General features: G+C 41.6%; 187 protein-coding genes, 2 tRNA genes and 1 pseudogene (2 of these 190 cut by a window edge). 104 read left to right on the top strand and 86 right to left on the bottom strand.

Annotated elements, in window-relative coordinates; translation table 11 throughout:
- A protein-coding gene (galE, locus tag ACH3Z1_RS02640) for a UDP-glucose 4-epimerase GalE (RefSeq protein ID WP_490820288.1) crosses the window boundary here: on the top strand, positions 1-469 show its 3' end. The gene continues 575 nt to the left of window position 1, outside the view; the window shows 469 of its 1,044 coding nt (coding positions 576-1,044); its start codon lies off the left edge, out of view; it ends in the stop codon at positions 467-469.
- Between the two features lie 14 nt (positions 470-483).
- On the opposite strand, the gene ACH3Z1_RS02635 is transcribed toward galE, so the two are convergent.
- The 4 genes from ACH3Z1_RS02635 to prfA form a co-directional block, all read right to left on the bottom strand.
- On the bottom strand, positions 484-1,173 hold the full coding sequence (locus tag ACH3Z1_RS02635; RefSeq protein WP_490820287.1) for a hypothetical protein: 690 nt from the start codon (positions 1,171-1,173) through the stop codon (positions 484-486).
- Between the two features lie 114 nt (positions 1,174-1,287).
- The gene (locus tag ACH3Z1_RS02630; RefSeq protein ID WP_490820286.1) at positions 1,288-2,025 is read right to left on the bottom strand and encodes a hypothetical protein; all 738 of its coding nucleotides are present in this window, start codon (positions 2,023-2,025) and stop codon (positions 1,288-1,290) included.
- 10 nt (positions 2,026-2,035) lie between these two features.
- A complete protein-coding gene (locus tag ACH3Z1_RS02625; RefSeq protein WP_490820285.1) occupies positions 2,036-2,740 on the bottom strand; it encodes a hypothetical protein in 705 nt (234 codons plus the stop codon).
- A 74-nt stretch (positions 2,741-2,814) separates the two neighbouring features.
- Positions 2,815-3,876 (bottom strand): peptide chain release factor 1, encoded by a 1,062-nt coding sequence (gene prfA, locus ACH3Z1_RS02620; protein ID WP_490820284.1) that lies wholly within the window; start codon positions 3,874-3,876, stop codon positions 2,815-2,817.
- 174 nt (positions 3,877-4,050) lie between these two features.
- On the opposite strand from prfA, the gene ACH3Z1_RS02615 reads away from it, so the two are divergent.
- The 3 genes from ACH3Z1_RS02615 to ACH3Z1_RS02605 all read left to right on the top strand — a co-directional run bounded on the left by ACH3Z1_RS02615 (position 4,051) and on the right by ACH3Z1_RS02605 (position 7,345).
- Complete coding sequence (locus tag ACH3Z1_RS02615; RefSeq protein ID WP_490820283.1) at positions 4,051-5,610, top strand: N-acyl-D-amino-acid deacylase family protein; 1,560 nt, start codon at positions 4,051-4,053, stop codon at positions 5,608-5,610.
- Positions 5,611-5,714: 104 nt separating this feature from the next.
- Positions 5,715-6,893, top strand: coding sequence for a dipeptidase (locus ACH3Z1_RS02610; protein WP_490820281.1), 1,179 nt, complete (start codon positions 5,715-5,717; stop codon positions 6,891-6,893).
- A gap of 23 nt (positions 6,894-6,916) precedes the next feature.
- The gene (locus ACH3Z1_RS02605; protein WP_490820280.1) at positions 6,917-7,345 is read left to right on the top strand and encodes a hypothetical protein; all 429 of its coding nucleotides are present in this window, start codon (positions 6,917-6,919) and stop codon (positions 7,343-7,345) included.
- Positions 7,346-7,349: 4 nt separating this feature from the next.
- On the opposite strand, the gene ACH3Z1_RS02600 is transcribed toward ACH3Z1_RS02605, so the two are convergent.
- The 3 genes from ACH3Z1_RS02600 to ACH3Z1_RS02590 form a co-directional block, all read right to left on the bottom strand.
- On the bottom strand, positions 7,350-7,766 hold the full coding sequence (locus tag ACH3Z1_RS02600; protein ID WP_490820279.1) for a DUF1801 domain-containing protein: 417 nt from the start codon (positions 7,764-7,766) through the stop codon (positions 7,350-7,352).
- A 139-nt stretch (positions 7,767-7,905) separates the two neighbouring features.
- On the bottom strand, positions 7,906-9,126 hold the full coding sequence (locus ACH3Z1_RS02595; protein ID WP_490820277.1) for a porin: 1,221 nt from the start codon (positions 9,124-9,126) through the stop codon (positions 7,906-7,908).
- Positions 9,127-9,330: 204 nt separating this feature from the next.
- Positions 9,331-10,869, bottom strand: coding sequence for a serine hydrolase domain-containing protein (locus tag ACH3Z1_RS02590; RefSeq protein ID WP_490820276.1), 1,539 nt, complete (start codon positions 10,867-10,869; stop codon positions 9,331-9,333).
- Between the two features lie 98 nt (positions 10,870-10,967).
- Here ACH3Z1_RS02590 and ACH3Z1_RS02585 point away from each other — a divergent pair, with 98 nt between their 5' ends.
- A complete protein-coding gene (locus tag ACH3Z1_RS02585; protein ID WP_490820275.1) occupies positions 10,968-11,510 on the top strand; it encodes a cupin domain-containing protein in 543 nt (180 codons plus the stop codon).
- A gap of 78 nt (positions 11,511-11,588) precedes the next feature.
- On the top strand, positions 11,589-12,347 hold the full coding sequence (locus tag ACH3Z1_RS02580; protein WP_490820274.1) for an SIMPL domain-containing protein: 759 nt from the start codon (positions 11,589-11,591) through the stop codon (positions 12,345-12,347).
- 103 nt (positions 12,348-12,450) lie between these two features.
- On the opposite strand, the gene ACH3Z1_RS02575 is transcribed toward ACH3Z1_RS02580, so the two are convergent.
- The 3 genes from ACH3Z1_RS02575 to ACH3Z1_RS02565 all read right to left on the bottom strand — a co-directional run bounded on the left by ACH3Z1_RS02575 (position 12,451) and on the right by ACH3Z1_RS02565 (position 17,565).
- Positions 12,451-14,484: an alpha-ketoacid dehydrogenase subunit alpha/beta gene (locus ACH3Z1_RS02575; protein WP_490820273.1), complete on the bottom strand. Its 2,034-nt coding sequence runs from the start codon at positions 14,482-14,484 to the stop codon at positions 12,451-12,453.
- 107 nt (positions 14,485-14,591) lie between these two features.
- On the bottom strand, positions 14,592-15,359 hold the full coding sequence (locus ACH3Z1_RS02570) for a Bax inhibitor-1/YccA family protein (protein WP_490820272.1): 768 nt from the start codon (positions 15,357-15,359) through the stop codon (positions 14,592-14,594).
- Positions 15,360-15,411: 52 nt separating this feature from the next.
- Positions 15,412-17,565: a hypothetical protein gene (locus ACH3Z1_RS02565; RefSeq protein ID WP_490820271.1), complete on the bottom strand. Its 2,154-nt coding sequence runs from the start codon at positions 17,563-17,565 to the stop codon at positions 15,412-15,414.
- Between the two features lie 216 nt (positions 17,566-17,781).
- Here ACH3Z1_RS02565 and ACH3Z1_RS02560 point away from each other — a divergent pair, with 216 nt between their 5' ends.
- Together ACH3Z1_RS02560 and ACH3Z1_RS02555 are read left to right on the top strand one after the other, a co-directional pair.
- Positions 17,782-19,680 (top strand): 2-oxoacid:acceptor oxidoreductase subunit alpha, encoded by a 1,899-nt coding sequence (locus tag ACH3Z1_RS02560; RefSeq protein ID WP_490820270.1) that lies wholly within the window; start codon positions 17,782-17,784, stop codon positions 19,678-19,680.
- Positions 19,681-19,754: 74 nt separating this feature from the next.
- Positions 19,755-20,087: an MmcQ/YjbR family DNA-binding protein gene (locus ACH3Z1_RS02555; protein ID WP_490820269.1), complete on the top strand. Its 333-nt coding sequence runs from the start codon at positions 19,755-19,757 to the stop codon at positions 20,085-20,087.
- A gap of 85 nt (positions 20,088-20,172) precedes the next feature.
- On the opposite strand, the gene ACH3Z1_RS02550 is transcribed toward ACH3Z1_RS02555, so the two are convergent.
- From ACH3Z1_RS02550 to tig, 5 genes are all read right to left on the bottom strand, one after another.
- A complete protein-coding gene (locus ACH3Z1_RS02550) occupies positions 20,173-20,334 on the bottom strand; it encodes a hypothetical protein (protein ID WP_295201411.1) in 162 nt (53 codons plus the stop codon).
- A 180-nt stretch (positions 20,335-20,514) separates the two neighbouring features.
- Entirely contained in the window at positions 20,515-21,756 is a 1,242-nt protein-coding gene (gene clpX / locus ACH3Z1_RS02545; RefSeq protein WP_490820268.1) for an ATP-dependent Clp protease ATP-binding subunit ClpX, read from the bottom strand.
- 120 nt (positions 21,757-21,876) lie between these two features.
- Positions 21,877-22,509, bottom strand: a complete 633-nt coding sequence (locus tag ACH3Z1_RS02540) for a ClpP family protease (RefSeq protein ID WP_490820267.1) — start codon at positions 22,507-22,509, stop codon at positions 21,877-21,879.
- 98 nt (positions 22,510-22,607) lie between these two features.
- Positions 22,608-23,300 carry a ClpP family protease gene (locus ACH3Z1_RS02535; protein ID WP_490820266.1) on the bottom strand — a complete coding sequence of 231 codons (693 nt, stop codon included), beginning with the start codon at positions 23,298-23,300 and terminating at the stop codon, positions 22,608-22,610.
- A gap of 216 nt (positions 23,301-23,516) precedes the next feature.
- Positions 23,517-24,878 carry a trigger factor gene (tig, locus tag ACH3Z1_RS02530; protein ID WP_490820265.1) on the bottom strand — a complete coding sequence of 454 codons (1,362 nt, stop codon included), beginning with the start codon at positions 24,876-24,878 and terminating at the stop codon, positions 23,517-23,519.
- 137 nt (positions 24,879-25,015) lie between these two features.
- On the opposite strand from tig, the gene ACH3Z1_RS02525 reads away from it, so the two are divergent.
- The 4 genes from ACH3Z1_RS02525 (at position 25,016) to ACH3Z1_RS02510 (ending at position 28,922) form a co-directional block, all read left to right on the top strand.
- Positions 25,016-25,750, top strand: a complete 735-nt coding sequence (locus ACH3Z1_RS02525; RefSeq protein WP_490820264.1) for a sulfite exporter TauE/SafE family protein — start codon at positions 25,016-25,018, stop codon at positions 25,748-25,750.
- Positions 25,751-25,888: 138 nt separating this feature from the next.
- Positions 25,889-26,200 (top strand): hypothetical protein, encoded by a 312-nt coding sequence (locus ACH3Z1_RS02520; RefSeq protein WP_490820263.1) that lies wholly within the window; start codon positions 25,889-25,891, stop codon positions 26,198-26,200.
- Positions 26,201-26,470: 270 nt separating this feature from the next.
- On the top strand, positions 26,471-27,826 hold the full coding sequence (locus ACH3Z1_RS02515; protein WP_490820262.1) for a Gfo/Idh/MocA family protein: 1,356 nt from the start codon (positions 26,471-26,473) through the stop codon (positions 27,824-27,826).
- A 16-nt stretch (positions 27,827-27,842) separates the two neighbouring features.
- Positions 27,843-28,922, top strand: coding sequence for a phosphotransferase enzyme family protein (locus ACH3Z1_RS02510; RefSeq protein ID WP_490820261.1), 1,080 nt, complete (start codon positions 27,843-27,845; stop codon positions 28,920-28,922).
- A 42-nt stretch (positions 28,923-28,964) separates the two neighbouring features.
- Here the strand turns inward: ACH3Z1_RS02510 and ACH3Z1_RS02505 are convergent.
- The 4 genes from ACH3Z1_RS02505 to ACH3Z1_RS02490 all read right to left on the bottom strand — a co-directional run bounded on the left by ACH3Z1_RS02505 (position 28,965) and on the right by ACH3Z1_RS02490 (position 32,385).
- Positions 28,965-29,046: transfer RNA gene (locus tag ACH3Z1_RS02505), tRNA-Leu, on the bottom strand.
- A 66-nt stretch (positions 29,047-29,112) separates the two neighbouring features.
- Complete coding sequence (locus ACH3Z1_RS02500) at positions 29,113-30,348, bottom strand: serine hydrolase domain-containing protein (protein WP_490820260.1); 1,236 nt, start codon at positions 30,346-30,348, stop codon at positions 29,113-29,115.
- Positions 30,349-30,415: 67 nt separating this feature from the next.
- Positions 30,416-31,690 carry a DEAD/DEAH box helicase gene (locus ACH3Z1_RS02495; protein ID WP_490820259.1) on the bottom strand — a complete coding sequence of 425 codons (1,275 nt, stop codon included), beginning with the start codon at positions 31,688-31,690 and terminating at the stop codon, positions 30,416-30,418.
- Between the two features lie 218 nt (positions 31,691-31,908).
- Positions 31,909-32,385, bottom strand: a complete 477-nt coding sequence (locus tag ACH3Z1_RS02490; protein WP_490820258.1) for a GAF domain-containing protein — start codon at positions 32,383-32,385, stop codon at positions 31,909-31,911.
- 30 nt (positions 32,386-32,415) lie between these two features.
- Here ACH3Z1_RS02490 and ACH3Z1_RS02485 point away from each other — a divergent pair, with 30 nt between their 5' ends.
- Positions 32,416-33,567: a hypothetical protein gene (locus ACH3Z1_RS02485; protein ID WP_490820257.1), complete on the top strand. Its 1,152-nt coding sequence runs from the start codon at positions 32,416-32,418 to the stop codon at positions 33,565-33,567.
- A gap of 22 nt (positions 33,568-33,589) precedes the next feature.
- On the opposite strand, the gene ACH3Z1_RS02480 is transcribed toward ACH3Z1_RS02485, so the two are convergent.
- From ACH3Z1_RS02480 to arfB, 5 genes and pseudogenes are all read right to left on the bottom strand, one after another.
- Complete coding sequence (locus ACH3Z1_RS02480; RefSeq protein WP_490820256.1) at positions 33,590-33,913, bottom strand: MmcQ/YjbR family DNA-binding protein; 324 nt, start codon at positions 33,911-33,913, stop codon at positions 33,590-33,592.
- A 5-nt stretch (positions 33,914-33,918) separates the two neighbouring features.
- Entirely contained in the window at positions 33,919-35,424 is a 1,506-nt protein-coding gene (locus ACH3Z1_RS02475) for a lipopolysaccharide biosynthesis protein (protein WP_490820255.1), read from the bottom strand.
- Between the two features lie 161 nt (positions 35,425-35,585).
- Positions 35,586-36,659, bottom strand: a complete 1,074-nt coding sequence (locus ACH3Z1_RS02470) for a cytochrome-c peroxidase (RefSeq protein ID WP_490820254.1) — start codon at positions 36,657-36,659, stop codon at positions 35,586-35,588.
- Positions 36,656-37,354 (bottom strand): MbnP family protein, encoded by a 699-nt coding sequence (locus tag ACH3Z1_RS02465; protein WP_490820253.1) that lies wholly within the window; start codon positions 37,352-37,354, stop codon positions 36,656-36,658. The genes ACH3Z1_RS02470 and ACH3Z1_RS02465 overlap by 4 nt, the downstream gene beginning before the upstream one ends.
- Positions 37,355-37,357: 3 nt before the next feature.
- Positions 37,358-37,747, bottom strand: a pseudogene (gene arfB / locus ACH3Z1_RS02460) (alternative ribosome rescue aminoacyl-tRNA hydrolase ArfB); the annotation flags it as partial.
- Between the two features lie 57 nt (positions 37,748-37,804).
- On the opposite strand from arfB, the gene dtd reads away from it, so the two are divergent.
- The 3 genes from dtd to ACH3Z1_RS02445 are packed head-to-tail and all read left to right on the top strand — an operon-like array spanning position 37,805 to position 38,980.
- The gene (dtd, locus tag ACH3Z1_RS02455) at positions 37,805-38,257 is read left to right on the top strand and encodes a D-aminoacyl-tRNA deacylase (RefSeq protein WP_490820252.1); all 453 of its coding nucleotides are present in this window, start codon (positions 37,805-37,807) and stop codon (positions 38,255-38,257) included.
- Positions 38,254-38,685, top strand: coding sequence for a group III truncated hemoglobin (locus ACH3Z1_RS02450; protein WP_490820251.1), 432 nt, complete (start codon positions 38,254-38,256; stop codon positions 38,683-38,685). The genes dtd and ACH3Z1_RS02450 overlap by 4 nt, the downstream gene beginning before the upstream one ends.
- The gene (locus tag ACH3Z1_RS02445) at positions 38,654-38,980 is read left to right on the top strand and encodes a nucleotide pyrophosphohydrolase (RefSeq protein ID WP_490820250.1); all 327 of its coding nucleotides are present in this window, start codon (positions 38,654-38,656) and stop codon (positions 38,978-38,980) included. Before ACH3Z1_RS02450 ends, ACH3Z1_RS02445 begins: the two co-directional genes overlap by 32 nt.
- A gap of 106 nt (positions 38,981-39,086) precedes the next feature.
- Here the strand turns inward: ACH3Z1_RS02445 and ACH3Z1_RS02440 are convergent, their stop codons facing one another.
- Positions 39,087-40,481: an aminopeptidase P N-terminal domain-containing protein gene (locus tag ACH3Z1_RS02440; protein WP_490820249.1), complete on the bottom strand. Its 1,395-nt coding sequence runs from the start codon at positions 40,479-40,481 to the stop codon at positions 39,087-39,089.
- Positions 40,482-40,726: 245 nt separating this feature from the next.
- Between ACH3Z1_RS02440 and ACH3Z1_RS02435 the strand changes: the two genes are divergently transcribed.
- A complete protein-coding gene (locus tag ACH3Z1_RS02435) occupies positions 40,727-42,190 on the top strand; it encodes a glycine--tRNA ligase (RefSeq protein ID WP_490820248.1) in 1,464 nt (487 codons plus the stop codon).
- An 86-nt stretch (positions 42,191-42,276) separates the two neighbouring features.
- Here the strand turns inward: ACH3Z1_RS02435 and ACH3Z1_RS02430 are convergent, their stop codons facing one another.
- Positions 42,277-43,005 carry a ferredoxin--NADP reductase gene (locus ACH3Z1_RS02430; protein WP_490820247.1) on the bottom strand — a complete coding sequence of 243 codons (729 nt, stop codon included), beginning with the start codon at positions 43,003-43,005 and terminating at the stop codon, positions 42,277-42,279.
- Between the two features lie 210 nt (positions 43,006-43,215).
- Entirely contained in the window at positions 43,216-45,789 is a 2,574-nt protein-coding gene (locus tag ACH3Z1_RS02425) for a zinc-dependent metalloprotease (protein ID WP_490820246.1), read from the bottom strand.
- Between the two features lie 342 nt (positions 45,790-46,131).
- On the opposite strand from ACH3Z1_RS02425, the gene ACH3Z1_RS02420 reads away from it, so the two are divergent.
- From ACH3Z1_RS02420 to ACH3Z1_RS02375, 10 genes are all read left to right on the top strand, one after another.
- Positions 46,132-46,998, top strand: a complete 867-nt coding sequence (locus tag ACH3Z1_RS02420; protein WP_490820245.1) for a MotA/TolQ/ExbB proton channel family protein — start codon at positions 46,132-46,134, stop codon at positions 46,996-46,998.
- A gap of 69 nt (positions 46,999-47,067) precedes the next feature.
- Entirely contained in the window at positions 47,068-47,715 is a 648-nt protein-coding gene (locus ACH3Z1_RS02415) for an ExbD/TolR family protein (protein ID WP_490820244.1), read from the top strand.
- Between the two features lie 56 nt (positions 47,716-47,771).
- Positions 47,772-48,323, top strand: a complete 552-nt coding sequence (locus ACH3Z1_RS02410; RefSeq protein WP_490820243.1) for an ExbD/TolR family protein — start codon at positions 47,772-47,774, stop codon at positions 48,321-48,323.
- Positions 48,324-48,380: 57 nt separating this feature from the next.
- Positions 48,381-49,214: an energy transducer TonB gene (locus tag ACH3Z1_RS02405; RefSeq protein WP_490820242.1), complete on the top strand. Its 834-nt coding sequence runs from the start codon at positions 48,381-48,383 to the stop codon at positions 49,212-49,214.
- 253 nt (positions 49,215-49,467) lie between these two features.
- On the top strand, positions 49,468-50,295 hold the full coding sequence (locus ACH3Z1_RS02400) for an energy transducer TonB (protein ID WP_490820241.1): 828 nt from the start codon (positions 49,468-49,470) through the stop codon (positions 50,293-50,295).
- A 109-nt stretch (positions 50,296-50,404) separates the two neighbouring features.
- Positions 50,405-51,787 (top strand): tRNA uridine-5-carboxymethylaminomethyl(34) synthesis GTPase MnmE, encoded by a 1,383-nt coding sequence (gene mnmE / locus ACH3Z1_RS02395; RefSeq protein WP_490820240.1) that lies wholly within the window; start codon positions 50,405-50,407, stop codon positions 51,785-51,787.
- A gap of 107 nt (positions 51,788-51,894) precedes the next feature.
- On the top strand, positions 51,895-53,037 hold the full coding sequence (locus tag ACH3Z1_RS02390; RefSeq protein ID WP_490820239.1) for a glycoside hydrolase family 43 protein: 1,143 nt from the start codon (positions 51,895-51,897) through the stop codon (positions 53,035-53,037).
- A gap of 311 nt (positions 53,038-53,348) precedes the next feature.
- Complete coding sequence (locus ACH3Z1_RS02385; protein ID WP_490820238.1) at positions 53,349-54,407, top strand: sensor histidine kinase; 1,059 nt, start codon at positions 53,349-53,351, stop codon at positions 54,405-54,407.
- Entirely contained in the window at positions 54,404-55,126 is a 723-nt protein-coding gene (locus tag ACH3Z1_RS02380) for a LytR/AlgR family response regulator transcription factor (RefSeq protein WP_490820237.1), read from the top strand. Before ACH3Z1_RS02385 ends, ACH3Z1_RS02380 begins: the two co-directional genes overlap by 4 nt.
- A gap of 47 nt (positions 55,127-55,173) precedes the next feature.
- Positions 55,174-56,886, top strand: coding sequence for a CocE/NonD family hydrolase (locus tag ACH3Z1_RS02375; RefSeq protein ID WP_490820236.1), 1,713 nt, complete (start codon positions 55,174-55,176; stop codon positions 56,884-56,886).
- Positions 56,887-56,930: 44 nt separating this feature from the next.
- On the opposite strand, the gene ACH3Z1_RS02370 is transcribed toward ACH3Z1_RS02375, so the two are convergent.
- From ACH3Z1_RS02370 to ACH3Z1_RS02350, 5 genes are all read right to left on the bottom strand, one after another.
- On the bottom strand, positions 56,931-58,376 hold the full coding sequence (locus ACH3Z1_RS02370; protein WP_490820235.1) for an RtcB family protein: 1,446 nt from the start codon (positions 58,374-58,376) through the stop codon (positions 56,931-56,933).
- A gap of 109 nt (positions 58,377-58,485) precedes the next feature.
- Positions 58,486-59,583, bottom strand: a complete 1,098-nt coding sequence (locus ACH3Z1_RS02365; RefSeq protein WP_490820234.1) for a slipin family protein — start codon at positions 59,581-59,583, stop codon at positions 58,486-58,488.
- Between the two features lie 315 nt (positions 59,584-59,898).
- A tRNA-OTHER gene (locus ACH3Z1_RS02360) sits at positions 59,899-59,960 on the bottom strand.
- 207 nt (positions 59,961-60,167) lie between these two features.
- A complete protein-coding gene (locus ACH3Z1_RS02355) occupies positions 60,168-60,908 on the bottom strand; it encodes an AAA family ATPase (RefSeq protein WP_490820233.1) in 741 nt (246 codons plus the stop codon).
- Positions 60,909-60,976: 68 nt separating this feature from the next.
- Positions 60,977-61,324, bottom strand: a complete 348-nt coding sequence (locus ACH3Z1_RS02350) for a hypothetical protein (RefSeq protein WP_490820232.1) — start codon at positions 61,322-61,324, stop codon at positions 60,977-60,979.
- 859 nt (positions 61,325-62,183) lie between these two features.
- On the opposite strand from ACH3Z1_RS02350, the gene ACH3Z1_RS02345 reads away from it, so the two are divergent.
- Genes ACH3Z1_RS02345 through ACH3Z1_RS02330 form a run of 4 tightly spaced genes read left to right on the top strand, consistent with a single transcriptional unit; the run spans position 62,184 to position 65,282 of the window.
- Entirely contained in the window at positions 62,184-62,753 is a 570-nt protein-coding gene (locus ACH3Z1_RS02345) for an RNA polymerase sigma factor (protein ID WP_490820231.1), read from the top strand.
- Positions 62,750-63,559, top strand: coding sequence for a HEAT repeat domain-containing protein (locus tag ACH3Z1_RS02340; protein ID WP_490820230.1), 810 nt, complete (start codon positions 62,750-62,752; stop codon positions 63,557-63,559). The genes ACH3Z1_RS02345 and ACH3Z1_RS02340 overlap by 4 nt, the downstream gene beginning before the upstream one ends.
- Positions 63,560-63,584: 25 nt before the next feature.
- On the top strand, positions 63,585-64,448 hold the full coding sequence (locus tag ACH3Z1_RS02335) for a DUF4097 family beta strand repeat-containing protein (RefSeq protein ID WP_490820229.1): 864 nt from the start codon (positions 63,585-63,587) through the stop codon (positions 64,446-64,448).
- A gap of 9 nt (positions 64,449-64,457) precedes the next feature.
- Positions 64,458-65,282 carry a DUF4097 family beta strand repeat-containing protein gene (locus ACH3Z1_RS02330; protein WP_490820228.1) on the top strand — a complete coding sequence of 275 codons (825 nt, stop codon included), beginning with the start codon at positions 64,458-64,460 and terminating at the stop codon, positions 65,280-65,282.
- Between the two features lie 183 nt (positions 65,283-65,465).
- Here ACH3Z1_RS02330 and ACH3Z1_RS02325 read toward each other — a convergent pair whose 3' ends face one another.
- The 6 genes from ACH3Z1_RS02325 to ACH3Z1_RS02300 all read right to left on the bottom strand — a co-directional run bounded on the left by ACH3Z1_RS02325 (position 65,466) and on the right by ACH3Z1_RS02300 (position 69,349).
- Positions 65,466-66,872, bottom strand: a complete 1,407-nt coding sequence (locus ACH3Z1_RS02325; protein WP_490820227.1) for an OmpA family protein — start codon at positions 66,870-66,872, stop codon at positions 65,466-65,468.
- A 213-nt stretch (positions 66,873-67,085) separates the two neighbouring features.
- Positions 67,086-67,574 carry a hypothetical protein gene (locus ACH3Z1_RS02320; RefSeq protein WP_490820226.1) on the bottom strand — a complete coding sequence of 163 codons (489 nt, stop codon included), beginning with the start codon at positions 67,572-67,574 and terminating at the stop codon, positions 67,086-67,088.
- 165 nt (positions 67,575-67,739) lie between these two features.
- Positions 67,740-67,895: a lmo0937 family membrane protein gene (locus ACH3Z1_RS02315; protein WP_490820225.1), complete on the bottom strand. Its 156-nt coding sequence runs from the start codon at positions 67,893-67,895 to the stop codon at positions 67,740-67,742.
- A 117-nt stretch (positions 67,896-68,012) separates the two neighbouring features.
- Positions 68,013-68,231, bottom strand: a complete 219-nt coding sequence (locus ACH3Z1_RS02310) for a CsbD family protein (RefSeq protein WP_490820224.1) — start codon at positions 68,229-68,231, stop codon at positions 68,013-68,015.
- 107 nt (positions 68,232-68,338) lie between these two features.
- The gene (locus ACH3Z1_RS02305) at positions 68,339-68,692 is read right to left on the bottom strand and encodes a cupin domain-containing protein (protein WP_490820223.1); all 354 of its coding nucleotides are present in this window, start codon (positions 68,690-68,692) and stop codon (positions 68,339-68,341) included.
- Positions 68,693-68,788: 96 nt separating this feature from the next.
- Positions 68,789-69,349 (bottom strand): helix-turn-helix domain-containing protein, encoded by a 561-nt coding sequence (locus ACH3Z1_RS02300; protein ID WP_490820222.1) that lies wholly within the window; start codon positions 69,347-69,349, stop codon positions 68,789-68,791.
- Between the two features lie 162 nt (positions 69,350-69,511).
- Here ACH3Z1_RS02300 and ACH3Z1_RS02295 point away from each other — a divergent pair, with 162 nt between their 5' ends.
- Both ACH3Z1_RS02295 and ACH3Z1_RS02290 read left to right on the top strand, forming a co-directional pair.
- Positions 69,512-70,867 carry a 3-keto-disaccharide hydrolase gene (locus tag ACH3Z1_RS02295; RefSeq protein ID WP_490820221.1) on the top strand — a complete coding sequence of 452 codons (1,356 nt, stop codon included), beginning with the start codon at positions 69,512-69,514 and terminating at the stop codon, positions 70,865-70,867.
- A gap of 85 nt (positions 70,868-70,952) precedes the next feature.
- On the top strand, positions 70,953-72,305 hold the full coding sequence (locus tag ACH3Z1_RS02290; RefSeq protein WP_490820220.1) for a Gfo/Idh/MocA family protein: 1,353 nt from the start codon (positions 70,953-70,955) through the stop codon (positions 72,303-72,305).
- A 111-nt stretch (positions 72,306-72,416) separates the two neighbouring features.
- Here the strand turns inward: ACH3Z1_RS02290 and ACH3Z1_RS02285 are convergent, their stop codons facing one another.
- Positions 72,417-73,403, bottom strand: a complete 987-nt coding sequence (locus ACH3Z1_RS02285; protein ID WP_490820219.1) for a LacI family DNA-binding transcriptional regulator — start codon at positions 73,401-73,403, stop codon at positions 72,417-72,419.
- A 298-nt stretch (positions 73,404-73,701) separates the two neighbouring features.
- Between ACH3Z1_RS02285 and ACH3Z1_RS02280 the strand changes: the two genes are divergently transcribed.
- The 4 genes from ACH3Z1_RS02280 (at position 73,702) to ACH3Z1_RS02265 (ending at position 85,498) form a co-directional block, all read left to right on the top strand.
- Positions 73,702-76,764, top strand: coding sequence for a SusC/RagA family TonB-linked outer membrane protein (locus tag ACH3Z1_RS02280; RefSeq protein ID WP_490820218.1), 3,063 nt, complete (start codon positions 73,702-73,704; stop codon positions 76,762-76,764).
- A gap of 18 nt (positions 76,765-76,782) precedes the next feature.
- Positions 76,783-78,396 carry a RagB/SusD family nutrient uptake outer membrane protein gene (locus tag ACH3Z1_RS02275; protein WP_490820217.1) on the top strand — a complete coding sequence of 538 codons (1,614 nt, stop codon included), beginning with the start codon at positions 76,783-76,785 and terminating at the stop codon, positions 78,394-78,396.
- Between the two features lie 337 nt (positions 78,397-78,733).
- Positions 78,734-82,030, top strand: a complete 3,297-nt coding sequence (locus ACH3Z1_RS02270; RefSeq protein WP_490820216.1) for a VCBS repeat-containing protein — start codon at positions 78,734-78,736, stop codon at positions 82,028-82,030.
- Positions 82,031-82,156: 126 nt separating this feature from the next.
- On the top strand, positions 82,157-85,498 hold the full coding sequence (locus ACH3Z1_RS02265) for a VCBS repeat-containing protein (protein WP_490820215.1): 3,342 nt from the start codon (positions 82,157-82,159) through the stop codon (positions 85,496-85,498).
- Positions 85,499-85,608: 110 nt separating this feature from the next.
- Here ACH3Z1_RS02265 and ACH3Z1_RS02260 read toward each other — a convergent pair whose 3' ends face one another.
- The 3 genes from ACH3Z1_RS02260 to ACH3Z1_RS02250 all read right to left on the bottom strand — a co-directional run bounded on the left by ACH3Z1_RS02260 (position 85,609) and on the right by ACH3Z1_RS02250 (position 91,593).
- Positions 85,609-86,535, bottom strand: a complete 927-nt coding sequence (locus ACH3Z1_RS02260; RefSeq protein WP_490820214.1) for a hypothetical protein — start codon at positions 86,533-86,535, stop codon at positions 85,609-85,611.
- 184 nt (positions 86,536-86,719) lie between these two features.
- Complete coding sequence (locus ACH3Z1_RS02255; protein WP_490820213.1) at positions 86,720-88,039, bottom strand: vanadium-dependent haloperoxidase; 1,320 nt, start codon at positions 88,037-88,039, stop codon at positions 86,720-86,722.
- Between the two features lie 5 nt (positions 88,040-88,044).
- Positions 88,045-91,593 carry a VCBS repeat-containing protein gene (locus ACH3Z1_RS02250; protein ID WP_490820212.1) on the bottom strand — a complete coding sequence of 1,183 codons (3,549 nt, stop codon included), beginning with the start codon at positions 91,591-91,593 and terminating at the stop codon, positions 88,045-88,047.
- A gap of 53 nt (positions 91,594-91,646) precedes the next feature.
- On the opposite strand from ACH3Z1_RS02250, the gene ACH3Z1_RS02245 reads away from it, so the two are divergent.
- The 6 genes from ACH3Z1_RS02245 (at position 91,647) to ACH3Z1_RS02220 (ending at position 99,558) form a co-directional block, all read left to right on the top strand.
- Positions 91,647-93,680 (top strand): kojibiose hydrolase, encoded by a 2,034-nt coding sequence (locus ACH3Z1_RS02245; RefSeq protein WP_490820211.1) that lies wholly within the window; start codon positions 91,647-91,649, stop codon positions 93,678-93,680.
- 20 nt (positions 93,681-93,700) lie between these two features.
- A complete protein-coding gene (locus ACH3Z1_RS02240; RefSeq protein WP_490820210.1) occupies positions 93,701-94,255 on the top strand; it encodes a hypothetical protein in 555 nt (184 codons plus the stop codon).
- Between the two features lie 55 nt (positions 94,256-94,310).
- Entirely contained in the window at positions 94,311-95,636 is a 1,326-nt protein-coding gene (locus tag ACH3Z1_RS02235) for a vanadium-dependent haloperoxidase (RefSeq protein ID WP_490820209.1), read from the top strand.
- Positions 95,637-95,831: 195 nt separating this feature from the next.
- Positions 95,832-96,914 carry a hypothetical protein gene (locus ACH3Z1_RS02230; protein ID WP_490820208.1) on the top strand — a complete coding sequence of 361 codons (1,083 nt, stop codon included), beginning with the start codon at positions 95,832-95,834 and terminating at the stop codon, positions 96,912-96,914.
- A 129-nt stretch (positions 96,915-97,043) separates the two neighbouring features.
- A complete protein-coding gene (locus ACH3Z1_RS02225) occupies positions 97,044-98,009 on the top strand; it encodes a hypothetical protein (RefSeq protein WP_490820207.1) in 966 nt (321 codons plus the stop codon).
- A 4-nt stretch (positions 98,010-98,013) separates the two neighbouring features.
- Entirely contained in the window at positions 98,014-99,558 is a 1,545-nt protein-coding gene (locus tag ACH3Z1_RS02220) for a phosphatase PAP2 family protein (protein WP_490820206.1), read from the top strand.
- An 88-nt stretch (positions 99,559-99,646) separates the two neighbouring features.
- Here the strand turns inward: ACH3Z1_RS02220 and ACH3Z1_RS02215 are convergent, their stop codons facing one another.
- From ACH3Z1_RS02215 to ACH3Z1_RS02190, 6 genes are all read right to left on the bottom strand, one after another.
- A complete protein-coding gene (locus ACH3Z1_RS02215; RefSeq protein WP_490820205.1) occupies positions 99,647-101,599 on the bottom strand; it encodes an alpha-amylase family protein in 1,953 nt (650 codons plus the stop codon).
- A 95-nt stretch (positions 101,600-101,694) separates the two neighbouring features.
- Entirely contained in the window at positions 101,695-102,648 is a 954-nt protein-coding gene (locus ACH3Z1_RS02210; protein ID WP_490820204.1) for a carbohydrate kinase family protein, read from the bottom strand.
- A gap of 131 nt (positions 102,649-102,779) precedes the next feature.
- Entirely contained in the window at positions 102,780-104,132 is a 1,353-nt protein-coding gene (locus tag ACH3Z1_RS02205) for an MFS transporter (protein ID WP_490820203.1), read from the bottom strand.
- Positions 104,133-104,386: 254 nt separating this feature from the next.
- A complete protein-coding gene (locus tag ACH3Z1_RS02200) occupies positions 104,387-104,986 on the bottom strand; it encodes a VOC family protein (protein WP_490820202.1) in 600 nt (199 codons plus the stop codon).
- Between the two features lie 68 nt (positions 104,987-105,054).
- Positions 105,055-105,495: a VOC family protein gene (locus ACH3Z1_RS02195; protein WP_490820201.1), complete on the bottom strand. Its 441-nt coding sequence runs from the start codon at positions 105,493-105,495 to the stop codon at positions 105,055-105,057.
- A gap of 218 nt (positions 105,496-105,713) precedes the next feature.
- Positions 105,714-106,076 carry a VOC family protein gene (locus ACH3Z1_RS02190; protein WP_490820200.1) on the bottom strand — a complete coding sequence of 121 codons (363 nt, stop codon included), beginning with the start codon at positions 106,074-106,076 and terminating at the stop codon, positions 105,714-105,716.
- Between the two features lie 228 nt (positions 106,077-106,304).
- Between ACH3Z1_RS02190 and ACH3Z1_RS02185 the strand changes: the two genes are divergently transcribed.
- Positions 106,305-108,635 carry a S9 family peptidase gene (locus ACH3Z1_RS02185; RefSeq protein WP_490820199.1) on the top strand — a complete coding sequence of 777 codons (2,331 nt, stop codon included), beginning with the start codon at positions 106,305-106,307 and terminating at the stop codon, positions 108,633-108,635.
- A 229-nt stretch (positions 108,636-108,864) separates the two neighbouring features.
- A complete protein-coding gene (locus ACH3Z1_RS02180; protein WP_490820198.1) occupies positions 108,865-109,467 on the top strand; it encodes a transposase in 603 nt (200 codons plus the stop codon).
- A gap of 153 nt (positions 109,468-109,620) precedes the next feature.
- Here the strand turns inward: ACH3Z1_RS02180 and ACH3Z1_RS02175 are convergent, their stop codons facing one another.
- The 6 genes from ACH3Z1_RS02175 to ACH3Z1_RS02150 form a co-directional block, all read right to left on the bottom strand.
- Positions 109,621-110,226: a hypothetical protein gene (locus ACH3Z1_RS02175; protein ID WP_490820197.1), complete on the bottom strand. Its 606-nt coding sequence runs from the start codon at positions 110,224-110,226 to the stop codon at positions 109,621-109,623.
- A 97-nt stretch (positions 110,227-110,323) separates the two neighbouring features.
- Positions 110,324-110,605, bottom strand: a complete 282-nt coding sequence (locus tag ACH3Z1_RS02170) for an Imm27 family immunity protein (protein ID WP_490820196.1) — start codon at positions 110,603-110,605, stop codon at positions 110,324-110,326.
- A gap of 159 nt (positions 110,606-110,764) precedes the next feature.
- On the bottom strand, positions 110,765-111,229 hold the full coding sequence (locus tag ACH3Z1_RS02165) for a hypothetical protein (protein WP_490820195.1): 465 nt from the start codon (positions 111,227-111,229) through the stop codon (positions 110,765-110,767).
- Between the two features lie 475 nt (positions 111,230-111,704).
- Positions 111,705-114,653 (bottom strand): tetratricopeptide repeat protein, encoded by a 2,949-nt coding sequence (locus tag ACH3Z1_RS02160; protein WP_490820194.1) that lies wholly within the window; start codon positions 114,651-114,653, stop codon positions 111,705-111,707.
- Positions 114,654-114,912: 259 nt separating this feature from the next.
- Entirely contained in the window at positions 114,913-115,929 is a 1,017-nt protein-coding gene (locus ACH3Z1_RS02155) for a CHAT domain-containing protein (RefSeq protein WP_490820193.1), read from the bottom strand.
- Positions 115,930-116,731: 802 nt separating this feature from the next.
- On the bottom strand, positions 116,732-119,251 hold the full coding sequence (locus ACH3Z1_RS02150) for a cellulase N-terminal Ig-like domain-containing protein (RefSeq protein ID WP_490820192.1): 2,520 nt from the start codon (positions 119,249-119,251) through the stop codon (positions 116,732-116,734).
- Between the two features lie 977 nt (positions 119,252-120,228).
- Between ACH3Z1_RS02150 and ACH3Z1_RS02145 the strand changes: the two genes are divergently transcribed.
- The 4 genes from ACH3Z1_RS02145 (at position 120,229) to ACH3Z1_RS02130 (ending at position 128,131) form a co-directional block, all read left to right on the top strand.
- Positions 120,229-123,474 (top strand): SusC/RagA family TonB-linked outer membrane protein, encoded by a 3,246-nt coding sequence (locus ACH3Z1_RS02145; RefSeq protein WP_490820191.1) that lies wholly within the window; start codon positions 120,229-120,231, stop codon positions 123,472-123,474.
- 18 nt (positions 123,475-123,492) lie between these two features.
- Positions 123,493-125,301 carry a RagB/SusD family nutrient uptake outer membrane protein gene (locus ACH3Z1_RS02140; protein WP_490820190.1) on the top strand — a complete coding sequence of 603 codons (1,809 nt, stop codon included), beginning with the start codon at positions 123,493-123,495 and terminating at the stop codon, positions 125,299-125,301.
- 63 nt (positions 125,302-125,364) lie between these two features.
- Positions 125,365-126,321 (top strand): pectinesterase family protein, encoded by a 957-nt coding sequence (locus ACH3Z1_RS02135; protein ID WP_490820189.1) that lies wholly within the window; start codon positions 125,365-125,367, stop codon positions 126,319-126,321.
- A gap of 184 nt (positions 126,322-126,505) precedes the next feature.
- Positions 126,506-128,131 (top strand): glycoside hydrolase family 43 protein, encoded by a 1,626-nt coding sequence (locus tag ACH3Z1_RS02130; RefSeq protein ID WP_490820188.1) that lies wholly within the window; start codon positions 126,506-126,508, stop codon positions 128,129-128,131.
- A 119-nt stretch (positions 128,132-128,250) separates the two neighbouring features.
- On the opposite strand, the gene ACH3Z1_RS02125 is transcribed toward ACH3Z1_RS02130, so the two are convergent.
- On the bottom strand, positions 128,251-129,285 hold the full coding sequence (locus ACH3Z1_RS02125; protein ID WP_490820187.1) for a LacI family DNA-binding transcriptional regulator: 1,035 nt from the start codon (positions 129,283-129,285) through the stop codon (positions 128,251-128,253).
- Positions 129,286-129,797: 512 nt separating this feature from the next.
- On the opposite strand from ACH3Z1_RS02125, the gene ACH3Z1_RS02120 reads away from it, so the two are divergent.
- The 13 genes from ACH3Z1_RS02120 to ACH3Z1_RS02060 all read left to right on the top strand — a co-directional run bounded on the left by ACH3Z1_RS02120 (position 129,798) and on the right by ACH3Z1_RS02060 (position 147,886).
- Positions 129,798-132,134: a glycosyl hydrolase family 28 protein gene (locus ACH3Z1_RS02120; protein WP_490820186.1), complete on the top strand. Its 2,337-nt coding sequence runs from the start codon at positions 129,798-129,800 to the stop codon at positions 132,132-132,134.
- Positions 132,135-132,138: 4 nt separating this feature from the next.
- Entirely contained in the window at positions 132,139-134,052 is a 1,914-nt protein-coding gene (locus ACH3Z1_RS02115) for a DUF4350 domain-containing protein (RefSeq protein ID WP_490820185.1), read from the top strand.
- 1 nt (position 134,053) lies between these two features.
- On the top strand, positions 134,054-136,165 hold the full coding sequence (gene pelA, locus ACH3Z1_RS02110) for a pectate lyase (RefSeq protein WP_490820184.1): 2,112 nt from the start codon (positions 134,054-134,056) through the stop codon (positions 136,163-136,165).
- Between the two features lies 1 nt (position 136,166).
- Positions 136,167-137,699 carry a tagaturonate reductase gene (locus ACH3Z1_RS02105; protein WP_490820183.1) on the top strand — a complete coding sequence of 511 codons (1,533 nt, stop codon included), beginning with the start codon at positions 136,167-136,169 and terminating at the stop codon, positions 137,697-137,699.
- Positions 137,696-139,354 (top strand): UxaA family hydrolase, encoded by a 1,659-nt coding sequence (locus tag ACH3Z1_RS02100; protein WP_490820182.1) that lies wholly within the window; start codon positions 137,696-137,698, stop codon positions 139,352-139,354. The genes ACH3Z1_RS02105 and ACH3Z1_RS02100 overlap by 4 nt, the downstream gene beginning before the upstream one ends.
- A gap of 25 nt (positions 139,355-139,379) precedes the next feature.
- Positions 139,380-140,804 carry a glucuronate isomerase gene (uxaC, locus tag ACH3Z1_RS02095; RefSeq protein ID WP_490820181.1) on the top strand — a complete coding sequence of 475 codons (1,425 nt, stop codon included), beginning with the start codon at positions 139,380-139,382 and terminating at the stop codon, positions 140,802-140,804.
- Positions 140,805-140,916: 112 nt separating this feature from the next.
- The gene (locus ACH3Z1_RS02090) at positions 140,917-142,542 is read left to right on the top strand and encodes an NADP-dependent glyceraldehyde-3-phosphate dehydrogenase (protein WP_490820180.1); all 1,626 of its coding nucleotides are present in this window, start codon (positions 140,917-140,919) and stop codon (positions 142,540-142,542) included.
- Position 142,543: 1 nt separating this feature from the next.
- Positions 142,544-143,305 (top strand): SDR family NAD(P)-dependent oxidoreductase, encoded by a 762-nt coding sequence (locus ACH3Z1_RS02085; RefSeq protein ID WP_490820179.1) that lies wholly within the window; start codon positions 142,544-142,546, stop codon positions 143,303-143,305.
- 153 nt (positions 143,306-143,458) lie between these two features.
- A complete protein-coding gene (gene kduI, locus ACH3Z1_RS02080) occupies positions 143,459-144,289 on the top strand; it encodes a 5-dehydro-4-deoxy-D-glucuronate isomerase (RefSeq protein WP_490820178.1) in 831 nt (276 codons plus the stop codon).
- A 12-nt stretch (positions 144,290-144,301) separates the two neighbouring features.
- Complete coding sequence (locus tag ACH3Z1_RS02075; RefSeq protein ID WP_490820177.1) at positions 144,302-145,309, top strand: sugar kinase; 1,008 nt, start codon at positions 144,302-144,304, stop codon at positions 145,307-145,309.
- Entirely contained in the window at positions 145,302-145,961 is a 660-nt protein-coding gene (locus ACH3Z1_RS02070; RefSeq protein WP_490820176.1) for a bifunctional 4-hydroxy-2-oxoglutarate aldolase/2-dehydro-3-deoxy-phosphogluconate aldolase, read from the top strand. Before ACH3Z1_RS02075 ends, ACH3Z1_RS02070 begins: the two co-directional genes overlap by 8 nt.
- Positions 145,962-145,963: 2 nt before the next feature.
- Entirely contained in the window at positions 145,964-147,268 is a 1,305-nt protein-coding gene (locus ACH3Z1_RS02065; RefSeq protein WP_490820175.1) for an MFS transporter, read from the top strand.
- A 141-nt stretch (positions 147,269-147,409) separates the two neighbouring features.
- A complete protein-coding gene (locus ACH3Z1_RS02060) occupies positions 147,410-147,886 on the top strand; it encodes a YcxB family protein (protein WP_490820173.1) in 477 nt (158 codons plus the stop codon).
- 76 nt (positions 147,887-147,962) lie between these two features.
- Here ACH3Z1_RS02060 and ACH3Z1_RS02055 read toward each other — a convergent pair whose 3' ends face one another.
- Complete coding sequence (locus ACH3Z1_RS02055) at positions 147,963-148,391, bottom strand: GNAT family N-acetyltransferase (RefSeq protein WP_490820171.1); 429 nt, start codon at positions 148,389-148,391, stop codon at positions 147,963-147,965.
- Between the two features lie 299 nt (positions 148,392-148,690).
- Here ACH3Z1_RS02055 and ACH3Z1_RS02050 point away from each other — a divergent pair, with 299 nt between their 5' ends.
- The 3 genes from ACH3Z1_RS02050 (at position 148,691) to rnc (ending at position 150,990) form a co-directional block, all read left to right on the top strand.
- Positions 148,691-148,927: an acyl carrier protein gene (locus tag ACH3Z1_RS02050; protein ID WP_026751146.1), complete on the top strand. Its 237-nt coding sequence runs from the start codon at positions 148,691-148,693 to the stop codon at positions 148,925-148,927.
- A 91-nt stretch (positions 148,928-149,018) separates the two neighbouring features.
- Positions 149,019-150,272 (top strand): beta-ketoacyl-ACP synthase II, encoded by a 1,254-nt coding sequence (gene fabF / locus ACH3Z1_RS02045; RefSeq protein WP_490820170.1) that lies wholly within the window; start codon positions 149,019-149,021, stop codon positions 150,270-150,272.
- Positions 150,273-150,276: 4 nt separating this feature from the next.
- Positions 150,277-150,990, top strand: a complete 714-nt coding sequence (gene rnc / locus ACH3Z1_RS02040) for a ribonuclease III (RefSeq protein ID WP_490820169.1) — start codon at positions 150,277-150,279, stop codon at positions 150,988-150,990.
- Between the two features lie 93 nt (positions 150,991-151,083).
- Here rnc and mce read toward each other — a convergent pair whose 3' ends face one another.
- Positions 151,084-151,488, bottom strand: coding sequence for a methylmalonyl-CoA epimerase (gene mce, locus ACH3Z1_RS02035; protein WP_490820168.1), 405 nt, complete (start codon positions 151,486-151,488; stop codon positions 151,084-151,086).
- A gap of 125 nt (positions 151,489-151,613) precedes the next feature.
- On the opposite strand from mce, the gene ACH3Z1_RS02030 reads away from it, so the two are divergent.
- The 3 genes from ACH3Z1_RS02030 (at position 151,614) to ACH3Z1_RS02020 (ending at position 153,772) form a co-directional block, all read left to right on the top strand.
- Positions 151,614-152,831, top strand: coding sequence for an IscS subfamily cysteine desulfurase (locus ACH3Z1_RS02030; protein WP_490820167.1), 1,218 nt, complete (start codon positions 151,614-151,616; stop codon positions 152,829-152,831).
- 115 nt (positions 152,832-152,946) lie between these two features.
- The gene (gene iscU / locus ACH3Z1_RS02025) at positions 152,947-153,366 is read left to right on the top strand and encodes a Fe-S cluster assembly scaffold IscU (RefSeq protein WP_133473392.1); all 420 of its coding nucleotides are present in this window, start codon (positions 152,947-152,949) and stop codon (positions 153,364-153,366) included.
- A gap of 55 nt (positions 153,367-153,421) precedes the next feature.
- Positions 153,422-153,772 carry a HesB/IscA family protein gene (locus ACH3Z1_RS02020; protein WP_133473391.1) on the top strand — a complete coding sequence of 117 codons (351 nt, stop codon included), beginning with the start codon at positions 153,422-153,424 and terminating at the stop codon, positions 153,770-153,772.
- 119 nt (positions 153,773-153,891) lie between these two features.
- Here ACH3Z1_RS02020 and ACH3Z1_RS02015 read toward each other — a convergent pair whose 3' ends face one another.
- Positions 153,892-154,260, bottom strand: a complete 369-nt coding sequence (locus tag ACH3Z1_RS02015) for a hypothetical protein (protein ID WP_490820166.1) — start codon at positions 154,258-154,260, stop codon at positions 153,892-153,894.
- A 105-nt stretch (positions 154,261-154,365) separates the two neighbouring features.
- Here ACH3Z1_RS02015 and ACH3Z1_RS02010 point away from each other — a divergent pair, with 105 nt between their 5' ends.
- The 5 genes from ACH3Z1_RS02010 (at position 154,366) to ACH3Z1_RS01990 (ending at position 161,135) form a co-directional block, all read left to right on the top strand.
- The gene (locus tag ACH3Z1_RS02010) at positions 154,366-155,088 is read left to right on the top strand and encodes an ABC transporter permease subunit (RefSeq protein ID WP_490820165.1); all 723 of its coding nucleotides are present in this window, start codon (positions 154,366-154,368) and stop codon (positions 155,086-155,088) included.
- 3 nt (positions 155,089-155,091) lie between these two features.
- Positions 155,092-156,837, top strand: coding sequence for a gliding motility-associated ABC transporter substrate-binding protein GldG (gene gldG, locus ACH3Z1_RS02005; protein ID WP_490820164.1), 1,746 nt, complete (start codon positions 155,092-155,094; stop codon positions 156,835-156,837).
- Positions 156,838-156,885: 48 nt separating this feature from the next.
- Entirely contained in the window at positions 156,886-157,851 is a 966-nt protein-coding gene (locus ACH3Z1_RS02000; RefSeq protein ID WP_490820163.1) for a TerC/Alx family metal homeostasis membrane protein, read from the top strand.
- Between the two features lie 23 nt (positions 157,852-157,874).
- Positions 157,875-160,370, top strand: a complete 2,496-nt coding sequence (locus tag ACH3Z1_RS01995) for a bifunctional UDP-N-acetylmuramoyl-tripeptide:D-alanyl-D-alanine ligase/alanine racemase (protein WP_490820162.1) — start codon at positions 157,875-157,877, stop codon at positions 160,368-160,370.
- 87 nt (positions 160,371-160,457) lie between these two features.
- Positions 160,458-161,135: a lipoprotein signal peptidase gene (locus tag ACH3Z1_RS01990; protein ID WP_490820161.1), complete on the top strand. Its 678-nt coding sequence runs from the start codon at positions 160,458-160,460 to the stop codon at positions 161,133-161,135.
- 104 nt (positions 161,136-161,239) lie between these two features.
- Here the strand turns inward: ACH3Z1_RS01990 and ACH3Z1_RS01985 are convergent, their stop codons facing one another.
- The 11 genes from ACH3Z1_RS01985 to hemA form a co-directional block, all read right to left on the bottom strand.
- Complete coding sequence (locus tag ACH3Z1_RS01985) at positions 161,240-162,268, bottom strand: hypothetical protein (protein ID WP_490820160.1); 1,029 nt, start codon at positions 162,266-162,268, stop codon at positions 161,240-161,242.
- Positions 162,269-162,304: 36 nt separating this feature from the next.
- The gene (locus tag ACH3Z1_RS01980; RefSeq protein WP_490820159.1) at positions 162,305-163,300 is read right to left on the bottom strand and encodes a 2-hydroxyacid dehydrogenase; all 996 of its coding nucleotides are present in this window, start codon (positions 163,298-163,300) and stop codon (positions 162,305-162,307) included.
- Positions 163,301-163,344: 44 nt separating this feature from the next.
- Positions 163,345-163,704: a four helix bundle protein gene (locus ACH3Z1_RS01975; protein ID WP_490820158.1), complete on the bottom strand. Its 360-nt coding sequence runs from the start codon at positions 163,702-163,704 to the stop codon at positions 163,345-163,347.
- A gap of 129 nt (positions 163,705-163,833) precedes the next feature.
- A complete protein-coding gene (hemL, locus tag ACH3Z1_RS01970; protein WP_490820157.1) occupies positions 163,834-165,120 on the bottom strand; it encodes a glutamate-1-semialdehyde 2,1-aminomutase in 1,287 nt (428 codons plus the stop codon).
- Between the two features lie 35 nt (positions 165,121-165,155).
- Positions 165,156-165,506 carry a four helix bundle protein gene (locus ACH3Z1_RS01965; protein ID WP_490820156.1) on the bottom strand — a complete coding sequence of 117 codons (351 nt, stop codon included), beginning with the start codon at positions 165,504-165,506 and terminating at the stop codon, positions 165,156-165,158.
- An 80-nt stretch (positions 165,507-165,586) separates the two neighbouring features.
- Positions 165,587-166,570, bottom strand: coding sequence for a porphobilinogen synthase (hemB, locus tag ACH3Z1_RS01960; protein WP_490820155.1), 984 nt, complete (start codon positions 166,568-166,570; stop codon positions 165,587-165,589).
- A 72-nt stretch (positions 166,571-166,642) separates the two neighbouring features.
- On the bottom strand, positions 166,643-167,551 hold the full coding sequence (hemF, locus tag ACH3Z1_RS01955) for an oxygen-dependent coproporphyrinogen oxidase (RefSeq protein ID WP_490820154.1): 909 nt from the start codon (positions 167,549-167,551) through the stop codon (positions 166,643-166,645).
- A gap of 72 nt (positions 167,552-167,623) precedes the next feature.
- Positions 167,624-168,652 carry a uroporphyrinogen decarboxylase gene (gene hemE, locus ACH3Z1_RS01950; protein WP_490820153.1) on the bottom strand — a complete coding sequence of 343 codons (1,029 nt, stop codon included), beginning with the start codon at positions 168,650-168,652 and terminating at the stop codon, positions 167,624-167,626.
- An 80-nt stretch (positions 168,653-168,732) separates the two neighbouring features.
- Positions 168,733-169,437, bottom strand: a complete 705-nt coding sequence (locus ACH3Z1_RS01945) for a uroporphyrinogen-III synthase (protein ID WP_490820152.1) — start codon at positions 169,435-169,437, stop codon at positions 168,733-168,735.
- Positions 169,427-170,401, bottom strand: coding sequence for a hydroxymethylbilane synthase (gene hemC / locus ACH3Z1_RS01940; RefSeq protein WP_490820151.1), 975 nt, complete (start codon positions 170,399-170,401; stop codon positions 169,427-169,429). The genes ACH3Z1_RS01945 and hemC overlap by 11 nt, the downstream gene beginning before the upstream one ends.
- Positions 170,402-170,407: 6 nt before the next feature.
- On the bottom strand, positions 170,408-171,616 hold the full coding sequence (gene hemA, locus ACH3Z1_RS01935; RefSeq protein WP_490820150.1) for a glutamyl-tRNA reductase: 1,209 nt from the start codon (positions 171,614-171,616) through the stop codon (positions 170,408-170,410).
- Between the two features lie 246 nt (positions 171,617-171,862).
- On the opposite strand from hemA, the gene hemH reads away from it, so the two are divergent.
- From hemH to ACH3Z1_RS01915, 4 genes are all read left to right on the top strand, one after another.
- Positions 171,863-172,891 (top strand): ferrochelatase, encoded by a 1,029-nt coding sequence (gene hemH / locus ACH3Z1_RS01930; RefSeq protein ID WP_490820149.1) that lies wholly within the window; start codon positions 171,863-171,865, stop codon positions 172,889-172,891.
- A gap of 131 nt (positions 172,892-173,022) precedes the next feature.
- On the top strand, positions 173,023-173,568 hold the full coding sequence (locus ACH3Z1_RS01925) for a CopD family protein (RefSeq protein ID WP_490820148.1): 546 nt from the start codon (positions 173,023-173,025) through the stop codon (positions 173,566-173,568).
- A gap of 236 nt (positions 173,569-173,804) precedes the next feature.
- Entirely contained in the window at positions 173,805-177,158 is a 3,354-nt protein-coding gene (gene ileS, locus ACH3Z1_RS01920) for an isoleucine--tRNA ligase (RefSeq protein WP_490820147.1), read from the top strand.
- Between the two features lie 6 nt (positions 177,159-177,164).
- Positions 177,165-178,130 carry a TraR/DksA family transcriptional regulator gene (locus ACH3Z1_RS01915; protein ID WP_490820146.1) on the top strand — a complete coding sequence of 322 codons (966 nt, stop codon included), beginning with the start codon at positions 177,165-177,167 and terminating at the stop codon, positions 178,128-178,130.
- 125 nt (positions 178,131-178,255) lie between these two features.
- Here ACH3Z1_RS01915 and ACH3Z1_RS01910 read toward each other — a convergent pair whose 3' ends face one another.
- Positions 178,256-180,076 carry an ABC transporter ATP-binding protein gene (locus ACH3Z1_RS01910; protein ID WP_490820145.1) on the bottom strand — a complete coding sequence of 607 codons (1,821 nt, stop codon included), beginning with the start codon at positions 180,074-180,076 and terminating at the stop codon, positions 178,256-178,258.
- A 65-nt stretch (positions 180,077-180,141) separates the two neighbouring features.
- Here ACH3Z1_RS01910 and rbfA point away from each other — a divergent pair, with 65 nt between their 5' ends.
- Both rbfA and ACH3Z1_RS01900 read left to right on the top strand, forming a co-directional pair.
- Positions 180,142-180,513, top strand: a complete 372-nt coding sequence (rbfA, locus tag ACH3Z1_RS01905; protein ID WP_490820144.1) for a 30S ribosome-binding factor RbfA — start codon at positions 180,142-180,144, stop codon at positions 180,511-180,513.
- A 98-nt stretch (positions 180,514-180,611) separates the two neighbouring features.
- Positions 180,612-181,817 carry an FtsX-like permease family protein gene (locus ACH3Z1_RS01900; protein ID WP_490820143.1) on the top strand — a complete coding sequence of 402 codons (1,206 nt, stop codon included), beginning with the start codon at positions 180,612-180,614 and terminating at the stop codon, positions 181,815-181,817.
- A 154-nt stretch (positions 181,818-181,971) separates the two neighbouring features.
- On the opposite strand, the gene ACH3Z1_RS01895 is transcribed toward ACH3Z1_RS01900, so the two are convergent.
- Positions 181,972-182,814 (bottom strand): transketolase, encoded by an 843-nt coding sequence (locus ACH3Z1_RS01895; RefSeq protein WP_490820142.1) that lies wholly within the window; start codon positions 182,812-182,814, stop codon positions 181,972-181,974.
- 233 nt (positions 182,815-183,047) lie between these two features.
- Here ACH3Z1_RS01895 and frr point away from each other — a divergent pair, with 233 nt between their 5' ends.
- Positions 183,048-183,611: a ribosome recycling factor gene (gene frr, locus ACH3Z1_RS01890; protein WP_490820141.1), complete on the top strand. Its 564-nt coding sequence runs from the start codon at positions 183,048-183,050 to the stop codon at positions 183,609-183,611.
- A 135-nt stretch (positions 183,612-183,746) separates the two neighbouring features.
- Here frr and ACH3Z1_RS01885 read toward each other — a convergent pair whose 3' ends face one another.
- Positions 183,747-184,613, bottom strand: a complete 867-nt coding sequence (locus tag ACH3Z1_RS01885; RefSeq protein WP_490820140.1) for a DMT family transporter — start codon at positions 184,611-184,613, stop codon at positions 183,747-183,749.
- Positions 184,614-184,738: 125 nt separating this feature from the next.
- On the opposite strand from ACH3Z1_RS01885, the gene ACH3Z1_RS01880 reads away from it, so the two are divergent.
- The 3 genes from ACH3Z1_RS01880 to ACH3Z1_RS01870 all read left to right on the top strand — a co-directional run bounded on the left by ACH3Z1_RS01880 (position 184,739) and on the right by ACH3Z1_RS01870 (position 186,947).
- A complete protein-coding gene (locus ACH3Z1_RS01880) occupies positions 184,739-185,479 on the top strand; it encodes a PPK2 family polyphosphate kinase (RefSeq protein WP_490820139.1) in 741 nt (246 codons plus the stop codon).
- A 58-nt stretch (positions 185,480-185,537) separates the two neighbouring features.
- A complete protein-coding gene (gene mscL, locus ACH3Z1_RS01875) occupies positions 185,538-185,969 on the top strand; it encodes a large-conductance mechanosensitive channel protein MscL (RefSeq protein WP_490820138.1) in 432 nt (143 codons plus the stop codon).
- A 147-nt stretch (positions 185,970-186,116) separates the two neighbouring features.
- On the top strand, positions 186,117-186,947 hold the full coding sequence (locus ACH3Z1_RS01870) for a segregation and condensation protein A (protein ID WP_490820137.1): 831 nt from the start codon (positions 186,117-186,119) through the stop codon (positions 186,945-186,947).
- Here ACH3Z1_RS01870 and ACH3Z1_RS01865 read toward each other — a convergent pair.
- Both ACH3Z1_RS01865 and dxs read right to left on the bottom strand, forming a co-directional pair.
- On the bottom strand, positions 186,916-187,482 hold the full coding sequence (locus tag ACH3Z1_RS01865) for a murein L,D-transpeptidase catalytic domain-containing protein (protein ID WP_490820136.1): 567 nt from the start codon (positions 187,480-187,482) through the stop codon (positions 186,916-186,918). The two genes, ACH3Z1_RS01870 and ACH3Z1_RS01865, sit on opposite strands and share 32 nt — an antisense overlap.
- A gap of 108 nt (positions 187,483-187,590) precedes the next feature.
- On the bottom strand, positions 187,591-189,522 hold the full coding sequence (dxs, locus tag ACH3Z1_RS01860) for a 1-deoxy-D-xylulose-5-phosphate synthase (RefSeq protein WP_490820135.1): 1,932 nt from the start codon (positions 189,520-189,522) through the stop codon (positions 187,591-187,593).
- Positions 189,523-189,713: 191 nt separating this feature from the next.
- On the opposite strand from dxs, the gene ACH3Z1_RS01855 reads away from it, so the two are divergent.
- The 4 genes from ACH3Z1_RS01855 to ACH3Z1_RS01840 all read left to right on the top strand — a co-directional run bounded on the left by ACH3Z1_RS01855 (position 189,714) and on the right by ACH3Z1_RS01840 (position 193,938).
- Complete coding sequence (locus tag ACH3Z1_RS01855) at positions 189,714-190,769, top strand: sensor histidine kinase (protein WP_490820134.1); 1,056 nt, start codon at positions 189,714-189,716, stop codon at positions 190,767-190,769.
- Positions 190,770-190,790: 21 nt separating this feature from the next.
- On the top strand, positions 190,791-191,522 hold the full coding sequence (locus ACH3Z1_RS01850) for a LytR/AlgR family response regulator transcription factor (RefSeq protein ID WP_133473358.1): 732 nt from the start codon (positions 190,791-190,793) through the stop codon (positions 191,520-191,522).
- Between the two features lie 104 nt (positions 191,523-191,626).
- Positions 191,627-192,925: a M28 family metallopeptidase gene (locus ACH3Z1_RS01845; RefSeq protein WP_490820133.1), complete on the top strand. Its 1,299-nt coding sequence runs from the start codon at positions 191,627-191,629 to the stop codon at positions 192,923-192,925.
- Between the two features lie 236 nt (positions 192,926-193,161).
- Positions 193,162-193,938, top strand: coding sequence for a DUF1684 domain-containing protein (locus ACH3Z1_RS01840; RefSeq protein ID WP_490820132.1), 777 nt, complete (start codon positions 193,162-193,164; stop codon positions 193,936-193,938).
- A gap of 36 nt (positions 193,939-193,974) precedes the next feature.
- Here ACH3Z1_RS01840 and ACH3Z1_RS01835 read toward each other — a convergent pair whose 3' ends face one another.
- The 4 genes from ACH3Z1_RS01835 to ACH3Z1_RS01820 form a co-directional block, all read right to left on the bottom strand.
- Entirely contained in the window at positions 193,975-194,565 is a 591-nt protein-coding gene (locus ACH3Z1_RS01835) for a helix-turn-helix domain-containing protein (RefSeq protein WP_490820131.1), read from the bottom strand.
- On the bottom strand, positions 194,562-195,872 hold the full coding sequence (locus tag ACH3Z1_RS01830; RefSeq protein WP_490820130.1) for a PAS domain-containing sensor histidine kinase: 1,311 nt from the start codon (positions 195,870-195,872) through the stop codon (positions 194,562-194,564). Before ACH3Z1_RS01830 ends, ACH3Z1_RS01835 begins: the two co-directional genes overlap by 4 nt.
- 269 nt (positions 195,873-196,141) lie before the next feature.
- Positions 196,142-196,717 (bottom strand): pentapeptide repeat-containing protein, encoded by a 576-nt coding sequence (locus ACH3Z1_RS01825; RefSeq protein WP_490820129.1) that lies wholly within the window; start codon positions 196,715-196,717, stop codon positions 196,142-196,144.
- Positions 196,718-196,757: 40 nt separating this feature from the next.
- Positions 196,758-197,522, bottom strand: coding sequence for a phosphoglycerol geranylgeranyltransferase (locus ACH3Z1_RS01820; RefSeq protein ID WP_490820128.1), 765 nt, complete (start codon positions 197,520-197,522; stop codon positions 196,758-196,760).
- Positions 197,523-197,913: 391 nt separating this feature from the next.
- Between ACH3Z1_RS01820 and ACH3Z1_RS01815 the strand changes: the two genes are divergently transcribed.
- The 3 genes from ACH3Z1_RS01815 (at position 197,914) to ACH3Z1_RS01805 (ending at position 202,785) form a co-directional block, all read left to right on the top strand.
- Positions 197,914-201,288, top strand: a complete 3,375-nt coding sequence (locus ACH3Z1_RS01815; protein WP_490820127.1) for a vitamin B12-dependent ribonucleotide reductase — start codon at positions 197,914-197,916, stop codon at positions 201,286-201,288.
- A gap of 161 nt (positions 201,289-201,449) precedes the next feature.
- Positions 201,450-201,887 (top strand): DM13 domain-containing protein, encoded by a 438-nt coding sequence (locus tag ACH3Z1_RS01810; RefSeq protein WP_490820126.1) that lies wholly within the window; start codon positions 201,450-201,452, stop codon positions 201,885-201,887.
- Positions 201,871-202,785 carry a hypothetical protein gene (locus ACH3Z1_RS01805; RefSeq protein ID WP_490820125.1) on the top strand — a complete coding sequence of 305 codons (915 nt, stop codon included), beginning with the start codon at positions 201,871-201,873 and terminating at the stop codon, positions 202,783-202,785. The genes ACH3Z1_RS01810 and ACH3Z1_RS01805 overlap by 17 nt, the downstream gene beginning before the upstream one ends.
- Positions 202,786-202,813: 28 nt before the next feature.
- Here the strand turns inward: ACH3Z1_RS01805 and ACH3Z1_RS01800 are convergent, their stop codons facing one another.
- A complete protein-coding gene (locus ACH3Z1_RS01800) occupies positions 202,814-204,937 on the bottom strand; it encodes a heavy metal translocating P-type ATPase (RefSeq protein ID WP_490820124.1) in 2,124 nt (707 codons plus the stop codon).
- A gap of 307 nt (positions 204,938-205,244) precedes the next feature.
- On the opposite strand from ACH3Z1_RS01800, the gene tsaE reads away from it, so the two are divergent.
- Positions 205,245-205,667 carry a tRNA (adenosine(37)-N6)-threonylcarbamoyltransferase complex ATPase subunit type 1 TsaE gene (gene tsaE, locus ACH3Z1_RS01795; protein ID WP_490820123.1) on the top strand — a complete coding sequence of 141 codons (423 nt, stop codon included), beginning with the start codon at positions 205,245-205,247 and terminating at the stop codon, positions 205,665-205,667.
- 62 nt (positions 205,668-205,729) lie between these two features.
- Positions 205,730-206,944 carry an alanine dehydrogenase gene (locus ACH3Z1_RS01790; RefSeq protein WP_490820122.1) on the top strand — a complete coding sequence of 405 codons (1,215 nt, stop codon included), beginning with the start codon at positions 205,730-205,732 and terminating at the stop codon, positions 206,942-206,944.
- A gap of 3 nt (positions 206,945-206,947) precedes the next feature.
- On the opposite strand, the gene ACH3Z1_RS01785 is transcribed toward ACH3Z1_RS01790, so the two are convergent.
- Positions 206,948-207,385 carry a RidA family protein gene (locus ACH3Z1_RS01785; protein WP_490820121.1) on the bottom strand — a complete coding sequence of 146 codons (438 nt, stop codon included), beginning with the start codon at positions 207,383-207,385 and terminating at the stop codon, positions 206,948-206,950.
- A 145-nt stretch (positions 207,386-207,530) separates the two neighbouring features.
- On the bottom strand, positions 207,531-208,733 hold the full coding sequence (locus ACH3Z1_RS01780) for an anhydro-N-acetylmuramic acid kinase (RefSeq protein ID WP_490820120.1): 1,203 nt from the start codon (positions 208,731-208,733) through the stop codon (positions 207,531-207,533).
- A gap of 108 nt (positions 208,734-208,841) precedes the next feature.
- Here ACH3Z1_RS01780 and ACH3Z1_RS01775 point away from each other — a divergent pair, with 108 nt between their 5' ends.
- The 7 genes from ACH3Z1_RS01775 (at position 208,842) to ACH3Z1_RS01745 (ending at position 220,140) form a co-directional block, all read left to right on the top strand.
- Positions 208,842-209,585, top strand: coding sequence for a DeoR/GlpR family DNA-binding transcription regulator (locus ACH3Z1_RS01775; RefSeq protein WP_490820119.1), 744 nt, complete (start codon positions 208,842-208,844; stop codon positions 209,583-209,585).
- Positions 209,586-209,605: 20 nt separating this feature from the next.
- The gene (locus ACH3Z1_RS01770) at positions 209,606-212,722 is read left to right on the top strand and encodes a SusC/RagA family TonB-linked outer membrane protein (protein ID WP_490820118.1); all 3,117 of its coding nucleotides are present in this window, start codon (positions 209,606-209,608) and stop codon (positions 212,720-212,722) included.
- A gap of 18 nt (positions 212,723-212,740) precedes the next feature.
- Entirely contained in the window at positions 212,741-214,036 is a 1,296-nt protein-coding gene (locus ACH3Z1_RS01765) for a RagB/SusD family nutrient uptake outer membrane protein (protein ID WP_490820117.1), read from the top strand.
- Positions 214,037-214,169: 133 nt separating this feature from the next.
- Positions 214,170-217,583 (top strand): hybrid sensor histidine kinase/response regulator, encoded by a 3,414-nt coding sequence (locus ACH3Z1_RS01760; RefSeq protein WP_490820116.1) that lies wholly within the window; start codon positions 214,170-214,172, stop codon positions 217,581-217,583.
- 21 nt (positions 217,584-217,604) lie between these two features.
- Positions 217,605-218,438 (top strand): CheR family methyltransferase, encoded by an 834-nt coding sequence (locus ACH3Z1_RS01755; protein ID WP_490820115.1) that lies wholly within the window; start codon positions 217,605-217,607, stop codon positions 218,436-218,438.
- Between the two features lie 5 nt (positions 218,439-218,443).
- On the top strand, positions 218,444-219,013 hold the full coding sequence (locus ACH3Z1_RS01750; RefSeq protein ID WP_490820114.1) for a chemotaxis protein CheB: 570 nt from the start codon (positions 218,444-218,446) through the stop codon (positions 219,011-219,013).
- A gap of 17 nt (positions 219,014-219,030) precedes the next feature.
- On the top strand, positions 219,031-220,140 hold the full coding sequence (locus tag ACH3Z1_RS01745) for a sensor histidine kinase (protein ID WP_490820113.1): 1,110 nt from the start codon (positions 219,031-219,033) through the stop codon (positions 220,138-220,140).
- Positions 220,141-220,143: 3 nt separating this feature from the next.
- On the opposite strand, the gene ACH3Z1_RS01740 is transcribed toward ACH3Z1_RS01745, so the two are convergent.
- The 5 genes from ACH3Z1_RS01740 to ACH3Z1_RS01720 form a co-directional block, all read right to left on the bottom strand.
- Positions 220,144-220,761 carry an ABC transporter ATP-binding protein gene (locus tag ACH3Z1_RS01740; RefSeq protein WP_490820112.1) on the bottom strand — a complete coding sequence of 206 codons (618 nt, stop codon included), beginning with the start codon at positions 220,759-220,761 and terminating at the stop codon, positions 220,144-220,146.
- A gap of 30 nt (positions 220,762-220,791) precedes the next feature.
- Positions 220,792-221,589 (bottom strand): acyl-ACP--UDP-N-acetylglucosamine O-acyltransferase, encoded by a 798-nt coding sequence (gene lpxA / locus ACH3Z1_RS01735; RefSeq protein ID WP_295202326.1) that lies wholly within the window; start codon positions 221,587-221,589, stop codon positions 220,792-220,794.
- 40 nt (positions 221,590-221,629) lie between these two features.
- On the bottom strand, positions 221,630-223,075 hold the full coding sequence (locus ACH3Z1_RS01730; RefSeq protein ID WP_490820111.1) for a bifunctional UDP-3-O-[3-hydroxymyristoyl] N-acetylglucosamine deacetylase/3-hydroxyacyl-ACP dehydratase: 1,446 nt from the start codon (positions 223,073-223,075) through the stop codon (positions 221,630-221,632).
- 87 nt (positions 223,076-223,162) lie between these two features.
- Positions 223,163-224,218 carry a UDP-3-O-(3-hydroxymyristoyl)glucosamine N-acyltransferase gene (gene lpxD / locus ACH3Z1_RS01725; RefSeq protein WP_490820110.1) on the bottom strand — a complete coding sequence of 352 codons (1,056 nt, stop codon included), beginning with the start codon at positions 224,216-224,218 and terminating at the stop codon, positions 223,163-223,165.
- Positions 224,219-224,316: 98 nt separating this feature from the next.
- Positions 224,317-225,531, bottom strand: a complete 1,215-nt coding sequence (locus ACH3Z1_RS01720) for an HD domain-containing protein (protein ID WP_490820109.1) — start codon at positions 225,529-225,531, stop codon at positions 224,317-224,319.
- A 206-nt stretch (positions 225,532-225,737) separates the two neighbouring features.
- On the opposite strand from ACH3Z1_RS01720, the gene porX reads away from it, so the two are divergent.
- The 5 genes from porX to ACH3Z1_RS01695 form a co-directional block, all read left to right on the top strand.
- Entirely contained in the window at positions 225,738-227,297 is a 1,560-nt protein-coding gene (gene porX, locus ACH3Z1_RS01715; protein WP_490820108.1) for a T9SS response regulator signal transducer PorX, read from the top strand.
- A gap of 196 nt (positions 227,298-227,493) precedes the next feature.
- On the top strand, positions 227,494-227,766 hold the full coding sequence (locus ACH3Z1_RS01710; RefSeq protein WP_490820107.1) for a hypothetical protein: 273 nt from the start codon (positions 227,494-227,496) through the stop codon (positions 227,764-227,766).
- Positions 227,767-227,821: 55 nt separating this feature from the next.
- Positions 227,822-228,598 carry an MBL fold metallo-hydrolase gene (locus tag ACH3Z1_RS01705; RefSeq protein WP_490820106.1) on the top strand — a complete coding sequence of 259 codons (777 nt, stop codon included), beginning with the start codon at positions 227,822-227,824 and terminating at the stop codon, positions 228,596-228,598.
- Positions 228,599-228,645: 47 nt separating this feature from the next.
- Positions 228,646-229,503, top strand: coding sequence for a helix-hairpin-helix domain-containing protein (locus ACH3Z1_RS01700; RefSeq protein ID WP_490820105.1), 858 nt, complete (start codon positions 228,646-228,648; stop codon positions 229,501-229,503).
- Positions 229,504-229,654: 151 nt separating this feature from the next.
- Positions 229,655-230,686, top strand: partial view of an acyl-CoA dehydrogenase family protein gene (locus ACH3Z1_RS01695; protein WP_490820104.1) — the 5' portion only. The gene runs 111 nt beyond the window's last position; 1,032 of the gene's 1,143 nt are visible here — the first part of the coding sequence; its start codon is at positions 229,655-229,657; the stop codon falls past the right edge of the window.

Raw genomic sequence — 230,686 nt, 5'->3', positions numbered from 1 at the left:
CGAACTGCCTTTGGGTAAACCGCAAAACCTGGTTCCTGCTATCACGCAAACAGCTATTGGTAAGTTGCCGAAAATGATAGTGTATGGTAACGATTATGATACAAGAGACGGAAGCTGTATCCGCGATTATATTCATGTATCAGATATAGCACGTGCACATACCCTGGCATTGGAATATATGCGTTCGGGAAAAAACACATCGGCCTGCGAAGTGTTTAACCTGGGTACAGGTATTGGTATTACCGTACTTGAAGCCATACAAAGCTTTGAAAAAGTGAGCGGGGTGAAACTGAATTATGAAATTGGACCGAGAAGGCCTGGCGACATCAAAGCCATTTATGCCAACAACGAGAAAGCTATTCATCAACTTGGCTGGCAGATAAAATATGATATCACAGAAATGATGCGCACTGCCTGGGCTTGGGAACAAAAAATTAAACAGGAAGAACAAAGTGTACCGCACAATTAAACTGGTATACTGTACTATAATGTTTTAGCATACCTGAAAAGCTGAACCATATCGCTTTCTTTTTTGAGTTTGAGTTTTTCTTTCTTAATCAGTTCAGTCATTTTTGCCTCTTTCCCGGTAAATAAAACCGGTACTTCTTCGATTGTTTTAGGTAGCGTTTCTATCTGTGTTCCTCTGGCAATATAATAAAGCACCCGATCGCGATACGTTCTGACAAACCGCGCATTCGGATAAGGTTGTCTTTCACTGAAACTTACTTCTGTGTATTTCAGTAAGCTCACATTGCCCGAATCAAGTACTTCATAGAATGTATTACCATCCTGTTTGTTGATGGGCATGAAACCAGACCTGAATAACTTCGTACCATTGGGTGTAATGAGCTCGACTCTTTCTACCGGCTGGGCCACCACCATTTCATTGTTTTTCTCGTCCAGAAAAATGATTTCATTGGTGTGGAAGTTGATCTTTAATTGTAAACCATGGTAAGTATGTCCTTTGAGAATAGTAACAGAACCCGGGAAAAATTCTCTGGAGAAATATGGCGACCCTTCTTCATTATAATCTCCGCTGGGTTTTAATATCCGGCCATTTGCATCAACCATAAAGCGATCCATTTCTACTTTGGCGCCGGCAATATTGCCGCTTTGTGCAGTGAGATTCACCGCCAATAAAATAAATGCAACCAGCAGTAAGGCATTTCTCATGTGTGCATGTGCTTATGTGATGAAGAATACCGGTTAGTTGGCCTGTTATTACCATAAATAGCTGTCAACAGCACCGGATTGCTTACACTAACTTACAATTTTTGACAGACTCCTTTAGTTATTCTTTGCATTAACCTGTTTCAATAACTGGTTATAATACTGGAACAGCTTAATGACGTCTTCTTCTTTCTTGATTTTTATATTTTCCTTCCGGATAAAACTACTCATTTCAGCCTGGTGACTACCAAAAAAGTCCGACCATTCGTCTTCTTTTTTAGGAATGCGCACCAGACCCTGGGTGGAGGTCCAGGCATAATGACTTTCTTTCTTGGTGTAGGTACGCACAATATTGGGTGAATTATAGGTCTGTTTATCCTGGTACTGAACGGCAGTATATTTCAATAAAACGGCTGTACCGGAATCGAGTAACTGGTACACCGACATATCATTCTGTTTATCAATGGCAGGAAATCCACTTCTAAAAACATAGCTTTTCCCCTCATGCTGTAATTCAATGCGTTGAAATGGATTGGTCATCAGCATTTCCTGACCTTCTGAAGTTTTGAATATTATTTCACCTGTTAATTGATTGAACTTAATAGGGATGTTGCGATAGGTTTTACCATTTAACAACTGGATATTACATTTTACATAATCTGCTGAAAAATATGGGGAACCGTCTTCCTCGAAATTCCGTATCGACTTAAATGGTTTTCCATTGGCGTCATTCAGGAAATGAATATTTTCTTTTGCATGTCGCAACGGATCAATACGTTCAAAGTCCTGTGCTGATATATTGTTTTGTACAACTGCAAAACAAAAAACGGTCAGGAAAAAAAGATACTTTTTCATAATGCATTATTTAGGAAGTTTGTAATAAACGGTTATACCTGTTGACGATCTTTATGAGGTCGGCTTCTTTTTTCGTCTTCAACTTTTCTCTATAAATAGTGTCTGCCAGTTCCTTTTTTTTATCCTGTAGTAAACCTAATAAATCATTCTCTTCCCCCGTCACTTTTATCATGTCCTTACCGGGAATCCAGAGATAATAAGATGGTAATTGCCGATAGGCCCGGGTCATATCGTTACTGTTATAAGCTTTTGAATCTTTGAACCTGATCTCTACAAACTTCAGTAACAATATTTTACCGGAATCAAGCACCTGGTATAAAGATCTTTCGTTTTGTTTGTCGATCGCTCCAAAACCCGAACGAAAGACAACAGATTTCGACGGATCGTTGCAGCCGAGTTCCAATCTGGCAACTGGTTGTGAAAGGGCAAACGCTTTTCCTTCACCCGTAGTAAAGATGATTTTTTGCTGTTCAAGGTTAAGTTTCAGTTGTAATCCACCATAGGTTTTGCCATTCACTAATTGTACTGAACCACTGCAAAAACTGGTGTCAAAAAATGGAGAGCCGTCCATCAGGAATGGGAAATCAAAAGTCCAGGGTATTCCATAACCATCGTTGTATAAAACATTCGAATTAAAGGAATATGACCCAAGCTGTGCTTTTAACGGGAGAGTGGAAAAACCCAGCACTACGAATAGCAGTAATGATCTTATCATAACACAGTTTTACTGTATTAAATATAAGCATCATCTGTTAACAGGCACATTAAAACGGACCAGTGGCGGCCGGATTAGTTCTCCAGCATCTTCTCCGCATTTTCTGCAACCTGTAAAGCCTCAATAAATTCTTCTATTTCGCCATTGATGACGGCATCAAGGTTATAGGAGGTAAGACCAATGCGATGGTCTGTAACCCTTCCCTGTGGCCAGTTATAGGTTCTGATCTTCGCACTTCTGTCACCGGTACTAACCAGTGTTTTCCGGTGACGGGCAATTTCTTCTTCCTGTTTGCGTACCTGTTCTTCATACAGCTTGGTACGTAACATGGTCATGGCCTTTTCGCGGTTACCCAACTGAGAGCGTTCGGTCTGACAAACCACCACAACCCCTGTAGGAATATGGGTAAGAAATACTTTTGTTTCTACTTTGTTTACATTCTGTCCACCCGCACCACCGCTTCGGGCGGTTTCCATTTTTACATCACTTTCTTTCAGTTCAAAATCTACTTCTTCGGCTTCGGGCATTACCGCAACAGTGGCTGCAGAGGTATGTACACGACCCTGGGTTTCTGTATCGGGTACACGTTGTACACGATGAACGCCACTTTCGAATTTCAATGTACCATATACATCTTCACCGGTCACTTCAACCACTACCTCTTTATAACCCCCTACCGTGCCCTCGCTTTCACTTACTACGGCTGCTTTCCAGCCTTTTTTGGCACAGTATCGGAGGTACATACCTAAGAGATCGCCGGCAAATAAACTGGCTTCATCACCACCGGTACCAGCACGTATTTCAAGAATGGCATTTTTATCATCCTGCGGATCTTTGGGGATGAGTAGTTTAGTCAGTTCTTTCTCTAATGCTTCTTTCTTTGTTTCCAGTTCAGGCAATTCCATTTTTGCGAGTTCACGCATATCTTCATCACTACTGTTCTGGCTTTCTTTGGCAAAACGATAATCGGCCAGCACTCTGAGATAGGTCTCATAAGGCTGTACGATTTTCTCCAGTGAACGATATTCTTTACTAAAGGCACCAAACTTCTTTTGATCATTAATGATCTCAGGATTGGTTAATGCTACCCCTACCTGTTCAAACCTGGCTTTAATTGCTTCGAGCTTATCCAGCATATCCGCTTTTTTATTGGACTGCAAAATTACAGCATTCAGCCTGAGTTTTGGTGATCAAATCAGACATATGTTTAATGGATTGCTGTAAATCAGTCTGTTAAGATTCAGTATCTTTCAAATCATTTCACTGCTCCTGATGTAAGTCCGCAGCAGGGATGTATATAATATTTTATTATGCGTTTACTGATTATTGGAACTCTTTTTCTTTGTTTTTCTGCTTATGGTCAGCAGGCCGATATACTGATCAAAGGGGGTAAAATACTCGATGGAACAGGTAATTCCTGGTATTATGGCGATATAGCTATCAGCAAAGGCAGAATCATCAAAAAAGGAAACCTGACTGGCTGGACCGCTAACAAAGTAATTGATGCAAAGGGATTGATAGTGGCACCCGGTTTTATAGATGTGCATACCCATATTGAAGATGATGAGAAAAAGAACCCTGAGGCCAGTAATTTTATTTATGATGGCGTAACCACTGTTATTACGGGAAACTGTGGGTTATCTGATGCCGACATTGGCAAGTATTTACAAATGATCGATAGTCTGAAAACATCCGTTAATGTAGCAGCGCTTATTGGTCATAACAATGTTCGTAAAGCTGTGATGGGTTCGGTTAAAAGAGATCCTACCGAAGAAGAAATGCTGCAGATGGAAGCCATTGTGGAGAAAGCCATGAAAGATGGTGCAGTGGGTATGTCAACAGGGCTGATCTATATTCCGGGCACTTATTCAAAAACAGCAGAAGTGCTGCGACTTGCGAAAGTAGCTGCAAAATACCATGGAGTATATGCAAGTCATATGCGTGATGAAGGTGATAGTGTAACCTATGCAATTGAAGAAGCATTGCATATTGGAAGGGAAGCCGGATTACCTGTTCAGTTATCGCATTTTAAATTGAGTGGTCAGCAGAACTGGGGCAGAAGTAAGGAAACCATTCCCATGGTTATCAAAGCAAGACAGGAAGGATTGGATGTAACCATTGATCAATATCCTTATACTGCCTCAAGTACATCACTCAGTACCTTGCTGCCCGACTGGGTATTGGCAGATGGACGTGATTCTATTAAAGTCAGGCTTGCTAAACCCGCCATAAGAATGGAAGTTAAAAAGCATCTTTTAGAAAGACTGGCAAAAAGAGGATTACAGCATTTTAGTTTTCCGGTTGTTGCCTATTATGAAGCAGATACTTTGTTGAATGGAAAAAGTATTGAAGAAGTAAATAAGATCATGGGCCGCCCGTCCGACGCGGCGAATGAAGCTGAGACGATTGTACAGATGATGGAAAAAGGTGGCGCAGGAATGGTTTTTCATGGTATGAGTGAAGAGGATGTAAAATCGATTATGCAATACCCGTTTAATATGTTTGCATCTGATGCCAGCATCCGTATTTATAAACAGGGTAATCCGCATCCACGGGGTTATGGAACCAATGCAAGGATATTATCGAAATATGTACGGGAAGAGAAAATAATCTCACTGGAAGAAGCCATCAGAAGAATGACATCTCTACCCGCATCGAAATTTAAACTAGAAGGAAGAGGATTATTGGTAGAAAGCTATGCGGCAGATATTGTTGTGTTTGATGAACGGGAAGTAAAAGACCTGTCCAGTTTTGAAAAACCACACCAGTATTCAACCGGGTTTAAATATGTTTTAGTAAATGGAGAAATTACAGTGAGTGAAGGTGTTCATACAGGTGTTAGAGCCGGAGTAAGTATCAGAAAACAATGATCAGACGACACTCGATTTCTTTATGCTCATCATAGCTCCGGATTTAAACCCGGAGCTATGATGAATAGGAGGAAGGAGAAAGAGAATTGAAATAAAATCTCATTATGCATAAACTAAGGCTGTTATTCCTCTTTTTATTGCCTGCTATGCTGTCTGCACAGCCATATAAAAAACTGCACCAACGGGCTGTTGTTGTAGATACGCATAATGATTTCCCCAACCAGTCTATTGAAAAAGGAGTTGGTTTCGATCAACACCTGAAAGGCATTACGCATTCCGATCTGAAAAGAATGAAAGAAGGGGGTATTGATGTACAGGTTTTCTCCATCTGGTGCGATGGAACTTTTGGTGCAGGCAAAGGTTTTGCAAGGGCCAACAGACAGATTGATTCTGTCTACGCCTGGGCGAACCGTAATCCCTCTGCCATGATGATTACAAAAACGCCCGCCGATCTGAAAAAAGCAGTACGTAAAAAGAAACTGGCAGTGATGATGGGAGTAGAAGGTGGGCATATGATTGAAGATAGCCTGTCATACCTGGATCAGTTGTTTGAAAGAGGTGTACGATATATGACACTTACCTGGAACAACTCAACCAGTTGGGCAAGCTCTGCACAGGATGAAACAAGAAATACGGTACCGAACAGCAAGAAAGGATTAACTGTTTTGGGAGAACAGATTGTTAAGCGAATGAATGAACTGGGAATGATCGTTGATCTTTCTCATGTTGGGGAACAAACATTCCGGGATGCCATCAACATCAGCACCAAACCTGTTATTACTTCGCATAGTTGCGTGCACCAGTTGTGTCCTGTTTTCAGGAACCTGAAAGATGACCAGATAAAAGCCATCGCAAAAAATGGTGGAGTGATTCACCTGAATTTTTTCTCTGGTTTCCTGGACAGCACATTCAGCAAAAGAAATACCGCTTTTTTACTGGCACACAAACAGGAAAGAGATTCTTTGAAAGCCATTAATCCGGAGCCTTATTTTACCGAAGAATACCTGTTTGCCAAATATCCTGAAGAAGTAAAATCGTTACGCCCGCCACTCTCACTCTTACTTGATCACCTGGATTATATTGTTAAACTTGTAGGTGTTGATCATGTAGGATTGGGTTCTGATTTTGATGGCATCAGTTCTGCGCCACAACAACTGGATGATGTTACGGGCTTCCCACTGATTACAAAAGCCTTAATCGAAAAAGGTTATTCCAAAAAAGACATCAGAAAAATACTGGGTGATAATTTTCTCAGGGTCTTCCGGGCAAATAGTTCAAAATGAACAGACAATCGTATATTTAAAATATGAAGCACATAAAAAACCTGGTAGGTATAACCCTGTTTACCGCCTTAGTGGCCTGTAACAGCAGTGAAGGAGAAGGTAATGTACAACTCAATCAATCTGCACCGCCATTGCAGCCGGTCGCCACTTCAGCGCCGGCAGTTGCTGATACGAATAAGGTATCGACTATGCAACCCCAACAAACGGCAGTGGCATTAAATCCGCCACATGGACAGCCCGGGCATCGTTGCGATATCTCTGTGGGGGCGCCATTAAATTCGCCGGCCAATGCTGGTGGTCCTGCACCTGTTCAGTTACAGACACCAGCAACAAATGCACCTGTAATGCAACAGGCACCTGCCAATGGAGCTGCTGTAAAATTAAATCCACCGCATGGGCAGCCTGGTCATGATTGTACCATTGAAGTAGGAAAGCCTTTGCGTCAACAATAGTATATTACGGTTGCGTGTATTTTGACTTCATCTGCTCAAAAGAAATCTGAATCATCTCTTTTAAAACTGTTTGATCAATATCGGACAGTTTTTTTATGTACAAACAACCCATACCTGTTTTGTGCGGACCAAGTTTTTTCAACAAGTCTTCATGTTGAGGGAAGCCGGTCATGATATAAATACTGATATTTTGTTTGCGAGGTGCAAAACCAGTTAAAAACCAGGTGCCTTTTACGCCGCCTTTTTGCTGGTAATCATAACTTCCGAAGCCAATAATTGCCCCACCCCATACCTGTGGAGACAAACCTGTGACGGCTTTCATCATATCATGCAATAAAATGCAGTCTGATTTTTTGGGTTCGGGTTGTTCATGGATAAATGCAAGAACATCTTCATTACCCGGTTGTGTTTTAATAGCCATCGTAAGAGTTTTAGATAACTAAAGTTAAAGATTACATACTATGTAATTAAACTCCCTTTCTCCCTTTCTCTTTGTTATTTCCGTTGTGTATTTTCTGAGTTGTCCTATGCAAGACATTTTAAACAAAGAGAAGGGGAGTTTAAAAGTTAAACTGTGCCTGTAACCTAAGCAAACTGCCTTTTTGCAAATTATTCTGTAGTGCAAAATCCTCATACCTGCGGGATGAAATGGTGTACATCGCTACCAGTTCAAATTGCTTAACAGGTTGCCATTCCAGGCCAATCTCTACTTCTCTTACACGGTAACTCCGGGCATCGAGTTCATGTTTTTTACCACCATTGTAATATTGTCCGCGTACAAAAGGGATAAAGATTTGCTGTTTATTATTTTTAATCATATACGATAGCGTAACATATCCACCATGTAATGATTTTGTTTCAATGGAATCTGTTACAGTATTGTATTCAGGCCCTTTACCAATCGTATATTCTGCCTGTATGCCAAATGGCTTGGGGTACAAAACAAAAGTTCCCGCCACACGCTGGTCAAGGTAATTGCGGTCCTGTTTAATTTTAGCACCGGTACTGGTTTGTTCTCTTGTTACAACATATTTACCTGTATAAGCCTGGATACCGGGCTCAATAATCTGGTTGCCGATGGCCATAGGATAAGAAAAACGGGTAACCACATGTAACTGGTCATTCTGTTCGGGTCTGTTGGCTGTTTGACCATTGTAGGCGCCAAAAGCAAAAACGCCATAGTCACCAGAACCTTTTAAACCATCGCGAACAAGAGTGGAGAATAGTTCCCTTTGTTTAGTAGGGGCCCAATAGAAAAAAACACCCAGATCCCGTTCATTTGATACAGCACTGTTTAATGCATCGTTTCGGTCTAATGGAATCCTGTTCTGACTCGATTGCATGTTTTCAAACCCATAAGGCACTTTACTCTGACCGATCCTGAAGCGAAATTCATTTTTTGCATCCACGCCCACATCTACATACGCATCTCTTAATTGACCAAAATGTAATGCGGATGATGATGCTGAACTGGCAAAATCGGGTTGAATATAGAAATAGACCTGTTTACTGATTTGCCCAAATAATATGATGCGTGTACGACGTAAAAAGAAACCGCCATTTTTACCCCAGCTTCTGTCGCCCTGCTCATTACCCAGGTTGGGATTGGTTTCAAGCAGTCTGTTATAGCGTGCCTGTACATACCCTCTGATGGAAATGGTTTCAAACCATTTTTTTTCTGGCGCCGGTTTAGCATTGGTTTTGACACTGTCTTTTATGGTTTGTGCAAAACCAGAATGTAAAGCCAGTATCAGTAAAGCCGAAATCCATATTCGTGTCATGTAACATCTTTTGGACGCCGGCAAAATTATTCGTTAACTATTTAGTAATGATTTAGTAATCATTTGGTAATGATTTGATAACATTTGTGTTCTAATAATGGTGCAAGCTATGAGCTGTAAGCGTCGAGCCATGAGTTTTCGGGTGTTTTGCCCTTTAATTATATTCGAAATAATGCAAATATCTCATCGCTCACAGCGCGTAGCTCATAGTCCTAATCCCCTGATCCGGTACTCCTGTATTTTGGCTGGGTTCTCAGGGGTGAGTGTAAAGAAAAGCTGAATGCGGCCTTTCTCGCATTCAAGTATGCAGGTGCCTCTTAACTGGTTTTCGGGCATCATCTCTCCCTTGCGTACTATTTTACCAGCCGCATCAAATATTTTTCTTGCCTCCTCTTTTAAAGTGGCAATGGGGTAATCATCAAAAAAATTATCGGCAAACAGCGATGAACTGCCTGCATTATTCCAATCGGGTAATAATGCCAGTAAACGGGTTTGAGCGTCTTTCAGCAGATCTGAAGCCGGCAGGACCCTTGGCTTTAATCCGGCTCCCCTGATTAAAGTATCTAATACCTGAGCATTCATACCCGCTGTAGAAGCATAAGTAACGTTTGCAAAAAATACCACACCAATTCCATAATCGGGTGCCATAACCCAGTTGCTGCCAAAACCCGGAAGACCACCACTGTGTCCAACTGTGGTTCTGCCCTCACAGTCTTTTGACCATCTTAAGCCATAACCATAGGCGGTAACCATGGGACAGAGTCTGCCATCGGGATAGCGGTACTGTGAATTGAGCGAACTGAAACGTTGTGGCTGCTGCATTTCTCTGATGCTGCTTCTTTTTACAGGACCAGTTTCTGTTTCGTTGGAAGCCGGCCATGCATGCATGTGTAAAGCCATGTATTTGCTGAAAGAAGAAAGGGAAGTAATCATGCCACCCATGGCACCATAAATACCATCGTGCAGAAGGGGTTCATTTCTCCAGTTGTTATCCATCCAGCGATGACCTTTGGCGAGTGAAGTGGCTGGTACTTTACTGTATTCCCATTCGGATTCTGTCATGCCCAATGGTTTCCAGATATTTTCGGCAATGTACTGGCTGTAAGGTTTACCCGATGCTTTATGAATGATATAACCCAGCATAGCAAAGCCAAGATTGCTGTATTCGTATTGTAGGCCGGTAACATTCGAAAAGTTGAGCCCCTTTTTTATCAGTGCCAGTAATGCTTCTTCCGTATCTGCCAGTTGACGATCGCCCCAGGGATCATCCTGCGGAAAGCCACCGGAATGCGTTAACAAATCGCGGATGGTGAGGGTGGGTGCATCTTTGGTTAATTTTTGTGCTTTGAGTTCAGGAATATATTTTTCAACTGCATCATCTAACCTGAGTTTGCCCTCATCCCTCAGTTTTACAATGGCCATGGCCGTAAAACTTTTAGACATAGACGCAATACGGAATTGGGTATTGGCTGTAACCGGTCGCTTTGTACTTATTTCTGCATAACCTCCCATGCCTGAGTACACCAGCTTGCCATCGAGCACAATACCAAATGTGTAACCCGGGAAATGATTTTTTTCAGCGTGAGAACGATAGAGTTGTTCGATGATGGGGAAGAGGGGTTGTATTTTTTGCAGGCGGTTTGAGTCAACAAAAAAAGGGGGTTGCCATGATTGAGGTATTTGGGCAAAACAGGGCCCGCACAATAATTTTAACAACAGAAAATAAGGTAGTATCTTTTTCATATGTTGTAAATTGTATGGTGTATCGGTAATCAATGAAAGCCAGACTTTTTATGAATTACCTATTGTTCCTTCTATTTGTGAATGTAAACAATTTCTATATGGAAGAATCTGCAAAAATCATTGATATGACACCCCTTGGAATGAGGTTTACTGTTCTGCAAAATAGTGACTCAACGAATGGGAAATCACTGGATTTGCATTGGGAGCTCTCACCCGGTTGTAACATGAAAGATCCACTGCTTCATCAACATCCGAATGCGATTGAAACCTATGAAATACTTAGTGGAGAAATGGAATTCTTTATAAAAGATAAATGGATAAGAGCAGTAAAAGGGGAGAAAATAGCTGTACCTGCCGGGGTAACCCATGCTTTCAGAAATCCTACTGATACCATCGTAACCGTTTATAATACACATCAGCCCGCTTTGAAAATGGAAGCCTATTTCGATGATGTATGTAAAGTGCTGGATAAAGTAACCAATAACAGAACAAGACCGTTAAACATGAGTTTGAAGGCAAAATTATACCTGGGTGTTCTGATGAGTCAATACAGAAATGAAATCATTGCCATCAAACCACCAGATTTTGCAGTAAAGATTTTAGGCTTTCTCGGAAAATTGATGAATATTAGGTATGAATGACAGTTACAATGTCATCAATTATTTTTTGTACCATCTTTTACTTGATATGACAATCTTACCTATTATAAAAATAAAAAAATGAAATTCGAACCCTTTCTTAAGCCAGCCATTATTGGTCTTGCAGTGATCATTACTGCACTGATACTGGGTGGGGCTTTTAAAAACAGGAATGCTACCCAGGATTCTATTTCAGTAGTTGGATTGGGAACGCGGGATTTTGAGTCTGATGAAATTTCATGGACCGGCAGCTATAGTGCCCGCGCAAAACAGGCCAAAGATGCTTACAATATGATTAATGCCGACAGAGAGAAAGTAAAATCTTTTTTTCTGTCAAAAGGATTTCAGCCAACTGAATTCACTTTTGGAGGAGTTAGTTTTGAAAAATCTTACAGAACCATTACGATTGAACAAAACGGGGAAATAACAAAAAACGAACAGGTCTTTGATGGGTATATCGCTACACAAACTGTGGCATTCACCAGTCGTAAAAACCCGCAGTTGATGAAGAAAATTGAAGCAGTAGTTGATCAGACATCTGAACTGATTAACTCAGGTATTGAGTTTGAAGGGAGTCGCATACAATACACCTATTCGGATTTGCCCAGCCTCAAACATAACTTAATTGAAAAAGGATCCCAGGATGCCCGTGAAAGAGCAGAGAAAATTGTTACTACAGCCAAAGGAAAACTCGGAAAACTGAAAGATGCTTCCATGGGTGTTTTTCAAATCACAGGTAAAGGCTCCATAGAAGAAGATAGTTATGGCGGCAACCTTGATACATACAGCAAGTATAAAACTGCAAGAATAACAGTTAGACTTACTTATACGCTCGATTGATTTTTTACTATCTGGAAAGTAAAAAATCAACCCTTAATACAACCGGTTGATTCACTTCATCAGTTTATGACGACAACTAAAATTCTTTAGGCTTGATAAGTGCTTAATAATTGATCAGCTTTTGAATATATTCATCCAGCCTGTTCTTTGCCATAAAATTTTTCTCCAAATCGAGGTTAAAAGGAACCGGAGTATCTAGTGAGGCGCATCGCATTACCGGGGCATCTAATAATTCAAAACAATGTTCACTGATCCAGGCACTCACTTCACCACCAATACCGCCGGTTAATGTGTCTTCATGTAATATTAATACTTTACCGGTTGTTGCAACGGCTTCACGAATAGCGTCATCATCCAATGGTAATAATGTTCTGAGGTCGAGGATATGTAATGAAATATCCGGATGTTGTTCCTGATAAGTTAATGCCCAGTGAACACCAGCACCATAAGTAATCACAGTTATATCTGTACCCGCTTTGGTAACAACGGCTTTACCAATGGGTGTTTCATAATAGATATCGGGTACCATTCCACTTACACTTCTGTACAATGCTTTGTGCTCAAAAAATAGTACGGGGTTAGGGTCGTTGATAGCAGCAATCATCAAACCCTTTGCATCCTGCGGATTAGATGGATATACCACTTTCAGCCCCGGCACATGTGTAAACCAGGCTTCATTACTTTGTGAATGAAAGGGGCCCGCACCCACACCACCGCCTGTTGGCATACGAATCACTACATCCGCATTTTGTCCCCATCGGTAATGAATTTTCGCAAGGTTATTAACGATCTGGTTAAAACCCACACTCACAAAATCAGCAAACTGCATTTCCATCATGCTCTTAAAACCTTCAAGACTTAATCCCAGTGCAGTACCTACAATAGCACTTTCGCATAAAGGTGTATTACGAACGCGGTGTTTGCCAAACTGTTCTACAAAACCTTCGGTTATTTTGAAGGCGCCACCATATTCGGCAATATCCTGTCCCATGAGAATCAGGTGCTCATGTTGTTCCATGCTCTGGCGGAGGCCGTCTTGTAGGGCGTCGATGAAACGTTTTTCATGAATGGCAACCGGATTGCCGTCAATAGTCAATGGTGAATCGTGAATGGGCTCTTCAATATTCACCATTGCCCATTGACTATTGACCATGGTCTTCTTCGCATAAACATCTGCCAGTTCTTCTGCTGTATCCGGCACAATCGGTTCGGCTTCAAATGCAGCTTTGAGTTCTGTTTCTATGTATTCTTTGAATTCATGTCTGATATCTGCTACCTGCATTTCATTTAATGCGCCTTCTGCAACCAGAAACTGTTCATAATTTTTTACCGGATCTTTCTTACCCCATTCTTCAAATAATTCCTGTGGAACATATTTGGTGCCACTGGCTTCTTCATGACCTCTCATACGGAAGGTCATACATTCAATAAGATAGGGTTTCTGATTGTTGATACAGTAATCGCGTACACCGCGAATGGTATCGTATACTTCTAGAATATTATTACCATCAATGCGAATACCTTCCATACCATAACCCTTTGCTTTGTCTACCAGGCTTTCGCAACGGTATTGTTCGTTCACAGGTGTACTCAATCCGTAGCCATTGTTTTCAATCACAAAAATGACAGGTAGCTCCCAAACAGCAGCTACATTGAGTGCTTCATGAAAATCGCCCTCACTCGTTCCTCCATCACCTGAATAGGCAAGTGATACTTTGTTTTCCTGTTTGAGTTTATAAGCCAGTGCCACTCCATCGGCTAATGCCAGTTGTGGTCCGAGGTGAGAAATCATACCACAGATATAATGTGGTTTACTGCCAAAATGAAAACTGCGCTCACGGCCCTTACTGTACCCGTCTTTATTACCCTGCCATTGTTTGAATAATTTCTCCAGTCCCATCTGTCTCGTGGTAAACACACCAAGATTACGATGCAATGGCATTACCCATTCGTCTTTCTGCAAAGCGAGTGTACTTCCCACGGCAATGGCTTCCTGTCCAATACCGCTGAACCATTTACTGATTTTTCCCTGACGTAATAAAACCAGCATTTTTTCCTCAATCATCCGGGGTAGTAAAATGCTTCTGTAAATAAATACCAGTTCAGGATCAGTCAGCTTGGATCTGTCGAATTGCATGATAGAAATTTATTCAATGACTAAGATACTTGTATTGCAGTAATACCGGGAATAAAAAACCATCCGCTTTAGGCGAATGGTTTTTTCAAAAAGTAGCGGCGCTGGTATTAATCCCTGCTGCCGAGTTTGCTCAATAGTTTTAATATTTCAATATACAACCAGATGATGGTTACCATCAGTCCGAATGCACCATACCATTCCATGAATTTGGGTGCACCCATTTCTGAACCCTGTTCAATCATTTCGAAGTCGAGGATCAGGTTGAGTGCAGCGATGATGACGATGAACAGGCTGATACCAATGCTCAACCAGCTGCTGTCGTACATAAAGCTGATGTTCACGCCAAACAATCTTAATACCATCGTGATCAGGTAAAAAACAGCAATACCAACAGTAGCAGATATGATGATAGATTTAAAGCGTTGTGTTGGTTTAATGATCCTGAAATTGTATAACAGGAACATAGAGATGGCTACACCAAAAGTTAAGCCTACTGCCTGCATTACCAGACCAGGATATTGATCGGCAAATGCATCATTCAGGATGGCTGATATACCACCAATAAAGAATCCCTGTAAAATACCATAAGCAGGTGCGGCGTATTGTGCCCAGTTGGGTTTAAATGCAATGACAAGACCAGTGATTAAACCGCCGATAGCACCTACAATCATCAGGGTGGTCATCAGACCCTGGTTCAGTTGTTCAAATAAATACCAGGTATAGGAAGCTGAGCCAATTACCATCAGCATCAGAAAACCAAATTTATTGATGGTACCTCTAACACTCATCACTCCCTGAGCAGCAGCTTCGCTGTGCAGGCTTTTGTTGAACATCTTCTCTGTAAGGGTAGGGTTACCCGATTTGAATAAGGCCATGTTTTTATATTTTCTTGTTCAAATATACAATTTATAATGTTTATGGTTAGTCTTACTGTTTGTTAAACTGCACGAGTTTTCTGAACATACGTCCGTGAATGTCTAATCCCTCAATAATCAACTGATATCCGCGGGCTGATTCATTGGTATAAAATTCAATCAATTGATCATCACTGGGTTGCCCGAGATATATGCCTGAATTCCATAACCAAGTGGTACGATTATCAGTACTATTGGAGTGGTTGTTTATTAATGCATAATCTACTTTCCTGAAATTGAGTAAAGGGGAATATCCTTTGAGTGAAAAAAAGTTGGCAGCAGCAGGTATGTTTACACGTCTTTCGTCTGCTTTTTTCAGGTATATAAATACAGCACCAACCGGGAAACCGGTTTTTACATAGCGCATCAATGCAATTTCCTGTGTTTGTAAGGTCTCTACCTCTTCAACGGTAGCTCTTCTTTCATCAATAAATATATCGAGTTCCCACTGTGCAGTGTTAAATCCATAATAGGTTTTGGTTTTCAACCTGCCAGGTATGCCAAATGAGCCTCTTTCGAGAATAATGCCGGGAATTCTGGTGAGTATAAGATCGAGTGGTGAAGCCACTGTATTTGTTTTGGACATATCGAAAATACTGGTTCCGTCGTATCGAAACCTTTCGCTAACATATTTTTCAACCAAAGGAGGAAGTTTTATTTTACTGAATACGGTAACAGCAGCTAAAGTAGTGCCCGACTCACTGGCTGTAGTTTCACGCATGTATAGTTTACTGGTATCAATTAATTTTGTAAACCAGTGACGATAATCTGGAGACCGGTCGAATAATGTATCTCTTGCAACAGTATCTCTTATGAGGGAAACATCTTGTATGCGGCCCTTGCTGTTTGTGTAGGTATAATAAACCTTAGCATCACCAAAAAAAACAATGGAATCAACAGCAAATTTTCCCTCCTCATCAACTGGCGATTCAAGGAACAATTGTTTTCTGTCGTTCATTAACCAAATAGATAACCGCCCACCTCGTACAACTTCTTTTGTTTTAGATTGAAATACTGTTCCTGAAAGACGAATCAAATAAGGGTCATGTAAAGGTGCTTTGGTTTGAGAAAAACTTTTATAATGATAGAATGCCAATACTTCATTTAATTCTTCTTCATTGATCTGTGTTTGCATCAATTTTCCAAAAGGATAACCAAGCCCGGACAAATCTTCCAGAAAATTTCCCGGAATAAGCATATTGAAAAAAATGGGATCAGGAGTATGAACTGCTCTGTCTGCTTCAATTGCGGTAACAGAAACAGCATAAGTACGTGGCAATGTATCAGGGAAGCGAAGATGAAACCGATTTAAACTCCTTGGTTGCAAGGAAACGGAAAGAGTGTCTAAAGATACGGGCGATAGCAACTTCTCCGGTTCATGTATCAGCAGCCGACTGCCTATTAGTTCGCCCTGTTTGTTTTCCAGAATAAACTCATAAAAACCAGTACTCGATGAAGGCAGATTAAACAGTATTTCAAAATTTTTCTCTTTAGTAAGCGTATACTCTTTAAAAAAAGAAGGATTGTCCTGATGTTTAACCGATAATTGTATTTGTTCGGTATCAGCGGCTCTTTGTGTTGTACGTTTAATGACAAATCTGTAGCCACTGCTTTTTTTAATAATTTCCAATCCTATACCCATTGAGTCTGCTACTGGAAGGGGGATTGAATAATCTTTATCGGCATACCTGTAAAATACATCATACTGTTCGCCGGGTTTTGAAGTCAAAACAAATGAAGTGGTACCAGAATTTTTGGTTTGAAAAGCTATAATCTGATTGCCTAACCGATCTCTGATAGTTCCGGTTATGGCAACCGGCTTACCTTTTTCGGTAAGCGTTTTTACAAAAAAGCGTGTTGGTATATTTTCAGGGAACAGACCAGCTTCCGGCTTTACTGAACATATCAGGTGTTCATTCTTTTCCATATAATTTCCTAATTGCAAAAGATGCTTATAAATAAAGGGCTCGTCATATACAATGGTTTCAGGCGTAAATGCCCTGATCACATACCATGGGTTGCGTAAACTGTCTGGTATAACAAAATGACCCGTAGCCGTAGCCCCGATAACAGGAATTTTATTTTCAAGTATCCGGCGGCCGTCTATATCCTGTAATTGAACGTATAAGTTATGACTGGTAAAAGAGGGTCTATCTCCTTTTCTCAAAAAAGCCTTAAACCAGATAGTGTCACCCGGGGCGTATTTTTCCTGATTATACTGCAGGTGAATTCTTTCTTGTCCATAGATTAAGCTGGAAAACCCCAAAAGAAGACAAAAAGACAATATTCTAATCATCGCAAAAGTCGATTTATAATAAATTTAATAAATATAAATGGTTTGCATCATTAGGGTATTTCCCTTTCGAATTTCGCAAATCTGCTGATGGGCAGCTACAATATTGCTAACTTCGTTTTAAAGAATGTTTGGATGGAAAGAAAAGAAACGCTTCTACAAGATGTGGTGATCAAGTTTGCAGGTGACAGTGGTGATGGTATGCAATTGACGGGTCAGCAGTTCACCAATAATACAGCGTTGCTGGGTATTGATCTGGCTACATTTCCGGATTTTCCAGCTGAAATACGCGCTCCGATTGGTACTTTGCCCGGCGTGAGTGGGTTCCAGTTGCGCTTCTCCAGCGACCGGGTATTTACACCTGGTGATCTTTGTGATGTATTGGTGGCCATGAATGCAGCAGCACTCAAAGTAAACCTCAAGAGCATTAAACCCGGCGGGAAAATCATCGCCAATATTGATGGTTTTGATGCCAAAAACCTCCGTCTTGCTAATTATCCCGATGGAGTGAACCCACTGGAAGATGGGAGCCTTGACGGGTATGAACTGACGAAGGTGGATGTTACCAAACTTACCCGTGAAGCGCTGAAAGAGTTCACGGAACTCGGTACAAAAGAAAGGGATCGTGCGAAGAATATGTTTGTATTAGGACTTCTGTACTGGATGTACAATCGCAGTCTTGATAATACCATCGACTTCCTCAAAGAAAAATTCGGAAAAAAAGATGTGATCCTGCAGAGTAATATCAAGGTATTACAGGCTGGTTATCATTATGGCGATACTACTGAATCGTTTACCACACGCTATAAAGTAGAGAAGGCTAAAATGAATCCCGGTGTATACCGTAGTATCATGGGGAATCAGGCATTATCAATGGGTTTGATTGCTGCAAGTGATAAAAGCGGCCTACCTATTTTCTTGGGAACATACCCCATTACGCCTGCATCAGATATTCTGCATGAACTGAGTAAGCATAAAGCATTCGGTATCCGCACTTTCCAGGCAGAAGATGAAATTGCTGGCATTACCTCTGCTATTGGCGCCAGCTATGGAGGTTCGTTGGGTGTTACCACCACATCAGGCCCTGGTATGGCATTGAAAACAGAAGCCATGGGTTTGGCGGTAATGCTCGAAATACCCCTGCTCATCATTAATATTCAGCGTGGAGGACCCTCAACAGGCTTACCTACCAAGACAGAACAAAGTGATCTGTTACAGGCTTATTATGGAAGAAACGGCGAATGTCCAATGCCTGTTATTGCTTCTTCTACACCAAGCGATTGTTTTGATGTAGCTTATGAAGCCGTACGTATTGCTGTACAACATATGACACCTGTCATTTTACTGAGTGACGGTTATATTGCCAATGGTGCAGAGCCATGGAAATTTCCATCATCAGCCGATCTGCAACCGATAAAAGTGGAGTTTAAAAAAGGACTGGCTGAAGGGGAAGAAAAATTCATGCCTTATAAGCGCGATGAAAAACTGGTGCGTCCATGGGCAGTACCTGGTACCCCGGGACTTGAACATCGTATTGGTGGTCTTGAAAAACAGGATGTTACCGGTAATGTCAACTATGAACCTGAGAATCACCAGCACATGGTGAAAACGCGCCAGGCCAAAGTAGATAAAATTGCAGATTATATTCCCTTGCAAACACTGGACAACGGACCTGAAAAAGGTAAAGTATTGATACTGGGCTGGGGCTCTACTTATGGAGCCATTAAAAGTGCCGTTCATGAATTATTGGCAGAAGGCATTGAAGTGAGTCATGCACATATCCGTTACCTCAGACCATTCCCTAAGAATCTGGGAGAAATCATTGGTAATTTTGAACATGTACTCATTCCTGAAATCAATAACGGACAACTCATTAAAATTATCCGCGACCAATACCTGGTAGATGCCAAAGGATACAATAAAATCATGGGTATACCCATTACCAAAGGCGAGTTGATTACTGCGGTGAAGGAGCTGATAAAGAAATAGTTCAAAAATCAAAAGTCAAAATTCAAAGCAAGATCAGGTGTTGAATGTTGACTTTTTTATTTTGATTTGTCCTCATGCATATTGAAGATCTTCGTAACTACGTACTATCTCTTTCCGATGTGGAAGAAACCACTCCTTTCGGGCCAGACACGCTTGTGTATAAGATCAACGGAAAAATGTTTTTCCTGGTTGGGCTTGATTATGAAACCGTACAGTTTAATGTAAAATGTGATCCCGACAGAGCTGTAGAATTAAGAGAAGAATTCCCGCAATCGGTATTACCCGGTTATCACATGAATAAAAAACACTGGAATACCATTGTAGTAGATGGCATCTTATCAACCCGTCAGTTAAAAGAGATGATCGATCATTCCTATCAACTCGTAGGAAAAAAGAAAAAGCAATAAACTTCAGTGCTCTCCCTGTGCTTTCAGTGGCAAAATACAGTTGCCAATGAAAGCACAGAAAAACACAAAATGGTGTTACAATTTATTATTCCTCCTCTTTAGCGCCGGCAGAGAAAATCTGATCTACTGCCCCACCCAGCATCGGGAATTTTTCTTTTACAAAACCTGCAATGGTGGCCACTGCTTTCTGTGCCTGTTCGGGTGTAAGACCTGCTTCTGCAGTTAATCTTTGAATGAGTTCGTTCATGTTGCTTTGCGTGAATGGTGAATGGTCAATGGTCAATAGTGAGTAGTCAGTAGTCAGTCGGACTTTCGGACTTCTCTCCCGCAAATTAAATCCTCCTAACAAAAAAGCGATGAGAAGTTATTCCCATCGCCCGATTATTTCTTCCCTTTAATATTCCTTATTCCTCTGTTCCTCAGTTGTCTAGGCTACTTTGAGTGCACTCAGTTTGCTCTTGTTAAACATTTTCTCTGCATAGGTTTTTGTTACATGCAGTTGTTTGGCATCGGTACCAGGTAATTCAAACATGGCATCGGTAAGAATACTTTCGCAGATGCTGCGCAGACCACGGGCGCCCAGTTTGTATTCCAATGCTTTGGATACCATAAAGTCGAGTACTTCTTTGTCGATCACCAGTTCAATACCTTCCATTTCAAATAAACGGTTGTATTGTTTGATGAGTGAGTTTTTGGGTTCTGTCAGGATGCTTCTCAATGTTTCCTGGTCCAGCGGATTCAGGTGTGTTACAACTGGCAAACGGCCCAACAGTTCGGGTATAAGACCAAAGCTTTTCAGATCCTGTGCATTGATAAATTGTAGCAGGTTCTTACGCTGCATTTCCTGTTCCTCTTTATTTACACTGAAGCCAATAGCATTGGTGTTGACTCTTCTGGCGATTACTTTATCGATACCATCAAAAGCACCCCCACAGATAAAGAGAATATTTTTGGTATCAACCTTGATCATCTTTTGTTCCGGATGCTTTCTTCCGCCCTGGGGTGGTACCAATACTTCTGTTCCTTCGAGCATTTTCAGTAACCCCTGTTGTACGCCTTCTCCACTTACATCACGGGTGATGGAAGGGTTATCGCCTTTACGTGCAATTTTATCAAGTTCATCTACATATACAATACCACGTTCTGCTGCCGCCACATCGTAATTACAGTTTTGTAGTAAACGGGTAAGCATACTTTCAACATCTTCCCCCACATAACCTGCTTCTGTAAATACGGTAGCATCTACAATGGCAAATGGTACATTGAGTAAACGGGCGATGGTTTTTGCCAGCAGGGTTTTACCGGTACCGGTTTCACCCACCATGATGATATTGCTTTTTTCAATTTCAATATCATCGGGCTGCTGTTTCTGTGTTACCCGTTTAAAGTGATTATATACAGCTACTGATAACACCTTTTTGGCATCATCCTGTCCGATAACATATTCATCCAGGAATTTTTTGATTTCGGCGGGTTTGCGCACATTGAGTTTAAAACCTGAACCGCCATTGGCCGTATCCGATTTGCTGTTGAGTTCCTGAACAATAATCTCCTGTGCATGCTCTACACAATTCTCACAGATATGCCCTTCCTGTCCGGCGATCAGGATCTTCACCTCATCACGGTTTCTGCCGCAGAAAGAACAATGTAAATGATTCGCTTTTGCCATACAATGAATGTGTACTTAGCCTTTATAGACCAAGACACGAATTTTGATACTTATGTTGCAAAGTTAACCCCGTTCAGACTACCAAACGGGGCTTAAATCGGTAAAAATGGGTTGAACGGGCTATATTTTGGATAAAATACCGTCTACAATGCCATATTCAACAGCTTCTGTTGCATTCATCCAGTAATCGCGGTCAAAGTCTTTCATGATCTGTTCTACTGTTTTACCACAGTTTTCAGCCAGTATTCTGGCACCCAGTTCTTTGGTTTTACGGATCTGTTCAGCATGAATTTCAATATCGGCACTGGTAGCCTGAAAATAACCACCAATACTTGGCTGATGAATCATCACTTCAGCATGTGGGTAGATAAAACGTTTTCCTTTGGTTCCGGCACTCAGCAAAATTGATCCCATACTTGCAGCCAGTCCCATACAGATGGTGCTTACCGGACTTTGAATCATTTGAATGGTATCGTAAATCACCATACCGCTGGTTACTACACCACCCGGACTATTGATATAGAATTTGATTTCTTCACCGGGTTTATCTGCATCGAGCAATAAAAGTTTGCTTACCACATCGCGGGCAGATTTGTCTTCAACGGGTCCCCAGAGATAAACGGCTCTTTTTTCGAAGAACAGTTTCTCCATTTTCTTCAGCATGAAACCTGTCTGTTCCTGTTTATCATCTTTTGGTTCATTCTCTTCCTCATCTTCCATGAGATAGGGGTTGATGTATTTTGAGTGTATCATTTAATTTGAAAATTTGGAGATTTGAAAATTTGAAAATGTGTGGGCCTGTGGCCTTTCATTCTTGTATCCTGTCTCTTGTGCCTTGAATCTTTTTTCTCTTATTTCTTTTCCTTTCTCGGATTGGTTAACAGCACTTCATCTACAAGACCATACTCCTTGGCTTCCTGTGCGGTCATCCAGAAATCGCGGTCACTGTCTTTGGCAATGGTTTCCGTTTCTTTTCCTGTATGATAGGCCGTAATAGAATACAGTTCCTGTTTCAGTTTTTTAATTTCTCTTGCCGTGATTTCAATATCAGTTGCCTGTCCGCCAATGGCGCCACTGGGTTGGTGCATCATCACACGACTGTGTTTAAGGGCGGTTCTTTTTCCTTTCACACCCGCACATAATAAAATCTGACCCATACTGGCAGCCATACCTGTACAGATGGTGGCTACATCTGGACCAATAAACTGCATAGTATCGTAAATACCCAGACCTGCATATACACTGCCCCCCGGGCTATTAATATACATCTGGATATCGCGGGTTCTGTCGGTACTCTCAAGGAACAATAACTGAGCGGTTACAATATTGGCCACGTAGTCGTTGATACCTTCACCCAGGAAAATGATACGATCCATCATCAGACGGCTGAATACATCCATACTGGCTACATTCAGGGGTCTTTCTTCAATGATATAGGGAGTAAGGTTGGTTACATCCTGGTGGTGCTGATAATTGTGCAGGGTAGCACTGCTGATGCCCCTGTGTTTTATAGCATACTGCTCAAACTCTTTTCCAAAATTCATATGTTTCAATTTTCGCTTTGAAGATAAGTGATTTGCAATTTCACAGGTGAATCTATGTTCAAATACTGTGCAAAGGTCTTTTTACGACAACAAGACAGGAGGAAATGGAGGATGGCAGATGTCTGATGTCGGATTTGGCATAAAAAAGCCGGATGCATCGCATCCGGCCATATTTTAAATCAGACATCTGCCATCCGACATCCTCAAATTCTCCTCCTAGTGGTGGTGGTGATGCAGTTTTTCTGCAAATGCTTCTGCGCTGATGCTTTCATCTTTGGCTGTTACCTGGTTCTCCAGCAAAGCAAAGAGTTTCTCTGTGCTGATGCGGTGATAGCTATCTTCCACAAATTTCCTGTCCTGCATCATACGGTTTGTATAATCATCCACCCACTGCTGGTTATCGCCCAGAGCACCTAACTGACCGCCCATATAGCTAAACAGTTGTTGTTTGGCGAACTCACGGATATCATCAGGCGCTACTTCAATTTTGTTATCTGTAGCGAGTTTGCTGCTCACCAGTGTCCATTTTAACTGACTGGCAAAGCTGGGGTATTCTTTTTCTGCTTCTTCTGCAGATTTTGGTTTTTCACCACCGGTTTGTAACCAGCGTTTCAGGAAGCTCTCAGGAAAATCCATGCTGGTATGATCTACCAGATGATGATAAATCTGATCATGTATCTGGTTGCGTGATTGTTGCGCGTAATAATTTTCGATTTCTTTTTTTACTTCTGCACGGAAAGCTTCTTCAGTAGTAATTTCTGCATTAGGGTATACCGATGCAAAAAGTTCAGCATTCAGTTCTGCTTTTTCAACCAGTCCCACTTTGGTAATCAATAATTTGAAATAACGGCTACCATCTTCGGCAGTTAAACCCAAATCGGCAAGAATGGCTTCTTTTTCTTTGTCTTCAAATGCTTTGTCCAGTTGCAATACAACGGTATCGTCGTTTTTCTTTCCGATCAGTTTTTTACGGAATTTCTCTTCAAAATATTTTACCAGTAATGAATTATCCTTGCTGATACCGCCTTCTATTTCATTACCATCCTTATCGCTTTCAACAAATTTTACATTGAGCACATTGTCGTCACCGGTAACAGCTTCGGGTTCGGTCATCTTGCCATTACGTACCTGTAACCTTTCGATTTCCTGGTTGACCATTTCATCTGTTACATCAATCACATAACGGGTTACTTTGATTTTCTTGGTGTCGATATCGAAACTTGGTTTCAGACCGATTTCAAAGGCAAAACTTACATCAGCCGGGTTGTTCATATCCAGTGCACGGGCATCATTATCCAATGGCAGGGGCTGTGCAAAAATGTCGAGTTCTTCCTTGGTAAGGTAGCTATTCAGTTCTTTCTCGATGGTGCGTAATACCTCATCCGTAAAAACACTCTGGCCATACATTTTCTTCACCAGACCAGCAGGAACCATGCCTTTTCTGAAGCCTGGAATATTAGCGTTCTTGGCATATTTCTTCAGGCTGTCTTCAAAACCCGATAAATAATCTTCTTTATTCAGGGTAACGGTCAATTTGTCGGTCAGTAATCCAATGTTCTCTCTGGTAACGGTGGCCATGATGTATTTTTTATTGATATTTTATCTGTTCATCCTCAAACACTATCTTGGTAGCGTTCCCGGACTTTTTTGTAAATGGGCAGCAAAGGTAGGAGTTTAGTGCTTAAAATAAGTCGTTAAAACACAAATTAGCCGCCATGGCCAACGCTTTTTTCTTTTTATTGCTGGCGCTTCTCAGCGAGATCGTGGGTACGGTGGGGGGCTTTGGCTCATCGGTGTTTTTTGTGCCACTGGCTGGCTTTTTCTTTGATTTTAAGACCGTTCTGGGGCTAACGGGTTTGCTCCATGTTTTCAGCAATATCGCCAAACTGGTACTTTTCAGACAGCATATACAGTGGTCGCTGATCTGGAAAATAGGCATACCAAGCGTATTACTGGTGATGGCGGGCGCCTGGCTCAGTAACCAGGTAGAATTTGAGTATGCAGAATTATTACTGGGTCTGTTCTGTATTTTTTTCTCCGTTTTATTCCTGTGGAAGCCCGACCTGCGGTTGAAAGCTACCAATGGGAATGCGATAACCGGGGGTGGTGTTGCCGGATTCCTGGCGGGGTTTATTGGAACAGGCGGCGCCATCAGGGCCATTACATTGACTTCTTTTGCCCTCGAAAAAAATATATTTATTGCCACATCGGCCGCTATTGATTTTGGGGTCGATGTGAGCAGGTCGGTTATATATGTAAACCAGGGCTATGTAAAAGGTAATTTCTGGTGGTACCTGCCCGGACTTATTGTGATTGCTTTTATCGGATCCTATATAGGGAAAAAATTACTGAACAGTGTTTCTCAGGAATGGTTCCGGAAAATAGTACTCATTTTTATACTACTTACAGGCGCATTGATGGCCGGGAAAAGCATAGTAAAAATGTTCTGATTCCATGTTTTTCAACATCCCTTATTTTTTAATTAATTGATTTTCAATTCAGTTTTTAGATATGCTGTTAAGGCTGTGGGTTTTTGGTGTATTCAATGTTGACAAATACCGGTTTCTGAAAGCAACAGAAAATAACCCATGAAGTATCTTACAGGTATGGATAACACGTATCAAACCTTACAAACCTTATACAGGATCGTAAGAGAAGAAACTCATCCTGAGCAATACCTCTGCACACCCAGGGAAATGATCCTGCATTCTACTTTTGGATGGGAACTCATCCATAAACATTTGCTATCACTGGCACAGGAAGGGCTGGTGATTTTACAGCAACTGGATACACCACATTGTTACATTACACCCGAAGGCATTGAACTGGTTCGGTCAACCACTCCCGACGAAACCGAAAAAGAGGGAATGGGTTTGATGTTGAATGAAAAACTGGTGTAATCCTTTCAAATAACTGATTACATAGAAGCTTCACTGAACGCCGGGCAGTATTTGCGCCCTCACAATTATTATTATTGCATACTTGCCCGGATGACAGGTAGACGACCGGACTTTTTATGGCTGCATCGGGTAACAGGCCAGATTGATGTACTTTTTGCGCTAACGGTTGCACAGAATTTTATTGAACTGATGTATTAACTTGTTCCGTCTGCAGTTAATAAACACCTGATGTTCATTACCCAGACATTTTTATCAATAAGAAATCATCACATGAATCGTAAAACATTTATCACCTCTTCTGGCATGGCTGCAGCAGCTATTGCCATGGCTCCGGTGAACAGCTTGCTGGCTTCGGCAAACAAAGACAAAGTACGTATGGGTATTATAGGAGTTGGGCTACGGGGGCAGAACCACCTCGACCTTCTATTACGCCGCAGTGATGTTGATCTGGTAGCCATCTGCGATATTGACGAAAGAATGCTGGGCATGTCTAAAAAAATGATTGAAAAATCGCAGAAAAAAATGCCAGACATTTTTACCGGCAACCAGTATGCATGGAAAACCATGCTGGAAAAAACAAAACTGGATGCCATACTGATCGCCACACCATGGGAATGGCACAAAGAAATGATCATTACATCATTGGATACAGGTATTAAATATGTAGGTACAGAAGTAATGATTGGCATTACCCTCGAAGATCATTGGGAAGTGGTAAGAGCGGCCGAAAAAAATAAGGGACATGTAATGATGCTAGAGAATGTATGTTACAGAAGAGATGTGATGGCTGTATTGAACATGGTACGACAAGGCTTATTTGGCGAACTGATTCATTTGCAGGGAGGCTATCAACACGATTTACGCGAAGTGAAATTCAATAATGGTATCGATGCCTATGGAAAAGGATGTGAGTTTGGTGATAAGGGCTGGACAGAAGCCAGGTGGCGCACGCATCACAGTGTGTACAGAAACGGCGACCTGTATCCTACACATGGAATTGGTCCGATAGCACACTATATCAATATCAATCGCGGTAACAGGTTTGTGAGCCTCAATTCATTTGCGTCGAAAGCGAGAGGCCTGCATAAATATGTGGTGGATCATTGCGGCAAAGATCATCCCAATGCCAACATTGAATTTAAACTGGGCGATGTAGTAACCACTACACTGCAGTGTGCCAATGGCGAAACCATTTTATTACAGCATGATACCAATTTACCCAGACCCTATTCACTGGGTTTCAGGGTGCAGGGAACAGAAGGCATATGGATGGATGTAAACAAGAGTATCTACATAGAGAAAAAAGCAGCGAAAGCCCACCAGTGGGACACGGCAAAAGAATGGCTTGATAAATATGATCACCCATTGTGGGCAAGATGGAGCAAAGAAGCAGCAGGATCGGGTCATGGGGGAATGGATTTCTATGTGGTACATTCTTTTATTGAGTCGGTAAAACGTAATCTACCTACCGCAATGGATGTGTATGATGCCGCCGCCTGGAGTGCCATTACACCTTTAAGCGAACAGTCAATTGCCAATGGTAATTCAACCATTGCTTTCCCTGATTTTAGCGGTGGACAATGGATGTATCGGAAACCTGTATTTGCATTAACCGATGAGTATTAAGGTATCAGACATGTATATGCAACAAGCCATACCAACTGCTGTTGCTGATTCATTTGAACAGGTTAAAACGGCTGTACACATTGAAAAGATGGGTAACGGACTGATTAATTCCACCTGGAAGATTGCATGTATTGATTGTTCTTATATTCTTCAGAAAATTAATGACCAGGTGTTCAGGAATCCATTGATCATTGAACATAACCTGAAAAAAATTGCTGAACATATTGGTACACATTATCCTGCCTATGCGCTGCCATTACCTTTAAAAAACAGAGACGGAAATGAACTGCTGTATGTAGCAGGAGCCGGATATTTCAGGATCTTTCATTTTTTGGAAGGCTCTGTTTGTCATACAGTAGTGAATAATGCAAAACAGGCTTACGAAGCTGCCAGACAGTTTGCAGGGTTTGCCAGAAGACTCAATGCACTTGATACAAAGGAACTGGGACATCCGATAGAAGACTTTCACCATCTCTCATTGCGGTATCATCATTTTGAAACAGCAATAACCAATGCTGAGCCAGTGAGGCTTATGGCTGCAAAGGAACTGATTCATTTCCTGCAAGCAAATGCCGGTATTGTTAGTCAATATGACAACATGGTGAAATCCGGCAGCATGCTTCTTCGCCCCATGCACCATGATACCAAAATAAGTAATGTATTGTTTGATGAACAGGATCAGGGACTTGCTGTGATAGACCTTGATACGGTGATGCCCGGTTATTTCATCAGCGACCTGGGTGATATGATCAGAACGTTTACCTGTACAGCCAACGAAGAGGAAACTGATTTTAATAAGGTTACCATCCGTGAAGATCTTTTTGAAGCTATCGTGAATGGTTATCTCTCAGAAATGAAAGATATACTTACAGCATCAGAAAGAACTCTTTTGGTGTATGCGGGGGAGTTTATGATTTATATGCAATGTCTTCGTTTTGCTACCGACTACCTGGAAAACGACAGGTATTATGGCGCAAAGTATACTGATCATAATCTGAACAGGGCACTTAACCAGATGAAATTGTTAGAGGAGTTGATAAAAACGAAGCCGGTGCTGGAGAAGATTATTATCAATGCCTTTAAGCGTATCAAATAAAAAAGACCCAACTCATGGGTCCTTTTTATTTGCAATAATCAGTGCGGATGATAGGAATCGAACCTACATGGGTCACCCCGCTAGATCCTAAGTCTAGTGCGTCTGCCAGTTTCGCCACATCCGCTTATTGGTTTGGATCGGGTGGCAAAAGTAGGGGATTTACGTAGAAAATACGCGCTAATCCTACCCTTTATTTAACCGGTAGTGCTTCAATGATTTTGCCAATCACAGCATCCTGCGAACGGCTATCAATCCAGCGTATCACAGCAACCAGCTCATGTTCAGGATCAACATAAATCAGATTATTGCCGTTCCCAACATGTGTAAATGCGGTTTCAGGGGCGCTGGGTAAAAACTTTTTGCCAGTATTTAAAAACCAGTTCATGTAACCATAATCTGTTTTGGGAGCAGTGGGCGTTAAGGATTGTTTGATCCATGCTTCACTCAACAACTGCTGCCCATTCCATTTGCCACGGTTTAAAGTAAGCCATCCAAATCTCGCCATATCATATGCATTGATAAACATACCGCCACCCCAATGCCCACCACCACTTACCGATTGAACAGCTTGTCCATCCAGCACAATCCAGGCATTCCGGTAACCCGTCCAGCGCCAGGTATTCGAAGCACCAATGGGGTCCATGATATGTTGTTTGAGTGCCTGTGGTAATGGTTTACGCCATACACTGGTAGCTGCTAATGCCAGCACATTTACACGAACATCATTGTATTCATAAGAAGTGCCGGGTTTATTTCTCGCTCTGCTCATCCATTTGGAGGCATCAGGGTCTGGTCTGTCGGCCCAGTCGGGTTTACCCCAGAGTGTGCCTTCCCAGTCGCTGGTTTGTCGAAGGAGATCGTCCCAGGTAATGGTTTTGTTATGCGCTGTAGAAAAAGGAGAAAGCAATTGCGGTTGTCCAATTTCTTCAGCAGGTCTGTTCACCGGTTGTTGTGGCTGATATAATTCAATAGGCGGAACATATCTGGCTACAGTGTCTGTTACATTTGTAATTAAACCCTTGTCAACAGCAACGCCTACAATGGCGGATAAAAAACTTTTGGTAACACTATGCGTCATATCGCAACGATCGGGCTCACCCCATTGCGCTACGATATAGCCTTTGTAGATAATAATACCCGTAGCATCGCCACGATCGGCAAAGGGACCAATACCTTCTCCAAATGGTTCTTTGCCAAATGTGCGGTAATGATTGATCTCCATGCTGCGCGGATTTTTTGACTCACCCGCTTTTGCCAATGCAATGGCATCATTCAATATATTTTCTTTGATGTCCATGGAGGAAGCTGCACGCTGCTCCCATTTTCCCGCTGGAGGAAAATAAATGGCTGTTGATTTCTGTGCAAAAGAAAAACTGCAGGAGAATGCCAGCAGTAAAAATGCAAAAAAGCTATTTCGCTTATTCATGTTACTAAATTAGCGAAATAGCTTTTATCCCTGCATTCTTGTTACTTGAACCTTGAATGCTTATCTCTTAGTCTCTTCTTTGTCTTTGCTGACCATTGCCCGCATATCTTCTGCTGTCGCCTCCTCTGAAAGACCTGCGCTGTCCATTGTTACCCTGGCGGTTACCAGACTGGTTTTGTTTGGGAGCCGGTTTAAAGTTCGTCAGTGAAATATCACTCATCACATAAGGGTGGTCATTTACCTGTGGTACTGAAATACCAATCAGTTTCTGAATGTCTTTGAGGTATGCTTTTTCTTCTGCATCACAAAAGGAGATGGCAATACCTGATGCGCCTGCTCTGCCCGTTCTTCCGATGCGGTGAACATAGGTTTCAGGAATATTGGGTAATTCGTAATTGATAACATGCGATAGCTGTTCTACATCAATACCTCTGGCGGCAATATCAGTAGCAACCAGTACACGCAGGTTACCTGTTTTAAAATCGGTCAACGCACGCTGACGTGCATTCTGTGATTTATTACCATGAATGGCGGCAGCGCCGATACCAGCTTTATGCAAATCTTTCACCACTTTATCGGCACCATGTTTGGTACGCGTAAAAACCAGTATGGTTTCAATGTTCTTATCCTGTAATATGTGATTCAACAGCAGGCGTTTGTTTTGTTTCTCAACAAAATAAACCGACTGTTCAATTTTTTCTACCGTAGAAGAAACAGGTGTAACCTCCACTTTTACCGGATGATGTAAAATACTGTTGGCAAGTCCTGCAATTTCAGGCGGCATGGTGGCAGAAAAGAACAATGTTTGTCTTTTCGCCGGTAATTTGGCAATTACTTTTTTAACGTCATGAATAAAACCCATATCGAGCATACGATCGGCTTCATCCAATACAAATAATTGTAAATGTTGTAAGCTGATATAACCTTGCTGCATCAGATCAAGTAAACGACCTGGTGTGGCAATCAATACATCAACGCCTCTTTTCAGGGCCTGTGTTTGTGGTAACTGAGATACACCGCCAAAAATTACGGCATGTCTTATTTGTGTATGACGGCCATAAGCAGCAAAGCTTTCATCTATTTGAATAGCCAGTTCTCTTGTAGGCGTAAGCACAAGTGCTTTGATACCTGTTCCGAAATTTTTCTGTTGTGCCAATAATTGTAAAACAGGAATGGCAAAAGCAGCTGTTTTACCTGTACCTGTTTGCGCACAACCCAGTAAATCTTTTCCTTCTAATACTACAGGAATAGACTGTTGCTGGATGGGCGTAGGTGTAGTGTAACCTTCTGTCTGGAGCGCACGTAAAATGGGCTCGATCAGATTCAATGAATCAAATGTCAATGGAATAAAATTTTAATAAAACACAACTGAAATCGCTCAGTTGTTATATAACCTTCCTACTGTGGATGCTTATAGCTACCTGTTAAAAGACTGATGAACTTTGTCACGGAAGGAAATCGGTCGTGTAGAGAGAGTATATGAATGGTGCAAAGATAAGGAAAAAAGTTGAGACCTCCAATCCGGGCGTGAATGGTGAATGGTGAATGTCAATCATTTCATCATTCACCATTCACGAAAGCAACAATCTCCTCCAGATACCGTTGATCCACTTCATCAAACTGATCAAGCTCACTGGCATCTACATCTAAAACACCTACTACTGCTCCGTTTCGTATAATGGGAACAACGATTTCAGATTTCGACAAACTACTGCAGGCAATATGCCCCGGAAATTTCTCTACATCGGGTACAATCAGTGTTTTTGCTTCTGCCCAACTGGTACCGCATACGCCTCTTCCTTTTCTGATACGGGTACAGGCAACCGGCCCCTGGAAAGGTCCTAAAACCAGTTCATCATTTTTCACCCAATAAAAACCTACCCAGAACCAGCCAAACTGTTCTTTTAATGCTGCGGCTATATTAGCTAGATTGGCCACTAGGTCTGTTTCTCCTTCCAGTAAAGCTTTGATTTGAGGAATGAGTGATCTGTATTGTTCCTGCTTATCGCCTTGAATGATACTTAAGTCTTCTGCCATACCACAAAGATAAAAAACTTAAGTTTGGTAATGCTTCATCAGGGTTTACGTATTCAGAAAATAAAGAGCAACAAAGAGCTGAACAACTTTATACAATTGCCCGCGAAACTCTATAAAGATGATACTCGCTGGGTGCCGCCGTTATATGTGGATGAGTACCAGTTTCACGATCCACAAAAAAATCCTGCATTTACCTACGCAATCGTTGAAAGATGGATGGTGTATAAAAATGATGAGCCTGTGGGACGAATCATGGGTATTATTCACCACGAATATAATCGCATGCACCAGGAGAGGACAGCCAGGTTTTTCCAGATGGATTGTATTAATGATGCAGAAGTGGCATCAGTACTGATAAAAGCTGTAGAAGCATGGGCCTTGGAAAATAAAATGAATCAACTGATTGGTCCGTTTGGTTTCTCTGATAAAGATCCGCAGGGCTTTCAGATTGAAGGACTGGAACACCTGCCGGTGATTGCTACACCAGCACATCCTGCTTATATGCCATTACTATTAGAATCATTGGGCTATAGCAAGTATCTCGATTGTGTATCGTACCGCATACCGATACCCGATCAACTGCCGGCATTGTATGAACGTGTACTCAAGAGGATTGCACAAAACAAACAGGTGCATCTGCTGGAATTCAAAAGCAGAAAGCAATTGAAACCTTATGTATTACCTGTGTTTCAGCTTATCAATGAAACATACAGTTCATTGTTTGGTTTTGTTCCGATGTCGGATAGTGAAATAGATAAAATGGTGAAACAATACTTGCCGATACTTAATCCGGCTTTTGTAAAAGCGATGGTAGATGATCGGGGAACATTATTGTCTTTTGTGATTGCCATGCCCGATCTGAGTAAAGGATTACAAAAGGCAAAAGGAAAACTTTTTCCTTTTGGTATTTTATATATTCTATCGGCCGTGCGAAAGAGTAAACAACTCAATCTTTTACTGGGTGCCGTTAAAGAAGGCTATCGTGGGAAAGGGTTGGATGTTTATATGGCAATGGCATTGATTAAAACCGCTGCTGCAAAAGGCATGACACATATGGATAGTCACCTGATTCTTGAAACCAATCATACCATGCGTGCCGAATGCGAAAAACTTAATGGCGAACTATACAAGCGATTCAGGGTTTTTGTAAAACAACTCACCATAACCCAGCCCGGTATTTAAATCCCAGACAAAGAAATGAGGGTTAGCGTTTTTTACTAATGCCTGTATTTTCCCATGCCAGTTGTAATAATTCTTTTGCGAGCGTAGTGGTTACTTTTTTAAGATTAAAAACAGTGTAACCATTTTTGCCCCATGCACCCGATGCGGGAGAAAATATTTCGCCTGAAATTTGAAGGTAAACAGATTGTTGTTCGGGTGTTAGCTTAACGGTGGCCGCCAAAGTTTCCGGATGAAGCGAGGCGAATATTTTTTTATTCTTTTTGAAAGCTTGTCTATCGAAATGAGGAGACATATCCGTATCAGCCATTGATAAAGCGATTTCTTCAAATTTTTTGGCTGAAACCATAAATCTTATTTGATGTATTTACCAATCACAGGCATTTTCTGAAACTCTTTTCTTTCTACCAGTAAAATAAACCAGCCGAAGGCAGCCAGCAGCAATAAACCAAAAGCAGTACTTAACCATAGCTGTGGAAGAAAGTACACAAATAACTGGTGTATTAAATACAGGAGCGTAACAATAACCAGATAAGCAATCAGTTTTTTTGTGGCATAGGGAATGCGGTAATGTTTTTGTCCAAGCCGGTAACTAATGATCATCATAAATGCATAACAAACAAAAGTGGCCCAGGCACTGCCAGTGTATCCGAATAATGGGATCCACCAGATATTCAGCAATACTGTAATGACTGCACCTGCCAGTGTGATCCATGCACCTGTAAGGGTATTGTTAGTGAGCTTGTACCATACGCTCAGGTTATAATAAATACCCAGAAATACACTACCCATGGCCAGTATCGGAACAATCGAAATACCTTCTCCGTAGGAGGAAGCATTGGTACCGTAAGCTAGTTGCATAATGAGTGGAAGGTTCACCACAATGGCAAGCCACATGAACGCACAGACAATGACAAAAAATTTCATCACCCTTGCGTAAGTGCGCTGTGCATTTTCTTCTTTTGATTGGTTAAAGAAAAAAGGTTCTGCTCCCATCTTAAACACCTGTATAAAAATGGTGATCAGTACAGCGACTTTGTAATTGGCTCCAAAAATACCCAACTGACGTAATTCCTCCTCTCTCGGGAGATCTAATACCCTTGTGTATACCAACCTGCTAAGCATTTCATTAATCATTCCACCAAGCCCCACAATGATTAATGGATAGGAATATTTGATAACTGTTTTCCAGAGCGTAAAATCGAAGGAAAAACGGAAACCCCGGAATTCTTTAGTGAGCAATAACAAAGTGACGATGCTTGCAACCACATTGGCTATGATATAATAGCCAATACCTATAGATGGATCATAGAACGATAACCATATGCTTTCAGGATTTTCCCGGTATAGTTTGGGGCAGGTGCCAATAAAAAACAACACCAGCAAAACATTGACCACAATACCGAACGCTTTGATAAACGCATACAGGCGTGGCTTTCCTTCTTGTCTTAACTTGGCAAAAGGGATAACAGAAAGCGTATCAAAAAAAAGTATCCAAGCCATCCAACGTATATATTCAGGATGATCAGCAAAATCAATCAAGTCTGCAACTGCCTGTGCCTGCCATAATAAAAAACCTGTAAATAGAACCGTAGTGAGAATGCTGGAGGTTAAAAATGTATTGAACACTTTTGTTTTATCATGATCTTGTATAAACTTGAAATAGCTGGTTTCTAACCCATAGGTAAATAAAATATTCAAAAAAGGGATAGCTGCATAAATCTGTGTGATACCAGCAGTACTGCTGGGTTCATACCACCAGAATAAAAGAATGTTCAACGCATATCCCAAAAAACGAACGGCAACGGTAGGCACGCCATACCACAATGTTTGTCCTGCTAATTTTTTGATGCTGCTCAATGAAATATTTTTAGTCCGAAAGTCCGGAGACCGAAAGTCCGTAAGACAGGAAATGACAAGCAGTTTCCTGCTTTCGGACTTCCTGACTCCCGGTCTTTCGGACTCTCCCCGCAAACATCGTATTTCTTCTCTTTAAATTCAAGAATAGCCCGGAACATTCATTATTTATTATGAATATCTGCCGGGGCAGTGGTGCTGATACCTTTGCCCGGTGCCGCAAGGTTTGGGTTGTGCAGAAAACTACTGTCGGTAAGTGTATGGAGGAATGCGGTAAGCTGGCCGATCTCAAAATTGGACAAAGGAAGTCTGTTTCTTAATAAACTATCTGTTGCCGTACTTACCACCATGTTCTTTCTGTAATGTTCCATGATACTCAGTATGGAAAAGAAACGTCCATCATGACCATAAGGGAATGTACGAATTACGTTCCTGAGACTGGGTACACGGAATTTAAGCGAATCGTTGCGATCGTTGGTTATTTTCATTCTGCCCATATCTTTTAAAAAAGGATCAACCGGCATTCCAATATTCCTGTAACTGTAATCGGTGAAAAAAGGTTCTGTATGACAACTCACACATTTTCGTTGAAAAATTTCATAACCCAGTTTCTCTGGAAGAATAAAAGTATCGAGACCCGCTTTCACACGATCGTATTTGCTGTTACTACTGACGAACGTGAGCAGAAACTGGCTGATGGCTTTGGTCATACGTTGTGTATTGATCGTTTCATCACCAAAAGCTGCTTTGAACAGTTTCTTATATTCTTTTTCGGCCTGCAATTTTTTGATCACATTCGCTAAACTTTCTCCCATTTCATTTTCTGCGGTAATAGGAGCCAGCGGCTGAAGATCTAAATGATTAATACCACCATCCCACATAAATTCTTTTTGCCAGGCCAGGTTAAACAGGCCAGGTGCATTTCTTGTAGTAAGTGAATTGTTGAAACCATGACTCAGGTTATGATCATAGGTATTAAAGGCACCAAACTGCTGGTGACAGGTGCCGCATGAAATAGAACCATCTTTACTCAAACGTGTATCATAAAACAAGTGTCGCCCCAGTTCAATACCTTCTCTGGTGAGTGGGTTGGCTTTAAAATCATACAGAGGTTTTGGCCAGCCTTTTGGTACGAGGAAACGAACGGGACTGGGTTTGAAATAATTTCCCAGATGCATCCAGCCAGTACACAGAATACTTAACAACAAAAGAACTGCTATCGTTTTCTGGTACTTCATTGTTTTGACTGGATAGAAAACATTTTACTATAATTATCGGCAAAACGAACAGCCAGTGCTCCCGGACTATGGCAAACAGGTTCTTTTGCAATATTGATACCATTCAACCATTGAGCTGCATCAGCAATAATGGTAACGGCATCTGTAAATGCGGGTGACTGAAGTTGAATGAGCCGGGTTGTGTTATGATGCTTACGAAAACCTCCGATATGATAGGTAAACTGTTTACCTGCAATCATAGAACTGCTGGCTGTGCCTTCAAGCTTGGCCATGATATAACCACTATTCCATGTCCAGAACATGCCATGTAATGGATCGAGGGCACCTGTTTGTACACCCGATACATTGCGGATGCTGTCAACACCTAATAAAAATCGAATACCTGTATAACTGCCTTCCGGAACATTGAGTTGAATGATCGAACTTTTTTCGTCAGCAATATCAATCAGGTAATACTGGTTATCTGGAACAATGATTTTACCTGTTGAATGGGTGAGTTGAATATGAGAGATATAATATTTAAAACGATTGATCACCAGTGTATCAGTTGCGCTCAAGTAGCAGGTTTGTTCAGGCTGAAGTTTTTCGGTGTTAAACCGGTTATCGAACCGTATGGTAAGCCATTGCTTTTTTTGTGCAGTTGCCGAAAACAGCAGGCAAAAAAGCAGGGATATGAAAAGGGTTGTTTTTTTCACGGTTCAGCGATAATCGTTCTTGTTGATCTTCTTTCTTTGTTCCTTGTTACGTGTATGCTTTTTCTTTGACTCCAGTCTTTTCTCTTTCGCTGCTTTGCTGGGTTTTGTGGGCTTGCGTATTTTTCTTTTGATAAGTGAAGTGGTGATCAGTTGGGTGATTTTACGAATCACTTCTTCTTTGTTACCTAACTGAGATCTTTCAGACTGAGACTTGACCAATAAATAACCCTCATCGGTAATGCGGTTGCTCAATCTTTCTATAATCATGGCTTTCTGTTCTTCGGTAAAAAATACAGAATCGGCCACTTTCCAACGGCCTTCCACCATGGTTTCCACCTTGTTTACATTCTGCCCGCCCTTACCTCCGCTACGGGCGGTTTGAAACAATATCTCGGTTCTAATATCTATCTTCATTTCAAAATAAAGTTCGTACAAAAAGCGGAATCAATTATGAGAATTGTGATACAAAGAGTAAGTGAGGCAGCCGTTCGGGTTGATGGAAATATTACAGGCGGCATTGGAAAAGGCTTGCTCGTGCTGGTGGGTATTGAAGATGCCGATACAAAAGATGATATTGAATGGCTCAGTAACAAGATTGTCAATATCCGCATTTTTGATGATGCCGATGGGGTAATGAATTTATCAGTGAAAGACATAGATGGCGGAATCTTACTCGTGAGCCAGTTTACCCTGCATGCAAGTACGAAAAAAGGAAACAGACCATCTTATATCAAAGCATCCAAACCAGAAATCGCTGTTCCCATGTACGAAGCCATGATTACTCAATTATCACTCGACCTGGGTAAATCTGTTCAGACAGGCATTTTTGGTGCCGATATGAAAGTGAGTTTACTGAATGATGGCCCCGTAACCATTGTGATCGATTCAAAAAACAAAGAATGAAAGACATTGAAAGCAGGGAAGATATTGAACAACTGATGCGGGCTTTTTATGCCAAAGCCATTCCTGATGACATCATCGGACATTATTTTACAGAGGTTATTCATATGGATATCGAACAGCATCTGCCGGTGATCACCGATTTCTGGGAAACGGTCATATTTGGTGTAGCTAAGTATAAATCGAATGCCATTGCCGTTCACCAGCAACTGCATACAAAATCTGCTTTTACCGATCAGCATTTTGAAAGATGGGTAAGTTTATTTCAGTCAACAATCGATGCATTATTTTCAGGTGATAAAGCTGAGTTGGCTAAACAAAGAGCCGTATCCATAGCCACGGTAATGCGAATAAAAACCGTACATGGTTCATCACCCATTAATATAAAAACAACCAGTCATGACCATAGAACAGGCACAACAGCAGGTTGATCAGTGGATCAATACTACAGGCGTTCGTTACTTTAATGAGTTAACCAATCTTGGCATATTGATGGAAGAAGTAGGCGAACTCAGCAGGCTCATGGTACGGCAATACGGCGAACAATCTTTTAAAGAATCCGATAAAGGGAAGGAGCTGAGCGATGAAATGGCCGATGTATTATGGGTACTTATCTGTTTGGCCAATCAAACCGGTGTAAACCTGACGGAAGCGCTGGAGAAGAATTTTGAAAAGAAAAACCTGCGCGATAAAGACAGGCATAAGGAGAATGAGAAATTAATTTGAAAATTTGAAAATGTGCTAATTTGAGAATGCTGGTAAACAACCAGAGAAATAACAACGCAGTTGTTATCAATCCTTTATTTTCAAATTAGCACATTTTCAAATTGTTTTATTTATCAAATATGCTTTTCTGCTTCGCCATTTTCTCAATCTCCGCTACTGTGCGGGGAGAAGAGGCGGAGAGGTTACGATGACCGTCTTTGGTGATCAGGATATCGTCTTCAATACGAACACCAATGCTCCACCATTTTTTATCGCATTTACTTCCTGGTGGGATATAAATGCCGGGTTCTACGGTTAAGAAAACACCTTCCTGTAAAGTACGTGGTCCCATATCGTGCACATCCAATCCAAGATGGTGTGATGTACCGTGAGGGAAATACTGACGTGCTTCCTGATCATTGGCTGCAATACCCAGTTTAATGAGTCCACGATTGATGACACGACGTGCAGCTGCATCAACAGCACCAAATGCATTGCCGGGTTTACATGCTGCAAAACCAGAATCCTGCGCTTCGAGTACCAGCTCATAAATAATTTTTTGCTCCGGCGTAAATTTACCATTCACAGGAATGGTTCTGGTAACATCAGCTGTATAACCATGGTATTCTGCAGCGCAATCGCTCAGCAGTAAATCGCCATCTTTCATTAAGCGCAGATTAGTAACATAATGCAGTACGCAGGCATTTTCGGATGATCCGTTAATGCTGGGGTAGCCTGGATATTCAGAACCATTCTTTTTAAAATTATACTCCATAATAGCCTGTGCCTGGTATTCTGTCATACCAGGTTTAACGGCACGCATTACATCGTTATGGCCTTCGCAGCTCATAATGGTGGCTTTCTCCAGTAACTTAATTTCTTCGGGTTGTTTGATGCCACGTAATGACGACATAATCATGCGCGTAGTACGTTCTCCAAGTGGTTTTTTCAGGGCACTGATAGCACTGTCCACAATACCCGCCATGCGCGATAACTGGTCGCGATTGCTGTATTTAGAGAGAATATCTTCTCCTTTAAACATACTCAACACGGTATCTACTGAGCTAAAATCGAATGTAGTAGCAGTGAATTTATCGTTGGTGAATACGTTTTCAATTTTGTATTTATTCTTTACACCTTCTACGCCCAGAATTTTGCCCGTCCACATTTCCTGTTGTGGATTTCGGTTCTGTACAAAAATAAATTCAGTACCGGTAGCGCCCAGAATAGTCACGGGTTGTTTGAAAAGTAATAAGAGCGAATTGGGTTCTTCCAGACCAGTGAAATAATAAAAATTCTTGCTTTGTGCATATTGGTAGTCAACATCGTTGTTCCTAACCCTTACCTGTGAGGCAAAAAATACGCCTACGCTGTTATTGGGCATCATTTCCCTGAATGCGGCGCGACGACCTGCATGGAACTCCGGACTAAGATAATCGTTTGGATACTCTGTGGTTTGCTGGGCCAGTGTTATGGCCGGCATCAACAGACAAAGCAACCTGAAGCATGTTTTTCTGAGCATGTTGTAATTTTTTTGAGCGCAATAAAACTATAGGATTTAAGCGAGCCGGGCGAAAAAAAATGAGGAAAGGCCGGGAGAGAAGCTACAAGCCGCAAGCTGCAAGCTACAAGCTACAAGGGTTAGGTTACTGTGCTTGTAGCTTGCAGCTTGCGGCTTGTAACTTACGGCACTCATATTAACTTTTTTACACTGCTTGTAGCCTGCGGCTTGCAGCTTGAAGCTTAATCTCCTATTTTTGCCCCGTTATGAGCATACAACAAGACAATCGTTTCCAGGCTATTATATCGCATGCCAAAGAGTATGGATTTGTATTTCCGAGTAGTGAAATTTATGATGGGTTAAGCGCCGTATATGATTATGGTCCTTATGGCGCCGAGCTGAAAAAAAATATCAGGGATTACTGGTGGAAAAGCATGACGCAGATGCACGATAATATCGTTGGTATCGATGCGGCCATCTTTATGCACCCCACCACCTGGAAAGCAAGCGGTCACGTAGATAATTTCAGTGACCCGATGATAGATAATAAAGACAGCAAGAAAAGATACAGGGTAGATCATTTACTTGAAGCCAAAGCCGATCAGTTAAGAGAGAAAGGGGAGGATACTGCAGCAGATGCTTTAGTTGCAACGATGGAACAGTTACTGGCAGCGGAAGATTTCGCCGGACTGAAGCAATTAATGAACGATCATAAAATTGTGTGTAGTGTGAGTGGTACTGCCAACTGGACCGATATACGCCAGTTCAACCTCATGTTCTCTACACAGCTGGGTTCAGTAGCCGAAGATGCCGATACCATTTACCTGCGTCCGGAAACCGCACAGGGTATTTTTGTGAATTTTCTGAATGTACAGAAGACAGCGAGAATGAAAATACCTTTTGGTATTGCACAAACCGGTAAAGCATTTCGTAATGAAATTGTAGCACGTCAGTTTATCTTCCGTATGCGCGAATTTGAGCAGATGGAAATGCAGTTTTTTGTACGGCCGGGTACACAAATGGAATGGTATAATTTCTGGAAGCAGGAAAGACTGAAATGGCATACCAGTCTGGGTATTCCTGCAGAAAAATATCGTTACCATGATCACGTAAAGCTGGCGCATTATGCCGATGCGGCACTGGATATTGAATATGAATTTCCATTCGGATTTAAAGAAGTGGAAGGTATTCACAGCAGAACCGATTTCGATCTGAAAAGTCACCAGGAATACAGTAAGAAAAAACAGCAATATTTTGATGCCGATGTTGATCCAGCAACAGGTAAACCCTATGGCAATTATATTCCTTATGTAGTAGAAACATCGATCGGTCTGGATCGTATGTTCCTGCTGGTAATGAGTCATGCATATGAGGAAGAAACCATTACCAAAGAAGATGGTACAACAGATAGTCGTGTGGTGATGCGTATTCCGGCTAAAATTGCACCCAACAAACTGGCCATTCTTCCTTTGATGAAAAAAGATGGGTTACCGGAAATCGCCAAAGAATTGCTGGATGAATGTAAGCCGCATTTCAAATGTTTCTACGAAGAAAAAGATGCCATCGGTAAACGTTATCGCAGACAGGATGCTGTCGGAACGCCATTCTGTGTAACCATCGATCACCAAACCAAAGAAGACGGTACTGTAACCATCAGACATAGAGATAGTATGCTGCAGGAGAGAGTGCATATGAGTGAGGTGAGGAAAATTGTCATAGAGGCGTTGTAAACAGAAGAACAGAGGAACGGAGAAATTTCCAACGTTCAAGTATATATCGAAATTGAGCATTCGATGTTTCTCTGTTCTTCTGTTTCTTACCCATACAGCTCCAGATGAATATCTTTCTTCTCATACCCCATGGCAATGATGCGTTGTTTGGCTTCATCAATCATATTTTTCCAGCCACAGAGGAAAAAATGAGCGGGTCTTTTATTGATGCGGAGTAATTCTTCATATACGCCATGTACATAGCCGGTATAAGCACCATCGGGCACCGATTCTTCGCGGGAGAAAACGGGATGATAGTAAAAACCAGGCATTTCATTTTCCAGTTGCTTTAATTCAGGACCATATAAACAGTCGCCATGTTTACGGCAGCCAAAAATGATATGTATTTCCTGGTGCGGGAGTTTATGACGGTGAATATGATGCGCCATAGAACGGAATGGAGCAATGCCTGTTCCTGTACAAATAAGAAATAAGTCCTTTTCAATGATTTCCGGCAGGGTAAATACACCTTGCGGGCCGCGAAGGGTAAGTTCGCTGCCTACTTGTACTTCTTTGAATAAATAATTGGTGCCTGCTCCGTCTTCGAGTAATACAATGACCAGTTCAATAATATTGGTACCATCTGGTGCGGAAGCAATGGAATAACTACGCCAGCGTTTGTTCTTTTTTTCATGAATAGGTAAGTCAAGTGTAACAAACTGACCCGGTTTGAAATCGAAAGAAGCCAATTCCGGGATCTCGATCCAGAAACGACGGGTAGAATCGGTAGCGTCTTCAATCCTGATGACTTTTCCGGTGCGCCATGGTTCAAGCATAAGAATGGTTTTACACAATATAAGATAATTTGAAAATGTGGCAATTTGAAAATTTGGAAATGGCAGGCGAGAAACAACACAGTTGTTTCTCGCCGTTATTTATAAGCAATAGAACTGGAGGTGTTTTCAAATTTTCAAATTGCCACATTTTCAAATTATAAAAAAGGCGCAGTAAATGATTACTGCGCCTTTTAAGATGATAAATCCTCCTTATTTAGGATCTAATGCTCTTTTTATTTTTTCGGCAAGGTCCTGTAAATGGATCTTGCTCATTCTGTCGGCATTGGTAGCTGATGCAGCATTTACCTGGGCACGTAACTGGGTCAGTTGCGCGCGGGCAATACTGTATACATCACTACGGCTGTTGGCGCCAGATGCATATGGATTGGTAAATCCGCCACCAATGATAATAGTGGTAGCACCACTGCTTGAAGGTGGGTTGAGTATATTGTTCAGTTTCTCAACATAACTCTTCTGCAACATTCTGCGATAATTATCAATGGCTTTGTTTGATTTCAGTTCACTGAACAGGTCATTCTGCAGATCGTTGATCATTTCGAGTGCACTGTATGCTTTATCGGCACCGAAACGCTCTGTTGCATATTGCATACGGTTTAATCTGTCAACTGTCAATAAACTTCCTAATGCAGACTCCTGGGCAGCAGCTAAAGGATCGCTGGTGCCTGGTGGGTTGATTCTGTCCCAGATCTTTTTATCGATCAGCCATTTTGGTGTCTGGAAAACCTGACGGTTCATATAACCCAGTGCATCGCGCTGCATGGCTTTAGGAGTAGGCTCATATACAGGCTCATCCTGTTCTGCTACTTTAAAGGTTTCATATACGCCTCCGATATTACGTGATACATGCCCGAAATAACGACGGTACTGACCTAAAAGCTGTCCGTACATGGTAGCGATATTTTCATTCTGATCGCCTTCTTCTTTTGTCCACTCAATCAGGTTGGCAAGAATGCGCTGTAAGTTTTTTACACCATAATCACTGGCTTTAACCGCATTGTCGCTCAGGTCTTCACTCTGGCTTCTGGGATCAGTCTGGTTACCTGATTCATAAGTACCGAACCAGGTACGTGGATTGGCTTTCAAGGTTTCAGTTACCAGTTTGTTACTGTTCTTTTTCACTTCTTCTTCTGTTGCACCTGGAATATAGCCATAACCCCAACGCATAGCCCATGCATCATATTCTCCGATACGTGGATATAAACCTTCTTTGCTGATATTATCTTCAGGCTGTGCTACATAGTTAAAACGTGCATAGTCCATGATAGAAGCAGTATGTCCATTGGCTTCAACCCATGCTTTATCACGTAATTTATCTACCGGTGTTTTGCTGCTGCTTCCCATGTTGTGGCGCAGACCGAGGGTATGACCTACTTCATGTGAAGACACAAAACGGATCAGATCGCCCATCAGGTCATCATCAAACTTCATTTTGCGGGCACGTGGGTCTGTAGCTGCGGTTTGAATCATATACCAATCGTGTACCAGTTTCATCACATTATGGTACCAGCCGATATGGCTTTCGAGGATCTCCCCACTTCTGGGATCATGTACATTCGGACCGTATGCGTTCTCAGTAGGAGAAGCAAAATAACGTACCACAGAAAAACGTGCATCTTCGAGGCTCATGGTGGTATCGTTTTCTGGCCATTCTTTACCCATGATGGCATTTTTGAAACCAGCTTTCTCAAAAGCTTTCTGCCAGTCGTTGATACCGAGGATCAGGTGTTTTCTCCACTGTTTGGGCGTAGCAGGGTCGATATAATAGATAATTGGTTTCTTGGGTTCAACCAGTTCACCTCTTTTCCATTTCTCTGCATCTTCATCTTTGGGTTCGAGTCTCCAGCGAACAGCAAATTCTTTGTTTTCTACTTTTTGCTGATCGTCACCAAATAAAACGTAATCATCGGTAAAGAAACCAACGCGTTTGTCTGCAATCCTCGGTGTCATTGGCTTTTCGGGCAACAATAACATAGAGGTGTTCAGTTCAATGGTAACTGCACCAGCAGCATTGGCAGTAGGAATATTGGAACCACCACCACCACCAAGAACAATGGCGGCACCGCCACCACCTGCTGAGAAGGTTTTAACGGTTCTGATCTCTGTGTTAATAGGGTAGGAGCTGATACGTTGTATATAAGACCTGTCGGCAGCAATCGGACCAAGACCAAATGAACGTTTGATATTGGCATTGATGCTCACTACCTGATTGTCACCCTTAAAATAATCGGTAACATCCAGTACCACAGAGGTACTGTCTTTACCAAATGCAGCGATCGGGAAAGAAGCTGCAATGGCATTCAGGTTAGAATTGGTAACTGCTTTGTAGATATCTTCTTTAGGATCTGCTGCATTTACCAGGGTAATGGTACGCAGGAAGACATTGCTGTTAGGCCCTTTTTCAAAAGCAAGGGTTTGTTGGTTGGCAACCTCACCACCATAGGCACCACGACCGGCACCAGAAATAGCAGGTACTTTAATGTAACGTGTAACTGCAAGTATTTCACGTCCTAAGATATTATTAGCAATCTCAAAGTAGTATTTATCATCTACTTTGTGTACTGTAATCATACCTTTTTGTGATACTGCTTTATTGGTAATCACATCTCTGTAAGCTCTTGGGCCTGTACGAGGAGCTCCGCCGCCAAAGCCTGCCGGTAGATTGCCGATCTGGGGTGCGCCTGCCGGACGGGCAGTGGTATCCCTGGTTTGAGCAACCGACACAGTAGAGGCCAGCAATGCTGCTGCAATAAAATAATTTCTCATTGTTTCAGTTAAATGGTTTTGAATAATCGTTAAAGATAGGATCGTAAATTAATCAACAATTTTTTTTCTCGGAGTGTTGGATGAAAGGTAAAATCTTTAATTTGGGTCGGTGAAAAGATACAGGTGGTTTTAAGAAACCCCTTATCTTGCCCACTCCTGAAAGCGCAAAGCTTTGCGGCTTTTTGCCGAATCAAATTTGCCACTTTCAGGAAAATACCTATTTTGTAACCCCTTTCGGACTTTTGAAATAATGTTTGACCTGTGAATTACATTTTTCATTAGCATTGCGAGGATAATTTTTTAAATCAACTGTTATTTTAAAAAACAAAAATCAATCGAATCATGGCTGAGACAAAACCAACTGCAACAGCTGCAAAAAGCTCCACTTCTGTTCAACCTAAGAAGAGCAGTAATTTAGTTGCAACACTTGCCCCCATCTTCTGTATCCTGGGTGGTTATTTTATCTGGCGCGTAGTTTTAGGTAGTGCAAGCAATTTCACCAACCCAGATCTTGATGCAAGTCATTGGTTCTGGCCGGCACACCAGGGTCCTAAAGGTACTTTCACCAAAATGTATGAAGGTGGTATCGTAGTACCTATTCTTATCGGTGCATTCTTTATCGCTGTTACTTTCAGTATTGAAAGATTCCTGACTATTTCTAAAGCAACAGGAGCCGGTAATATTGCAGAGTTCATCCGTAAAGTACAGTTCCACCTCGCTAACAAAGATGTTGATAAAGCTTTGGCTGAGTGCGACAAGCAAAAAGGATCTGTAGGTAATGTAATGAAAGCAGGTCTGCGTAAGTATAAAGAAATGATCACCAATACTGAATTGGCTACGGAGCAAAAAGTATTGAATATTCAGAAAGAAATTGAAGAAGCAACTGCACTGGAACTGCCAATGCTCGAAAAGAACCTGGTATTCCTTTCAACCATCGCTTCGGTAGCAACCCTGTTGGGTCTGTTCGGTACCGTATTGGGTATGATCCGTTCATTCTCTAAACTCGGTGATGAAGGTGGTGGAGAAGCTGCACGTGAACTGTCTCAAGGTATCTCTGAGGCCCTGTACAATACTGCACTGGGTATCGGTACCTCTGCGATTGCGATCGTAATGTATAATATGTTTACCACTCGTATCGATGGTATTACTTATGGTATCGACGAGTCTGGATTCACTTTAACTCAAAGCTTTGCTGCTAACTACAAATAATCGTTGATTGTTTGTATGGAAAATGACAAGTTTTGAATCTTAATTAGTGAATGCTATAAATAAATAACAATGGGAAGAGCCAAATTACCTCGTAAAAGTACCAACATCGACATGACAGCCATGTGTGATGTGGCCTTTCTCCTGTTGTCGTTCTTTATCTTGACTACAAAGTTTAAACCGGCAGAAGCCATTGCTGTAACCACCCCTAATTCAGTGGCGGCAAAAGTGGCTCCGGATAAAGACATTGTAATGATTACGATCGACAAGGATGGCAAGGTATTTATTACGATGGATGAAGAACAAAAGAAAGAAGCGGTGTGTAATGCGTTGAATTCGCAACTGAACCTCACTATGGATGTTGCTGCATTCAAAAAAGCAGGTTTCTATGGTGCACCCTTCGGACAGATGGCCTCTTTTCTGGCATTACCTGAAGAGCAGCGTAAGGGCGATAAATTACCCGGTATTCCTGTACTCGACTCAACCGATAACCAAATGGTTACCTGGATGAGAGCAATTACTGATGCATACCAGGGTAGTAAAATGAACCTGCTGGTTAAAGGTGATAATGCTGCCAAATATCCGGCTTTTAAAGCCGTGATCGATGCTTTCAAGAAAACAGATCAACTGAAATTCCAGATGATCACCAATCCTGAAAGTGTTCCAACCGGCACCGAGCTCTGGAAAAAAACCATGGCCGGCGAGAAGAGAGACGAATAAATACTGTTAATCAGTAGTAGTAAACAAAATACTCACGAAAACTAAATTCTACCGTTATGGCAGAAATGGATACCTCGAGTAGCGGGGGCCACAAAAAGGGCCCCGGGGTCAAGAAAGGGAAGAAATTATCTACCCGTGTAGACCTGACGCCCATGGTGGACCTGGGCTTCCTGCTCATCACATTCTTTATCTTCACCACAACGATGAGTCAACCTACGGCTATGAAGCTCTTTTTACCAAAAGATGCCGATAAACCGGAGGATCAGAATAAGGCAAAAGAATCGGGTGTTATTACCCTTCTGTTAGGAAAAGACAATAATGTCTTCTACTATGAAGGTCAGCTGGCACCAGATGGTTCTAACTTCAAATCATCTAATTTCAAGGAAATTCGTACCGTACTGCTCGAGAAAAAAGCGCGTACCAACGAAAAAGACCTGGTAGTGATCCTGAAGCCTTCCTCTGAAAGTACTTATAGAAATGTGGTGGATATTCTGGATGAAATGACCATCAATGTGCTGAAGAAATATGCACTCGTGGATATTGCCCCTGTTGAAGAACAATTGGTAAAATTGTCTGAAGCTGCCGGTGGCGCTTCAGCATCAAATTAATTGGTTTTCGGTATGGAAAATACCACAAAATGAATCATACATTATAAAGACCTAACAATGGACGTAAATAAAATTTTAACCGCGGATATCCTCGATATCATTTTTGAGGGTAGAAACAAAGAGTACGGCGCGTACCAACTCCGCAGAACCTATAATAAGCGTATTACATACGCTATCGTAGGAACTGTGGCAGTGTGTCTGCTTTTCCTGGGAGGTTCATTGATTGCCAACTCATCTGACAAAGAAAAGACCCAGATCCTGGTACAGGATATGGAGCTTCAGGATGTTAAACAGGATGAGAAGAAGCCTGAACCACCTCCTCCGCCTCCACCACCCAAACAGGAGCCTCCTAAAGTGGAGATCACTAAATTCACCCCTCCCAAAATTGTGAAGGATGAAGAAGTGAAACCAGAAGAGGAAATCAAGGAAGTGGAGAAACTGGAAGATACCAAGATCGGTACCATCAACCAGGAAGGTATCAAAGATGAAGGTATCGTAGCTCCCCCCGTGGAAGTAAAAGGTACCGGTGTGGTAGAAGCCCCTAAACAGGAAGAAGATTACGATAAAGTATTTACAGTGGTACAAATCCCTGCGGAATTCCCCGGTGGTTTGCCTGCCTGGACCAAATACCTTGAACGTAACCTGAACAGAGACCTGCCTGTTGAAAATGGTGCACCTCCCGGCAAATACACGGTAATCGTATCATTCATCGTTGATAAAAACGGTGGTATCAGTGAAGTAAAAGCTGAGAACGATCCGGGTTATGGTACAAAAGATGAAGCGGTACGTGTAATTAAACGTGGCCCTAACTGGAAACCAGCCGTTCAGAACGGACGTCAGGTAATCTATCGTCACAAACAAAGTATCACATTCATGGTATCAGAAGAATAATTTCTTCGACCGATAAATTTAAAAAAGCCATCCCGCTTCATGCAGGATGGCTTTTTTAGTGAATAGGCATGGTGAATGATGAATCGTCAATGGTGAATAGATGTTTACGGATAAACATGACTGTTATAAGTGATAGTCAGTGTTTCATTTTCGATTTTTTTCAAAACTATCTTACATATTCACCATTGACGATTGACCATTCACGATCTTATGGAATTTCTTTCCACGCGTGTCTCATTAAAAATACATTGCTATGGAAAAGAAATTCAAACAGCGCAATGATATCTTAGAGATATTATTCGCCGACAGAAACAAAGACTATGGTGCTTATGAATTACGCGTTATGTATAACAAACGCATGAAGTATGCACTGTCTGGTATGTTTATTCTTTGTTTATTATTTACAGTAGGTTCTATTCTTGCCAACGCAAAGGGTAAAACAAAAACAATTGCTTATGTAGGTCCCGAAATCGAACTAAGTAAAGTAGATGAACCTCCTGTTGAAGAAGTAAAACCGCCTGAACCAAAACCAGAACAACCACCAATTGCACAAGAAGTTTTCACTCCACCTAAAATTGTACAGGAAGACCAGGTAGATGAAAAAGATGTTATGCTCAATGTAGAAGATTATGCCAATGTGAAAATCGGATTGGAGAAAGCAGAAGGGAAGGATTTTGATGATGTAGTGGCTCCACCAGCTGAATCAAGTACTGGTATAACAAAAGCCATCAGATCAAATACGGACGAACTTGAAAAGGATTTTATTCCGGTACAGATTTCTGCCGAATTTCCCGGTGGTATAAAAGAATGGCAAAGATTTTTGGAAAGAAACCTGAACAGTGAACTGCCAACAGAAAACGGAGCGCCGGTAGGTGTGTACACCGTAGTAGTAACTTTTATTGTAGACGTTGATGGCAAAGTGAGCGATGTAAAAGCAGAAAGTGATCCGGGTTATGGTACAAAAGATGAAGCCATACGTGTCATTCGCAAAGGCCCCAACTGGAAACCCGCCAACCAAAACGGCCGACCTGTTAAGTACAGACATAAGCAGTCGATTACGTTTAAGGTGTCGGAGCAGTGATATGGTGAATCGTGAATGGCCAATCTTGAATTGAAAAATGTACTCACCATTCACCATTGACCATTGACCATTCACGATTCACTATCTTTGCCACAAACAACAGCTACAGATGTCCATTCACTTATCAGGTTGGGATGATACAATCGTTGCACTGGCTACACCGCAGGGTATTGGTGCCATCGGTGTGATAAGGGTGAGTGGAAAGGAAACTTTTAATATCCTCAACCAGTTATTTCCTTCCAAAGATTTACATGTACAACCTTCACATACAGTACAGGTAGGTTTTTTAAAAGAAGGACAGCAGGTATTGGATGAAGTAGTGTTATCATTATTTAAAGCACCACGTTCTTACACGGGTGAAGATGTAATAGAAATCAGTTGTCATGGATCTCCGTTTATACAGGAGCAGGTAATAAAAGCCATCAGTAAACTCGGCGCCAGGATGGCCAAACCTGGTGAGTTTACCCAACGTGCATTCCTGAATGGTAAGCTCGATCTGGCACAGGCCGAATCGGTGGCAGATTTAATAGCGAGTAATACTGAAGCCAGTCGCAAAACGGCGCTCCACAATATGCGTGGAGGGTTTTCAGCAGACCTGAAACAATTAAGAGAACAGTTGATACGTTTTTCGGCAATGATAGAACTGGAACTCGATTTCTCTCAGGAGGATGTGGAATTCGCTGATCGTACTGCTTTAAAACAATTGATCGATGAACTGGATGGATCCATACAACAACTCATCAAATCATTTTCATTAGGTAATGTCATACGCAATGGTGTACAGGTAGCCATTATTGGAAAACCCAATGCAGGAAAATCTACCTTACTCAATGCACTGCTCAACGAAAACCGCGCCATTGTAAGCGATATAGCAGGTACTACCAGAGACACCATAGAAGAAGTCATTAATATCAATGGCATATTATTCAGGTTGGTGGATACGGCAGGTATTCGCGAACATACTGCCGATATCATTGAGCAGATTGGTGTGGAGAAGAGCCTGGAAAAAATGAATGCCTCTGATATTGTATTATACCTCTTCGATGTAAATGAAACTACTGTAGAAGAGTTGAAGGCATTTGAAGAAACACTCAAGGCGAAAAACATACAATACCTGCTGGTGGCCAATAAAGTAGATACTGCCAGTACTGACACTGTTCAGAGCATGGTTCATGGCCCATGGTCCATAGCTATTTCTGCCAAAGCCAATACCGGTATCGATATACTAAAGCAGGCACTCACCCAGAAAGCCATCAGTGGCGATGTAAATACCGAAGCCACTATTGTTACCAATGCACGGCATTACGAAGCATTGGTAAAACTGGCACAGGCTTTAGCTGATGTGCGCAATGGCATGAATGAGCAGGTACCCGGCGATCTCCTCGCCCTCGATATACGTCAATGCCTCCACTACCTCGGACTCATTACCGGTGAAATTACCAATGAGGACCAGTTAGATTTTATATTTAGTAAGTTTTGTATCGGGAAATAGCCATAATTGGTAAACATGGGTTAAATGAATCAAAGTTCACCTCAAATTGACCTAAACCTTTCTTCCAAAAGAGCGATCAGACTTTATTTTCACTAAAATATTCTTTTATGAATAAGGTTTTGATCAGTAGTGTCCTGCTATTGAATACTGTGCTCATATTCGGGCAAAAACAGCGGGCAACAGTAATTACACCCGGAACAATTTGGGTAGATAATAAATCAGTGCATATTAATGCTCATGGCGGCGGTATCTTAACGTATAATAATACCTATTATTGGTTTGGAGAGCACAAAACAGAAGGAGAAGCTGGTAACCTGTCTAATGTAGGTGTACATGTATACTCATCGAAAAACTTAATCAACTGGAAAGACGAAGGCATTGCATTAAAAATGCATGACGACACTACCAGTTTATTGGTAAAAGGAAGCATAGTTGAAAGACCAAAAGTTATTTACAATAAAAAGACCAAAACCTTTGTGATGTGGTTTCACCACGAGTTGAAAGGGCAGGGATATAAAGCGGCATTAACAGGATTAGCCATCAGTGATAAAGTTACAGGGCCATACAGGTATATAAAAAGTGTCAATCCCAACGCAGGACACTGGCCCATGAATTTTCCGGATGAGTTAAAAAAAATAGATCCGGCTGAAACAATGGAAGGCATAAAAATGCAATCACCCGAAGGGAAAAAAATGGTGAGAGACGGATATTTTGTTCGCAGAGATTTTGCAAAAGGACAAATGGCCCGCGACATGACTTTATATGTGGATGACGATGGTAAAGCCTATCATATTCATTCATCTGAAAATAACCAGACACTTCATTTTGCAGAGTTAACGGATGACTATCAGGATTTTACCGGAAGGTACACGCGTGTATTAGAAGGCAAGGCCAACGAAGCGCCTGCTATTTTTAAGAAAGATGGAAAGTATTATATGATCAGTTCCGGCACTACAGGGTGGAAACCAAATCCGGCACGTTTATCGGTAGCAGATCAGTTGTTCGGCCCATGGAAAGAATTGGGCGACCCCAGCAGGGGAAATGAGGAGCAGGTAAAAACTACTTTCTGGTCGCAGAGTACCTTTGTCTTACCTGTTTTGGGTAAAAAGAATGCATTTATTTATATGGGCGATCGTTGGACACCTGAGAATGCCATTGATGGGCGATATGTATGGCTACCCATTCAGTTTGAAGAAGGTAAACCCATTCTGAAGTGGTTTGATGAATGGGATTTATCTGTCTTTGATTAGTAAAGCAGTATAAGACACCTTCTCTACTGTCAAGCTTTTCCAGTACAAAACACGATGTTTTCACTATCACTTCACTATGGTTTTCTTATGGTTTCGCTATCATTCTCTTATGGTTCTCTTAGGCCTCTCGTATCTCTGTTTATACCCACTCTGTAGGTAATCAGTAACCAAACTTATTAATGCTATATGTTCCTTTTTCGAAGTGTCGGTATAATAAAACCATAGAAATCCCCCATCCCCCCCATCTTCACGTTCCTGTACAAATATTTCCTAAGTTGATAATAGTTTAATTTGTTTGCTCAACAAACACCATGAAATTATTGCAACAAATATCGCTGTACTGGAAATGCCAGTTGATCGGTTGGTCAGCAGCGGCATTGTATTGGGGGCTCGTGGGTTTTCTGGGAGCGGGTTTTTCCTGGTCGCTGGCCATCCTGCATTTTGTGGCCGACCTCTGTATATATATCGGCTTATCGCATCTGTATAGAAATTGTTCAATTCAACTGGGCTGGCATACACTGGCCATCCGGCAACTGGTATGGAGACTCCTGCCGGTGGTGATAATGTTGGGTGCCGCATTTATGTTGCTCACGATATCTAAAAACTACCTGCTGCGGTACTGGTTCGAACCGGGTTTTGCGCTTCGGTATACGGAGCAGTTATCGGCGCAATGGCTGGCTGTATTTGCAACAGGTATGCGTATCATGAGCATCTGGCTGCTGGCCTATTATGGGTATCATTTTGCCCTCCGCGAAATAAATGCGGTAAAAGAAACTAGCCGTTTGGGTATGATAGCCAAAGACGCTGCATTCAACAACCTGACGGCGCAACTGAATCCGCATTTCTTTTTTAATGCACTCAACAGTATAAAAGCGCTGGTGCATGAGAACCCGCAGGCAACCAGAAGGGCCATTGATCTCTTATCAGACCTGCTCAGAACATCCCTATACAGAAAGGATACCGGTTTACTATCCTTAGCAGAAGAAATGGAAATGGTAAAGGATTACCTCGAACTGGAGAAAATACGATTAGAAAAAAGACTACAAACAACAATAACAGTAGACGCACATATAGCAATGCAGCCGCTATTGCCATTCAGTATACAGGTACTGGTAGAGAATGCCATTAAACATGGCATCTCCTGTAACAAAGAAGGTGGCGAACTATCAATCAACGTAGAACAGCAAGGGGGAAACTTGCTGATAGAAGTGCGGAATCCTGGCAGGCTGCAACCGACAGCTGGCGGTGGTCTGGGTATACAAAATCTGCAGGAACGCTTACAGTTGCAATACGATGGTAAAGCGGCTTTCTGTATAGAACAGCAAAAGGAAGATACTGTATTGGCAACCCTGAAAATTCCTATGGCATGAGCAGTATAAAAGTATTGATTATAGACGATGAGCGACTCGCCAGGGAAGAACTGAAAAGACATTTGCTCAATCATACTGACTGCGAACTGGTAGGCGAAGCGGCCGATGCCGACGAAGCAGCAAAACTGATTGAAGCACTTCGACCCGAACTGCTTTTATTAGACATCAAAATGCCTGGCCGATCGGGCTTTGAATTACTGGAATCGCTGGAATGGACACCAGCGGTTATTTTCACCACCGCTTATGATGACTATGCCGTAAAAGCTTTTGAAATCAATGCACTCGATTATCTGGTAAAACCCATTCGCGATGAACGCTTTGCCATGGCCATCAACAGGGTGAAGGAACAAGTAATAAAAAGACAAGGAGAACAAGACACAAAAGAAGTGGCACAAATTTTTTTTGTAAAAGAAGGTGATCGTTATTATTTCATTAAACCGGATGAGATTTCACTAATTGAATCGGCAGGTAATTATGCAAGAATTTATTTCAATGATAAAAAAGTATTGATCAAAAAATCTTTGAACCAGCTGGAGAAAACACTGGACGCAGCCGTTTTTTTCAGGGTGAACAGACAGGAAATCATCAATACCCGATTCATCAGTCAAATGCAGGCTTTACACAACGGGCAACTAACTTTTACACTAAAGACTGATACAACAGTTACTGTTTCTAACAGACAGTCTGCGCTATTTAAAAATAAACATGGAAGCCTGTAGTTTAATGCTTCTCTAAAATCAACAACCATATGATCAAATTACTTGTCATGGCAGTCTGCTGCCTCTGGGCCATGCTTTGCGTAAAAGCAAACAGTACCCCCGGAAGAGATACTTTAATAAAAGGACAGTATTACCATGTGTACGACAGCGTACTCATTCACACAAAAGAGGGAGCCGCCATTTCTGCGCTGGTGGTACAGAAAAAAGACCGGCAACAACCCCTGCCGGTTATTCTTCAGTTCACCATTTATGCCCGCCATACCGATATTAAAAAAGCCATTGAAGCGGCAGATAAAGGGTATGTAGGTGTGATGGCTTATTCACGTGGCAAACGTTATGGTGCTGGCGAAATAATGCCGTACGAACACGACGCAAAAGATGTGTATGAAGTAATAGACTGGATCAGCCAACAAAACTGGTGTAATGGAAAAATAGGCATGTATGGTGGCAGCTATAATGGCTTTACCCAATGGGCAGCCACAAAACGAATGCACCCGGCACTTAAAACCATTGTACCCTCTGCCACTGTTGCACCGGGTCTGGATGTACCGATGATGAATAATGTGGTGATGAGCTTTCCTTTTTCCTGGACATATTATGTTTCGAACAACCGCTTTCTCGACACGGCAGATTATAATAACCCGAAATGGAAAGAACTGGAATACAAATGGTTTCAGGAAGGACTGGCCTATCGGGCATTGGACAGTCTGGTTAACAGGCCACGTAATAAAATATTTCACAACTGGCTCCAACATCCGACCTACGATACATACTGGCAGAACATGATTCCGTATAAAAACGAATTTGCCAACATCAAAATACCTGTGTTAACGACTACAGGTTATTACGATGGCGGGCAGGTAGGTGCTTTGTATTATACGCGTGAGCACAACAAATACCTGCCGGGTGCAGAACATTATGTAATCATTGGGCCTTACGGGCATTTTGGTTCACAGGGTTATCCTGATGCTGTTTACAATGGTTATACAATTGATGCAGTAGCTAATATTTCCATCCACAACATTATTTACGAGTGGTTCGATTATATACTGAAGGGAAAAGCAAAACCCGCTTTTCTAAAAGATAAAATCAATTACCAGCCTATGGGTTCCAACGAATGGAAACATGCCACTTCACTGGAGAAAGTGAGTAACGATACACTTACCTTTTATCTTGATCAAACAGCAGACGGTTTGCTAAACCTGAAAAAACCAGTGAAGCCGGGTTTTGCTAAGATGGAAGTAGATTTTGCTGACAGAACTTCTATGAACAGCTATTACTATGCATTCAGAACCATCTGGGACAGTCTGAATAATGGCGGTGGTATTATGTATACAAGCGAACCTTTTGAAGAAGTAACGACATTTACCGGCTGTTTTACCGGTAATATGAAAGTTACCATCAACAAACGCGATATGGATTTCAGTGCTGTATTGTTTGAACAATTAGCTGATGGACGTTTCTTCTTCCTCAGTTATTTCATGGGTAGGGCCAGCTATACAGCGAGTAATATGAAGCGTAGCCTATTAACACCTGGCAAAAAAACTTCGCTTCCATTCAGCAACAGTTATTTTACCAGTCGCCAAATTGCAAAAGGTAGCAGGCTGGTATTGATTGTGAATGTAAACAAGAGTCAGTCGGAACAGATCAACTATGGAACAGGAAAAGACGTAAACCTTGAAACCATTAAAGATGCAAAGATACCCCTTCGCATTCAATGGCATAACGATGGGTTTATACAAATACCGATCAGCAGATAAAGCAGGATAAAACAAAAGCGGCAAAACCAGTTTGCCGCTCTTTGTTATTCACCATCCGCTACATTTCTTTTTCTCAACTGTTTTGGACCATCGCTGCACATTTTTACAATCCTGGGTGCAAAACTGCCCACAATATCTACCAACTCAGTTTGAGCTGCCATTACTGTATGGATGTCTTTATAAGCAAATGGTGCTTCATCGAGTCCGCCGCCTAATAATGTTACACCTGCTTTATCCAATGTTTCTCTCATGGCTTTATGTGTAATGGAGCTGATGGCTGCTGACCTGCTCATTTTTCTACCAGCACCGTGTGCAGCAGAATGAATGGCACCGGTATGGCCCATTCCTTTTACAATAAACCCGTTTGCCGACATACTACCCGGGATAATACCCAGCACATCTTTACCTGCAGGTGTTGCACCTTTTCTGTGTACAATCAGTTCTTCGCCATCGTACATTTCTTTCCACGCAAAATTGTGGTGGTTCTCTACCATCTTTATAGGAGATCTGCCCAGTTGTTTAGCGATTTTCCTATGAATAATGTGGTGGCATGCACTTGCATAGTCACCAGCCAGGTTCATGGCCAGCCAGTATTCCTGTCCCTCAGCTTCATGTAAGTCGAGCCAGGCCAGGTTCTTTGCTTCGCCCGGCAGCTTTCTCTTTTCAATCGCTATTTTGGTATAGTGGTTGGCAATATTGGCACCCAGCCCTCTTGATCCGGAGTGCGATAAGAGACCGATGTATTTTCCGGGTTCAATACCCAGTACTTCATCTTTCTCTGCAATTTCCACTTCACCAAATTCTACAAAGTGGTTGCCACTACCAGAAGAACCCAACTGTTTCCATGCTTTACCATGCAGGGACCTGAGCAAGGGGGTTGAATGAAATTCATCTCTGTCCATTACTTCATGTTCTTCTGCATTTTTAAATTGTGCACCACTACCAAATAAAGTAGCTTCCTGGATTTCCCTTGCAAAAAAGGAAGTCCTGCCTTTCAGCAGAGCGGGGTCCATGTCAAAAACCGATAAACACATTCTGCAACCAATATCCACACCTACACCATAAGGTATTACAGCGTTTTTAGTTGCCAGCACGCCGCCAATAGGCAGGCCATAGCCATGGTGGGCATCGGGCATCAGTGCTGCTTTAACAGATACGGGTAGTTTAGCAGCCATATGTATCTGGTGTAATGCACCGGCTTCTATATGTTCCGGTCCGAAAATACTTACGGGCACACCCGATTCTTTCAATGCTATGCTGCTTGCATTTGCTGCTTCTTTGGGAAGTAGTTTTAAGGCAATGCTACCAAGTACGGCATCGTTTTTATAGTCTGCGGGTTGTGTCAGTACATTTTTTAAAAGTTCAAACACTTCTTCTCTGTTGCTGAACCTGTAAAATTTGTCGATCACAGACATAGCTACCGGAATGACCGGACTCTCCGGATATCCGATAGCCCTTAATTCTTTTGCTGTTATTTTTAACCTGCTCATTTCATTTGTTGTTTTGGATAGTGCTTTACAAGCACCATTCCTTTTGTTATTGATTGACTTTGGAAAAAATGCCGGAAGCTGTAAGTTGAATTACAACTTCCGTTACATTTTATTTATCTGGAATGAAAAGCTGTTTTAGCTGATCAGATAGCACACCGCTGTTGTTTACAGTGATGGTGCTGATTTTATCAGCAATTTTCTCTACATACTCCATTTCCTTCAGTTTCCAAAGCATGCTGTTTTCTTCCATCAGTTTAGCTGTGTTAAGCAAGCTCCTGGTGCTTGCGGTTTCTTCTCTCCGCATAATGATATTGGCCTGTGCTTTCTTTTCGGCAACCAATACCTGGTTCATGATATCTTTTACATCTCCCGGTAAAATAATATCCCTGATACCCAGTTCAACGACCTGCACACCCAATGTACCTGCTTTTAATTGCAAACCGTTTAATACTGCAGCAGAAATAGTTTCCTTTTTCTCCAACAGATCGTCAAAGTTTACAGTACCGATAGACTCCCGTAGTGCCAGTTGAAAAAGTGCATACAATTGTTTGTCGTATTCCTTGTTGTCAAGTAATGCTTTTTCAATGTCTGCTATTTTAAACTGGGCATAAGCGTTGATACGTAAAGCAGCTTTGTCTCTGGTTAGTATTTCCTGACCGTTGAGATCAATTTGTTGCTGACGCATATCGGCCTTACCAATAAAGATCGGTACAGCGTTTTTCCACCACTGGTAAATACCGCTTTCCAGTACACCCATGTATTTTCCATCTGTGAAAAGCAATGCTTTTTCATAGTTTTCTACGGTATATGACCGCACATAGGGTGCCAGTAGCTTATGTGATAACAGGGTTTTATCTATAGCCGGGTCAATATCAATTTTGCTGATATCAGCTATAACGAACCGGTATTCATTAGCTCCTTTCCAGAAAGTATACCTGCCCACTGTTAACACTTCTTTGAAATAACCGTTTTCGAACTGTAAGGCTATTTCATTATCGCGTACTTCTACCAGTTGTAGTTTTTCTGCCAATGCATTATCCTGCAATAATATATTCAATTCCAAAGGTGCTACGAATGGCTGGTACAGATCGTAGATCAATACGGTTTTGCCCCATAACCAGTAATTACCTTCTGTAAGATAACCCTGGTAAACGCCTCTTTTCAGTACAATACCAATCTGATAGGCGTTGATTTGTACATTTTTCATTTGTTTCAATTTTTAGTCCTCAATAATAATAGCCGTAGCACAGCGGCATTTCTTTTCACGGAGTCTGACAGGATGAAATTGGCTGCTGGGGGTTGTTTTTATGTCCACTAGAACAATCATCCTGAACCCTTTTGCTGCTACTTCATTGTATCAGACTGCTGGTGTAGGGAAATGTGGAATGTCTGGTATTGGTGTATACGAATGCCATTTATTCCTTCCCCTGTACTACAACTATTTGTCTGCATCTTTTTAGAGAAGTGATGCGCTTCTTCTACAGTAACAGTGTAGTGCTTTACCGATAAGCTATTCCGACCAGGTCGGAAGCGGGATTCGAACCCGCATAGTGCCTGTTGCTCTACCAGTTGAGCTATTCCGGCGGTACCGGAAGGGGGACTCGAACCTCCAACACACAGATTAATGGAGGACATTACACTTTGCAACAATAGCATACAGCCAGTTACCACCGCTGCACTAAGGTGCTTTGTTATACACGCTTCTGGTTTGATAACAAAGTATAGTATCCTTCTTGCCGTTGGGCAAGCTTTTATGGATAGTTAATCCTTTCTGTTTTACATACGCAAAAATTAGTTAACCAATGCAGCGTCGCGTCTGAAACCGATAACACTGGTGTGTACAACCTCGTGAAAGTTTTCATCGGGATTGGTAATTTCTGCCAGTGTCATAGGCTTACTGATCAGTTGATCAAGTCCTAAATAATCACTCAGGTTTTGCGCTTTGGCTGTTTCCAGTTTGCCAAACTCATATCGCGCAATCAGCCTGCCTTTTCTCATCAGTGCTTCATCAACCATATTCACGGTACTGTTAAAAGTGCAGATGATCTGTACATTCAAACAGTCGCTCAATAAACCATCGCTGATATTGAGCAGGTTACTTACACTGCTCTGGCTGCTGTATCTTCTGTCCATGATGATGTTTTCAGCATCTTCTATTATCAAAACAGCGTTCGGGTTATCGAGTAACAGGTCCATGAATTCGGGATTCATTAAATTACCAGCTATGCCAGGTGATACGAAGAGTACTTTTTTCTTCAGACCACCAATCAGGTGTCGCAGGTAAGTTGTTTTACCTGTACCCGGTAAGCCGTGTAATAACACAATTCCTTTTTCATCTTCCTTACTCAGCTTTTCTTTAATTACCGCGTCTACTGCTTTAAAGTCGTCGTTGTAATACAGATTAATATCCAGTTCAGTAGGTTTTATAGCCAGCGATTTCAAATCCAGTCCATAATTAGATTGTGTAATGATATTGATTTCAAAATCAGCTTCTTTCTCTGCAGCTTTGTGCTTACTGAATGCAAGGATCATGCTATTAGCTTTTTTATAATCGGTATTGCAAAACAGTATTTCGGCACAATCTTCACTCAGCATGATCATCATCCGCTTTTCCAACACCACAAGCGTTTTGGTGAATTCAATCTTTTCTTCCGCCAGTTATAATAATTCCGCTGGTAGGTAGCTATGGGTTCACCAAATTGCTTTTCATTGATCATAGCCAACACGGCTCCGGCATCTATATTGCCGATAAAAGCAATAGCCGGAATCTTATTAAACTCTTTCAGGTAGAGTGCTTTTGGCTCAACGAAATAGCTGTCGAACAACTGTGTTTGTCTGTTGTCATGTTTGTTGATCAGCCTGATCAGCCTGCGGTATAAGGTCGGTACTTTACTGAGCAGCCACACTATTAGGTACATGCCCAGCGTAAGTATGATAAATGTTCCCATACAATTAGTTTTGTCAGCATTCAATTAATTGAATATTGAGTTATAAAATAAAAAACCCGGCCTGTTACCAGACCGGGTCATACCTCCCTGCTGAAATATATTCAGCGAAGTCGTTTACGACAATACGGTCGGGTTTGTTTTTTCAGTTGACGTTGTACAGGCATAGTATAGCCATTACCAGTCATACAACTGATTTTATCAAATGAGCATATGTTTTTTCTTGTCTTCATGTTCAGTCAACAAAAAAGCCCCGCAATCAGCGGGGCTTTTTATAATTAGTTATAATAAGTAAATTATAAGACCCCGCAAAACATATGATACCCACGAGCATCAAAGCTTTTAAGTGATTCGATATGTAATTGTTTGCGTAGCATTGTTTTCTTATTTCGTGTGCAAAGTTGTATTCTTTTTTGAAGAAAAAAAATTTTCTTCAAAATTTATTTTTGAAACGTCAGATCGATGAGTAATAAAATGATCACAACTGTTATTCATCATGTGATGAATAATGGGTACTTGCAATGATTCTCTGTTGTCCGGATCAAACTGAAAGTTATTGCTGATGGATGACTGATTATTATACCCTATCAGGCAGTATTGGATAACATGCTTTTTGATTGAATAAACTGATATCATAAGTGCACCCTCAAACAATATCACCCTTCTCCATCAAAAAATACTTTGTCATTGATTACCTGCAAATGAAAGAATATGATTGACTATGACAAGTGAAGAAGAAAAAGATATGGCGGAACCTAATCTGTCTTTTTTATGATGGCTATTCAGAAAAAGTTTAGATTATCCTGTAACTTTCCTGAGCTCTCACAGTTTATATCTCAAACCGTGTAAAACTAACCCGCGATTGGCTACCGAATCCATTGATAATCAACTCATGTTCAGGGTAAAAGAAGGCAACCTGGATCAGATGGGACTGCTTTTCGACAGACACCATCGTTCCCTGTATGGATTTTTTTACCACAATACAGGGTTAAAAGATGAAAGTGAGGACCTGGTTCAGACGGTTTTTATGAACATGATCCGATCAAGGGCCACTTTTACCGGGTCGCACAAATTTGAAACATGGATGTATACGATAGCCAGGAATGCATTAAAAGATCATTACCGGAAAAATAAAAGATCATCGGTTTTTGTAGATACAGAGCAGGTAGAACATCAATTGCAGGACAGCACTACAGCAGATGACAAAATAAACAGAAAGGAAGAAGAGAAGATATTGAAGAAGGCATTGGAACAACTGAATGAAACAGACAGGGAGCTTATTATTTTATCCCGATATAAAGAGATGAAATACCAGGAGATCGCAACACTGCTTAACCTGTCTGAAGGAGCCATTAAAGTACGTATACACCGTGCAGTGAAACAATTAAGAGAAAATTACCTGGAACTCAGCCATAAAACCATTTTATCATGAACTGTGGATTCGACAAAGAGCAATTATGGTCACTGGCACTGAATGAACTCAGTGATGCAGAAAAAACGACAATCAGTCTTCACGTGGCTTCCTGCGAAGCATGTAAAACAGAACTGAATGAAATCATGGGGTTCTGTAACATTACTGCTACCCTGTCTGAGCCGGAAGTGCCGGCGGGTATGAAACAACGCTTTATGACGGAGCTGGAAAACTATAAACAGCAACAATTATCGCATAGCAACGGATGGTCGCTGTGGAGAGATCGATTCAATGCTTTTGTTACCAATATTACTACCCCGAAATTCGGGTATGGCCTGGCGATGTTAGTGGTTGGGGTACTCGCTACCACGGTTTTTTTCAAAACAAAAGATACCGGTGCTTCGGAAGTGCAACAATTATCATCACAAGTAAAAGAAATGCGTGAAATGCTGGCATTGAGTTTACTCGAACATCCCTCAGCATCAGAAAGATTAAGAGCCGTGAGTTATGTGGAAGAGATAGATACCGTAGATGCACGCGTAAAAGATGCTTTGCTCACCACGCTGAATAACGATGAGAATGTGAATGTACGTCTCACCGCACTCGAAACCCTGGCAAAAATGACATCCGATCCGAAAGTAAGGGAGGGATTGATACAATCCATTGCACACCAGGATTCGCCATTGGTACAATCGGTACTGGCCGATCTGATGCTGAAAATGCAGGAGAAAAAATCGGTACGTTCTTTTCAGCAATTGCTGAAGAAACCGGAAACCAACGAAGCTATCAAAGACAAGATCAAACAAACCATACATCAACTGAGTTAATTCATTTCATAAAACCCCTGATTATATGAAACAGATACGCAACCTGCTGATAGCAGGAACACTATCCCTTTGTGCCAGCACTGACCTGACTGCACAGGAATTCAAAGAACATGTATCGAAACAGTTTACGGTAAATGCCAAAAATTCGGAAGCGGTGCTTGCCGTGTATAATGTTTTTGGATCCATTAAAGTAGAAGGTTACGATGGTGACAAAGTGATACTCGAAATCGATAAAAAAGTAACGGCCAAATCGCAGGACGAACTGGAGAAAGGTAAAGAAGAGTTCAAATTTCAAATGGAGCAGATGCAGGACAGTATCCTGGTATATATATCTGCGCCATACGATTCGAGACCCAGACAAAACTGGAACAGAAGTGAAGATCGTAGAAGTGTACGATACAAATACTATCTCGATCTGGTAGTAAAAGTGCCACACAATATGCGTTTGCGGGTATCAACAGTCAATGATGGTGATATTAATGTTGACTATGTACACGGTAACCTTTTTGTAAGCAATGTAAATGGTTCAATTGATATCGGAAATGCAAAAGGTATTACCAAAGCAACGACGGTAAATGGAAAGCTGAATGTGAAGTATAGTGCAAATCCGCCCGCAGCTTCTACTTATCATACCATTAATGGCGATATCACTGTGTATTATAAAACCAACCTGGATGCAGAATTGTATTTCAAAAGCATGAATGGCAATTATTACACTGATTTCGACAATGCGGAACCCATCAGCAATGCGGTGATAAAAATGAGCGAACCCAAAGAGAATGGAACGGTGTATAAGATTGTAAAAAATGCAGGAGTGAAAATCGGAACTGGGGGAAAACAATTTCATTTCGAAACCCTGAACGGAAACGTTTATATCAAAAAATCATAAAACAAGTATATGAAACAGATTAAGTATATAGTATTGATGGCATGTCTATTCATGACAACCGGCATGATGGCCCAGTCAACCGACAAAGAACAAGTAACGGTAGCTTTAAGCAGTCCCGGTAAACCTTATAAACTCAGGGTAGACCTGCTGACAGGGTCTATTAAAGTAACAGGTCATGCTGCGGATAATATCATCATCTCAGTGGAGGTAGAAGATGAGAAAGAGAACCGTGGAAAAGATAAAAACAAGGAAGGTCTCAAACGCATCGGTGGTTCAGGTGGATTTGAATTGAAGGCTACTGAAAAAAATAATGAAGTGAGTGTTGGCACCGGAACATTTTTTAAAAAAATGGACCTCGAGATAAAAGTGCCACAAAACGGCACACTGATCCTCAAAACAGTAAATGAAGGTGATATTCTGGTGACCAATGTAAAGGGTGAACTGGAAGTAAGCAATATCAATGGCGATATTAAACTAACAGGAATTGCAGGTTCTGCCATAGCAACTACTACCAATGGTGATATAAATGTTGGATTTACAACAGTTACAGATGGTAAGCCGATGGCATTCTCTACTTTTAATGGTGATGTGAACGTTACATTACCAGCATCAGCAAAAGCCAATTTGAAGATGAAAACAGACCAGGGTGAAATTTACAGTGATTTTGAAGTAGCAGTCGAAAAAACTTCATCTGCACCCACAAAAACAAATAATGCTGGTGTGTATAAGATCAGCAAAGACACCTGGGTTTTAGGTAAGATCAATGGTGGTGGAGCCGAAATGATGATCAAAAGTTGGGCCGGCGACCTGGTGATCAGAAAAGCAAAACAATAATATTACCCCCAATAACCATTCTCATGTGCATCAGCTATCTTGAACTGTTCATCAGTAAAAGATAACCTGAAGAGAACGGCATCATTCCTGGTGCCGTTTTTTTATGCAGATCAATACATATGGATACATAAAGAGGCCGGATCAAATTTTGATCCGGCCTCTTTATTAAAAGTGTATGATAGATTAATAGATCGTAAATTCTACACGTCTGTTCTTCTGGCGACCATCAGCCGTTTTATTGCTGGAAGCTGGTTGTGATTCACCAAAGCCCAGGGCTTCAATTTTATAGCTGCTTGCGCCTTGAGATACCAGGTATTTTTTTACAGACTCAGCCCTGTTTCTTGAAAGTGTCATGTTTGCTGCATCCGAACCCACATTATCTGTGTGACCAGCCAGTTTCAGGCTGATTCCTTTCTTGGTTAACAGTTCTGCTACTTTATTCAGGTAAGGTAATGAACGTGATCTGATAGTAGATTTCCCAAAATCAAATTCCAGGTTACGGATCGCGTCGGTTACAATTTGTCTGTCTTCCGGTGTAATGACATAAGTAGTATTTGTCTCCACTTTATAAACAGTATCAGTTCTTACCGATGCTACAGGTAGTGTACAACCTGCACCGTCTACTTTTGCATTACGTGGAGTACCCGGACATTTATCAAAATAATCGCTTACACCATCACCATCTGTATCTGTCTTCATTCTGTTTAACTCATCCTGTAAGCCATTTAATGCGGCAAGTCTGCTGTTATAGCGTGCTTCGCTTGCTGCAAGGGAAGCAGCCATGGCATCATCAGCATCTTTCATATGACCAGCCAATTGTGCGGGAGGATTATGTCTGGCTAATTGCGCCTTGTTAGATTTACCAAGTGCAAATTCAAGACCAATATGACCATAAGAAAATTTATCTCCTATATAAGGCTCTTTATAATAACCATCTAATTCGTCGCCATCAACTAAACCAATTGTGTAACCAATATCAAGGTTTACAGAGCGGGAGAGATTTGCTTTAAACCCAACTCCAATGGGAACATAAAATTTAGTAACGCTGCCAGATGGTTTAAAGTTAACAGTTGTTCCTGCTGCAGTTACCAGTGTTGGATTAAAATTTATCGCTCCTCCACCCAATGAAAGATAGGGTTGAATAGATGTATGCAATTGTGACCAGTTAATGTTACCCAGTGTAGCTACGAGACTTAGACTGCTTGCCCAATGTATATCTGTTTCGAAAGATTTATATGGGCTAACAGGTGGGGCGCCTGCCCAGAGTCTGTCATTGTTGGCTTTTAGAGATCCTCTGAGGAAATCGGCCTGGATGCCGAAAACATGTGAAACTTGGGCTTTAATATATCCACCATATCCTAGAGAAGATTTCCAGTTTGAAAAATCATTTCTGCCACCAAAAGCAGAAGTAGGAATAAGAGCACCTGCATGTAAACCAAATGACCATGTATTGAATCCTTTGTTACCAGAGAACAAAGGAGGTGCTACAACTGTACTTATGCGGTTTGTAGTGTCTTGTGCAGATATCCCTGAAGCAACAATAAACATAGAAGCAAAAAGGAAAAAACTTTGAAGTATTATTTTTTTCATAACAGTAAATTGATTCAATCTTTTATTAGAAAGTATCAGTTTTGTAAAGGTGAACTTTGTTAAACGCATTAGTATTACACGCTTTTAACTTTTAATTGTATTAATCACATATTAAAGTTTCAGTGAGGGATATTTCATACAATAAAAAACCCACCTGCAAAACAGGTGGGGCATTAGAGGTAACAATATATCAATCAATTTGCCTATAAAGGATTAAAACGTATATCGCAAGCTGATACCGCCATCCATATAAACATAGTTACCGCCAAAGAAATCAATAAATGGTTTTAAGTCCATGCTGATATTAACAGGTGCTTTATTGAATTTATAATCCAATCCTAGTATTCCATCTATACCTAAAACGGTAGACGATGTATATTTTCTTCCGTCATTGTAATAATAACTACCCCCATCCTGGAAAAAACCAACGTGTGCGCCAAACCCATACACAAATTTCAGGTCGCTGTTTTTGTTGGCAGATGAATGTTTTTCATAGAGCCCGGTTATCAGGAAATTTTTTCGGCCAATACTCAGTATTCCTTCAAGAGCAGTATTGCTATTGGTGAAATGTTTGAGTGTAACACCACTGGTAAGCCCACCAAATCTGAGGCCTAAAGCGGTTTTGTATGACTGAGCATAACTGTTAGATACAAAAGAAATCATGCAAATAAATAGCGTTGCAATCAGGTGTTGTGTTTTCATAATAAAGTGAGATTTTTTCTGGCAGTCAGGTCTTGAATAAAGTATGCTGTGTCATAAATGCCATCCTTTCTCAGTTACCAAAGGTCTGTTGATTATCATGAACTATCTTACACATAAAGCGATAATCATTACATCATTGTAGCTCTAGTAAAAGTGAAGCAGTGATCAGAATATATTTCTTCCTTTGATTAACCTTAAGATAATAGCTATTACAGCCAGGAATAATAAAATATGAATGAGTTGGCCTGAGTTATAGGCAAAATAACCCATCGCCCAAATGATAATTAATACAACTGCAATAATGTATAAAAGATTGCTCATGATATTTTTTTTGTGATGAAGAATTAGAAAAAAAGCACAGACGTTTTAAAGTCTGTGCTCGCCAAAAACCCTACTGTATAAGAAAACCTTGTTAAATGGCAAATTTGCGAGTGGTTATTAATTCATTTCTTTCTCAAGAAGTGCAGTAGTCTCCTCCAGATTCTTATTCAATCTCTTTCCTACTTTATCCAATAATTCAGCTTCTTTGCCTGTTTCAAATTTCAGGTCATCATCTGTAAGACTTGGAAATTTGGCTTTTAATTTTCCTGTCTGGATAGACCAGTTGCCTTTTACCTTGAATGGTGTGACTATCGGATTTGCATTTTCAGTTGTCATGTTATTTTTTTTTTTGATTCACTGTAAAGATGCAATCTTAAGTAGTAGGGATTCTTACATAACTGTTATTGATTGTTGCATATTCTTCAGTTTGCCAACAGCGCGATTTAATCTTCATAACCACTTTTAATAATAGTGCTCAACATCTTAAATTGTTGAGATGCATGGAAATTATGTTTGGCATGAGCAGGAATTATAATACCATCACCCAGTTTCAGGTAATATTTTTTATTGTCTATCGCCAATTCAGCCGATCCGTCTATTATCTGAATGTAAGTATCAAACGGAGTTATTTTTTCTGCTAATTCCTCTCCTGCATCCAGAGAAGATATGGTGATATTACCCGTTATTTTTTTTAGGAGCGTTTTACTCAATACCGCATTGGGTATATACTCAATAATCTGTACTATAATATGTGATTTTGATTTTTCAATTTCACTTGTATCATGAAAATTCTGCATTAGGTATGTAATATTAAAGTGAGGATACTAACAGGTATAAAGGTCAAATGAAGAATAGTATTTTCATTGTATAATCACAATGAAAACTTATAAGTTTTACAGATTTTCCAGGTTCTGACTCCTTTTCTGTTTGAGCTTTTTATAGAACGAAGGGGTGAGTCCGGTTACTTTCTTGAACTGATTGGAGAGATGTGCAACACTACTATAGTGTAATTTATAGGAAATCTCTGTCAAATTCAGTTCATCATACAAAAGCAGTTCTTTTACACGTTCAATTTTATGTAGTATGATGAATTGCTGTATGGTAATACCTTTTACTTCTGAAAAAATATTTGACAGGTAGGTATAATCCTGCCCCATTTTTGTACTGATATAATCTGAATAATTCGTGTCAGGAAGCTCATCAGAATAATGAATCATTTCTGTAATCACATTTTTAACACGTTCTATCAGAATGCTTCTATGATCTTCTAAAAGTTCAAGACCCGATTTTAATAAATTGGTTTTGAGTTTTGCACGTTGTTCATCTGAAATGTCTTCCAATAATTCAACCATTCCAAGGTCAAGAATCGCATAGTGAATCCCGAGTTTTTTCAACTCTTCTTTTACCATCATTTTACAACGAAGGCTGACCATGTACTTGATATAGAGTTTCATTTTAAGGCCAGATACCGGATTTGCTGTAGGGCTCACCTATGTAAAGTACCCTTTAAATCTGGCATACCTGCTTTTAATAAAAAAGAGCCGCAATACAAAAACAACCGGAGGCTTCTTTTTTCACTGTATTTTTTTATATCTTTTGCACTCAAACAAATGAGAATGAGACAATTGATGCTGTTTATTTTTTTGCTGGGTCAGATTCAGACCGATGCACAAAAAAATACAAATGGGTGGGTCAACTTATTCAATGGTCGTGATTTAAGCGGTTGGAAGCAGTTAAACGGCAAAGCAAAATACAGCATTGCAAACGGAGAAATAATCGGCACAACCGTTTTTGGTGAACCGAATTCTTTTTTGGCGACCAACAAAAACTACAAAGACTTTATCCTCGAACTCGAATTTAAACTGGATGCTGAAATGAATTCAGGTATACAGTTTCGCAGCGAAAGCAAAGCTGATTACCAGAATGGAAGAGTGCATGGTTACCAGTTTGAAATAGACCCTTCGGCACGCGCATGGACAGGTGGCATTTACGATGAAGCCAGAAGAGATTGGTTGTATCCACTCGATTATAATCCCGCAGCTAAAACCGCCTACAAGCCGGGCCAATGGAATAAATGTCGCATTGAATGCATTGGTAATTCGATTCGAAGTTTTGTAAATGGTATTCCAACCGCACATATAGTGGATGACCTTACTCCCGAAGGTTTTATTGCATTACAGGTTCACTCCATTGGTAAACAGGAGGATGCAGGTAAACAAATCCGCTGGCGTAATATCCGTATTAAAACCAGTAACCTGCAAAGCACAGTCTCAGATAAAGTATTTGTGGCCAATTTTATTCCGAATCATTTGTCTGAGGCAGAAAAACAGCATGGTGTTCAGTTATTATTTGATGGACTGAGTACAAAAGGTTGGAGAGGAGCCTATAAAAAATCATTTCCGGGAAAAGGATGGGAAGTAAAAGACGGAACACTGCGTGTGTTGCCCGCAGCAGGTGGCGAATCTGTAAATGGTGGCGATATTGTATCAGAACAGGAGTATGGCGCTTTCGTATTTCAGTTTGAGTTTAAAATGACAGAAGGTGCCAACAGCGGTGTGAAATATTTTGTAACAGAAAGTGAAAAAAACCTGGGATCGGCCATTGGATTAGAGTACCAGGTATTGGACGATGAAAAACATCCCGATGCTAAAATGGGTTCCATACAAAACCGAACACTGGCTTCTTTATATGATCTTATTCCCTCTGTTCGTGAACCCAGGGCCAGAAGAAAAATAGGTGAATGGAACAGGGGTATGATTGTGGTACAACCCAATGGTTATGTAACCCATTTTCTCAATGGCTGGAAGATGCTCGAATACCAGCGTGGCGCACAGTATTACCATGCGCTGGTGGCGAAAAGCAAATATGCACAATGGCAAAATTTCGGCATGTCGCCCAAAGGCAGACTGCTGTTACAGGATCATGGAAATGAAGTGTGGTTCAGAAGTCTTAAAATCCAGGAACTGAAATAAGTCAACCCCTATTTTCATAATCACAAAGAAAGCAACAATGACTCCGGACTTTCGATCATCTGACTTTCGGACTAAATAAAAAACTATGTCAACCAACAGAAGAAAATTTATACAGCAATCACTGCAAGCATCAGCAGCCGTGTATGCAGCATCAATGGGTATGAGCGCTGCCAGTTATGGAAGAATTATAGGTGCCAACGATCGTGTACGTGTAGGTGTGGTTGGCTATTCGGAACGGTTTAAATTTTCCTTGTTACCCTGTTTCCAGCACCATAATAAGGGATTGAATTTTGATATTGTAGCGGTTTCAGATTTATGGAAAATAAGAAGAGAAGAAGGGCAGGCATATATCAAAGAAAAAATGGGTCATGATATCATGGCTTACAGAAATAATGAAGAACTCTACGCCTCCAAATCGGTGGATGCGGTGATCATCAGTACTGCCGATTTTCAACATGCATTGCATGCTATAGAAGCGGTGCAGGCAGGTTGTGATGCATATGTTGAAAAGCCTTTTGCAGAAACCATGGAAGATAATAAGGCAGCGATGAAAGCTGTTAAAACTTCTGGTAAAATTGTACAGATAGGTTCTCAAAGAAGAAGCGGCGTAAATTATATGGCCGCAGATGAATTCATTAAAGCAGGAAAATTCGGAAAGATTACCATGGTTGAACTAAGCTGGAATGTAAACCAGCCCGGCAGGTGGCGCAGACCTGCATTGGTAGCTCAACTCAAAGAAGCAGATACAGACTGGAAAAGATTTTTAATGAATCGCCCGTTTGAGCAATGGGATCCGCGCAAATACCTGGAGTATCGTTTATTCTGGCCCTATTCATCTGGCATGCCCGGACAGTGGATGTCGCACCAGATCGATACCGTGCATTGGTTCACTGGTTTAAAACATCCCAGATCTGTAGTTGCCAATGGTGGTATTTATATGTGGAATGATGGAAGAAGAAACTGGGATACCACAACAGCCGTTTTTGATTATGGCTCGAATGAAAAAGATGGTTTCCAGGTGGTCTTCACATCGCGCATGCACAATGGCGATGAGAACCCCGCAGAAATATATTATTCGAATGGAGGTGAGATGAATCTCAATACCAATAAAATTTCTCCCAAAGGTGGGCTGAGAAAAAATCATGCAGATGCTATGCAGATGCAAGCCAATTTATTACCTGAGATCAACCTTGCAGACAATGCCCCTAAAGTGGTAGCTTCTGCCAATACAGGTGGTGATGTACTTACGTCTGCACATATGCTCAACTGGATGGAATGTATAAGAAGCCGAAAGCAACCCAATGCGCCGGTAGAAGCAGGCTATTATCATTCTATTGCGAATATGATGACCACCGCTGCATCACGCACCGGTATGAAAGCCACTTTCGATGAAGCCAGGCAGGAAGTGATGGTGGGAGGGAAAGTGTTTAAATATTAGTGAATGGTCAATGGTGAATGGTCAATGGTGAATGGTCAATCGTCAATAATGGCACGAAATAGATTTTCTTAATTCTTTCATTCACCATTCACAATTGACCATTCGCGCCCCTTACAGCGAGCCTCCTTGCACCAATACTGCATCAACCAGCAATTCTTTGGCTTCTGTTTTTCCGTTGATGCAATCGAGCATATGCGCGAAAGAGAGACGGCCCAGCTTTTCACCGCTTGTTTCAATGTAGGTAATCTGCGGATGAAATAGTTTGGGAATGGTACCATTGCTGATGGTAAGCAAAGCAATATTATCGGGATAACGCAATCCTTTTTCCTGTATGGTTTTTAAAACACCAATCAATACTTCATCACTCATACAGAAAATAATATCGGGTAAGTGTTTGTTCAGCATTTTGTGAGAAATGGTTCTGGCTTCTTCCGAATGACGGGCATGTTCAATCAGTAACTGAATGTTCGGGTGAGCCTGAAAAGCTTTTTGCAAAGCCGCTTCTCTTTTTTTTGTGATCGATAATTGCGGGTTACCAAAAATGGCCAGAATGGATTGATAAGGATGTTGCAAAATCAATTCTGCGGCCAGTTCGGCACTTTTTTCATCGGCCATGCAAATCTTATGCAGGTTGGGTTCCTCCGGTACATTATCAAAAAATACAACGGGAATATCGAGGTCTCGCATGCGTTCAAACCCCTTCATATCTGTTGTGGATGAGGACAGGCAGACAAAAACACCCGATACACGGTTTTGACGAAACAGTTTCAGGTTTTCCAATTCTATGGCGGGATCGTTGCCCGATTGTAAGATCATAACCGAATAACCCTGTTTACGGGCATCTTCTTCCACTGCTGCAATAAATGTTTCATAGAAATAATTGGAAACGGTGGGTACCATTAACCCTAAAAGCTTACTGTTTTTTGTTCTGAGTTGAACGGCGCTGGCATTGGGTTCATAATCAAGTGTTTCGGCCAGTTCAATCACTTTTTGTCTGGTTTTCAAGGAAATATCGGGGTGATGCTTTAAAGCTCGTGAGACGGTCGAAATACTGATTCCCAGTATTTCGGAGATTTTTTTAAGTGTCGTATTCTGCATAACAGGGTTAGTTTCGAAAGTTGAATGTAAATAAATTTCCACAACAAACATTTCCGCAAACCTTTGCGTAAATGTTTTTAATATCCTTAATCTATTGATAATGTGGTATTTATATCTATAAGGGAAGTAAAAATTCGTCAAAATCTATCAAATCGAGCATCTTTTTGCCGTTAATTTTGGTCTTATAATGGGTACGGGTATCATTTTTCCCAGAAAAGCAGAAAATTTTAAGAAAATATTTTGTTTCTGAAAAAAATGTGTACTTTGTACACGCTTAATAACCAATAAACTGCCATTTATGAACCTTTCGAAGCTTGTCAGGCCCACGCTTGTGGGTTTACTTGCTTGCGTATTTACCCTATTCGCGCAGGCACAAACGAAAACGGTTACTGGTAAAGTAACCGACTCCAAAGACGGATCGCCATTGGCTGGTGCATCTGTTTTAGTAAAAGGATCAACCACTGGTACACAAACCGGTGCCGATGGTACTTTTAGAATTTCCGTTCCATCATCAGCAAGAACATTAACTATTTCCTTTTCAGGATATAGCTCTGCCGATGTGAACATCTCTTCATCCAATACTGCCAATGCCTCGCTTACTGCAACTGCAGATGCGTTGACTGATGTGGTGGTAATTGGTTATGGTACCAGAAAATCGAAAGATGTAACTGGTTCTGTTTCCCGTGTAACTGAAAAAGACTTTAACAAAGGTCAGATCGCTTCTCCTGAGCAATTATTGCAAGGTCGTACAGCGGGTGTACTTGTTACGCCTTCAACCGGTGAACCCGGAGCTGCTGCCACTATCAATATCAGGGGTACCGGTTCTATCAGTGGTGCACAGGAACCTTTGTATGTAATTGATGGAGTACCCTTGATCCAGGGTGGTACTCTCGGAACCAATGGTAGTGGTGTTGAAGGTGGTACTTCAGCGAAAAACCCACTTATCTTCCTGAACCCAACCGATATTGAAAGCATTACGGTATTGAAAGATGCCTCTGCTGCAGCTATCTATGGTTCAAGAGGTGCAAATGGTGTAATCCTCATCACTACCAAACAAGGTAAAGGTGGTAAGGGTGGTGTATTCTCTTACGGCGCATCAACAACCATTGCCAACACAGCACGTCGTTACGACCTGATGAATGCACAGGATTTCTTATTGGCCGCCAAACGCGCCAATATTGATGGTGGTGCAGACCCTATCGCAGCAGGTGCAGCGGTAGCAAGTATCGACAAAGGTGCCAATACCGACTGGCAGGATGAAATCTTCAGAACAGCTATTTCTAACAACCATAACCTGAGCTGGTCAATGAGCAACAAAGGAACTACTGCACGTTTAAGTGGTTCTTACGACAACCAGGAAGGTATTGTTAAGAATACTGGTTTGAAAAGATTAACCGGTCGTGCCAACCTCGGTCAGAAATTATTAAATGATAAATTGAAGCTGGAAGCAAATGTTACGTTCTCTAAAACAGAAAATTCATATGCACCGCTTTCTAATAACGCAGGTTACCAGGGTAGTTTGTTAGGTGCTGCTTTGCAGTTCAACCCAACCAACCCTGTTTATAATCCTGATGGTTCATTTTATCAGCCGGGTGATCAGCGTAACCCAAGTCAGATGCTGGCTTATTTCACTGATAATGATGAAATCAAAAGATTCCTCGGAAACTTCTCTGCCAGCTACCAGATTACCAAAGACCTGAACTATAAAGTAGTACTGGGTCTGGATAATTCTAAAGCGGAAAGAATTTCTTTCGCTGACCCACGTCTGGGTACAGGTGCATATGGTGGAACCATCAATGTATTTGGTAAAGATTATGGTAACCAGATACAGGGTAATGGTCGTACTACCAAACAAAACCTGGAAACCAAATCACAGTTGGTTGAACATTACCTGACTTTTGACAGAACTTTCAATAATAAGCATGCAGTGAATGCCATTGCAGGTTATTCATACCAGAGTTTTGAAAATCGTTACAAAGCTTCTTTTGGCTGGGGTGTAAAAACACCAGTAACAGGTCCGAAAGATGTTTTCGTAAAAGATTATGGTGCGTTCAATAACTACGCAAACTTTGTTCCTAACTACGATAAAAACGAATTGCAGTCAATCTTTGGTCGTTTGAACTATACTTATAACGACAAATACTTCCTGACTGTAACCGTAAGATCTGATGGTTCTTCTAAATTCGGTTCAAACAACCGCTATGCTACATTCCCTGCCTTTGCTTTCAAATGGAGAGTACTGGAAGAGTCATGGGCACAGAAAGTATTTGGTGGTTTCCTCAGCGATCTGAGCTTTAGAGTGAACTACGGTAAACTGGGTAGCCAGGATAACTTAGGTTCTTATGCAGCCCTGAACCTGCAGCAGACATTTGATGTAGGCGCTGGTCCGGTAACCCGCTTCATTCAGCAGGGTAATCCTAACCTGAAATGGGAAGAAGTGGCCACAACTGGTGTAGGTGTGGATTTCACTACCAAAGACAGAAGATTATCTGTAACCTTGGATTACTATAATAATAACAGAAAGAACATGTTGTTCTTTGCTCCCACACCTGGTGGATTTGCTCCAACCAGCAACTGGTGGATAAATTTAGATGGCAAAGTAATCAACAAAGGATGGGAAGCAAGTGTTAACTATCGTGCTATCCAGGGTAAGAAATTTAGCTGGGATATCAACTACAACATGACAACCGTAAGTAATAATATTGAAGGTCTGCCTACACCGATCAACACTGGTGCGGTAAGCGGACAGGGTCTGACAGGTGCATTTGCACAAACCCTGACCAATGGATCTCCAATCTTTACATGGTCAATGCCAGTTTTCAATGGCTTTGATGGTAATGGTAATGCCCGTTACGGAAACGGTGCGTCTAACCAATTGGTTGGTTCTGCCTTACCTAAGTTTTTTGCAGGTTTAACCAACAACTTCTCTTATGGCAGATGGAACCTGAGTGTGTTCATGAACGCAATCACTGGTTTCAAAGTATATAACAATACAGCCAATGCCCTGTTCCTGAAAGGTAGCTTGCGCAATGCCCGTAATGTTATTTCTTCTGTTGGTAACGGACCTGAGAATCCATTCAACCCAGGATCTGTATCAACACGTTTCCTGGAGAAAGGTGACTTTATCCGCCTTGCTAACGTAAACCTGAGTTATGCATTCAACCTGAAGAAAACAAGTCTCTTCAAATCATTGTCTGTATATGCATCTGGTCAGAACCTGGCATTGATTTCAGGTTACTCTGGAATCGATCCTGAGGTGAACGTTGATAAGAGCATCAATGGTATCCCTTCTCGTGGATTTGATTATACGCAATATCCAAGACCAAGGGTAATTACTGTAGGTGTAAATGTTGGATTTTAATCAATAAAAACTGCCGAAATGAAAAATATAATTAAAAGTAAGTTTATACCGGTGCTTACCGCTGTAACTGTACTTAGCATATCATGCTCCAAGCTTGATCCGAAGCTGGAAGCACCCAATTCAATTGCTCCTAATGCGAGCAGTGGAGCACCTACTCCGCCATCAATTGCTGCGGTGTACGAACAATTAAACCAATTGACCGGTGGTCAGGGTAACTGGTTCGGTTTACAGGAACATTCTACCGATGAGATCATGGGCCCAACACGTGGTACCGACTGGGATGACTTTGGTACATGGCGTCGTCTGCATCTCCATACCTGGGGACCAGACCATAACCAGATCAACGATACCTGGAATGGTTTGAACGGTGCATTGTTCCAGACAACATTGATTGCTGAAACAGCAACCGGCTTAACAAAAGCAGAAGGACAGTTTCTCCGTGCATACTTCCGTTTCCTGACCTGTGATATTTATGGACAGGTTCAAACAAGACCAGCAACTGCTGCTGCGAATGTGGTTCCGGATGTTATGACAAGATCTGCAGCCATTGATGCCATCATCACTGAACTGGAAGCGGCTGTACCAGGCTTACCTGCTTACGATAGAAATAACAGGGGTCAGGCTACCAAAGAAGCAGCTTATGCATTGCTCGCAAAAGCATACCTGAATAAAGCAGTTTACAAGCAGGCACCTACATCACCAGCAGGCCCTTATACATTTGCTGCTGCTGATATGAATAAAGTGATTGAGTATTGTAACCTGGTAGCTGCAAACGTAAACCTGAGTCTCGATCCTAATTACTGGGATAACTTTAAATGGGATAATGGTACCGTATCGTCTGAAAACATCTTCGTTCGTAAACCGGGTGGAGATGCAAGAGCCGGTAATGGTGCAAACCTCGTATGGCAAACTTGTCAGAGCTGGCACTACAACCAACGTCCATCAAGCTGGAATGGTTTCGTAACACTGTCACAGTTCTACGATAGCTTCGAGGATGTTGACGTTCGTAAATCAACACCATTGGCTGGTTACACCAACCTGGTAGGTTCAAATGCCGGTTTCCTGGTAGGTCAGGCACGTGGTCCGGTTAAAGCCAATAACCCCAAAGAGCCAGGTGCCATCGGAGATCCGATCGGTAACCTGTACGACAGAAGTGGTAATCCATTGATCTTTACACGTAATGCTTCTATCTTCTTCAATGGAGAAGCAAGTGGTATCCGCGTAAATAAATTCCCACTTGATCCTACAACCATTAATGATGGTGCATGGGGTAGCGGTAATGAATTTCCGTTCTTACGTTTTTCAGATGTACGTCTGATGAAAGCTGAAGCATTATTAAGAGGCGGTACAACTGGTGCCAATGGTGAAACACCATTAACCATCGTAAACAGTATTCGTCTGGCAAGAAATGCTACTCCTGCAACTTCTGTTACACTTACATCATTATTGGCTGAAAGAGGTCGTGAACTCTACCTCGAAGGTCACAGAAGAACAGATATGATTCGTTTTGGCGTCTTCAACTCACCTGTTGAAGAAAGACCAAACGCATCTGATGCTTATAAAGTGGTATATCCAATTCCAACTACAGCATTGGCTTCTAACCCTAACCTGAAACAGAATTTCGGTTATTAATAGATGTGCGAGAATAGTTGTAAAAGCCGGTCAGAGAAAATCTGATCGGCTTTTCTTTTATACAGAAATGGATGAAAAGCTTTTGTTTAAACAGTAGGTCATCCACACATAACTCCCGTTCTCCCTGTTATAACTGTTTCGGAATGAGTAAACTAAAAATCGTTGTGGGTTTTTTACAGGGAGAAGAGGAGAACGGGAGTCGTTTATTAAGACAGGGAAAATTTACTTAAAAATAAAGCTGTTGTCAAAGCGCTATTTCTGATGTGTTTATTCAGTTTAATCCTGTCATTTTACATTATTTTAGCGTATGACGATGCTGAACAAAAAATGGCTGCTGATGGCTTGTATATGCTCCATAGTGGCCTGCAAAAATTCCGGGGAGAAAACTTTGTTTTCCCGTATTACCGACTCCAATATTAGTTTTAAGAATACACTCACCGAATCTGAATCATTTAACGTGTTCAGGTACAGAAATTTTTATAACGGTGGTGGTGTGGCTACAGGTGACCTGAACAACGATGGCCTGCCCGAAATTTTCTTTACAGCCAACCAGAGCAGTAATAAATTATACCTGAATAAAGGCAATTTGAAGTTTGAAGATATCACCAGTAAAGCAGGTATTACATTTAATAATGAATGGAGTACTGGGGTGGTTTTTGTGGATGTGAATGCCGATGGCTGGCTCGATATCTATGTTTGTAATGCAGGCAATATGATGAACAAAGCACTGCGAAAAAACAAACTCTATATCAATAACAAAAACCTCACGTTCACAGAAAAAGCACAGGAGTATGGATTGGATAATGACGGTTACACCACTCATGCATCATTCTTTGATTATGACCTGGATGGTGATCTCGATTGTTTTCTGGTGAATAACAGTCCCATTCCTGTAAATACACTCAATTATGCCAATATGCGGAGTGTGCCGGATGCAGAAGCACCTTATGCGGAGTTTCTCAAAGGAGGTGGAGACCATTTATACCGAAACGATCATGGAAAATATACAGATGTAACAAAAGAAGCGGGAATCTATGGTAGTATCATCAGTTTTGGATTGGGTGTAACAGTGGGTGACATCAATCTTGATGGCTATCCGGATGTATATGTATCGAACGATTTTTTTGAGAAAGATTATCTCTATATCAACCAGCGTAACGGCACATTTAAAGACGAAATTGAAGATCGTACACAGCATATCAGTTTCTCTTCAATGGGAGCCGATCTGCAGGATATCAATAACGACGGGAAGCCGGATATTTTTACAACAGATATGTTGCCAGGGGATGATTATCGGTTAAAAACCAACACATCTTTTGAAGGATATGACACGTATAAATTAAAACAGAACCAGGATTTCTACAACCAGTTTACACAAAATGCATTGCAGGTAAACAATGGAGATGGCAAGTTCCTGGAAACTGGTTTTTACAGTGGTGTTGCTGCCAGCGACTGGAGCTGGGGTGCTTTAATGTTTGATGCCAATAACGATGGCCTATCTGATATCATCGTCTGCAATGGCATATACCGTGATGTAACAGACCAGGATTTTATCGACTTTTTTGCCAATGATGTAGTGAACCAGATGATCTTAAAAGGGAAAAAAGAAGAGGTAAACAATATCATTGATAAAATGCCATCGGTTCCCATTCCCAATAAAGCATTTAAAAACCAGGGTAACCTCCGCTTTAGTGATGCGGGTAAAGAATGGGGTCTTGATGAACCTACTTTTTCAAATGGAGCATCTTATGCCGATCTGGATAATGATGGAGATCTCGATCTCATCATCAACAATGTAAACCAGGAAGCGCTGGTCTACAGAAATAACAGCAGAGATGATGCTGCTTCCAATTACCTGGCTGTACAATTACAGTACGCACATCAGAATCCGTTTGCAGTTGGAAGTACAATTAAAATTTTCGCAGCCGACCAGATCATCACAAGAGAACTCATACCAAGCAAAGGGTTTCAGTCATCTATAGAGTATAAACAAACAATCGGACTGGGCGCTTTTGCAGCAGATTCAGTACAGGTATTATGGCCCAATAAAACAGTAACAACCATTGTTAAGCCATCTGTTAACCAGTTACTGACCATTAAATATGATAACAGTAAAACCCGTGTGAATCTGTTTCAGCATGAATTACAACAGTCTACACTACTTACAGCAATAAACCTTCCATTCGATTCACATAAAGAAGATGAGCATGTAGATTTTTACCAGGAAAGAAATATCCCTTTCATGCTGTCAAAACAGGGTCCTAAAACTGCTGTGGCAGATATAAATGCAGATGGACTGGATGATATTTTTATCGGAGGAGCTGTTGGACAACCATCACAATTGTATTTGCAAACAGCTAACGGGTTTTCAAAAAAGCCGGTTGCAGATTTCTCGACCTTTACTTTTAATGATGTAACGGCTGCATTCTTTTTTGATGCAGACCAGGATGGAGATATGGATCTGTTTGTTGGAGGAGGCGGTAATTTTGCGCCAGCTTCATCCGATAAATACCAGCACCAGCTTTACCTGAATGATGGCAAAGCAAATTTCACATTACAATCGGGTAGCTTTCCTGTAAGCCATACCAATACAGGCGTTGCCATTCCATTGGATTATGATAATGATGGGAAGATCGATATTCTTGTAGGCAGCAGAAGTGAACCACAGAATTATGGTGTAGCACCCAAAAGTTTTCTGTTCCACAATGATGGTAACGCTCGTTTTACCGATGTAACAGAGAAAGTAGCACCCTTTCTGCAATCACTGGGTATGATAACCGGAGCTGCATGGACAGATCTGGATGCCAACCAGCAAAAAGAATTATTGATAGTGGGAGAGTGGATGTCACCCAAATTATATGGGTTCAACAACGGACAGTTTACAGAACGCAAAACGGGACTGGAAAATGAATCGGGCTGGTGGCAATCTGTAACCATTGGTGATCTGAATGCAGATGGTCATCCTGATCTCCTGTTGGGTAACCTGGGTCAGAATTTTTATATGAAACCCGATGCCAAAAACCCGGTGAAAGTCTGGATAAAAGATATTGACCAGAATGGTACCATCGATAAAGTCTTCAGTCATACACTCAATGGAAAAGAAGTGCCTGTATTTCTTAAAAAAGATATTACCGACCAGATTCCCTCTCTTAAAAAATCGAACCTTAAACATGCCGACTTTGCAGATAAAACCATCCAGCAGGTATTCAACGACGGATTAAAAGATGCAAGGGTATTAATGGTTAATAATGCTGCAAGCGGTATTGCTTATAATGATGGGAAGGGCAATTTTACATTCGAACCATTGCCCTTTATAGCTCAACTATCATCAGTGCAGGCATCTGTCATTAGCGATATTAACCAGGATGGAAAAAACGATATTGTACTGGCCGGTAATTTCTTCGATTTACTTCCACAGTTCTGTAGTATTGATGCCTCTTACGGACAGGTGCTACTGAATAAGGGGAACAAACAATTTAATCCAATAGCCTCGAATGGTTCTGGCTTGTCGGTAAAAGGACAGGTAAGAGATATTGCACAGGTAAAGCAGAAAAATAAAACAGGTTTATTGTTTCTCAGAAACAATGACACGCCTTTGTATTACCAGATCAACTCACCAGGAACAAAAAAATAACCATTGCAGGTACATCAATTACATGAAATGAGCCTCCGGAAAATTGATATAGACGACCATGTTTATTGTCGAATTCCATCCCGTTCTACGGGACAGGTTATGGCTCAAATCAATAGAAAGAAACACATGAAACAGAAATCGCTTTATAGTATCGTTGGCCTGTTGATGATATTGCTTGCAGGATGTTCCAATAAAAAATCATCTGCTGTATTTGCGCCACTCAGTCACGAAAAAACCGGACTTCATTTTAGCAATACATTACAGCCTACACCGGCATTTAATCTCTTTTCTTACATGTATTACTATAATGGAGCAGGTGTAGGAGCGGGGGATTTTAATAACGATGGGCTGATTGATCTTTTTTTTGCAGCCAATCAACAAAACAACACTTTATACATCAACAGCGGCAATCTGAAATTTAAAGACGTAACGAAAGAATCGCGTATACCTGCTGATGGAGCATGGAGTACAGGGGTTTCGGTGGTAGATATCAATAACGATGGATTACTGGATATTTATGTATGCCGGGTAGGACAATACAAAACATTGAAAGGAAAAAATCAGTTGCTGGTTTGTAAGGGTATTGGTCCTGATAAAATACCTGTTTACGAAGACCAGGCAGCAGCATATGGATTAGATTTCTCAGGTTTCAGTACACAGGCTGCTTTTCTTGATTATGATGCTGATGGTGATCTCGATATGTTTCTCTTAAATCATTCGGTCAACCATGATGGTAATTATGCACCAAGAGAAAACTTCATCAATACCTATGATTCACTGGCTGGTCAGCGTTTATACAGAAACGACCAGCGAACAGGTAAAGATGGTAAACCGGAAACATGGTTCACGAACATCACAAAAGAAGCAGGTATCAACGGCAGTAAAATAGGATATGGATTAGGCGTAGCAGTAGCCGATATCAATCTTGATGGATGGCCGGATATTTATGTGGGAAACGATTTTCATGAGAATGATTATCTCTACATCAACCAGCAGAATGGCAGATTTGCCGAACAGGGTGCTCAGCAATTAATGCATACAAGTCAGTTTAGCATGGGTGTGGATGTGGCAGATATTAATAATGACGCATATCCTGAAATTATTTCGATGGATATGCTGCCTTATGAACCGTATATGCTGAAACGTTCTATGGCTGAAGATGATTACAATATTTTCCAGCAGAAACTACAGTATGGGTACACGCATCAATACGCAAGAAACAATTTGCAGTACAATCGTAAGAATGGACATTTCAGTGAAATAGGTCAGTATGCAGGTATTCACGCCACCGACTGGAGCTGGGCTTCACTGTGGATGGATTTTGATAATGATGGATGGAAAGATCTGTTTGTGTCTAACGGCATTCCCAAACGAATGAATGACCTTGATTACATCAATTTTGTTTCGGGAAGCGAATTGCAGGAAAAACTAAAAAACAATGCCATCCAGGATAAAGACATAGCACTGATCAATAAATTCCCGGAAATTAAAATACCCAACCAGTTTTACAGGAACAAAGGCGATCTCTCTTTCGATAACCTCACAGACAGCATTGCAAACAACCTGCCCAGTTTTTCCAATGGTTCTGTGTATGCTGATCTGGACAATGATGGTGACCTTGACCTGGTGGTGAATAATATCAATGATCCGGTACTGCTCTACGAAAACAAAACCATTACTGACACCGTATCAAAAGATTTTGTACAGGTAAAACTTACGGGTAGTAACAGCAATAAAAATGCATTAGGTGCCAAACTTTTGCTGTATAGTAATCAACAGGTACAGAGTTATGACCATTTCCCTGTACACGGATTTCAGTCCAGCATGTTATTACCCATTCATGCAGGATTGAAAAATATTAAGATAGATTCAGCTTTACTGATATGGCCCGACAGAACTTACCAGTCTGTTCAATTAACAAGAGGAACCACTACACAGATCAGTTACCAGCCGGGTCTGCCCACGTTTAATTTTGAAAGACTAGCTACGACAAATGATAAAGCGCAAACAGTGCTGGAAGACATTACAGCATCAACTGGTATTAGCTATCGTCACCAGGAAAACCTGTTTAACGAGTTTGACAGAGAACCACTGATACCTCATATGATCTCAACCGAAGGCCCTGCATTGGCAGTAGCGGATATCAATCATGATGGACTGGAAGATGTATTTGTGGGAGCTTCAAAAGGATACACGAATGCGGTATATCTTCAAAACAAGAATGGCACATTCAGCAAATCACTACAACCAGCTCTTGCGCGCGATTCCATGTGGGAAAATGTAGATGCTCTATGGGTAGACGTAAACAATGACAAAGCCCTTGATCTGGTTATTGCCAGTGGCGGTAATGAGTATTATGGGGAAGATGAGCACCTTCAGCCACTCTTGTACCTGAATGATGGGAGAGGTAATCTTAGAAAAAAAGAAGTTGCTTTTCCGCGTGGAATGAATACGCAAAGCAAAATAATTGCCAACGATATTGATGGTGACGGATACGTGGACTTGTTTTTTGCCGGCCGATCTGTCACATATGCTTATGGAATGCCGGCACGCTCTTATCTCTTATTGAATGATGGCTATGGAAATTTTACCGATGCAACAGCGGCTTTTGCAAAAGCGTTAATACAACCAGGTGGATTGATTACCGATGCACAATGGGTTGACCTGAATAAAGATGGACAAACCGATTTGTTGGTTTCCTATCTCTGGGGTGGTATAGAAGCTTTTGTAAAACAAGGGAAGCAGTTTGTACAACAAACCATCACAAACAAAAAAGGCTGGTGGCAATCTGTTTATGCAGATGATATGGATGGAGATGGTGATATTGATATAGTAGCAGGTAATTTCGGAAACAACAGCCGTGTGAAAGCTTCTGAAAAATACCCGGTAAGAATGTATATGAATGATTTTGATGATAATGGAAGGGTAGAACAAATACTTACCTATTATGTAAATGGTACAGAAATGCCATTGGCAAGCAAACTCCAGTTGGAAAAATCAATTCCATTACTGAGAAAAAAATACCTGTATGCAGCCGATTTTGCCAAAGCCGATTTGAAACAGTTATTTGCACCACAAAAATTTGAAAAAGCCTATCAGTTAGAAGTCAACTGTTTTGATCATTTACTCTTAACCAATGATGGTGCCATGAAATTTACGGCAACAGCATTGCCATATGAGACACAGTTCAGTCAATTAAGATCAATTGTGCGTATAGAAAATAGCAAACAACCACAATGGCTCGCAATGGGTAATTTTTATGCCAATAATGTGGAAATAGGCAGACAGGATGCAGACTTTGGTAACCTGTTGTCTTATGAAAAAGGGAAGGGGATGAAGATCGTTGAATCAGCCATACCTACCATCACGGGTCAGGTAAGAAATGCAAAACCTATCACTATCAATAACCAAAAAGCTTATATCCTTGCCAGAAATAATGAGACTCCTATTGTTCTGAGGAAAAGATAAATCCTTAAATAGCTCTTGTTCTCACTTTCTCCCTGTTAATAAGTGTCATGCATAGATAGACTCAAAAACTGCTAAAACTTTTTAACAGGGAGAAAGGGAGAATGAGAGAATTATTGGAAGACAGGATAATTAATGGTTGTTACCCAGCTAGAGCTATCTGTTGTTAATCGATTACTGATCATTCTTTCAAAAGCAATGGCAGGAGAAGTTTTTCTGAAATCGTTTACATAAAACTGAACAGCCTGTCTGCATTTTTCAATAGTAGCAGGTCCGCCAATAACTTCTGCAACTACCAGATTACCCAGCATCATTTGTTTCAGCATGAATTTTCCATTACCGGGAACATCCTTGTCGGTCGCTACAGCAACCATTGCAGTGTATGATTTGTCATTTTCCTTTACAATATTGAGTATGGGATCATTCATTACTTTGCTGTTTTCAGAAAGAATGAAAGCCTTCACTTCATCAATCAGTTTATACAGTTCTGTATTATCAGGGTAATGGTCGAAATCCTGTTTGGCCGATACATAGGAAGAGTTGGGCACTTTACCCATTTTAATATCGAATCCATATACTTTCTTAACATCTGAAAGCGTAAGCTTTAACTGATCAAGCAAGTCAACAGCATTTTTTTCCGTGTCACTGGCTGACAGATATTGATAAACCCTTAGAAATGGGTTTGATGATAAATAAGTTGTAGCATTGAGTGTTATAGCAGTCTCAGCATTATAAGTGGCAATGGATTGCAGATCCAGATAAGAGGTATGATTACCCTCTGTTACGGTAGCTTTAAAACCGTTTAAAAGAATGGTGTTGATGATGATGGTTTGATTTTTAAAACTGATTGTACTATCATTGATAATGGTGCCGGGCCACCAGTTTTTCCACTGACCCTTGTTTACGATAACCCTTGATATACCATCGAAAGGAATGGGAGAGTTGACGGTTTGGGAAAATGTTTTTTCTTTTGGGAGAAAAAAGCCGACAATAAAAACGACAATGATGACAAAAAAAATAACAAGCAGGAATCGCTTCATAAGACAGACGAAATTTTAGCACCCAAATTTACCGATTACAAAGGAATAAAAATCGGTTTATTGAATTCCTCCATGTAATCTTCCCTTCTCCCTTTTTCCTTGTTAAATACACTTCGAATATTGTATACTTACCTGTGCAAGACTTTTATGAACAAGTGAAAGGCAGTGGGTAAGAAAGCATTGACTAATGTAAAAAAGTTTGATTATAATAGTTCCCGATTTGCTGCCCCTGTTTTTGACCATTCATTACAGCAGAACGATAGTGAATACCACCATACATCCGACTCATACTAACTTCATCTGAAGCCGATTCGATGGAGGAGAAACTTCGTTCCAGTCCAAGGTATTTTAGTTCGGTAGTATCATGAAAAGCCGTTCCTTTCCCGAATATGTTTGATAATACGGTTGCAGCGGCAGCAGAAATAACACTATGACCACTGCTGTATTCAGGGAAAGGGGGTGTTTGTAACAACGGGTTCCATTCAGAAGACAGGTATTCCCTGATCACCGTTACAGGACGCACGGTTTTACTGCTATATTTTTCTTCCCAGGTAGAAATAAAGCCATCAAAAATTGCAGCTGATGAAACAGCATAAGCCCTTGCAATTTCCAGCTCCGTTTTTTTCGACTGTTTACTGAGAATGGCAGTAATACCCATCCAATGTCCAACTGGTGTTGTTTTTTTATTGGCATAGGTAAGATGACCTTTGTGTTCTGAAACAAAAGGGTTGTCATCCCAGAAACGGGCAATCAGTTTTTGTTCGTCTGTGAGGCTTTTACTCATCTCATATACCTCCAGCACTTCTTTGTAATACTGGCTTGATGGATTCATATTGAATGCAGGTGGCCTTACCGGTTTAAACTGCGCAGCAGAATCCATTAATAAGGGCTGAATATATTTCCAGTTGGGTTCAACAGCTTCTTCATAATCTGGTGGTGTTTGTTGCCAGATACCGGTTTCTTTCAGTACACTGAATTTCGGCATACCCCTGGTAAGTTTATAACCATCTTTCGACGCCCTCTCTATAATAACGGCGGCTACTTTCTCTCCCCAGCTAACCGACTGAGAACGTATATCATCTTCAATACCTGAAAAATCTTCGAGTATCAATTCACTGCTTTTTCGGATACTATCTTTTGAAAAAACCAACACTTCAGCCACTTTCATGTAAGCTACAACAGCCGCTAGCCGGTAATCTATTTTTGTTTTAGTATCAGGCGCCTCAACAGTTTTAAATCCTTTGAGTGAACTGAGCATACTGCCCATATTCTTATCCATTGGCCTCAGGGCTTCATAATAGGCAATATTGCTATAAGCATACATCCTGCTGGCTACAGGAGGGCTGATGATATCATATACAATAACATCTGTTAATGCCTGAACACAGGCATGCTCCAGGTCTGCTCCTTCGTACTGTGCGCTTTTACTTCCTGTTTTACATCCGGTAAGGATCAAGCACAGACCGATACACACGGAAAGAAAACAAGTAATATGCTGTTTCATTCTGATCATGGTTTAAGTGATCTGCTTTTTGTGGTACCCGCAAAAATGTCTGCTGATACAATAAATGGATGGAGTGTAATAAACCTCGATGATTGCGAAAGAAACCCTTGTCCAAAAGGAAATTCTTCCCTGCGTTTACTGCCATCTTTCAGGTAAACAATGGCATGTGTTTCATTTGACTGTAGTTTAACAACAGACTGGTTTTTATTATTCGAACCAAACAGTTTAAGCATATCCCTGTTTTGTCCCACTGCAACCGCGGGCTGGTTTTGTACAATCAGTTCTACGAGTGCTCTTCCATTGGCTGGCGTATAAAAACCCGATTCGGGAATGGATAATGGCTGAAATTCTTTCTTACCCTTATTCATCAACAGCAATCCATTCAATGCATCCTGACGACCTAAATAAGCAGCCATCGAAAATTCATTACCGGTTAATACCAGGTCTGTCCATCCATCGCCGTCTATATCTCTTGCCGTAATACCATAGACCGGACCCATCTGGGCGGCAGGTGGTAAAGCATGTAATTCAAAATTCAACTTTCCTTTGTTTTCAATCCAGCAGCTTTGCAAATTGGTTGCAGTTGCTTTGAATGCATCTTTTAATACTTCAGGTGTAAACAACTGAGTCATTTCTGTTTTTGCATAAGCAGCATAATTGGGGAAACGTTCCTTCATTACACTCATCTCTCTCAATAAAAGATCTCTGCCCGCGATGGGAAATTCTTTTTTCTCACCTCTTACCGTAACAGGCAGCCAATGACTGAACAAAACGTCGAAACTGGAATTGTTATCAAAGTCTTTTGCATATGCAGCCAGTGGATATTGTTCAGAAGCCTGCAGGAAACCATTGGTTCCATAATTGCCCGCTACATAATCCATATCACCATCATTGTCGAGGTCTGCTGAAATAATGCTGTTCCACCAGCCTGTAGATTTTTCTAAAGCTGTTTTGGCTTTGCTGAAAGTAGTTCCGTTGTTTTTCAATAACTGAATACTGCCCCAGTCGGTAGTAACAAGTAAATCTGTTTTGCCGTCAGCATCCGCATCAGACCATACGGCTGCGGTAACCATACCAATATTCTGCAGTTCAGGAGCCACTTGTCTGGTCACATCTGTAAAAACAATTTTTCCTTTCTGAGCATCATTCCTGTAAATAAAACTGCTTGTGGGCATGGGATATCTGCCTGGTATTACCCTTCCTCCAATAAATAAATCAAGATCGCCATCCTTGTCATAATCGTTCGCAATGACACAGCTTTTGGTGAAACGGTTATTGGTAAAATCGGCGGTTATTTCCGAAAAATTTCCCTTGCCATCATTTACATAAAAATGATCGGTATAGGCTTTGGTCTGTGGCTGGTTCTCGGCACCTCCTGAAACAATAAACAGATCCAGATCACCATCACTATCTGCATCAAATAAAATGATACCCGCATCATCCTGGTATTGAGGTTGTGTATGACCCGGTAAATATTTTCTGATGAATTTTCCGTTAGTAGTTTGCATAAAAACCGAAGCATGAAAAGGGGAACCACCACCTGATACCAGGTCGTCGAGGCCATCGCCATTTACATCGCCGGCCGCCAGAGAAGGACCATACTGGGTTAGTTTGTGCAATAGCAAACGTTGTATATCAAAATCAATAAAATCAACTTCGGAAAATCCATAATTGATGCCTGCTTTTGAAGTAATATCATTGAACAAAGCATAGGCAGTAGTAGTGAATGGTGCTGTAAATGATTCAGCCTGGCCGGCAGAAAAGATAATCGTCTGGTTGCTGTTAATATTTTTTCGCAGTTCCGTTTTTCCATCGGGCCAAACCACTCTGATGGAATCAATATTTTTATTTTGACCAATACCAAAATGAATGGTTTGTTCTACTGTAGACAAATAACCTCTGTATGGAGAATGTTCCAGTATCTGGTGACCATCTTTTGTGTACACATGTACCCAGCTACCGATACCCGATTTATTTTGTGCCTTACCCTGTAAGGCGATACGGATATAATTGGATACTTTTTTTTGTTGCTGTTCTTTGTTCTCCAGTAAAGTAGCAGGCATATTGGTATTGTTGATTACCATATCCAGGTCGCCATCTTTATCAAGATCTGCATAAGCCATACCCGCAGAGAAAGTAGGAAAATCGATACCCCATTCTTTGGTGCGGTCAGTAAAACGCAGGTCGCCATTATTCTGGAATACATAATTACTGATCTTAACCTCTGGCAACTGTTTTAATACTTCTTCCAGTGGTGCATTGGCAACAGCATTGCCACGATAGGCCATAAAGTCTTTGTCAGACATATCTTTTGGCAGACCATTGGTTACAAACAAGTCTCTCCATCCGTCATTGTTTACATCAAACAGCAGTGGTGCCCAGCTCCAGTCGGTATGCGCCACACCACTGAAATAGGCAATCTCACTAAAGGCAGGTCGCTGAACAGAATCGTAACCTGCAGGCAAAAGTCCCTGGTTCAGTTGTAAAGTATTGCGAGGGTATTGATAGATATAACCATAACGATCACTGTTCTGAAAAGTCTGGTAACTGATATCAGAGTGCATCATTTTTTGCCTGTAGTTGTCAGCAGGCATCATATCGGTTTCAATGATATCGGCAAGGCCATCATTATTGATGTCTGCAATATCATTACCCATGGCATTTTTGCTGGTATGTTTCAGGTAAGCCGCACATTGGTCTGTGAAAGTGCCGTTGCGGTTATTGATGTAGAGGATATTATTCGACAGGTAATCATTGCTCACATAAATATCTTTCCATCCATCCTGGTTAATATCTGCGATGCTGATACCCAATCCATGTCCTTCAATTAAAATACCGGCTTTGGCAGAAACATCTTTGTATACAGGATGCTGAAGAACTGAATCAAAATTATTTTCCAGTAGTTTATCTGTGTTGGGCCAGCTTCCGTCTTTTCTGATGGGACGAAATTCATTTGGATAAGTGCCATCCAGATCGTTCACTAAAAGATACACATCCAGATCACCATCATTATCATAATCAAAAAAAGCAGCCATATGGGTATTGGATACATCTGCCAGACCGTATTCCGCTGCCATGTCTTTAAAAACAGGAATACCTGTAGACTGGTTCATTCCCTGGTTCACATACAATACATTCTTTCTTGCATTGCTGTCAGGAAGTACTGCTGCGCAAACATAGATGTCCATGAGGCCATCATTGTTGATATCGATAATACTGGCACCCTTGCTCCATTTGCCATTACCATTCACGCCCGACTGTTCAGTAATATCTTCAAATTTCAGGTTGCCTTTGTTCAGGAAAAGTTTATTGGAAGTTCTGTTGCCGGTAAAATAGATGTCGGGTAAACTATCATTATTAAAATCGCCGATACCCACACCGCCACCATTATAAATGTATTCGTAGTTCAATACATTCAGATCCTGGTTTTCTGTGATGAGGTTATTGAATTGTAGTCCTGATTTTTCCGGATCGACTTCTTTTAAAAGCGTAGTAGGTTGTGAGCATGACATGGCCATCATGCAAACGATTGCGGCAAGAAAAATGTGCTTCATACAGGGTTTTAGAATAAATTTGAGCAAGCTCAAGTACTTGCAAAATAAGCATTATGAAACGATTGCGCCAGCTTTGTCAACTATTCTTTTTTATGGGTATCGGACTTGCCAAAGCGCAGGATCCATGGAAGATTACCGTACCCTCAGTAAACCCAGCTAACTACTATGGTGTAACGGTTGCGAACGGAATGATTGGTATTGTTTCTTCGCCCGAACCATTCAAAGTGAAAGAAGTAGTCTTAGCAGGTGCATATGACCAGTATGGCCGTGGAAGGGTGAGTAATTTTCTTCGCAGTTTTAACCTCCTGAATATGCAATTGGGCATTGATGGCAGAAATATTGGTGCTGCCGATGCCAAAAACATGAAACAGGAACTGGACATGCAGAAAGCATCGTTCACCTGTTCATTTGAATATGGAGATAAAGCAACCATCACTTATACATACTATTCACTGCGTCATCTTCCGTTTACTGTATTGATGGATGTGGCTGTTACAGCAAAAAAAGACATACTGGTCAATTCTGCCAGCGTAATGGAAGCCCCCGATGCATTGAAAGATGTGCAGAATTATTACAATGAAATAGATCGCCCGCATGTAACCATCAGCCTGCTTACTTCATCGGCAAAAAGTCCGACAGGTAAATTGCTGATGTGTGCATCCAATACATTCCTTTTCTCAGAAAAGCATGGTGAAGAGCCACGTGTGATACACGAAATGTGGGACAATAACATGCACCTGATGAAATTCAATAAAACTGTAAAAGCAGGAACCACCTATCGTTTCTCTATTGCAGGATCATCTATTACCAGTGCACAGCATGATGATCCATTGAATGAAGCAGAACGTATGACCATTTTTGCCAAGCTGGAAGGAAGGGAAAGGCTGATGTCTTTTCACAACAAAGCATGGGCTGAGTTATGGAAGAGTGATATTCAGATTGAAGGCGATCCGCAGGCGCAACAGGATGTGCACAGTATGATGTATCATCTCTATTCATTTGTAAGAGAGGGAACAGATTATAGCCCGTCGCCGATGGGTTTGAGCGGACTCGGTTACAATGGCCACGTATTCTGGGATACGGAATTATGGATGTATCCGGCATTGCTGGTATTACAACCATCCATGGCTAAGAGTATGGTAGAATACAGGTACAATCGTTTGGCGGCTGCCAAAAAGAATGCATTCAGTCATGGATACAAAGGAGCGATGTTCCCCTGGGAAAGTGCAGCAACAGGAGTGGAAGAAACCCCTGTATGGGCTTTGAGTGGACCATTTGAACATCATATCACCGCCTGCGTAGGCATTGCTGCGTGGAATTATTATTGCGTAACACAGGATAAAGAATGGCTGAAAGAAAGGGGCTGGCCCATTTTAAAAGAAACAGCCGATTTCTGGGCCAGCAGGGTTGAACGAAATGGCCCGGGAAAATATGATATTAAAAATGTGGTGGCTGCTGATGAGTGGGCCGAGAATGTAGACAATAATGCATGGACCAATGCCGCAGCAAAAGCAGTATTAAATTATGCAACAGAGGCGGCCGGTTTAATTGGAGCCAAACCCGATGCCGACTGGATGCATGTGGCACAGAATATTCCGATTTTAAAAATGGAGAATGGTGTAACAAGAGAACATGCAACTTATCATGGAGAAGGCATTAAACAAGGTGATGTGAACCTGCTGGCCTATCCATTGAAAGAAGTAAACGATCCCAAACAGGTGCTGAAAGATCTGGAATATTATGAAACAAGGGTGCCTAATGAGGGCACACCAGCCATGACACAGGCCATTTTCACCCTGCTTTATGCCCGGTTGGGGAATGCGGATAAGGCCCTGAAATTTTTCAAGGAATCATATGAACCCAATCTCAATCCGCCCTTCAGGGTGATTGCAGAAACCAAGGGTGGAACCAATCCTTATTTTGCCACAGGGGCAGGCGGCATTTTACAAAGTGTGCTGATGGGTTTTGGCGGTATCGACATTACCCCCAAAGGCATTTCACAGATTAAATCGGTATTACCCAGGCACTGGAAAAAACTAACACTTACAGGTATCGGACCCGATAAAAAAACCTTGATAGTTCAATAAAAACTATTATTTTTAATTGCTTGAAACGACTTGCCACGATAGTATCCCTTAGTTTACTACTGTTTAGCCTTGGTGGCTACAGGATGCTGTTGAATTATATGGAATCGGCTTCCGACAGGGCTTTTCAAGCCAATCTTTACGAAGATGTTTATGATGAAGCCATGTTGCTTCATATTAAAGTAGCCGCCAGCACACCTTATGGTTCCAATTCTGAACAATACGAAAATGCAACGGGTGAAGTAGACATCAATGGTGTGACTTATCATTTTGTAAAAAGACGCTTTTTTAAAGACTCGCTTGAATTGTGGTGCGTACCGAATATGGAAAAAATTGGTATCCGTAATGCATGGGATAATTTTTTCAGCTTAGCGGGTGATTATAATGCAGGTTCATCCTCACAGAAATCTTCTAATCAGCATACGGTTCTTAAATTCTCCATTCTGGACTTTACAGGAGACCATTCTTTTTCTTGGCAGTTTAGGAATGCTGTACTCGAACAGGTTCATTATGTGAAACAGGATGCCGTTTATCTGTCTGATTATGTAAATCGTTTAGAGCGCCCGCCTCAGGCTTAATGCTGGTTCATTAAGCAAGTTTCTTTTTATCTGAATTTTTATTAATTGTGGTCTTATGAGAAAGCTCTTATTGGGGCTTGTTATCGTTTCATGTATTCAAGCATGTAAACAATCTAACGAGTATAAAACATTTTTGCACAATCCGGCCTTATTCAGCAATACGGTATATGAACTGAATACAGTAGTGATGGGAAATAATTTCCCTCCAATGGTGGCATCACGCAATTATGTATATGCAGCAGTGGCGGCTTATGAAGTAGTAGCTGCTGCTTATCCCAATCAGTACGAATCTCTGGGCGGACAATTAACAGGGCTGCAAAAGCCTGTTGCACCAACCATTACAGCCGATATGGATATTGAACTGGCCACCCTTCTTGCTTATATGAAAGTAGGAGAGATGGTTACATTTCCGGAAGGCAGTATGAAAGATTATGCAGACAGCATTTTACAACTGGCAAGAGACAAAGGTCTGAGCAGTAAAGTAGAAGCAGCGTCGCGTATGCTGGCAGACAGTATCAGTATGCACATCATTCGTTGGAGCAAAAAAGATAATTACCTGCAGACAAGAGGGGCCGAAAAATACGCGGTTAAAAAAATACCCGGCCGCTGGGTACCTACACCACCTATGTATACTTCTGCCGTGGAACCACACTGGCATGAAATAAGACCTATGGTGATTGACAGTGCAGGTGTTTTCGATCCGCCTCCGCCACCTGTATTTAATATTACAGATAAAAAGAGCAAGTATTACCAGGAAGTAATAGCCATTAAAAATGCTGTTGATAGTTTAACACCTGAGCAGAAACATATTGCAGAATTCTGGGATGATAATCCATTTAAGATGAATGTAACAGGACATGTGATGTATGGCAGTAAAAAATTCTCACCATCCGGTCACTGGATGAGTATTGTGGGAATTGCAGCACAGAAAGCAAAAGTAGATTTTGCCACACATGTGTATGCCTTTGCCAAAACATCTATTGCCTTGTTTGATGCTTTTATACAGTCATGGTATGTGAAATATAAATACAACACCGCCAGACCCGAAACAGTCATCAATGAATACATTGATCCCAACTGGAGACCTTATCTGCAAACACCTGCTTTTCCTGAATATACCTGCGGACATTCTACCATTTCATCTGCCGCTGCCGAGGCACTTACAAGTGTGTTCGGTGATAATTTTTCTTATACCGATTCAACTGAACTGGAATTCGGTATACCCAACAGGAGCTTTAGTTCATTCAGGGCTGCTGCTGAAGAAAATAACTGGGCCAGATTTTATGGTGGTATCCACTTCCACAATTCATGTATCGTCAGCACAGATTATGGACAACGCGTTGGCAAACTGGTGGTTGATCGCCTGAAAATGAAGAAATAACCAGACCCGCGCCATGTTGGTCAACGACCAGCATACATACCATCTGCATGAAAAATAGCTGAACCGATACTGTCAACAAACGAACCGGTGTTGACCAGACAATCAATCGAACCATTTCCCTGTTGAAAGAATGGTATTGTACTTATTCGTGCAACCCATTTGTTTATTGCCTAAAGAAACCAAACCTAATCTAACATGAGACCAATTATTGTAATACTAACTTTAGCTTTTTTTATTCATACAAAATCAATGGCACAAGGATGTGTAGCCATCAGAAGTGTAGGTGGTATGTGCACCATTGATAATCTTTTTGGTGCCGACTCTGTTCAAAGTAAATGGAGTTTTAACGCCAACACACGATACTTCAATTCTTTCCGTCACTTTGTAGGAACGGATGAACAAAAACAAAGAATTGCCAATAACACGCAGGTTATTAACCACAGTGTAAATATTGATCTCAGTCTGACACGTATACTCAGTAAACGCTGGTCTATAACATTTGGCATACCCATCATTTCAAACACACGTACCTCTTTATATGAACACGGAGGAGCTTCACGCCACCTCACCACTTCATTTGGTTTGGGTGATGCACGTATTACAGCTTACCATTGGCTTACCGATCCTGCCAAAGGAGGCAAATTCAGCTTACAGGCCGGACTGGGTATTAAATTACCTACAGGCGATTTCCGTGTACAGGATCATTTTTATACCAGCACCGGAACAAAAGTACTTGGCCCTGTAGATCAGTCTATCCAGCTTGGTGATGGTGGTACCGGATTTACTTTGGAACTGAACGCGCATCGTACCCTTTCACGTACCATCAGTTTGTATGGTAATTTCTTTTATCTCCTGAACCCACGCGAACACAATGGCGTATCAACTGCAAGAGGTGGTACACCATCTGCTACAGCTATCCAGTATGGTAGCGATGTGATGAGTGTGCCTGATCAGTATATGCTTCGCTTTGGTGCCAATTTCACCTTCAATCGCTTAACCCTCTCTGCCGGATACAGAAATGAAAGAGTAACATCAAAAGACCTGGTAGGAGGTAGTTATGGTTTCAGAAGACCAGGTTTTGTAGCTTCTGTAGAACCGGGTGTAACTTATTCATTCAAAAAAATGAATCTCTATGCCTATGTACCCGTTGCTGTTCAACGCAGCCGTACACAGAGTTATGCTGATCTGGAAAGAACAAGAATAACAGGTGTAAGAGCACAGGGCGATGCCGCATTTGCTGATCTCGCTGTGAATGTTGGAGTGAGTGTGAGGTTTTAGCTTTTAGCTATTAGGGGTTAGCTGTTAGGAGGAAAATATTAATAACCTCTCCTCCTAATAGCTAATACCTAATGGCTAAAAGCTAATAGCCAACACCGACCCAATTAACTATCAACTAAACTAATAACTATGCAAAAAATAAAAACAGGATTCTGCCGCATGGTCTGCCTGATTGCCATGGCTGCATTATCATATACACCATTGCATGCACAAACGGAGATCGACGGTATTATGATGGCAAAGAATAATTATTGTTCCGGTCTCATGTACAACTACAGTAGCTGGGATCAGTACTGGGAGGGAACACTCAAGAGGAATAACCTGAACCTCGGTACGGTGTCAACCAGTATGCTGGCCTATATGGGTAACTATGGGGTTTCTGATAAACTGAATGTATTATTCGGTTTGCCCTATATAAAAACAAAAGCAACAGCCGGTACACTCAGCGGCATGAGTGGTTTGCAGGATTTATCACTCTGGGTAAAATGGATGCCTTACGAAAAAGAGTTTGGTAAAAGCACTTTATCATTTTATACGATTGGTGGTGTTTCATTACCGGTATCTGATTACACACCCGATTTTTTACCTATGTCGATTGGGTTAAGAAGTAAAACCATTTCCTTACGTGGTATGGTAGATTACCAGTATGGCAGTTGGTTTACCACTGCTTCTGCTACTTATGTAATTCGCGATAAGGTAACCCTTGACAGAGAATCGTATTACACGACGGAGTTACATAATACCAATGAAGTGGCCATGCCGGATGCATCATCCATCAATGTAAGGGCAGGATATCGCACCGGGAGAATGATTGCCGAAGCTGTATGGAACAAATGGACAACACTCGGCGGTTTTGATATCACCAGAAACAATATGCCTTTTGTTAGCAACAGGATGAATGCAAGTATGCTGGGTATCAACCTTAAGTATAACCTGAAAGGCGTGGATGGCTTATCGCTGATTGCCAATGGCAATATCACTTTAAGCGGAAGAAATATGGGTCAGGCATCAACCATAGGAGGCGGTGCCTTTTATATTATTGATTTCTCACCCAAGAAGAAAAAAGAAAAAACATCATCCACCGATAAAAAATAAAGCCATGAAAAAAATACTTACTATATGCTCATTGGCCACAGTTATGTTGGTGCAGATGTCATGTTCCAAAAATGTTTCCAATGCAACGGATGAGGCGCCCATGTTAGCGCCTACCAAAACAGATATTGATGCAGGTATCTGGAAACCGATTCTTTTAACGGGTCCTACGGAATTTCCTGTAGCGGCGCCTGCTGCTGTGAGCTCTGTTGGTTATATAGCAGAACTGAATGAAGTAAAAGGATACCAGCGCGATCTAACATCAGACCAGGAAGCCGCCATTAAATATTGGGGAGCTGGTGGTGTACTCAGATGGAACGAACTCATGCGTCAGTTGGTAGCTAAATATAATCTGCCGCCTTACCAGAACCCTGATGGTACTTATCCTTTCCCCAGTGCCAATAATCCTTTTGCTTATCCATTGTTTCCTTTTGCCAATCCGCCATATGCTGCCAGGGCTTATGCCTATATCAGTGCGGCGCAGTATGATGCACTGGTAGCTGCCTGGCATTATAAAAAACTGTACAACAGACCGGCACCTTATAAAACAGATGCCAACATCAAACCTAAATTACCACAGTCCGATCTTCCTTCCTATCCATCAGAAGATGCGGTACTGGCAGGGGTAACAGCAGAGATGATGAAATTATTCTTCCCTGGTGAAATTGCTTTCATCCAGAAAAAAGCAGAAGAACAAATGTTGTCTAAACTGATGGCAGGTACTGCTACCAGAAGCGATATTGAAGCAGGAGAAGCTTTGGGTCGCTTAGTGGCACAAAAATTTATTACACGTGGAAGGGCCGACAGGGCAGGCGCTGCAGCAGGTAACGCCACAGACTGGGCATTACTCGAAACACAGACCATTGCCCGTGGCGAAATACCATGGATCAGCATGGAAACACCAAAACGTCCACCCATGTTGCCATTTTTTGGCAGGGTGAGACCTTTCCTTTTCGATGAAACGGTTACACCCACACTTCGTCCGGCAGCACCACCATCTACATCGAGTGAGCAGATGAAAAAGGAAACAGCAGAGATCTACGATCTGGTAAACAATACCAATGCTGAACGTATCCGCATCACACACTTCTGGGCCGATGGTGTTGCAACGGCCACTCCTCCGGGTCATTGGGGTGCTATTGCAGATGCAGATTTTATCAACCAGAAATTCAGTGAAGTACGTTGGGCAAGAAATATGGCATTACTGAATATGTCAATGATGGATGCTGCTATTGTATGCTGGGATACAAAATTCTTTTATTTTAATCCCCGCCCATCGCAACTGAATCCTGCTATTAAAACCATAACAGGCTTACCCAATTTCCCTTCCTATATTTCCGGACACTCCACTTTTAGTGCTGCTGCGGCAACCATATTAAGCCATATTGTGCCATCAAGGGCGCAGGCTTATGATGCCATGGCAAAAGAAGCGTCTATATCACGTATGTATGGGGGCATACATTATAGAAGTGATTGTGAAAAAGGATTGGAAACAGGTAATAAGGTAGGTGCCTACGCTGTTACCAGGGCCAAGACCGACGGAGCAGATTAGGGAGCTCTTAGCTGTTAGCGATTAGCTATTGGGGTAATAAAAATATTTCCTTACTCCAATAGCTAATGCTAATGCTAATGGCTAACTCCTAATAGCTAATGGCTTCCAGTAAACAAAACGAATAAGGCTCAATGATGAGGTATTCGTAATCTGCACCTACAGTTAGCCGCTGGTCATTCCAGTGATCGTATAAATTGCTTACCCCATACCCCTGTTCCTTAAATGCATACCAGGTAAGATAAGCCGCTTTATCACTGTAATTAAACAGGCAATAGAGATGTGCATCATCCATCGACCGGATAAAACCTGCCACATGAATATTATGTGCTGTGATCCAACGGATATTTTTATAATCACCGGTAACAGGTAATTGCTTACGCAGTTTCAGCAAGCGCTGGGTGCCGCTGAAAATTCGGTGTTCAATAGTGTACTGTTGTTTTGTTTTTTCATTTTTTTGCCAGTCAATCAGGGGTCTGTGCATCCAGCGGTTATCATAACTTTTGCCCTCTTCATCCAGGTAGCTGTAATCGTTGGTATACGCGGCTTCATCGCCATAGAACAGCATGGGAATACCGCCCATAAAAATACTTTGGGCCTGCATCAGTAATATTTTCTTAGCGGCTGTATCAATGGCTTTTTCATCCTGATTCTTCAATGCCTTCTCCAATCCACACAAAGAAGCCAGTGAGCCACTGATGCGTGCATCCTGTGTTTTAGGGTTCACTGAAAACAGGGCACCCGATGCAGTAGAGGAGGGATGTGTGCCTGAATAGTATTCTTTTAAAAATTTACGATGTTCATAGGCGTTATAACCGGCAGCAGCAATCATGCTGTCATCATAACCCAAACCAATATCATCATGGCAGCGGGTATAACTGATCCAGGTACAGCCAAAAGGTTTTTGTAAGAGTTCCTGTTGTGCGGCCAGCATCACACGGGTATCGCCTGTTGCCAGTGCATCCCATTGCAGGGCCATTTGTGTGGCGTTATAAGCTACATCACATTCTTTGGCGGTATATACATCTGTACCGAAATATTTCATGATTTCTTTGGGTGCCACAATGGCTTCACCCAATAGAGCCATACCGGGTGCGGCTACTTCCACACACTGACGTATCAAACGAAGAATGGTATGGGCCTCCGGTAAATTCTGACAGGTAGTACCCAATTGTTTCCAGATAAAAGCAGGCGCATCTATGCGAAGAATATCAACGCCCAGGTTCGCATAAAATAAAATATTGTCGAGCATATCAACCAATACAGATGGGTTGGTATAGTTCAGGTCCCACTGGTAGTTATGAAACACAGTCATCACCCATTTTCGAGATTCTTTATCCCAGGTAAAACTACCGGGTGCACTCTCAGGGAAAATTTCAGGCATGGTCGCATCTAACTGGTCGGGAATGGTACGGTCGTCGTACATGTAAAAATATTCCTGGTAAACCGGATCGCCCTTTTTTGCTTTCACCGCCCATTCATGCTGGTGTGATGTGTGATTGAGTACAATATCCAGCATCAGGTACATGTCTTTCTCCTGCATTTTTTTCTGTACCGCACGTAGATCATCAATCGTACCAAAACGCTGGTCTACTTTCCTGAAATCTGAAACCGCATAACCGCCATCACTCTCACCTGCCGGACTTTCAAAAATGGGCATGATATGCAGAAAGTTTACACCCAGCGATTCAAGATAAGGCAAGCGTGCAGGTAAATCGTTTAGTTTACCGCAGAAACGATCCACATATAAACTCATGCCACAGATTTCATTGCTGAGAAACCAGTGACCTTTTGATGCTTTGTCCGTATCATGAGCACGCAGTTCTTTGCTTCTTTGCTGGTGACCACGAATCAGTGTAATGAGCAAGTGTTCAAATAATGCATCGGCAGACAGGTGATGACTGTAGAGGGAGCGATACAAACTTTCAATGGCCGTGGCATTGGCACAGAGTCTTGTATAAAATCCAAGGTCATCGCCGCTGAGCAACAGCCCCTGCTGCTCACAGATGCGGGTAATTCGTTGGTGTAGGGTGAAATTGTACATTTTTAGCTTCTGGCTGCCAGCTGCTAGCTGCTAGCATATTCATTTTAATTCTCGTAAAACATCTTACTAGCTTCTAGCAGCTAGTAGCTGGCAACTCAATCAAAGATTGCACTGCTCAAATGTTTAAACGCTTCCATCGCCCCTAAGTACTCACAGGTTCTGGCACCGGCTTTGTTGGCATTGTGAATGATCTGTTTCCAGTTGGGTAATGATAATGCGGTTATTTCGGTGAACGTTTTTTCCTGTAATTGAAATAGTACAGCTCCTACAAAAGCATCACCTGCACCTGTGGTGTCAACTGGTTTTACAGGAATGCTTTCAATGCTATAGGTGGCTCCTTTATAACCCAGTAAAGTTCCTTCCTTGCCGAGGGTGATGGTGAACACTGCATTTGTTTTTTCGAGTAGAATGGCTGCTGCATCAGCTACGGCATGTGTGCCGGTGATGAGCATGGCTTCTTCATCGCTTAGTTTAAAGAAATGACAGGACTGTAAAAAGTTCCACGACTGGTCAATAAAAGTCTGCGTATCGTTTGGAAAAAGCAGGTGACGATAATTAGGATCGAAGCTGATGAATATATTGTTCTGCAACAAAGCTTTCTGTAACATACCCTGGTAAGCCGCCTGTAAGGGGCCGGGAAGAAAACCCGTAGCCGATCCAAAATGAATGATGCCGATATCATCAAGCGGAATGGTTTCTGTTTCATCGCGGTTGAGCATACCATCGGCGCCACGGTTGAATACAAAATCTCTTTCGCCATCTTCCATCAAAGACACAAAAGCGAAAGTGGTAAATGCGTGTGGGTCCTGCAACATCCATCGGGTAGCAACACCAAATTCCTGCATCACATCAATCAACTGCTTACCAAAAGGATCGTTGCCCACTTTGGCTGCCAGCTCCACCTGTCCACCCAGTGCTGCAATGGCCGCCGCTACATTGGTAGGCGCGCCACCCGGTTTCTTGAGAAAATGCTGCCCCTTTGAAAGACTGCTACCCTTATCGGTGCAGATCATATCAATAAGCGCTTCTCCAATGCATAGTATTTTCATATAGTGAGTAGTGAGTAGTCAGTTTTTCGTGAAAGGTGAATGGTCAATGGTGAATATGTTTAGTCTAAAAAATCACAATCCATCATCCAACCGTGCAGCTCTCATTTTCAAATTCCCAAATTTCCAAATTATTAATGTCCACCCCCTACCGGCATATCCACCTCCTCCTCATTTTTTGCCACCCTCATTCTCATCGTTGCAAATGCAGCAATTAGTAAAAGCCCTCCGGCAAATGTGATGGCATTGGCAGGATTACTGTTGAGGAAGGTTTTATAGATATAACCAAAGGAAAGGGTTTGAATAATCATGGGCACCACAATCATCATGTTGATGATACCCATATACACACCATATTTCTCTTTCGGAATACTACCTACCACCATAATGTAAGGCACACCCATCATACTGGCCCAAGCAATACCAAAACCAATCATAGGAGCGAATAAGTAATACTTGTTTTCAATATGGGGGAGAATGAACAATGATAAAGAAGCAAGTAAGAGGCAGATGATATGTACCTGTTTGGCACCGAATTTTTTCGCCATCCAGACCAGACCGAATGCAGAAAGAAACGTGATGATGTTATAGAAGCCATTTACCAGACCTGTCCAGCCCACTGCTTCTTCGTATAGTTTCTGGTTGGTTTCTGCATTGGTATGCCATACGGATTGTGCAATGCTGTGCGAAATAAACTGCCAGTAGCAGAACATGGCATACCACTGAAATAAATACACTAAACCCAGTTGCCACAAGGTTTTGGGCATATGCACGATGGAAGTAAATATTTCTTTAAAGGGTGTAAGAAAACTTTTATGTTCAGCGCGTAATGCTGCCAGCTCTGCATCGGTAGGTGGTATCTCCGGTGTTTTAATGACCGACCAGGCAACTGAAGCAATAGAACAAACAGCACCTACAAAGAAGGAACCATATACCCAGTATGGAATACCGGGCTCACCTGTAGAAGTGGTAGACTCACCGGTAATGATTTTCTGAAAAAAGAATAAAGAGAGATTGGCGAGTGTAATACCCAGTCCGGTAAAAAAACTCTGTGTTAAAAAACCCATGGCGCGCTGACTCGCAGGTAGCTTATCGGCAATAAATGCACGATAGGGTTCCATAGCTGTATTGTTGGCGGCATCGAGAATCCATAATAAACCAACCGCCATCCACAGTGCACGACTAAAGGGGAATGCGAATAAACAGAGACTACAGAAAATAGCACCGATTAAAAAATAAGGTTTACGTCGCCCCCAGCGCGGGTGCCAGGTTTTATCGCTGAGTGCACCAATGATGGGTTGAATGAGTAAACCTGTCATTGGACCGGCAAGATTGAGTAAAGGAAGATCTTCCGGTTTGGCATCTAAAAAACTGTACAGTGGGTTTACGGCTGTTTGTTGTAATCCGAAACTGTACTGTATACCAAAGAAGCCGACATTCATGTTAATGATCTGCCAGAAACTCAGTTTTGGTTTTGCTAATGACATGGCAAGCAATTAGGTGGATAAGCGATACCATGTAATATAATAGCTTTCTGTGAGCGTTTCAGCACAGAACGGGTGATATTTTTTTCGAAAACGTTTGCAGAGAAGAGCAGAGGCTCTGTAAGAGTGGATGTGAAATATTTAATGATCAAAAAAGAAATACACTGACCATAAAATCGCTGGTTAAACACTTTTAATGTAAGGGAAATGGTCTAGATATTTTGAACACAGTTAAGGAAGGAAAGAAAGATACTTTTTTATTTAAGTTCCGACAGAATCAGTTTTTTCTGTTTGAGTGTGTTCTTCATGGCTTTTTCCCTTACTGCGGGATCATCACTGTGTATTAAATCAAAATATTCGGTGGGTACAACCTGCCACGATAATCCATATTTATCCTTGCACCATCCGCAGGAGCCTTCTTCGCCGCCGTTTTTGGTAAGTGCATTCCAGTAATAATCTGTTTCGGCCTGGTCCTTTGTATTAATAACAAAAGAAATGGCTTCATTAAATTTAAACAGCGGGCCTGCAGCCAGTATGGTAAACTCCATGCCTTCTATTTCAATAACAGCGGTTTCTATGCCGGAGGCATTACCACTCTCGGTACTATCGAAGCGGCGAAAATCTTTCAACTTGCCGTTTTTGAAAATGGATAAATAATAATCTGCCACTGCCCTGGCATCTTTCTCCACCCATAGATAGGGCGAAATTTTTTGCGTGATAGGGTTCTTGCTTTTACCGGTGTGATGTACAGTCATGGTATCATGTATTGTGTTATAGTTCTTATCAGACTGTTTCGGATTGTTACAGGCAATGCCAGAGCCGATAACCATTGCGGTCAATAAAATGAGTTTATACATGTGCTGTTTTTTTACTGATAAAAACGAAAGACCCACATAACAAAATACATGGGTCTTTGTAAATCTATTTATGGCTGTCCTTTATGTCTCGGATCAAAATCTACCATCCACTCTATACCAAACTTATCTCTGAACATGCCAAAATAAGAACCCCATGGACTATCTGCGATGGGCATTTCTACCTGTCCGCCCTGCGAGAGGCCGTTGAATAGTTTGTCGGCTTCTTCTTTGGTTTCGGCGCCAATGGAAATCTTGCTTCGCGTTTCCATTTCATTGTGTTTGCCCAGTTGTTCTGGTGTATCGCTTCCCATGAGTACATTGTGCTTTCCGATGGGTAGTGCTACATGCATTATTTTTTCCGCTTCTTTATCATTATTGGGGGCTCCTTCAAAACTCATGTCTTTAAAACGTATGAGTGTAACAAATTCGCCACCAAAAACAGACTTGTAAAATGTAAATGCTTCTTCTGCATTTCCGTTGAAATGCAGGTAGGGGTTAATGGATGCCATGGTTGGTTGTTTTAAGATTTCTAAAGTACCTTTTATTGGATGATATTTCTATTATTTCACCCTGTTTTTCAGCAGTCAAACCTACTGCTTATCCTTTCCGAACAGGAGGTAGTATCACGACAAAAAAGAGGTTGATTGTGCCAAATGGTATCTAGATGTGTCTAAAAGAGGGGGTTTATGCGCTGTGGGTTTTCCTCTTGTGTACAGGTTTCACCCTATTACCATTCCTGAAATCGGATGCCCAGTTGTGTATCTGTAATAGCAAATTCTTTGGCACCCCAGGGTCGGAGGGTGACTTTGTTAAGATTAGGATGCAGCAGATGAGGGTGTGATGAAGCTATCTGTGCATATACTTCTTCAATATTATCTGTTACAAGCCGAAGTTCAGGATGGTGTTCTTTGGCCAATTGTTCATCCTGAAAAAGCATGAGGCCAATATCTCCTTTCTTTAAAACACAATAAGGTTGTCCCGTATGCAACTCTTTGTGTACAATGGTAAATTGCAGACAGTCTACAAATAGTTGTATGCCGTCTGAAAGGTTGGTGTAAAATACACTGGGGACTAATTTCGTGAAATGCATATAGTTAAGTTACTACTTAAAAATACTTTCCGGAACTTTTTTCAACGATTCGATTTGGTTTAATGATACATCCTTACATTTTTTCAACGAATCAATTTCATCTGAAGTAAATGAAAGCTCCTGTATTCAAACCACCAAGCTGCTTATTCACCGAATACGGCACAGCCTGCCATTATTTGCCTTATATTAGTTCACTCAATCCATATTCCGGAACTATATTTTAATCACATGAGAAAATATGTTTACACGGCGGTCGCTATTGCTTTCGCGGTAGCTGCACAGGCACAAACCAAAACGCTCACAGCCAAAGATTATGAACGCGCAGAAAAGCTCATGAGCTATAATACAGAACCTTTTATCGATGCAGGAACAGTACGTCCCAACTGGTTACCCAACGACCGGTTCTGGTATCTCTCCACTACCGCAAAGCAGAACACATTCATGCTGGTAGACCCGCTAAAGAAAACCCGGGCCGCGGCTTTTGATCACCAAAAGCTGGCCGATGCATTGTCAACTGCAAGCGGTAACAAATATGATGCGGCTAAACTTCCATTTCAAACGATTAGCTTTTCAGCGGATGGCCAATCGATTTCTTTTACCGTGGCCGGAAAAAAATGGAAATACAACCTGCAAGGCGGAAACGTTACTGCTGCTGATGCAGCACCCGCCACGGCTAACCCAGCTCCAGCTGAAAACCAGGGAAGAGGAGGAGCGGGCAATGAAGTGCTATCGCCCGATGGCAAAAAAGCAGTGTATATCAAAGACTGGAATTTATGGTTGCGTGATGTGGCTACCAATAAACAAACACAGCTTACCACAGATGGCATCAAAGATTTTGGCTATGCCACCGATAATGCAGGATGGAAATCGAGCGAAAGGGCCATTGTACGCTGGTCGCCCGATTCAAAAAAGATCGCCACTTTCAAACAGGATCAACGCAATGTGAGCGATATGTACCTCGTAACCACCAATGTGGGTAAGCCAACTTTACGGGCATGGAAATACCCTTTACCCGGCGATAAAGACATAGCCATGTTACACCGCGTGATCATTGATGTGGATGCTGCTAAAGTCATTAAAATACAAGTGCCTCCCGATCCCCACCGCTCTTCATTGGGAGATGATATTGCCAGTGGTGGATCATTAGGTGATGTGGACTGGACAGAAGATGCAGCACAACTCGCATTTCTTTCTACCTCACGCGATCACAAACAGGAGAAATTCCGTATTGCCGATGCGGCCACAGGTGCTGTTCGTGAAGTATTTGAAGAAGTAGTGGCCACACAATTCGAATCGGGAAGAGGTGCCATCAACTGGCGCTATCTCGCCGGCTCCAACGAAATCATCTGGTATTCGGAACGCGACGACTGGGGACATCTGTATTTATACGATGCGGGCACCGGTAAACTCAAAAACCAGATCACCAAAGGCAATTGGGTAGTAAGCAGGTTGATAAAAGTGGATGAGAAAAACCGTGTATTGTATTTTACCTCCACCGGCCACCAATCGAATCCTTATTTTTCTGCATTATATAAAATTGGTTTCGATGGTAAGAACCTCACCCTGTTAACGCCGGGAGAGGGCACACACCAGGCCAGCTTTTCTCCTTCGGGCAATTATATCATCGATACTTATTCAAAACCAGATATGCCACCCGTTACACAATTATGCGACCTGAATGGTAAACTCATCACTACACTGGAAAAAGCAGATGTATCGAGACTGGTAGCTACCGGTTGGAAACCACCCATTCCTTTTACGGTGAAAGCCTATGATGGTAAAACAGATATTTATGGTCTTGCTTTTACACCAACTAAAATGGAGCCAAATAAAAAGTATCCGGTCATCGATTATATCTATCCCGGTCCGCAGGGTGGTAGTGTGGGTAGCTGGGGTTTTACTGCATCGCGTGGCGATCACCAGGCACTGGCAGAGCTGGGTTTTATTGTGGTTATGGTTGAAGGTACCAGTAACCCCAATCGTTCTAAAAGTTTCCATGATATGAATTATGGCAATATGGGAGAGAATACATTACCCGACCAGATTACTACCATACGCCAGTTGGCACAGCGATACCCGATCGATACCAACCGTGTGGGTATCTGGGGACATTCAGGTGGTGGTTTTGCAACTGCAGCAGCCATGTTCCGTTTCCCCGATTTTTTTAAAGTAGGTATTTCCGAATCGGGTAACCACGATAACCGGAATTATGAAGACGACTGGGGCGAGCGTTACAATGGTCTTGTGGAACATTCAAACTATGAAGCACAGGCCAACCAGACCATCGCCAAAAACCTGAAAGGAAAATTAATGCTGGCACATGGCATGATGGATAACAATGTGCCGCCATACAATACCTTACTGGTGGTAGAAGCATTACAAAAAGCCAACAAGAGTTTCGACCTCATTCTGTTTCCCAACAGTGCGCATGGCTACGGCCAATACGGACCTTATATGATGCGCCGCCGCTGGGATTATTTTGTGCAACACCTGTTAGGGGTGCAACCACCAGTTGATTACCAGTTGAGGCCGACGCCTGCACCGGGAGCACGTCAGTAAAATAGTTGACACACAGTAACGCCAATATTACATGAAGTAGTATTGGCGTTATTTATTTTTTACTGTTCTCCGCAATGTCTCCCTCTATCACCGCAGGTGAAAGAATGGGGACGTTGCGGTAGGCTACACAGCTAACATGTTAGCATAAACCAAAAGATACATAATCCAGAAAATATAACAGCTAGTAACACTACGCATGTACCGCAGTGTCTTATGATATCTTTGGTATATGTCAGTTCGCAAACAAATAACCGAGGTCAACGGAGTATATTTTATCACATTTACCTGTGCCAGATGGTTGCCATTATTCGAGATTACAAATGGTTATGATGAAGTGTATAAATGGTTTAATTATCTAAAAGAGAATGAACATTATATCGTTGGGTATGTAATTATGCCCCATCATGTTCACGCGCTCATTGCATTCTCGAAAACGAATCAGTTAATTAATACGATAATAGGAAATGGTAAACGGTTTATGGCTTATGAACTGGTAAAAAGACTGAAGGAGCTGAATAAGGAAGACATACTTGAACAACTATCTGGTTGGGTTAATAAGACAGATAGGTTAAGAAATAAAAGACATGAAGTGTTTGAACCCTCCTTTGATAGAAAAGAATGTTATTCAATAGCATTTATGAAACAGAAAATTGACTATATGCATCATAATCCATGTAAAGCACAAATACCAGGGGTGCAGTTTCCGGAAGATTACTTGCATAGCTCGGCTACATATTACTATACGGGCAGGCAGGGAATTTATCCGGTTATTACTTACATGGAATTACAGGATATTGATTTGAGGGGAATCAACAAGACTCTTAAAAGATAAATGGCAGCACTCTTGTATATTTAATTTACTCATTAATTATTATTCCCATATTTTTTTTAACGACTGGATTAGACCAAAAGTAAATGAAAGACCCTGGCTGTGTAGCACGCAGAGTCCCTCGTGCCTCGGAGACTCTGCGACGAACTTTTTTGATTAAGTACTTTCTGCGGAGAAGGCGGATGTAAATGTATTTATTATAGCAGTACGATATTCTGGATCTTTTTCGTGGAGTTCAAAAATCCCTTCCGAAATATTAATATTCATATACATCTCCGAATACAAGCTCTCATCCTCGTCTTCATTAAAAAATATTTTGAACTTATAGTATCCTGGAGTATTTAAGTCTGTATCTGTTGAATTAAGCGAGAATACTGTCGCAGTAATTTCTGAAGTTGAAAAAGTTCTGTTATTAGGGATATTATACAATTCTGCCAATGCCTTCAGAAATAACTCCGTTTCTTTTCCTATTGTGCTAATTATCAAACCTTGTGGCACAAATCCTGTTTCTGTGTTTACATTCCCTTCTTTACTGATTCCAAATGGCATTTTAGTAATGATGCGAATTTGTAGCCCCACTACATTTCCATTGTATGTGCCCTTAATTATGAAGACATTGTAAGTGTTGTCTTTACCTTTTTCTGTTATAGACATCTGTATATCACAAAACGTATCGTCTTGGATTGTTTCTCTGATATCAATTAGAGAAGATTTTTTTCGATTGCCTTTTAAACTGGAAAGTAAATTATTAAAGAAACTCATTTAATGAAATTGAATTATGATTTGGCCTTACGCATAACCAATAAATATACGCAACTCCCCATAACATATATGAAATGGGTGGTAATTATATAGTTGTTTACACCAATCCGTATTTAAGTTTGGCTTCTTGGTCTGTTAAAAGAATAAGGCTTGGTGGACCGCCGCCGTGCATATCGCTTTGCCCGTATGTGTGTTCCCAGTATCTGCCATCACTAATATCCTGATATAATGTTTCCCATCCTGTGCTATCATTGCCAATCTTCTTAAGTGAATTTGTAATCAGCCATTTTATGCGTTTTGCTACTTCATCTTCTTTCATAATGCCAGCTTCAAATATCCATTGGCCTTTTAAATGAGTTTCAAGTTTTTGTAAGTGCATATACTATTCTTCTTGTATGAAAGAAGCATTTTTTAATGTGCTGTAGATATCCCTCGTGCCTCGGAGACTCTGGGACGAACTTTTCTCGATTGAGTAGACTCTGCGGAGAATGAAGAATGGGGAAGTTGCGGTCACTCTTGTTTCGTATACGCGGTAAGACTATACGTTCCTTAAAATCCACCTTACACATTCCATATAAGTTCTGGCACCATCGGGAGTTTGGGGTGTTAGGTTTCTTCTGCCGCGAAGCTGTCTTAATACCTGGTTTCTTGTGCGCCCACCGAAATTGATACGGGTATTAACCTGTCCGCCAAACTTTACATGATCTCCGTGGTGAACATGCCATAAAGCACCATCACCTGCATCATAGGCATGGTCTCCACCGGCCAATTGAAAAACAGGTGTCTGTTGTGAAGTGAAGCTATTGGCCATGGCCTGTAACTGGGCAGCCTGTTTCATTTGTGGACTATTGTTCACCATTTCCTGGTGTGCTTTCATTTGCGCTACACCCTTACTATTGTTGATGATCTGGGCAGCAGATTTGTTAGTACTTCTCTGTTCAGATACTCTGTTAGCCACCGACTCTGTTTTCTTTTCCTGTGTTGTAGAAGCAGTTGTATACATGACGGTTTGTTTTAGTGAAGCGTATTAGTAAGGCTTTGCGAAAGTGAAAGATTAGCGGTAGTATGGTTTGCTGCCTTAGTGCGGCTCAAGAATAATATTGCGGCACTCAAATGGGGTAAACAGTAAACAGCAGCCAGGTTCTTGTTTGGCATAAGGATATGGATTTTTGTACTACAACTACGTTGTATAAATATACACAAGTCTTCAAAACATATATGAAATTTTACATTACTGAAATTCAATGCATTAGGTAAATGCAGGCAATAAATGGGGAGAAGGATTAGTCGGCTTGGGAGATAGCAGCGGCGAAGTTTTTTATTAAGTAGACCCTGCGGAGAAGGAAAAATATTTGAAGTTTATCACAGAATCTGCGATGAACTTTGTTGATTAAGTCTACTGAATAGATAATGAAAAAGCCGTAGCTTGATTATTTATTTTTTAAGATAGAATAAGGAAAATTAAAATGAACCGTCTGCTATGCGTTTGTTTGTATTTTAATATTGTTAAGAACCCTATTAGCATTGCTCATAAATGTTTTTTCTTTCTCAGAACTATTAAGTGCTTTTGAGAGTAGTTCTATATCCCTTGTTAAACTCTTTACATTTAAATGAGATACTGTGAATTTTGAAAGAAACTTTTTCAAAAGATTTTCAGCTTCTTCAAACCTTTGTAGTCCAATTAAAGCAACTACATGATTTAACTGATTAGTAATACTTGGCTTTTTAATGGAGCTTTCTATTACATTTGAAAAAAAATCTGTTGCTTTCTTTTCTTCATCTTTGATAATATAAAGTATTGCCAAATATTTTAAAGGGTTAGAATTGTCTTTTTGTTTTTCAATTGCGATTAGTAAATATTTTTCGGCATCATGAATCTTTCCTTGTATTAAAAAAATTTCTCCTATCCCTGTATATGCGTTCTGGCTTCCACTCTCTATTCCTCTTTTAAAATACTCAATTGCCTTATCAACGTATCCCATTCTTTCGAAACAATTACCAATATTATTATAGAGAGCACCTATCCAGTCAGTTTTCTTTAATAGTGAAATATCAATTAACTCAAGCGCTTTGTTATAATCCTCTTTATTTATATATGTCATACATAACAAAATGTAAGACCAAGAATCCTCTGAATCAATTGATAAAGCGTTCTCGCAAGCCTCAATTACTTTATCGAATTGATTTAACTCTAAGTAAATCATTCCGATTCGCCAATATGATACTTGTCTTTTTGGGTCAAGCTCAACTGCCTTGTTATATGATATTAGTGATTCGTCATATAAGCCTAAATCCTCATAAGCACCTCCAATCATATCGTAGTAATATCCATCTTTGGGACTTAAGTCAATTGCCTTCTTGAAATATTTTATTGCGTCATTTGTCCTGCCATTTAACTTTAGCATTTCCGCTAAATGATTTAGACGAGAAGAACTTCTTGTGTTTTCATTTAGTGCATAAACCTTTTCAAAGATTTCCAAAGCTTTATCCGAGCGAATGAAATAATTCTTTTCAGTTAAGCAGTATTTGCAACCAATATCATCCAATATTTCAGCTAACTTATCTTTAAGCGAACTGTCAAAAATGTCTTCTTCACACTTATTAAGAGAATTTATTGCGCTTTCGTAATCTTTTTGATGATATAGCATACGTCCAATAATTAGTTGGAGAATATTTTTGTGGATTGAATCAAGTTGCCATTCAGTAGCTGCTGTTTGACAAAAAGCAAATAACTTTTCCGAAAACGAATACCATTTATATGACACTAATACTTCTGCGAATTTTATTACTTGTTTTCTAGTTTTATTACTTAGCAGATCGTTGTCTATGAGCTTATTTATCAATTTTTTAAGTTCAAGTGCGAAGTGGGAATTAAATAGTAATAACTCAATACCTCTTTTAATAAAAAAATCAGCAGCTAAATCAGGATTGCTCCAGGAGAGACAATTTAATAAGTTGTGAGTTGCTTTTCTCCAACGAGGTTCTTCTATTCGGTCTTTAAGATTCGGTTCTTTATTGCCTTCCTTTTCATAAATCCTTTGATAAATTGGTAATGCTTTGTCAACTATTTGTTTAATGATGCCTTCTCTCAATGTTTCATTACTTAAAACATATTCCTCAATGAATTCCCTAACTGCATCATGTAACTTTGCTTCTCCGATAAAAAAAGAATATTTTCCTTGTAAAGTTTGTAAGACAACAGATGGATTTGAAACCTGCCAAATTTCTTTTAAAATTTCTGGATTTTTTTCTCTAAGTATTGCTATTGAATATATTTTTGGTAAATCAGCTTTTGCAGCCTCCGACTGAAGGCAATAAAATAAAAATCTTTCCGCAACATTTTTTATTACTTGTTCGTTAGAAAACGAGATTTCAATTAATGAGCGAAATTGGTCATCTGTAAAATTCTTAAGAAACGAATCAATCCCAATATTCTCAATTGCGTTAGCTAATAAATCAACTGCGAATGGAACTCCTTTTGATAATTTCTGAACAAATTGAACTGCCTTTTCATTTGTCTCTTTATTTAATCGTTGGGTCAAATATTTTCTGATATCAATTTCACTAAAAAGCTTCATATCAATACCAATAGGAGTGCTAGAAGTAAGTTTATCTGCAAAGCCTTTTACTAAAACAGTTTCCTCATTTATGGTAATAGTCCTCTGGTTGTAAGTATTATCTCTGCCTGAATAAACAAGAACTACATTTTTATTTTTATTGAGGAGCGGAACTAAAAAATGATTCATAATCCATTGCTCAGAATGTTTGATTACTTCGCATGTATCCAACATTAATAATATTTTGGTTTCCCCCTTTTCTGTGATTTTGTCTATTCCTTCGACCAAATAGCTCGCTAATGCTACATCTGGATTTTTATAAAATAGTAATTTTTCATCTTTTATACCCCACTTGTCTTTTAATCTGCTTTCTTCTACATTGCCAAGTATTCGGCCTAATAAGCTAAATCCTCCGGAAACTGCCGCTTCTGTTATTGGATTATTTATTATGGTAGTAGCAATTGTGGTCACAACGGGTTGCGTAGCATCAATTATTTCTTTTTCCAAAACTTTATCAATTTCATCTTGTAGAAATTTGTAATCTTTCTTAGCCTTCAAATAAGGCTCTAATTCTTTGTTGTAATGAACTTTTAATTCATTGTAAATTGTATCAAGTAATTCAGATGGCGTATAGGTAAAGCCTGTTTTTGTTTCCCAGTCTATGTATATTTCAGTCATCTCAGGTATTTCCACTTTCGCAATCTCACGAAATTTTCTACATAGATTGGATTTTCCCATTCCACCTACACCATAGATGAGAATTACATTAGTAAACAAACCATTTGTAAGAGTGTTGCTTCTAGTAGCCTGGATAATTTGTTTAAATTGTAATTGTTCACTCTCTCGTCCAACAAACGGTAATTGTTTCATCTTAATATTTTTTAAAAAATGTAGTATGCTATATATATAGTGGCGGAGTAGCTAAAGTGCAGACATAGTCGATTGTGGGGATTAGGATTGGGACACATTTTAACTATTGTCTACCCTTTTTAAAGTTAAATAGTAAGAACTAAGGCTGCGTTTATTTGTTAAATCCGAGCCGTATTATACCCCAAATACCACTGCTGATTGTTCTAATATCTAACCTCACTGTAGGCAATACCAATTTTGTGCATTAACGCTTATCAACTTAGCCTAGAAGAACTGGTAAATCACTGCCTGAAATTCCTTCCATTTTGATTGCAACTGTTCCCATTCTATAAGCAAATTTTATATCTTTTCCTGCTCCCAACGCTGTATAGAAACCAACTGAAAATGCAATCGCTGCTTTATCGTTTACTGAACTTTTCATTCCAATAACATAAGGGATATGCTTAGCAATTTCAGTCGCTTGCGATTCAGAATAGCATGAATTCAAAACAACACATTTTGTATCTATTGAAAATAATTCAAACAAACTTCCTATTGCCTCATTTTCGATTAATTTAGAATTTCCCAAAGAATCTTCAACAGCAATTCCATTAACCGACCCGTGTCCCGAAAAATGTACTATTGTTGGTTTTTCGTCTAACATTGCTTGTTGTAACGTTTTAGTCGTTATAGCCCATTTCGATTTTAATTCAAATTGGTCTCTTAATGTTGCTAACTTTAAACCACTTTCTATATCTCTTACTTCTTCATCAATTCTTAACCGAACTTCGTCAATTGGACTTGCCCCCAAAAACAATATTTTTATCATTTCACTAATAGTTTGTTTTTGGCTTAGCTTACCCTGCAATATTTTTATTTCTGATAATGCTTCATCATATTTGAGTATTGTACTTTCAGCTCCTTTCAGTAGTTGATTGTATTCATGTACTAAATCATTCCATTTTTTAAGAAGGTCGGCATACATTTCTTTATACTTCTGTTCAGAAACTTCAATTTGCTCTTGATTGATTATGTGAAAGTCTTTGATATAGTTAATCCATCCTTGTATTGTCTGCCTAAAAGTTGTCTTGCATTTTGCAAGTTTGGTAGGGTCGTCAAAATGAAGTGTATCCAAGCTAATAACAGCAATTGATTGTGAACTACCCCTTCCAAATATTCCTTCTACGTCACCCTGAAGTCTATTTTTTAAAGCTTTAAGGTCAATATATAAGCTGTCAACTTCTGCAAGTCTTGCTTCCAAAAGTTGAATTGCTCTATTATGTGGTATTCTTATCATGTAAACTAGTTAGAATGTCGATATAATATCACCAACAATTTTCGAGTGTTTGCCAAGGCAAAAAATTTATTGATTGTGCAGCCCAGCTTTTGCAAATACTTTTGTTAGTAGTAGTTACTCTGGTATTTACTTCTCGTCTTCCTTTGCATCATCAGTATGGCCTTTTTTTCGTTATGTCTTTCATTCCCACGTTGGCTAAATTAATAAAATCAATGAGTTTATTATATTCTAGGTCTCTGATGAATGAGGTAATTTCTTATAAATTTATTAGCCTTAGAACTTTTAACCTTATCGTCATAGAGGTAGAAATACATAAACTCTTTTGTAAGGTGATTTGGCTTATTCATTGAGTGAATTACCTGTAATATTTCTTCAAGAATAGCCCTGTCGGCTCGTTAAATAGATTAGGAATAAAGATTTTTTTCAAGTTTTTTGCTGATTTTATCATCCCATATAGTTTCTTTTTCAATATCTAATGAAATCAAGGGTTCTGCTGACTGGATAACTTGCCTAATCCAAGAACTTAAAATCACGATTGTTTCTTTACTTCTTTGTCTCAAACAATTGATAAATACAATCATATTTTGATAGGTGTATTTAATTAATTGCTATCAAATAAATATACGCAATCTTCTATTTAACATATAAACTTTTTACTATATTGAAATTCAATCGGTTATCCAAAAAGGAGTATTAATTAGTACAAGAATAGCAATGCTGATTTTATCTCTCACCATACAAATCAAAAAACCTTCTGAAAAGCCCATCACTCTCCAAAAGGTTTCTCGGTTAAAGCAGAGGTTTACTTCACCCCCCTCCTAAACGCCTCCCCAAAAATCAAATACGCTGTATTCCCGCCAATCGTTCCTTCATTCTGTCCCCATAAAAATGGCCAGTCATCGTAGTTCTCAAAATGATCGGGTTTGCGGAAGAGTATTCCGGGCGCTACATTGCCGGGGATGAAGGAGAAATCGGCGCGGTTGTTTCCATAGAAAACATTTTTGGGTCGTGTGGCACCCAGTGTGGCCACCAGTGAATAATTGTGGTAAGGGTGACAACCAAATAAATAATTACTGGCTTTGTACAACTGTTTCGTGTCGATGATATCCGGAAAAAATTTATGCGCAAAACAAACCGTGGTTCCAAAATTTACCACATCGCCACTACCGGCCCAGTTGCCCAAACCAATGGGTACACCGTATGGATTGTTTTTATCCAGACTGTCTATATAGTCTTTGTACTTCAGCACAAAAGGCCGGAGCTTTTCTACAAAAGAAGCATTCATATAAGGCACAGCATCCAATGCCGTAGAAAGGGTAAAGCTCACATTGCGTTCGAGAGCGGGCCACAATAGTTTCAGGAAATTGTCGGAATAACTTTGTTCACCGGTGGCTATAAAGAGTTGCAGGTAAGTACCCATATTGGCCGCACCAAAAGGACCTGCATTATCCTGTGGCTGGTTAGCAATTAAATCAGTGGCTTCTTTCAGCAATCTTTTCGATTGTTTCAATGCTCTATCAGCAAGGTCATCGTTGTATCCTTTAAGTGCGCGGCTCACAGCGGCAAACATGGTAGCGGCACGGAGATCGAGGCGTGGGTTGCGGCTGGTAAAAGCCCACATATCATCTTTCACTCCACTCGATTTTCCATCGGCCGCAATCTCATGCGCACCTAGTTTGGGGTTGTAGGGCAAACCATCTGTAATGGATGCCGCATCGCCCAGGTGATGATAGTTATCGAGTACCGAATTGGAGAGTGTTTGCGCCATATGTCCAATCACCTCCGCCTGCGCCAGCAGGTTCAAAGTACCATGTTCTATATACTGCAGTATATCGGGTGTGCCATCCGGACGATGCAGATCAACATAGCGTTGTTGCTGACTCACAAAAGTCTGGTCGCGTTGGGGTTTAAAATATTCCCAGGTCTTTACAAAGTTTTGTACCACACCAATATTGGCACCGGTTTCAATATCAAAATCGCCGGCATCAAAAAAGCCGCCTTTGTTTAAACCGGGTATCAGTTCGAGTGCTTTGTATCTGGTATCGGTGGTGGGTCCCTGCCGGTGCAGATCGAAATGATCGGTATTGGGTGGAGCCTGCAGGTAGCCTTCTTTAAATGGTTCGCCATGCCAGATACGGTATCCTTCATTTACGGTCATATGGTTCATATGAATCGGAATCCAAACATCGCTGGTGGCATCGGTAATCTTGTCGTAGACATTTTTCTCTATTAAAAAATTATTGGTCTTCACCGCACCATACTGTATATAATAGATGCCCGGTGTGGTAACCGGAGAGAAATCGAATTTTACATAGTGGTATTTAAAGTAATCGCCCCAGGGCACAATATTGCCGCTGAATACTTTGGTGGCGTTTCCATCTTCTCCCAGTTTATACAGCGAAGCAGTGGGTTGGGGTTTATCTTTTTTATCGAGTTCAATCACCGACACTTTGGGTTGCGAAGGCTGGTAACCCACTTGTGAGAAACCGATATTGGGTTCTCTGATCCATCCGTCAATGGCATTGGCATCCACCGTCCAGCTCAGCACTTTACCTGTTTTGCCGGCGGGCAGTTTGCTGCGCACCACAAACCATCCGTTCTGCGCCAGTATGCGACCATCATAGAGCATAAGGTCGGCATCGGGCGAACTTATTTTCACGAGGCGTGATGGATCATCGGGTGCCAGCACAAGGCTGCGGCCTGTTTCAAGCGGCAGTGGATCAATAAATTTTCCGGAGCCCCTGTCATCAGATGTATTGTAACCTTTAAACTGTTTGGGTTTATCGCTGTTGGGTTTGGCCATGGTATTGCCCACCACATATCGGGGAAAGCGGTTGTAACGGCCATCTACCAGGTAGGCTTTGTTCCAGTATTGTGAGGGGAGGAACTCGAGGTTAAAACCGGCTTTGTCTTCCAGTGCTTTGGGCAGGGGTTTATCGAGGTACACGGCAATTTCAATACCCTTTCCTTTGGCGGTTACCACTATGCGCGAATCGAAATCATATTCAGTATAGCGTAGTGTTGCTTCTATGGTTTTTAGTATACGGTCTATTTTCCGGTTGGATATAACCGGTACCAGATCCCACTGTTCGGGAGTGCTGGAGAGTCGTATGGCACCACCCTGTGCTGTTCGCACGCCATGGTGAATCAATTCTATGCCGGCATTTTTTTCATCATTAAAACCGCCGGTAAAGAGGTTGCTGTAGATGAGATAATTCACGCCCTGTTTTTCAAAATATTCCAGCTCATTGAGTTTAAGCTCCTGGGCCTGGAGGAAAGCAATAGAAAAGCAGGCAAATAACGTAGTGAGTATTTTTTTCATAAGGTAAGTGTATGGCTGTGCTCAAATTACGCAATCGGTTGCATAAATGGACAGGAGAATTTTAGGGGGGAGGGGCTGTTAGCTATTAGCCATTAGCTTTTAGCGGTTAGCAAACAGGGAGAATATTCAAAAATCAAAAAATCAGACATCCGACATCTGAGATCTGCCATCTGCCATTCGTGTCTGCCTGGGGTTTCAGCCGTACCATCGCCGGTCTGGCTTCAGGTGTTCTTCGGTGTTTCTTCGGGGTTTCTTCGGGAATTCCCGAAGCGCTTCCGAAGAAGTTCCGAAGAACACCCGAAGAAAGGGTGGCTGAAACCTTAGGGAAAGTGAAAGCTGATAAGTGAGAAAAGTCTAACCCGCCACATTTCCTTCTTACCCCTCCGTGCTACTCTGTGCCTTACTCCGTGTAACTCTGTGGTTAAAAAAGTCTGAGCAGTTTAACCACAGAGTTTCTCAGAGTGGAACACGGAGTGGCACGGAGGGTTGTGTAGTAGAGGGAATTGCTTAGAAATTCAAAATTCAAAAAATCAGACATCAGACATATGAGATCAGCGATTTTGGCTATTAGCCATTAGCTTTTAGCGGTTAGCTAATTGGTAGTATATGTTTAATAACGAATACTATTTTCAAATCAAAAATCAGACATTCGACATCAGAAATCCGCCATCTGACATCCGCCATCTGACATCCTCCTCCCGTGAGATCGTTGCCGGGAACGTTTGCGTAAAAAAAGGCATCTGTTACCCTTCCGGGTTTCTGTAGTTAAGCGTAGAATTGGTTTACGAAAAAACTCTCCAAATCCCCCTTCAGGGGCTAGGGGTAAATTGTTTGCCATGAAACTGTACGAGAAATATTCACCTCTTTGTACCACAACCTGTGGTCATATACCATCATCCCTTATTACAACGAACATTCAAACAAAAAGCCTCCAAAATACCCCCTTCAGGGGGCATGGGGGCTTAAACCGCTTGCTTATGCCAAAGAAAATGAAGCTGATGGGGCTCACCACCCTCATACTGCTCTTTACGGGTATGTTTACCTATGCCCAGAACAGTTTCGAAATCAAGGGCCGTGTTACCGGCGCCGATAACCAGCCACTGGAAGGGGTGAGCGTTCGCGTTAAAAATGCACAGGCCGGTACGGTTACTGCAAAAGATGGTACCTATCGTATCGTTGCTGCCAATGGCCGTGTAACATTAGTATTCAGTTCTGTGGGTTATACAGTAAAAGAAGAAGCAGTGAATGGCAGAAATACCATCAATGCTTCTCTCTCTGTTGCAACCACTGAAACATTAGATGATGTGGTGGTGATCGGTTACCAGACCGTGAAAAGAAAAAACCTGCTCGCATCAGTGGCCAGCGTGGGTGCACGAGACCTGAAAGATATTCCCATCAACTCAGCAGCAGAAGCATTGAGTGGTCGACTGGCCGGTGTTACTGCTACTACGGCTGAAGGTTCGCCTGATGCCGATATCCGTATCAGGGTAAGAGGTGGTATGTCTATTACAGGCGATAACTCTCCCTTATACATTGTAGATGGGGTGCAGGTAGAAAATGGTCTATCGGCTTTATCGCCACAGAATATAGAAAGTATCGATGTGCTGAAAGATGCTGCTGCCACTGCCATTTATGGTGCGCGTGGTGCCAACGGTGTAATCGTGATTACCACCAAAAGCGGTAAGCCCGGCAGAATGGTGGTGAGTTATAATGGTTTTGTGGGTGTAAAGTCACTTGCCAAAAAACTGAACGTACAAACACCCTATGATTATGTTTTGTACCAGTCTGAAAGATCAAGAGGCAGTTCTACCGACAGTACCACTTTCACCAGAAATTTTGGTACTACCTGGGATACACTGTCTAACTATAAAAATGTGGCGAGTGTAGACTGGCAGGATGAAGTGATGGGCCGCACAGGCATCATGCAAACGCATAATATTTCTGCGATGGGTGGTAACAAAAAAATCACCTACAATTTTGGTTATACTTATAATGATGATAAAGCGATTGTACTCAATTCAAACTATCGCCGTCACCTCTTAAACCTGAAAGCCGATTATAAAATTCTGAGCAATTTAAAACTGGCGGTAACAGGTCGTTATACCAATACTGATGTGAATGGTGCAGGTACATCATCAGACCAGGGTACTTCGTATAACCGTTTGCGTAATGCGGTTAAATACAGACCCTTCCTTTCATCAACACAGGATATTGATGATGCCGATCCACTGGCAGATCCCAATGTGGGTAATGGTTTGAACCTCGTGAATCCTATTTCACTGGCCAATGCGGAATACAGACGTAAAACAACCGATGTGTTCAACGTTACAGCAGCAGCTACTTATACCATTATTAAAAACCTGAGTTTTAAATCAACAGTCGGTTTTGATCAGTCAAAAAATATCGATCGCCAGTTCAGCGATTCCATCACACCCTTTGCCATTATACAGGGTGGAAGAAAAGCGATCGTTACACTCGATACACTCGATCGTACTACCATTACCAATACCAATACCTTAACCTATTCGGTAAATGGTTATAAAGACAAACACGATTTCACCATTCTGGTGGGTCAGGAAACTTATGACTTGCGTACAGAACGTTATACCAGTCAGTTCCGCGATTATCCAACATTTACTTCTGTACAGGATGCGTTAACGAAAACCAACCTGGCCAATAAGTTTGCCGGATTTCCGAGGGTGAACAAAACGAGGTACACCAGTATGTCGTTCTTTACTGCACTGAGTTATGCTTACCAGGATAAATATTATTTCTCTTTCAACCTGCGTGCCGATGGTGCTTCCAAATTTGCACCGGGTAAACAATGGGGTTATTTCCCATCGGGTTCATTTGCATGGAGAGCCAAGAATGAAAAATTCCTGAAAAATGTAAACTTCCTCAGCGATCTGAAATTCCGTGCAGGTTTTGGTACCGTGGGTAATAACCGTATTGCAGATTATCTCTTCCTCACCACATTCAGAAACGATGGCGGTTTGTATTATGGTATGAACAATGAAATCGTGAATGCATTTTATTCTGCAGGTCTGGTAAATGAAAGCCTGCGTTGGGAGTCTACACTCAACAAAAACTTCGGTGTCGATATCGGTCTCTTTAAAAACAAGGTGAACCTGAGTGTTGATATTTATAATAACAGCTCGAAAGATTTATTGCTGAATGTACCCATTGCACCTACTTATGGTTATACCACACAGTTGCAGAACGTAGGTAAAACCACCAATAAAGGCGTGGAGTTCCAGATCAGTGCCACACCGGTACGTAACAAAAACTTCAGTTGGACCATTTCTTACAACATGGCATTCAACAGCAACAATGTGGAGCAACTGGGTCTGAACCAGAAATCATTCTTCCCTGCTGCGAGCTGGGGTGTTTCCGGACAGCCTACTGATTATATCATCCGCATCGGAAGTCCAACCAGCGCTATCTGGGGTCTGGTAACCGATGGTTTCTACAAAGTGAGCGACTTTGATTACAATACGGCTACAGGTGTGTACACACTGAAAGCAGGTGTGGTAAACAATTCAGGCATCATAGGTCCTGTACAACCAGGTTCTATTAAATTTAAAGACCTGAATGGTGATGGAAATATTACACTGGATAACGACAGAAAAGTAATTGGTAATCCATTACCGAAATTTACCGGTGGTTTAAACCAGCAGTTTACTTATAAGAACTGGGACATGAGCATCTTCATGAACTTCTCTTATGGTAACGATGTATACAATGCCAACAAGATTGAATTTACCAATGGTTATACCGCCAATTCAAATATGCTCGATATGATGAGCAATCGTTGGAAAGTAGTTACTGCAGATGGTAAAACAGCACAGTATGTAAACGGATCAAACCAGGTGGTAGGTATAGCACCGGATCAACTGGCGGCACTGAATGCCAATGCTACGATCTGGCAGCCATTGAAAAGTGCGGGTGCATTCTATCCGCATTCATGGGCGATAGAAGATGGATCATTCCTGCGTATCAATAACGTAACAGTAGGGTATAGCTTACCGGTGAAAAAACTGGTTGGTTTGAAAATGAGCAAGCTGCGTTTCTACTTTACAGGAAACAACCTGGCACTGTTCACCAGCTATTCAGGTTACGATCCCGAAGTGAGTGTGCGTAACAGTCCGCTTACACAGGGTCTTGATTATTCAGCTTATCCAAAAAGCAGAACCTTCATTTTTGGTATCAACGCAACTTTTTAAACGATCAAATATTGCTATATGAACAATAGATATTTTAACAAACTCGCAGTCATCGCAATAGCAGGAACCATGTTCCTCTCTGCAGGCTGTAAAAAATACCTCGATCAGCAGCCTATTACCGATGTAGGTTCTGAAATGGTTTTCAAAGATGTGGCCAGTACCCGTAAAGCATTGGCAGGTGCGTACAGCAGACTGGTGGGTGATGCCGGTTTCGGTATTCGTCTGAGTCTGTATTACACTGTTGATACCGATGAAATGCAGGGTCCAACCGGTAATGCAGATAATGACAGAAGAGATATTGCACGTTATTCCGCAACATCAGGTAATGCGCAGATCACCAATCCGTTTAACCAGTTGTTTACCGGTATTGAATATGCCAATATCTGTATTGCCAATATCCCTAAAATGGATATGTACAATAATGGCAGTGAGCAGGAGAAAAAACAATTGCGCAGGTTGTATGGTGAAGCGCTGACATTGAGGGCACAGTTTTACTTCCAGGCCATCGTCAACTGGGGAGATATGCCTTCGCATTTTCAGCCCGCTGCTTCTATGGCTTCAGCGAATCCGTTTCCTGCACGTACAGACAGAGATACCCTTTACAACCGTTTACTCACAGATTTAAAAGTAGCGGCTGATCTGGTTCCATGGAGAAATGAAATAGCAGGTATCGGCGATGTTCCCGACGAACGCATTACCAAAGGAACGGTAAAAGGACTGCGTGCAAGAATTGCTTTGTTCAGAGGTGGTTTTGCATTGCGTAGCGATGGTTCCATGAAAAGACCTACTGATTACCTTACTTATTACCAGATCGCAAAAGATGAGTGTAATGAGATCATTGCATCCAACCAGCATTCATTAAATCCAAGCTTCAGAAGTTTATGGAAAGACCAGGTAAATGCAAGGGTGGTGGCCGATCCGAATGGAGAACTCATGTTCCAGGCAAGTGGTATCGGAAGAAATGCAACAGCCGATACCAAACTGGCTTATTACAATGGACCTACAGTCAATAACCTGGGTAATAAAAGTATCAATGTATTACCCACTTATTTCTATTCATTTGATCAGAATGATTTGAGAAGAGATGTAACCTGTGCGCCTTATAATGTGGCGGCCAATGGTACAACAAAAATTGGTCAGGCCCTTACCGCTATGTGCGATGGTAAATACAGAAGAGACTGGATCAGTGGTCCTGCTGTTTCACCAACAGATGCGGTACAATATTTCGGATTGAAATGGCAGATACTTCGTTATTCAGATGTATTACTCATGCTGGCAGAAGCAGAGAACGAAATCAATGGTCCCACTGCTACAGCGTATAATGCCGTAAATCAGGTAAGAAGAAGAGGTTATGGTAAAGCGATTGGAACACCTGATGTTACAGTAGATCTTCCGGCCGGACTTTCTAAAGCTGCGTTCTTTACTGCGCTGGTGAAAGAGAGATCACTTGAATTAGGCGGAGAAGGTGTTCGTAAATTTGATCTGATCAGGTGGAACCTGCTGGCATCAAAAATTGCTGAAACCAAAACGGCTTTGCTTGCGATGTCAACAAGATCGGCTCCTTATAATACATTGCCAGAGTTTATGTACTATCTCAATAACTCATCTGCAGATGATGCAACTTTATGGGCCAATTCATTTTATGCACCATCACCTGGAACAGCACCAGCCAATACCACAAGGGTAAACTGGGCACAGGCTGCGGTTAATACCACTGCACTGGCACGTTATGCTACCGGTTTTACAACAGGTAAATCAGAACTGTTACCCATTCCGCAACCTGCCAGAGATGCCAACCCTAACCTGACACAAAATCCAGGCTACTAACCCACCAGTAAATACGATATAATAAGGCCGATTGAAGTCGGCCTTATTTTTTAAGTTTAGTGTATGATGCAAAGAATTCTTTTTCTGAACTGTTTACTGCTACTTGTATTTTTTGCAGGTGGCCAACAGCGAATAGTAGTGGCAAAAGATGGCAGTGGCCAGTACAAAACAGTGCAGGCAGCTTTTGATGCTGTTCCATCAGGTAATACAAAGCCCGTTACCATTTTTGTAAAGAAAGGCATCTACAAGGAAAGACTGGTGCTCGATACACGCAAAGATTTTATCAGGCTCATTGGTGAGGATAAAATGAATACCATTCTCACCTACGATAACCACGCAGGAAAAAAATTACCCAATGGCGATACCATCAATACCTGGTCATCGGCCAGTTTCTTTTTATATGCCAATGATTTTTATGCAGAGAATATCAGCTTTGAAAACAATGCGGGTTTTACTGCGGGTCAGGCTGTAGCTGTATTTGCCAATGGCGACAGACTGAGTTTTAATAATTGTCGCTTTCTAGGTTTTCAGGATGTATTGTTTTGCAGTGGTGCCGGCAGCAGACAGTATTACAAGAACTGTTATATAGAAGGCAGTACCGATTTTATTTTTGGTCCGTCTACAGCTGTATTTCAAAGCTGTCATATACACAGCAAAAAGAACTCACATGTTACAGCGGCGTCTACGCCAAGGGAAGTGCCTTATGGTTTTGTTTTTTTTGATTGTACACTCACGGCAGATACGGCGTTTAAAAAAGTATCGCTGGGTCGTCCATGGCAGCCGCATGCGAGTGTAACTTATATCAGGTGTGTAATAGGAGATCATATTATTCCGGAAGGATGGAACAACTGGCGCAACCCTGCCAATGAAGCCACCGTTCGTTATGCAGAATATAAAAACACCGGCCCGGGTGCACAACCATCTTCAAGACCTGCATGGATTAAGCAATTGAATGATGAGGAAGTGAAAAAATATACACTCAAAAATATTTTTGGAGATTGGATGCCGATTATTAAGTGATGATTTTTTTACCACAGAGTTACACGGAGTTTAACACGGAGTTGCACGGAGGTATGTTTAGAAAATTATACTGCCCTTTATTTTTGGCACATTGCCATTACTTCGCAACCCTCTATGAAACTCCGTGCCTCACTCCGTGTAACTCTGTGGTTAAATTGAATCATGCATAAAGAAGAGTATTAAAATGATAAAACCTCAACTGATATTCTTTTCGTTTCTGTTTATCGCGTTACAAGCGTACACTCAGCAACCGTACATATCAAAAGCATGGGTAGCGGATCAAAAAAATGGTACATATAAAAATCCGGTATTACATGCCGACTATTCTGATCCCGATGCAATAAGGGTGGGGGATGATTTTTATATGACGGCCTCCTCCTTCAATGCCGCACCCGGCTTACCCATTCTGCACTCCAAAGATTTAGTAAACTGGAAACTGGTAGCCTATGCATTACCACAACAGGTTCCTGTTGATCATTTTTCAACTGTACAACATGGCAATGGCGTATGGGCACCCTCCATCCGTTACCATAAAGGAGAATTTTATATTTATTATCCGGATCCCGATTTTGGTATTTATCTCACCAAAGCAAAAGATATAAAAGGTCCATGGTCCACACCTGTGCTGGTAGAAGCGGGTAAGGGATTGATTGATCCATGTCCGCTCTGGGATAAAGATGGGAAAGTTTATCTGGTACATGCATACGCCGGAAGCAGGGCAGGCATCAAAAGTATCATTGTGGTAAAGCCGATGAATGCAGCAGGAACCAAAACAATTGGCACCGGTCAATTGGTATACGATGGACATACAACAGACCCCACCATTGAAGGCCCCAAGTTTTACCAGCGCAATGGGTACTACTACATTTTTGCACCGGCGGGTGGTGTATCAACAGGATGGCAACTGGTACTTCGGTCAAAAAATATTTATGGCCCCTATGAAAGAAAAGTAGTGATGGATCAGGGAACAACCACAGTGAATGGTCCGCACCAGGGTGCATGGGTAAACACCACAACAGGTGAAGACTGGTTCTTGCATTTTCAGGATAAGGAAGCCTATGGTCGTGTGGTACACCTGCAACCCATGCAATGGAAAAACGACTGGCCGGTAATAGGTATGGATAAAGATGGTGATGGAAAAGGAGAACCGGTATTGGTATATAAAAAACCGAATGTGGGTAAAACATATCCTGTTGAAACACCTGCAGAGAGTGATGAATTGAATGATACATCATTCGGATTACAATGGCAATGGCAGGCCAATGCAAAAGCCACCTGGCATTTTATGCAGCCGGCTACAGGAATGCTTCGCCTGTTTTCAGACAAACAACCCGATGCAGCCAGCAATTTATGGGATGTTCCAAATCTGCTTTTGCAAAAATTTCCTGCTGAAAATTTTACGGCTACTGTGAAACTGAAATTTTCTCCCAACATCAAAATTGAAAACGAAAAAGCCGGACTGGTAATAATGGGTCTCAGTTATGCGGGGCTGGTTCTTAAGCAAAACAAAGAAGGACTCTCACTCGTGTATGTTGAAGCCAAAGCAGCAGACAAGGGAACAGCAGAAACAGAAAAGCCGATCACAGCAATTTCAAAAGACTGGTTATACCTGCGGGTGAAAGTAGAGAAGGGTGCTGTTTGTAGTTTCAGTTACAGCACAGATAATATGAACTTTATTGATGCAGGCGTATCATTTACAGCCATGCCCGGTAAATGGGTAGGTGCCAAGCTGGGTTTGTTCTGTACAAGAACCAGCTCCACTAACGATGCCGGCTTCGTGGATATAGACTGGTTCCGAGTGGAGCAATAAATTAAATCCTCGTTCTCCCGTTCTCCCCTTCTCCCTGTTAAAAGAGTCACGCCTATTTTAAGGACTACTTAGGCAAGGCATTTATTAACAGGGAGAAGGGGAGAACGGGAGGAAGAATGTTATTTCTTTCTGGATGTTGATTCCCTGATGAAAAGATCAGGTTGTAACATTTTTGTATCGAAATCTTTCACTGGTCTTTTGCTCTCAATCAGGTTCAGCAATAATTCCGTAGCCACCTGACCCATTTCAAAAGCAGGCTGGCGCACCACCGATAAGGAAGGAGATAACAATTCGGTTAAATCAATATTGGAGAAACCAATCACAGCAATATCTTCCGGTACACGAATTCCCTTGGCTTTGAAATAGCGTAAACAGTTGGTGGTGAGTTTATCTGCCGCCGCAAATATGGCATCGGGTTTCTTTTTCAGTTTGAATAAACTGTCCAATGCTTTCTCTACTTCATCATACACCAGCCCACCATGTAAACAATATTTTACCAGTGCAGGATCATATTTTATCTGATGGTCTTCCAGTGCAGCCTGGTAGCCACCCAGTCTGTCACGGGTGATGGATAGGTATTCTGCATTGGCCAGTGCGGCAATATTTTTGAAACCACTTTCAATTAAATGTTTGGTGGCATCGTAGCCTCCTTTTTTATTGTCGACAATCACTTTATGGGTATCTATTTCATCTACAATACGGTCGAAGAAAACAATCGGATAACCACGTTCATGTAAATGTTTCAGGTGACTCAGGTCCCTGGTTTCAGAAGCCAGTGAAATCAACAGCCCGTCAATAGAACGGGATGCCAGGTATTGCACATTAATGAGTTCCCGTTCAAAAGATTCATGACTTTGGGTAATGATGACATTATAACCTTTATTGTAAGCAATAGATTCAATACCATTGATGATCTGTGAAAAAAAACTGTTGGCAATTTCAGCCACCACAATACCGATGGAGCGGGTTCTTTTTTCTTTCAGGCTGAGTGCAATGGGATTGGGACGGTAATTGATTTTCTCTGCATATTCCAAAACCATTTTTTTGGTTTCAGGACTGATTTCATAACTATCACGCAATGCCCTCGATACCGTGGAAGTGGAAAGTCCCAGTTCTTTGGCAATGTCTTTGATCGTTACGGCTTCGTATTTCATGGGTTATTGCTTGAGAAAAGCTATTCCCTGTACAGGATTTATATCCTGTACAGGGAATAGAGAAGGTTAAATGTACGTTTTTTCCGGTTGAGGGCCGGAGCCTGTGGATGAGAGGAAGAAGGGCAACGACAGATCGTATAAGTCCCTGATTTTGATGGTAGTTATCATTCCCCCAAATGACCTTCGTTGCCGGGAACGATTGCGTAAAAAAACTACCCCCAGAACTTCCCTGCTACTGAATATCTGAGTAGACTTGTTGCCTGATTGGGCACAGATTTTTAAGCCTGTTATACAATCAGGCGCTTGCCATGAGTTTCATCAACGGAACATATCGTCATTGTACAAAAAAAGCCATGTCAGCAACTGGCAATGAACGAACTGATGGCGGGCTGCAAATACTAACGCTTGTTTTGTTTATTGGTATATCGGCGAGAGCCAAATGTTACAGCTATACAGGTACTCCTGTATAGCTTTTTTATATGCACTAATTTGTAGTGTTGAAAATGAATAGTATGAAACGTATCGTTTATTTCACTTTATTACTCGCTTTACTGGGTTTTGAATTGCCGGAAAAGAAAGTTCGCTTCTTTATGATCGGAGATTCAACCATGGCCGATAAACCTTTGGCCAATAATCCTGAGCGTGGCTGGGGACAATTATTTCCGCAGTTGCTTACCAGCGAAGTAGAAGTGCATAACCATGCGGTAAACGGACGCAGCACCAAAAGTTTTGTAAAAGAAGGCCGATGGGATTCGGTAATGAAACAACTGCGGGCAGGTGATTATGTATTTATTCAGTTCGGACACAATGATTCAAAAATAACAGACAGCAACCGTTATGCTGCACCACAGACCACTTACCGCAATACACTGATACGTTTTGTAAACGATGCGAGATCAAAAGGAGCCAACCCCATTTTGGTCACACCTGTCATGCGCAGAAAATTTGATACCAAGGGCGTATTTGTAGACCAGCATGGAGAATATCCGGGTGTAGTAAGAGAGATTGCCCAACAGATGAATGTGCAATTGATCGACTTACACAAGAGCAGTCAGACATTGATTGAGCAACATGGTGTAGAAGGTTCAAAGAAAATGTTTTTATGGATCGATCCACGTCATTACGGCGCGATGTTCGATGGAAAAAAAGACGACACCCATTTTTCTGATTATGGTGCCATCTCTATGGCTTCATTGGTATGCGCAGAGATGAAAGCCAAAAATATTGCAGCGCAATACCTCAAACCATCTGTTCATCCGGAGAAATATGAATACGAGTTACCAAAAATATATGCACCGCATTTTAAGAAAGATACCTTCTCCATTGTAAACTATGCGGCAAAAAATGATGGTATTACACTTAATACAGTAGCGATTAACAAAGCCATAGAAGCCTGTGCCGCGAATGGCGGAGGTACAGTATTGATTCCGGCAGGGTTGTGGCTTACGGGTCCCATTACCATGAAAAGCAATGTAGAACTGTATTCAGCAAAAAATGCACTGATATTGTTTACGCCCGACAGAAAAGCCTACCCATTGGTAAAATCCTCTTTCGAAGGTGTATATGCGGCACGTTGTCAGTCGCCTATTACCGCTGAAGGATTGGAAAATATTGCTATCACAGGTCATGGTATCTTTCACGGATCGGGTGATGTATGGAGACCACTCAAAAGAAATAAACTCACCGACTCTGAATGGAAAAAACATATTGCACGTGGAGGTGTGGTAACAGAAGATAAAACCACCTGGTATTCATCTGAAGGCGCATTGAAAGGATCGCTTACCAATAATATCGGTAAACTCTTACCCGGTCTTGAATTAAAAGACTTTGAAGAGATCAGGGATTTTCTTCGCCCCAATATGTTGCGCATTCTCGATTGTAAAAATGTAATACTAGATGGCGTAACATTTGAAAATTCTCCTGCATGGACCATGCACCTGATTACCAGTCAGCACATCACGATTAAAAATGTATCCGTAAAAAATCCATGGTACGGTCAAAACACAGATGCGCTTGATCTCGAAGCCTGTGCCAATGTGCTGGTAGACGGCTGTAAGTTTGATACAGGTGATGATGGTATCTGTATCAAATCGGGCAGAGATGAAGAAGGAAGAAAAAGAGGTATCCCTACAGAAAATGTGATCGCAAAAAATACCACCGTATACCATGCACACGGGGGTTTTGTGATTGGCAGTGAAATGAGTGGCGGTGCAAGAAACCTGTTTGTATCTGATTGCAATTTTATCGGAACCGATATTGGTCTGCGTTTTAAAACCGTGAGAGGCAGGGGTGGTGTGGTAGAAAATATTTATGCGGCCAATATCAATATGAAAGACATTCCGGGTGAAGCCATTTCATTCGATATGTATTATGCGGCCAAAGACCCGGTGCCACTGGCAGGAGAAGAAAGAGAATTACCCAAAGTAGAAATATTGCCGGTAACAGAAGCTACGCCGGTATTCAGGAATTTTTACATCAACAATATTGTTTGCAATGGGGCAGCCAAAGCAGTATTTGTAAGAGGTATTCCTGAAATGCGGGTGAGTAATGTGGTATTCAATAACCTTACCATGAAAACCGACAAGGGTATTGAGTGTACAGAAGCGCAGGGCATCAGTTTTAATAATGTATACCTGCAACCATCAGATACCAAACCACTGGTGCATATACAGAACAGTGCCGATATCAGTTTTCATCAACTGCGTTATGCGCCCAATCCGACCATGATCATGAGCATCAATGGCGACCGTAATGGCAAAGTAAAAGTAACGGGTGCCGATATTTCATCTTTCAAAAACAAAACAGAGTTCCGTTATGGTGCCAATGCAGCATTACTGGAACTGAAATAAGCTGATGAAGAAATATATATACACGATATCGATCCTGTTCTTGTTGTATGCTACGAATCTCATGGCACAAAAGCCATGGTCTGAACGCATGACAGAAACAGTGATGCAGTTATGGCCCGATAGTATGGCATTAAAAGCAGGACAGCCTGCCAAATGGATCTATGACCAGGGTTTGATATTAAAAGGGATAGAGAAAGTGTGGCTGCGTACAGGTAATGGTAAATACTTTGACTACATCAAAAAAAGCATGGACTTTTTTGTGAACAAAGATGGTGTCATCAGAACCTATAAACAGACAGATTACAATATCGATAATATTACACCCGGCAGAAATCTGTTGTTATTATACGATGTACTGGAAGATGAGAAATACAGAAAAGCTGCATCAACACTCCGTGAACAATTAAAGAACCACCCGCGTACCAAAGAAGGTGGTTTCTGGCATAAAAAAATATATCCTTATCAAATGTGGTTGGATGGCTTGTATATGGGCGAACCTTTTTACGCCGAGTATGCACTCCGTTTCAATGAACCCGACATTTTTAATGATATCGCCAACCAGTTTATCTGGATGGAGCAGCATGCAAGAGATACTAAAACAGGATTGCTCTATCATGCATGGGATGAGAGCAAAGAACAACGATGGGCCAATCAATCAACCGGACAATCGCCGCATTTCTGGGGAAGAGCCATGGGCTGGTATGGTATGGCACTGGTAGATGTACTCGAACTATTTCCTGCATCACATCCAAAACGTGCAAAACTGCTCAATATCCTCAAACGTTATATCACAGCCATTAAAAAAGTACAGGATAAACAGTCCGGTGTATGGTGGCAGATATTGGATAAAGGAAATGTAAAAGGCAATTACCTGGAAGCCTCGGCTTCATCCATGTTTGTATATGCCATAGCAAAAGCAGTGCGGTTGGGTTATGCACCTGCTTCAGAAATGGCTACCGTGAAGAAAGCCTATGCAGGTGTATTGAAAACATTTGTTACTGTAGACAATGGAACTGCTAATCTCAATCGTGTTTGTCAGGTAGCGGGTTTGGGAGGAAACCCATACAGAGATGGTAGTTTCGATTATTATATCAGTGAGCCCATTGTTGCCAACGATCCGAAAGGGTTAGGTGCTTTTATATTGGCAGCCTCTGAAATGGAGACACTCACAGAAGCCAAACCGGGTACAGGAAAAACAGTGCTGTTGGATCAGTATTTTAATCACGAAACAAGAAAGAATAAACAGGGTAATACCGTTCCCTTTCACTATACCTGGGAAGACAGAATGAACAGTGGTTTTGCTTTATGGGGTAACCTGTTCAGGAACCAGGGAGCAGCAACTGTTTCATTGATGGCAGAGCCAACAGCAGCAACATTAAAAAATGCATCTGTTTATATCATTGTTGATCCTGATACTAAAAAGGAAACAGAAAACCCTGCGTTTATTCAACCACAACATACCAAAGCTATTAGTGAATGGGTGAAAGCGGGTGGTGTATTGGTATTAATGGCCAATGATTCGGCCAATACCGAACTGGATCATTTCAATCAGCTGGCGGGTGCATTTGGTATAGGGTTCAACAAAGACAATCGCAATGCAGTAAAGAACAACGCATACGAAACAGGATTAATTAAAGTAGCAAAAGGCAACCCGGTATTTAAAACCGCAGAACGTCTTTTCATTAAAGAGATAGCTACCATCAGTGTAAAAGTACCGGCGAAAGCTTTGGTGAAAGACCAGGAACATATCATTATGGCAGTGGCCGATTATGGCAAAGGAAAAGTATTTGCAGTAGGTGATCCCTGGTTGTACAATGAATATGTAGACGGAAGAAAATTACCTGCTGATTTTGACAATTACACAGCTGCAAAAGAATTAGCCACCTGGTTATTACAAATGGCCAAATCCAAACAATAACATGCCCTTAAAAAAAACAGGAATACGATTTATTGGGCTGTTATGGCTGATGCTGCTGACAAATGGTTTGCAGGCTCAGTCTGTATTGCTGGTGGTAGATGCAAAGTGTGGTGGCGATTTCCGAAGTATACAGGATGCCGTAAACAGTTTACCTGATACTGCGCATGAACAAAGGGTGATTTACATAAGAAATGGAACCTACGCAGAGAAAGTATTCATCAGTAAACATAAAATAACACTTGCCGGAGAAGATAAAAACAAAACAATACTCAGCATCTCTCTGTCACGCGATGTTTGGCGATGTGAAAGTCCAGATGATTGGGGTGTGGCTGCATTGAACCTGAGAGGCAATGATATTGTACTCGAAAACCTGAGCATCATCAACAGTTATGGATTCGATAATGTGAATGATACTTATGTTGAATGTAAAACAGATACAGGCACCATCACCAAACAGGTACGCAGGTCGAGTCACCAGATGGCACTGAGAAGTTTTGCCACTACAAGACTCATCGTTCGTAATTGTATTCTTCGCGCTTACGGAGGCGATACAGTGAGTCCATGGAACGTAGAAGAAGGCATGTATTATTTCAAAGATTGCTTAATGGAAGGTGGTGTGGATTTTTATTGTCCAAGAGGATGGGCTTTTGCCGAGAACTGTGAATTTGTGGCACATGGTAATGTGGCAGCCATCTGGCATGACGGATCGAAATATGAAGAGTCAAAAACGGTGTTGGTGAACTGTACATTCAGGGGAGATGATGGTTTTAAACTGGGTCGTTACCACCGCGATGCACAATTCTATCTCTTGAATTGCAGCTTTGCAGAAAATATGGCAGATGCACCTGTGTACCTGAATCCAAGTAATCCGCAGAATGCCATTTTATGGGGTCAGCGTGTTTATTTCTTCAACTCACACAGAAAAGGAGGCGATTATAGCTGGCATAAAGACAACCTGCATGAAGCAAAAGGCTCACCCAAAGCGGAAATGATTACACCTCAATGGACATTTGGAGGCAGATGGAATCCGCTGGAGGTTCAGGCGTTTAAGTTTCAGGGGGAAAAAGAAATAAGAAATAAGGAAATAAGGAATCTGGAATCAGGAAGTAAAGAAGCAAGAAACAAGGAGATAGTACAATTAGATCACATTGTATTTCAGGCAGATAATATGCTGCTATACCAGAGAGCCATCGGCGGATGGCCAAAAGCAGTGGGTGAAGTGAAAGTGGATTATACAAAGCAACTGTCTGAAGCGGAAAAGAAAAAAACACAAGCAGACTCTTTAAGAAAAGATGCAACGATTGATAATAGCGCCACCACCAAAGAAATCAGGTTCCTGATCAATGCTTATAAACAAACCGGTGACCAGCGTTACCTGAAAGCCGCAGAAAAAGGTATTCGTTATTGCCTGAAAGCGCAGTATGCAAATGGAGGATGGCCACAATATTATCCTGATTCAAGTTCGTATCGCGCACAGATCACGTATAACGACAATGCCATGGTAAATGTGCTGAACATCATGCAGGATATTGTTGAGCAGAAAAACAATTTCAACCTGGTTGATGCTGTATTGGTTCCGCTGGCTGCAAAAGCAGTTGAAAAAGGGATAAGCTGTATTCTTCAGACACAATTAACGGTGAATGGAAAATTAACAGCCTGGTGTGCACAATACAACCATAAAACACTGCAGCCCGAAATGGCAAGAAAGTTTGAACTGGTATCATTGAGTGGTATGGAGTCTGCGGGTATTGTTTCTTTTCTTTTGCGTTTACCTAATCCGACACAGCCCATCAAACAGGCCATACAAGCTGCTGTAGAATGGTTTGAACTCGTGAAAATAAAAGGGTATGTATACAAGGATATTCCTGATCCGGCTATGCCTAATGGAAAAGACAGGGTAATTGTGGCGGAAGAGCATGCCGTATTATGGGCACGCTTTTATGAGATACCCAATAACAAACCATTCTTTACAGGCAGAGACAGTATCAGGAAATATAAACTCACTGAAATTGAACATGAAAGAAGAGTAGGTTATGCCTGGTATGGAACATGGCCGGAAAAAATACTGGTAAAAGATTATCCGGCCTGGAAGAAAAAAAATTTAATTAATTAAAGTGATAGAGCGAATGCAATTGAGTGCAGCAAATATGAAACAACCCAGGTCTGGACAAGCAGAATGGCCAGACCCATCTTTATTGAACCTGCCTGAAAAAGTACTACAATTTGGTACGGGTGTTTTATTAAGGGGCCTGCCCGATTATTTTATTGACAAAGCCAATAAGCAAGGTGTTTTCAACGGAAGAATTGTAGTAATAAAATCAACAGACCGGGGTGGTACAGATGCTTTTGATGCACAGGATGGTCTGTATACTTTATTGGAAAGAGGGTACGAAGCAGGCATTAAAACAGAAAAAGTAATTGTCAATGCCGCTATCAGCAGGGTATTGTCTGCCAACCATCAATGGAATGATATACTGGCCTGCGCGGAAAATCCCGCATTGCAGCTTATTATTTCAAACACCACAGAGGTAGGCATAACGCTGGTTACCTCAGATGCCACCGCGGTATTGCCTGTTTCATTTCCGGGTAAACTCCTGGCTTTTCTTTTCAAACGCTACCATCATTTCAATGGTTCGCAGGAAGCTGGAATGGTGATTGTTCCCACTGAGCTGATTACGGACAATGGCGCAAAACTGAAAGCCATTGTTACTGAACTCGCACGTCTCAAAAATACAGGCGAAGAATTTATAGAATGGCTTCATACTGCCAATGATTTTTGTAGCTCACTGGTAGACAGAATTGTTCCCGGTAAACCTGCGAAAGAGGATCAGAAAAATATGGAAGCAATATTGGGTTATGAAGACGAACTCATGATTATGTCTGAAACCTATCGTCTCTGGGCTATCGAAACAGACAGGGAAAGAACAAAAAATATCCTGTCTTTTGCAACAGCCGACAAAGGCGTTGTGCTGGCAAAAGACATCAACCGTTTCAGGGAACTGAAACTGAGATTACTGAATGGTGCCCATACTTTTAGTTGTGGCTTGGCTTCTTTAGCGGGATTCAGACTGGTAAAAGATGCGATGCAGGACGAAAATTTTACAAAGTTTCTGTCAACACTCATGCTCGAAGAAATAGCACCTATTGTTGCTAGCGGCGATATTAGGAAAGAAGAAGCGGAAGCGTTTGCCATGCAGGTGATGGATCGTTTCCGTAATCCATACATCGATCACCAGTGGGAACATATTGCGGTACAATACACGTCGAAAATGGCCATGCGCAATGTGCCGTTGATACAGGCGCTCTACCATACGGGAGAACAACACAATAGTAATATGGCGCTTGGTTTTGCGGCTTATCTTTATTTTATGAAACCACAACGGTCGGGAGAGGGTAAAAACTTTGTTAACCGGCAGGGAATGATATTGAATGATGATAAAATGAACCTGCTGTTTACGCATTGGGAGCAAGGGCTGCCGGTGGAGGAAACCATAGTACAAATCATGGCAGATCAAACCATCTGGGGCGCTGATCTCAGTCAGTATCCTCATTTTGTTTTATCGGTAACGGATCATTATTTCCAGTTAACAACAAAGCACCCTTTTACGCTGGTAAAAGCAGCCGGTAATCAAAAATCAGTCGCATGAGTGAGGCAAGAAAAATAATACAGGTGCATCCTGCTGATAATGTATTGGTGGCTTTACAGGATTTGCAGGCAGGTGAAACAGTGGTCTGGAAAGAACAATCATATACACTGGCAGAAACCATACCCGCAAAACATAAATTCACAACGGAAAATATTGCTTCCGGTAATGCCATCACCATGTATGGTGTGCTCGTAGGAAAAGCCAAACAGGATTTACCGGCGGGCGTTCGCATCAGTACAGAAAATATTACACATGCATCGGGTAGTTATAGTCTGCATGAAAGAAGAACAGGCTGGCATATTCCTGATACAGCCAAATGGCAACAAAAAACATTCGATGGCTATCATCGTGCAGATGGTTCAGTGGGTACGGCCAATTACTGGCTGGTGATACCACTTGTATTTTGTGAGAACAGAAATATTGAAGTGATACGCGAAGCATTACTGGAAGAGCTGGGTTATGCAAGGGTAAAAAAATACAACCAGTTTACACAGCACCTTACTAAACTCTACCAGTCGGGTGCTGATACTGCTGCCATTCTGGAAACAGATTATGTAGAAACGGAAACCGTGAATGGCCGATCACCACTCTTTCCTAATATTGATGGCATTAAATTTCTTACACACGACGGTGGTTGCGGTGGCATCAGACAGGATGCGCAAACCTTATGTGGATTACTGGCAGGTTATATCACACACCCTAACGTAGCAGGAGCAACCATTTTGAGTCTGGGTTGTCAGAATGCACAGGTGACCATGTTACAGGATGAGATAAAAAAGCGTGATGCAGCATTCGCCAAACCATTGTTTATACTTGAGCAGCAGAAATTAGGTACTGAAACAACACTGGTATCAACCGCCATCAAACAAACATTTGCCGGTTTGGTGGAAGCCAATAAAAACAAAAGAAAACCTGCACCACTCAGCAAACTCTGTATTGGTCTGGAATGTGGTGGCTCCGATGGCTTTTCCGGTATATCGGCCAACCCTGCCATTGGTTATACATCTGATTTACTGGTGGCATTGGGCGGCAGTGTTATTTTATCTGAGTTTCCGGAACTCTGTGGTGTGGAACAGGAACTGAGTGACCGTTGTGTGGATGAAAATATGGCTAAGCGTTTTATGCAGCTGATGCAAACCTATAACCAGAAAGCGGAAGCAGCAGGCAGTGGTTTTTATATGAATCCATCACCCGGTAATATTAAAGACGGATTGATTACCGATGCTATTAAATCGGCCGGTGCAGCTAAAAAAGGAGGTACATCTCCAGTAGCAGATGTGCTCGATTATCCGGAGAAACTAAACAAACCCGGCCTCAATTTATTGTGTACACCGGGTAATGATGTTGAATCAACTACTGCAGAAGTAGGATCCGGCGCTACTGTGGTTTTGTTTACAACTGGTTTGGGAACACCAACAGGTAATCCGATTGCACCTGTTGTAAAATTATCGAGCAATACAGCTTTGTATGAACGTATGCAGGACATCATCGATATCAATACAGGCACCATCATTGAGGGAAAAGAAACGATCGAAGAAGCAGGAGAAAGAATATTGAACTATGTAATTGAAGTAGCCAGTGGCCGCATACAGGTTAGCGCCGTTAGAAACGGGCAAGACGATTTTATACCATGGAAAAGAGGAGTGAGCCTCTGACATTAACCAATAAGTAAGCAAGTTTATGAAACAGTTTTTAGACGAACATTTTTTGCTGAACAATAAAACGGCACAGGAATTATACCACGGCTATGCCAAACATATGCCGGTGATTGATTATCACTGCCACCTGTCGCCTCAGCAGATAGCTGAAGACAAACAGTTCAAGAGTATTACAGAAGCCTGGTTGTATGGTGATCATTACAAATGGCGTGCTATGCGAACCAATGGGGTGGAAGAAAAATGCTGTACCGGTAATGCAAGCGATCGTGAAAAATTTCAGGCATGGGCAGCAACTGTGCCATATACATTGCGTAACCCATTGTATCACTGGACGCATCTGGAGCTGCAACGTTATTTTGGTGTAACAGATATATTGAATCAAAAAACAGCGGATGCGATTTTCGATCAGTGTACGGCATTGTTACAGACAAAGGAGTTTACGGTGCGCAATTTATTACGTAAGATGAATGTGGCACTGGTTTGTACTACCGATGATCCGGTAGACTCATTGGAACACCATGCCAAAATAAAAGCAGATGGCTTTGAAATACCTATTCTGCCTGCATTTCGTCCCGATCAGGCCATGAATGTGGCAGATGCGGTAAAATTCAACAGTTATATCAACCAGTTGGAAGCTGTTACAGGCATTTCCGTTTCTTCATTTGATGATTTCCTGTATGCCTTGCAAAACAGACATGATTATTTTGCTGCTGCGGGTTGCAATGTATCTGATCACGGACTTGAAGAAATTTATGCAGAAGATTTTACTGGCTCAGAAATCAACAGCATCTTCAATAAGATACATTCGGGTAAACAACTGAATGAATCAGAACAGCGCAAGTTCAAATCAGCCATGCTGGTACATTTTGCAGAGTGGGATTGGGAGAAAGGATGGGTGCAGCAGTTTCACCTGGGGGCATTAAGAAATAATAATTCAAGAATGCTGCAGCAGTTGGGTCCCGATACCGGATGGGATTCTATCGGCGATTTTTCACAGGGTCGTCCATTAGCGTCTTTCCTGAATAAACTCGACAGTGATAATAAACTGGCGAAAACCATCATTTATAACCTCAACCCTGCAGACAATGAACTGATGGCTACCATGATTGGTAATTTCAATGATGGTTCAGCAGCAGGTAAAATACAGTTTGGTGCCGCCTGGTGGTTCCTCGATCAGAAAGATGGTATGGTGAAGCAAATGAATGCATTGTCGAACATGGGATTACTCAGCCGTTTTGTAGGTATGTTAACCGATTCAAGAAGTTTTCTTTCTTTCCCTCGTCATGAGTATTTCAGAAGATTACTCTGTAATTTATTTGGAGAAGAAATAGAGAACGGTGAAATACCGGCAGATATGGAGTGGGTGGGTAAAGTGATCAAAGACATCTGTTACCGTAACGCACAACAATATTTTGGCTGGCAGGGTATTACTCCGCAAACCGTATAATTACATCTTCTGTGTCCCTCAGTGTCTTCAGTGGCAATACAATTAATTATTAGCCACTGAAGACACAGAGAAACACAGAAGTATTTTTTCCCTTAAAGCAAGCAACAATCGAATGGATTTTCAAACAAGATTACATCAACTATTTGTTGAGGAGAAAAACATCCCTCAGCAATTCCTGCTTCCTGGTGAAATACACCAGCGTACTTATTTGTCAGATGGCGAAATGAAAACATGGGACGGTCCGGTTCATGAAGTCTATTCGCCTATTTGTATTCAAACAGTCAATGGCCTGCAACGAAAACTAATCGGCACTTATCCTGTTTGTACAGAAAAAGAAGCCGACGAAGCACTGGAAGCAGCCGTTCGTGCCTATAATAATGGCCGCGGTCAGTGGCCTACCATGGGTGTGGCACAAAGAATTGAATGCGTGGAGAAATTTGTACAACGCATGCTGGAGCAGAAAGATATTGTGGTGAAACTTATCATGTGGGAGATCGGAAAATCATGGAGCGATTCAGTAAAAGAATTCGACAGAACAGTTGAATATGTATATGCTACTATCGATGCATTAAAGGATCTCGACAGAGATTCATCGCGCTTTACCATTGAACAGGGTATTGCTGCACAGATACGTCGCTCTCCATTGGGAGTGGTTTTATGTATGGGGCCATTCAATTATCCGTTGAATGAAACTTTTACTACGTTGATTCCTGCCATCATCATGGGGAATACATTATTGTTCAAACCCCCTAAACATGGCACTTTATTACATTATCCTTTGCTCGAAGCGTTCAAAGACTGTTTTCCCAAAGGTGTGGTGAATACTATTTATGGACGTGGCCATACAATCGTGCCCAGCCTGATGCAATCCGGAAAAGTGAATGTACTCACATTGATTGGGTCGAGTAAAGTAGCCAATGAATTAAAAAAGCTACATCCCAAAGTCAACAGGCTGAGGGCCATACTAGGACTGGATGCAAAAAATGCAGCCGTTATTACCAAAAACGCCGATTTAAAACTGGCGGTACAGGAAACCTTGCTGGGAAGTCTTAGCTTTAATGGGCAACGATGCACTGCTTTGAAAATTGTATTTGTTCATCGCAGTCTGGCAGCAGATTTTACGCAACAATTAAGTGAAGCCGTGGGCAAACTGAAATTTGGGATGCCCTGGGAAACTGCTGTCATGTTAACACCATTGCCAGAACCACATAAGCCGGCTTATTTACAGGCTTGCATAGAAGATGCAGAACAGTATGGTGCAAAAGTGATGAATGAAAATGGTGGAAAGCAATACGAATCATTTGTGTATCCGGCTGTATTGTATCCGGTGAATGAGAAAATGAAACTCTACAGAGAGGAACAGTTTGGGCCATTGATTCCTGTAGTACCTTTTGATGAAATTGATGAACCCATTCAATACCTGATCGATTCAACACATGGTCAGCAAGTGAGTTTATTCAGTAATGATAAAACGGAACTGGCATCACTGATTGATCCATTGGTAAACCAGGTGAGCAGGGTGAATATCAACTGTCAGTGTCAGCGTGGACCGGATGTGTTTCCATTTACGGGGAGAAAAGACAGTGCAGAAGGAACTTTATCGGTGGTAGATGCATTGCGTTCTTTCTCCATCCGTTCACTGGTGGCAGCTAAGCTAACAGAAGATAACAGACAGTTGATTAATGATATTGTTACTACACACGAATCAAATTTCCTGAGTACCAAATATATTTTCTGATATGCATGCATTTGATTTAACAGGTAAGCTGGCACTGGTTACAGGTTGTAACAAAGGCATCGGTAAAGGAATGGCTTTGGGTTTGGCAGAAGCGGGTGCTGATATTATTGGTGTATCAGGATCAATTGAACTCGAAGGAAGCGATATTGAGAAAGAAGTGAAAGCGCTCGGAAAAAATTTCACCGCCTATCAGGCAGACCTGTCGAATCGCGAAAGTATTTATGCTTTACTAAAAACCATCCAGTCCAATCACCCTATTATTGATATCCTGGTCAATAATGCAGGAACCATCATGCGGATGCCTGCTGCTGAACATCCGGATGAATATTGGGATAAAGTGATGTCGATTAACCTTGACGCGCCCTTTATTCTCGCCAGAGAAATCGGTAAACAGATGCTGACAAGGGGCAGTGGTAAAATTATCTTCACCTGCTCGTTGCTCAGTTTTCAGGGTGGTATAAATGTACCGGGTTATGCAGCGAGTAAAGGAGCATTGAGCAGTTTAATCAAGGCACTGGCCAATGAATGGGCGGGTAAAGGGTTACAGGTAAATGGCATTGCACCGGGTTATATTGCTACAGATAATACGGCTGCATTGAGAGAAGATGTAGAGAGAAGCAGTTCGATACTGTCGCGAATACCAGCAGGAAGATGGGGGCAACCTGAAGACTTTAAAGGTCCGGTAGTATTTCTGTCATCAAATGCATCAGACTATGTAAATGGAACGATTATAACAGTAGATGGAGGATGGATGGGGAGATGATTTTTTGATGGCTGATGGCAGATATCGGATTTGTGTCGTCAAAGGTCAATCATGAATGGTCAATGAGAAGAATGATGGTATAAAAAACAATATTCAACATTGACGATTCACCATTCATGCAAATCCTCTTTCGCAATACTAAATTAACGAACAATGCAAATACGATTTCAAAACAGTCCGAATGAAGTAAAGGGAATGGATACTGCTTCTTTGCGGACTAATTTTCATGTAGGAGATATGATGCAGGATAATCAGCTTACGCTGGTATATTCTCATTACGACCGTGTGATTATTGGGGGTGTGAAACCTGTTCAGCAGTCTGTTGCACTTGGTAATGAAGCGGAGTTGCGTGCAGATTATTTTCTGGAAAGAAGAGAAATGGGTATTATTAACACTGGTGGGTCTGGTTCGGTTATCGCTGATGGTGTTACGTATAAATTGAATAAACTGGATGCATTATATCTGGGTAAGGGAACAAAAGAAGTAAGTTTCTCCAGCACTAATGCAACTGAACCAGCAGTATTCTTTTTGTTATCGGCGCCGGCACATCATACTTATCCCAACAGAAGTATGACCAAAGAAGAAGCATCGCCTGTGAATATGGGAGAGGTAACCACATCCAATCAGAGAACCATTTATAAATATATACACCAGGAAGGTATACAGAGTTGTCAGTTGGTGATGGGACTTACGGTATTGAATCATGGAAGTGTGTGGAACTCTGTTCCGCCGCATACCCATACCCGTAGAATGGAAGTGTATTTTTATTTTGATGTACCCGAACAGCACCGGGTTTTTCATTTTATGGGACAGCCCACCGAAACCAGGCATATAACAATGGCGAATCATGAAGCGGTGATATCGCCACCCTGGTCGATGCATTTTGGTGCAGGTACATCCAATTATGGATTTATTTGGGGAATGGCAGGAGAGAATTATACATTTACTGATATGGATCCGGTGGCTATTGCCGAGATCAGGTAAGAAGACAACTGTATGAAGCAAGTATTGTGTCTGGGAGAAATATTATTGCGTTTATCGCCCGCTGCAAACGGACAATGGCTGGAGCAAAACCAGTTGCCTGTTTTTATGGGTGGAGCCGAACTCAATGCTGCTACTGCATTGGCAGTATGGGGGCATCGGGTAAAATATTTTACGGCCATGCCTGATAATGCTTTATCGAAAGATATTGCTGCCTATCTCTCCAAAAAAAATATTGATACTTCAGCCATACATTATTCAGGTAACAGGATCGGATTGTATTTCCTGCAGCAGGGAACAGATATGAAAAATGCAGGAACTGTTTTTGACAGGGCCGGCTCTTCATTTGCCACACTGGCAACAGGCGTAGTGAATTGGAATGAGGTATTACAGGATGTAGCATGGCTGCATTTCAGTGCAATCGCACCCGCAGTGAGTGCTTCAGCAGCAGACCTTTGTTTGGAAGCATTGAAAGCCGCAAGTGAAAAGGGAATAAAAATTTCTGTTGATCTCAACTACCGTGCTTTATTGTGGAAGTATGGAAAAGACCCCAAAGAAGTGATGAAAACTTTATTGCCTTATTGCAATCTTGTTATGGGTAATATCTGGGCGGCTAATACATTGTTGGGAATTGAATTGGATGAAAATCTGATTGGGTCTGAACAATATGCTGCACATGCCACAAAAACGGCAGAAGCTATTATGCAGCAATACCCGGCTTGTAAAACCGTAGCCAACACTTTTCGTTTCGACGAAGGAAAAGGTATCAGGTATTTCGCTGTATTGAATAAAGAAAAGGAACAAACGATCTCTGCAACTTTTAAAACAGCTACAGTCATAGATAAAGTAGGTAGTGGCGATTGTTTTATGGCAGGATTGATTCATGCCGCATTAAGTGGATACGCAGATGATGAGACCATCAATTATGCAGCAGCAGCAGCATTTGGTAAGTTGCAGGAGAAGGGCGATACCACATTGAACTCAGTAGAAACCATCAAAAAAATAATTGCATCAAATGGATAACCAGCAAATCATACAATCGATCACGCAGCAGGGTATGTTGCCCTTGTATTACCATGATGATGCCACGGTAACACTGGAAGTGGCGAAAGCATTGTATGCGGCAGGTATTCGTGTCATTGAATACACCAATCGCGGAGAACAGGCATTGGATAATTTCAGCTACCTGCTGGCGCAAAGAGAGGTGGCGATGCCGGGTATGTTACTGGGCATCGGCACCATCAAAACCTTAGCACATGCAGAAGCGTTTATCAATGCCGGAGCCGATTTTATTATTTGTCCGGGTATGATACCTGAAGTGGCGCATTATGTGCACGGCAAAGGAAAACTCTGGGTGCCGGGCTGTATGACTTCTACTGAAATCATGATGGCCGAACAGTTGGGTGCAAAGTTTATCAAACTCTTCCCGGGCAATTTATTGGGTCCCGGCTTTGTATCGGCCATCAAAGAACTGTTTCCCGGAATTGCATTTATGCCAACAGGAGGAGTAGAATTAGAAGAAGCGAATATACAGGCATGGTTTACTGCGGGTGTGAAAGCAGTGGGTATGGGCAGTAAACTCATCACCAAAACATTACTCGAACAGAAAGATTATACTACGATTAGCGAACAAACAAAAAGCGTATTGAATATCATTCAACGTATTAAACGATAGCCATGAATGCAGCCATAGGAAAATACAGGTGGACCATCTGTTCACTCATCTTTTTTGCCACCACCATCAACTACCTCGACAGACAGGTGATCAGTCTTTTAAAATCGACCCTGTCAGCCGAATTAAACTGGAATGACGCGGATTATGCCAATATTGAAATAGCATTCAAATTATTCTATGCTTTTGGTATGCTGGGTGCAGGAAGACTGATTGATAAACTGGGTACCAAGATTGGCTATGCACTGGCAACCGGGTTGTGGAGCCTTGCAGCCGTATGTCATGCTTTTGCATCGAGTGTGTTCAGTTTTGCGGTGGTGCGTTCATTTCTGGGTGTTACAGAAGCAGGTAATTTTCCTGCTGCCATTAAGAGTGTGGCAGAATGGTTTCCTAAAAAAGAAAGGGCACTGGCAACCGGTATATTTAATTCAGGTGCCAATTTCGGAGCGATCATCGCACCATTGACTGTTCCTTTTATTGCTGCAGAGTGGGGATGGAAATGGGCATTTATTCTTACGGGTATGATTGGTTTTATATGGCTCATCTTCTGGTTCCTTTTATATGAAGTGCCGCGTAAGCATAAAAAATTATCACAGGCCGAATTTGATTATATCCATAGCGACAAAGATGAAGTACAGGAAACAGATGATACAGTTGCAGAAAAAGTTTCCTGGTTCAAGCTGCTGGGTTTCAGACAAACATGGGCATTCGCCATTGGTAAACTGCTGACCGATCCTATCTGGTGGTTTTATTTATTCTGGTTACCCGATTTCCTGGAAGGTGAGTATGGATTAACAAAAACAGAAATTGCTATCCCTGTCGCTTTGGTGTATACCATTTCAACCGTTGGTAGTATTCTCGGTGGCTGGATACCTTTGCGCTTCATCAAAAGTGGGTGGACTGTTCATAAGGCAAGAAAAACATCCATGCTCATTTTTGCTTTTTGTGTATTACCGATTGTGTTTGCGCAGTTATTGGGAAGTGTAAATATGTGGCTGGCGGTATTCATTATTGGACTTGCCGCGGCTGCACACCAGGCCTGGAGTGCAAATATATTTACGACAGTTAGTGATGTGTTCCCTAAAAAAGCCATTGCTTCCATTACAGGCATTGGTGGCATGTTCGGATCACTGGGAGGTATATTATTGTCGCTGTTTGTGCAGAAGAATATGTTCGTCTACTACCGCAGCATCGATAAAATTGAAATAGCCTATTATATTATGTTCTTCATCTGCGGATTTGCTTACCTCGCCGGCTGGCTGGTGATGCATTTTCTGATTGGTAAGAGAAGAGAGATGGTGAAAGTGTAGTGCGTGAATGGGCAGTGGTTAATAGTGAATAGTCGGGTAATGAGTATCATACAGTTTTACCTGACTATTCATTGTTTATCATAAGACTATAAATCCTACATCCGCCATCCTACATCTGCCATCCCTCCCTATCTTTGCCCTATGCAAGTCAGCTTCTCCTACGAAAAAAAGAAAGTGATACAGGCATTGCGTTATCACTTTGTACAGAAACCGGAAATCAGGGTATTGATGGTGCTGGTGAATGTATTTGCCATTGCCGCAGCGGTATTGTTCTACATGAAAAAAATAAGACCCGAACCTTTTTTACTCGGCTCTTTTATCTGGATCATGCTCATGGCATCTTTCTGGTATTTTCTGCCCAATAATATTTATAAAAAAGCTGCCACTTTTAAAGACAGTTTTATCATCGACTTTAATGACCAGGCTATTCGTCTCGAAAATGAACGTGGTTATGTAGACTGGGAATGGCATAAGTTCTCCCGTTATTTTGAGAGCCCGCATTTTTTTCATCTCTATTTCGATAGTAAATCATTCTTCCTTGTTCCCAAAGAAAATATGGGAGATGAATTCAGACACGATTTAAGAGGACTGTTGAGGAAAAAAATAGGAAATATGTAATAGAAAGTAGGAAATAAGAAAGTGAAATATACCTTACTTTCTTATTTCCTACTTCCTATTTCTTATTTCTCTGCTCTCAAAGCGCTTTCTCCATCACATAATGCGGAATGGTTACTTCGAAGAATTCATCACTACAGATATTATAGCCTAATTTTTCGTAGAAGCCGACGGCAGTGCCGCGGGCATGCATGGTAAGACGTTTATAGCCGCGGTCGCGGGCAATATTTTCTGCAAAAATCATGAGTACCCGTCCAATGCCTTTACCCTGTAATCCGGATAGTACAGCCATTTGTCTGAGCCGGACTGTTTTTTCCCCTTCTTCCATCAGCATACAGCATCCTTCGAGCTTTTCTTCGTCAAAACAGCCGATCAGGATATCATTTTTCTCTTTTTCCAGTTCTTCCATGGTAAAACTGAGTCCGAGGGGTTTACGGAGTATCTGGTAGCGTAATTCTACCATCTGCTGGTACTCTTTTGAGCCGTGATCGATGAGTTTTAATGCCATAGTTTATATGAAAGGATATACAAGATAGGGATCATTTTTAATATTTGGAGGAAGTCCGAAAGTCCGTTAGTCTGAAGGACCGGAAGCCGGTAAACGATGCATTTAGTGGTGAATTCTAGTAAAATAGGTGTAAAAACAATCTTCTTTTGAACTTTCCGACTTTCCGACTTTCGGACTTCTACATTGTACCTGCGTTGGCCATCATAGCCGCATTTCTGCCTGTGGAAACAAATATGCCCGAAAAGATTGCTTATTTAACAAAAAGTATATTTTTGCGGCTGTAACAAAAACTTTTTACAATGTCAGACATCGCAACAAGAGTAAAGAAAATCATAGTTGACAAGTTAGGGGTTGACGAGGCCGAGGTTACCAATGAGGCTTCTTTCACCAACGATCTCGGTGCCGATTCACTGGATACCGTGGAGTTGATTATGGAATTCGAAAAAGAATTCAATATCTCTATTCCTGATGAGCAGGCAGAAACCATCACTACAGTTGGTCAGGCTGTTGCTTACCTGGAAGAACATGCCAAGTAAGAATTAATTTTATTGAAGGAATAATTTATGCATCCGCCTTTCTGCGGCCTCGGCCACAAAAGGCGGATGTTCACTTAAACAGGTTTTGATCATGGAATTAAAGCGCGTTGTTGTAACCGGAATTGGCACCCTCACACCGTTAGGAAATAATCTGAATGATTATTGGACGGCTTTGATCAATGGTGTTTCCGGAGCAGATAACATTACTTTATTTGATGCTTCTAAATTCAAAACCCGTTTTGCCTGTGAGATTAAAGGCTTCGATCCAACTCAATTCATGGATCGTAAAGAAGCCCGTAAAACCGATCGTTTTGCCCAACTGGCTATTGCCGCCAGTGAAATGGCTGTAACCGATGCCGGTATCTCCAAAGACAATGTAGACATTGACCGTGTTGGTGTCATCTTCGCCAGTGGCATTGGTGGATTGACTACCTTCCAGGAAGAAGTCATCAACTTTGCCAAAGGAGATGGTACGCCCCGTTTCAATCCATTCTTTATTCCCAAAATGATCCTGGATATTGCTGCTGGTCTTATCTCTATGCGTCATGGTTTCCGCGGACCCAATTACGCAGTGGTAAGTGCCTGTGCATCCAGTACCAATGCCATTATCAGTGCAGTGGATACCATCCGTTTAGGAAAAGCTGATATCATTGTTTCAGGCGGTGCCGAAGCGGTGATCAGCGAAGCTGGTTTGGGTGGTTTCAATGCCATGAAAGCCATGAGCGAACGCAATGATGATCCTAAAACAGCCAGCCGTCCCTATGATAAGGATCGCGATGGTTTTGTAATGGGTGAAGCAGCCGGAGCCCTCATACTGGAAGAATATGAGCATGCTGTTAAGCGTGGGGCAAAAATTTATTGTGAAATAGCAGGTGGCGGCGCTACTGCCGATGCCTATCACCTTACAGCCCCCCATCCGGAAGGATTGGGTGCGCGTAACGTAATGCTGGCTGCATTGAAAGATGCAGGTATGCGTGCAGACGAAATTGATTATATCAATACACACGGCACATCTACCCCATTGGGCGATGGTGCCGAGGCAAAAGCCATTACCGAAGTATTTGGCGACCATGCGTATAACCTGAATATCAGCGCTACCAAATCAATGACAGGTCATTGTCTGGGTGCTGCCGGTGTTATTGAAGCCATTGCCTGTATTCAAAGTGTTATTCACGACATTATTCCACCTACCATCAACCATTTTACGGATGATCCTGAACTCGATCCGAAATTGAATTTCACTTTCAATCAGGCTCAAAAGAAAACCGTTCGAGCTGCATTGAGCAATACATTCGGTTTTGGAGGGCATAATGCCTGTGTAATCGTGAAAAAATATTCAGCCTAAATTTGTGCAGTTTTTAAAGCGACTTTTTTCATCCAAATCACCCGATGCCTCTTTTGAGGCACAGTTGAAAAATGTACTGGGTTTAAAACCGGGCAACCTCCTTATCTATCGTACTGCACTTAGCCATCGTTCCGTAAAAGATACCCCGGAAGAAAACAATGAAAGACTTGAATACCTGGGCGATGCCGTATTAAGCGCTGTGGTAGCAGATTATCTCTTCAAACGTTACCCATACAAAGGCGAAGGCTTTCTGACTGAAATGCGCAGTAAAATGGTGAACCGCCAGCAACTCAATGATATTGCCCTGAAAATGGGTCTGCGTAAACTTACTTTCTATAACAAATTCGACAGCTCACTCAAAGGCAGCCAGATTTTTGGCAATACACTCGAAGCCGTAGTGGGAGCTGTTTACCTCGATAAAGGTTATGTAAAAACCCAGCACTGGGTGCTTAAGCAGATTGTGATACCTCACATGTTTGTAGATGACCTGGAATCGGTAGACATTAACCTCAAAAACAAACTGATTGGCTGGGCCAGTAAACATGGCCGAACCCTCTCTTTTGACCTCGCCGACGAAAAAATGGAAGGCTCCCGCCGACTTTTCACCATCCATATCATGCTCGATGGTGAATTATTATCCATCGGAAAAGGATATAATAAAAAAGATGCTTCACAGGTAGCAGCTCAGGTAGCAGTGGAAAAGCTGGGGTTGCAGTAGAAAACAGAAGAACAGAGAAACACAGAAACGGAAGAATTTCCAATGTTTAGGTAAAGAAATTTCCCTGTTTGAATATTCCTTTGTTTCTCTGTTTTATTCTCTCCTTTCCTGGCACAGTTCAATCAACACCCCATTTGTTCCTTTGGGATGAAGAAAGCAGACCAGTTTATTATCGGCTCCGTTTTTAGGGGTTTCGTTCAGTAATTGGAAGCCCAGGTCCCTTAAACGCGCCATTTCTGCTTCAATATCAGCTACTTCGAAGGCAATATGGTGCATGCCTTCCCCTTTTTTCTCGATGAATCTGGCAATTACTCCATCCGGATCGGTACTTTCCAGCAATTCTATCTTGGTTTCACCTACCTGGAAAAAAGCGGTATTGACCTTTTCAGACGCTACGGCTTCGGTTTTATAGCAGGGGGTTGACAGCAATTGTTCGAACAGGGGAATGGATTCAGCAAAACTTTTGACAGCCAGGCCAATATGCTCAACTTTTAACATAGTTCTTTGTTTTAATTGAGGGCTTTCGATTTGTGAAAAAAAGCCCGGGAAGCGGGTTTCAGTTCCGCAAGTATAAACCGATTGACGTATTTTTGTATTTACAAGCAAGCAAATTTCTGTGCATTATGTTGAAATTACCGATTTACCTTGACAACAACGCCACCACGCCCATGGATCCGCGCGTGCTGGAAGCGATGATACCCTATTTCACCGAGCATTTTGGTAATGCGGCAAGTCGTAACCACCCATTCGGATGGCAGGCGGAAGAAGCCGTTGATTATGCCCGTGAACAGGTGGCTAAACTGATTGGAGCCGATCCGAAAGAAATCATCTTTACCTCAGGTGCCACAGAAGGGGACAACCTGGGTATCAAAGGGGTGTATGAAATGTATGCCAGTAAGGGTAATCATATCATTACCTGTACAACAGAACATAAAGCGGTACTCGATACCTGTAAACATATTGAACGTTCGGGTGGTGAGGTAACTTACCTGGAAGTGAATCCGGAAGGATTGATTGACCTGAAAGAACTGGAAGCTGCTATCAAACCAACAACGATCCTTATTGCCATCATGTATGCCAATAACGAAATCGGAGTGGTACAGCCTGTAAAAGAAATCAGCGCTATTGCCCGCAAGCACGGTGTATTATTCTTTACCGATGGTACTCAGGCCGTAGGTAAAATTCCGGTAGACGTAAATAAAGATGGTATTGATATCATGGCATTTACCGGTCATAAAATGTATGGTCCTAAAGGTGTAGGTGCATTGTATGTACGCAGAAAAAATCCACGTGTAAAAGTAACCGCACAAATGGACGGTGGCGGACATGAAAGAGGAATGCGTAGCGGTACCCTGAACGTGCCAGGTATTGTAGGCTTTGGTAAAGCCTGTGAACTGGCCCGTCTGGAAATGGCAGATGATGCTGCAAGATTGAGCAAGCTGCGTGACAAACTCGAAACAGCTTTATTACAACTGGAAGAAGCTTATGTGAACGGAAGCCGTGAACATCGCCTGCCGCATGTAAGCAATATTTCTTTTAAATATGTAGAAGGTGAAGGTCTGATGATGGGCTTTAATAAAAATATCGCCCTGTCATCTGGTTCAGCCTGTACTTCTGCTTCACTCGAACCCAGTTATGTGCTGAAAGCATTGGGTCTGGGTGATGATCTGGCACACAGTTCGCTGCGTTTTGGATTAGGAAGGTTTACCACAGAAGAGCAGATAGACTACACCATCAAAGCGGTAAGTGAAACGGTTTTAAAACTAAGGGAAATGAGTCCACTCTGGGAAATGTTCAAAGAAGGTATCGACCTGAACAGCATTGAGTGGGCACACCATTGATAATTTGAAAATGAGGTAATTTGAAAATTTGAAAATGATTTTTGAATTACCCGGTGAACAAAAGTGCGTCTCCATTTTCAAATTTTCAAATTTTCAAATTTTCAAATTTTCAACCATGGCATATTCAGAAAAAGTAATCGATCATTACAATAACCCCAAAAATGTGGGTACGCTCGATAAGGCAAAAACAAATGTAGGTACCGGTCTGGTGGGTGCACCGGAATGTGGCGACGTTATGCGTCTCCAGATTGAAGTAGACGATGCAACAGGTGTTATTACCGATGCCAAATTCAAAACCTTTGGTTGCGGATCGGCTATTGCATCATCATCACTGGCTACAGAATGGCTGAAAGGCAAAACTGTTGACCAGGCAGTACAGATTGATAATATGGATCTGGTAGAAGAACTGAATCTTCCTCCGGTGAAAATTCACTGTTCTGTACTGGCAGAAGATGCTATTAAAGCCGCTATCAACGACTACCGTAAAAAGAACGGTTTAGAGGAGTTGGTATTTGAAGAGAAAGGCGTACACTAACCAGCATGATGTTAATGTGAAGCCATTAATCATGAACCATTAACTTATTAGCCAAATGGTAGCAACAGAAAACAGTATATACGTAAGCGATAAGGCAAAAAAGAAAGTGCAGCAGCTGATGGAAGAAGCAGGTGTATCTGGTGATACTTCCTACTTTTTGCGTGTGGGTGTTGTAGGTGGAGGTTGTTCAGGGTTAAGTTATAAACTCGATTTCGACAATGAAATCAAACCTATGGATCAGGTATTTGAAGACAATGGTGTTAAGGTTGTAACCGATCTGAAAAGCTTTTTATACCTCGTCAATACAGAATTAGATTTCTCTGATGGATTAAATGGTAAAGGGTTTTATTTTAACAACCCCAATGCCAGCAGAAGTTGCGGATGTGGTGAGAGTTTTGCGGTGTAAAACAAAAGAAAAATTTTAGAAGCCCGGTATCACCGGGCTTTTTTTATGGGTAGTGAACAAAGGCCCGGAATAACCCGGGCCTCTTTCCAAAAACCAACAGCACTTGTAGAAACAAATGCCTAAACGCTATCGGGTGCAACTGGTGCATCCGGCGGAACTGATTTTACCGGTGGCTTTGGTTTAGCCGGAGGTGGTGGGGGTGGTGGAATATGCTTATTTACTTTAATCTTAACCTTTTCCGGAGGTGGCGGTGGTGCAGGTTGCTCCGGCTTACGAATTACAGTAGGTGGTGGTTCAACGGGCGGCGGTGGTGGTGGCTTTCTGACTTTCGATTTTTTATCACTTTTTACGATAACAGGTATCGCGTCTTTTCCGTCAGCTACTACAACCTTATCTGCTTTGACGGGTTTTGAAGGTTTATCCTGCCCCTGTGTAAATAAACCTACCCCCAACAGGCACATCAATAATAATGTCAATTTTAGTTTCATATGGCTACTTTTTGTTAGGATGCTTTTTTGAAAAGTTTCCATAAAGAACACATAAAATATACAGGAACGGTATTCGTATGCCATAGAACAATTAGTTTTGACACCATGTGGATCATCTGCAAAAAAGAATGGCAACAATTTTTCAGCAGCCTCACTGGTTATATAGCCCTAGCTGTGTTTCTGCTGATCAATGGATTGATGTTGTTTGTATTCCCCGACACCAGCATACTTGAATTTGGATATGCCAGTCTTTCCGGTTTTTTCAGCCTCGCACCCTGGATACTCCTGTTAATAGTACCCACCATTACGATGCGAAGTTTTTCCGATGAATACCGTCTGGGTAATTTCGAAATACTAAGAACCCTTCCGCTGACCCCGGGTCAGTTGGTATGGGGCAAATTTTTCGGCTCCATCCTGATTGTTTTTTGTGCCATACTGCCTACCATTATTTATGCTTTTTCCATACAGGCATTGAGTGTTACCGGTGGTATAGATGTAGGAGCAACCATCGGTAGTTATATAGGTCTCCTTTTATTGGGAGCTGTTTTTACGGCTATTGGTATTTGTACCAGCAGCTATACCAATAACACTGTTGTGGCATTTATTGCAGGTGCATTTGTTTGCTTCCTGCTGTACAATGGATTTGATGCAGTAAGTAAATTATCTGCCTTTAGTGGTGGTATCGACTATTACCTCGAAATGCTGGGTATCAGTTTTCATTACCGCAGCATCAGCAGGGGTGTTATTCGCATCAGCGACCTGATTTACTTCGCAGGTCTGATCGGCTTCTTTTTATTCCTCACCCAAAGAAACCTGTTGAAAAGATAAATCATGCAGAAATTGTTGCAACATAAATATGGCTGGCTGGGTGTACTGACTGCATTATTGTTAGTGATCTATCTGTCTGCAGGCATTGGTTTCAGAACCGATCTTACTGCCGACAAACGATACAGCCTGACTTCTTCTACCAAACAATTACTTTCCAATCTGGATACAGCCATCGAAATACATGTATTTCTTACAGGTGAATTACCCGCCGATTATAAAAAACTATCTGTAGCGACTGCTGAATTGCTGGATGATTTTAAATCACTTTCAGGTAACCTGATCCGGGTAAAATTTGAAAAACCAGGAGAATATCTATCTGATGATACCGCACGAGCAGTTTTATATGACAGCCTTGCGCGACTGGGTGTTGTTTTTGAAAGAAGCGAAATAACAAGTACCGATAAGTCAACCGCACAACTCATAGTGCCATCGGCACTCGTTGTATACGGAGACAGGAAGCCCGTTGCCGTTGATCTGCGGAGTAGCCGGAAAGTATTCAGACAATACAATGTGATGAATGATGTAGAGCCGCTGGAAGACAAAGAAGCAACAAGAAATGCAGCAGAAGCATTGCTCGAATACAAATTCGCCAATGCCATTGATAAACTCACCAGGAAAACAATTCCTACCATTGCCTATCTCGTAGGAAATGGTGAACCTGTTGACCTGAAAGTAAATGATCTGGGTGAAAGCCTTCGAAACGATTACCGGCTGGCTGTATTCGATTTGAAACAGGGATACCCCGATCCTGCAATGATTGATGCAATGATCATTGTAAAACCTACAGAAACATTTACTGAAGAAGATAAACTGAAACTCGATCAGTATGTCATGAATGGTGGTAAGCTGCTCTGGTTTGTAGATAAGCTACACGCAGAACTGGATAGCCTGATGAGAAGCCAGGCCGAATACACTGCTTTCGACCGCGGACTTGATATTGATGACCTTTTATTCAAATATGGGGTTCGTATTAACGGAGATTTGCTGCAGGACCTGAACTGTTCCAAAATTCCCATTGTGGTGGGTCGCAATCCGGATGGGTCACCCAACATGCAACGGGTACCCTGGCCATATTATCCGTTTCTTGCATCACAAACCGATAACCCGATTTCAAAAAATATAGACAGGGTATTACCTGTTTTTCCCTCCAGCATCGATACGGTAAAAGCACCGGGAATACAGAAAACAATACTGCTGACATCTGATACGAATAGTCGTCGCATTTCTTCACCTGCCATCGTATCTGTTAACAGCGTGAGTAATGAAGAAGACCTGCGTAGTTTCAATAAAAGTTTTGTTCCGGTGGCTGTATTACTGGAAGGAGCTTTTCAGTCGTTGTTTGCCAACAGGGCAAGTGCTTCATTGATGGATTCAGTTCAAAGAACCACCAACCGACCTTTTTTAAGACAGGCTGCCAAGCCCGGTAAACAGATTGTGGTATCGGATGCAGATATTGTAACCAATGCAGTAAGTAATACTGCAGGCCCTTTACCCATGGGGGAACTGCCCTTTGAAGGATACAGATTTGCCAACCGTGAATTTTTCCTGAACTGTGTAGACTACCTGGTAAGCAATAATGGTTTATTTGAAAGCAGAAATAAAAGCATTGTACTCAGATTACTTGATAAAGAAAAAATAGCTACCCAAAAAAGTACCTGGCAATGGGTCAATATTGTAGCACCGCTTTTGTTGCTAACAGTAGCAGGCTTCATTTTGCAGTGGAGAAGGAAAAAGAAATACAGCGTTTAAGCGTCTGCGATGGCCCGGAACGCTATCTTTACGGCATAATTCTCTTTCATGACAACTCATCAGATCGTTTACCTGGTTTTTGGAATTGTATTGGTATTGGCATTGGTATTTGACCTCGGCTTATTGAGTAAGAAAAATGCGCAGATTACCATCAAGCAGGCACTCAAACAAACTTTCTTTTGGGTAACGCTGGCACTTGGTTTCTTTGTGTTTATGTGGGTAGAAGAAGGCCAGAAACTGGCACTGGAATACCTGAGTGCTTACCTCATGGAATGGAGCCTGAGTATCGACAATATTTTTGTCTTCATCCTTATTTTCAATTCTTTTAAAGTAAAAGAGAAATACTATTCAAGGGTGTTGCTGATCGGTATCCTGATGGCAATTGTATTCAGGGTATTGTTTATTACCATTGGTGTGGCATTGGTAGATAAGTTTCACTGGGTATTGTACATATTTGGCGTGTTCCTGGTATATACCGGTTATAAAATGTTTACCACCAGCGAGGAAAAAGAATTTGAACCACAGGATACTAAAATATACCGTTTCCTTAAAACCTATCTGCCACTGGCCCCGCATGATGGCGATGGTAAATATGTAGTGAGAGAAAATGGTAAACCCTTATACACGACTTTGTTTGTGGTAGTGGTATTACTTGCTTCAATTGACCTGGTGTTTGCACTCGATTCTATTCCCGCAGTAATGGGTATTTCAAGAGACAAGTTAGTTATCTACACGTCGAATATTTTTGCTGTGTTAGGGTTGCGCTCCCTGTTCTTCCTGTTACGAGGTGCCGTTTCAAAATTCGATTACCTGCAACAGGGTATAGCGATTGTATTGGTGATTATTGGTATAAAAATGCTTGGTGAACACTATATCAATATGTGGATTGATAAATCGACACAGGTGTTTATATCACTGGGATTGATTGTATTGTGTATTGCCGGATCTATTTTTTACTCCATGTTTGCGAGTAAAAAAGGAGCTCCACAGGATGTACACGATGGTTCTATCTGATCTTAAAATGATAGTTTATAGCATTGTCGTATTCTCTTCAACATATAGCAAGGGTTATTCAGGCTGACGAAATACCGTCAGATGAAAGAAGCATCCTGCATTTACTCACCGACAGCCGTAAACTCGTTTTCACGGATGCTACATTGTTTTTTGCTATAGAAGGCCCACGCAGAGACGGACATGATTTTATTGCTGAATTATACGAAAGAGGATTGCGTTGTTTTGTAGTTCAGCAGAATAGAATTATAGCGGGCCAGTTTCCACAAGCTGTTTTTCTTGCTGTGTCAGATGTATTAAAAGCATTACAGGCTTTGGCCACCCATCATCGCACACAATTTAATATACCCGTTATTGGTATTACAGGAAGTAATGGTAAAACCATTGTGAAAGAATGGCTCTACCAGTTATTGCATACAGAAGAACAGATTGTGCGAAGTCCACGCAGTTACAACTCACAGATAGGTGTTCCGCTGAGTGTATGGCAACTCAACAGCTCGCATAGCCTTGGCATATTTGAAGCAGGTATTTCACAGAAAGCTGAAATGAATGTTTTACAAAAAATTATTCAACCTACTATTGGCGTATGGACAAATGTAGGTGCTGCACACGCAGAGGGTTTCAAAAACGAACAGGAGAAAGCGGAAGAAAAGGCCCAACTATTTACTGAAGTAGACAGTCTTGTGTATTGTAAAGATGCCATTGGAGCTTCTTTCGATCCGGCAGGTAAGGATAAAATGTTGTTTAAAAATACCGTTCGTTTGATTGCATGGAGCAGGGCAGAAGGAGCAGACCTCGTTATTCAGTCAGAAGAACAGTCGCCTCAGCAAACATTGATCAGTGCTGTCTGGCAATCAAAAAATATACAGATCACCATACCCTTTGCAGACAGAATATCCATTGACAACGCCATTACCTGTTGGTGTGTGCTTATGCTGAAAGGTTACGACCATCAATGGATTGAACAGCGTATGTTATTACTTGAAGCGGTAGACATGCGTATGCAGTTAAAAAAAGCAGCGAACAACTGTTATCTGCTGAACGACAGCTATAGTAATGATACAGCTTCACTTGAACTGGCACTCGATTTCCTGGTGCAGCAAGCAGGCAAGAACAAAACAACACTTATACTGTCAGATATATTACAAAGTGGAGAACTGTCAGAGGATTTATACAATGGAATAGTGAAGCAATTGGTAAAGCGTGGAATCAACAGGTTGATTGGTATTGGTTCAGCAATCATAGCACAGGAACCAATGCTGAAAAAAATTGCGGCTGAATTACAGATTGACTGTTACGACTCTACGCAGGCTTTTCTTCAAACAGCATCATTGAACCAGTTCAGGGATGAATACATTTTACTGAAAGGAGCCCGTGTTTTCTCTTTCGAAAGAATAAGCCAGTGGCTCGAACAGAAAGTACACCAAACGGTAATGGAGGTAAACCTTACCGCTATGGCACATAACTTAAAAGCCTACCAGCAATTTCTTGCTCCCAGCACCCGGCTCATGGCCATGGTAAAAGCATTCAGCTATGGAAGTGGTACGGCAGAAGTGGCCAGAATATTACAATTTCATAAGATAGATTACCTGGCAGTGGCCTATGCAGATGAAGGTGTTGAATTACGTAAAGCAGGTATCAGTCTGCCCATTATGGTGATGAATGTTGATGAAGCTGGTTTCGATGCCATGATTCAATATAACCTTGAACCCGAAATATATTCTTTTGGTATTTATCATTCCTTTCACCAGTTTCTGGAGAAACAGGCAATAACGCAATATCCTATACATATCAAATTCAACACGGGCATGAACAGGCTGGGTTTTGAAATTGCAGAAGCAGAAGCTTTGGCCACAATGATCAATAGGCAGGGTTCCATGGCTGTAAAATCGGTACTGAGTCATTTGGCGGCCAGTGAAAATACTTTGCTCGATGATTTTACTGCGGTTCAGGTAGAGAGGTTTAAAAAAGCCGTTGCAGTAATGCAACAGATGCTGGGCTACCCTTTCATACAGCATATTGCTAATTCGGCTGGTATATTCCGTCATCCAGAATACCAGTTTGATATGGTGCGATTGGGCATTGGTTTATATGGTGTTGATAGCGCAAACGAACACCAGCTATCATTACAAACTGTCATCACACTCAAATCAACCATAGCACAGATCAGACAGGTGCCGGTTGGAGAAACCGTGGGGTATAACCGGAAAGGAATTGTCAACAGAAACAGTCGTATAGCCACCGTGCGGATTGGTTACGCGGATGGTTACAGCCGATCGCTGGGTAATGGCAATGGATATATGTGGCTGAAGAATAAAAAGGCACCGGTTATCGGAAATGTGTGTATGGATATGACCATGATAGATGTAACAGATATACCCGAAGCCATGGAAGGCGACGAAGTGGAAGTATTTGGCAAGCAGATTCCGGTACAGGAACTGGCATCCGCAACAGGCACCATTGCGTATGAGATCATGACAGGCATCAGCCAACGGGTGAAAAGAATATATGTGGAGGAATAGTCCCTTGTTTTAACATACCCCCATCGTGGGCATTATAATACTTGTTTGTTCAGCCCCTATCTTTGCCCAGTATAAATTAATCAGGAAGTGAAAGGAAAACATCTGTTTTTATTGATTCTGGCCATTATTGTAGCCGATCAGGCATTGAAATTCTATATCAAACTGAATTATTATGCCGGTGAGGAACATAAAGTGCTGGGCGACTGGTTCAGACTGCATTTTGTAGAGAATGAGGGCATGGCCTGGGGCTGGAAGTTCGGGGGAGGTTTTGGTAAAATTGCACTCACTTTATTCCGACTGGTGGCTGTAGTATGGGGAACCTTCCTGTTACGCGATTTCCTGAAGAAAAATTACCATAAGGGTTTTATGATTTGTGCCGGACTTATTTATGCCGGTGCATTGGGTAACCTGATCGATAGTTTGTTTTATGGCCTCATCTTTGAACAAAGCAATCCCTTTACACAAAATGTAGCAACACTCTTCCCTTCTGGTGGAGGATATGCGAGTTTGTTACATGGTAAAGTAGTTGATATGTTTTACTTCCCAATTATTACCGATGCAAAATATCCTGCCTGGGTACCTTTTTTTGGTGGAGATGATTTTGAATTTTTCCGTCCGGTATTCAATCTGGCCGATGCTGCTATTTCAGCAGGCGTAATTGTCATATTGCTTTTTCAGAATAAATTCTTCAAACATACTAAGGAAGAAAAACACTCAACAGTGGAAACGAAATCTGTGGTGGATGATAAGACACAGATATTTTAATTGAATAGCATACCTCTTTACATTTTTTTGGCCACAGATTCACAGATTGTAACTATTCATCTGTGAATCTGTGGCCAAAAAATAGCTGACAAAAGGTCGCTAAACTAAAAAACCTGTTTTCTTTTAATAGAAACAGACTGGTTTGCAGCAGGAATAACCTGATCTATTAAGCCTACACCTTTTGCATAGTAGGCAGTTCCTTCTACTACCGATCGGTAGCTGCCCCCGTCGGGTTTGAAATGAATGACCCTTTTTACACTGATGACATCAGAATAAGTAGTTCCTAAAACAGCATAGGTAATGCCTTTGCCCATAATGGTAAACACCGCTTTAGTTACCCCTACTTCTACACCAAGTTTTACTTTTCCATATTCAGCAGTCTCCCAGGTAGTAGCAACTGGTACATTGTCTTTCAGGAAAGGATAAGATATGAATGAGTTTGGTATCGAATCAAAAATAAATAAGTAATCAAAATCGGTCGTGCTCAATGCATAGTAATTACCGGCATTGTCTTTCGAGAAATAATAAGCTTCTCCTAATGGATTGGTATCATACTGTTTAAATACTTTATTGTCGAACAAAACAGTCTGGTTGGTTACTGTAGCCCTGAATGTATCGAGTGTACCAAGTTTTGGTAAATACTCGTAGGTCCAGTTAGAATTTAAAGTGTTGGGAAAATAATCGGTGCTTGTGCCGCCGCCAGATGAACCACCGGTTGTACTTGTTACCACAGAGAAGGCACAGAAACTGCCGTTAAAAGTGAGTACAAAATCGGCACGGTTAGGAAGAATGGGTTTGCCATGACCTTTCAGTTTTACTGTGGCGGGTCCTGTTGTTAAGGCAAAACCGGAATCAATAAACCACATACCATTCACAGTATCGGTGTATATTTTGTATTTACCCTGAAGCGTGAAATTCACTTTAATGATCACATAGTTGCTGTCGGTTAATGCCTGGTCAATCACATAATCTCCCCTTACATCAGCATCCTTACAGGAGCCAGAACTATCTGTTAGCGAACCCTGGGCAGTACCGCCAAGTCCTGTTCCTTCCTTGCTTACCTCTTTCTGGCAGGCCCAAAGGAACAAAACCGCTGATAACAGGAGCACCCATCTGGAATTGAACTTATTCATAATGCCTTTTCTTTAGTATACTCTTATAGACTAAAATTAAACCAATAACGCAGCCTGATCGTTCAAATTACTGTTTTTTAGTAATTGGAACACATTATTTAACGTAGTAATTGCAATTTGGGAGAGGGCTTCATCGGTGAAAAAGGCCTGATGAGCGGTGATCAGTACATTAGGAAAGCTCATCAGACGCTGGATATCATCGTCCTGGATGATTTTGGTTGATAAATCCCTGAAAAACAGCTTCTCTTCCTGTTCATACACATCCATACCAAGCGCACTGATATGCCCATTTTTCAGCGCCTGTATCATGGTTTTGGTATCGATTAATGCGCCCCTGCCCGTATTGATGAGCATGGCCCCTTTTTTTATGTACTGGATGGTTTCTGGTCCGATCAGGTGACGGGTTTGATCATTCAAAGGACAATGAAGGGAGATGATATCAGCTTGTAATACTTCAATCAATGGATGATAGGTAACACCGATAGATTCCATTTCTTTATTGGCAACCAGGTCAAAAGCTTTAACTGTGCAGCCAAACCCTGACATGATCCTGCAAAAAGCTTTGCCAATATTCCCCGTTCCGATTACACCCACTGTTTTTCCATGCAGGTTAAAACCGAGTAAGCCATTTAAAGAGAAATTCTGTTCGCGAACACGATTATAAGCTTTATGTGTTTTCCTGTTGAGTGTGAGTATCATGGCTACGGCATGTTCAGCGACCGCTTCAGGCGAATAGGCCGGTACCCTGCAAACATGGATCCCTTGTTGGCGACAGGCTTCTATGTCAACATTATTGAAACCCGCACACCTAAGTGCAATGACTTTAATACCATTTTCTTTTAATGAAGAAATGACGGAGGCCGTCACTTTATCATTCACAAATACACAAACAGCATCAGACCCTTTAGCCAGGGACGCCGTGTTTTCATCTAATGTTAGGTCAAGAAAATTCAACTCAAATCCCAAAGCATCATTGAACCGCTCAAAGAATAGGCGGTCGTATGGTTGAGAGGAGAAGAACGTGAGTTTCATGGAGTAAAGATACTGGTCTGTCGTGAATGGTCAATGGTGAATGATCAATTGACTGTTTTAATCAAAGCAGATAGTATTTTAAAAGAGCGAATCATTGATTCTCTAAGCCTATCAAGCTGAAACTCTTTCAAGTAATGTAAATCATTTAAAATATCTAGTGCTGCATCGATTTCTATTATAGATCCCCTGGCAATTTCATAGTACCTTCTTCTCTCAATCGGTGATTTTCTGGAAGCTCCTTCAGCAATGTTTAGGTGTACAGAAGTAGCGGCTCGTCTAATCTGACTACTAATGCCAAACCGTTCTTCAATTGGTAAATAACGTGTTAGATGATAGCACTCTTTTACAAAAATTCTTGATGTTGTATATAGATCAAGCGATTGATGATTAAGAAGTAGAAACATGATTGAATTATTGTTACTACTTCAAAATAAAATGTTATCAACGATTAAATAGCAAACCTGCAAAGAAATGCGTTAAATACTAAAAAGTATACCGTATATATACCTATTCACTATTGACCATTCACGCAATCACACAATTTCTCCCAGACTATCAGCCGTTGCCTGAATCGTAGCATCCAAATCAGCATAACTCAGTGCATTGTTCAGGAACCAGCTTTCGAAAGCTGATGGAGGTAAGTAAACACCACGTTTGAGCATGGCATGAAAATATTGATTGAATAAACTGTTATTGGCCGATGCTGCTGATGCAAAATCTGTAACAGGCTTTTCACTAAAATGAATGCTGATCATTGACCCTTTTCTGTTGATGACATAGGGGATATTGGAAGCAGCCAGTACTTTATTCAGTCCATCATGCAGGTAAGCAGTTTTATCATTCAACTCCTGGTAGATGGTTGGATTATTTTTTAATTCATTCAATAATGTATAACCGGCAATCATGGCAATGGGGTTGCCGCTTAAAGTGCCCGCCTGGTAGACATTACCCAATGGTGCAATTTTTTCCATGATGGCACGCTTACCACCAAAAGCACCTACCGGCATACCGGCGCCAATTACTTTTCCATAGGTTACCAGATCGGCATCAATGTTTAATACTTCTTGAGCACCACCGCCAGCCAGACGAAAGCCTGTCATCACTTCATCAAAAATGAAAACGATGCTTTCTTCATTACAAATTTGTCTGAGTCCTTCGAGAAAGCCTGGTTGAGGAAGGATACAACCCATATTACCGGCAACAGGTTCAATAATGATGGCGGCAATTTCGTTTTTGTGTGCAGATACCAATGAACGAACTGCATCGAGATCGTTATATGCACAGGTTAATGTATCATTGGAAACACCACCTGTAACACCTGGTACAGTCTGGATATCGAATGTAGCAAGACCACTACCTGCTTTTACCAGAAAAGCATCTGCATGACCATGGTAACAGCCTTCGAATTTGATGAATTTATTTCTGCCCGTATATCCTCTGGCCAAACGCAAAGCACTCATACAGGCTTCTGTTCCGCTGCTTACCATACGGATGAGATCAACATTGGGTGCCATGCTTTTAATAAGTTCCGCCATTTCAATTTCCAATGCTGTTGGCGCACCATAAGAAGTAGATAATACAGCTTTTTCCTGAATGGCTTTTACAACGGGTTCATAGGCATGCCCCAAAATCATGGGTCCCCAGGAAGCGATATAATCGATGTAACGATTACCATCGGCATCATAGAGATATGCACCTTTGGCTTTTTCAATAAAAATGGGTGTGCCACCTACACTTTTAAAAGCCCGTACAGGCGAATTTACGCCACCAGGAATCGATTGTAGTGCGCGTTGGAAAAGAGAAATGCTTTTATTGTACATAGTAGTGAGTAGTCAGTAGTGAGTAGTCAGTATACCTAACTACACATGGCTGATAATATTTTAAAATTTTCAATAATTAACACTTTAATCCTGTCTAACTTTTCATGAGGTATATATTCCAAATCAATAGCAATTCCAAAAGCTGTATCAACTTCAATTAATGATCCTCTGGCAATTTCAAAAAATCGGGTTCTCTCTATTTTAGATTTTCTGGAACAGCCTTCGGCAATGTTCAGATGTATAGAACATGATGCCCTTCTGATTTGCTGAGATAATGCAAATTTTTCATCTCCCGGAAACAACTTTGTTAGTTTATAAGATTCAAGTATCAAATCCTTTGATTTTGAAAATATAATTAGCTTGGTATGGGCAAGTTGTAAGAACATACGGACAGTTTGCCTGAAAATAAAAACAACAAGCCGTTTTTTTCTACGTATTTACCGCAAATATTTTAACTCACTATTCACTACTGACTATTCACTATCAACCTGATCGCATCTTTTGCAAAATAAGTAGCTATCAAATCAGCGCCTGCTCGTTTGATAGAAGTGAGGCTCTCTACAATTGCTTTTTCTTCATTCAGCCAGCCCATTTTCGCAGCTGCTTTTATCATGGCATATTCACCACTTACCTGGTAAGCACTTACAGGTACTTCCACGGAATTTTTTACTTCACGAATAATGTCGAGATAAGCCATGGCTGGTTTAACCATTACAATATCTGCTCCCTCCTCTACATCCATCATGGTTTCTTTGATGGCTTCTGTTCTGTTCGCAAAATCCATCTGGTAGGTTTTCTTATCACCAAATCCGGGAGCACTGTCCAATGCATCTCTGAATGGACCATAAAAACAGGAAGCATATTTGGCACTATAGCTCATGATACCCACTTTGGTAAAACCAGTTTCTTCCAGTCCGGTTCTGATGGCGCCGATACGGCCATCCATCATATCACTCGGGGCAACAAAATCGCAACCTGCTTCTGCATGACTGATACTCATTTTTACCAAAGCCTCAACAGTTTCATCATTCACAATTTCACCGTCTTTTACAATACCATCGTGTCCATAGGAAGAAAAAGGATCCAATGCAACATCTGTCATGACCACCATTCCCGGAACGGCATCTTTAATAGCTTTGATGCTGCGTTGCATCAATCCGTTTTTGTTCCAGGCTTCTTTTCCGGTATTGTCTTTTAATTCGTCTTTACACTTGATGAAAAGCAGCACAGAACGAATACCCATTTCCCATAATGATTTCACTTCTTTTACGGTTAAATCAAGTGACATCCGGTAATAACCAGGCATAGAATTGATCTCTGTTTTCAGATTTTGTCCTTCATCAATAAATAAAGGAGCAATAAAATCTGCCGGGGTCAGAATAGTTTCTGCCACCATTGCACGAATAGCAGGAGATTGGCGAAGAATTCGATTGCGTCGCTGTAAAAACATAGTTGATTTATTTATTGATGTCAGATGTCAGATCGCAGATATATTACATCAGACATCTGCGATCTGATATCCTTAAATCCATTCCTTTGGGTATAGGCAAGCCTGTAACAATTTCCATTCTTCTGAACCCTCCACTGGTTGATAATTATAATCGAACCTGACTGTTGGTGGAAGACTCATCAAAATACTTTCAATTCTGCCATTGGTTTTCAATCCAAAGATAGTTCCTCTGTCGTGTACCAGATTAAATTCTGTGTACCTGCCTCTGCGTATCTCCTGCCAGTATTTATTTTCAGGACTGAAACTGCTGTGTTTTCTTTTTTCTACGATGGGAATATAACTCTCTATGAATGCATAACCACATACTTTGGCAAAATCCATCCAGAAATGAACATCTTTAGTTGCATCCGGACGCTGGTAGTCATAAAAAATACCGCCTAAGCCTCTTCTTTCTTTGTTGCGATGCCAGTTAACGAAATATTCATCACACTCATGTTTGAATGCTGGATAAAAAGAATTGTCGAACTGATTGCAGGCATCTTTATAAGTCTGGTGAAAATGTTTTACATCTTCTTCAAATAAATAATAAGGAGTAAGATCGGTTCCGCCACCAAACCATCTGTCGATCACTGCACCTGTTTCATCATACAATTCAAACATCCTGTAATTGCAATGTACCGTAGGCACAAAAGGGTTATAAGGATGAATGACCAAACTCAGTCCACAGGCAAACCAGCTATGACCATTGATTTTTAATTGAGTGCGCATCAAATCGGTTACTTCACCAAAAACAATGGAAGTATTAACGCCGCCTTTCTCCAGCACATCACCATTGCTGATGACACGCGTACGTCCACCACCACCTTCAGGGCGTTCCCATTTGTCTTCCTGAAATCTTGCTTTTCCGTCTGCCTTCTCCAGCGCAGAACAAATATCATCCTGTAACTGGTGAATGAAGGATATCCATTGGTCTTTGATCATAACTTATTGGTTCGTGAATGGTCAATGGTGAATCGGCAATCTTATTTGTATTCACCATTGACCATTCAGCATTCACGAATGTTTAAATTCCTTCACTGCATCCACAAATGCCCTGGCATGGTCTACAGGTACATTGGGAAGTATGCCATGGCCGAGATTGGCAATATGCCTACCCGGTCCGAATGCCTGTAACATTTCTCTTACTTCTTTCTGGATGACAGGAATAGGGGATAATAATTTTGCCGGATCAAAATTGCCCTGGAGCGTAACATTGTTACCCGCAAACTGTCTGGCCAGTGCTGGTTTAATACACCAGTCGATGCCAAGACCATGCGCACCGGTAGCGGCCATGCTGTCGAGACTATGCCATGCGCCTTTTGCAAAGACGATGGTAGGTACATCTTCTTTTACCGCATCAACAATCTGGCGTATATATCTGAGCGAAAGATTTTCAAAATCGGCCGGACTTAATAATCCTCCCCAGCTATCAAATAGCTGAACTGTATCTGCACCTGCTTTTACCTGTGCTTTGAGGTAAGCAATAGTGGTATCGGTTATCATTTGTAATAACTGATGGGCAAGTTGTGGTTGGGTATAACAAAATGCTTTGGCTTCGTCAAATGTTTTAGAGCCTTTACCTTGTACCATGTAACATAGTAATGTCCAAGGTGCACCGGCAAAACCAATCAAAGGAACGCGACCGTTTAATTCTTTTTTGATGAGTTTGATGGCATCAAAAACATAACCAAGAGTTTCATCTACATCTGGTACGCGAACGCGATTGAGATCATTGGCTGTTTTTATCGGGTCGGGTAAAACGGGGCCTTTGCTTTCAATTAATTGTACTTCAAGACCCATGGCCTGTGGTACAACGAGAATATCTGAAAACAAAATAGCAGCGTCTACACCTACAATATCTACCGGTTGCAAAGTGATTTCACAGGCCAATTCCGGTGTCTGGCAGCGTTCAAAGAACCCGTATTTTTCACGCAGTACCATGTATTCAGGGAGGTAGCGTCCAGCCTGGCGCATCATCCACACGGGTGTTCTTTCAGTTGTTTCACCACGTAGGGTTCGGAGGAGTAGATCGTTTTGTAGCATAGAGGTTATGTGAATGGTGAGGTCAATGGTGAATTGTCAATGGTGAATATCCTTTTAATTCACCATTGACAATTCACCATTCAGGCCTCACTCAAGTAATGAATCGCCTTCCTCACCAGTTCATCTTTCCCCGGTGTATTGGCGGTGATTGTTTTATTGTTTGAATATTGTTTAATAGCCGCTGCTGTTGTTTGCCCGATGGCAAATAAAACAGTGTGGGCCGCAACTTTATTTAATTTAAAATAACTGTCTACAGCACTTGGACTGAAGAACAGGATCGCATCGTAAGCCTGTTCAATTTTTTTGTATAACGGAATGGTTCTGTACACTACCACTTCATTTACGTCTATACCAGCTTGAGCAAGTTTAGCGGGTAGTTCCTCTCTTCGCTGATCGCCGCAAAAGAAAACCACTTCATCGGTTTCTTCTGCTTCAATAATGACATCGGCAAGATCGGCAGCATTGTTTCCTGTACCAACTATTGACTGCTCTCCGAAATATTCTTTGATGATCTGTGCAGTGGTGTGGCCCATACAATAGATATTCCATTCCGGAACCTGTTGGTCAAGCATGGTAATGACAGATTCAACGGCATTCATACTGGTGAATACTACCGTGGCATATTGTAAAGCAATTTGTTCCACTTCCTGTTGAACATCAATATCTACTACAGGCTCGGTATCAATTACAGGATTAACCTGTAGATGTATGCCTTTTTGAGCGGCTTCATCTACCAGTATTTGTTGTACCGGTCGTGTACATAATATAGAGAAATTAGTTGCCATTTGTTCTGATCGCCTTGATAATTTCAGCTCCTCCTTTTTCTGTTATTTCTTTGGCTGCTGCTGTTCCAATGTTTATAGCGTCTGCAATAGATGTTTTTTTATAGACTTCTATTTTCTGTTGTCCATCGAGTGATAAAATATTTCCTTTGAAAATGATTTCATCACCTGCTATTTCTGCGAGCGCACTGATAGGTGTTGCGCATCCTCCCATTAGTACACGCAGAAACTGTCTTTCTGCTGTGGCACAAATAGCTGTATGGTTATGATTGAGCTGATGGCATTGTTCGAAAATATTTTCATCTTCGGTACGGCATACAATCATTACTGCGCCTTGTGCAGGGGCCGGTAACATCCAATCTAATTCAATGGATTTTTCCGGGCGAAGATTGATTCTTTCCAACCCCGCAGCCGCAAAAATGGCGCCCTGCCAGTTGCTCTCTTCCAGTTTCCGTAAACGCGTATTCACATTGCCACGCAGGTTATCGAACTGGTGATGCGGATACCTGTTGAGCCACTGGGCCTTTCGGCGCACGCTGCTGGTGGCGATGGTGAATGGTGAATGGTCAATGGTCAATGAAACTTTATTCACCATTGACCATTCACCATTCACGAACCCAATGGCTGCCGGTGTTGCCTCATCTTTGTACACCAGTAAATCTTTATATGATGCTCTTTTCAATACCGCTGCTTCTCTGATTCCTTTTGCCAGTTGTGTAGGCACATCTTTCATGGAATGAACAGCGATATCGATTTTTTTACTGAGTAATGCTGCATCCAATGTTTTTGTGAAAATACCCTGTACACCTATTTCATACAATGGGGTAACCAGGTCAATATCGCCCTCGCTTTTAATGTACACAAGTTCAGCAGCTATCCCTTTTTCTTTCAATAGCTCCTGTACCCATGTGGCCTGCCACACGGCTAACTGACTGTCGCGTGTACCTATTCTGATTACCTTATCCATGGTTGATTAATGACTGATGGTCATGAAATCGTTGATCGCTTCAATGTAGTAACAACCCGGCTGGTGCCTGTTACGCATTTTAACGGCTACATTGTTTACCACTTTTTGAATGGCTTCTGTATTAATATCTTCAGTTGCTCTCTGTGAAGTTAAAAATAATCCACAGGAATGCATATCATGTAATTTCTGCTTCACTGCTTTGAGTACAGGAACATGGCGACGCTGACTGGTCCATACAGCAAATTCATCCATATGATGCTGAATGATAGCCATTGCTTTGGGAACTTCGGCTTTTCTTTTGCGAAGTGTTTGATCATTGATCTTTGAAAGATCATCTACATTGGCGAGTAATATATTATCCTCCTGTGCCAGTGCAGGATCAATATTATTGGGAATCGAAAGATCGATCAGTATTTTTAAACGGCCTGACTGAACATTAGCGCAGGTAAGTATAGGCTTCTCTGCATTGGTAGCTACAATCACAATATCTGCATCGTTTACTTCTGTTTCCATCCGGCTCCAGTTAGCATGACTTAGTTTCATGCTGCCAGCCAGTTCAATCGCTTTTTCTTCTGTTCTGTTGATGAGTGTGATATTGCGGGTATCTAAATAATCAACAAGATTCTTACAGGTGTTGCGGCCTATCTTTCCCGTACCCAGCAAAACGATTTTTTTATTACTGGTATCGGTCAGTTGTTCACGAATAAACTGGATCGCCGCAAATGAAACAGAAATAGTACCGCCACTTAAAGCGGTTTCATTTTTTATTTGTTTGGAGGATTGTAAAACAGTGTTGAACAAACGTTCCATAAAAGCACCGATCATGCCTTTTTCTTTCGAAAATTTTACTGCCAGTTTCATTTGCCCCACAATTTCATAATCGCCCAGTATCTGCGAATCAAGACCGGCACCTACAGAAAAAATGTGTTCTAATGCTGCGGTATCCTTTTTTATATAGCAACGCTGAAGAAATGTGGCTGCATCGCCCACAGTTACATCGCAAAGTAATTGAATAAGGGTGTTGACATCAGGGGCAAGGCCATATATTTCTGTTCTGTTACAGGTGCTTAAAACAAACAGTTCTTTTAAGCCAATCTGTTTGGCGTTATGTAAGATAACACTGTACTGCTCCGGGTTAATAGCAAAATTGCCACGAATGCCGGCATCCGTCTTCTTATAGTTAATTCCTGCTACAAAAAATTGTCCTTTCTCCATATACTGCCACGATTCTTTTGGTCTCGCTTCAAATAAGTACGCAAAGGTATCCCGCAGGGTTTCTTTAAAAACATGACAAACGTCATTACATTGTCATTTCTCTGTCAGGATTTTCTATGAGTGGTTGTTTTCCTCCTTGAAAATAAATCTAATTCTGCCTAACACTCGTTCATTTTCGCGAACAATGCTCACAGAACCTTTTACAATGGAGATTGTTAGTCTACTTTTGCAAATTCAAACTGATCTATGGCAACAAATGCGAAGCGTGCACTTTTACTGATGAACCTGGGCTCTCCCGATTCCACATCTGTAAAAGACGTAAGAAGATACCTGAATGAATTCTTAATGGATGGACGTGTAATTGACATTCCTTATATCGTTCGCAGTTTGCTTGTGAGGGGTATCATTGTTCCTTTTCGGGCGCCTAAATCTGCGGAAGCTTACCGAAGCATCTGGACAGATCAGGGTTCGCCACTGATTGTACTCACGAAACAATTGCAGGAAGCGGTACAACATAAAATTACTGAGCCGGTAGCCATAGCCATGCGTTATGGAAATCCTTCACCCCGACAGGCATATGATCAATTGATCAAAGATCATCCCGGATTGGAAGAAGTGGTACTGCTGCCTTTGTATCCGCATTATGCGATGAGCAGTTATGAAACGGCAGTAGAATATGCCAAAGAACAGCATGTAAAGGGTAATTATCCCTTTAAGCTCAATGTCATTCAGCCTTTTTATGATGATGCAGATTATATTGACGCATTATCACAATCTATACATCCTTATCTGGAACAGGATTACGACCATATTTTATTCAGCTATCATGGTATCCCTCAAAGGCATATCCGCAAAAGCGATACTACAGGCTGTCATTGTCTGCAGGTAAACAACTGTTGCGAAACAGTATCATCTGCACATGCCACCTGTTACCGGCATCAATTGGTGGTAACTACCAAAATGGTAGCTGAAAAATTAGGTATACCCAAAGAGAAATACAGTATTTCATTTCAATCAAGATTGGGCAAAGGCTGGCTGGAACCTTTTACAGATAAGCGTTTCGAAGCAATGCCGGGAGAAGGTATTAAAAAATTATTGGTAGCCTGTCCGGCCTTTATCAGCGACTGTCTCGAAACCATTGAAGAAATAGGTGAGGAAGGAAAAGAAACTTTCATGCATGCGGGTGGTGAGTCTTTTACTTTAATTCCCTGTTTAAATACGCATCCGGCGTGGGTAAAGACAATTATTAAACAATTTGAAAATTTGAAAATTTGAAAATGATAGACTGCTATTGCCAATTGCAGTATCTATATTTATATAACAAAAAATAAAAGCAGTGAAAATAAGGATGCACACCGCTACTTTATTTTCAAATTAGCACATTTTCAAATTTTCAAATTCTCCTCTTGTATAATTACCTCAAAGCTCTCCACATCATCTTCATCGTAACCTGGTTTGCGGGGATGTTTTATATGCCCAGGTTGTTTATTTATGCTACTGAAGCAGGGGAGAAGAACGAAACAGAAAAGAAAATTCTGCTCGAACAGTTTGCGGTGATGATGAAAAGATTGTGGTATGGTATTACCTGGCCATCTGCCATACTTACGTTGATTTTAGGGTTATCTGTTTTATTTCAGGGAGGCTGGCATAAAACTTTATTCGATGCTGCTGGCACCTGGTTATTGGTGAAATTGATTTTTGTACTCTTTTTATACCTCTATCATTTTTCACTCCACCGCATTTTTAAACAGCAAATAGCCGGGGTTTACAAGTATAGTTCCAACCAGCTAAGGATATGGAATGAAGTAGCCACCATTTTCCTGGTAGCCATCGTAATGCTGGTCGTAGTAAAACAAAGCCTCAGTTTTGTATGGGGGCTGGCCGGACTTTTACTTTTTGTACTGCTGTTAATGAGTGCTATCCGCATTTATAGGCGGGTAAGAAAGGGGTGATTAATCATGCAAAAAACAAAAGGCAAAAGTGAAAATAGAGTACTGCTTCATAGCTTAATGTATAATTATTTGATTTTCAACAGTATAAATCAGCAATAATCCATTTGGTGTTGACTTCTGGCTTTTGATTTTCGACTTTTGGCTTTTCACTTTTCCTCCCCTATATTTCTTACCTTCGCAGCCTTTAAAACCTGCCTGAGAGGGCATTTCAGGTAAAGCAAGACGATCAGAAGACTATGAGCGCTAAATACACGGAATTTTCAGGATTGAACCTCCCGGCCATAGAAAAAGAAATACTGGCCAAATGGAAGGATGGACAGGCATTTGAACAAAGTGTTTCATTGCGTGCGGGTAAAACACCATTTGTGTTTTATGAAGGTCCACCCAGCGCCAATGGTATGCCAGGTATTCACCACGTTATTTCCCGTACGCTGAAGGATATGGTTTGTCGTTATAAAACCATGCAGGGCTTTCAGGTAAAACGTAAAGGCGGATGGGATACCCACGGTTTACCGGTTGAATTGGGTGTGGAGAAAGAACTGGGTATTACAAAAGAAGACATCGGTAAGAAAATTTCAGTGGAAGACTATAACCAGAAATGTCGCGAAGCAGTAATGCGTTATAAAGACATCTGGGACGATATCACTACCAAAATGGGTTATTGGGTTGATCTGAATGATCCCTATATCACATTCGACAATAAATACATTGAATCGCTCTGGTGGATTTTGAGTGAGTTGTACAAGAAAGGTTATCTCTATGAAAGCGTTTCTATTCAGCCCTATTCACCTGCTGCAGGAACGGGATTGAGTTCACATGAACTGAACCAGCCAGGAACGTATAAAGATGTGAAGGATACAAGTGCAGTGGCGATGTTCAAAGCCATCAGCGACAGTAAGACGCAGTTTCTTTTTGAGGCCGCTGGTTCTGATGAAGTATTTTTCATGGCCTGGACAACTACTCCATGGACACTTCCTTCGAATTTAGGTTTGACGGTTGGACCGAATATTGAGTATGCACTGGTACATACATTCAACCCATATACACATCTTCCCGTAAATGTGGTTTTGGCAAAAGCCTTACTGGGTAAGTATTTCAAGCCGGAAGGTGAGAATGGTGATTTTGCGGGATACAATGCAGAAGTGAAATTATTACCCTGGAAAATTATCACAACATTCAAAGGTGCAGCAATAGAAGATGCTACTTATGAGCAGTTGCTTCCTTATGAAGCCAATTCGCTAAAAGTAGTTCAAGAAATCACCCCGGGTGCTAAGCCTTTCCGTGTATTGTGTGGCGATTTTGTTACGACAGAAGATGGTACCGGTATCGTACACACTGCCCCCGCTTTTGGTGCAGATGACTATAAGGTTGGACAGAAATACAATATCGGTATACTCACCATGGTTGATCGTGAAGGAAAATTTGTGGATGGATTAGGTGAGTTCAGTGGCCGCTATGTAAAGAATTATAAAGACGATAAAGATTATGTAGATGTAAATGTTGACATCTGCGTAAAACTGAAAAAGGAAAACCGTGCTTTCAAAGTGGAGAAATATGAGCACAGTTATCCGCATTGCTGGAGAACAGATAAACCCGTTCTGTATTACCCGTTGGATGCCTGGTTCATTAAAACCACCGCTGTGAAAGACAGGATGGTAGAATTGAATAAAACCATCAACTGGAAACCCAAAAGTACCGGTGAAGGACGTTTTGGTAACTGGCTGGAAAACATGGTGGACTGGAATTTGAGCCGCAGCCGTTATTGGGGCACGCCTTTACCTGTATGGCGCACAGATGATGGAAGTGAAGAAGTTTGTATAGGATCTATTGAAGCGTTGAATGAGGGTATCCGCAAAGCCAGTGAAGTACTGGGTGGTGATGTCAATAAAAATTATTTACACGAAGGCATTCTCGATCTGCACAAACCTTATGTAGATGAAATCGTGCTGGTGAGTGCATCTGGTAAACCCATGCACCGTGTTCCCGATTTGATTGATGTATGGTTTGACAGTGGTGCCATGCCTTATGCACAATGGCATTATCCGTTTGAAAATAAGGAACTGGTTGATAAAGGTGAATCCTTCCCCGCCGATTTTATTGCAGAAGGTGTTGACCAGACCCGAGGTTGGTTTTACACATTACATGCGATTGCCGTGATGTTGTTCGATAACGTGGCTTATAAAACCGTAGTGAGTAATGGATTAGTGTTAGATAAGAATGGTAACAAAATGAGTAAGCGCCTGGGTAATGTGGTGAATCCATTTGAAACCATTGAAAAATATGGTGCAGATGCCACGCGCTGGTACCTGATCACCAATGCTTCGCCCTGGGATAATTTGAAATTTGATATTGCAGGTATCCAGGAAGTACAACGTAAATTCTTTGGGACACTCTATAATACCTACCAGTTCTTTGTGCTGTATGCCAATGTAGATGGATTTGCTTTTAAAGAAGCACCAATAGCATTGGCCGACAGACCTGAAATAGATCGCTGGATTCTTTCTTCACTCAACACATTGGTGAAAAAAGTAACAGCCGCCATGGACGATTATGAACCCACACTGGCAGGCCGTGCCATCGAAGAATTTGTAGATGAGCATTTGAGCAACTGGTATGTGCGTTTATGTCGCCGCCGTTTCTGGAAAGGAGAATATGAGCTGGATAAGATCAGTGCTTACCAGACTTTATATGAATGCCTGGAAACCATTGTGAGACTCATGGCACCTGTTTCGCCTTTCTTTAGCGATGCTGTTTTCCGTAACCTGAATGCGGTTACCGGCAGATTTACGGTGGATTCTGTGCATCATGCAGATTTTCCTGTAGCCAATGAATCGGTTGTTGATTCGGCATTGGAAGAAAGAATGCAACTGGCACAGGATGTTTGTTCGCTCGTGTTATCACTACGCAAGAAAGTAAATATCAAAGTGCGTCAGCCATTACAGAAAGTGCTGATACCTGTTCTCAATCCATCCATGAAACAACAACTGGAGCTGATTGAAGACTTGATTAAAGCAGAAGTGAATGTTAAGGAGATGGAATACATCACCGATACGGAAGGGATCATCAAGAAAAAAATCAAACCCAATTTCAAGGCACTGGGTACCAAACTGGGTGCAAAAATGAAAGCTGCGGGCGCATTGATTACCGCTTTTGGTCAGCATGAGATTGCAACGATTGAAAAAGAGGGTCAGATCAACCTGAACCTGGATGGCGAAATGGTCAGTATCCTGCTTTCTGAGGTTGAAATTGCTGCGGAAGACATACCGGGATGGAGTGTAGCAAGCAAAGGCAGTCTTACGGTTGCCCTTGATATTACCCTTACCGATGAGCTGAAACAGGAGGGAGATGCCCGTGAATTCGTGAACCGGATACAAAATATTCGGAAAGAAAGCGGTTTTGAACTCACAGACCGTATATTCGTGACCGTGCTTGAGGCTGAAAGTCTTAAGCCGTCTATTGTTAAGTATAACGATTATATTTGCCGCGAAATTTTGGCAGATGTCATACAATGGGTGCCCGAGATAACCGATGGCACTGAAATTGAGGTTAATGACATTCTGTTGAAAGTGGTAGTAAACAAAAAAGGATAAAAGCGTATGGCTACTAAAAAACCAGCCCCTAAGGCAGCAAAAAAACCGGCTCCGAAGGCGGCACCAGCCAAGAAAACAGCTTCAAAACCAGCACCTAAGAAGGCTGCGGCTAAACCTGCGCCTAAAAAGGCGGCTAAACCAGCACCCAAACCTGCTCCTAAAAAAGCAGCTCCGCCTAAAAAAGCGGCACCTGCCAAGAAAGCAGCCAAGCCTGCCCCTAAGCCAGCTCCGAAAGCCCCAGTGAAAGCACCGGTAAAAGCTGCCAAGCCAGCGCCCAAACCGGCAGCTAAACCAGTTGTGGCACCCAAGAAAATCGTTGTTACAGCACCGGTTAAACCCGGTACCAAAGCACCGATTCCGCCTTCAAAACCGGCACCAGCAGCAAAACCTGTATCGGTTCCTTTACCTCCGATGAAAAAACCGGAGCCAAAAGGTCCGCCCACACCACCTGTTAAACCCGTAAGAAAGGCCCCAGAGCCACTGAAAGAAGTTAAGGTTCCAAAAATCAATACCAAAAGCAGTGTGTCTTATCAGCCTGGATATACACCATTAGAAAAAAGAGTAGAAACTGTGAGAAACAACGAGACTTTAGTGAAATACAGCGATGCGGATCTGAATGAATTCCGTGATCTGATCAATAAAAAATTAGAAGCTGCCAAAAAAGAACTGACCTATTTACAGGGACTTATTACCCGTAAGGATGAAATGGGTGGCGATAACGACGATGCACGTTACATGACCATGGAAGATGGCAGTATGAGCATGGAAAGAGAGCAACTGAGCCAGATGGCCAGCAGGCAGATCACTTATATTGATCACCTGGAAAAAGCACTCATGCGTATCGAAAACAAAACCTACGGTATCTGCCGTGTTACCGGTAAACTGATCGATAAAGCCCGTTTACGCGCCGTACCACACGCAACACTGAGCCTGGAAGCAAAGCTGGGATTGGTGAAGCCGAGTGCAGAATAGTCCCCCCCGACCCCCTGAAGGGGGAGCAATGAATGTATAATAATAAGAGCCGCTTAGAAAAACTAAGCGGCTCTTATTGTGTATATTTTAATCCTCCAAACTCCCCCTTCAGGGGGCCGGGGGGGCTACTTCACTTCCTGCATCTCTACCAACCTTTTATAAATACCTCCCCTCATCAGCAGTTCATCGTGTGTTCCTCTTTCTGCGATTTCGCCTTTTTGGAGAACGATGATTTCATCGGCGTTTCGGATGGTGGATAGACGGTGGGCTATGACGATGGATGTTCGCTGCTGCATCATATTATTGATGGCATCCTGAACCAGTCTTTCACTTTCGGTATCGAGAGAGGAAGTAGCTTCATCCAAAATCAATATCGGTGGATTTTTGAGAACGGCACGTGCAATGGTTACCCGCTGGCGTTCACCACCACTCAGTTTGCTACCACGGTCACCAATATTTGTATCAAAACCTTCTTCTTTTCGCTGAATAAAATCATAGGCATTGGCCACACGCGCAGCCTGTTCAATAGCACTGTAGTTTACGTTGTCGATACCGAGTGCAATATTATTGGCAATGCTGTCATTGAATAAAATGGGTTCCTGTGTAACAATACCCATCTGGTTCCTGATAGAATGTAATGTGTACTCTTTTACATTCACTCCGTCAATCAGTAACTCGCCATTACTTACATCATGAAAACGGGGAATGAGATCGGCCAGTGTACTTTTACCTGCACCAGATGAACCAACAAGTGCAATGGTTTTTCCTTTTTCGATTTTCAGGTTGATGTTTTTGAGAATGGTAACATCATCATAGGAGAAAGAAACATTTTTAAATTCAATGGAATGCTCAAAACGTTCCAATGTTCTGGCATCGGGGTTGTCTGTAACGGTTACAGGGGCTCTCAAGACTTCCTCAATTCGCTGGATGGCTGCACTGCCTCTCTGTGCACTGTAGAATGAACCTGAGAGCGATTTGGCCGGATTAATGATTTGTGTGAAGAATACGATATACGTAATAAAACTTTCTGCTTCAAGTCCAAGCTCACCATCCAACACCAGCTTTCCACCAAACCACAGGATACAGGACAAAACCAACACTCCCATAAATTCCGACATAGGAGAAGCCAGGTCTTTCCTGAAATTCATCCGGTTACGGATATGGTTGAGTGCATTATTGTTGTTGATGAATTTGCTTTGCAATATTTTTTCTGCATTAAAAGCCTTGATAACTCTTAATCCGCCCAATGTTTCATCTAGAATAGACATGAGTGTTCCCAGTCGTTCTTGTGATGCAGTGGATTGCTTTTTTAATGAACGACTCAGGCGGCCAATGATGAAACCTGTAAGTGGTAATAGTACCAGCAGGAACAGTGAAAGTGCCGGACTGATCAATACAAGGAATATAAGAATGATCAGAATATTTAAAGGATCACGTATCAATCCTTCTAAAGTGCTCATAACGCTCCATTCAACTTCATTGGCATCATTACTCATTCTGCTGATGATATCGCCTTTGCGCTGTTCAGTAAAATAGCCAATAGGCAGTTCAAGAATTTTACTGTAGAGGTCGGAACGTAATTTGGTCATCACATAATTACGCATAGGTGCCAGCACCCGGAAGGATAGATAGGTAAAAAGATTTTTAAAGAAGATGGATAGGATGATGATACCGCAAATTGCCCCTAATGCATACACTTCTCCATGTTTGGCAATTAACTGGCTGATAAAATACTTGAGATAATTTAACATGCCATTAGCGGTAAACTCGAATGTTGGCTTAATATTCACCAATTTCTCTTTTCCGAATAATAATTGCAGAAAAGGTGCCAGCATGGCCAGTGATACCAGTGAGAAAAGAATGGAAAACAGGTTGAAAAACAGGTATAATACAATGTTTCGCTTCTGGGTACGCAGGTAAAAGAGTATTCTCGAAAAACGCTTCATAATCAGGATAAAATCGGTAAAACACAGCAAAGTAAGTAATTTTACCACCAATTAAAGCGATCAACATGGAAGAGGGTAAACGTCAACGACAAGTGGCAGGGGCCATACAGGAAGAAATGAATGATATTTTCAGGCGACTGAACCTGGCCATGATTGATGGTGGAATGGTATCTATTTCATCCGTTAAAGTAACCCCCGATTTGCTGGAAGCGAGAATATACCTGAGTATTTTCCAGGTAAAAGACCAGAAGGCGGTAATGAAAACCATCGAAAACCGTGCCTGGGAAATCAAGAAAGAACTGGCCGATAAAATGAAACACCAGCTCCGCCGTATACCCGTATTGCATTTCTACCTGGATGATACATTGGATTATGTGTTTAAGATGGAAGAAATTTTCAAGAAGATTAATGAGGAGAAGAAAACAGAGGAGGAATAGGCGAGAATGGTGAATGGTCAATCGTGAATCATCTACATATTCACCATTGACCATTGACCATTCACCATTGACCATTCACCATTACCAAACCCACCACTTTGAATTTCCTATTTGCCTGGCGCTATTTCCGGTCCAAAAAATCTACCAATGCGATTAACATCATCGCATGGATCAGCGTTACGGCTATTACGGTGGGTTGTGCTGCACTTATTATTATACTCAGCGTATTCAATGGGTTTGAAGAATTGGTGAAAGGATTGTACACCGATTTTTATACTGATATCCGCATTGCACCAGCAACCGGAAAAGTATTGAAGCTGGATGCTGATCAGTTGCAAAAAATAAAATCCGTTAACGGCGTAAGTATTGTAAGCCTGGTGGCGGAAGAAAAAGCATTACTCGTAAATGGCCCTTATCAAACCATTGTACTGGTAAAAGGTGTGGACGAACAGTATGCGTCTACCAATAAAATTACGGCACATATCAAACGTGGTAAATTCTCACTAGGTAATGCTGAAACACCACAAATCGTATTGGGATATGGTATTGAAAATGCCATTGGTGCCGATGTGGAACGATCTCTTTATCCGCTCACCTTATACACGCCAAACAGAAAAGCGAAATTCAATTCACTGGATGGATTGAGCGTAAACAATATCACTGCATCGGGTACTTTTCAGGTACAACAGGAATTTGATAATAAATACGCATTCACCAATCTGGCTTTCTTCCGGTATATGCTGAATATGGAAGCAGATGAATACAGTGCAGTAGAAATAAAAGTGAAAGAGGATGAGAATGCCGTCAAACAATCACTACAGGACATACTGGGAACCAACTATATTGTTCAAACACGATATGAACAGAATAAAAGTCTGTATGCGGTCATGCAATTGGAGAAATGGGTCATCTACGCCATTCTCTCTTTGATACTTGTGGTAGCCGCTTTTAATATGATTGGTGCATTGACCATGCTGGTACTGGAAAAGCAAAAAGATATTGCTGTGCTGCAAGCCATGGGTGCATCACAAAAAAGAATACAAGCTATTTTCCTTTCAGAAGGTTTATTACTGGCAGGTGTTGGTGCTGTACTTGGGATGATTCTGGCTACCATCATCTGTTGGATACAGATCAGGTTTGAACCCATTAAACTGGCTGGTGATACATTTATTGTAAAAGCCTATCCGGTAAAACTGCTGCCTGCAGATTATTTACTGGTACTGGTAACCGTTACAGCCATCGGTTTTATTGCAGCCTGGATTCCTTCCAGAAAAGCCAGCAGGCAGGAGTTGGCGTTGAAATAAAAATTCAAAAGCCAAAAGTCAAAAGTCAAAATTTTCAAATAGAGTCCTTCGGATAAAACAAAGTGTATATACAAAAAGAAGCCGCTTAGTCTCTAAGCGGCTTCTTTTCGTTTATACTATCTTTTGAATTTTAACTTTTGACTTTTTACTTCTCTTAATAGTCTCCCAAAGTCTCCGGCAACTGCGCTAATGCTTTGGCTAACTGTTCATCGCTGGGAGCAATACCATGCCATTCATGGCTGCCTTCCATAAAATCAACGCCCTTACCCATGGCCGTTTTCATCATGATACAGATGGGTTTACCCTGACCGGTCATTGATTTGGCTTTGTCCAATACAGCCACTACATCATCCATATCATTGCCATTCATATCCAGTACGGTCCAGTTAAAGGCCCTGAATTTATCATGCAGGCTATCGAGTGCCATTACTTTACTGGTTGGGCCATCAATCTGCTGACCATTCCAGTCGATGGTGGCAATGAGGTTATCTACTTTATGGTGAGCAGCAAACATCACGGCTTCCCATATTTGTCCTTCCTGTAATTCGCCATCACCATGTAAAGAGAAAACCAGGTGAGGGTCGTTATTGAATTTTTTAGTTAATGCGGCACCAATGGCAACACTCATACCCTGACCCAATGAACCACTCGCAATACGAATACCGGGTAAATGTTCATGTGTGGTGGGGTGACCCTGTAAACGTGTATTCAGTTTACGGAAACTGACTAGTTCTTTAGCATCAAAATAACCGGAACGGGCGAGTACAGAATAGTAAACAGGTGAAATATGTCCGTTCGACAGGAAAAACAGGTCTTCGCCAACACCATCCATTTTAAACTGGCGGTCATGTTTCATGGTATGAAAAAACAGGGCAGTTAAAAAATCGGTACAGCCCAATGAGCCACCGGGGTGACCACTCTGTACGCCATGTACCATTCTTACGATGTCGCGCCTAACCTGTGAGGCCGCTGATTGCAGTTCCTGAATGCTTGCCATATTACGGTTTTAAAAGTGCTGCGAAGATAAAGGGAAATAGTGAATGGTGAATGGTGAATGGGGAATGCTGGAAGTGAGTTTGTGGAGAATGGGACATAGCTAATGGGTTATAGGCAATGACCTTTTTTGTTTATCCAGCCTTCACAAACCTGACAAGCTCAATTGACCATTCACCATTCACCATTCACTATTTCCCCCCAATTCATTAGTTTTGCCCCACTTAAAATTGCAATATGTCAGAAGAGCTGGATTTAATAATAGCCGATACAGAAGACAGTATGGGCAAAGCCATTAATCACCTTGAAACCGAGCTCACCAAAATCAGGGCCGGTAAAGCCAATCCAACAATGCTGGATGGTATTGCGGTGGATTATTATGGTTCTCCTACCCCTATTAACCAGGTAGCCAATATCAGTGTGCTGGATGTGCGAACCATTAGTATCCAGCCCTGGGAGAAAAATATGCTGGCGGCGATTGAGCGGGCCATTATGGCGGCCAATATTGGTATTACGCCACAGAACGATGGTGTTCAGTTGCGTTTGTTCCTGCCACCACTTACGGAAGAAAGAAGAAGAGAACTGGTTAAAAAAGCAGCAGGTGAGGGTGAACATTCAAAAGTGGCCATCCGTAACATTCGTCGTGATGCCATTGAACAAGTTAAAAAATTACAGAAAGACGGTCTGAGTGAAGACGCTGCCAAAGACGCAGAAAAAACCATTCAGGATATAACCGATAAATATATTTCTCTGGTCGATAAACACCTGGCGGCTAAAGAAAAAGAGATGATGGCGGTGTAGATCGCGGATGTCAGATGTCGGATGTCTGATTTGATAGTAAAAGAGGTTGCAGATTTATCTGCAACCTCTTTTAATGTAGTACCTCCTAAAAAATCCTACATCTGACATCCTACATCTGACATCCGACATCCTCCATTATTTTTTATTCACCAGGTACACCCCACAAAGTATAACACCGAGGCAGCCGACTTGAAGGAGTGTTATTTTTTCGCCGTCGAGTAATCCCCAGAAAACAGCTACAAAAGGAATTCCATAGGTAACCATGGAAGCAAATAGTGTTCCGGCTCTTTTTACCAGCATATAAAAAATGATAGAGGCAAAAGCCGTACCCAGTACACCCAGTATAAAAGATGCACCTGTTGCTTTTAAGACGGGTGCATTGGTTAATTCAAGTTGCAGGTATCCGGTAATATAGAGAATGATGGATGAGGGTATGATGAGAAATACAAATGCCAGCGAAGCGATATTGAGTGAACCTACTTCTTTCATATATCGTCCCACCATATTTACATTGATACCATAACATAAAGTAGCCAGCAATACTAAACCTGCATAAGACAGGTTATTAAAGCTTACTTCTTTGCCGGATAACATCAGCAAACACAATCCGATAAAACCAATAATCACACCCATTATTTTGGTGCTGTTGGCTTTTAACTGGAAGAATGAAATTCCCACCAGTATGGTAAACATAGGAGTAAGAGCATTGAGAATACCTGCCAGTGAACTGTCAATCTCAGTTTCTGCAATACAGAATAAATAAGCCGGAAAGAAATTACCCAGTAATCCTGATAAGATCACCAGCAACCATCTGTTCTGTGGTACCTGTTTTAATGCCTTAAGTGCAAAAGGAGTGAGAATAAGACCGGCGCTGAGAATACGGATAGATGCTACCTGGTAAGGTGTGAGTACCCGCATGCCTTCTTTCATAAGTATGAATGAACTGCCCCAGATGATGGATAAAACGATGAATATGCCCCAGTTAATGATTTTATCTCTCACAGTGTAGTTTTTGTAAAGGTGAGGTTTTGGAATGAGTTATTAGCCACAGATGCACAGATTTAAGCAGATTAATCTGTGCATCTCTGGCTAATAAAACTAACTTTAAGAGACCAACAGACTTTCAAATGATACAACTCAATAAAATCAGTACCCGCGCCCCCAGGAACCTCAATAAAGAAAAAACAAAAGCAAAGACAGCAAAACTGGTGGCTGAACTCGATGAACTGCAAAACCTTTTATTCGCAGAAGGGAAACATTCAGTATTAATAGTGATTCAGGGTATGGATGCCAGTGGAAAAGATGGGGCCATCAGGAATGTTTTTGGTAACATGAACCCACAGGGGGTAGCGGTCACTTCTTTTAAAGCACCTACAGCACTGGAACTGTCGCACGATTTTCTCTGGCGTATTCACCAGCATGCTCCCGCAAAAGGCATGATACAGGTATTCAATCGTTCGCATTATGAAGATATACTGGTAACACGTGTACATAAATGGTGCACCGACCAGCAGGCAAAAGAAAGAATGCGTGCGATTAACGATTTTGAATGGTTGCTAACCAAACACAATCATACACATATCCTCAAATTCTACCTGCATATTTCACTGGAAGAGCAAAAACAGAGGCTTACAGAACGCATTCATGATCCGCAAAAACAATGGAAGTACAATGAGAAGGATTTTGAGGAATCAAAACTCTGGAAAGAATATATGCGGATGTATGAAGATTGTTTTAACCAGTGCAATAAAGTACCCTGGATCATTACGCCCTCAGACCAAAACTGGTATAAGGAGTACGTGATGGCAACGGCATTACACAGCCTGTTAAAGGGGTTGAATATGCAATATCCGGGACTAAAGAAATAACTGTTTTCTTTTTCAGTTTAATTTGAGTATTTTCATTGCTCACCAAACCAATATCATTATGGGAATGCTCAAAGAGTTCAAAGAGTTTGCCATGCGTGGCAACCTGGTAGACATTGCAGTGGCTTTTGTAATGGGTGCTTCATTTGGAAAAATCGTGACCTCTTTTGTGGATGGCGTAGTAATGCCTCTGGTAGGAATGCTTACCGGTGGCGTTGATTTTAACGATAAGGTACTTGTATTGAAAGAAGCTGTAGCGGAAGTAAAAGATGCCAGCGGGGCAGTCATCACCAAGGCGGCAGCAGAAGTATCAATTAAATATGGCAGTTTTATCACCAATGTACTCGATTTCATCATAGTTGCTTTTGTGGTTTTTCTGGTGATCAAGGGAATTAATAAAATGAAAGCTCCCGAAACACCCGCAGCCCCTGCCGGACCATCGGAAAGTGAGAAATTACTGGCGGAAATCAGGGATTCGTTGAAGAAAGTATAGGAGGAAGTCCGATAGACGGAAAGTCAGAAAGTCCGGAAGAATATGCCGCGGACTTTCCGACTTCAATCTCCAAAGTGGATAAATAATGGCCCCTTCGGGTACAAATAAGCCCCGAAGGGGTTTTCTTTGCAGCTAAAGCATGAACCAGTGAATACAGCGAGTTACCAGATTAAATTAGACCAGTTTGAGGGTCCGTTCGACCTGTTGTTGTTCTTTATTGAGCGGGATGAACTGGATATCTATAATATTCCCATCACTAAAATCATCAAAGATTTTCTTGATTTTATTCATCAGGGGGAGAAGCTGAATATTGAACTCAGCAGTGAGTTTATTCTTTTTGTATCTACGCTCATGCGTATCAAGGCAAGGTTATTATTGCCACGTAAAGAAATTGATGCGCAGGGTAATGAAATTGATCCACGCCAGGAACTGATTGATAAAATCCTCGAGTACAAACGTTTCAAAGAAGCGGCTGTGCAGATGGCCGAAATGGAAGCCATGCGTATGCTCATGGTGAAGCGTGGTAACCTGCAAAAAGAACTGATTGATATTGGAGAAGACGCTTCAGAAGGTACTGAAATACAGAACATCACCATGTTCAAGCTGATGAAGGCTTTTGAAAAAGTGATGCAGCGTGTGCACGACCGCCAGAACAAACCCGTTCACACCGTGGTTCGCTATAACTACAGCATGGAAGGCAGTCGTGATTATATGCTCGACTTTGTGGCCAAAGAAAAAACGGTGGCTTTTGAAAAAGTATTTGAAGTATGTAACGATCGTATACACGCCATCTTTCTTTTCTTATCTATCCTTGAACTTACCCAGCAGAAATTCATGAAGCTGATGGTGGCAGAGGGAAAGAATAATTTCATTGTAGAATGGAACGATAAACGTGAGGAAGAACTGAAAGAAGAAGGGTTAACCGACGAAGACTTCACCAACACATTTACCGACGATCCAGTACCCACAGAAGAATAGGGTTTTTACTTTGGTCGATATAACTGCTGATGGTTTTTAAAAAAGCAGGTGCTACTGTTGGACATCCCTGGCTGTTACAGATCTGGTCGGGATAAATTTCTTTCTCCGGAATACATTCATGTGAGTGCATCACCACCGCACGGTTGAATGCATTACTGTTGCTACTGTCTAACCCATGCAGCCGATACGATTTTCCGAAAATTCCTTTGTACTGAACACCCACTTTATATCGCCCTGTAGAACTGCATTGAGAACCTTTTTGGTTGGAGTAACGAACATCTGATAAATACTGTTCCCTGCAATCTCCATGTGTTACGAGGCCGGCCTGCAGGATACTGTCTTTCTGCATATCATACACGAAAAATCTTTTTTTACCATTGTGTATCTGCAGATCGAGCAGGAAACAATAGCGTGTATCCAGGTTTTTCTTTTGGCTAAATGTTTTGATCTGTGATTGTAACTGCGAGAACCTGCTTTGTGTATACCCGATATATAGTAAATGGATAAAGGCAAACAACACGACTAACTTCTTCATGCATGAATTTTAAAGAGAGATGGAGTATTGCTTTTTTTCCATAAAAAAATCTGCGAATCTGTGGCTAAAAAATGTAAGCCGCAGATTCGCAGATGAAAGAAGAAAACATTATCCTAAGAGTACAGTTGTACTCACCGTTTCTTTTAACAATACACGAACAGCATCGGCAATACCCTGTGCATCATAGTTACACTCTCTGTGCAATTCTTTGGGTGTGCCATGTTCTACCAATCTGTCAGGAATACCAAGTATAGTTACATCTGCTTTATAACCGTATTTATTCATGAACTCCAGCACTGCAGAACCAAAACCACCTACTACCGTTCCATCTTCTACGGTAACAATCTTATTGTATTTGCTGAAAGCTTCGTGCAATAAATCTTCATCAATGGGTTTTACAAAACGAAGATCATAATGAGCGGGGTCAATGCCTTCCGTTCTTAGTTCACGGATGGCTGTAGTGGCAAAATTGCCGGGGTGACCAAAACTCAATATCGCCACATCTCTTCCGTCTTTTATTTTTCTGCCCTTTCCTATCTGTATTGCTTCAAATGCGGTTCTCCATTCGGGCATTACACCTTCGCCACGTGGATAACGGATCACGAAAGGATAAGCCGTTGTTTCCAGTTGAGCTGTGTACATGAGGTTACGCAATTCCTGTTCATTCATCGGCGCACTCACAATCAGGTTAGGAATACAACGCATGTATGGAATATCGTAACAGCCATGGTGTGTGGGTCCGTCTTCACCTACCAGTCCGGCCCTGTCTAAACAAAGCACCACCGGTAATTTCTGAATGGCCACATCGTGCACTACCTGATCGTAGGCACGTTGCATAAAAGAAGAATAAATATTACAGAACACACGCATACCCTGTGTGGCCAAACCGGCACTGAGGGTAACAGCATGTTGTTCACAAATGCCCACATCAAATGCGCGATGCGGCATTTTTTCCATCATAAATTTTAAGGAAGAACCACTGGGCATGGCAGGTGTAACACCCATCACTTTATCATTCAGCTCCGCCAGCTCTATCATGGTATGACCAAATACATCCTGGTATTTGGGTGGTTGAGGCACATCAATCTTTTTCTTATAAATTTCACCAGTTACTTTATCAAAAAGTCCGGGTGCATGCCATTTGGTCTGGTCCTTTTCAGCCAGGGCATAACCTTTTCCTTTGGTCGTAATGATGTGGAGTAATTTCGGTCCGGGAATTTCTTTCAGGTCCTTTAATGTATCAACCAGTTTGGTAATGTTATGACCGTCGATCGGACCAAAATACCGGATCTTCAATGCTTCGAATAAATTGCTGCTCTTGCTCACTACACCTTTTACACTGGCTTCGAGTTTGGAGGCAAGATCGCGGCTGAGGTTTTTACCAACAGGCAGTTTGCCTAAGAGGTTCCAAACCTCGTCTCTTACTTTATTATAAGTAGGAGATGTGCTGATATCAGTAAGGTATTCTTTCAGCGCACCCACATTTGGGTCAATGCTCATACAATTATCATTCAGGATGATCAGCATATCGCTGTCTGCCACCCCTGCATGGTTCATGGCTTCAAAAGCCATACCGGCTGTCATGGAACCATCTCCGATAACAGCTACCGATTTTCGGTTTTCTCCCTTGTATTTGGCGGCCATGGCCATACCCAATGCGGCTGAAATGGAGGTAGAGGAGTGACCAACCCCAAAAGTATCATATTCACTTTCCGATCTTTTCGGAAAACCGCTCAGACCCTTGTATTTGCGATTGGTAATAAACTGGTCTCTTCTGCCTGTAAGGATTTTATGTCCATAAGCCTGGTGGCCAACATCCCATACTAATTGATCGTAAGGTGTATTGTACACATAATGAAGGGCTACACTCAATTCTACGACACCCAGGCTGGCACCAAAATGGCCGCCATGAACGCTTACTACGTCAATAATATATTGTCTCAATTCATCACAAACCTGGTGTAATTGCTCTCTGGAGAGCTTTTTCAGATCGTCGGGATGGTTGATATGGCTTAGTAACTGGCCGGGTTTAATCTCCATGCGGGCTGTCTTTGAAATGTAAAAGTACGTTTTTCGTGTTTAGCAATATCCAGTGATAAGTTAAGAAACAGTCTACAGCTGAGAAGGTTCGTCGACCCGGAACATTAATTTCCACCAAACAACTGCGGTTTTTGCCATTAATCAAAAATCAGGGTTCGTTCGGAATGCTTTCCCTCTATATTTGTTGATACATGAGGACGAGTAAATCTACATTATACTGGTGGTGTCAGTTAGGGGGATGGTTGTTCTATGGCCTGACCATGGTCTTCTTTGCCTTTATTTTTGAGAACCGAACCAATTATATTTTTTACCCCCGATTAGCGATTACCATCCTTTCCGGATTGGTTTTTACCCATTTGCTACGAGAGTTGATTGTGAAGATGGAACTGCGGCCACCTATACAGGTACAGAAATGGTGGTTAATGACAATCACTGTTTTAAGTATTATTGTTTTATATAGTTTGACGAATAGTGCCATTGTAGAATGGTCTGGTTTATATGACCCGGCCCGTAAGGTATCAGTGGAAAAAAGATTCCTTTCCAATGTAATTTTCGATTCGCCCATGATATTGGTTTGGGTGTCAATTTATTACATTTGGCATTATGTGGAACTGGGTACCAAGAGTGAGATCCAGAAAGTGAGGCTGGAAAGCCTGGTAAAGGAACTGGAGCTGAAAACCATCAAATCGCATATCAATCCGCATTTTATATTCAATGCCTTAAACAGCATCCGGGCCCTGGTGGATGAAAATCCTAACCGTGCGCGTACCGCCATTACTGAACTGAGTAATATACTCCGTAGCAGTATGCAGGCTGAAAAACTGGAAACAGTACCTTTTGAAAAAGAATTGAATATTGTAAAAGATTATCTGGCATTGGAGCATATACGTTTTGAAGACAGGCTTCAGGTGGAATATGAAATTGATGAGGATACACTTGACCAACCTGTTCCTCCCATGATGTTGCAGACCCTGGTAGAGAATGCCATTAAACATGGTATTGGCAAACAAAAAGACGGGGGGATGATTAAAGTTATTTCAGATTATCGCGATGATCATCATGAGCTGATCATCAGAAATACGGGTAAGCTGGATAATAATACCAGTAACGATGGCTTTGGTATCAACAGCACCAGAAACAGACTTAAATTATTATTCGGCGGAAAAGCTAACTTTGAGATCAGGGATATTGGAAACAATATGGTGGAAGCCACTGTAAAAATGCCCGTACAACACGTTTATTCATAATTCTATATAATAATCAGCGCTATGGCTATCAAAGCAATCATTATTGATGATGAAAGACTTGCACGAAATGAGTTAAAAAAGTTATTGCAGGATCATTCAGACATAGAAGTGATTGAGGAAGCAGCAAATGTGGATGATGGTATCGAAAAAATAGAGACCCTGAATCCCGATCTTATCTTCCTTGATATTCAGATGCCGGGTAAAACCGGATTCGACCTGTTGGCAGAAGTGGAGAAAGCACCCAAAGTCATTTTTACCACAGCCTATGATGAATATGCCATCAAAGCATTTGAAGTAAATGCGCTCGATTACCTGTTGAAACCCATTGAACCCAAACGTCTGGCTGATGCTATTCAGAAATTACAGGCAGAAATGTTCAAAGAGTCTGCCGGACTCAACGGCATCAACAGGGGGCCACTTACCGAACACGACCAGGTCTTTGTAAAAGATGGTGAGCGTTGCTGGTTTGTGAAACTGGGAGAGATCCGTTTATTTGAAAGCGTGGGTAACTATGCCAAAGTGTTTTTTGGTACCAATAAACCATTGATCTTAAAATCGCTGAACGCCCTGGAAGAACGACTGGATGACAGAATGTTTTTCCGCGCCAACAGAAAACATATCATCAACCTCCGCTGGATTGAAAAAATAGAACCTTATTTCAATGGTGGTTTGCTCGTTGACCTGAAAGGCGGTGAAAAGATAGAAGTAAGCCGCAGACAGACGGTGAAGTTCAAGGAAATGATGAGCCTTTAAGAATAAATAATAATGAATGGTGAATGGTCAATGGTGAATAGAATCTTCCACCTTTGACCATTCACCATTGACCATTCACGTTCCCCCTTAATTCAAACGCTAATATGAAAAAGTATCTTTTATCACTCACTGTCTTTATGATGGTGGGTGTTGCCTCTGCACAGAATGTTGAAGAGCTGATCAGCCAAAAAGAAGTAGAACGTATTGAACGCACACTTTCATCTGATGAGATGGAAGGCAGACGTACTTTTACCAAAGGCATAGATAAAGCGGCAGCTTTTATTGCAGATGAATTCAAAAAAACAGGGTTACAAACCTGGAATAACAGCGGTAATTTCTTACAGCAGTTTGTCATGGTCCGCCCTAAGTTCATCAGCCTCACTGCCAGTATTGGTGGTATTAGTCTCGACAGCAGAGATGTGGTAGTTGTTACCTGCCAGCCGGAAATCAATATCACTGAACAGTCTGGTTATGAAAAAGTAAAAATAGCTGCTGGTGCTAATCTTGGTACAGAAGCAAGAAAATACCTTGGTGCCAATAAGAACTATGTAGTAATCGTAGATACCAGTTTTTCAAAAACCTTCAGCACACTCACACGTCTTAAATCGAACATGTTCAAAACCGATAAGAATGTGGTGTTTATTCTAGCTGCAACCGATCCGGCCACTTATAGTGTAAGTGCAAAACATGAGATTACGGAAATGCCATTGGCAAATGTGGTGGGTGTATTGCCCGGTAAGAGCAAAAAGAATGAGTATGTGATTTTCTCTGGTCACTATGATCACCTCGGTATCATGGGTAAAGACAGGAATGGTAATGTACAGACCGATTCGATTTTTAACGGAGCCAATGATGATGCAGCCGGAACTACTGCCATGATGGTACTGGCGCAATATTTCAAGAAGATCAATAACAATGAAAGAACCTTGATTTTTGCCGCTTTCACAGCAGAAGAAGTGGGTGGATTTGGTGCCACATATTTCTCACGCCAGTTCGATCCCAAACAGGTGATGGCCATGTTTAATATTGAAATGATCGGATCGGAAAGTAAATGGGGCAAGAACTCTGCATTCATCACTGGTTACGAAAAAACAGATATGGGTAAAATATTGCAGGGTAACCTGACTGGTACTGATTTTACTTTTCACCCCGATCCATATCCGGAGCAGCAACTGTTTTATCGCTCAGATAACGCAACACTGGCCCGTTTAGGAGTGCCGGCGCATACCATATCCACTACAAAGATTGATGTAGACCCTTACTATCACAAAGCATCTGATGAATTCAGTACAATTGATATTGAGAATATGACACGTATTATCCGTGCCATTGCCTTGAGTTCAAGAGGTATTGTAAGTGGGAAGGAAACACCCACAAGGGTAAATACATCCGATCTCAGGTAGTTTTTTCGATCAGAATATATTACTGTCCCTGCCTCAGGCAGGGACTTTTTTGTGGTGTATTGAACAATAGCTGTTGTTTTTTTCTGTTTTGATGCAGTACATTCACATATTCCTCCACATCGTGAAATGCTAGTATGCGCAATTTTGTCTACATCTTTTTTTGTTGCCTGTATCTGTCTGGTGTAAACGCCCAAGAAAATCATGGTGAAGAAATAGCTGTCTGGAAACAACAACGGTTGAGAGAATTAAAATCTGAAACCGGTTGGCTCAACCTGGCCGGGTTATTCTGGTTAACTGAAGGAAAACAAACATTTGGAGGTGGCGCCACAGATGCAATACGTTTCCCCATCCCGTCATTTCCTGCCGGTACAGGGTATTATGAAAAGAAAGGAAATACGGTTACACAGGTACTTACAAAATCGATTGATATAAAAGTGAATGGCGTATTTAAGAAAGAGACTGTTGTATTTCAGCAGGACTCCTTGCAACAACCAGTCATTTCATTTGCATCTTTCCGATGGACGGTGATCAAGCGAGAAGATAAAATTGGTATACGCTTTAGAAACCTCGAGCACCCAGCCATCGCAGCGTTAAAAGAAATTCCCTGTTTTGCCATTGATACTTCTTTACGGATAAAGGCAAAACTCATACGACCCATTCTTCCAGCAAGTATTCCTATTGAAAATGTACTGGGGCAAACGACCATACAGTTTTCACCGGGTAAATTACAGTTCAGCATCCATGGAAAAATGTATACACTGGATGCGCTTACAGAAGACGATAAACTCTTTATTGTTTTTGGTGACGCCACCAGTGGGAAAACGACTTATCCTGCAGGCCGTTTTTTATATGCAGTTATGCCGGGCGATGATGGTATGACTGTTCTGGATTTTAATAAAGCCTTCAATCCGCCCTGCGCTTTTACAGCTTTTGCTACCTGCCCTTTGCCCCCATCTCAGAATATTTTACCAGTAGCCATAACCGCAGGCGAGATGAAAGCGGGGAACCATTAATTACTGTATGGTTGAATGACTCACAGTCCTCACAAGTTATGATGAGGTATTGTCTTCATCCATACCAACTTCTTCTAACTGGATTCTTTTTCTGAACTGACGCATTTGTTTAAAATACGTAGGTGTTAAACCAGTAATTTTTTTGAATTGATTGGATAAATGGGCAACACTGCTGTATTGAAGCTTGTAACTGATTTCAGTTAAATTAAGCTCATCATATAACAAGAGCTCTTTTACTCTTTCAATTTTATGTGCTATGATGAAATTTACAATTGTAGTACCGGTAACATCCGAAAACAAATTGGCTATATAGGTATAGCTACACCCCAGTTTTTCACTGATATAGTCCGAATAATTAATTTTTGGAGGCTCTTCATCGTAATGCACCATTTGAATGATAATCGTCTTGGCTTTTTCAATCAGCATAGCTTTTTTATCATCCATCAGTTCAAGCCCTTTTTTAAGGAGACCCAGTCTCAATTTCTCACGCTGCTCATCGCTGATTTCTCCTTTAATAGATACTTCACCAAGCAATACTTCGCCATAGTTCAGATCTAGCTTGTCTAATTGTTCGATGACTACAAGTTTACATCGGAACGAAACCATGTATTTTATATGTATTTTCAAATGCGGGGTGGTTTTATTGTAGAATACTTGTTGCTGATTTTTTTGTTAGAACAAGGGGTTGTTTGAATTTCAGTCTCGCTATTGCTTTCTTTTATAAGTACTGTTCGATTATCTTCTTCTGCTGCAATAGTGATGGTTTCATCGGGCAAACTAAAGAAGAAGCTCGCGCCTTTCTGCTCTTTACTTTCAGCCCATATTTCACCCCGGTGTTTTTCTATCAGGTGCTTAGACAGCAGTAAGCCAATGCCTGCGCTATTAGTATTTGCCCTGCGTGCTGACACCGATGCTAAACTTGCAGAAAAAAGCTGTTCCAGTGTTTCCTGATCCATACCTGTACCCGTATCAGTTACTGCGATCACAGAGGTGTTTTCTTTCTGTAGTACGGTAATTGTTATAGAACCACCGATATGTGAAAATTTAATAGCATTGGAAACAAGATTCTGTATGATAGAATGCAGCATTTTTTTATCAGCAAAAACAATAAAATCTTCAGGTATCGTATTTCGAAACTCAATTCTTTTTGTCAGCATATTTTCAGCAAGTAAAGCAACTACCTTGTTAATAGCATTAAGGAGGGTTACCCTAACCGGATAAAAAGTTTCTGAAGCAAATCTTATCCTGCCCCATTCTACCAAATGATCAAGCTGTTCCAATTCCTTAATGGCAGCACAGTATAGGGTGTCTAAAATGCTTTTTAATTCATCTGCATCTATTTCGGCAAGGTTTGTTTTGGTATAATCGATTAAGCTGATGAAACCAGCGAGTGGACTTCTTAAATCATGAGAGAGGATAGAAATAACACTTTCCTTATGGGTATTCAGGGTTTCCAGTTCTTTAACATAAACATCAATAGCATCTTCTGCATTTTTCTTTTCGGTAATATCCCGTAAAATTTTAACGAAGCCCAATATTTCACCATCAAATCCGGTCAATGGGAACACTAATCCGTAGGCAAATATTTTTTTTCCGTCTTTACAAATATGCCACCTGTTATCAATTGCTTTTCCCTCTTTGAGGGCTAATTCAATTTCTTTTTCGGGAATTCCGTTTGCAATATCAGTGTCGGAGAAAATACTGTGAAAAGGTTTTCCCATTATTTCACCTGAGTCGTACTGAAAAATACTGGTGGCACCTGTGTTCCAGCTATTGATCATTAAACTGGTATCCATGGTGAAAATGGCATAGTCAACTAAGCTGTCAATTACCTGGCTATAAAACTCGGTAGTAGGTATATAAGTTGTGTTTAAGGATCTTTTGTTAGTTGACGCATAATCCTCAGGGTATATTTGTTTATCTGTTTTGGGCATCAGGAAATTATTTGCATAAGTATTCATGCAAGATGCCTCCCACTATTTACCGGATACTTACAAGTTTCTTTTTAAATGTTACAAGATTCTCACTTAAAACTTTTTGTAAGTAGTAATACCCATTGCTTGATTTAATTCTCTCATACATTTTCGCATAAAAGTTAAAGTACTTACAATGAAAACTGCTTATGTATTAATAAATGCCCTGATTGAAGACAGTTGAAAACAGTTAACCCAGGGATAGTTATATAAATGAAATTTGCGGCCAGTTAGCCTTCAATGATTATCCCATATTTATTCAATAAACCCTGAACTGTAGCGAGCGAAAATCTAGCTTTTTTCAGATGATTGATTTCAGGATCAATGGAAAAATTGAAAGCACCACGAAAATCGGCCTTGTTGAGTGTGGTATCATCAAAGCGGGCATTGGTAAAATCGCAACCCGTGAAAACAGCTTCACTCAAAATGGCTTCTGTAAAGTCAACTTCAGTAAGGTTGCAGTCTTTAAAAACGGTGCCCGGCATTTTTCGTTTAAAAAAATTGGAAAAATGAAGTGCGCAGTTTTCAAAATGAGGGGTGAACATCACAGGGTGACAATGCTCAAAACTAATGCCCATCATTTTACAGTCTACAAATTTCACTTCACTGAAAGAGGTGTTGACCAATACAACACGGTCAAGATTGCAGTGATGAAATTCGCATTCCAGAAAACGGAAATCAGATAAATCTGTGTTGCTGAAATTACAGTGAAGAAAACGGCATCCTTCATAAGTGCCAGGTGATAACTGTACAGGCTTTGATGCATCGAACTCATAGACCTGGTCTTCGAAATATGCAGCATCCATGCGTATAAAATAGATAAGGAGATAAGAGGCTTAGCTATGGTTAACCATTTTGCTGAACAGTGGCGCTGCTATGAATGGCCGCACTCATTTCTTTGATGAGTGAAGAATCTTTTTCAATGGCATTGCCTACCACAATTACATCGGCACCGGCTTTACAGTTACGATATGCTTTTTCAGGATCGGTAATACCACCGCCAATGATTAAGGGGGCTTCAATATGACGGGCCACTTTTTCAATCATGGTTTCATTGATAGGGCGTTTGGCGCCACTACCCGCATCCATATAAATGAGTTTCATACCCAGCATTTCACCTGCCATGGCTGTACACATGGCAATTTCATTTTTATCGGCTGGAATGGGGGTGGCATTGGAGATATAGGAAACAGTAGTAGGCGCACCACCATCAATTACCATATAACCGGTTGGCATAATCTCCAGACCACTCTTTTTTACGAAAGGGGCACTGATCACATGCTGACCAATGAGTAATTCGGGGTTACGACCAGAGATCAATGACAGGTATAAAAGTGCATCGGCATACTTGCTTACCTGCGAAGGGGAGCCGGGAAACAGGATCACGGGAATATCGCATGCCGCTTTGATCTGCTGGATACATTCATCCAGGTGGCTGGATATAACCAGACTGCCACCCACAAAGAAATAGTCCACTTTAGCATCAACGGACAGTGTTACCAACTGGTCAATCTTGCTACCATCGACCTTGTCGGGGTCGATAAGCACCGTGAAGGACTTTCTGCCGGAACGCTTTCTTTCTGCCAATTGTTGATATAAAACCTGCTTCATTCAGTATCAGATGGATGCTCCTGCAAAAATGCAGAAAAGTTTTTGTTTAAGACGCTAAACGCCTGATTGTTTCGCATTTATTTGAAAGATAATGTGTTGAACCCGTTTCGCAGCCTGAAAGCACCGGTTTTTTTGTCATTTTTCCCCTACATGATTTACGAAAAAATCCCCATTCAACAAACCTTAACCCCAAAAAATCTTTCCCACAACCGGGGATATTGCGGCAAATTCAACCCTGATTTGACCTGTGAAATAATCCACATTCTTTATTCACAAGCTGTGCATATTTACGGTCTTGGTTTATCAGTTTGGAAAGATATTTTCGTCAACCGCTTAACATTTCGTTAATCCGCCGGACCCATTAAATAACCGCAAAAACCAGAACCGCATTATGGCTACTACCCGCTCTAAAAAAGGCTTGCAATTCGGGCGCCGCTTCACTAAAGAAGGCGTAAGCCCCTATGATCAGTTTGAATATGATTACAGAGATTCTGTGATCAAGAACCCCAATGGTGAGAAAGTATTTGAGATGAACAACGTGGAGGTTCCCAAACAGTGGAGTCAGATAGCCACCGATATCCTTGCACAGAAATATTTCCGTAAGGCCGGTGTTCCCCAGCCCGATGGTTCTGTAGGCAGAGAAACAAGCGTAAAGCAGGTAGCTCACCGTATGGCCCATTGCTGGCGTGTATGGGGTGAGCGTTATGGCTATTTTGCTGCGGAAAAAGATGCACAGATATTTTATGATGAGCTGGTATACAGCATCCTTAACCAGGCCTGCGTACCCAATTCACCACAATGGTTCAATACCGGTTTACACGAGGTTTACGGTATCACCGGTAAACCACAGGGCCACTACTATGTAGATGCCAAAGATGGTAAACTGAAAAAATCAAGCAACGCTTATGAGCGTCCCCAGCCACATGCCTGTTTTATCCTGAGCGTAAGCGACGACCTGGTGAATGAAGGCGGTATCATGGATCTGTGGACCCGTGAAGCCCGTATTTTCAAATATGGGTCAGGTGTGGGTACCAATTTCTCACAAATCCGTGGCGGCGGCGAAAAACTGAGTGGTGGCGGTACCTCCAGTGGTCTGATGAGTTTCCTGAAAATTGGTGACCGTGCGGCCGGTGCCATCAAAAGCGGTGGAACAACACGTCGTGCGGCGAAAATGGTGTGTCTGGATCTCGATCACCCAGAGATCATGGAATTCATCAACTGGAAAGTAGAAGAAGAAAAGAAAGTGGCTGCACTGGTAGCCGCTGGTTATGATAACAGTTACGAAGGAGAAGCCTATGCAACTGTATCCGGACAAAACTCCAATAACTCTGTCCGTATCCCGAACAGCTTCTTCAAAGTACTCGAAGAAGACGGCGACTGGGAACTGAAAGCGCGTACCGATGGCCGTACCATGAAAAAAATCCCTGCTCGTGAAGTATGGGAGAAAATCTCTTATGCTGCATGGCGTTGTGCTGATCCTGGAACCCAATACGATACCACCATCAACGAATGGCATACCTGCCCGAAAGGTGGCCGCATCAATGCGTCCAACCCCTGCTCGGAATATATGTTCCTCGATAACACCGCATGTAACCTCGCCTCTATCAACCTGCGTAAGTTTCATGATGATGATACCAATGTATTTGATGTAGAAGGTTTTGAATATACAACCCGTCTCTGGACCACTGTACTGGAAATTTCTGTACTGATGGCACAGTTCCCTTCAAAAGAAGTGGCGCAACTGTCGTACGATTACCGTACCCTCGGTTTGGGTTTTGCGAACCTCGGTTCTATGCTCATGGTAAGCGGTATTGCTTATGACAGCGAAGAAGCCCGTGGTATTGCAGGTGCTATTTCGGCCATCATGACCGGTGTAGCTTACAAAACATCTGCTGAAATGGCTTCCTTCCTCGGTGCATTTGATAAGTATGAGGAAAATAAAGAAGATATGTTACGTGTAATGCGTAACCACCGTGCAGCAGCTTACGATGCTGAAGAAGCATATGTAGGACTCGAAATCAAACCACAGGGTATCAAAGCGAAATATTGTCCTGATTACCTGTTGAAAGCAGCTACCAAAGCATGGGATGATGCCGTTCAACTGGGTGAACAGCATGGTTACCGTAATGCACAAACAACGGTTATTGCACCCACCGGTACCATTGGTCTGGTAATGGATTGCGATACCACAGGTGTGGAGCCCGATTTTGCACTGGTGAAGTTCAAAAAACTGTCTGGTGGTGGTTATTTCAAAATCATCAACCAGTCTGTACCACAGGCATTGAAAAACCTGGGTTACAATGAGCAGGAAGCCAAAGCAATAGAATTATATGCAGTAGGTGCCGCTTCTTTTGAAGGCGCGCCTTATATCAATAACGAAACACTCGCAGCCAAAGGGTTTACTGCCGAAGAAATTGCCAAACTGAATGGTGCTGCTAAATCGGCATTTGAAATTGGCTTTATCTTCAACCGCTTTACTTTGGGTGATGAGTGTATGCAGCGTTTAGGTTTCAAAGAAGAGCAATATGCCGACTGGAGTTTCAACCTGCTCGAAGCATTAGGATTTACCGAAGACCAGATTGATGCTGCCAACGATTATGTATGTGGTACCATGACCATTGAAGGTGCGCCATACCTGAAAGACGAACACCTGACGGTTTTCGACTGCGCTAATAAATGTGGTAAAAAAGGAGAGCGTTATATTCACGCTTACGGACATATCCGTATGATGGGAGCCTGTCAGCCATTCCTGAGTGGTGCCATCTCTAAAACCATCAACCTGCCGCATGAAGCTTCTGTAGAAGAAATTGCAGATTGTTATTTACTGAGCTGGCAGTTAGGCTTGAAAGCCAATGCACTCTATCGCGATGGTTCTAAACTGAGTCAGCCACTGAGTAACAAGTCTGATAAGAAGAAAAAAGAAGAAGATACAACTGACAAGACAGAAACTGCAAGTGTGGAAACGCCGGTAGCAGAAACAGGTTCTAATATTGTAGACCTGAGCCAGTTAACGGTGGATGAACTACTGGAAGAAGTACAGAAGCGTATGAATGCTTCTACCGATACTAAACTGAAGCGTCAATTGTCGACCATCGTAGAGAAAAAATCACTCCCGGCCAAACGTCGTGGATTTACCCAAAAAGCCAAAATCGGTGGTCAGGTGATTTTCTTACGCACAGGTGAATATGCTGATGGAACATTGGGTGAAATCTTTATTGATCTGGCCAAAGAAGGTTCAACCCTTCGCAGCTTCATGAACTGTTTTGCTATTGCTGTTTCTGTTGGCTTGCAATATGGTGTGCCATTGGAAGAGTTTGTAGAGAAATTTGTGTTCACCAAGTTTGAACCATCGGGTATGGTAGATCATCCGAATATCAAAACAACTACTTCACTGGTAGACTTTGTATTCCGTGCATTGGCTTATGAGTACCTGGGCAGAACAGATCTGGTACATGTACTCGATCGTCCAACCATTGGTAATACAGGAGAAGATGATGGTGACGCTACTTTACTCGGAAAGCCTGAGTTGAGCAGTGTACGTGTAACCGCTCCTTCTGCGAATGCAACACCGGCAGCACAACCACAGAAATTGCAAAGAGCTGTGGCTGCTGTAAAAGCAGAATCCGGCGGACTGGATGCTGTGAATGCTGCTGCTAAAAACATGCAGAGTGATGCACCTGCCTGTAACACTTGCGGACATATCACCATTCGTTCAGGTACCTGCTACAAGTGTTTGAATTGTGGTAACAGTATGGGATGTAGTTAACTGATGAAATTTGTTAGTAAATACAATGAAAACCGCCTGCTGATTTCAGCGGCGGTTTTTTCTTTGTTATCCTGTTTGATTTTACCACTTCTCCTTTAAAGAATCGGCAAACACCTGTAAGGTCATTTCCAATCCTCCGTCTATCTGGCAAATTGCCTGATATGAGAATGATACCATGGTTATTTTGTGCAGCGATCGGCATGGCTTCCTGTACAAAAGAAAGCGAAGCACTTAAAACAGCACTACAAAATAATAATCCCCCGGTAACCAATCCCTTACCTGTTCAGCCTGCGTTGAAACGTGCTGTGTTATATCCTACATCTGGTATACAGGTAATGGGAGTGGTGAAAATTATACAACAGTCTTCCGGATTACAGGTACAACTCGATAGTTTTTCTGTGAGTGCAGGTCCTGATTTAAAAGTATATCTCTCACAAGCGGCAACACCGGGTAATCATTTAAACCTCGGCAATCTTCAGTCAAATACCGGTACTCAGTATTACCCAATTCCTGCAGGTACCAATCTGTCTGCATATCCCTTTGTACTTATTCATTGTCAACAATACAATCATCTGTTTAGCTATGCAAGTCTTCAATAGAAAACAAATCATTCTCCTGGGTTTACTTTTTGTAGTGGCGACCACTAATCAATTGTCTGCACAGGGTTGCAGCGATGCAGGTTTTTGTACCATTCCTTTACGACCAGCTGCAGCCGATAAAAATAACATACAAACCGAGCTTGCTTATTTGCAGGGAGAAGAGAATACCAGCCTGGCTACTTTGTCAGTCAGTTATTCCAGACAGTTATCAAAAAAGCTACAATGGGATAATAAAGTTGTGCTGGCATATGTAAACGGAGCGTATGGCAGCGTATTTAACTTGGGCGATTTTTATTCAACTCTTCGCTATGGTATTAAAACATCAACGGGTAAAATAATACACCTGCTGGGTGGCGTTAAACTGCCCTTCAACCAGTCGAACCTGAAGATTCGGAATGTGTCGTTGCCCATGGTGTATCAGACCAGTTTGGGTACTTATGATCTGATTGCAGGCACAGCTTTTACTGCAGGAAAACTGGATGTGAATATTGCCTTTCAGTTACCTGTTGTACAACAAAACCGGAATAGCTTTATCATGGAGCAGGCACCATTGCCAGGAATGTTTCCTACCACCAACCTGTTTCGCAGAAAAGCCGATGTATTGTGGCGTATTGGATATCCGCTTCAATCGAAAACGGCTAAATGGAAGTTTAATCCCAATATTTTAGCCATCTACCATTTGGGTGAGGATAGTTATGAGAATGTGTTTGGTAAAAGAGAAAATATACAGGGTTCATCGGGTCTTACACTCAATGCAAATCTGCAGTTGGGTTATCGGATCAGCCAGCATCAATCTTTACAATTAAGTCTGGCAACACCTTTTGTGGTGCGTGATACAAGACCCGACGGACTTACCCGTTCATTGGTAGCTTCAGTAAGTTATCAGTTCGGATGGTAAATGATGGGTTGGTGTTCCTTGATTCCTTTTATATTACTTTCTTGAAATTCAATCTCACAGAATTAATGGCGAGCACCACATCACTCAATCCCATTACCAGTGCACCAAATGTAGGGTTTAAGTAACCCAGTGCAGCAACAGGTATGGCGACAACATTGTACGCAAAAGCCCAGAAAAGATTTTCCTTGATGGTGATATAAGTATGTTTACCCAGCCCGAGTGCAAGCGGTAGATTTTTGAGTCCATGATTCATCAACACCACTTGTGCACTTTGCATGGCCACCTGCGAAGCATCGCTGAGCGATATGCCAACTGTAGCTTTGGCCAATGCAGGAGCATCGTTGATACCATCGCCTACCATGGCTGTTGGTACTTCAGCATTGAAGGCTGCAATCTTTTCCAGTTTTTGTTCCGGTGTTTGTTCAGCAATAATGGTATCGATGCCTAATTCTCTTCCTACTTTTTCACATTTGTCTTGCTGATCCCCGCTTAATAAAATGGTACGAATACCCTTTGCTTTTAATGTACTGATGACCGTTTTTGATTCTGGTCTTATTTCATCAGCCACATCTATCCAACCCAATAACTCATTGTTGCGGATAATATATACATTGTGTGAAGCATCATTGGTAAACTGTGTAGCTGTTTTAAATGAGCCTGCGATATACTGATTGCCTTCTTTGTCAATTGCTTTCATACCCAATCCCTTCACTTCTTCAATATTGGCCCACCTGATTTCATCTTTTGTTTTCCAGTTGCGGGCAATAGCATTGGCAATAGGATGGTTGGAATATTTTTCGAGTGAAAAAGCAATACGTTGAAATTCCTCCTGTGAAACAGAAGAGTGCTGCAATGAAAAACCAACAATACTAAAATGTCCTGTTGTGAGCGTACCTGTTTTATCAAACACCACCTGTTTAATACTTTTAAATATTTCCAGACTTTTGGCATTCTTAAATAAAATACCGTTTCGTGCTGCGCGACCAAGCCCAACAGCAATGGCAGCGGGTGTGGCAAGTCCCATGGCACATGGGCAGGAGATCACCAGCACAGCAATACCTCTTAAGAGACTGGTGCTGAAACTATGATCGGCAAGGAAATAATTCGCCAATACGGTAATAAGTGCAATACTTATAACTGTTGGAACAAAAATGGCACTGATTTTATCAGCCAGTTGCTGCACGGGAGGCTTCTCTGTTTGTGCTTCACGAACCATTTTAAGGATGCCCGATAAAACAGTATCTTCTCCTACAGCGGTAACATAGGTTTTTACGGTGCCACTTTCAACGATGCTTCCGCCAATCAAATGGTCCTTCATTTGTTTGAATACAGGTACACTCTCACCCGAGATGATGGCTTCATTCACCTGTACCTCGCCCCAGAGAATTTTACAATCCATGGGTACCTGTTCACCGCTTTTAATAAGTAAGAGATCACCTACTTTCAGGCTGGTACTTTCAACAGGAAAAATATGTTCCTGGTGCTGATCGTCGTAAGCGATCATGTTGGCCATGGATTTTTGTGTAGTGGCCAGTTTTTTCAGAGCAGTCTGTGTTGTTTCAACAGAACGGTCTTCCATCCAGTTGCCCAGGAATACCAGCGTAATAATGGTGGCGGCTGTTTCATAAAATAAAAATTCTTCCGCGCGGCCAATGATGGTGCCATATAAGCTATAACCAAATGCAGCAACTGCGCCTATGGCAATCAGTACATTCATATTGGGTATGCCTTTCCATATACTTTTGATGGCACTTCTGCCAAAAAAATCCATACCCACTAAAAAAACGGGAATCGTTAAACCCAGTTGTACATAAGGATTCATGAGTACATGAATATGTACACCAGGAATCATGTGCAGCATTAATGGAGCCGTAAAAACAAAACAAAACCAGAAACGTTGTAAATGGGTTGACAGGAATTTTTTAGGGCGCAGATCTTCATCATGTCCATGATTGGCTACATGATAACCGAGGCCGTTGATTCCTTTTGCAATATCTTTTGTTGAAATGTTTTCAGGTGTTTCAAAACTTACATCACCACCAATAAAATTTACGCGTACATTTTTCATACCCTGCGATTGCAGGTATTTATCTACTGTAAGGGCACAGTTGGTACAGGTCATTCCTTCTACTTTCCAATTCACTTTCTCCATCATTCAAATATTAGAGGTGATCAATTCACGTTGCAAATTTACCAAATCGTAATAGCTGGCTCTTTCGATATGAGAAGAATATTATTACATCTATGTTGCAGAACAGGAGAGAGGAGTCCGAAAGTCGGTTAGTCCGGAAGAACTTGTTGTTTTAGTCTATGATTATATTTCAATGAACCGAGATAGTATAAGAGGATCATCAGGGTTTAATTACTGCACCCCTTTACTTCAGACTTCCGGTCTTTCCCGACTTTCGGACTTTCGTTCTTGCATTCTCCTTTCCCGCACCAAAACGTACATTTGCAGTATGGATGCAATTTTCGGAATGGCACAGATAGGGCAGGTGGCAAAAGCTTTATGGGCAGAAGGAAAAAAACATAAAGTATGGGCCTTTCATGCAGCAATGGGTACAGGCAAAACAACATTTATCCATGCTTTGTGTGAGTACCTGGGTGTGGAGGATGCTATCAGTAGTCCCACATTTGCCATTGTTAATCAGTACCAGGGTAAAGAAGCAGGGGTATTATTGCATATGGATTGGTATCGTTTGAAAGATGAGGAGGAAGCCATCCAGGCAGGAATTGAAGACCAACTGATGGGCGGTCAGTATTGTTTTATAGAATGGCCCGAAAAAGCCGCGGCACTTTTACCAGACGATACCTTTCATGTGTACTTACAAATGCTTGATACCACAACAAGGCGTTTGTACACTGATGCAGAAGCCATATGATTCTGCCGGGAATGCGTTAACTTTAATCCTCTCTAAAGCATACAACCAACCAATACAAAGCAATGGCCACCAGCAAACCTTCAATCAGCACATCGTTTTCTTATGAAACCCTTGAAGAAACACTGGACGTAAAACCCCAGGGTGCTAAACTGCATATTGGTATTCCAAAAGAAATTGCTTTCCAGGAAAATCGGATCGCTTTAACACCCGATGCTGTTGGTGTACTGGTATCAAATGGCCATCAGGTAGTGGTTGAGCATGATGCAGGGGAGGGAAGCCATTATTCAGACAGGGATTATGCAGAACTCGGCGCTAGCATTGTGTACGAGCGTGAGGCCATTTTCAAATGCCCCATTCTGGTGAAAAGTGCGCCCCCGGTTGCAGAAGATATGCCATTGCTGCAAATGAACCAGACCATTGTTTCTCCCATTCATTTATCGGCGCTACGGAAAGAGTATATCGAGAAAATGATGGAGAAAAAAATAACCGCTTTGAGTTTTGAAAATTTCAAAGATGAAAGCGGCACATACCCCATTGTAAGAAGCATGAGTGAAATAGCAGGAAGTGCGGTGATGCTGATAGCCGGACAGTACCTGAGTAGTTTCAATAAAGGCAAAGGTGTTTTATTGGGTGGTATCAGCGGTATTCCTCCCACCAAAGTAGTAATTGTAGGGGCTGGTATTGTAGGAGAATTTGCCACACGTAATGCATTGGCATTAGGAGCTTCCGTAAAAGTATTTGATAACAATGTGTATCGATTAAAGCAACTCCAGAATAATTTAGGTCAGCGTATCTGGACCAGTGTACTGGAGCCCAGAATTCTCTCCAAACAATTAAAGACCTGTGAGGTAGCTGTGGGTGCATTGAGTAATGAATACGGAAGGGCACCCATTGTCGTTACAGAAGAAATGGTGGCAGCCATGCGTCCGGGCAGTATTATTATTGATGTGGCCATTGATAGGGGTGGTTGTTTCGAAACAAGCGAATTAACAAGTCACCAGCAACCCACTTTTGTAAAACATGATGTAATCCATTATTGCGTACCCAATATCCCCAGTGGTTTTGCCAGAACAGCCAGTCAGGCCATCAGTAATGTGTTAATGCCTTTGATGTTATCCATCAGCGATGAAGGTGGGCTCGAAGAAATGGTATGGCACAATTTTAATCTGCGCGAAGGGATATACATGTTCAAAGGAGCACTTACCGATTTTTATATCAGCCAGCGTTTCGATCTGAAGTTTACTGATTTGAATCTGTTGATTGCCAGCAGGCGATAAAATCTATTTCTCTTTCGGTAGATGTGCAATCACTTCTATTTCCAGTTTTGCATCGGGCATATATAACCTGCTGATCTGAACCCAGGTAGCTGCAGGATAATCGCCTTTGTACATTTTCTTGCGGGCTTCATTATGTGTTTTCATGGCTTCGATATCTGTGGTATATAAATTTTCTTTTACCACATTTTGAAGACTGGCACCAAAATGATTCAGGCTTCTTTCAATTGTCTGATATATGCGCTGAATACCTTCCGGAGTTATATCTCTTGATACGGTACCCGATACATACAATATATTGTCAACTTTTATCACCTGCGCATAACCGGCAGTTGTATCCTGCTCACGTCCAAAATGAAATTTCTTTTTTTCGATCTGGTTTGTTTGTGCAGAAAGAAGTTGAGCTGTAAGAATCAGAACGGTAAAGAGAAAATATGGTTTCATGTTTTTTTGGTATTAAAATACATTTTTTCAGGCAAACAAATCTTCCCTTCTCTCTTTCTAACTGTGAAAAAGTATAGTAAATAGTAAACCACAATAAAAGCGAACTGTTCTCGTGGGAGAATGGGGGAAGGAGAGGTTGTTGATGTTATTTCGGGAAACTGATTTTACCCATGCTTACAGCAGGTATGCCATTACGCCCTGCTCCCAGTTTTACCTCACCACCACAAATTGCTTCATTGGCAAGAATGGCAAAGAGAACGGCTTCTTTAGCATCGGGGTTCACTTCAAGCTCTTCGGTGTTTTTGAAAACAATGCCGGGTAATTGTTCTTTGATGTGTTGCATGAGTAATGGATTGTGCATACCACCACCACTTACATAAGCTACAAAATCTCTTTTCGTACCCATACTTCTTTGCAAAGCATCTACAATCATGTCAGCAGAAAAGCGGTTAAGTGTGGCCATGATATCTGCATGCGACAGATTTGTATTACCTGAAGCTTGTAAGGCATCGGTTAAATATTGCAGGTTAAAAAGTTCGGGGCCGATGGTTTTGGGAAAGTCGTTGGTAAAAAACGGGTTTTGTTTTAACGCATGCAATAATGTGTTACTAATAGTGCCTTGTTTGGCAAGGCCTGCATTTTCATCATAGTATTTACCGGGAAAATATTCCTGGATATACGCATCCATCAAAGTGTTGCCTGTTCCTACATCGGTACTGAAAACGGCGCTGGCATTGAGGCTTGATGGGAGATAGGTAAAGTTGGCAATGCCTCCAATATTCAGCATAATCCTGTTCTCGTTTTTGTTACTGAAAATGAGGTAGTCGCCATAAACAGCCAATGGAGCGCCCTCACCTCCTGCTGCTACATGTTTTTGTCTGAAATCGCTCAGTGTAATAATACCGGTAGCAACTGCCATATGATCGCCATCACCTATCTGTAAAGTGGCATTGCCAAATTCATCATCTGGATGCAGAAATTTCGGAGCATGATAAATGGTTTGTCCGTGGCTGGCAATCAGGTCTACTTCAGCAGGTTCTTTTTGCCATTTCCGCAAACAGTTGAGAATAATTGCCGAATGTTCCAGAGCAACCCATGCATTGAGCAGGCACACTTTTTCAAGATCAACCTGCCGCTTGGAAAAAACAGATTTGATCTGATTTTTAAATGCAGCGTTATAGGAGACTGTCTCAAATGCAAGCAATTGCAGGTTTGTATCCATCCCCTGACCCGAAAAACGGCATAAAGCAACGTCAAGACCATCTACAGAAGTGCCGCTCATCAAACCAATTATCAATCTTTCAGGCTTATTTGCAATTTTATATAATGCCTCTATATTCTGGTTCATGGGTTTAAATTAGACTTAAAAACGCATTTTTCTGCAATTTCTTGCAAGAAATTTTTGGAAATGCGCAAGTTCCTGCATTAATTTTAGGATAATTATATCCATGCTGCTATGCTGAAAACCGAACGTCAAGCTTATATACTCCGACAGATTGACCTGCACAACCGTATACTTTCCTCTGACCTGAGTAATGAAATCAACGTATCTGAAGATACGATACGCCGCGACCTGAATGAACTCGCCGATATGGATAAGATCATTAAAGTACACGGCGGAGCATTGTCGAAATCTTTTCATAGTTCTTTTCTCAAATCAGATGTATATAAGGCCGACAGTAAAAGGCTGATTGCGCAAAAAGTTGTTCCCCTCATCAGGAACAATATGTTTATTCTGACAACAGGAGGCACTACCATTATTGAGATGGCCCGTTTACTTCCTTCCGACCTCAATGCCACATTTTTTACGGGTAGTATTCCGGCTGCGCATGAGTATGCACAGCATCCAAACATTGAAGTAATTTTTCTGGGTGATAAAATTTCGAAAAGTTCTCAGATTGCTGTGGGCGGTGAAGCTATTTCGAAAATCAGTGGTATTAAAGCAGATCTCTGTATCATGGGGATCAATGCCATCGATGAAACAGGTATTACCGATAACGACTGGGAAGTAATACAGGTGAAGAAAGCTATGATACAGGCGGCGGAGAAAACGGTTGTGTTATCCATCGCAGAGAAAATAAACACACACCAGAAATTAACGATTTGCGGATTGGATGAGATCGATACAATGGTCACTGAGTTGGATCCATCAAACCCCTTATTTGATCTGTATAAAAAACATGGTATTACTATTTTGTAACCATCTATAAACGCTGAAATATGAAAATAACACCGCTTATGAAGCCGGGTAGTGTAAAAGCAGCATGCTTGCTGATGCTGACTACACTATTTATGGCAGCCGGTATTGCGCAGGTACGCATATCCGGAAAAGTTACCGCCAAAGGCGGTGCTGCTGTTGAAGCAGCTTCTGTAGTTGTAAGAGAAAATGGTACAGGTGCTGCAACAGATGCATCAGGTACATTTAATTTTACGGCTGCACTTAAACCTGGTACATACACCATTGTGTTTTCCAGTACCGGTTTCAAAACACAACAATCTTCTTTAACAGTAACCGGCGCTAATAACAGCTATACGGTGAATGCTGAACTTGCAGAAGACGTTTCCAAACTCGATGAGGTAATCGTAACCGGAAACTCTCAGGGTACTACGCGTCGGCAATTGGGAAGCTATATCAGTTCTGTAAATGCGGAAGATCTGAACAAAGGTGCAACCGGAAATGTACTGGCTGCTTTGCAAGGTAAAACAGCCGGTGCCCAGATTTCTCAAAACTCAGGTGACCCTGCAGGTGGTTTATCTGTTCGTCTGCGTGGTATCAGTTCCATTTCATCATCATCAGAACCATTATACATTATCGATGGAGTGATCGTGAACAACGCCACCAACCGTGTTACCAATACTTCTGCCAACTACGACGGAGGTAATTTTGTAGGAAGTATCGGTCAGAGCCGATTGGTAGATATCAATCCAAACGATATCGAAAGAATAGAAGTATTAAATGGCGCAGCAGCTGCCGCTATCTATGGTAGCCGTGCCAATGCCGGTGTTGTTCAGATATTCACCAAAAAAGGGAAAAGTGGCGCTCCTACAGTAAGCTTCTCTACCAGCTTTACTACAAGCAGTCTGCGGAAAAAACTGGATGTAAACCAGGCCCCCACTAAATTTGGTGGCCCTACAGATGGTCCGGGTGCATTGACACAGGATATTCTCTCTCCAGCAGTTACGACTACCACACCTGTAACACGCTACGATTACCAGGATTATATTTTCCGGAACGCCAACGGTACAGATAATAATATCTCCATCAGTGGTGGTAATGATAAAACCAAATATTATGTATCTGGTTCATATTTCTATAACCAGGGTATTGTAAGAAATACCGATTTCCAGCGTTATAGTTTCCGCAGCAATATTGACCAGGTGCTTAATAAATGGGCAAGTTTTAACCTGGGTCTGAATTATGTAAACAGTACAGCGAATGAAAAACCAGATGGTAATTCATTCTTTTCACCCATGAACTCCGTAACCATCATTGGTAATTTTCACGATATCTGGAAAAGAGATGCATTGGGAAATATACAGGCTGTAGGTGAGCGTGGACGCGCTAACCCGGTTTCTGTTATTGAAGACATCAAACAACGCCAGGTTACCAATCGCCTGATTGCCAATCTGGGTTTGAAACTCCGGCCTATCACGGGTTTAACGGTTGATTATACCATGGGTATCGATAACTATTCTCAGAATGGTACCACCTATATTCCACCATTCGCTTATAATGTGAGTACAGCTTTCTTTGGTGGTGGACCAACACTCGATCCTACGCAGAATGGTTATGCAAGTACGGGTAACAATAGCTTCTTTGCTATAAACCACGACCTGAATGCAACCTATAGCAGAAATATCACCAACAATATCAACTCTGTAACACAGGTTGGTTTTTCGCAGCAATATGAAAAGAACAATTATTCTTTATTACAGGGAAGGGGACTTGCTCCATTTGTACAAACCGTAAATGGTGCAAGTACCATTTTAGGCGGCGTAGATGAACGCAGTGAGTTATCTATCTCAGGTGCATATATACAGCAGAATTTTAAATACCGTAACCAGTTCTTTATTACGGGTGCCATGCGCGTGGATGGATCTTCTGTATTTGGGAAAAATCAACGCAACCAGACTTACTATAAAGCAAGTGGTAGCTATGTAATTTCAGGAACCGATTTCTGGGCTAAGTCTGGCGTATCGAAATGGTGGGATCTGTTTAAAGTACGTTTAGCGTATGGTGAAAGCGGAAACCTTACCGGTATTGGCGCTTATTCAAGATTCAATACCTATAGCTCATCATCCTACCTTGGCAGAACAGCGTTGAACTCAAGTGGTACACTGGCCAATGAAAATGTGAAACCGGAAAGACAACAGGAAGTTGAATTAGGTTTCGACATGTCGTTCCTGAATAACAGGATTGGTCTTACAGTGAACATCTATAACAAGAAAGTAAAAGACCTGCTCATCAACCGTTTTATTGCACCCACTTCCGGATTCAGCAGCTTGCTGGATAATTTCGGATCACTGGAAAATAAGGGTTATGAAATCGTATTAACAGGTTCACCAGTCGTAAAGAAAGACTTAACCTGGAATATCACTGCCATCTATAACCATAACCGTAATAAAGCAAATCGTATTGGTCAGGCACTTACACTGTTAAGTACCAATGCGGGTGCGCCGGTTGCGATTATCGAAGGACAACCTGTAGGTGTTTTCTACGGAACGTTCTTTGCAATGAATGCAGATGGTACGCAGTTGAAAAATGCAGGTGGTATTCCTCAAACTGAAAGAGGTGTGCAGAATACGGCCACTACTTACACTACAGGTAGAACTGCTGGTTTGCCAAGTGGAGCCGTACTGCGTAAAATAATCGGTGATCCAAATCCTGATTACACAGCCAGTTTGGTAAATGAAGTGACTTACAAGAAACTGAGCCTGCGCGCACAGATTGATGCGGTTCAGGGAGTAGATGTATTCAATGCCGATTTCCGTACACGTCAGGGTGTGGGTAATGGTAAAGTAGCAGAACAGGAGCATCGCGGTCAGTTACCACGAGGTTATATCAGTGGTATCTATGCTATTGAAGAATGGCGTGTTGACAACGGAAGCTATGTTAAACTGCGCGAACTGTCGCTCAGCTATAACTTTGGTAAAATAAAAGGATTCAGCGATCTGAGCATCAGCTTCAGTGGCCGTAACCTGATCAGTTGGGATAAATACAATGGCTACGATCCGGAAGTGAATGCCGGTGGACAAAGCACCATACTTCGTGGTATTGATTTTGGTGCGGTGCCTATTCCTCGCACATTCAGTTTTGGTATCCAGGCTAAATTTTAATCCTTAAAAATTACTTGTATGAAAAAGAGTATTCAAATATCATTATATACAGGTCTTGCAGCATTGCTGTTGACAACAGCGGGTTGTAAAAAAGACTTTAGCAATCCGAATGCAGCCACTTCCGATCAGGTATTCAGTTCTGCAAAAGGACTGGCAGGTACGGTCGTAGGCTTACAAAGAACCTATGCATCCAACGTAGCTTATGGCATGTCTGACGCCACTGGGTTAATCACCAATGAGACCATCCTGATGAATCCGGGTAATACATCTGAGTTTCAGTTCAGTACGGGTGGTACGGCTGTAGATGGTACCAATGCCTTATTGGGTAATGTATGGACAACAGCCAATAAGATCATCTTTGATGCCAATAATGTGATCAATGCCGCAACTCAATTGTCTGATAAAGGTTATGCAAGTGGTCTGATTGGTTATGCAACCATTTACAAAGCTTTGTCGATGGGATGTCTGTCAAGCTACTGGGAAAAAGTACCTGATACTGTTGGAACAGCCACCACTACTTTCTCAGATAGAACCGTAGGTTTTACCAAAGCCATAGCAGCTATTGATAAAGCATTGGCAGCTATCAGTGCCAATGCTATTTCAACCGGTTTTGCAGCCGATGTTCCTGCAGGTGTTGATATTGTAAACACATTGTATGCACTCAAAGCGCGTTACTCCTTGTTTGCAGGTAACTATGCTGCTGCATTGGCTGCTGCGAATGCGGTTGATCTGACCAAACGTTCAACCATGAACTTTGAAGCAGCCAACCCCAATCCTGTATTCAATTTTGTAACTTCTACCAATAACGTGTACCAGCCGGTTGATTCTACATTAGGTCTTCCGGTAGCCATTGCACCAGACCTGGCAGATAAACGTATTCCGTTTTATACCGTAATCAATGCCACCATCAATCCACGTTTCAGGTTAAATGGTTTCTGGAACACAGCAACTGCTGCTATTCCTTTATACTATCCGGGCGAGATGACATTGATCAAAGCAGAAGCGTATGCAAGACAGGCAACACCTGATCTGGTTAATGGAATACTGGAATTGAATAAAGTTGTCACAAAAAAAGCTGCCAATGATCCGTTGGGTATTGGTGCCGATTTAGGTCCTGTGGCTCCGGCAACTGTTGCAGAACTGCTGACACAGATCTATCGCAATCGTTGTATCGAATTATACCTGTCTGGAATGAAATTGGAAGATATGCGTCGTTTTGGTCGCCCCAATACCGAACGCAAACGTAACCTGTTTCCTTACCCATTCCGTGAAAGAGACAGTAACCCAAATACACCTGCTGATCCGGCATTCTGATTTGCATTCAGTAAAGTAATAATTGGCCCCGGAAAATGTTCCGGGGCTTTTTGTTTGGGATAGTTGATGAAGGGTATTGATAATCATTTATTTGCCTATCTTACAAAATCATTTAAAATTCAATTCTTATTCAATGATCCGCTCTTTGCCCCTCCGATTGTATTCCGGTTTAGGTATTGCCGTTTTACTGGTATTCCTGGTAGGGTTTATTACCATTGATTCTCTTGAAAAGCAGGCAAAAGAAGCCGAAACAGTTCGACATACACACCAGGCAATTTCATATGTAAGAGATATTCGTTTTGCGATCATGCAAATCAGGGGTGGAAGAAGAGCCTATTGGGTTACGGCTGCGCCTGCTGATATGAATGCGTATGAAAAAGGAATTGTATACATTCCTAATCGGATGAACCAGCTTCGGGAACTGGTAACCGATAATGCAGCACAGGTACAGAATGTAATATCACTTGATTCAATGGTAACAGATTTGTTTCGTTATTGGAGAACAGAGGGAGCCATTCAGCCCAGTATGCCAGTAGCAGTTTTCAGGACCATCATATTAGAAGAAGAGGGTAGGTTAAACCTGATAGCCAAGCAATTAGAAAAAATAAAAATTGAAGAAGAATACCTGCTCATAAAAAGAGAATCAGTTGTAGCAGGGTATAATGAAAGAACAAAGCTTATTTTATATATAGGGATCAGTGTTCTGCTGATAGTGGTATTACTACTGATTAATGCTGTGATACAGACATTGAAAAGCAGGTATAAAGCGGGTCTTCGCTTACAATCTACTTTAGAGGAAACGGAAAAAGCCAGTAAAATGGCACAGGAAAAAAACTGGGTACTGGAAGGTATGAGTTATATCAACAACCGCTTACAGGTAGTTGATAGTTCATCTGAACTCGCTAATCGGATTATCACTGCACTTGTTCAATACCTGGAAGTGCCTGCTGGTGTAATCTATTTTGTTGACAGTGATAATAAAAAACTCATCACCTCCGCATCTATAGCCGTTAGTGCCGCTTCACGCAAAACTTTTGTAATTGGCGAAGGGATTGTGGGTAATGCTGCAAATTCGAAAACCGTTTCTATTGTAAAAAATATTCCTCCCGATTATTGGAAAGTAGAATCTTCACTCGGACAGGTTACCGGCAATGGAGAAATCGCATACGTGCCTTTATGGATGAATGAAGAATTAAAAGGGTTGATTGAACTTGGTTGTTTTTCATCCTTTACAGAACTTCAGATTTCATTGTTAAAAAGCAGCACCGATATTCTCTCGGCAGCGATTAATTCATATCAGTCAAGAGATAAAATCAACGAACTGCTGGACGAACTCCAGGAACAGAAAGAAGCATTGTTAGAGCAACAGGAAGAATTGAGACAGACCAATGATGAATTGAGCCGTCAAACCGAAGAATTGCAGGCTTCAGAAGAAGAATTGAAAACACAGGAAGAAGAATTGAAGCAGATTAACCTTGAACTGAAAGAAAGAAATGAAGCGATTGAAAATGCAAGACATGCGCTAACCCTGAAAGCAAAAGAACTGGAAAATACCAGCAGGTATAAGTCGGAGTTTCTGGCCAATATGTCGCATGAATTGAGAACGCCACTGAATAGTGTACTGATACTGGCCAAGTTGCTGGCAGATAATAATGCACAAAACCTGAATGCGAAACAGATCGAGTACGCCAATATCATTTATAAATCCGGTAACGATTTACTGCAACTGATTAATGACATACTTGATCTTTCAAAGATTGAATCAGGTAAAGTTGATTTACTGATAGAAGATGTTTCAGTGGAGTCTATAGCGCAGGATATTACACAATTGTTTTCTGTAGTGGCAGCCGAGAAGAAAATTAATTTTACAGTAGAAGCAGGTGTAGGTGTACCATCATCCATTCAAACAGATAAACAACGTCTGCAGCAGGTAATTAAAAATCTTTTATCCAATGCGTTCAAATTTACACCTGCTGAAGGTAATGTTGGGTTAGGTTTCCGTTTATCACCTGATAAGAACACGTTACTGATTAGCGTGTCAGATACGGGTATTGGTATTCCTCCGGAAAAACAGCAACTTATTTTTGAAGCATTTCAGCAGGCAGATGGCTCCACCAGCAGAAAATATGGAGGAACGGGACTAGGGTTATCGATCAGCCTTGAATTGATGAAATTATTGGGAGGTTCCATCAATGTGCAGAGCGAAGCCAATAAAGGAAGTGTATTCATATTAGAAGTTCCACTTCAGTTTCAAGGCAACGCATCCACTGGTTCTCAAGAGGAGCATATGAATGAATTGTTATTAAAGGATCAGTTGTTGCCTGCAGAACAGATACGCGAGCAAACGGTAATTGCAGACGACAGGGAGCAACTAAAAAAGGGTGAACGCCTGATGCTGATTGTAGAAGATGATATAAATTTTGCTACCATTATACGAGACTATGCAAGGCACAAAGGGTACCAGGTAATCATTGCATTAGAGGGAGATGAAGGGTTGTACTATGCAAGGAAATATAAACCCAATGCAATCATTCTCGACATTCAGTTGCCGGTAATGGATGGATGGACAATTTTAAAACATATCAGGAGCGATGAACAACTGAAACATACACCAGTTCACATCATATCTGCTTTTGACGATAGCCGTTTTAAACAGGCCGATGTAATGGCTTATTTAAAAAAACCCATTGATACAGATACACTGGAACGGGCTTTCGGTATGTTGGGCGATCATATCAGAAAAGGTTTAAAACAGGTATTGATTATATCAGCTATACATTTTGAAGAAGACCATCTGCATCAACTAGCGGCTGAAAAAGAATATAAACTTCATTTTGAGCAGGTAACAACAATACAGGAAGCAGCAGCCTGTATTGATAAGCACTCATACGATTGTGTGATTATTCATATTGGTGCATCCATACAATTGCAGGAAGCAAAACATATTCACCGGCACCTGTCTGATAAAAAACTACCGATCATCATACACCTCGATGAAGATATTACTGCAACTGATGAAATGGAGTTCAGAAAAATTTCTGGCATTATCATCAGAAGCGCCGTTACAGCCAATAACCGCTTACTGGATGAACTGGAACTGTTTCTTCATAAGATGGAAGGTGCGGAAACAAAAGTAACAAGGCAGTTGCTGACCCCTGTTAGTGATTATACGTTAATCAATAAAAAAATACTGGTAGTAGATGACGATATGCGTAATGTGTTTGCATTGAGTGCTGTACTTGAGTCAAATAAAATGCAGGTATTGGCAGCAGGTGACGGACGTGAATCCTTGGAGCAATTGAAAAAACATCCCGATACAGATCTGGTACTGATGGACATCATGATGCCGGAAATGGATGGTTATGAAGCCATGCAGCGTATCAGGAAAGATCTGAAAATGCACCATCTTCCGATTATCGCGCTAACAGCAAAAGCCATGGCTGGCGACAGGGATAAATGTATAGCAGCTGGAGCTTCAGATTATATTACCAAACCTGTTGACATGCAGAAATTATTATCATTGATGAGGGTTTGGTTGACGAAATAAAAGAAGAATAAACGAATGCGGATGGGAATACCGGGTAGACCAGAGCTTACGGCACATGAGTTTGAACAGTTATTACATATGCTTGATCATGTGTATGGGTATGATTTTTCGGGTTATTCTAAAAGTTCTTTGCTAAGAAGAATCCATAAGTTTATGGATGAAAAGCAGGTCGTTGATGGCAAGCAACTGATACAGATTTTAGCAGGTGATGTACTGACATTTAATGCATTTCTTGAAACCATCACTGTAAACGTAACAGAAATGTTCCGTGATCCCTTGTTTTACAAATCATTGCGCGAGAAAGTATTGCCAGTATTGGCCACTTATCCGCAAATTAATATCTGGCATGCAGGCTGTTCAACCGGAGAAGAAGTTTTTTCATTGTGTATTTTGTTATTTGAAGCCGGATTATTACATCGCACACGAATTTATGCAACTGATATAAACGCAGCTAATCTAGAAAAAGCAAGAGCAGGGGTGCTGCCTATGCATCATATGAGAGAGTACACAGTGAATTATAGGCAAACAGGCACAATGAATGATTTTTCCGATTACTATACTGCATTATATGACCATGTGCTGATTAATAAAGAGATAAGAGAGCGGGTAGTTTTTCTGCAACATAACCTGGTAACAGATCGATCATTCAATGAGTTCCAGTTGATCCTTTGCAGGAATGTGATGATTTATTTTAATAAGCAGTTACAGAGTAAAGTGCTTCGCCTGTTTTACGAAAGCCTTTCTTCATTAGGTTTTCTTGGCTTAGGTATGAAAGAGAGTTTATTATTTTCTGAGCAGAAAGCAAAGTTTACAGTAGTAGACCCTGCTGTTAAATTATTCAGGAAAAAGCACTGAATGTATTGAAAGAAAAAGTGTACGATATCATCATTATTGGCGGATCGGCAGGTAGTATACCTGTTTGTATATCGCTGCTGAAAGTATTAAAAAAAGACCAACCCATTCCGGTGGTTCTGATTATTCATCGTATGCGAAATGTAATCAGTGAACTGGATAAATTACTGGCAAAAGAAGCAGGTGTCAAAAAAATTACAGAACCGGAAGATAAACAACCGATCGGGCAGGGTAAAATATACCTCGCACCCCAGAATTATCACCTGCTATTTGAAGAGGAGGACTGTTTTAGCCTGGATTATTCTGATGTAGTTCATTTCAGCAGGCCATCAATTGACGTAAGCTTTGAAAGTGCAGCCATGGTGTATGGAAAAAAAGTATTGGCAATTTTACTAAGCGGAGCCAATGCCGATGGTGCAAAAGGAATATCAGTACTTGCTGAATTGGGAGCTGAATGTTGGGTGCAGGATCCGGCATCAGCTCAATATCCTGCCATGCCGTCTGCGGCTATTGCTATTTCAGGAAAAGTAAAAGTGCTGACAGAAGAGCAAATGAAACAACGCTTACATGAATTATAATTATATTGCTGTCAGAGATGAATATACCTCCCATACCACAACATGATTTTACGATTCTTCTTGTTGATGACAGACCTGAAAACCTGTTGTCGCTGGAAGAGATATTGCTCAGGCCCGGCCGGAAATTTATCAAAGCTCAATCAGGTAATGAAGCATTAAAACAGGTATTGAAAGATGAGCATATAGGACTTATCATGCTCGATGTGCAGATGCCTGAAATGGATGGGTTTGAAGTGGCGCGGATACTAAAGTCCAATCCAAGGACAAAAGATATATCCATCATTTTTGTAACTGCACTCAGTCGGGAAGAGCAATATGTATTGAAAGGATTTGCAGAAGGTGCGGTTGACTATCTACAAAAACCACTTGATATAAATGTGGTTCGAGCCAAAGTAAACGTGTTTGAACAACTTTATTTTAACCAGCATCGGTTAAAATCAACGTTGACAGAACTGGATCGGATTAACAAACAGCTGGAAAAATTTGTTTACATCGTATCACACGACCTCAAATCGCCGCTCTCCTCCGTTATCATGATGCTCGAACTCATCAAGAGCGATCCATATATACGTGCGAATGAAGAAGTAAAAGAGAATGTGGATATGGTGTACCAGGCATCAGGTCGATTATCCGAAATGATTATGGCTTTATTGGAGTATTCTACTACCAGCTTATCACAGCAAACAATTGAAGAAGTGGATGTGCATCAATTGGTTCAACAATTGTCTGCTTTATTGTTTCCGCCGAAACATATACAGATACAATTACTCAATCAATTGCCAATTCTGGTTACCAAAAAAGTTAAACTCGAACAGGTGTTTCAGAACCTGTTGAGTAATGCCATTAAATATAATGATAAGCCCCAGGGCTTAATACAGGTTGGTTATACTGAACAGGATTCTTTACATGAGTTCTATGTAAAAGACAATGGCCCGGGTATAGCTGAAGAAGATAAAAACCGGATATTCAAATTGTTTGAAATAACCAGTAACCAGTCGCAGCGAGACAGTAGTACGGGTATCGGGTTAAATCTCCTGAAAATTATTGTAGAAGAGCAGGGTGGAAAAATATGGGTTGAATCGAAAGAAGGAGAGGGAAGTATTTTCTATTTCCAGTGGATGAAATAACAACTACTTATAATCAGTGATCTGTATTTTTTCTTCGCAAAAATCAATTTCCATCTGATCGTTACTGCTTACGATAATGGTTTTACCCTTACAATAATCATTCACTAACTGATGGTATAAATCATATCCCAAACGATCAAGATTGGTACAGGGTTCGTCTAGTAATAATAAGGGAACATCGCTGAAAATAGCCTGTGCAAGTTTCACCCGCTGTTTCATGCCACTACTATAATAACGGATTTGTTTATGGGCTGCTTTTTCCAACCCGATTTCCTGAAGTATGCTATCAATTGTAACAGTTGTTAGTAACGGTTTAAATGAAGCATGAAACTGTAAAAATTCTTTAGCAGTCATTTCTTCAATCAATTCTATATAAGGGGCGGAAAGCGATAAATGCTGATACACTTTGTCGTCAGCAATGTCAGCACTGCGCAACTGCCAGGCAATTTTTCCTACGCTAAGGTTCAGGCTGCCTGCAATGGCCTGAAGTAATGTACTTTTTCCACTTCCGTTCGGGCCGGTAATGGCATAGGCCTTGCCGGGTTGAAAAATGAAATTAACTCCACGAAATATCCATTCCCGGTTAAATTTTTTACCTGCATCCGAGAGTTGAATCTGCATAAAACTGAAAATAAAATAATGGACTTGTGTTTAATCTTCTTCAGTAGCGCCTTTGGTAAAACGTTTGATGATACCTCTGCCACTTTCACGGATAAAAGTAACGATCTCATCTCTCTCATCACTGGCGGTTAATTCTTCTTCAATAAACTCTAATGCCTGTGAAGTGTTAAGTCCTTTATTGAAAATGATACGATAGATATCGAGAATATGATTGATCTTCTCCAGTTCAAAACCTCTTCTTTTCAAACCTACGCTGTTGACACCACCATAACTCAATGGGTTACGCACGGCTTTTATATAAGGGGGCACATCTTTACTCACCAGACTGCCTCCGGCAATATAAGCATGCTGACCAATGGTTACAAACTGGTGAACAGCACTCACGCCAGCTATCCAGGCCCAATCGCCCATTACAACGTGACCGGCTAACTGTACACTGTTACTCAGAATACAATTATCACCTATCAAACAATCGTGTGCAATATGGCTATAAGCCATGATAAGACAGTTATTACCTACTTTGGTTTTCCAGCGATCGGTGGTGCCACGGTTGATGGTAACAAATTCGCGGATGGTGGTATTATCACCGATTTCAACGGTGGTTCTTTCACCGGAAAATTTTAAATCCTGTGGAATAGCGCCCAGTACTGCTCCCGGAAACACTCGGCAATTCTTGCCAATTCTTGTACCATCCATGATGGTAACATTACTGCCAATCCAGGTGCCCTCACCAATCTGTACATCTCCATGGATCACCGTGAATGGATCAATTTTTACATTCGGGGCGACCCTCGCATTGGGATCTATGTAGGTATAAGGATGCGTCATTGTAGCTGGGTTCTGTTATTAAATTGGGTAAGGGTATAAATTAAGGTCTTTTAACGATTTGTGCGACAAGATCTGCTTCAGTCGCCACTTTTCCTCCCACATACACAGTGCCTCTCATTTCGCAGATGCCCCTGCGTATGGGTCCTGTAAATTCCATTTTTAATAACATGGTATCACCGGGACGAACCATTTGTTTGAATTTACAATTGTCTATTTTCAGAAAATAAGTATCGTATTGTCCTTCAGGCATTGAGTTAATACAGAGAATACCACCTGTTTGTGCCAGTGCTTCAATTTGTAAAACACCGGGCATCACAGGATTACCTGGGAAATGGCCCGGGAAAAACCATTCATTGAATGTTACATTTTTCACACCCACAATATGTGTATCCGTTAATTCAATGATTTTATCTACTAATAAGAATGGATGACGATGTGGTAATGTTTTTTCAATTTTTTCCAATGGGAAAATGGGAGGCATAGTAGGATCATATACCGGTACATCTTTCACATGTTTGTTCTTTTTGATGTACTGTTTGATCTTTTTAGCAAACTCCACATTACTGCTATGCCCCGGACGGTTCGCGATGATCCTTGCTTTAATCGGATAACCAATCAAAGCCAGATCGCCCACTACATCTAATAATTTATGACGGGCCGGTTCATTGGGGAAACGGAGTTCAAGGTTATTGAGGTACCCTTCACTTTTCACTTCAATCTTATCACGTTTGAAGACCTTGGCCAGTCGCGCCATTTCTGCATCTGTAATCGGTTTGTCTACTACCACAATGGCATTGTTGATGTCGCCACCTTTGATGAGATCGTTATCGAGCAGCATTTCCAGTTCATGCAGGAAACAGAAAGTACGGCAGGGTGCAATCTCTGTTCTAAAATCTTTGATGGTTTTCAAACCGGCATGTTGGGTACCTAAAACAGGACTGTTGAAATCGATCAGTGTGGTAATCTGGTAATCAAGTGCAGGCAATGCTACCATTTCAACACGCTTGGCATCATCGTAATGATAAATGTTTTCATCAAGGCTGTACCAGGCTTTTGCCGCTTCCTGTTCGAGCACACCAGCTTTTCCAATGAGTTCAATAAAAGGAGCAGAGCTGCCGTCCATGATGGGAATTTCAGGTCCATTTAGTTCAATCAGCACATTGTCAACACCCATCCCCACCAATGCAGCAAGTACATGCTCTACCGTACTTACTTTGGCATCGCCCACCTGTAAAGTGGTACCACGGCTGGTATCGGTGACCAGATCGCAGTCGGCTTTGATAATAGGCTGACCTGCCAGGTCTACACGCTGAAACTGGATACCAAAACCCGGGTTGGCTGGTTTGAGTGTCATATCAACCAAAACACCTGTATGTAAACCTGTGCCACTGATGCTTACGGCACTGCTAAGCGTATGTTGTTTGTCGGGATTGAAGTTGTTGTCCATGCTGTTGTTTTTTCCGTTGAATCCAATGGATTCTTTCATGGGAGGGTGATGATCAATCATCTACACCACAGCCCATGATGTAAAATATAGCGCAAAAATAAGATTTCAGGATGGTTAATAGATGCTTTATGAGGCATTTACACGATCGGCAAGCAGTTGTTCCACCATTTTTTCCAGTTCTTTAACCCTTTTTTCGAGGTCGGGCAGGTTACGGAGATGGGCCTGGGCACGTAAGGAACGGGTAAAATCATCGGCTGGCGTACCGGTTAAAGTGCGGTTGGGCTCTTTGATGGTTTTGGTGATACCACTTTGCCCGTTAATCTTACTGCCATCCGCAATGGTAATATGTCCGGCAATACCTGTTTGACCTCCAATCATAACCGATTTGCCAATTTTAGTGCTTCCGCTTACACCCGTTTGTGCAGCAATAACGGTATTGCAACCCACTTCCACATTATGTGCAATCTGAACCAGGTTATCAAGTTTGGCTCCTGAACGTATGATGGTAGAACCCATGGTAGCCCGGTCAATGGTTGTATTGGCACCAATCTCCACATAACTTTCTACCAGTACATTACCAATCTGTGGTACTTTCTTAAAAGTTCCGTCAGGTTGCGGTGCAAAACCAAAGCCATCACTGCCAATAACCGAGCCTGCGTGAATAACTACATGGTCGGCAATTACACAATCGTGATAAATCTTCACACCCGCATGTATAATGGTATGATCACCTATACGCACATTATTACCCAATACCACACCCGGAAATATTTTTACATGGTTGCCAACCTGTACCTGCTCACCAATATGCGCAAAAGCACCTACAAAAACATCCTGACCAATCTGCGCTGTTTTAGCAATATAACTGGGTTCCTGTATACCTGTTAACTGCTGAGTCATTAGTTCCTGGTATTTACCCAGGAGTGTTGCAAAAGCAGAATAGGCGTCGGGTACACGAATAAGTGTATTGCCAATCGCCTGTTTTAATGAGAGAGATTCATTGATAATAATCACGGAAGCTTTGGTGCAATAGAGGTATTCTTCATATTTAGGATTGGCCAGAAAGGAAAGTTGTCCGGCAGTAGCTTCTTCAATTTTACCAAAAGAAGTAACAGCTACATTGGCGTCACCTTCCAGTTTGCCATTGATCAACATTGAAATTTGCGCAGCGGTAAATTGCATACAGCGTGATTTAGTCTTTAGAACAAAGTGGATAGTCAATAGTCCATGTTCCATAGGCAGGGGATACTTAACTATGGACTATCGACTATCAGCTATCACTAAGTCAATAAACAAATGTAATTTTTTTTGACGGGTGCAGAAAGGTTTTGATGAATCAGGGCATTGTCAACCTGAGAAATATCTTTTACCTCACCATCCCTGAACAATATATTGATGCGTTCATCAACTGTCTGGTAGAGGGTATTGGTGGCTTCACCCGTAAAACATACATAGTGAATATCTGCAAGTGGAATGCCAAATTGTTCTGAAGCCTGTTTTTCTTTTGCTTGTACAAAACCACGATCAAAAGTATCGGCCTGTATTCTCGATTTGTAAAGCTGACGGTTTAAAAAACGACTACACAGTAAAGACAATATCCTGTCTGGGTGTTTGGCCCATCTTTTCAGTGCATGCATGATGTCGTGGTCATCGAGTGAACAGAAAAGGTCGAGTGTTTCATCATTCATTTGTCCATTGAAAGAGCCGAGGAAAAAATCCAATGCCGATTGGGTTTGTAATGCTTCGTCGGTTGTTTGATAAATGTGGCGAACCCTTTCCAGTATTTTCACCAGCATTTTTTCGGCCCCTAAAACGGTTTTATGCAGGTATACCTGCCAGTACATCTGTCTTCTCGCTACCAGGAATTTTTCAACACTGTAAATGCCTTTTTCTTCAATCATCAACTGGCCATCATGTACTGTGAGCATTTTAAGAATACGATCGTAGCCAATCACACCTTCACTTACACCGCAAAAGAAACTGTCGCGACTCAGGTAATCCATCCGGTCTACATCCAACTGCCCGCTGATTAACTGGTGTAAAAAAGGTTTGTGGTATTGATCGGTGAAGATGGCAATGGCAAGAGCGAGTTGTCCGTTCAGATCACGGTTCATTTTCTGCATAATCTGTAAAGACAACTGTTCATGATGTACACCCTGTACCACTACATGTTCCAGTGCATGTGAAAAGGGACCATGACCCACATCATGTAATAGTATGGCAGCTTTAACGGCTATTTCTTCCTCATTTGAAATATCGATGCCCTTGCTTCTCAGTTCATTTACGGCATTACCCATTAAATGATAAGCACCCAGTGAATGATGTAAACGTGTATGAACGGCACCCGGATATACCAGTTGCGCCATGGCCATTTGTTTGATGCGACGCAGACGCTGATAATAAGGATGTGAAACGATATCAAATATCAATGGATGATTGATGGTGATAAAACCATAAACCGGGTCATTGATGATTTTTCTTTTTTGCTCGGACATACCTGTTGTTGATTTGTTAAATCGCCCACCGGGGCAGTTGGCAAAAATACAAAGAGATGATTGATATGCAGGAATGAAATAGATTTACGGCATAAAGCTGTCCTCAAACAGCCAGTGCCTATTGGAAATTGTTACGCTTAACCTTTTTTTGATTATTTTGAACTGATCCCGGCCAACCCGGTGATCGTAACAATTAAGCACTGCTTATGCCACTAGCCAGCATTTTATGGGTTGATGATGAGATTGAAAGCCTTCAGTCGCAAAAAATATTTCTGGAACAGAAGGGGTATGATGTAACCACACTTACCAATGGTTTCGATGCTATTGAATATGTGAAAAACAATCCTGTAGATGTGGTACTGATGGATGAAACCATGCCGGGCATCACAGGTCTTGAAACATTGGTTCGTATCAAAGAAGTGAATGGCAGTATTCCGGTAGTGCTTATCACCAAAAATGAAACAGAAAACCTCATGAATGAGGCGATCGGACGACAGATCAGCGATTACCTTATTAAACCGGTGAATCCGAACCAGGTATTGCTGAGTTTAAAAAAAATCATCGACAACAAAAGGCTGGTGGCTGAAACGACTACCAGTGCTTATCAGCAGCAGTTCAGGGAACTGTTTATGGCATTGAATGATAATCCTGATTTTAACCAGTGGATGGAGATCTATAAAAAACTGGTGTATTGGGAACTGGAAATGGAAAAAAGCGATAGTCCTGAAATGCGTGAAGTATTTCAGACACAGAAACAGGAGGCCAATACCGAATTCTTTAAATTCATCAGCAAACATTATGCATCATGGATATCGCCCAAGTCAAGTGCATCACCCATCATGAGTCACCAGTTGTTCCAGTTTAAAGTATTACCTCATGTGGAGAAAGGCATACCTACTTTTTTTGTGCTGATAGACAACCTCCGTTTCGATCAGTGGAAAGCCATACAACCCATATTTGCAGAAAGTTTCAGGATACTGGAAGAAGAAACTTTTTACTCCATTCTTCCTACTGCCACACAATATTGCCGCAATGCCATTTTTGCCGGTATGATGCCAATGGAAATTGAAAAACAATTTCCGCAGCTATGGAAGAATGATGACGATGAAGGCGGCAAAAACAATGAGGAGGAAACTTTTTTCCGTGCACAGTTAAAGCGGCTGAAAAAAGATGATTTGAAAGTGAGTTATCATAAAATATTGAACCACCAGGATGGGCAGCACCTGGTAAACAATATGCACAACCTGATGCAGAACGACTTGAATGTGATTGTGTACAATTTTGTAGACATGCTGAGTCATGCACGCACCGAAATGGAAGTGTTGAAAGAACTGGCAAGTGATGAAGCCAGTTACAGAAGTCTTACCAAAAGCTGGTTCGAACATAGTCCATTACACCAGGCACTCAAGAAAGTAGCAGATAAACCCATTAAAGTAGTACTTGCTACCGATCATGGTAGTGTAAGGGTAAAAACACCGCATAAAGTAATTGGTGATAAGCAAACCACCACTAACCTTCGGTATAAACATGGTCGTAACCTCAATTTCGAAGCAAGGGATGTATTAGCGTTCCGTGATCCCAAAGAAGCGGGATTGCCGGTGCCCAATGTAAATTCATCCTATATTTTTGCGAAAGAAGATGGTTTTCTCTGTTATCCCAATAATTACAACCATTATGTGAATTATTACCGTAATACATTCCAGCACGGCGGTATCAGTCTCGAAGAAATGGTGGTACCAATTATTAAGATGGTGAGTAAGCAGTGAGGAGGAAGCTGTGAGCTACGAGCTGCCAGCTTCCAGCTATTAGTGAGTATAATTGTGTTTTCTGACTGGCAGCTAGTAGCTAGAAGCTCATAGCTCACAGCTTGGTGTGAATAACTAATCTCTCTCTGCCATCAGTAAACCCTGCCCGAATGGTACATTTGTTGCGTTATTGGATCACGAAAAGACAGCAATCAGGATGAAATACACTCAAACTACTTTAGACAAGCTGGAAGATATTCTAGGAGAATCGGCATATGTGGTGCGTTATGAAAGAGGTACTTTTCAAAGTGGATGGTGCCTGCTGGAAGCCAAACGTATTGTGGTGTTGAATAAGTTTCTGAATATTGAAGGGCGAATCAATACACTGATGGAAATCATTCCTCAACTATCCATCGACTACGATAAACTTACACTTGAGTCGCAGAAACTCTATGAAGAAGTGGTTAAAAAATCTGCTACCGAAGCCTGATTTTTTGCGGGAAATACGGTAGACATATCTGCCCTTATTTCAATAGATTTGAGGCGTGGCCATTCCAACACTAACCATAGAATTTTTAGGAACAGGTACCAGCAGTGGTGTGCCCATGATTGCATGCGATTGTGAAGTATGTACATCTCCCGACAAAAAAGATAAACGCTTAAGAAGCAGTATCCTTGTACAATCTCAGCAAACATCGGTTGTAGTAGATACCACACCTGATTTCCGGTACCAGATGCTGCGTATCAATAACCGGCGCCTGGATGCGGTTTTGTACACACATCCCCACAAAGATCATCTTGCCGGATTAGATGATATACGGGCCTATAATTATTTTACTAAAAAGCCCATGGATATTTATGCCAATACACTTACTGAAGAGGCATTACGGCGTGATTATTATTATGCATTTTCCGATACCAGATACCCAGGTGTTCCGGAATTGAATCTTATCACCATCGATGATACACCCTTCCTGATTGGAGATATACCGGTAATACCTGTTGAAGTATTGCACCATAAAATGCCTGTACTCGGGTTTCGTTTTGGTGATTTTACCTATATCACGGATGCCAATAGAATAGACGAAAGGGAAAAAGAAAAAATCAAAGGATCAAAAGTGCTGGTCTTAAATGCGTTGCGTAAACAGTCGCACCTGTCTCATTTTACTTTACAGGAAGCCATTGAACTGTCAACAGAACTGGAAATACCTGAAGTCTATTTCACACATATCAGTCACCAGCTTGGGAAACACCAAAACATTAATGCAGAATTACCTTCTCATATGCAACTGGCTTATGATGGGCTGAAGCTCGAGCTCTAAACATCATTTCATCACACAGCGAAGAAAGGCATACAATCAATTATTGTATGAAAAACAAATGGCGCCCTTACTTCAGCTTTACCAAAAAAGAACGAACTGGTATTGGATGGCTTGTTGCCCTTTGCCTGACACTCATTTTTCTGCCTTATGTTTTCCCGAAAAAAGAATTGAAGCTGGCAGATCAAACATTGGCTGCAGGTTTGCAATTGTTGCATGAAGCGTCCAACAGCCACTCAGTAAAATCTTTAGTGCTGTCACCTGAAAAATCTGTGGAGTTATTTCCATTCAATCCCAATACACTCGATGTAGCAGGTTGGGTGCGTTTGGGTTTGGAAGAAAAACTTGCGAATCGTATCATCCATTACCGGAACAAAGGAGGCAGATTTTATAAGGCAGCAGATATAAGAAAGATATGGGGATTAGAACCGGAAAAAGCCACGCAGCTTATTCCTTTTGTACAACTACCCGATACAGAAACAAAACAGCCAATTACAAAACCATCCATTGCTGTGATAGATATTAACACAGCAGGTTTGGAAGACTGGAAAGCTTTACCCGGAATCGGGGAAAAGATAGCTGGGCGTATCATCAAATACAGAAATCAGTCGCTTGGTTTTGCGAGGATGGAAGAACTACAAAATGTATTCGGATTAACCGACAGTACTTTAGTACTGATTAAATCCTATCTCCAATTAAATGAGCGTACCATCACCAAATTGTTGCTGAACAGGGCATCTGCTTATCAATTGATGCAAAAAGCCGGTCTGCCCGATGGTTTGGCCCGTGAAATCGTAAAAAGAAGACAGGATGAAGGCAATTTCAGCAACTGGTCGGAATTGGAAACCCTGCCAGGCATGAATCAAACTTTCTTCACCGCACTCCAAAAAGCATTTCAACTTGAATAAAAAACTGTTAAGACCACAACCTTTTTTGGCCGGTATCCATAAAAGACATTCTTTTGCAATGAAAACTAACAAACGGTCGTTTGTTTTCAGAAGGTTGCCTTGATAACGATTGTTTAGTGGGGCAACCTTCGTCTATTTTAAACTAAGCGCTATGGAATTCAGGCCTACAGAACTTACAGAACAGGTAGCACAAACAGCACGCGATTTTGCCCAGCAATACATCCGTCCACATCTGATGGAATGGGATGAGAGCCAGGAATTTCCGGTATCCGTTTTCAAGGAAATGGGTAAACTGGGACTGATGGGCGTACTTGTGCCGGAAAATTACGGAGGAGCAGGTCTGGGTTATTTTGAATACAATGCCATTATCCAGGAAATTTCAAAAGTCTGTGGATCCGTTGGGTTGAGTCTGGCTGCTCATAATTCTTTATGTACCAATCATATTTTATCATTTGGAACAGAGGAACAAAAAAATAAATGGTTGCCCAAACTAGCCACAGCCGAATGGATTGGGGCATGGGGGCTTACCGAACCCAATACCGGTAGCGATGCCGGTAATATGAAAACGGTGGCGGTAAAAGAAGGGAATGACTGGGTACTCAATGGTACAAAAAGCTGGATCACACATGGAAAAAGTGGAGATATCGCTGTCGTGATCTGTAGAACAGGTGAACCCAGAACCAGCGGAAATTCTACAGCGTTCGTTGTAGAAAGAGGAACACCTGGCTTTTCTGCCGGCAAAAAAGAAAATAAACTGGGTATGCGTGCCAGTGAAACAGCAGAAATGATTTTCGAAAACTGCCGTATTTCGGATGCAAACCGTTTGGGCGAAGTTGGGGATGGTTTTCGGCAGGCCATGAAAATACTGGATGGAGGACGAATTTCAATTGCGGCGCTGTCGCTGGGTATTGCCAAAGGAGCTTATGAAGCTGCTTTGCAGTATTCAAAAGAAAGACACCAGTTCGACCAGCCCATTTGTAATTTCCAGGGGATCAGCTTTAAGCTGGCCGATATGGCCACAGAAATCATGGCCGCAGAATTACTTATCTGGCAGGCCTGTGACCTTAAGAACAGGGGTCAGAAAGTGACCAAAGAAGGTGCTATGGCTAAGTATTATGCCAGTGAAATAGCGGTAAAAACAGCCACGGAAGCTGTACAGATTTTCGGCGGATATGGCTACACA

The sequence above is a fragment of the Sediminibacterium sp. FW305-C-49 genome, assembly GCF_058231085.1.
This window is presented reverse-complemented; position numbering and strand designations above follow the sequence as displayed.

Excerpts from the sequence above, each read along its gene's own strand:
- ACH3Z1_RS01910 (WP_490820145.1), bottom strand. The coding sequence starts at position 180,076 with ATGAAGCGTTTTTCGAGAATACTCTTTTACCTGCGTACCCAGAAGCGA.
- ACH3Z1_RS02055 (WP_490820171.1), bottom strand. The coding sequence starts at position 148,391 with ATGGCATTAAAACTCATCGATCACGGCTCAAAAGAGTACCAGCAGATG.
- ACH3Z1_RS02340 (WP_490820230.1), top strand. The coding sequence starts at position 62,750 with ATGAACTGTGGATTCGACAAAGAGCAATTATGGTCACTGGCACTGAAT.
- rbfA (WP_490820144.1), top strand. The coding sequence starts at position 180,142 with ATGGAAGAGGGTAAACGTCAACGACAAGTGGCAGGGGCCATACAGGAA.
- ACH3Z1_RS01780 (WP_490820120.1), bottom strand. The coding sequence starts at position 208,733 with ATGAACCAGAATATAGAGGCATTATATAAAATTGCAAATAAGCCTGAA.
- ACH3Z1_RS01980 (WP_490820159.1), bottom strand. The coding sequence starts at position 163,300 with ATGAAACTCACGTTCTTCTCCTCTCAACCATACGACCGCCTATTCTTT.
- porX (WP_490820108.1), top strand. The coding sequence starts at position 225,738 with ATGCCACTAGCCAGCATTTTATGGGTTGATGATGAGATTGAAAGCCTT.
- ACH3Z1_RS01880 (WP_490820139.1), top strand. The coding sequence starts at position 184,739 with ATGATACAACTCAATAAAATCAGTACCCGCGCCCCCAGGAACCTCAAT.
- hemA (WP_490820150.1), bottom strand. The coding sequence starts at position 171,616 with ATGGAGAAAGGACAATTTTTTGTAGCAGGAATTAACTATAAGAAGACG.
- ACH3Z1_RS02485 (WP_490820257.1), top strand. The coding sequence starts at position 32,416 with ATGCTTCATCAGGGTTTACGTATTCAGAAAATAAAGAGCAACAAAGAG.
- ACH3Z1_RS02200 (WP_490820202.1), bottom strand. The coding sequence starts at position 104,986 with ATGTATAAACTCATTTTATTGACCGCAATGGTTATCGGCTCTGGCATT.
- ACH3Z1_RS02430 (WP_490820247.1), bottom strand. The coding sequence starts at position 43,005 with ATGCTTGAACCATGGCGCACCGGAAAAGTCATCAGGATTGAAGACGCT.
- ACH3Z1_RS02370 (WP_490820235.1), bottom strand. The coding sequence starts at position 58,376 with ATGAGCAGGTTAAAAATAACAGCAAAAGAATTAAGGGCTATCGGATAT.
- ACH3Z1_RS01830 (WP_490820130.1), bottom strand. The coding sequence starts at position 195,872 with ATGCCCAAAACAGATAAACAAATATACCCTGAGGATTATGCGTCAACT.
- ACH3Z1_RS02385 (WP_490820238.1), top strand. The coding sequence starts at position 53,349 with ATGAAATTATTGCAACAAATATCGCTGTACTGGAAATGCCAGTTGATC.
- ACH3Z1_RS01700 (WP_490820105.1), top strand. The coding sequence starts at position 228,646 with ATGAAAAACAAATGGCGCCCTTACTTCAGCTTTACCAAAAAAGAACGA.
- ACH3Z1_RS02140 (WP_490820190.1), top strand. The coding sequence starts at position 123,493 with ATGAACAATAGATATTTTAACAAACTCGCAGTCATCGCAATAGCAGGA.
- ACH3Z1_RS01895 (WP_490820142.1), bottom strand. The coding sequence starts at position 182,814 with ATGGCAAGCATTCAGGAACTGCAATCAGCGGCCTCACAGGTTAGGCGC.
- ACH3Z1_RS02590 (WP_490820276.1), bottom strand. The coding sequence starts at position 10,869 with ATGAAAAAGATACTACCTTATTTTCTGTTGTTAAAATTATTGTGCGGG.
- ACH3Z1_RS02030 (WP_490820167.1), top strand. The coding sequence starts at position 151,614 with ATGTTGAAATTACCGATTTACCTTGACAACAACGCCACCACGCCCATG.
- ACH3Z1_RS01825 (WP_490820129.1), bottom strand. The coding sequence starts at position 196,717 with ATGGATGCTGCATATTTCGAAGACCAGGTCTATGAGTTCGATGCATCA.
- ACH3Z1_RS02220 (WP_490820206.1), top strand. The coding sequence starts at position 98,014 with ATGAAAAAAATACTTACTATATGCTCATTGGCCACAGTTATGTTGGTG.
- ACH3Z1_RS02375 (WP_490820236.1), top strand. The coding sequence starts at position 55,174 with ATGGCAGTCTGCTGCCTCTGGGCCATGCTTTGCGTAAAAGCAAACAGT.
- ACH3Z1_RS02265 (WP_490820215.1), top strand. The coding sequence starts at position 82,157 with ATGAAACAGAAATCGCTTTATAGTATCGTTGGCCTGTTGATGATATTG.
- ACH3Z1_RS02255 (WP_490820213.1), bottom strand. The coding sequence starts at position 88,039 with ATGAAACAGCATATTACTTGTTTTCTTTCCGTGTGTATCGGTCTGTGC.
- ACH3Z1_RS01810 (WP_490820126.1), top strand. The coding sequence starts at position 201,450 with ATGAGAATGATACCATGGTTATTTTGTGCAGCGATCGGCATGGCTTCC.
- ACH3Z1_RS02100 (WP_490820182.1), top strand. The coding sequence starts at position 137,696 with ATGAGTGAGGCAAGAAAAATAATACAGGTGCATCCTGCTGATAATGTA.
- hemH (WP_490820149.1), top strand. The coding sequence starts at position 171,863 with ATGGCAACAAATGCGAAGCGTGCACTTTTACTGATGAACCTGGGCTCT.
- ileS (WP_490820147.1), top strand. The coding sequence starts at position 173,805 with ATGAGCGCTAAATACACGGAATTTTCAGGATTGAACCTCCCGGCCATA.
- ACH3Z1_RS02115 (WP_490820185.1), top strand. The coding sequence starts at position 132,139 with ATGAAGAAATATATATACACGATATCGATCCTGTTCTTGTTGTATGCT.
- ACH3Z1_RS01730 (WP_490820111.1), bottom strand. The coding sequence starts at position 223,075 with ATGAAAGAATCCATTGGATTCAACGGAAAAAACAACAGCATGGACAAC.
- ACH3Z1_RS02595 (WP_490820277.1), bottom strand. The coding sequence starts at position 9,126 with ATGACACGAATATGGATTTCGGCTTTACTGATACTGGCTTTACATTCT.
- ACH3Z1_RS02135 (WP_490820189.1), top strand. The coding sequence starts at position 125,365 with ATGATGCAAAGAATTCTTTTTCTGAACTGTTTACTGCTACTTGTATTT.
- ACH3Z1_RS02170 (WP_490820196.1), bottom strand. The coding sequence starts at position 110,605 with ATGCACTTACAAAAACTTGAAACTCATTTAAAAGGCCAATGGATATTT.
- ACH3Z1_RS01805 (WP_490820125.1), top strand. The coding sequence starts at position 201,871 with ATGCAAGTCTTCAATAGAAAACAAATCATTCTCCTGGGTTTACTTTTT.
- ACH3Z1_RS01850 (WP_133473358.1), top strand. The coding sequence starts at position 190,791 with ATGGCTATCAAAGCAATCATTATTGATGATGAAAGACTTGCACGAAAT.
- ACH3Z1_RS02310 (WP_490820224.1), bottom strand. The coding sequence starts at position 68,231 with ATGACAACTGAAAATGCAAATCCGATAGTCACACCATTCAAGGTAAAA.
- ACH3Z1_RS02440 (WP_490820249.1), bottom strand. The coding sequence starts at position 40,481 with ATGCTCAGAAAAACATGCTTCAGGTTGCTTTGTCTGTTGATGCCGGCC.
- ACH3Z1_RS02060 (WP_490820173.1), top strand. The coding sequence starts at position 147,410 with ATGCAAGTCAGCTTCTCCTACGAAAAAAAGAAAGTGATACAGGCATTG.
- fabF (WP_490820170.1), top strand. The coding sequence starts at position 149,019 with ATGGAATTAAAGCGCGTTGTTGTAACCGGAATTGGCACCCTCACACCG.
- ACH3Z1_RS02525 (WP_490820264.1), top strand. The coding sequence starts at position 25,016 with ATGGCCAACGCTTTTTTCTTTTTATTGCTGGCGCTTCTCAGCGAGATC.
- ACH3Z1_RS01770 (WP_490820118.1), top strand. The coding sequence starts at position 209,606 with ATGAAAATAACACCGCTTATGAAGCCGGGTAGTGTAAAAGCAGCATGC.
- uxaC (WP_490820181.1), top strand. The coding sequence starts at position 139,380 with ATGAAACAGTTTTTAGACGAACATTTTTTGCTGAACAATAAAACGGCA.
- ACH3Z1_RS01815 (WP_490820127.1), top strand. The coding sequence starts at position 197,914 with ATGGCTACTACCCGCTCTAAAAAAGGCTTGCAATTCGGGCGCCGCTTC.
- ACH3Z1_RS02285 (WP_490820219.1), bottom strand. The coding sequence starts at position 73,403 with ATGCAGAATACGACACTTAAAAAAATCTCCGAAATACTGGGAATCAGT.
- mnmE (WP_490820240.1), top strand. The coding sequence starts at position 50,405 with ATGTCCATTCACTTATCAGGTTGGGATGATACAATCGTTGCACTGGCT.
- ACH3Z1_RS02155 (WP_490820193.1), bottom strand. The coding sequence starts at position 115,929 with ATGATAAGAATACCACATAATAGAGCAATTCAACTTTTGGAAGCAAGA.
- ACH3Z1_RS02515 (WP_490820262.1), top strand. The coding sequence starts at position 26,471 with ATGAATCGTAAAACATTTATCACCTCTTCTGGCATGGCTGCAGCAGCT.
- ACH3Z1_RS01945 (WP_490820152.1), bottom strand. The coding sequence starts at position 169,437 with ATGGCAACTAATTTCTCTATATTATGTACACGACCGGTACAACAAATA.
- ACH3Z1_RS02245 (WP_490820211.1), top strand. The coding sequence starts at position 91,647 with ATGAAACGATTGCGCCAGCTTTGTCAACTATTCTTTTTTATGGGTATC.
- ACH3Z1_RS02020 (WP_133473391.1), top strand. The coding sequence starts at position 153,422 with ATGGTAGCAACAGAAAACAGTATATACGTAAGCGATAAGGCAAAAAAG.
- ACH3Z1_RS02510 (WP_490820261.1), top strand. The coding sequence starts at position 27,843 with ATGCAACAAGCCATACCAACTGCTGTTGCTGATTCATTTGAACAGGTT.
- mce (WP_490820168.1), bottom strand. The coding sequence starts at position 151,488 with ATGTTAAAAGTTGAGCATATTGGCCTGGCTGTCAAAAGTTTTGCTGAA.
- lpxA (WP_295202326.1), bottom strand. The coding sequence starts at position 221,589 with ATGACGCATCCTTATACCTACATAGATCCCAATGCGAGGGTCGCCCCG.
- ACH3Z1_RS01710 (WP_490820107.1), top strand. The coding sequence starts at position 227,494 with ATGAAATACACTCAAACTACTTTAGACAAGCTGGAAGATATTCTAGGA.
- ACH3Z1_RS02435 (WP_490820248.1), top strand. The coding sequence starts at position 40,727 with ATGAGCATACAACAAGACAATCGTTTCCAGGCTATTATATCGCATGCC.
- ACH3Z1_RS02235 (WP_490820209.1), top strand. The coding sequence starts at position 94,311 with ATGAGAAAGCTCTTATTGGGGCTTGTTATCGTTTCATGTATTCAAGCA.
- ACH3Z1_RS01965 (WP_490820156.1), bottom strand. The coding sequence starts at position 165,506 with ATGTTCTTACAACTTGCCCATACCAAGCTAATTATATTTTCAAAATCA.
- ACH3Z1_RS02305 (WP_490820223.1), bottom strand. The coding sequence starts at position 68,692 with ATGCAGAATTTTCATGATACAAGTGAAATTGAAAAATCAAAATCACAT.
- ACH3Z1_RS01785 (WP_490820121.1), bottom strand. The coding sequence starts at position 207,385 with ATGAAACCATATTTTCTCTTTACCGTTCTGATTCTTACAGCTCAACTT.
- ACH3Z1_RS02600 (WP_490820279.1), bottom strand. The coding sequence starts at position 7,766 with ATGGCTATTAAAACACAACCGGGTAATGAAGATGTTCTTGCATTTATC.
- hemF (WP_490820154.1), bottom strand. The coding sequence starts at position 167,551 with ATGATCAAAGACCAATGGATATCCTTCATTCACCAGTTACAGGATGAT.
- ACH3Z1_RS02320 (WP_490820226.1), bottom strand. The coding sequence starts at position 67,574 with ATGAAAACACAACACCTGATTGCAACGCTATTTATTTGCATGATTTCT.
- ACH3Z1_RS02350 (WP_490820232.1), bottom strand. The coding sequence starts at position 61,324 with ATGGGAACATTTATCATACTTACGCTGGGCATGTACCTAATAGTGTGG.
- clpX (WP_490820268.1), bottom strand. The coding sequence starts at position 21,756 with ATGGCAAAAGCGAATCATTTACATTGTTCTTTCTGCGGCAGAAACCGT.
- ACH3Z1_RS01755 (WP_490820115.1), top strand. The coding sequence starts at position 217,605 with ATGGGAATACCGGGTAGACCAGAGCTTACGGCACATGAGTTTGAACAG.
- ACH3Z1_RS02480 (WP_490820256.1), bottom strand. The coding sequence starts at position 33,913 with ATGGTTTCAGCCAAAAAATTTGAAGAAATCGCTTTATCAATGGCTGAT.
- ACH3Z1_RS02280 (WP_490820218.1), top strand. The coding sequence starts at position 73,702 with ATGAACCTTTCGAAGCTTGTCAGGCCCACGCTTGTGGGTTTACTTGCT.
- ACH3Z1_RS02635 (WP_490820287.1), bottom strand. The coding sequence starts at position 1,173 with ATGAGAAATGCCTTACTGCTGGTTGCATTTATTTTATTGGCGGTGAAT.
- ACH3Z1_RS02075 (WP_490820177.1), top strand. The coding sequence starts at position 144,302 with ATGAAGCAAGTATTGTGTCTGGGAGAAATATTATTGCGTTTATCGCCC.
- ACH3Z1_RS01845 (WP_490820133.1), top strand. The coding sequence starts at position 191,627 with ATGAAAAAGTATCTTTTATCACTCACTGTCTTTATGATGGTGGGTGTT.
- ACH3Z1_RS02615 (WP_490820283.1), top strand. The coding sequence starts at position 4,051 with ATGCGTTTACTGATTATTGGAACTCTTTTTCTTTGTTTTTCTGCTTAT.
- ACH3Z1_RS02540 (WP_490820267.1), bottom strand. The coding sequence starts at position 22,509 with ATGATACACTCAAAATACATCAACCCCTATCTCATGGAAGATGAGGAA.
- ACH3Z1_RS02490 (WP_490820258.1), bottom strand. The coding sequence starts at position 32,385 with ATGGCAGAAGACTTAAGTATCATTCAAGGCGATAAGCAGGAACAATAC.
- ACH3Z1_RS02420 (WP_490820245.1), top strand. The coding sequence starts at position 46,132 with ATGGCTGAGACAAAACCAACTGCAACAGCTGCAAAAAGCTCCACTTCT.
- dtd (WP_490820252.1), top strand. The coding sequence starts at position 37,805 with ATGAGAATTGTGATACAAAGAGTAAGTGAGGCAGCCGTTCGGGTTGAT.
- ACH3Z1_RS02160 (WP_490820194.1), bottom strand. The coding sequence starts at position 114,653 with ATGAAACAATTACCGTTTGTTGGACGAGAGAGTGAACAATTACAATTT.
- ACH3Z1_RS01760 (WP_490820116.1), top strand. The coding sequence starts at position 214,170 with ATGATCCGCTCTTTGCCCCTCCGATTGTATTCCGGTTTAGGTATTGCC.
- ACH3Z1_RS02015 (WP_490820166.1), bottom strand. The coding sequence starts at position 154,260 with ATGAAACTAAAATTGACATTATTATTGATGTGCCTGTTGGGGGTAGGT.
- ACH3Z1_RS02250 (WP_490820212.1), bottom strand. The coding sequence starts at position 91,593 with ATGAAGCACATTTTTCTTGCCGCAATCGTTTGCATGATGGCCATGTCA.
- ACH3Z1_RS02275 (WP_490820217.1), top strand. The coding sequence starts at position 76,783 with ATGAAAAATATAATTAAAAGTAAGTTTATACCGGTGCTTACCGCTGTA.
- ACH3Z1_RS01775 (WP_490820119.1), top strand. The coding sequence starts at position 208,842 with ATGCTGAAAACCGAACGTCAAGCTTATATACTCCGACAGATTGACCTG.
- ACH3Z1_RS01975 (WP_490820158.1), bottom strand. The coding sequence starts at position 163,704 with ATGTTTCTACTTCTTAATCATCAATCGCTTGATCTATATACAACATCA.
- ACH3Z1_RS02260 (WP_490820214.1), bottom strand. The coding sequence starts at position 86,535 with ATGAAGCGATTCCTGCTTGTTATTTTTTTTGTCATCATTGTCGTTTTT.
- ACH3Z1_RS02010 (WP_490820165.1), top strand. The coding sequence starts at position 154,366 with ATGTGGATCATCTGCAAAAAAGAATGGCAACAATTTTTCAGCAGCCTC.
- ACH3Z1_RS02085 (WP_490820179.1), top strand. The coding sequence starts at position 142,544 with ATGCATGCATTTGATTTAACAGGTAAGCTGGCACTGGTTACAGGTTGT.
- ACH3Z1_RS01985 (WP_490820160.1), bottom strand. The coding sequence starts at position 162,268 with ATGAATAAGTTCAATTCCAGATGGGTGCTCCTGTTATCAGCGGTTTTG.
- hemC (WP_490820151.1), bottom strand. The coding sequence starts at position 170,401 with ATGGATAAGGTAATCAGAATAGGTACACGCGACAGTCAGTTAGCCGTG.
- kduI (WP_490820178.1), top strand. The coding sequence starts at position 143,459 with ATGCAAATACGATTTCAAAACAGTCCGAATGAAGTAAAGGGAATGGAT.
- ACH3Z1_RS02380 (WP_490820237.1), top strand. The coding sequence starts at position 54,404 with ATGAGCAGTATAAAAGTATTGATTATAGACGATGAGCGACTCGCCAGG.
- ACH3Z1_RS02065 (WP_490820175.1), top strand. The coding sequence starts at position 145,964 with ATGAATGCAGCCATAGGAAAATACAGGTGGACCATCTGTTCACTCATC.
- ACH3Z1_RS02500 (WP_490820260.1), bottom strand. The coding sequence starts at position 30,348 with ATGAATAAGCGAAATAGCTTTTTTGCATTTTTACTGCTGGCATTCTCC.
- ACH3Z1_RS01865 (WP_490820136.1), bottom strand. The coding sequence starts at position 187,482 with ATGAAGAAGTTAGTCGTGTTGTTTGCCTTTATCCATTTACTATATATC.
- ACH3Z1_RS02605 (WP_490820280.1), top strand. The coding sequence starts at position 6,917 with ATGAAGCACATAAAAAACCTGGTAGGTATAACCCTGTTTACCGCCTTA.
- ACH3Z1_RS02580 (WP_490820274.1), top strand. The coding sequence starts at position 11,589 with ATGAAATTCGAACCCTTTCTTAAGCCAGCCATTATTGGTCTTGCAGTG.
- ACH3Z1_RS02175 (WP_490820197.1), bottom strand. The coding sequence starts at position 110,226 with ATGAGTTTCTTTAATAATTTACTTTCCAGTTTAAAAGGCAATCGAAAA.
- ACH3Z1_RS02180 (WP_490820198.1), top strand. The coding sequence starts at position 108,865 with ATGTCAGTTCGCAAACAAATAACCGAGGTCAACGGAGTATATTTTATC.
- ACH3Z1_RS02355 (WP_490820233.1), bottom strand. The coding sequence starts at position 60,908 with ATGATCCTTGCATTCAGTAAGCACAAAGCTGCAGAGAAAGAAGCTGAT.
- ACH3Z1_RS02130 (WP_490820188.1), top strand. The coding sequence starts at position 126,506 with ATGATAAAACCTCAACTGATATTCTTTTCGTTTCTGTTTATCGCGTTA.
- ACH3Z1_RS01855 (WP_490820134.1), top strand. The coding sequence starts at position 189,714 with ATGAGGACGAGTAAATCTACATTATACTGGTGGTGTCAGTTAGGGGGA.
- ACH3Z1_RS02120 (WP_490820186.1), top strand. The coding sequence starts at position 129,798 with ATGAAACGTATCGTTTATTTCACTTTATTACTCGCTTTACTGGGTTTT.
- ACH3Z1_RS02550 (WP_295201411.1), bottom strand. The coding sequence starts at position 20,334 with ATGAACGAACTCATTCAAAGATTAACTGCAGAAGCAGGTCTTACACCC.
- prfA (WP_490820284.1), bottom strand. The coding sequence starts at position 3,876 with ATGCTGGATAAGCTCGAAGCAATTAAAGCCAGGTTTGAACAGGTAGGG.
- ACH3Z1_RS02325 (WP_490820227.1), bottom strand. The coding sequence starts at position 66,872 with ATGAAAAAAATAATACTTCAAAGTTTTTTCCTTTTTGCTTCTATGTTT.
- ACH3Z1_RS02295 (WP_490820221.1), top strand. The coding sequence starts at position 69,512 with ATGAGACAATTGATGCTGTTTATTTTTTTGCTGGGTCAGATTCAGACC.
- ACH3Z1_RS02270 (WP_490820216.1), top strand. The coding sequence starts at position 78,734 with ATGGCTTGTATATGCTCCATAGTGGCCTGCAAAAATTCCGGGGAGAAA.
- ACH3Z1_RS02625 (WP_490820285.1), bottom strand. The coding sequence starts at position 2,740 with ATGATAAGATCATTACTGCTATTCGTAGTGCTGGGTTTTTCCACTCTC.
- ACH3Z1_RS02450 (WP_490820251.1), top strand. The coding sequence starts at position 38,254 with ATGAAAGACATTGAAAGCAGGGAAGATATTGAACAACTGATGCGGGCT.
- ACH3Z1_RS02315 (WP_490820225.1), bottom strand. The coding sequence starts at position 67,895 with ATGAGCAATCTTTTATACATTATTGCAGTTGTATTAATTATCATTTGG.
- ACH3Z1_RS02050 (WP_026751146.1), top strand. The coding sequence starts at position 148,691 with ATGTCAGACATCGCAACAAGAGTAAAGAAAATCATAGTTGACAAGTTA.
- hemB (WP_490820155.1), bottom strand. The coding sequence starts at position 166,570 with ATGTTTTTACAGCGACGCAATCGAATTCTTCGCCAATCTCCTGCTATT.
- gldG (WP_490820164.1), top strand. The coding sequence starts at position 155,092 with ATGCAGAAATTGTTGCAACATAAATATGGCTGGCTGGGTGTACTGACT.
- ACH3Z1_RS02535 (WP_490820266.1), bottom strand. The coding sequence starts at position 23,300 with ATGAATTTTGGAAAAGAGTTTGAGCAGTATGCTATAAAACACAGGGGC.
- ACH3Z1_RS02630 (WP_490820286.1), bottom strand. The coding sequence starts at position 2,025 with ATGAAAAAGTATCTTTTTTTCCTGACCGTTTTTTGTTTTGCAGTTGTA.
- ACH3Z1_RS02365 (WP_490820234.1), bottom strand. The coding sequence starts at position 59,583 with ATGAAAAATGTACAAATCAACGCCTATCAGATTGGTATTGTACTGAAA.
- ACH3Z1_RS01745 (WP_490820113.1), top strand. The coding sequence starts at position 219,031 with ATGAATATACCTCCCATACCACAACATGATTTTACGATTCTTCTTGTT.
- ACH3Z1_RS02205 (WP_490820203.1), bottom strand. The coding sequence starts at position 104,132 with ATGTCATTAGCAAAACCAAAACTGAGTTTCTGGCAGATCATTAACATG.
- ACH3Z1_RS02185 (WP_490820199.1), top strand. The coding sequence starts at position 106,305 with ATGAGAAAATATGTTTACACGGCGGTCGCTATTGCTTTCGCGGTAGCT.
- ACH3Z1_RS02150 (WP_490820192.1), bottom strand. The coding sequence starts at position 119,251 with ATGAAAAAAATACTCACTACGTTATTTGCCTGCTTTTCTATTGCTTTC.
- ACH3Z1_RS02300 (WP_490820222.1), bottom strand. The coding sequence starts at position 69,349 with ATGAAACTCTATATCAAGTACATGGTCAGCCTTCGTTGTAAAATGATG.
- ACH3Z1_RS02555 (WP_490820269.1), top strand. The coding sequence starts at position 19,755 with ATGCATATTGAAGATCTTCGTAACTACGTACTATCTCTTTCCGATGTG.
- pelA (WP_490820184.1), top strand. The coding sequence starts at position 134,054 with ATGCCCTTAAAAAAAACAGGAATACGATTTATTGGGCTGTTATGGCTG.
- ACH3Z1_RS02415 (WP_490820244.1), top strand. The coding sequence starts at position 47,068 with ATGGGAAGAGCCAAATTACCTCGTAAAAGTACCAACATCGACATGACA.
- ACH3Z1_RS02070 (WP_490820176.1), top strand. The coding sequence starts at position 145,302 with ATGGATAACCAGCAAATCATACAATCGATCACGCAGCAGGGTATGTTG.
- hemL (WP_490820157.1), bottom strand. The coding sequence starts at position 165,120 with ATGTACAATAAAAGCATTTCTCTTTTCCAACGCGCACTACAATCGATT.
- ACH3Z1_RS02190 (WP_490820200.1), bottom strand. The coding sequence starts at position 106,076 with ATGCATTTCACGAAATTAGTCCCCAGTGTATTTTACACCAACCTTTCA.
- ACH3Z1_RS02000 (WP_490820163.1), top strand. The coding sequence starts at position 156,886 with ATGACAACTCATCAGATCGTTTACCTGGTTTTTGGAATTGTATTGGTA.
- ACH3Z1_RS02210 (WP_490820204.1), bottom strand. The coding sequence starts at position 102,648 with ATGAAAATACTATGCATTGGAGAAGCGCTTATTGATATGATCTGCACC.
- ACH3Z1_RS02195 (WP_490820201.1), bottom strand. The coding sequence starts at position 105,495 with ATGGCATCCATTAACCCCTACCTGCATTTCAACGGAAATGCAGAAGAA.
- hemE (WP_490820153.1), bottom strand. The coding sequence starts at position 168,652 with ATGCTACAAAACGATCTACTCCTCCGAACCCTACGTGGTGAAACAACT.
- ACH3Z1_RS01820 (WP_490820128.1), bottom strand. The coding sequence starts at position 197,522 with ATGAAGCAGGTTTTATATCAACAATTGGCAGAAAGAAAGCGTTCCGGC.
- mscL (WP_490820138.1), top strand. The coding sequence starts at position 185,538 with ATGGGAATGCTCAAAGAGTTCAAAGAGTTTGCCATGCGTGGCAACCTG.
- ACH3Z1_RS02165 (WP_490820195.1), bottom strand. The coding sequence starts at position 111,229 with ATGTATACAACTGCTTCTACAACACAGGAAAAGAAAACAGAGTCGGTG.
- ACH3Z1_RS02575 (WP_490820273.1), bottom strand. The coding sequence starts at position 14,484 with ATGCAATTCGACAGATCCAAGCTGACTGATCCTGAACTGGTATTTATT.
- ACH3Z1_RS01765 (WP_490820117.1), top strand. The coding sequence starts at position 212,741 with ATGAAAAAGAGTATTCAAATATCATTATATACAGGTCTTGCAGCATTG.
- ACH3Z1_RS02335 (WP_490820229.1), top strand. The coding sequence starts at position 63,585 with ATGAAACAGATACGCAACCTGCTGATAGCAGGAACACTATCCCTTTGT.
- dxs (WP_490820135.1), bottom strand. The coding sequence starts at position 189,522 with ATGGAGATTAAACCCGGCCAGTTACTAAGCCATATCAACCATCCCGAC.
- ACH3Z1_RS02145 (WP_490820191.1), top strand. The coding sequence starts at position 120,229 with ATGCCAAAGAAAATGAAGCTGATGGGGCTCACCACCCTCATACTGCTC.
- ACH3Z1_RS02470 (WP_490820254.1), bottom strand. The coding sequence starts at position 36,659 with ATGAAGTACCAGAAAACGATAGCAGTTCTTTTGTTGTTAAGTATTCTG.
- iscU (WP_133473392.1), top strand. The coding sequence starts at position 152,947 with ATGGCATATTCAGAAAAAGTAATCGATCATTACAATAACCCCAAAAAT.
- ACH3Z1_RS02215 (WP_490820205.1), bottom strand. The coding sequence starts at position 101,599 with ATGTACAATTTCACCCTACACCAACGAATTACCCGCATCTGTGAGCAG.
- ACH3Z1_RS01800 (WP_490820124.1), bottom strand. The coding sequence starts at position 204,937 with ATGGAGAAAGTGAATTGGAAAGTAGAAGGAATGACCTGTACCAACTGT.
- lpxD (WP_490820110.1), bottom strand. The coding sequence starts at position 224,218 with ATGCAATTTACCGCTGCGCAAATTTCAATGTTGATCAATGGCAAACTG.
- ACH3Z1_RS02230 (WP_490820208.1), top strand. The coding sequence starts at position 95,832 with ATGAGACCAATTATTGTAATACTAACTTTAGCTTTTTTTATTCATACA.
- ACH3Z1_RS02585 (WP_490820275.1), top strand. The coding sequence starts at position 10,968 with ATGGAAGAATCTGCAAAAATCATTGATATGACACCCCTTGGAATGAGG.
- ACH3Z1_RS01915 (WP_490820146.1), top strand. The coding sequence starts at position 177,165 with ATGGCTACTAAAAAACCAGCCCCTAAGGCAGCAAAAAAACCGGCTCCG.
- ACH3Z1_RS01720 (WP_490820109.1), bottom strand. The coding sequence starts at position 225,531 with ATGTCCGAGCAAAAAAGAAAAATCATCAATGACCCGGTTTATGGTTTT.
- ACH3Z1_RS02425 (WP_490820246.1), bottom strand. The coding sequence starts at position 45,789 with ATGAGAAATTATTTTATTGCAGCAGCATTGCTGGCCTCTACTGTGTCG.
- ACH3Z1_RS02330 (WP_490820228.1), top strand. The coding sequence starts at position 64,458 with ATGAAACAGATTAAGTATATAGTATTGATGGCATGTCTATTCATGACA.
- ACH3Z1_RS02520 (WP_490820263.1), top strand. The coding sequence starts at position 25,889 with ATGAAGTATCTTACAGGTATGGATAACACGTATCAAACCTTACAAACC.
- ACH3Z1_RS02570 (WP_490820272.1), bottom strand. The coding sequence starts at position 15,359 with ATGGCCTTATTCAAATCGGGTAACCCTACCCTTACAGAGAAGATGTTC.
- ACH3Z1_RS02125 (WP_490820187.1), bottom strand. The coding sequence starts at position 129,285 with ATGAAATACGAAGCCGTAACGATCAAAGACATTGCCAAAGAACTGGGA.
- frr (WP_490820141.1), top strand. The coding sequence starts at position 183,048 with ATGTCAGAAGAGCTGGATTTAATAATAGCCGATACAGAAGACAGTATG.
- ACH3Z1_RS02390 (WP_490820239.1), top strand. The coding sequence starts at position 51,895 with ATGAATAAGGTTTTGATCAGTAGTGTCCTGCTATTGAATACTGTGCTC.
- ACH3Z1_RS02290 (WP_490820220.1), top strand. The coding sequence starts at position 70,953 with ATGTCAACCAACAGAAGAAAATTTATACAGCAATCACTGCAAGCATCA.
- tig (WP_490820265.1), bottom strand. The coding sequence starts at position 24,878 with ATGGCCACCGTTACCAGAGAGAACATTGGATTACTGACCGACAAATTG.
- ACH3Z1_RS02410 (WP_490820243.1), top strand. The coding sequence starts at position 47,772 with ATGGCAGAAATGGATACCTCGAGTAGCGGGGGCCACAAAAAGGGCCCC.
- ACH3Z1_RS02445 (WP_490820250.1), top strand. The coding sequence starts at position 38,654 with ATGACCATAGAACAGGCACAACAGCAGGTTGATCAGTGGATCAATACT.
- ACH3Z1_RS02560 (WP_490820270.1), top strand. The coding sequence starts at position 17,782 with ATGGGCAGCTACAATATTGCTAACTTCGTTTTAAAGAATGTTTGGATG.
- ACH3Z1_RS02225 (WP_490820207.1), top strand. The coding sequence starts at position 97,044 with ATGCAAAAAATAAAAACAGGATTCTGCCGCATGGTCTGCCTGATTGCC.
- ACH3Z1_RS01740 (WP_490820112.1), bottom strand. The coding sequence starts at position 220,761 with ATGCAGATTCAACTCTCGGATGCAGGTAAAAAATTTAACCGGGAATGG.
- ACH3Z1_RS01790 (WP_490820122.1), top strand. The coding sequence starts at position 205,730 with ATGGCCACCAGCAAACCTTCAATCAGCACATCGTTTTCTTATGAAACC.
- tsaE (WP_490820123.1), top strand. The coding sequence starts at position 205,245 with ATGGATGCAATTTTCGGAATGGCACAGATAGGGCAGGTGGCAAAAGCT.
- ACH3Z1_RS02405 (WP_490820242.1), top strand. The coding sequence starts at position 48,381 with ATGGACGTAAATAAAATTTTAACCGCGGATATCCTCGATATCATTTTT.
- ACH3Z1_RS02400 (WP_490820241.1), top strand. The coding sequence starts at position 49,468 with ATGGAAAAGAAATTCAAACAGCGCAATGATATCTTAGAGATATTATTC.
- ACH3Z1_RS02090 (WP_490820180.1), top strand. The coding sequence starts at position 140,917 with ATGGATTTTCAAACAAGATTACATCAACTATTTGTTGAGGAGAAAAAC.
- ACH3Z1_RS02610 (WP_490820281.1), top strand. The coding sequence starts at position 5,715 with ATGCATAAACTAAGGCTGTTATTCCTCTTTTTATTGCCTGCTATGCTG.